This is a genomic window from Glaciecola petra (assembly GCF_031846345.1).
Classification (GTDB): Bacteria; Pseudomonadota; Gammaproteobacteria; order Enterobacterales; family Alteromonadaceae; genus Glaciecola; species Glaciecola petra.
Window position 1 is genome coordinate 1 of record NZ_JAVRHX010000002.1, and the last position, 230,686, is coordinate 230,686.

Annotated in this window: 182 protein-coding genes and 2 pseudogenes (1 of these 184 cut by a window edge); 108 read left to right on the forward strand and 76 right to left on the reverse strand. The window is 40.0% G+C overall.

Annotated elements, in window-relative coordinates; genetic code table 11:
* Positions 1-380 precede the first annotated feature (380 nt).
* Positions 381-995 (forward strand): LysE family translocator, encoded by a 615-nt coding sequence (locus RM552_RS08005; protein WP_311368303.1) that lies wholly within the window; start codon positions 381-383, stop codon positions 993-995.
* Between the two features lie 37 nt (positions 996-1,032).
* A complete protein-coding gene (locus tag RM552_RS08010) occupies positions 1,033-1,566 on the forward strand; it encodes a gamma carbonic anhydrase family protein (protein ID WP_311368304.1) in 534 nt (177 codons plus the stop codon).
* Positions 1,567-1,679: 113 nt separating this feature from the next.
* On the opposite strand, the gene aroE is transcribed toward RM552_RS08010, so the two are convergent.
* The 8 genes from aroE to RM552_RS08050 all read right to left on the reverse strand — a co-directional run bounded on the left by aroE (position 1,680) and on the right by RM552_RS08050 (position 8,596).
* Positions 1,680-2,519 (reverse strand): shikimate dehydrogenase, encoded by an 840-nt coding sequence (aroE, locus tag RM552_RS08015; RefSeq protein ID WP_311368305.1) that lies wholly within the window; start codon positions 2,517-2,519, stop codon positions 1,680-1,682.
* A 262-nt stretch (positions 2,520-2,781) separates the two neighbouring features.
* Positions 2,782-3,465 carry an OmpW family outer membrane protein gene (locus RM552_RS08020; RefSeq protein ID WP_311368306.1) on the reverse strand — a complete coding sequence of 228 codons (684 nt, stop codon included), beginning with the start codon at positions 3,463-3,465 and terminating at the stop codon, positions 2,782-2,784.
* A gap of 182 nt (positions 3,466-3,647) precedes the next feature.
* A complete protein-coding gene (gene hemF / locus RM552_RS08025) occupies positions 3,648-4,562 on the reverse strand; it encodes an oxygen-dependent coproporphyrinogen oxidase (RefSeq protein ID WP_311368307.1) in 915 nt (304 codons plus the stop codon).
* Between the two features lie 75 nt (positions 4,563-4,637).
* Positions 4,638-5,192: an L-threonylcarbamoyladenylate synthase type 1 TsaC gene (tsaC, locus tag RM552_RS08030; protein WP_311368308.1), complete on the reverse strand. Its 555-nt coding sequence runs from the start codon at positions 5,190-5,192 to the stop codon at positions 4,638-4,640.
* 41 nt (positions 5,193-5,233) lie between these two features.
* Positions 5,234-5,797, reverse strand: coding sequence for a DNA topoisomerase family protein (locus tag RM552_RS08035; protein ID WP_311368309.1), 564 nt, complete (start codon positions 5,795-5,797; stop codon positions 5,234-5,236).
* 30 nt (positions 5,798-5,827) lie between these two features.
* Positions 5,828-6,304: a DUF494 family protein gene (locus tag RM552_RS08040; protein ID WP_311368310.1), complete on the reverse strand. Its 477-nt coding sequence runs from the start codon at positions 6,302-6,304 to the stop codon at positions 5,828-5,830.
* Positions 6,305-6,307: 3 nt separating this feature from the next.
* Positions 6,308-7,447, reverse strand: coding sequence for a DNA-processing protein DprA (gene dprA / locus RM552_RS08045; RefSeq protein WP_311368311.1), 1,140 nt, complete (start codon positions 7,445-7,447; stop codon positions 6,308-6,310).
* A gap of 75 nt (positions 7,448-7,522) precedes the next feature.
* A complete protein-coding gene (locus RM552_RS08050; RefSeq protein ID WP_311368312.1) occupies positions 7,523-8,596 on the reverse strand; it encodes a LysM peptidoglycan-binding domain-containing protein in 1,074 nt (357 codons plus the stop codon).
* 369 nt (positions 8,597-8,965) lie between these two features.
* Here RM552_RS08050 and def point away from each other — a divergent pair, with 369 nt between their 5' ends.
* From def to RM552_RS08075, 5 genes are all read left to right on the forward strand, one after another.
* The gene (gene def, locus RM552_RS08055; protein WP_311368313.1) at positions 8,966-9,475 is read left to right on the forward strand and encodes a peptide deformylase; all 510 of its coding nucleotides are present in this window, start codon (positions 8,966-8,968) and stop codon (positions 9,473-9,475) included.
* Positions 9,476-9,486: 11 nt separating this feature from the next.
* On the forward strand, positions 9,487-10,428 hold the full coding sequence (gene fmt / locus RM552_RS08060; protein ID WP_311368314.1) for a methionyl-tRNA formyltransferase: 942 nt from the start codon (positions 9,487-9,489) through the stop codon (positions 10,426-10,428).
* A gap of 64 nt (positions 10,429-10,492) precedes the next feature.
* On the forward strand, positions 10,493-11,821 hold the full coding sequence (gene rsmB / locus RM552_RS08065) for a 16S rRNA (cytosine(967)-C(5))-methyltransferase RsmB (RefSeq protein ID WP_311368315.1): 1,329 nt from the start codon (positions 10,493-10,495) through the stop codon (positions 11,819-11,821).
* Positions 11,822-11,864: 43 nt separating this feature from the next.
* Entirely contained in the window at positions 11,865-13,241 is a 1,377-nt protein-coding gene (gene trkA, locus RM552_RS08070) for a Trk system potassium transporter TrkA (protein ID WP_311368316.1), read from the forward strand.
* 23 nt (positions 13,242-13,264) lie between these two features.
* A complete protein-coding gene (locus tag RM552_RS08075) occupies positions 13,265-13,450 on the forward strand; it encodes a hypothetical protein (protein ID WP_311368317.1) in 186 nt (61 codons plus the stop codon).
* A gap of 14 nt (positions 13,451-13,464) precedes the next feature.
* Here RM552_RS08075 and RM552_RS08080 read toward each other — a convergent pair.
* Positions 13,465-13,758, reverse strand: a pseudogene (locus RM552_RS08080) (DUF6265 family protein); the annotation flags it as partial.
* Positions 13,759-14,391: 633 nt separating this feature from the next.
* A complete protein-coding gene (locus RM552_RS08085) occupies positions 14,392-15,165 on the reverse strand; it encodes a hypothetical protein (RefSeq protein WP_311368318.1) in 774 nt (257 codons plus the stop codon).
* 174 nt (positions 15,166-15,339) lie between these two features.
* Here RM552_RS08085 and RM552_RS08090 point away from each other — a divergent pair, with 174 nt between their 5' ends.
* Both RM552_RS08090 and RM552_RS08095 read left to right on the forward strand, forming a co-directional pair.
* The gene (locus tag RM552_RS08090) at positions 15,340-15,807 is read left to right on the forward strand and encodes a nuclear transport factor 2 family protein (protein WP_311368319.1); all 468 of its coding nucleotides are present in this window, start codon (positions 15,340-15,342) and stop codon (positions 15,805-15,807) included.
* A gap of 200 nt (positions 15,808-16,007) precedes the next feature.
* Positions 16,008-16,259 carry a hypothetical protein gene (locus RM552_RS08095; RefSeq protein ID WP_311368320.1) on the forward strand — a complete coding sequence of 84 codons (252 nt, stop codon included), beginning with the start codon at positions 16,008-16,010 and terminating at the stop codon, positions 16,257-16,259.
* 903 nt (positions 16,260-17,162) lie between these two features.
* Here the strand turns inward: RM552_RS08095 and RM552_RS08100 are convergent.
* A complete protein-coding gene (locus tag RM552_RS08100) occupies positions 17,163-18,614 on the reverse strand; it encodes a TrkH family potassium uptake protein (RefSeq protein WP_311368321.1) in 1,452 nt (483 codons plus the stop codon).
* Between the two features lie 446 nt (positions 18,615-19,060).
* On the opposite strand from RM552_RS08100, the gene polA reads away from it, so the two are divergent.
* Positions 19,061-21,841, forward strand: coding sequence for a DNA polymerase I (polA, locus tag RM552_RS08105; RefSeq protein WP_311368322.1), 2,781 nt, complete (start codon positions 19,061-19,063; stop codon positions 21,839-21,841).
* A gap of 281 nt (positions 21,842-22,122) precedes the next feature.
* Here polA and RM552_RS08110 read toward each other — a convergent pair whose 3' ends face one another.
* Both RM552_RS08110 and yihA read right to left on the reverse strand, forming a co-directional pair.
* Positions 22,123-22,857 carry a choice-of-anchor E domain-containing protein gene (locus RM552_RS08110; protein WP_311368323.1) on the reverse strand — a complete coding sequence of 245 codons (735 nt, stop codon included), beginning with the start codon at positions 22,855-22,857 and terminating at the stop codon, positions 22,123-22,125.
* Between the two features lie 141 nt (positions 22,858-22,998).
* A complete protein-coding gene (gene yihA, locus RM552_RS08115) occupies positions 22,999-23,604 on the reverse strand; it encodes a ribosome biogenesis GTP-binding protein YihA/YsxC (RefSeq protein ID WP_311368324.1) in 606 nt (201 codons plus the stop codon).
* Positions 23,605-23,776: 172 nt separating this feature from the next.
* Between yihA and RM552_RS08120 the strand changes: the two genes are divergently transcribed.
* The 9 genes from RM552_RS08120 to RM552_RS08160 all read left to right on the forward strand — a co-directional run bounded on the left by RM552_RS08120 (position 23,777) and on the right by RM552_RS08160 (position 35,317).
* A complete protein-coding gene (locus RM552_RS08120; protein ID WP_311368325.1) occupies positions 23,777-24,400 on the forward strand; it encodes a c-type cytochrome in 624 nt (207 codons plus the stop codon).
* 431 nt (positions 24,401-24,831) lie between these two features.
* Complete coding sequence (gene yihI, locus RM552_RS08125; RefSeq protein WP_311368326.1) at positions 24,832-25,368, forward strand: Der GTPase-activating protein YihI; 537 nt, start codon at positions 24,832-24,834, stop codon at positions 25,366-25,368.
* A 9-nt stretch (positions 25,369-25,377) separates the two neighbouring features.
* Positions 25,378-25,863, forward strand: coding sequence for a DUF2489 domain-containing protein (locus tag RM552_RS08130; RefSeq protein ID WP_311368327.1), 486 nt, complete (start codon positions 25,378-25,380; stop codon positions 25,861-25,863).
* Positions 25,864-26,003: 140 nt separating this feature from the next.
* Positions 26,004-26,927 carry a glycine--tRNA ligase subunit alpha gene (gene glyQ / locus RM552_RS08135; protein ID WP_311368328.1) on the forward strand — a complete coding sequence of 308 codons (924 nt, stop codon included), beginning with the start codon at positions 26,004-26,006 and terminating at the stop codon, positions 26,925-26,927.
* Positions 26,927-29,029, forward strand: a complete 2,103-nt coding sequence (glyS, locus tag RM552_RS08140; RefSeq protein WP_311368329.1) for a glycine--tRNA ligase subunit beta — start codon at positions 26,927-26,929, stop codon at positions 29,027-29,029. The genes glyQ and glyS overlap by 1 nt, the downstream gene beginning before the upstream one ends.
* A 19-nt stretch (positions 29,030-29,048) precedes the next feature.
* On the forward strand, positions 29,049-29,501 hold the full coding sequence (locus tag RM552_RS08145) for an early set domain-containing protein (RefSeq protein ID WP_311368330.1): 453 nt from the start codon (positions 29,049-29,051) through the stop codon (positions 29,499-29,501).
* 28 nt (positions 29,502-29,529) lie between these two features.
* Entirely contained in the window at positions 29,530-30,528 is a 999-nt protein-coding gene (gene dgcA / locus RM552_RS08150) for an N-acetyl-D-Glu racemase DgcA (RefSeq protein ID WP_311368331.1), read from the forward strand.
* A 39-nt stretch (positions 30,529-30,567) separates the two neighbouring features.
* Entirely contained in the window at positions 30,568-31,716 is a 1,149-nt protein-coding gene (locus RM552_RS08155) for a hypothetical protein (protein WP_311368332.1), read from the forward strand.
* Positions 31,717-32,077: 361 nt separating this feature from the next.
* Complete coding sequence (locus RM552_RS08160) at positions 32,078-35,317, forward strand: S41 family peptidase (protein ID WP_311368333.1); 3,240 nt, start codon at positions 32,078-32,080, stop codon at positions 35,315-35,317.
* 103 nt (positions 35,318-35,420) lie between these two features.
* Here RM552_RS08160 and RM552_RS08165 read toward each other — a convergent pair whose 3' ends face one another.
* A complete protein-coding gene (locus RM552_RS08165; RefSeq protein WP_311368334.1) occupies positions 35,421-37,640 on the reverse strand; it encodes a malate synthase G in 2,220 nt (739 codons plus the stop codon).
* 230 nt (positions 37,641-37,870) lie between these two features.
* Between RM552_RS08165 and RM552_RS08170 the strand changes: the two genes are divergently transcribed.
* A complete protein-coding gene (locus tag RM552_RS08170) occupies positions 37,871-39,412 on the forward strand; it encodes a DUF3612 domain-containing protein (protein WP_311368335.1) in 1,542 nt (513 codons plus the stop codon).
* 18 nt (positions 39,413-39,430) lie between these two features.
* Positions 39,431-40,372: a M14 family metallopeptidase gene (locus RM552_RS08175; protein ID WP_311368336.1), complete on the forward strand. Its 942-nt coding sequence runs from the start codon at positions 39,431-39,433 to the stop codon at positions 40,370-40,372.
* 50 nt (positions 40,373-40,422) lie between these two features.
* Here RM552_RS08175 and RM552_RS08180 read toward each other — a convergent pair whose 3' ends face one another.
* From RM552_RS08180 to RM552_RS08190, 3 genes are all read right to left on the reverse strand, one after another.
* Positions 40,423-42,438, reverse strand: coding sequence for a peroxidase family protein (locus RM552_RS08180; protein WP_311368337.1), 2,016 nt, complete (start codon positions 42,436-42,438; stop codon positions 40,423-40,425).
* Positions 42,439-42,754: 316 nt separating this feature from the next.
* Positions 42,755-45,955 carry a chondroitinase-B domain-containing protein gene (locus RM552_RS08185; protein ID WP_311368338.1) on the reverse strand — a complete coding sequence of 1,067 codons (3,201 nt, stop codon included), beginning with the start codon at positions 45,953-45,955 and terminating at the stop codon, positions 42,755-42,757.
* Between the two features lie 192 nt (positions 45,956-46,147).
* Positions 46,148-47,239 (reverse strand): c-type cytochrome, encoded by a 1,092-nt coding sequence (locus tag RM552_RS08190; protein ID WP_311368339.1) that lies wholly within the window; start codon positions 47,237-47,239, stop codon positions 46,148-46,150.
* A gap of 251 nt (positions 47,240-47,490) precedes the next feature.
* Between RM552_RS08190 and RM552_RS08195 the strand changes: the two genes are divergently transcribed.
* Positions 47,491-48,324: a glycoside hydrolase family 16 protein gene (locus RM552_RS08195; RefSeq protein WP_311368340.1), complete on the forward strand. Its 834-nt coding sequence runs from the start codon at positions 47,491-47,493 to the stop codon at positions 48,322-48,324.
* Positions 48,325-48,327: 3 nt separating this feature from the next.
* Positions 48,328-48,723 (forward strand): transmembrane 220 family protein, encoded by a 396-nt coding sequence (locus RM552_RS08200; RefSeq protein ID WP_311368341.1) that lies wholly within the window; start codon positions 48,328-48,330, stop codon positions 48,721-48,723.
* On the opposite strand, the gene RM552_RS08205 is transcribed toward RM552_RS08200, so the two are convergent.
* From RM552_RS08205 to RM552_RS08235, 7 genes are all read right to left on the reverse strand, one after another.
* Positions 48,697-49,437 (reverse strand): DUF3667 domain-containing protein, encoded by a 741-nt coding sequence (locus RM552_RS08205; RefSeq protein ID WP_311368342.1) that lies wholly within the window; start codon positions 49,435-49,437, stop codon positions 48,697-48,699. The two genes, RM552_RS08200 and RM552_RS08205, sit on opposite strands and share 27 nt — an antisense overlap.
* A gap of 113 nt (positions 49,438-49,550) precedes the next feature.
* Complete coding sequence (locus RM552_RS08210) at positions 49,551-50,819, reverse strand: serine hydrolase domain-containing protein (protein WP_311368343.1); 1,269 nt, start codon at positions 50,817-50,819, stop codon at positions 49,551-49,553.
* 219 nt (positions 50,820-51,038) lie between these two features.
* Positions 51,039-51,665 (reverse strand): hypothetical protein, encoded by a 627-nt coding sequence (locus tag RM552_RS08215; protein ID WP_311368344.1) that lies wholly within the window; start codon positions 51,663-51,665, stop codon positions 51,039-51,041.
* Positions 51,666-51,821: 156 nt separating this feature from the next.
* Complete coding sequence (locus tag RM552_RS08220; RefSeq protein ID WP_311368345.1) at positions 51,822-52,493, reverse strand: nitroreductase; 672 nt, start codon at positions 52,491-52,493, stop codon at positions 51,822-51,824.
* 20 nt (positions 52,494-52,513) lie between these two features.
* Positions 52,514-52,864, reverse strand: coding sequence for a hypothetical protein (locus RM552_RS08225; protein ID WP_311368346.1), 351 nt, complete (start codon positions 52,862-52,864; stop codon positions 52,514-52,516).
* A gap of 68 nt (positions 52,865-52,932) precedes the next feature.
* Positions 52,933-53,562, reverse strand: coding sequence for a uracil-DNA glycosylase family protein (locus tag RM552_RS08230; RefSeq protein WP_311368347.1), 630 nt, complete (start codon positions 53,560-53,562; stop codon positions 52,933-52,935).
* A 136-nt stretch (positions 53,563-53,698) separates the two neighbouring features.
* The gene (locus tag RM552_RS08235) at positions 53,699-54,157 is read right to left on the reverse strand and encodes a DUF2141 domain-containing protein (protein WP_311368348.1); all 459 of its coding nucleotides are present in this window, start codon (positions 54,155-54,157) and stop codon (positions 53,699-53,701) included.
* A gap of 181 nt (positions 54,158-54,338) precedes the next feature.
* Here RM552_RS08235 and RM552_RS08240 point away from each other — a divergent pair, with 181 nt between their 5' ends.
* Positions 54,339-55,877 (forward strand): methyl-accepting chemotaxis protein, encoded by a 1,539-nt coding sequence (locus tag RM552_RS08240; RefSeq protein ID WP_311368349.1) that lies wholly within the window; start codon positions 54,339-54,341, stop codon positions 55,875-55,877.
* Between the two features lie 50 nt (positions 55,878-55,927).
* On the opposite strand, the gene gyrB is transcribed toward RM552_RS08240, so the two are convergent.
* From gyrB to dnaA, 4 genes are all read right to left on the reverse strand, one after another.
* A complete protein-coding gene (gene gyrB / locus RM552_RS08245; RefSeq protein WP_311368350.1) occupies positions 55,928-58,342 on the reverse strand; it encodes a DNA topoisomerase (ATP-hydrolyzing) subunit B in 2,415 nt (804 codons plus the stop codon).
* 2 nt (positions 58,343-58,344) lie between these two features.
* Entirely contained in the window at positions 58,345-59,439 is a 1,095-nt protein-coding gene (gene recF, locus RM552_RS08250; RefSeq protein ID WP_311368351.1) for a DNA replication/repair protein RecF, read from the reverse strand.
* A gap of 47 nt (positions 59,440-59,486) precedes the next feature.
* On the reverse strand, positions 59,487-60,614 hold the full coding sequence (gene dnaN / locus RM552_RS08255; protein WP_311368352.1) for a DNA polymerase III subunit beta: 1,128 nt from the start codon (positions 60,612-60,614) through the stop codon (positions 59,487-59,489).
* A gap of 65 nt (positions 60,615-60,679) precedes the next feature.
* A complete protein-coding gene (gene dnaA / locus RM552_RS08260; RefSeq protein ID WP_311368353.1) occupies positions 60,680-62,158 on the reverse strand; it encodes a chromosomal replication initiator protein DnaA in 1,479 nt (492 codons plus the stop codon).
* Between the two features lie 578 nt (positions 62,159-62,736).
* Here dnaA and rpmH point away from each other — a divergent pair.
* The 11 genes and pseudogenes from rpmH (at position 62,737) to RM552_RS08315 (ending at position 70,868) form a co-directional block, all read left to right on the forward strand.
* Positions 62,737-62,871, forward strand: a complete 135-nt coding sequence (rpmH, locus tag RM552_RS08265; protein WP_136250695.1) for a 50S ribosomal protein L34 — start codon at positions 62,737-62,739, stop codon at positions 62,869-62,871.
* Between the two features lie 56 nt (positions 62,872-62,927).
* Entirely contained in the window at positions 62,928-63,287 is a 360-nt protein-coding gene (gene rnpA / locus RM552_RS08270; protein ID WP_311368354.1) for a ribonuclease P protein component, read from the forward strand.
* Complete coding sequence (gene yidD / locus RM552_RS08275; RefSeq protein ID WP_311368355.1) at positions 63,278-63,577, forward strand: membrane protein insertion efficiency factor YidD; 300 nt, start codon at positions 63,278-63,280, stop codon at positions 63,575-63,577. Before rnpA ends, yidD begins: the two co-directional genes overlap by 10 nt.
* 7 nt (positions 63,578-63,584) lie before the next feature.
* A complete protein-coding gene (gene yidC, locus RM552_RS08280) occupies positions 63,585-65,300 on the forward strand; it encodes a membrane protein insertase YidC (protein WP_311368356.1) in 1,716 nt (571 codons plus the stop codon).
* 82 nt (positions 65,301-65,382) lie between these two features.
* Positions 65,383-65,865: a YajQ family cyclic di-GMP-binding protein gene (locus tag RM552_RS08285; RefSeq protein ID WP_311368357.1), complete on the forward strand. Its 483-nt coding sequence runs from the start codon at positions 65,383-65,385 to the stop codon at positions 65,863-65,865.
* A gap of 5 nt (positions 65,866-65,870) precedes the next feature.
* Positions 65,871-67,253 carry a tRNA uridine-5-carboxymethylaminomethyl(34) synthesis GTPase MnmE gene (gene mnmE, locus RM552_RS08290; protein WP_311368358.1) on the forward strand — a complete coding sequence of 461 codons (1,383 nt, stop codon included), beginning with the start codon at positions 65,871-65,873 and terminating at the stop codon, positions 67,251-67,253.
* A gap of 10 nt (positions 67,254-67,263) precedes the next feature.
* Positions 67,264-67,707, forward strand: coding sequence for a flavodoxin domain-containing protein (locus RM552_RS08295; protein WP_311368359.1), 444 nt, complete (start codon positions 67,264-67,266; stop codon positions 67,705-67,707).
* Between the two features lie 50 nt (positions 67,708-67,757).
* Positions 67,758-68,417, forward strand: a complete 660-nt coding sequence (locus tag RM552_RS08300) for a DnaT-like ssDNA-binding domain-containing protein (protein ID WP_311368360.1) — start codon at positions 67,758-67,760, stop codon at positions 68,415-68,417.
* 108 nt (positions 68,418-68,525) lie between these two features.
* Complete coding sequence (locus tag RM552_RS08305; RefSeq protein ID WP_311368361.1) at positions 68,526-69,377, forward strand: DnaA ATPase domain-containing protein; 852 nt, start codon at positions 68,526-68,528, stop codon at positions 69,375-69,377.
* Positions 69,377-69,623, forward strand: a pseudogene (locus RM552_RS08310) (hypothetical protein). The gene RM552_RS08305 and the pseudogene RM552_RS08310 overlap by 1 nt, the downstream one beginning before the upstream one ends.
* 378 nt (positions 69,624-70,001) lie before the next feature.
* On the forward strand, positions 70,002-70,868 hold the full coding sequence (locus RM552_RS08315; RefSeq protein WP_311368362.1) for a thioredoxin family protein: 867 nt from the start codon (positions 70,002-70,004) through the stop codon (positions 70,866-70,868).
* 72 nt (positions 70,869-70,940) lie between these two features.
* Here RM552_RS08315 and RM552_RS08320 read toward each other — a convergent pair whose 3' ends face one another.
* Both RM552_RS08320 and RM552_RS08325 read right to left on the reverse strand, forming a co-directional pair.
* Positions 70,941-71,756, reverse strand: a complete 816-nt coding sequence (locus RM552_RS08320; RefSeq protein ID WP_311368363.1) for a spondin domain-containing protein — start codon at positions 71,754-71,756, stop codon at positions 70,941-70,943.
* Between the two features lie 236 nt (positions 71,757-71,992).
* Positions 71,993-72,889 carry a phosphotransferase family protein gene (locus RM552_RS08325; protein WP_311368364.1) on the reverse strand — a complete coding sequence of 299 codons (897 nt, stop codon included), beginning with the start codon at positions 72,887-72,889 and terminating at the stop codon, positions 71,993-71,995.
* Positions 72,890-73,375: 486 nt separating this feature from the next.
* On the opposite strand from RM552_RS08325, the gene RM552_RS08330 reads away from it, so the two are divergent.
* The 23 genes from RM552_RS08330 (at position 73,376) to RM552_RS08440 (ending at position 100,077) form a co-directional block, all read left to right on the forward strand.
* Positions 73,376-75,820, forward strand: coding sequence for a TonB-dependent receptor (locus RM552_RS08330; RefSeq protein ID WP_311368365.1), 2,445 nt, complete (start codon positions 73,376-73,378; stop codon positions 75,818-75,820).
* Between the two features lie 159 nt (positions 75,821-75,979).
* A complete protein-coding gene (locus tag RM552_RS08335) occupies positions 75,980-76,510 on the forward strand; it encodes a GNAT family N-acetyltransferase (protein ID WP_311368366.1) in 531 nt (176 codons plus the stop codon).
* Between the two features lie 148 nt (positions 76,511-76,658).
* Positions 76,659-78,560: a tRNA uridine-5-carboxymethylaminomethyl(34) synthesis enzyme MnmG gene (mnmG, locus tag RM552_RS08340; RefSeq protein WP_311368367.1), complete on the forward strand. Its 1,902-nt coding sequence runs from the start codon at positions 76,659-76,661 to the stop codon at positions 78,558-78,560.
* Between the two features lie 70 nt (positions 78,561-78,630).
* Complete coding sequence (rsmG, locus tag RM552_RS08345; protein ID WP_311368833.1) at positions 78,631-79,215, forward strand: 16S rRNA (guanine(527)-N(7))-methyltransferase RsmG; 585 nt, start codon at positions 78,631-78,633, stop codon at positions 79,213-79,215.
* A gap of 100 nt (positions 79,216-79,315) precedes the next feature.
* Positions 79,316-80,089 carry a ParA family protein gene (locus RM552_RS08350; protein WP_311368368.1) on the forward strand — a complete coding sequence of 258 codons (774 nt, stop codon included), beginning with the start codon at positions 79,316-79,318 and terminating at the stop codon, positions 80,087-80,089.
* 58 nt (positions 80,090-80,147) lie between these two features.
* Positions 80,148-81,068: a ParB/RepB/Spo0J family partition protein gene (locus RM552_RS08355; RefSeq protein WP_311368834.1), complete on the forward strand. Its 921-nt coding sequence runs from the start codon at positions 80,148-80,150 to the stop codon at positions 81,066-81,068.
* A gap of 291 nt (positions 81,069-81,359) precedes the next feature.
* The gene (locus RM552_RS08360) at positions 81,360-81,695 is read left to right on the forward strand and encodes a PadR family transcriptional regulator (protein ID WP_311368369.1); all 336 of its coding nucleotides are present in this window, start codon (positions 81,360-81,362) and stop codon (positions 81,693-81,695) included.
* A 4-nt stretch (positions 81,696-81,699) separates the two neighbouring features.
* Positions 81,700-82,632 (forward strand): hypothetical protein, encoded by a 933-nt coding sequence (locus RM552_RS08365; RefSeq protein ID WP_311368370.1) that lies wholly within the window; start codon positions 81,700-81,702, stop codon positions 82,630-82,632.
* Positions 82,633-82,887: 255 nt separating this feature from the next.
* Positions 82,888-83,277: an ATP synthase subunit I gene (locus tag RM552_RS08370; protein ID WP_311368371.1), complete on the forward strand. Its 390-nt coding sequence runs from the start codon at positions 82,888-82,890 to the stop codon at positions 83,275-83,277.
* Between the two features lie 96 nt (positions 83,278-83,373).
* Positions 83,374-84,207 (forward strand): F0F1 ATP synthase subunit A, encoded by an 834-nt coding sequence (gene atpB / locus RM552_RS08375; RefSeq protein WP_311368372.1) that lies wholly within the window; start codon positions 83,374-83,376, stop codon positions 84,205-84,207.
* A 52-nt stretch (positions 84,208-84,259) separates the two neighbouring features.
* Positions 84,260-84,484: a F0F1 ATP synthase subunit C gene (gene atpE, locus RM552_RS08380; RefSeq protein WP_297348786.1), complete on the forward strand. Its 225-nt coding sequence runs from the start codon at positions 84,260-84,262 to the stop codon at positions 84,482-84,484.
* 44 nt (positions 84,485-84,528) lie between these two features.
* On the forward strand, positions 84,529-84,999 hold the full coding sequence (gene atpF / locus RM552_RS08385; RefSeq protein WP_311368373.1) for a F0F1 ATP synthase subunit B: 471 nt from the start codon (positions 84,529-84,531) through the stop codon (positions 84,997-84,999).
* Between the two features lie 12 nt (positions 85,000-85,011).
* Positions 85,012-85,545, forward strand: coding sequence for a F0F1 ATP synthase subunit delta (gene atpH, locus RM552_RS08390; RefSeq protein WP_311368374.1), 534 nt, complete (start codon positions 85,012-85,014; stop codon positions 85,543-85,545).
* Between the two features lie 12 nt (positions 85,546-85,557).
* Positions 85,558-87,099: a F0F1 ATP synthase subunit alpha gene (atpA, locus tag RM552_RS08395; RefSeq protein WP_311368375.1), complete on the forward strand. Its 1,542-nt coding sequence runs from the start codon at positions 85,558-85,560 to the stop codon at positions 87,097-87,099.
* Between the two features lie 63 nt (positions 87,100-87,162).
* On the forward strand, positions 87,163-88,023 hold the full coding sequence (atpG, locus tag RM552_RS08400) for a F0F1 ATP synthase subunit gamma (protein ID WP_311368376.1): 861 nt from the start codon (positions 87,163-87,165) through the stop codon (positions 88,021-88,023).
* Positions 88,024-88,056: 33 nt separating this feature from the next.
* Positions 88,057-89,436: a F0F1 ATP synthase subunit beta gene (atpD, locus tag RM552_RS08405; protein WP_311368377.1), complete on the forward strand. Its 1,380-nt coding sequence runs from the start codon at positions 88,057-88,059 to the stop codon at positions 89,434-89,436.
* A 17-nt stretch (positions 89,437-89,453) separates the two neighbouring features.
* A complete protein-coding gene (locus RM552_RS08410; RefSeq protein WP_311368378.1) occupies positions 89,454-89,867 on the forward strand; it encodes a F0F1 ATP synthase subunit epsilon in 414 nt (137 codons plus the stop codon).
* A gap of 161 nt (positions 89,868-90,028) precedes the next feature.
* Positions 90,029-90,508, forward strand: coding sequence for an acyl-CoA thioesterase (locus RM552_RS08415; RefSeq protein WP_311368379.1), 480 nt, complete (start codon positions 90,029-90,031; stop codon positions 90,506-90,508).
* A 77-nt stretch (positions 90,509-90,585) separates the two neighbouring features.
* Complete coding sequence (locus RM552_RS08420; protein WP_311368380.1) at positions 90,586-90,822, forward strand: TIGR02647 family protein; 237 nt, start codon at positions 90,586-90,588, stop codon at positions 90,820-90,822.
* Positions 90,823-91,013: 191 nt separating this feature from the next.
* Complete coding sequence (locus RM552_RS08425) at positions 91,014-92,465, forward strand: hypothetical protein (RefSeq protein WP_311368381.1); 1,452 nt, start codon at positions 91,014-91,016, stop codon at positions 92,463-92,465.
* Between the two features lie 41 nt (positions 92,466-92,506).
* The gene (locus tag RM552_RS08430) at positions 92,507-93,145 is read left to right on the forward strand and encodes a histidine phosphatase family protein (RefSeq protein ID WP_311368382.1); all 639 of its coding nucleotides are present in this window, start codon (positions 92,507-92,509) and stop codon (positions 93,143-93,145) included.
* 117 nt (positions 93,146-93,262) lie between these two features.
* On the forward strand, positions 93,263-94,549 hold the full coding sequence (locus RM552_RS08435) for a M48 family metalloprotease (RefSeq protein ID WP_311368383.1): 1,287 nt from the start codon (positions 93,263-93,265) through the stop codon (positions 94,547-94,549).
* Complete coding sequence (locus RM552_RS08440) at positions 94,549-100,077, forward strand: AAA domain-containing protein (protein WP_311368384.1); 5,529 nt, start codon at positions 94,549-94,551, stop codon at positions 100,075-100,077. The genes RM552_RS08435 and RM552_RS08440 overlap by 1 nt, the downstream gene beginning before the upstream one ends.
* A 15-nt stretch (positions 100,078-100,092) precedes the next feature.
* Here the strand turns inward: RM552_RS08440 and RM552_RS08445 are convergent, their stop codons facing one another.
* Positions 100,093-100,728, reverse strand: coding sequence for a Slp family lipoprotein (locus RM552_RS08445; protein ID WP_311368385.1), 636 nt, complete (start codon positions 100,726-100,728; stop codon positions 100,093-100,095).
* 121 nt (positions 100,729-100,849) lie between these two features.
* A complete protein-coding gene (locus RM552_RS08450) occupies positions 100,850-101,875 on the reverse strand; it encodes a GGDEF domain-containing protein (protein WP_311368386.1) in 1,026 nt (341 codons plus the stop codon).
* Between the two features lie 352 nt (positions 101,876-102,227).
* Here RM552_RS08450 and RM552_RS08455 point away from each other — a divergent pair, with 352 nt between their 5' ends.
* The 3 genes from RM552_RS08455 to RM552_RS08465 all read left to right on the forward strand — a co-directional run bounded on the left by RM552_RS08455 (position 102,228) and on the right by RM552_RS08465 (position 106,999).
* Positions 102,228-102,740, forward strand: coding sequence for a hypothetical protein (locus tag RM552_RS08455; RefSeq protein ID WP_311368387.1), 513 nt, complete (start codon positions 102,228-102,230; stop codon positions 102,738-102,740).
* Between the two features lie 87 nt (positions 102,741-102,827).
* On the forward strand, positions 102,828-103,889 hold the full coding sequence (locus tag RM552_RS08460) for an efflux RND transporter periplasmic adaptor subunit (RefSeq protein WP_311368388.1): 1,062 nt from the start codon (positions 102,828-102,830) through the stop codon (positions 103,887-103,889).
* Positions 103,889-106,999 (forward strand): efflux RND transporter permease subunit, encoded by a 3,111-nt coding sequence (locus tag RM552_RS08465; RefSeq protein ID WP_311368389.1) that lies wholly within the window; start codon positions 103,889-103,891, stop codon positions 106,997-106,999. Before RM552_RS08460 ends, RM552_RS08465 begins: the two co-directional genes overlap by 1 nt.
* Before the next feature lie 33 nt (positions 107,000-107,032).
* On the opposite strand, the gene RM552_RS08470 is transcribed toward RM552_RS08465, so the two are convergent.
* From RM552_RS08470 to RM552_RS08485, 4 genes are all read right to left on the reverse strand, one after another.
* Positions 107,033-107,698, reverse strand: coding sequence for an SDR family oxidoreductase (locus RM552_RS08470; RefSeq protein ID WP_311368390.1), 666 nt, complete (start codon positions 107,696-107,698; stop codon positions 107,033-107,035).
* 36 nt (positions 107,699-107,734) lie between these two features.
* Positions 107,735-108,301 (reverse strand): elongation factor P-like protein EfpL, encoded by a 567-nt coding sequence (gene efpL / locus RM552_RS08475; protein ID WP_311368391.1) that lies wholly within the window; start codon positions 108,299-108,301, stop codon positions 107,735-107,737.
* 175 nt (positions 108,302-108,476) lie between these two features.
* Positions 108,477-110,123: an amidohydrolase family protein gene (locus RM552_RS08480; protein ID WP_311368392.1), complete on the reverse strand. Its 1,647-nt coding sequence runs from the start codon at positions 110,121-110,123 to the stop codon at positions 108,477-108,479.
* Between the two features lie 91 nt (positions 110,124-110,214).
* Positions 110,215-112,176 (reverse strand): alpha/beta hydrolase family protein, encoded by a 1,962-nt coding sequence (locus RM552_RS08485; protein WP_311368393.1) that lies wholly within the window; start codon positions 112,174-112,176, stop codon positions 110,215-110,217.
* A gap of 403 nt (positions 112,177-112,579) precedes the next feature.
* Here RM552_RS08485 and RM552_RS08490 point away from each other — a divergent pair, with 403 nt between their 5' ends.
* Together RM552_RS08490 and RM552_RS08495 are read left to right on the forward strand one after the other, a co-directional pair.
* Positions 112,580-112,759, forward strand: coding sequence for a hypothetical protein (locus tag RM552_RS08490; protein WP_311368394.1), 180 nt, complete (start codon positions 112,580-112,582; stop codon positions 112,757-112,759).
* A 252-nt stretch (positions 112,760-113,011) separates the two neighbouring features.
* Positions 113,012-113,257 (forward strand): type II toxin-antitoxin system CcdA family antitoxin, encoded by a 246-nt coding sequence (locus RM552_RS08495; protein ID WP_311368395.1) that lies wholly within the window; start codon positions 113,012-113,014, stop codon positions 113,255-113,257.
* Between the two features lie 68 nt (positions 113,258-113,325).
* Here RM552_RS08495 and RM552_RS08500 read toward each other — a convergent pair whose 3' ends face one another.
* From RM552_RS08500 to RM552_RS08510, 3 genes are read right to left on the reverse strand one after another with little or no spacing between them, the layout of a single operon-like run.
* Entirely contained in the window at positions 113,326-116,394 is a 3,069-nt protein-coding gene (locus RM552_RS08500) for an efflux RND transporter permease subunit (protein ID WP_311368396.1), read from the reverse strand.
* On the reverse strand, positions 116,391-119,765 hold the full coding sequence (locus RM552_RS08505; protein WP_311368397.1) for an efflux RND transporter permease subunit: 3,375 nt from the start codon (positions 119,763-119,765) through the stop codon (positions 116,391-116,393). Before RM552_RS08505 ends, RM552_RS08500 begins: the two co-directional genes overlap by 4 nt.
* A complete protein-coding gene (locus RM552_RS08510; protein WP_311368398.1) occupies positions 119,762-120,820 on the reverse strand; it encodes an efflux RND transporter periplasmic adaptor subunit in 1,059 nt (352 codons plus the stop codon). Before RM552_RS08510 ends, RM552_RS08505 begins: the two co-directional genes overlap by 4 nt.
* A gap of 420 nt (positions 120,821-121,240) precedes the next feature.
* Here RM552_RS08510 and zapE point away from each other — a divergent pair, with 420 nt between their 5' ends.
* Entirely contained in the window at positions 121,241-122,656 is a 1,416-nt protein-coding gene (gene zapE / locus RM552_RS08515) for a cell division protein ZapE (RefSeq protein WP_311368399.1), read from the forward strand.
* A gap of 52 nt (positions 122,657-122,708) precedes the next feature.
* On the forward strand, positions 122,709-122,879 hold the full coding sequence (locus RM552_RS08520) for a helix-turn-helix transcriptional regulator (protein WP_311368400.1): 171 nt from the start codon (positions 122,709-122,711) through the stop codon (positions 122,877-122,879).
* Positions 122,880-123,016: 137 nt separating this feature from the next.
* On the opposite strand, the gene RM552_RS08525 is transcribed toward RM552_RS08520, so the two are convergent.
* The 5 genes from RM552_RS08525 to RM552_RS08545 all read right to left on the reverse strand — a co-directional run bounded on the left by RM552_RS08525 (position 123,017) and on the right by RM552_RS08545 (position 131,058).
* A complete protein-coding gene (locus RM552_RS08525; protein WP_311368401.1) occupies positions 123,017-124,048 on the reverse strand; it encodes a phospholipase A in 1,032 nt (343 codons plus the stop codon).
* A 416-nt stretch (positions 124,049-124,464) separates the two neighbouring features.
* Entirely contained in the window at positions 124,465-125,172 is a 708-nt protein-coding gene (locus RM552_RS08530; RefSeq protein WP_311368402.1) for a hypothetical protein, read from the reverse strand.
* A 160-nt stretch (positions 125,173-125,332) separates the two neighbouring features.
* Positions 125,333-128,452 (reverse strand): efflux RND transporter permease subunit, encoded by a 3,120-nt coding sequence (locus RM552_RS08535; RefSeq protein ID WP_311368403.1) that lies wholly within the window; start codon positions 128,450-128,452, stop codon positions 125,333-125,335.
* 17 nt (positions 128,453-128,469) lie between these two features.
* Entirely contained in the window at positions 128,470-129,618 is a 1,149-nt protein-coding gene (locus RM552_RS08540) for an efflux RND transporter periplasmic adaptor subunit (protein ID WP_311368404.1), read from the reverse strand.
* A gap of 12 nt (positions 129,619-129,630) precedes the next feature.
* Positions 129,631-131,058: an efflux transporter outer membrane subunit gene (locus RM552_RS08545; protein WP_311368405.1), complete on the reverse strand. Its 1,428-nt coding sequence runs from the start codon at positions 131,056-131,058 to the stop codon at positions 129,631-129,633.
* A gap of 156 nt (positions 131,059-131,214) precedes the next feature.
* Between RM552_RS08545 and RM552_RS08550 the strand changes: the two genes are divergently transcribed.
* Positions 131,215-131,847: a TetR/AcrR family transcriptional regulator gene (locus RM552_RS08550; protein WP_311368406.1), complete on the forward strand. Its 633-nt coding sequence runs from the start codon at positions 131,215-131,217 to the stop codon at positions 131,845-131,847.
* A 435-nt stretch (positions 131,848-132,282) separates the two neighbouring features.
* Here the strand turns inward: RM552_RS08550 and RM552_RS08555 are convergent, their stop codons facing one another.
* Together RM552_RS08555 and RM552_RS08560 are read right to left on the reverse strand one after the other, a co-directional pair.
* Positions 132,283-133,800, reverse strand: coding sequence for an alpha/beta fold hydrolase (locus RM552_RS08555; protein ID WP_311368407.1), 1,518 nt, complete (start codon positions 133,798-133,800; stop codon positions 132,283-132,285).
* Complete coding sequence (locus RM552_RS08560; protein ID WP_311368408.1) at positions 133,772-134,140, reverse strand: hypothetical protein; 369 nt, start codon at positions 134,138-134,140, stop codon at positions 133,772-133,774. Before RM552_RS08560 ends, RM552_RS08555 begins: the two co-directional genes overlap by 29 nt.
* A 190-nt stretch (positions 134,141-134,330) precedes the next feature.
* Between RM552_RS08560 and RM552_RS08565 the strand changes: the two genes are divergently transcribed.
* Both RM552_RS08565 and RM552_RS08570 read left to right on the forward strand, forming a co-directional pair.
* Positions 134,331-134,738, forward strand: coding sequence for a DUF2975 domain-containing protein (locus RM552_RS08565; RefSeq protein WP_311368409.1), 408 nt, complete (start codon positions 134,331-134,333; stop codon positions 134,736-134,738).
* Between the two features lie 12 nt (positions 134,739-134,750).
* Positions 134,751-134,954 (forward strand): helix-turn-helix domain-containing protein, encoded by a 204-nt coding sequence (locus RM552_RS08570; RefSeq protein ID WP_311368410.1) that lies wholly within the window; start codon positions 134,751-134,753, stop codon positions 134,952-134,954.
* 14 nt (positions 134,955-134,968) lie between these two features.
* Here RM552_RS08570 and RM552_RS08575 read toward each other — a convergent pair whose 3' ends face one another.
* Entirely contained in the window at positions 134,969-135,424 is a 456-nt protein-coding gene (locus RM552_RS08575; RefSeq protein WP_311368411.1) for a DUF4174 domain-containing protein, read from the reverse strand.
* A 182-nt stretch (positions 135,425-135,606) separates the two neighbouring features.
* Here RM552_RS08575 and RM552_RS08580 point away from each other — a divergent pair, with 182 nt between their 5' ends.
* The 4 genes from RM552_RS08580 to RM552_RS08595 all read left to right on the forward strand — a co-directional run bounded on the left by RM552_RS08580 (position 135,607) and on the right by RM552_RS08595 (position 140,157).
* On the forward strand, positions 135,607-137,967 hold the full coding sequence (locus RM552_RS08580; RefSeq protein WP_311368412.1) for a protein-disulfide reductase DsbD family protein: 2,361 nt from the start codon (positions 135,607-135,609) through the stop codon (positions 137,965-137,967).
* Positions 137,945-138,610, forward strand: a complete 666-nt coding sequence (locus RM552_RS08585) for a redoxin domain-containing protein (protein ID WP_311368413.1) — start codon at positions 137,945-137,947, stop codon at positions 138,608-138,610. The genes RM552_RS08580 and RM552_RS08585 overlap by 23 nt, the downstream gene beginning before the upstream one ends.
* 78 nt (positions 138,611-138,688) lie before the next feature.
* The gene (locus tag RM552_RS08590; RefSeq protein ID WP_311368414.1) at positions 138,689-139,084 is read left to right on the forward strand and encodes an ACT domain-containing protein; all 396 of its coding nucleotides are present in this window, start codon (positions 138,689-138,691) and stop codon (positions 139,082-139,084) included.
* 137 nt (positions 139,085-139,221) lie between these two features.
* Positions 139,222-140,157, forward strand: a complete 936-nt coding sequence (locus tag RM552_RS08595) for an SRPBCC family protein (RefSeq protein ID WP_311368415.1) — start codon at positions 139,222-139,224, stop codon at positions 140,155-140,157.
* A gap of 63 nt (positions 140,158-140,220) precedes the next feature.
* Here the strand turns inward: RM552_RS08595 and RM552_RS08600 are convergent, their stop codons facing one another.
* Positions 140,221-141,249 carry a 1-aminocyclopropane-1-carboxylate deaminase gene (locus RM552_RS08600; protein WP_311368416.1) on the reverse strand — a complete coding sequence of 343 codons (1,029 nt, stop codon included), beginning with the start codon at positions 141,247-141,249 and terminating at the stop codon, positions 140,221-140,223.
* 163 nt (positions 141,250-141,412) lie between these two features.
* Between RM552_RS08600 and RM552_RS08605 the strand changes: the two genes are divergently transcribed.
* The 5 genes from RM552_RS08605 to RM552_RS08625 all read left to right on the forward strand — a co-directional run bounded on the left by RM552_RS08605 (position 141,413) and on the right by RM552_RS08625 (position 150,710).
* Entirely contained in the window at positions 141,413-141,874 is a 462-nt protein-coding gene (locus tag RM552_RS08605) for an Lrp/AsnC family transcriptional regulator (RefSeq protein ID WP_311368417.1), read from the forward strand.
* A 93-nt stretch (positions 141,875-141,967) separates the two neighbouring features.
* Complete coding sequence (locus RM552_RS08610; protein WP_311368418.1) at positions 141,968-144,376, forward strand: bifunctional diguanylate cyclase/phosphodiesterase; 2,409 nt, start codon at positions 141,968-141,970, stop codon at positions 144,374-144,376.
* A 203-nt stretch (positions 144,377-144,579) separates the two neighbouring features.
* Positions 144,580-147,849, forward strand: a complete 3,270-nt coding sequence (locus RM552_RS08615) for a glycosyl hydrolase (protein WP_311368419.1) — start codon at positions 144,580-144,582, stop codon at positions 147,847-147,849.
* 60 nt (positions 147,850-147,909) lie between these two features.
* Complete coding sequence (locus RM552_RS08620) at positions 147,910-149,811, forward strand: TonB-dependent receptor plug domain-containing protein (protein WP_311368420.1); 1,902 nt, start codon at positions 147,910-147,912, stop codon at positions 149,809-149,811.
* A gap of 83 nt (positions 149,812-149,894) precedes the next feature.
* On the forward strand, positions 149,895-150,710 hold the full coding sequence (locus RM552_RS08625; RefSeq protein WP_311368421.1) for a polysaccharide lyase: 816 nt from the start codon (positions 149,895-149,897) through the stop codon (positions 150,708-150,710).
* A 33-nt stretch (positions 150,711-150,743) separates the two neighbouring features.
* Here RM552_RS08625 and RM552_RS08630 read toward each other — a convergent pair whose 3' ends face one another.
* The 5 genes from RM552_RS08630 to RM552_RS08650 all read right to left on the reverse strand — a co-directional run bounded on the left by RM552_RS08630 (position 150,744) and on the right by RM552_RS08650 (position 158,323).
* A complete protein-coding gene (locus RM552_RS08630; protein WP_311368422.1) occupies positions 150,744-152,255 on the reverse strand; it encodes a S41 family peptidase in 1,512 nt (503 codons plus the stop codon).
* Between the two features lie 210 nt (positions 152,256-152,465).
* Positions 152,466-155,420, reverse strand: coding sequence for a ligand-binding sensor domain-containing protein (locus tag RM552_RS08635; protein WP_311368423.1), 2,955 nt, complete (start codon positions 155,418-155,420; stop codon positions 152,466-152,468).
* Positions 155,421-155,735: 315 nt separating this feature from the next.
* Complete coding sequence (locus RM552_RS08640; RefSeq protein WP_311368424.1) at positions 155,736-156,881, reverse strand: serine hydrolase domain-containing protein; 1,146 nt, start codon at positions 156,879-156,881, stop codon at positions 155,736-155,738.
* Between the two features lie 22 nt (positions 156,882-156,903).
* Entirely contained in the window at positions 156,904-157,182 is a 279-nt protein-coding gene (locus RM552_RS08645; RefSeq protein ID WP_311368425.1) for a hypothetical protein, read from the reverse strand.
* The gene (locus RM552_RS08650) at positions 157,175-158,323 is read right to left on the reverse strand and encodes a helix-turn-helix domain-containing protein (RefSeq protein WP_311368426.1); all 1,149 of its coding nucleotides are present in this window, start codon (positions 158,321-158,323) and stop codon (positions 157,175-157,177) included. The genes RM552_RS08645 and RM552_RS08650 overlap by 8 nt, the downstream gene beginning before the upstream one ends.
* A gap of 156 nt (positions 158,324-158,479) precedes the next feature.
* Here RM552_RS08650 and RM552_RS08655 point away from each other — a divergent pair, with 156 nt between their 5' ends.
* The 6 genes from RM552_RS08655 (at position 158,480) to RM552_RS08680 (ending at position 162,120) form a co-directional block, all read left to right on the forward strand.
* Entirely contained in the window at positions 158,480-159,094 is a 615-nt protein-coding gene (locus tag RM552_RS08655) for an ABC transporter ATP-binding protein (protein WP_311368427.1), read from the forward strand.
* Positions 159,072-160,196, forward strand: a complete 1,125-nt coding sequence (locus tag RM552_RS08660; RefSeq protein WP_311368428.1) for a DUF6136 family protein — start codon at positions 159,072-159,074, stop codon at positions 160,194-160,196. Before RM552_RS08655 ends, RM552_RS08660 begins: the two co-directional genes overlap by 23 nt.
* 144 nt (positions 160,197-160,340) lie before the next feature.
* Entirely contained in the window at positions 160,341-160,610 is a 270-nt protein-coding gene (locus tag RM552_RS08665) for a hypothetical protein (protein WP_311368429.1), read from the forward strand.
* A 9-nt stretch (positions 160,611-160,619) separates the two neighbouring features.
* Positions 160,620-161,063, forward strand: a complete 444-nt coding sequence (locus tag RM552_RS08670; protein WP_311368430.1) for a hypothetical protein — start codon at positions 160,620-160,622, stop codon at positions 161,061-161,063.
* Between the two features lie 179 nt (positions 161,064-161,242).
* Positions 161,243-161,890 (forward strand): hypothetical protein, encoded by a 648-nt coding sequence (locus RM552_RS08675; protein ID WP_311368431.1) that lies wholly within the window; start codon positions 161,243-161,245, stop codon positions 161,888-161,890.
* A 104-nt stretch (positions 161,891-161,994) separates the two neighbouring features.
* A complete protein-coding gene (locus RM552_RS08680; RefSeq protein WP_311368432.1) occupies positions 161,995-162,120 on the forward strand; it encodes a hypothetical protein in 126 nt (41 codons plus the stop codon).
* 63 nt (positions 162,121-162,183) lie between these two features.
* On the opposite strand, the gene RM552_RS08685 is transcribed toward RM552_RS08680, so the two are convergent.
* Positions 162,184-166,227, reverse strand: coding sequence for a hybrid sensor histidine kinase/response regulator transcription factor (locus RM552_RS08685; RefSeq protein ID WP_311368433.1), 4,044 nt, complete (start codon positions 166,225-166,227; stop codon positions 162,184-162,186).
* 315 nt (positions 166,228-166,542) lie between these two features.
* Here RM552_RS08685 and RM552_RS08690 point away from each other — a divergent pair, with 315 nt between their 5' ends.
* Positions 166,543-171,588: a hypothetical protein gene (locus RM552_RS08690; RefSeq protein ID WP_311368434.1), complete on the forward strand. Its 5,046-nt coding sequence runs from the start codon at positions 166,543-166,545 to the stop codon at positions 171,586-171,588.
* Between the two features lie 27 nt (positions 171,589-171,615).
* The gene (locus tag RM552_RS08695) at positions 171,616-172,206 is read left to right on the forward strand and encodes a hypothetical protein (protein ID WP_311368435.1); all 591 of its coding nucleotides are present in this window, start codon (positions 171,616-171,618) and stop codon (positions 172,204-172,206) included.
* Positions 172,207-172,324: 118 nt separating this feature from the next.
* Here RM552_RS08695 and RM552_RS08700 read toward each other — a convergent pair whose 3' ends face one another.
* From RM552_RS08700 to RM552_RS08720, 5 genes are all read right to left on the reverse strand, one after another.
* Positions 172,325-172,894 carry a PqiC family protein gene (locus tag RM552_RS08700; protein WP_311368436.1) on the reverse strand — a complete coding sequence of 190 codons (570 nt, stop codon included), beginning with the start codon at positions 172,892-172,894 and terminating at the stop codon, positions 172,325-172,327.
* A complete protein-coding gene (gene pqiB, locus RM552_RS08705; protein WP_311368437.1) occupies positions 172,891-174,519 on the reverse strand; it encodes an intermembrane transport protein PqiB in 1,629 nt (542 codons plus the stop codon). Before pqiB ends, RM552_RS08700 begins: the two co-directional genes overlap by 4 nt.
* Complete coding sequence (locus tag RM552_RS08710; RefSeq protein WP_311368438.1) at positions 174,512-175,174, reverse strand: paraquat-inducible protein A; 663 nt, start codon at positions 175,172-175,174, stop codon at positions 174,512-174,514. The genes pqiB and RM552_RS08710 overlap by 8 nt, the downstream gene beginning before the upstream one ends.
* Positions 175,164-175,787 carry a paraquat-inducible protein A gene (locus tag RM552_RS08715; protein ID WP_311368439.1) on the reverse strand — a complete coding sequence of 208 codons (624 nt, stop codon included), beginning with the start codon at positions 175,785-175,787 and terminating at the stop codon, positions 175,164-175,166. Before RM552_RS08715 ends, RM552_RS08710 begins: the two co-directional genes overlap by 11 nt.
* A 103-nt stretch (positions 175,788-175,890) precedes the next feature.
* Positions 175,891-176,409, reverse strand: coding sequence for a type II secretion system protein (locus RM552_RS08720; protein ID WP_311368440.1), 519 nt, complete (start codon positions 176,407-176,409; stop codon positions 175,891-175,893).
* 218 nt (positions 176,410-176,627) lie between these two features.
* Between RM552_RS08720 and RM552_RS08725 the strand changes: the two genes are divergently transcribed.
* The 5 genes from RM552_RS08725 (at position 176,628) to RM552_RS08745 (ending at position 181,482) form a co-directional block, all read left to right on the forward strand.
* A complete protein-coding gene (locus RM552_RS08725) occupies positions 176,628-178,010 on the forward strand; it encodes a DsbA family protein (RefSeq protein WP_311368441.1) in 1,383 nt (460 codons plus the stop codon).
* A gap of 123 nt (positions 178,011-178,133) precedes the next feature.
* Complete coding sequence (locus tag RM552_RS08730; RefSeq protein ID WP_311368442.1) at positions 178,134-178,967, forward strand: phytanoyl-CoA dioxygenase family protein; 834 nt, start codon at positions 178,134-178,136, stop codon at positions 178,965-178,967.
* A 306-nt stretch (positions 178,968-179,273) separates the two neighbouring features.
* Positions 179,274-179,645, forward strand: coding sequence for a GntR family transcriptional regulator (locus tag RM552_RS08735; protein ID WP_311368443.1), 372 nt, complete (start codon positions 179,274-179,276; stop codon positions 179,643-179,645).
* Complete coding sequence (locus tag RM552_RS08740; RefSeq protein WP_311368444.1) at positions 179,642-180,559, forward strand: ABC transporter ATP-binding protein; 918 nt, start codon at positions 179,642-179,644, stop codon at positions 180,557-180,559. The genes RM552_RS08735 and RM552_RS08740 overlap by 4 nt, the downstream gene beginning before the upstream one ends.
* The gene (locus RM552_RS08745; RefSeq protein ID WP_311368445.1) at positions 180,556-181,482 is read left to right on the forward strand and encodes a hypothetical protein; all 927 of its coding nucleotides are present in this window, start codon (positions 180,556-180,558) and stop codon (positions 181,480-181,482) included. Before RM552_RS08740 ends, RM552_RS08745 begins: the two co-directional genes overlap by 4 nt.
* A 38-nt stretch (positions 181,483-181,520) precedes the next feature.
* On the opposite strand, the gene RM552_RS08750 is transcribed toward RM552_RS08745, so the two are convergent.
* A complete protein-coding gene (locus tag RM552_RS08750) occupies positions 181,521-182,402 on the reverse strand; it encodes a DMT family transporter (RefSeq protein ID WP_311368446.1) in 882 nt (293 codons plus the stop codon).
* Between RM552_RS08750 and RM552_RS08755 the strand changes: the two genes are divergently transcribed.
* Together RM552_RS08755 and RM552_RS08760 are read left to right on the forward strand one after the other, a co-directional pair.
* Entirely contained in the window at positions 182,401-182,541 is a 141-nt protein-coding gene (locus tag RM552_RS08755) for a hypothetical protein (RefSeq protein ID WP_311368447.1), read from the forward strand. The genes RM552_RS08750 and RM552_RS08755 overlap by 2 nt on opposite strands.
* Positions 182,542-182,585: 44 nt before the next feature.
* Positions 182,586-184,709, forward strand: coding sequence for a penicillin acylase family protein (locus tag RM552_RS08760; protein WP_311368448.1), 2,124 nt, complete (start codon positions 182,586-182,588; stop codon positions 184,707-184,709).
* Here the strand turns inward: RM552_RS08760 and RM552_RS08765 are convergent, their stop codons facing one another.
* The 3 genes from RM552_RS08765 to RM552_RS08775 all read right to left on the reverse strand — a co-directional run bounded on the left by RM552_RS08765 (position 184,710) and on the right by RM552_RS08775 (position 189,872).
* The gene (locus tag RM552_RS08765; RefSeq protein WP_311368449.1) at positions 184,710-185,654 is read right to left on the reverse strand and encodes an AEC family transporter; all 945 of its coding nucleotides are present in this window, start codon (positions 185,652-185,654) and stop codon (positions 184,710-184,712) included.
* A 108-nt stretch (positions 185,655-185,762) separates the two neighbouring features.
* Complete coding sequence (locus tag RM552_RS08770; RefSeq protein ID WP_311368450.1) at positions 185,763-187,958, reverse strand: molybdopterin oxidoreductase family protein; 2,196 nt, start codon at positions 187,956-187,958, stop codon at positions 185,763-185,765.
* A gap of 186 nt (positions 187,959-188,144) precedes the next feature.
* On the reverse strand, positions 188,145-189,872 hold the full coding sequence (locus tag RM552_RS08775) for an arylsulfatase (RefSeq protein WP_311368451.1): 1,728 nt from the start codon (positions 189,870-189,872) through the stop codon (positions 188,145-188,147).
* A gap of 197 nt (positions 189,873-190,069) precedes the next feature.
* Here RM552_RS08775 and RM552_RS08780 point away from each other — a divergent pair, with 197 nt between their 5' ends.
* Positions 190,070-191,500 carry an MFS transporter gene (locus RM552_RS08780; protein ID WP_311368452.1) on the forward strand — a complete coding sequence of 477 codons (1,431 nt, stop codon included), beginning with the start codon at positions 190,070-190,072 and terminating at the stop codon, positions 191,498-191,500.
* Positions 191,501-191,519: 19 nt separating this feature from the next.
* Here the strand turns inward: RM552_RS08780 and upp are convergent, their stop codons facing one another.
* Together upp and RM552_RS08790 are read right to left on the reverse strand one after the other, a co-directional pair.
* A complete protein-coding gene (gene upp, locus RM552_RS08785) occupies positions 191,520-192,149 on the reverse strand; it encodes a uracil phosphoribosyltransferase (RefSeq protein WP_311368453.1) in 630 nt (209 codons plus the stop codon).
* Positions 192,150-192,175: 26 nt separating this feature from the next.
* The gene (locus RM552_RS08790) at positions 192,176-193,075 is read right to left on the reverse strand and encodes a DapH/DapD/GlmU-related protein (protein ID WP_311368454.1); all 900 of its coding nucleotides are present in this window, start codon (positions 193,073-193,075) and stop codon (positions 192,176-192,178) included.
* Positions 193,076-193,347: 272 nt separating this feature from the next.
* On the opposite strand from RM552_RS08790, the gene RM552_RS08795 reads away from it, so the two are divergent.
* Positions 193,348-194,640 carry a M14 family metallopeptidase gene (locus RM552_RS08795; RefSeq protein WP_311368455.1) on the forward strand — a complete coding sequence of 431 codons (1,293 nt, stop codon included), beginning with the start codon at positions 193,348-193,350 and terminating at the stop codon, positions 194,638-194,640.
* Between the two features lie 3 nt (positions 194,641-194,643).
* Here RM552_RS08795 and RM552_RS08800 read toward each other — a convergent pair whose 3' ends face one another.
* Together RM552_RS08800 and RM552_RS08805 are read right to left on the reverse strand one after the other, a co-directional pair.
* A complete protein-coding gene (locus RM552_RS08800; RefSeq protein WP_311368456.1) occupies positions 194,644-194,841 on the reverse strand; it encodes a hypothetical protein in 198 nt (65 codons plus the stop codon).
* A 73-nt stretch (positions 194,842-194,914) separates the two neighbouring features.
* On the reverse strand, positions 194,915-196,840 hold the full coding sequence (locus RM552_RS08805) for a M1 family metallopeptidase (protein WP_311368457.1): 1,926 nt from the start codon (positions 196,838-196,840) through the stop codon (positions 194,915-194,917).
* A 354-nt stretch (positions 196,841-197,194) separates the two neighbouring features.
* Between RM552_RS08805 and RM552_RS08810 the strand changes: the two genes are divergently transcribed.
* Both RM552_RS08810 and RM552_RS08815 read left to right on the forward strand, forming a co-directional pair.
* Positions 197,195-199,147 carry a glycoside hydrolase family 13 protein gene (locus RM552_RS08810; RefSeq protein WP_311368458.1) on the forward strand — a complete coding sequence of 651 codons (1,953 nt, stop codon included), beginning with the start codon at positions 197,195-197,197 and terminating at the stop codon, positions 199,145-199,147.
* Positions 199,148-199,487: 340 nt separating this feature from the next.
* Positions 199,488-201,890 carry a serine/threonine-protein kinase gene (locus RM552_RS08815; protein ID WP_311368459.1) on the forward strand — a complete coding sequence of 801 codons (2,403 nt, stop codon included), beginning with the start codon at positions 199,488-199,490 and terminating at the stop codon, positions 201,888-201,890.
* A 37-nt stretch (positions 201,891-201,927) separates the two neighbouring features.
* Here RM552_RS08815 and RM552_RS08820 read toward each other — a convergent pair whose 3' ends face one another.
* Positions 201,928-202,491, reverse strand: a complete 564-nt coding sequence (locus RM552_RS08820) for an ECF-type sigma factor (protein ID WP_311368460.1) — start codon at positions 202,489-202,491, stop codon at positions 201,928-201,930.
* A 169-nt stretch (positions 202,492-202,660) separates the two neighbouring features.
* On the opposite strand from RM552_RS08820, the gene RM552_RS08825 reads away from it, so the two are divergent.
* Genes RM552_RS08825 through RM552_RS08835 form a run of 3 tightly spaced genes read left to right on the forward strand, consistent with a single transcriptional unit; the run spans position 202,661 to position 213,930 of the window.
* Positions 202,661-204,835: an FG-GAP repeat domain-containing protein gene (locus tag RM552_RS08825; protein WP_311368461.1), complete on the forward strand. Its 2,175-nt coding sequence runs from the start codon at positions 202,661-202,663 to the stop codon at positions 204,833-204,835.
* Positions 204,836-204,837: 2 nt separating this feature from the next.
* The gene (locus RM552_RS08830) at positions 204,838-213,330 is read left to right on the forward strand and encodes an RHS repeat-associated core domain-containing protein (RefSeq protein WP_311368462.1); all 8,493 of its coding nucleotides are present in this window, start codon (positions 204,838-204,840) and stop codon (positions 213,328-213,330) included.
* 39 nt (positions 213,331-213,369) lie between these two features.
* Positions 213,370-213,930 carry a hypothetical protein gene (locus RM552_RS08835; RefSeq protein WP_311368463.1) on the forward strand — a complete coding sequence of 187 codons (561 nt, stop codon included), beginning with the start codon at positions 213,370-213,372 and terminating at the stop codon, positions 213,928-213,930.
* A 102-nt stretch (positions 213,931-214,032) separates the two neighbouring features.
* Here RM552_RS08835 and cydB read toward each other — a convergent pair whose 3' ends face one another.
* The 3 genes from cydB to RM552_RS08850 form a co-directional block, all read right to left on the reverse strand.
* Positions 214,033-215,040 carry a cytochrome d ubiquinol oxidase subunit II gene (gene cydB / locus RM552_RS08840; protein ID WP_311368464.1) on the reverse strand — a complete coding sequence of 336 codons (1,008 nt, stop codon included), beginning with the start codon at positions 215,038-215,040 and terminating at the stop codon, positions 214,033-214,035.
* Complete coding sequence (locus RM552_RS08845; RefSeq protein WP_311368465.1) at positions 215,037-216,422, reverse strand: cytochrome ubiquinol oxidase subunit I; 1,386 nt, start codon at positions 216,420-216,422, stop codon at positions 215,037-215,039. Before RM552_RS08845 ends, cydB begins: the two co-directional genes overlap by 4 nt.
* A gap of 81 nt (positions 216,423-216,503) precedes the next feature.
* Positions 216,504-217,052 (reverse strand): GbsR/MarR family transcriptional regulator, encoded by a 549-nt coding sequence (locus RM552_RS08850; protein WP_311368835.1) that lies wholly within the window; start codon positions 217,050-217,052, stop codon positions 216,504-216,506.
* A gap of 137 nt (positions 217,053-217,189) precedes the next feature.
* Between RM552_RS08850 and RM552_RS08855 the strand changes: the two genes are divergently transcribed.
* The 3 genes from RM552_RS08855 to RM552_RS08865 all read left to right on the forward strand — a co-directional run bounded on the left by RM552_RS08855 (position 217,190) and on the right by RM552_RS08865 (position 219,457).
* Positions 217,190-217,396, forward strand: a complete 207-nt coding sequence (locus RM552_RS08855; protein ID WP_311368466.1) for a hypothetical protein — start codon at positions 217,190-217,192, stop codon at positions 217,394-217,396.
* 51 nt (positions 217,397-217,447) lie between these two features.
* Positions 217,448-217,891, forward strand: coding sequence for an ATP-dependent zinc protease family protein (locus tag RM552_RS08860; protein ID WP_311368467.1), 444 nt, complete (start codon positions 217,448-217,450; stop codon positions 217,889-217,891).
* Positions 217,892-218,029: 138 nt separating this feature from the next.
* Positions 218,030-219,457, forward strand: coding sequence for a M28 family peptidase (locus RM552_RS08865; RefSeq protein WP_311368468.1), 1,428 nt, complete (start codon positions 218,030-218,032; stop codon positions 219,455-219,457).
* 22 nt (positions 219,458-219,479) lie between these two features.
* Here the strand turns inward: RM552_RS08865 and RM552_RS08870 are convergent, their stop codons facing one another.
* Positions 219,480-221,708, reverse strand: coding sequence for a sensor domain-containing protein (locus RM552_RS08870; protein WP_311368469.1), 2,229 nt, complete (start codon positions 221,706-221,708; stop codon positions 219,480-219,482).
* A 134-nt stretch (positions 221,709-221,842) separates the two neighbouring features.
* Here RM552_RS08870 and RM552_RS08875 point away from each other — a divergent pair, with 134 nt between their 5' ends.
* On the forward strand, positions 221,843-222,232 hold the full coding sequence (locus RM552_RS08875) for an MmcQ/YjbR family DNA-binding protein (protein ID WP_311368470.1): 390 nt from the start codon (positions 221,843-221,845) through the stop codon (positions 222,230-222,232).
* Here the strand turns inward: RM552_RS08875 and RM552_RS08880 are convergent.
* From RM552_RS08880 to RM552_RS08890, 3 genes are read right to left on the reverse strand one after another with little or no spacing between them, the layout of a single operon-like run.
* Positions 222,229-223,653 (reverse strand): hypothetical protein, encoded by a 1,425-nt coding sequence (locus tag RM552_RS08880; RefSeq protein WP_311368471.1) that lies wholly within the window; start codon positions 223,651-223,653, stop codon positions 222,229-222,231. The two genes, RM552_RS08875 and RM552_RS08880, sit on opposite strands and share 4 nt — an antisense overlap.
* Complete coding sequence (locus tag RM552_RS08885; RefSeq protein ID WP_311368472.1) at positions 223,640-224,860, reverse strand: hypothetical protein; 1,221 nt, start codon at positions 224,858-224,860, stop codon at positions 223,640-223,642. The genes RM552_RS08880 and RM552_RS08885 overlap by 14 nt, the downstream gene beginning before the upstream one ends.
* Positions 224,861-224,872: 12 nt before the next feature.
* A complete protein-coding gene (locus RM552_RS08890) occupies positions 224,873-225,436 on the reverse strand; it encodes a hypothetical protein (protein ID WP_311368473.1) in 564 nt (187 codons plus the stop codon).
* Between the two features lie 322 nt (positions 225,437-225,758).
* Here RM552_RS08890 and RM552_RS08895 point away from each other — a divergent pair, with 322 nt between their 5' ends.
* The 4 genes from RM552_RS08895 (at position 225,759) to RM552_RS08910 (ending at position 229,122) form a co-directional block, all read left to right on the forward strand.
* Positions 225,759-227,807, forward strand: a complete 2,049-nt coding sequence (locus RM552_RS08895; RefSeq protein ID WP_311368474.1) for a tetratricopeptide repeat protein — start codon at positions 225,759-225,761, stop codon at positions 227,805-227,807.
* A gap of 20 nt (positions 227,808-227,827) precedes the next feature.
* A complete protein-coding gene (locus tag RM552_RS08900) occupies positions 227,828-228,352 on the forward strand; it encodes a gamma carbonic anhydrase family protein (protein ID WP_311368475.1) in 525 nt (174 codons plus the stop codon).
* Positions 228,353-228,520: 168 nt separating this feature from the next.
* Positions 228,521-228,937 (forward strand): hypothetical protein, encoded by a 417-nt coding sequence (locus RM552_RS08905; RefSeq protein ID WP_311368476.1) that lies wholly within the window; start codon positions 228,521-228,523, stop codon positions 228,935-228,937.
* Positions 228,934-229,122, forward strand: coding sequence for a helix-turn-helix transcriptional regulator (locus RM552_RS08910; RefSeq protein WP_311368477.1), 189 nt, complete (start codon positions 228,934-228,936; stop codon positions 229,120-229,122). Before RM552_RS08905 ends, RM552_RS08910 begins: the two co-directional genes overlap by 4 nt.
* A 119-nt stretch (positions 229,123-229,241) precedes the next feature.
* Here the strand turns inward: RM552_RS08910 and RM552_RS08915 are convergent, their stop codons facing one another.
* Positions 229,242-229,958, reverse strand: coding sequence for a hypothetical protein (locus RM552_RS08915; protein ID WP_311368478.1), 717 nt, complete (start codon positions 229,956-229,958; stop codon positions 229,242-229,244).
* 303 nt (positions 229,959-230,261) lie between these two features.
* On the opposite strand from RM552_RS08915, the gene RM552_RS08920 reads away from it, so the two are divergent.
* A protein-coding gene (locus RM552_RS08920) for an SMP-30/gluconolactonase/LRE family protein (RefSeq protein ID WP_311368479.1) crosses the window boundary here: on the forward strand, positions 230,262-230,686 show its beginning. Its footprint extends 841 nt past the window's final position; the window shows 425 of its 1,266 coding nt (coding positions 1-425); it begins with the start codon at positions 230,262-230,264; its stop codon lies beyond the right edge, outside the window.

Genomic DNA, 230,686 nt, shown 5'->3' on the forward strand with positions numbered 1-230,686 from the left:
GATATTTTGTTAAATAAGTGATTTTTTTTAACTACTTAATAAAACATCGCTTTTTCAAGCTTTAAACTCGGCCAATACTCAATGTAGAGTAAAATTAAATAACTAATAATCCACGCTATATGAAAATATGGCTGAGCTTCCTCGAGCGACCGCGGATTCTACACATTTAGTTTGTAAGGTCAACACTAAACATCACTAAAAGTTAGATTTATAGACAATTAGATGAGTTTACTAATCAAACGGCTAATTTTTATACTTATAAAGGGATTAAGAAACCTGTAAACCTATTTCATTAGTTTACAAAAATGAGTATTGTCTATTCAAATTATGCTACTCTAATAGGCCATAAATCATAGTTAACACCTCGCTAATAACGTTTTATGCCTGATATCTCTGTTTTAATCATTTTTATACCCACATTTTTCATTATTTCTATCTCACCGGGTTTGTGTATGAGTTTAGCCATGAGCTTAGGAATGACAATAGGGGTTAAAAGAACAATTTGGATGATGTTGGGAGAAGTAGTTGGTGTTTCTGTAGTCGCGGTATGTGCGATATATGGTGTAGCAACCTTAGTTCTTAATTATCCATTAGCGTTCAATATATTTAAGTGGCTTGCAGGTTTATATCTATTTTATTTGGGAGTTAAACTGTGGTTTACACCTATATCGTTACAAACAAATAACCAACAGCATACCTACACTAATATACAACTTGTTATTAAGGGCTTTGCTACTGCCGTTAGCAACCCTAAGGGTTGGGCGTTTATGACTTCTATTTTGCCACCTTTCCTAGATACCCAAAAACCAATATTTATGCAACTCACAGTTCTATTGACTATTATCATATGTAGTGAGTTTATATGTATGTTGATTTATGCAACAGGTGGAAAGGGTTTATCAAACCTCTTAAATAATAACAATCAAGCACAATGGATAAATCGAATCGGCGGAGGTTTACTAGCGTTAGTCGGTATTTGGTTAGCGATTGGCTAGGTTTTATAAGTAGCTTTACACTTCTTTAGGAAAGTATATGACAGTTAAAAAATTCGATGGCATTTTACCAATTTATGATAAAACTGTTTTTGTAGATGACAGTGCCGTTTTAGCGGGGGATATCAAAATTGGTAAAGATAGTAGTATTTGGCCAATTGTCGCAGCTAGGGGTGATGTCAACAAAATCAGAATCGGAGAACGGAGTAATATTCAAGATGGTTCCGTATTACATGTAAGTCGACCTAGCCAATTAAATCCTGAAGGTTATCCGCTAATAATAGGCGACGATGTGACCGTTGGTCATAAATGTATGCTTCATGGCTGTAAAATTGCCAATAATGTATTGGTAGGGATGGGCGCAATTGTATTAGATGGTGCAATTATTGAATCTGAAGTGTTAATTGCTGCAGGTTCTTTAGTACCACCAAGAAAACGCCTAGAAAGTGGTTATTTATACGTAGGTAACCCAGTAGAGAAAAAGCGCCCTTTAAAAGACAAAGAACTCGCATTTTTTAAAGACACCGCTGCCAATTATGTCATGTTAAAAAATAAGTACATGGAAAATAATTAGTACTACTGAGCGTTTGTTATCCGACTCTAAAGTTTTTTCTGTTGCTTAATTTTTAAACATAGAAATACTCGATTATAGCCGTGATGAGAAGCGTTTCTTAAACAAGTTTGAGGTTATTTATTAGCTAGCAAATACTGATGCACTTTTCCTACTTCAGGGTAATGACCAAACCAAAGGTAAAAACTTTGTGCCGCCTGGTTGACTAGCATTCCCAGACCATCAATGTTATTTGTGCAGCCAAAGCTATTCGCCTTTTGCATAAAAACAGTAGGAGAAGGTTGATAGACCATGTCATAGACAACTGGCTTATTAGAAAATACAAGATCTGAAATTTGCGGTAATTTCCCATATAGGCTCAACGATGTTGCATTTATTATTAGGTCAAAGCCTTCCTTTGCTTCGTCGTATGCTGCATCGTCGTAAACAGTCGCTATATTATCTTTATAGTGATTTGTTTCGTTAACTAACGCTATGGCTTTATCGGCGCTTCTATTATAAACCGACAATTGATTTGTGCCTGCGTCGATAAGAGCAGGTAAAACGCCTTTCGCTGCACCGCCAGCACCTACTACTAGAATGTTTAGGCCCTGTAAATCAACTCCATGATCTTTTAGATCATTCACCAAGCCTACACCATCAGTATTGTCTCCTTCAAAAATACTTCCCTTTCGAATAATAGTATTCACCGCTCCCGCTCTTTTTGCTTGTGAAGACAAAGACGAAACCCATTTGAGCGCATCATGCTTAAAAGGCATCGTAACATTTGCCCCGATAGTATTGGGCAGGCTAAAAAACTCATCGGCGGAAAAAGCAAATGCGTCTGCTTCAGCAAAACGTTTTACATATTGAAGATCAATATCGAATTGTTCAGCAAACAAAGCATGTATTATTGGTGATTTGCTCTGCTCTATTGGGTTGCCAAAAACGCAGGCCATAGTTTGTGAAGCACTCAAAAAAAAGTCCTAAAGAAAAAACGTCAGATATTGTATTAGAATAACGATAAACGAAACAATGTCATAGTAAATATCACTATGACAAAGCATATTTATTCGACTCATAGCTTATTTGTTTTCTAATATTTATTTCTCAATCAACTTAACTGCGCCTTGAATTTTATCAACGAATCGCAAACCTCCGCTACCAGTATAAAAAAGAAAGGTTGCACGTTGCCTGGTTGCAGGAACAAATTTACTATTTTGTAACGCATTTGAATAGTTAGAACTTGTATCCAACAGATACCGTATAAACCCATGGGTCAATATCGACTGTTACTTCGCCCGGTGCATTATTTGCGCTTAAGTCCGCATTATTCAACGTAAAAGTAGCGTCAGTGCTGATATCGATATAACGAACAGAGCCATTGATAAACCAATTGTCATCAACCATATAGTCAAAACCAACTTGTGCAGATAAACCAAAAGAGGCGTCTAGATCAAGGTCACTAAAACCTAAGGCTTCGTTACTGTCAGTAAAGTCTTCATCAAAAAAGATGGTGTAATTCAAACCAATACCAGCATAAGGTTGAAACGCTGAAGCCTTGTCAGCAAAAAAGTAGTTAGACGTTACTGTTGGTGGTAAATGTGTAACTTCTGCAAGCTTCTCAAGACCAAGCGGGTTAGCATTTACCTTAACATCGTGCTTAAACGGGGTTGCGGCTAAAACTTCTATATTCCAATTGTCTGTAAGGAAATAAGCAAAGTTAAGACCTAGCTGAGTATTATTGTCTACATTTAAGCCAAAGCCTAAATCGCCACCACCAACAAACACGTTAGAACTAGACTCGTCTGGCGCGACAGTCGTTAAACCAACACGTACTAGCATATCGCCAGTTTCGTGAGCTATTACATTAACACTAGTGAGTGATGCCAAAATGGCTAATCCGATTATTGATTTTTTCATTGAGTTTTTCTCCTGAGTAATTTTGAAGCGATGTTACACAGGGGAATAATTAAAATATTGATCTAGGTTAATGTTTTTAAAACAATGGTTTACAACTCTTTCTTTGTTTTGATCTTGATCAATAATTCGCGCTATTTTGTTTGGGGACAATAGAATGAGCCAAATAGAATCTCAATCATTCTTTATAACCACTCAATAGGTTTTAGATACTCCTGAATATTGCTTTCAGGGGAGCCTTTAGGGGCTAAATAGTTATACTCCCAGCGGGTTAAAGGGGGTAACGACATCAAAATTGATTCAGTACGTCCGCCTGTCTGCAAGCCAAACAAAGTACCGCGATCGTATACAAGATTGAATTCCACGTAACGACCTCTTCTATACAGCTGAAACTGCCGTTCTTTGTCGGTGTAAGGCGTGTTCTTTCGCTTTTCAACAATTGGAACATACGCTTTTAAATAGCCTTGGCCGACTGCTTTCATAAAATCAAAACTACGGTCAAATCCTTCCTGATTGAGATCGTCAAAAAATAGCCCACCAATACCTCTGGTTTCGTTACGATGCTTTAGAAAGAAATATTCATCACACCATTTTTTATACTTTGCGTAAACACCTGAACCAAAGGGCTCGCAAAGATCATAGGCAACTTGGTGCCAGTGTTTTGCATCATCCTCGAAAACATAACTCGGTGTTAGATCAAATCCACCGCCAAACCACCAAATAGGTGCCTCCCCCTCTTTAAGTGCTACAAAAAACCTAACATTAGCGTGGGAAGTTGGCACAAAAGGGTTGTGTGGATGTATCACTAAAGAAACACCCATTGCTTGAAAGCTTCTGCCTGCTAATTCAGGTCTGGCTGCCGTTGCCGAAGCAGGCATTTTGTTTCCGAATACATGCGAGAAATTAACCCCTCCTTGCTCTATGACTTGGCCATTTTTTAAGACTCTAGAACGACCACCACCGCCTTCTTCCCGATCCCATGAATCTTCAACAAATTGTCCGCCAGCATCAACCAAAGTAAGTGATTGGCAAATTTCATCCTGTAAATTTAGTAGAAAGTCTTTTACTTGTTTTATTTGCGCAGCATCTACTTGACTCATTTTATACTCATCGTTATTTAAAGGTGACTAACAAGCTTAGAGCAATAATCTCTGAGCCTTATTTAAATTGTGGGCTTAAGCCCTTATGGTTTCAAGCGTTAAACTATGAAATATTTTGCTTGGCGTTTGTTGTTGCCCCAAATCACCCTCAATTATATGAACGCCATCAGGAAAATAACTTAATACCTGCCTAGCCGTTTTAGCAGGCTCTAATCCAGCGGGATTGGCACTGGTTGACACTATAGCTTTACCAAGCAAATCACACATAGTATTTACAATCGGATGGTCGCTTATACGCACAGCGACCATGTCCGAGTCACCGCTGACCCAATCAGGCGTGCTCGCAGACTTAGGCAACAACCAAGTAATTGGGCCAGGCCAACTTTCTTTGATTCTCATTTGAGTTGATATAGATAAACTATCCATCGACACATAAGCTTGTATTTGCGTCCATTGACTCGCAATAAGTATCACCCCTTTTTCAACCGGGCGTTTTTTTAACTCAAGTATACGATAAAGCGCTTCTTGATTTTGGGGATCACAACCAAGACCAAACACTGCTTCGGTCGGATAAGCAAACACACCTCCATTATCAAACCAAGACTGCAAATATTGTAAACTATCTTTCATTATTGGTGCCTTTAAAAATATATCATCTTGATCAATAGGTGCTAATCATTACAAGAATAATGACAATCTTGTTCAGCACAAACTAACGATGCGTCAGTTTTGGATTTTTTATAAAGAATATTAGCACCACAATTTGGACAAGTTTTTGCAACAGGCTCATGGTTAGCGATGAATTTGCACTTTGGGTATCCACTGCATGCATAGAATGTTTTACCAAAACGATTTTGTTTTGCCTGCAAAATGCCTTCATCACACTTTGGGCATGCAACGCCTTCACCTTCGCGTCTCTGATCTGGATTTTTCTTCGTTGAGATAAAGTCACACTCAGGAAAATTAGTACAACCGATAAACATACCGAAACGACCCTTTTTTACCGCCAATTCCTTACTACATTTTGGGCACTCACTACTTTCAATGTATTTAATTACAGTGACGGTATTTTGATTCAGGGCTTGTGAATAATCGCACTCTGGATAGCCGGTGCAACCTAAAAAACTAGATTTGCCTACAAATTTTATATGCAAGGGAGAGGCGCAATCTGGGCAATCACCATAGGCAAGTTGATTGGCATTTTTAGACGATAAAGGTTCTACCTTGTTTTTCATCTTATCAACAAACTTTTAAATAGTAGGATCTTAATGTAATTGCCCTTCCGGCAATTCAAAAATCAGCTCTTCCATTTGTTCGTAAGCTAATTCTTTGCCTGGCACATTAAATAGCACCATCAGCACGACCCATTTCAAGTCAACCAAACAAAATTCTGAAGAATCGATTTCCATCACTCGATCAATAACCATTTCACGAGTATTAGAGCAAAGCACATTTATTTGCTCTAGAAATATCAAAAATCCTCTACACTCTATATCAAGTTTAATTAATTCATCTTCACAATAAACACGAGTATTAGAGATCTCAGCAGAATGGGTTAAATATGGTGTAGTGTCGGTTGATTGAAGGTCGCACAGTTTTTCTAACCAAGCTAAAGCTTTATATATTTCGTCATGATGAAAACCGGCTCGAATCAGCTCATCGGTTAATTCATCTTGATCAACCATTAACTCTGTCTGATTGTTTACTAAGTTCTCAAATAAATACATGAGAATATCGAACATGTTTTAAGCCCCCAATTTAATATAACCTTCGGCGGTTGACGCTACTAAGCCACGCAACTCATATTCTAATAATTGTGTCAGCACATCACTCAAGGACATACCGCTGCGTTGTGCAATTGTGTCAACTGATGTAGCGCTGTAATCAACACTATCTAACAATAGCTCAGAAGCCAAGCAAGAATTGGTTTTTTTTTCATTTTTTTTATCAGCTATAGTTACATCATTAAAACCACTCATATGCATCAGCTCAGTAACAATATCATCAGCACATTCTACTAACATCGCTCCTTGTTTAATTAACCAATGGCAACCTTCGGCATTTGGGTTATTTATATTGTTAGGTAAAGCGAATACTTCCCTATTCTGCTCCAATGCATATTTCGCGGTCACTAAGGATCCGCTTTTTAGTTTTGCTTCTACCACTACCACACCCATGCTTAGGCCACTAATAATCCTATTCCTCCGAGGAAAAAACTGCGCCATGGGCTTAGTGCCTAGGGGGAATTCAGATAATATAAGCCCTGTATCCCTGATTTGCTGATAAAGATCTGCATGTCTTTTGGGATAAATAATATCTACCCCACAACCCAACACAGCGATAGTAGGCAAGTTATTGGCCAAACTCGCTTTATGACATGCCGCGTCAATACCTAGAGCCAATCCGCTAATAGTGCCAATATTATCGAAACATGCTAGCTGTTGAATTAATGTATGGCACGACTGCACGCCATAAATAGACGGACTTCGACTGCCCACAAAGGCGATTTGAGGCCAACAGAGCAAATTTACATCTCCCACTGCAAACAGAAAAAGAGGAGGCCTAGAAATTTGCCGAAGTCGATTAGGATAATAAGGACTATCAAAAGAAATAAAATGATGAAGTACAGATTGTGCTAGCCAATGCAAGCTTGAGCGCACTTGCTTATCTATAGAATAATTTGGTGTCTTCAAGGCCTTAATTTGGGTTTGGTTCCAACCAACTTTCAATAGGTTTTGCTTGCTTTGTTCACATAATTGACTTAAATCGCAGTTTAATTGTTCTGCACTTTTAAGTAAGGAAACAATGCCTAACTTCGGTACACTGGCTAAATATAAAAACCGAGCACACTGGGACTCGACAGAAATGGATGTTGAATGTTGCAATGCGTTTTTCCTTCCTTGGAATCACAAGTTTATCTATACAATTATCCCCGCTAGGGTTGTTAATAATTGTATTGTTTAAGGTCTAGCAATAATTTCTCCACCACTTAGGTGTGTGTTAGTTTTAGTCACCCATGCATAACTGGCATTCTCAAAGCTACGAATGACAACTAATTCACCGACCTTAAATGCCGGTTGCTCTACTTCTTCGGTCTGTTTGAATAAGTCAACAATGCTCGATTTAGTCAACGCATAACTAGATTCTTTGTCGTAGCTAATGTCTTCGCCTTTTTCGTAAATACCAAACACTGTACCTGGTTTTACTTTGCGCGCACCAATATTAACGATTACTACGTCATGAGCACCAATTAATACATTTCCATTCACATTTTGAACCAATTCACCTACTTGTCTGTTTGCTGGCTTTAAGCGTAGGTCTCTTTTTTTAACCTTTTCGCTAAGGACTAATTTATCACCTTTTTTAGCTTCGATTTTACTTTCGTGAATTTTAACAATTTGACGTTGCTGAGAGAGTGTTTCGGTAACGCTTGCGTCGCTCAAATAGCTTACTTGAACCCCTAAACTTTTACCCAAGCTATCAAATACCTCACGTTCTTTGCGCACAACTTTATATTCCGTCTTGGTATCATCAACATTATGCGCAAGCACAAAATCAGTGTTAGTGAAACGAGGCGAACCTTCTTGATCTCCTAAAACAATCGGCAATGATTGATATTTAACCGCGTCCATCATGCTTCCATTACCAAAATGATGTTCGATATCACTCCAAGGTAATACAGAAATAGGCGATGGTTTTGTTGTTACTTTGCTATTAGGCGTGAGGGTAATTGTTGACTTGTCTCGCACTAATTCAAGTACCGGTTGACCGTTTTCATATCGAAGTCTAAGCACATCACCAGGATAAATAAGATGCGGATTTTCAATTTGCGTATTGGTACGCCATAACTCTGGCCACAACCAAGGTTTGTCTAAAAATAGGCTGGAAATATCCCAAAGAGTATCTCCTTTGACAACAACATAAGTTTCTGGCGCATCTGATCTAACGCTTATATCGTCTGCTCTAATGGCTGACACCCATAATAATGTTAGTGTCAAAATACCTATTTTGATAAGACTTGAGCTCTTTGCCATTGCACTTAACCTTTGTAAAATTCTTCTAATGTTCGGCGTTTAACGAACATAAATAAGAGTTGCCGCTTCACATTCACTTATTAAACTCTTGGTGAGTGATTTATCTCAGCAACAACTGATGTATAATAAGTTATCGGTTTAATTGAAATAAAATTAAGCGATTGAGTAACTTATTAGCCTTTTAGGCGCAATATAAGTGACATGCAACACTAAAATTGCTAGAGCTTAAAACTAAAACCTATTCAATCGAAACAACAATAAGATTGAATAAAACCCTAAGCAATACCATATTAACCCTAAGAAGCATTGGTTAAATACGAATTTTGCATCAATGTTATAGATATTGATACTGACCTAAAGAGTGAATTTATGCCTGTACTAAAAGTATTAACGTTTCCCGATGAACGGCTGCGAACAGTAGCTAAACCTGTAGAATCGGTAAACAAAGACATTAAAAAATTAGTCGCTGATATGTTTGAAACCATGAAAGATGAAAAAGGTATTGGTCTTGCTGCTACCCAAGTGAATGTTCATAAACGTGTTGTGGTAATGGATGTATCGGAAGAACAAAATGAACCTTATGTGTTTATCAACCCAGAAATAATGGAAAAATCAGGCTCAACGATTAGCGAAGAAGGCTGTTTGTCAGTGCCAAATAACTATGCAAAAGTAGACCGAGCTGAAAAGGTAACGGTAAAAGCTCTCGACAAAAATGGTGAATCATTTGAGCTCGAAGCAGAAGGCTTACTAGCGGTTTGTATACAGCATGAACTTGATCACTTAAAAGGAAAATTGTTTGTTGATTATTTATCCCCTCTAAAGCGCGACCGAATTAAAAAGAAACTAGAAAAAGAAGCTCGTTTAGCGGCTAAAGCATAAGGTAGGAAAGATTGCGTATTTTATTTGCCGGCACGCCTGATTTTGCTGCTGCTCATTTACAAGCATTGATTGATGCTGAGTTTGAAATAATAGGTGTTTACACCCAGCCAGACAGACCCGCAGGCAGAGGTAAGAAACTCAACCAATCGGCGGTTAAAAAACTCGCCATCGCGAATAACTTACCGATATTTCAGCCTCCCTCTCTTAAAGATCAACAAGTGCAAGCCGAACTTGCCGATTTAGCACCCGATATTATGGTGGTAGTTGCTTATGGCTTAATTTTACCCAAAGCAATTCTCGACATTCCTTCTAAAGCTTGCATAAACGTGCACGGGTCTATTTTGCCAAAATGGCGTGGAGCAGCACCTATCCAACGGTCTATATGGGCAGGCGATGAAAAAACTGGCGTCAGTATCATGCATATGGATGAAGGCCTAGACACCGGTGATGTGATTCATATAGCGTCAATTCCAATAGAAAACGACGATACCAGTGCCAGCCTCTATCAAAAACTAGCGCATTTAGGGCCAAAAACACTTGTACATTGCTTACAAAATTGGCATAGCTTTGGGCGCCAAAAGCAAGAAGATTCGAAGGCAACCTACGCGAAGAAGTTAAGTAAACAAGAAGCGTATTTAAACTGGCAAATGCCCGCCCAACAGTTGCAGCGCAACGTTCGCGCGTTCGACCCATGGCCAGTCGCATGGTTTGAGTACAAAGGAAAAGCGTTTAAAGTTTGGCAAGCTCGTGATGAAACGATCGAAGCCGGGCAACAAAGCAGAATGACACCGGGTGAAATTATAAAGTTTGATAAAACAGGCCTATTTATCGCAACAATCGAAAACGTGTTAGTCATAGATAAACTGCAAATCCCAGGCAAAAAACCGCAAAGAATAATCGACTTAGTCAATGGCCAAGCCGAGTTATTTGAAGTGGGTGATATAATAGAATGAAATTAAAAACGGTCTTTCAAATATACATTTACAAAGTAATCTTTGAATTTGTGGGCACCCGCAAATGAGAGAGTTAACATTAAGGCACGCGAACGATTTGCGCTGTGATGCCGCGTGGGTATTATTTCAAATATTAGAAAATGGTCATTCTGCCAGAGAATTGATGCCAATAGTGTGGCAACGTCATCCAGACCCCAAAAATCGGGCGTGGTTACAAGAAATGATTTACGGGAGTTTACGCACGTTGCCAAAATTACAATTTTGGTTGCGGCAAATACTCGACAAACCACTAAAGAAAAAACAAAAGATAATCGAGCATTTAATCATGCTTGGCTTGTATCAATTAACACATACCCGCACTGCAGAACATGCTGCGGTTTCAGAAACCGTTAATGCTTGTAAAAAGCTGAAGGAAGAGCGTTTAGCCGGTTTAGTTAATGCCGTATTAAGGCGATTTCAAAGAGAAGGCCTTGCCAAGCAGCCAATCGGCCAAGCCCATATCGATTTAGGTGTGCCGAAATGGCTTTACAAGTTGATTGCGACAAGACATCCAGACGATGCTGAAAATATTATCAAAAATATGCAGAAACGAGCTGATATTTGGTTAAGAGTTAATACGCTACAAATTGATCTTAAAGATTATTTGGCATTGCTGTCAGCTTCAGCTTATGATTTTGAACAAGGGCTAGGTCATGCTATTAAGCTAAGCAAACCTGGCGACATTACTCTATTACCTGGCTACAATGAAGGACTATTTGCAATTCAAGACCAAGCTGCACAACAAGCCGCTCGTTTACTGCAACCAAAAGTGGGCGACACAGTGCTTGATTGCTGCGCAGCTCCTGGCGGCAAAACCGCTGCCATAATTGAGTGGCAACCTAAGTTGAAAGCTCTTTATGCACTAGACTTGCATAATGATAGAGTTGAAAAAATACATGAAAACTTACTGCGTTTGCGTCACTTGCCCGCCAACGAAAATATGGTGAAAATTATTACCGGAGATGCACTTGAGCTATCTGAAAACCCTTATTTACCAGAATTTGATAAGATTTTACTTGATGCCCCTTGCTCCGCCACAGGCGTAATACGCCGCCACCCCGACATTATGTGGCTACGTAAACCACAAGATATTGAAGTCCTCGTCGACATACAGGCAAAAATACTACAACAAGCTTGGCAGAAACTAAAAGTAGGCGGCGAACTCTTATACGCAACTTGCTCAATCTTGCCACAAGAAAACCAACAACAAATAGAAAACTTTTTAAACAAAAATGCAGACGCAAGCTTAACTTCAGTTGAAACCAACAATGGCGAAATAGTCGATTATTGGCAGATTTTACCCGGCCAAGAAAACATGGATGGTTTCTTTTATGCAAGACTGCTAAAGTGTTAGATAAAAGATATGACAATAATCTCCTTTACGAAAAAGAACTAGCATGAAAATAATCATTATAGGCGCTGGTCAAGTAGGTGGAACCCTCGCTGAAAATTTAGCGGGAGAAAAAAATGAAATTACCATTATCGATTCTGAATCGAGTATTTTGTCGAGCTTACAAGACCGCTTAGACCTCCAAATTGTATGTGGTATTGGTTCACATCCTGATGTGCTCAAAAAAGCCGGTGCTGAAGATGCAGACATGATAATCGCTGTTACTAACAGTGATGAAAGCAATATGATGGCTTGTCAAGTTGCTCATAGTTTATTTAAAACGCCCACCAAAATTGCACGAGTTCGGTCTGAACAATATATCATTTATCAAGATCAACTGTATCAGAATAAAGATATTCCGGTGGATCATCTTATTGCGCCAGAGCAACTGGTCACTACCGCTATTAAAAGACTTATCGATTATCCCGGCGCACTGCAAGTAGTAGAGTTTGCTGATGGCCGAGCCAGTCTGGTTGCTGTTAAAGCCTATTATGGTGGTTTGTTGGTTGGGCACGCATTATCAGCACTGAAAGAGCATATGCCAAATGTTGATACTCGAGTAGCGGCGATTTATAGACGTGGTAGACCTATCCGCCCACTGGGATCGACGGTTATTGAAGCCGACGATGAGGTCTTCTTTATTGCCGATACCAAACATATTCGAGCAGTAATGAGCGAGTTACAAAAACTGGAAGCCAGTTATAAGAGAATCATGATAGCCGGTGGCGGATTAATTGGTGCTGGTTTAGCGAAACGTTTAGAACGTAAGCATAATGTTAAGCTCATCGAATACAGTTTAGACCGAGCAAATTATTTAGCTTCAACCCTAGATCATGCGACTGTGTTTCAAGGAGATGCGTCTGATGCCAGCCTATTATTAGAAGAGAATGTTGAGCAGGTTGATGCCTTTATTGCGGTAACTAACGACGATGAAGCAAATATTATGTCAGCGATGTTAGCCAAGCGTATGGGAGCGGCTAAGGCCATGGTTTTGATACAACGCAGCGCCTATGTGGACTTGGTACAAGGTGGCGATATTGATATCGCATTTTCGCCACAGCAAGCTACAATATCTGCGCTATTAACCCACATAAGACGGGGCGACATTGTAAACGTGCACTCACTCAGAAGAGGTGCCGCCGAAGCAATTGAAGCAATTGCTCATGGTGACCAACAAACGTCTAAAGTAGTGGGTAAACAAATTCGTGATATTAAACTACCACCAGGCACAACTATTGGTGCAGTAGTAAGAGAAGACGAAGTAGTTATTGCACATTCTGATACCGTTATTAAAGCAAATGATCATGTTATTTTATTTTTAGTCGATAAAAAATTCATTGGCGATGTAGAAAGATTATTCCAACCAAGTGCTTTGTTTTTTTAAGGCTCCATTCACAAGGATAAGTTATGTTTTCAGGTATATTTTTTATTGCGCTTGGTTGCCTACTATTATTCTTTGGGATTACCCAAGACGAATGGTTCGATATTGTTTTGGGTATTCTAATGATGTTGTTTGCGTGCGAACGTTTTTATTTGTTAGCCACCGGCAAAACATCCATTTTTGGTAAAAAAGAAGATAAAAAAACGAACTGATTTTACGCATAAGTTTACTGTTTTTTTATCATTTTAAATGAAAAACCTGTTCCGTCTTTCCCTAACACACTAACCCGTAAACCAGTGTTTGAGAGCACTTTGTACTGAATCTTAGACGGAAAATCATGCTGTAGGTTTTCAAAAGAAAATGTTTCTTTTTCAGCTGTATTTAAAACGAAAGGAATACCTCTTCCATCATTTTGGTTTAACACCGTCGCCGTATAAACTACCTTATTGTCGGCAAATTTTATTTCCATCTCTTCAGTAACTTTCTTATTTCCTTGAATAATTTTGTACGACTCTCCAACTAAGGTACCCGCAACTTTTGTCTATGATTCATATGTTTGCGTGCCTTCAACTTGCCATGTTCCTAGTAAGAATTCGACTCTCGCTATCTGATTTTGCGGAACACAAGACTACAAAATTATAAAGGCTATTTGCATTCTGAGGTTGGAAATTGCTTTTTCTGACTTATCTGGGTGAACCTAGCACGGGTTGGAAAATAGGTTAGAAAACGGCTCCTTAGAGGCAGTTTCAGGTCGGTGACGCTTGTAAGTTTCACTCTGTTGTTTTGCTAGCACATAGTTTTATCCATGAATATTGTGAATTATATTGTGACTAATAAGAGCTTAACTTACGACTGACCGAACGGCTGCTTTTGCGCTTTTCTTCGCATTAGCCGACAAGGTTTCTAATAGAAATTATTCAACTGAGTTCAGTATGTAATTCGTCTATCTCTGGCTATTTGCTCTACTTAGATTTGGTTCTAAGACTTGAATACTTAAGCCTCCAATTGCCTTAAAATCTTGTTAGTTTCTTCAAGTAATTGTTCAATTTCATCAAATGTTGTTTTGTTTACTGTAAAAACGGTAACGCTTGGCACGTTCATAAACATTCACTGCTTCATCAGTCTTAAGGACATCCTTGTCCTTGAAGCTTTTTCACTCTTTATTTAATTCAAGCGTGAGTTTGTCAATGACTACATCCAAAACTTCAAGGAGTTCTTCATTGGTTACCTGAGGGTTGTTATTAATGTCACGTATTCTGTGGATGTAGTTGCCCGGGTAGCGTTTTACTAACTCGTTTCTTATGGCTTGCATGGCGGGTCTTCGATGTCTGTAGACACCATCTACTTCAATCGCTGCGTAATACAACGAACAGTAAAAGCTAAACTTCCCCGTTTGTATGTCATCATCACAAATTCGATCTCCCGCCAAATTTCTGGTGTCTTGTGACGACATAATGACTTTTGCTTTTTTAACTATTGAAATATCGGTTTCGGAGACTGAAAAATAAACACCCATCCATTCATTATCATTTTCATTTGCTACCCGGATGACTATGGGCATTACCAAGTTTTTTTCGAGACAATTGCCGATAAAGTGAGTTTCACCTTGTTTTGATAGTGTGCACTCCCGGTCTGGATGTCCATCCCAACCTAACTTAATGATTCCTTTGTTCCTATCATAGTTATGTACAGGTAAATCAGTCGCCTTTCTCCCAAAAGGGGCCAGTCTCACCTTTAAATCAGAACCGTTATCAATAAAGTAATATCTGCCCATTTTTAGTTTCCCGCCTGCTTGTGTGTAATAGCCATAGCGCAGACTAGGGTTTGCTCCGTCGACAACATCATACTTGTCCCAGGACAAATCGTAAGCGGGGGATTCAAAAGTGAATGTAAGTAAGATAAACAGTAGTGGTAATTTAAAATTCATATTTCCTCACATTTTGAGGTGAGCAGTAGTCCGAAACCGTCACACAGTATAAACCGCTGGGCGAATTTTGGGTAGTGGCATGTAAACCATGACAACACTCACACTATTTGACAGTCGACGGGATTGAATCAATACTTGCGGTACACAATCAAAATGTATAAGTACATAAATCCAATGAAAATCAGCATATTGCTTCTGCTTTTAGCTTTCGTCCATTCCTTTGCTGTGGCTTCAGTGCCTTGCGAAGAATCACCAGAGTCGGCAAAAATCACTGCACAGAGAATGGCGTTCAATCAGGCCATTGTAGATACAGATATAAAGACGATGGATAAAATACTGACGTCTGATGTTATCTTGATTACTGGCACTGAAAGCGTTGTTTTTTCTGGGAAACAAGCTCAATTGTCACTCTGGGAAGATGATGCAAAAGAGAACGGTGACGCCAAAACCATTTGCGACAGGGTGGCGCAGTGTATTCAGGTGACTTCTGATGAGAAAATGGCAATGGAATCCGGCCAGTGGTTGTGCAGCAATAGCGGCGAACTTACTTATAAAGGCATTTATTCAGCCAAATGGCGACAAATTGATGGTCTCTGGCAAATCGAAGCAGAAACATTCATGACAACCGAGCAATTGAAGTAATCATTCGTCAGAATTATTACTACATTAACGCCTCATTCAGAGGCAATAAAATAGCTGGTTAAAATTAGCGAGGCACGAGCAAAAACCAGCCAAATAGCAACCTTCGTGCGCAAGTCACTGCATCACAGCGAGGGAAAAATAGCCCTAAACTAAACAATCAAGAAAATAGCCAAACTGATGAGCCATACCATGCTAGAGGGATGACATGGGCTCAAAGGCTAAAACGAGTATTCAACATAGACATTACCGAATGCGAAAAGTGCGAGAATCACAATGTAAGCATCATCGCTTGCATTATAGATGCCCACGTTATTCAAAAAATACTGAAGCATTTAGATAAAAAGTACCCAGTGTCTGCGCAACCAACACAGTTGCCACCTTTGCGGGCACCACCTAAAGAACAATACGCAGAGGATTTTACTATTCAACGTGAATTCAACTTTGGGGCATAAACTACCTTCAATGCAAGAGTGAAAAAAACACACTATTACACGGTGGGAGCAATGGCATGCTAATCACCCAATTCCTGTACCGATAGCTTATCTTCGCATGACATTTCAAACTAACACAGCATACAAAACTTACACAATTCAACATTTCAATATTTTCCACTAACTTATTAGCGTATCAGCAGATATTGGAGGGTTTAGTAATAGAGCGCATATTTAGTACAACCTACTCAATTTGCATATAAAACAGAAACTTGCAAAATTTTTTCAATTGAGGATTGGTAAGATTGTTAAAAAAGCTGACAGGAGAATTAGTTATGAAAGTATTTTTGAGGGAATCATTTAACGTAAAAATGTCGAATGATAATAAGTTTGATATTATTTGGGGTCTTGAACGGCACTTGAGGCGCAGTTTCCGGACGGATTGTGCACTATTTATTAGATACATCCCTCTCGTCATTCCCGCGAAAGCGGGAACCTCTCACAATCAAGGCGTGATTTAAGAAAAAACAATGGATTTAAGCTTTTTTGAAAGTGGCTTTTCTTATATTTATTAAGCTGTTTTAGAGGTTCCCACTTTCGTGGGAATGACCTAGGATGTTTATAAATTTGAGGTATAGCTATGTCTGCTTTTGGATGTTTTTTGTCAGTCATTTAAAAAGAAAATACTCAAAAGCTTGGCTTAATCTACCATCTTTTGCACAAAACGGACGTTGGTCCGTTTCCATTTAAATCGTTACTTCCAACCTCAGAATGCAAATAGCCATTATAAATAGCGTCAAAATAAAATAAGTCTGGATTGATTTCATATCATTATATTCAGAATATTCAGATTTTAGTTAGGGTCTGTCGCCCCTAATCTGAGCACCCTTTTCTATCTCAAGCTCGGGATGATTATTGAACAAACTAACTGCGCCAGAAAGTGGGTGAAAACAAAACCAACAAAGAGAAGATTTCAAGCCGGCCAAATAACATTGCGACCATTAGAAACCATTTACCAGCGTCGGTTACTTGAGCATAAGTGCCAGCAACTTCACCTAAGCCAGGACCTAAGTTGTTTAAAGCCGCAGCGGTAGCGGAAAAAGCAGTAACGTTGTCCAAGCCTGTTGCAATGAGGCCAATCATAATAATCACAAAAACCAAAGCATAGGCAGCTAAAAAGCCCCAAACCGCCTCAACCACACGACTGGGCATAGCCCTGTCTCCCAACTTAACTGAATACACCGCTTTAGGATGAATTAGTCGGTCAACTTCGCGCTTGCCTTGGATAAATAATAAAAGCACACGTATCACTTTTAAACCACCACCCGTCGAGCCAGCACAGCCACCAATAAAGCTAGAAAATATTAGTAAAATAGGTAAAAACGCGGGCCATGAAGAGAAGTCTGTAGTCGCAAAACCAGCTGTAGTGCTGATAGATACTGCTTGAATAAGTGCTTGGTCAAAAGCAACCTCAGCACTGTCATAAGCAGAGTAATAAACCAATACCAAAAAACACACTGTAACCAGAGCAAACTGAATGCTGAAAAAGGCTTTGCACTCTGGATCTCTGAAATAATTTCGAATGTTGCGACCACTAACTGCCGCGTAGTGTAATGAAAAATTAAGCGCTGCTATCCATAAAAAGACAACACACACCATATTTACTGCCGCACTATTAAAATAACCTAAACTCGCATCGTAAGTAGAAAAACCTCCTATTGCGACGGTTGAGAAAGCGTGGCAAACAGCATCAAATAGATTCATGCCGGCGACCCAATAGGCAGCGCTACATGCAATTGTTAACGACAAATAAATGTACCACAAATGTTTGGCAGTATCGGCAATTCGCGGGGTCATCTTAGAGTCTTTCACCGGGCCTGGTGTTTCTGCACGATAGAGCTGCATACCTCCAACGCCAAGTATTGGCAAAATAGCAACCGCCAACACTATAATCCCCATCCCTCCTAACCATTGCAATTGTTGACGATAAAACTGCACGGCTTTAGGTAAGAACTCGATACCTTCAATTACTGTTGCGCCGGTTGTGGTTAATCCAGAAAATGACTCAAATATAGAATCGGTAAGACTCATCTCAGGTTGATTTAACAAAGAAAAAGGAAGCGCGCCGAACAAAGCAAGGACTGTCCAGAAGAGTACAACAATCAAAAAACCTTCTTTTGCTCTTAAATCTGCTCGATTTCGACGATTAGGATACCAAAATGCTAAACCTGTTACTAAACTCAAGAAGAAAGCGACAACAAAGGCCAAGCCACCGCCATCTTCGTAAATGACAGAAATCAAAGCAGGCGGCAACATCGTTACGCTAAACAGCGCAACCAGTAAGCCTAGAATTCTTATTATTGCCCGATACTGCACTTTTTGAGTGCCCCCAAATTACTCTTTAGCTTATAAGTTCTAGAGTAACCAAATTTAATGCCAAAACTGTATAGGTAGTTATAACTCATTGAACGAAAAAGATAAAAAAATAAATTCATTTTTTTACTTGGCAACGTCAAAATTTGTGATAACTTTATCACATCAAAGTAGCCGCAAAGGTTATTCTTTGATACCAAGCTGATAATAATAATAGGTTAACAAACCAGTTTAAAATACGTAAAAGAAAATGGAACTGCTGAACTTCGGTATCTTTTTATTCCAAATCTTGAACAACTAAATACTTTTTTCTTTTTGATTAAGGTAGTTTTTTTGTGCCTAAAAAAAGTTGCTAACATAGTTATCCACAGCAAAAATTAAACGTAAGTTTAAAAAATTGTCTAATAATCAATCATTTAATGTTTCAACAATCAAAAGTGACCAAAAATATGCACAATGAAATTTCTCCACCTTTAGTATTAGTTGACGGTTCGTCTTATTTGTTTCGAGCCTTTCATGGATTACCTCCGTTAACTAACTCCAAAGGCATGGATACTGGCGCAATATATGGCGTAGTTAATATGCTTAGGTCACTAGTCAAAGATTATGGACCAACCCATATGGCAGTGGTATTCGACGCTAAGGGAAAAACATTCAGAGATGATATATATAAAGAATACAAAGCAAACAGGCCACCAATGCCTGATGAATTACGTTCTCAAATTGCCCCTTTACATAAAATAGTCGAAGCAATGGGCTTTTCACTAATAGTTGAACCCAATGTAGAAGCCGACGACGTAATCGGCACCCTCGCCAAACAAGCCTCAAAAGAAGGTGTACATTGCATTATTAGCACCGGTGACAAAGACATGGCTCAGTTAGTAGACAAACATGTTACGCTCATCAATACAATGACCCGTACCGACATGGATAGAAAAGGCGTTGTAGACAAGTTTGGCGTACCTGCAGAACTTATAATTGATTATTTAGCATTAAAAGGTGACAAGGTCGACAATATTCCTGGTGTCCCCGGTGTTGGCGACAAAAGTGCTGTGGCTATGCTAAATGGTATTGGTGGTGTAAAGGAGATTTACGACAATCTCGATAAAATAGCTGAACTTAACTTTCGTGGCGCTAAAACCATGGCCAACAAAATGGCAGAGTATAAAGAACAAGCCTTATTATCTTATGAACTTGCTACCATTGTCTGTGACTTAGACTTAAACACAGAATTAACATCACTCAGCATAGATGAAATGAACAAGCCTGTGTTACGAGAGTTATTTGCGGAGCTCGAATTTAAACGATGGTTAAGTGAGGTTAGCGATGCTGAAACTCTTGCTCAAGTGAGTAAAAACCAAGATTCAGCAGCACAAAGCACAAGTGATAGTAGCGATAGCGTTGCTGTGATAAATACCGATGCATATATTACCGTGTTTAGTGAAAACCAATTTGCAGAATTAAAAGAGAAAATTTCTACAGCTGAATATTATGCAATAGATACTGAAACCACTAGCCTTGACTATATGCAAGCCGAGTTAGTGGGATTTTCATTTGCCTTTGTTGACGGCAGTGCATATTACGTCCCGGTCGCTCACGACTATCCTGGCGCGCCAGAACAACTGGACCGAGAATGGGTAATCGCTCAACTTAAACCTTTATTAGAAGACACGTCAGCCAAAAAAATTGGCCAACACATTAAGTACGATAAAAACGTTTTAGCTAATTACGACATTCAACTAGCGGGCATAAAATGCGATACCATGTTGGCGTCTTACGTGCTCAATAGCACTGCAACCCGCCACGATATGGATAGTTTGTCGCTAAAATATTTAAGCCATAAAACAATCAGCTTTGAAGAAATAGCAGGTAAAGGTGCTAAGCAAATTACCTTTAATCAAATTGATTTAGACACTGCAGCCAAATATGCCGCCGAAGATGCTGACATTACGCTTAAATTATATGCAGCTCTGGTAGATTTGTTAGAAAAAGAAGAAGGCTTGAGCGAATTATTAAATGACATTGAAGTTCCCTTATCGTCAGTTTTGGCAAGCATGGAACAAACAGGTGTATTAATAGATTCACAGAAATTGGCTCAACAAAGCCAAGACTTGGCGGCTCGAATACTTGAACTAGAAGGACAGGTTCACGAACTCGCAGGTGAAGCATTTAATCTGGGGTCTACTAAACAACTACAACATATATTATTTGAAAAATTAGAACTCCCCGTTAAAAAGAAGACGCCCAAGGGTGCGCCCTCTACGGCAGAGGAAGTATTACAAGAATTAGCACTTGAATATGAACTACCGGCCTTGATCATGCAATTTAGAGGCTTAACAAAATTAAAAAATACATACACCGACAAACTACCCCGTATGATCAATCATCGCACAAACCGTGTGCATACTTCGTATCATCAGGCAGTTACTGCAACCGGTAGGCTTTCATCGACCGATCCAAATTTACAGAATATTCCAATCAGAACAACTGAAGGTCGTCTAGTTAGGCAAGCTTTTATTGCCCGACCAGGATATAAGATTGTAGCGGCTGATTATTCGCAGATTGAACTAAGAATAATGGCTCATCTGAGCAAAGACCCAGGATTATTAAATGCCTTTGCTAAAGGCTTAGATGTTCATAAAGCTACTGCCGCTGAGGTGTTTGGTGAATCCCTAGAGAGTGTAACCGACAACCAAAGACGAAGTGCAAAAGCAATTAACTTTGGGCTGATTTATGGCATGTCGGCTTTTGGTCTTGGTAAACAATTGAATATTCCACGTTACGATGCACAAGCATACATGGATAAATATTTTGAACGCTACCCAGGTGTTTTGACTTACATGGAATCTACACGTGAAGGTGCTAAACAACTAGGCTATGTCACCACGGTATTTGGTCGACGCTTATACTTACCAGAAATTAACGCTAGTAATGGATTGCGCAGAGCAGGTGCAGAACGTGCAGCTATTAATGCGCCAATGCAAGGCACAGCAGCCGATATAATCAAAAAGGCGATGATTGTGGTAAATGACTGGATGTTATCGTTAGTCGAAAAAGACACGATTATCATGGTCATGCAAGTACATGATGAATTGGTTTTTGAAATCAAAGAAGAAAAAGTCAATGAATACACACTCAAAATTAATGCGCTAATGGAAGAATGCGTTAGCCTCGATGTACCCCTAGTTGTAGAGGCTGGTATCGGTGACAATTGGGATGAAGCACATTAATTTAGAAATTCTTTAATTTTTTTGAACTTTTGCTCAATGCAAGGCTCTATATACCTGAATGTGTTGTTCTCCCTGAGAATTAGGCTCCAATATAGCAGTTTGGAGCCTTTCTTTTTTTGGTTAACCTTACTTTTACCTACAAACGCCCAACCTTAAGGCCGAGTCTTAGCTTCTAGTATTATCAGCTAAATATATTTGCAACACGATTTAGAACATTATCGCTTATTGGGGCGACCAAATTAATCCTTAATAAATTAGCTACAGTCTTAGCACTTGAGCAATCAAACCATTTCTGAATTCCTTTTACGACGAAGAAATAACATTGCAACTAGTACAATACCGCTCAAAAAAAATACCGGTGGCGAAGAAGCTTGAACGACCAATGGAGTATAGTCGTAAGCAACTTCTACAAAGCCTGAAATAGAAGGTACACTAGAAAGTGACAAATAAGGTTGATAACCAGTGAATGTAAGGGGTGAATCTAAGCTTGCACTAAAGTCAAAATCAAACAGATCATCACCAATAAATTGATTTGTGCTGAAGCCAAAAAAGCCCCGACTCGTGATACCTCTTGAGTCGTATGTAGTAGTGTATTGTATGTCAAATTGAACCGATTCAAATCTTGTAAAACTTTGACCCGAAGGTAGTACGATTGCACCAGCAATCTCTATGTCACCCTCAATATTTTCACTAGCTAGCGATATGTTTTGTAGGGGTGTTCTCCCAAATATATCGGGGCCTAAACCATTCAAAGTTAGTCTATTGTTATTGACTGTCGTGGTAATCGCTGAAACATTGGAGTTTCGAAATAGACTACTTACACCGACATTGACATCATATAAAATCCTAACAAAATTAAGTGTGCCAAGTTTACTATCAAATTTTTGTATGGATGCTGTGTTTCCAAGAATGTCACTGCTTACTCTGATAACACTTGAATGTGCTGTGAATGTGGCTGTCAAGAGCGAACCAATAAGGCCGAGTACAAACGCTGCACGTGTGATGGATAAAGTCATGATATTTCCTTATGTATTAATAAAAGTTGAACTAAAAACTAGCTCACACCTATTAATGCGTGAAATAACAGCAAAACCCCTCATTAAAAATTACTTTACTACCTTCAGAACGCAAATAACCTTGATTATTTGCCCAACTTTTTATCTAGTTTGAGGAATATCCAACCATTCTGATAATATTCTTTCTGTTTCTGGCAGGCCCAATCCATTGAGCGAAGAAAACGTTTGCACCCTAACATCGCCATTAAATGCGATACATGCTTCGCGCACCATTAGCAACTGACTATTTCGCTTGCCTGATTTTAATTTGTCGGCTTTTGTTAATAATACTAATACTGGCAGTTGTGCACTAACAGCCCAAAAAATAAGGTCTTGGTCTAAATCCTTTAGTGGGTGTCGAATATCCATTAATACGACCAAACCTTTTAAACATTCGCGTTTTTGTAAATACTCACCTAAAGATTTTTGCCATTTTTCCTTCATCTTTAATGGCACTTTCGCATATCCATACCCTGGTAAATCCACTAAACGACGCGTTTCATCGAGCTCAAATAAGTTGATAAGCTGGGTACGACCGGGTGTTTTACTCGTTCTTGCGAGGTTTTTTTGGCGAGTGAGTTTATTTAATGCGCTTGATTTACCCGCATTTGAACGCCCTGCAAAGGCTATTTCGCTGCCCTTAAATGTTGATAGATGCGAAATATCTGGCGCGCTAGTTAAAAATTTAGCTTGTGTAAAATAAGACATATAAATTTAGGCTTGCTTAAAATTAATGCAAGTTTACACTTAAAAAGTTAATTTGTTTGCAGTAAATACATAGTATTATCAAGGAAATGTTTTATTAAGCCGTTAATAGTGTAAAATATTCGACCAATTACAAATTGTGCTGAATTAATCCTCACATTTAGAGAGTATAAGTATGAAAAAATATTGTTTGCTTTTAGCTTTGTTCCTAGCTCACATGGGCTCAGTCTTTGCCGAGGGTGATCCTGAAGCAGGTAAAAATAAAGCGATAGCTTGTGCTGCATGCCACGGAACTGACGGTAACAGCGCCCTCGACATGAATCCAAAAATTGCCGGGCAACATGCTGGATATTTAGTAAAGCAACTTCAAGAGTTTAAATTGGCCAGTCAAACTGGTGGTAAAGAAGGCAGAAACAACTTGGTGATGAATGGCTTTGCAGCGGGATTGTCAGACCAAGATATGAAAGACATTGCGGCATATTTTTCGGAGCAAACATTGAAAATAGGTGAAACGCCTGAAGATGTGATAGAGCGCGGAGAAGCACTTTACCGCGGTGGCGACGCTGAAAAAGGAATCACCGCATGCATAGCGTGTCATGGACCAGATGGTAAAGGTATGAACTTGGCTGGCTTTCCAGCGATTGGCGGACAACATGCAACATATACCGAAAGTCAATTAAAAATGTTCCGGTCTGGCGATCGTAATAACGACTTAAATGGCATGATGCGGGATATTTCAGCTAAATTATCTGACGAAGATATTACGATACTTTCTAAGTACTTAGCTGGTTTACATTAATTTTTTTGTAAATTTCTTGTTAAAAATGTTGTAAAAATATTTTTTTAACGTATTATTCACACATCTCCGGAACAAGACCAATAAAAACAAAGTTTCTGGGAATTAAAAAAGTATAACAAAGCGTAATGGAGTACCAAAAAACAAGTTCGTTTGTTTTGAGAAAAATAATAAAAAGTAAAACACTAAAACGAACAAAAGCACATGATGTGCTTGAACGGGAGAGGTGTCACTAGACACTCATTAAATTAAGGTGATAGTTAACGCTATCGCCTTTTTTCTTTTTTGACGCTAAAAAAATTATACGAAGTTCTTATCAAGCCAACAACGAAATTGTCCTGTTACTTCCCTTTTAGGTATACTAGCCCAAATCACCACCTTGTTTAGGTAAAAAGCCCAGATCATAGGCTTTACAACAGCAATTAGAGTACATAATGCCACGTTCAAAAAAAACACGTAAAGTAGGGAAAATTGGAGTTTCAAAGGCTGATAAGCCTCAAAGCTCTAAAAGAAGTTCTAAAAGCACTGGTTTTACTAGCAAAAGTCGCAAAAGCAATGGAAATAAGTCGGGAACACGGCAGCAAGTAGCTGAAACTGAAAATGCTCGACCTAATAAATCAAAAGTCGACCCCAAAATTGGCAGTAAGACACCCATTGATATTAATAAATACAGAGCCGGCAACAAAAAGCCAAGTAAGCTTGTAGCAACTGCTGATACACCTCGCTATAACACCCCACAGGACGAACTAGAAGCGATAGAAAACAATAAGGAACTTGAGCACTTATTGGAAAAGCAACAACACAAAGCATTGACAAAGACAGAACTCATCTACGTAGATAATTTGACTAGCCGATACCAAGAGTTATGTGAAATGTTAGGCATAGACATCAGCGAAGAAGATGAAATTGAAACTGAAGATGATCCCTTTGCCCAGCTCGACGCAATAAAGCTCGAAGACTTTAAAGATTAAAAGGGATATATGGAAGCTCAATCAACAAGTTTCGACCTGCTATTTGTTGTTCTTTTATTTGTGGGTGGCTTAATTATAGTTGGACTTGGTGTTTATGCTGGGCGCTTAATATATATGGTGAAAAACCAAAACACTCAGCAGCGACATGTGCGTAATAGACGAATAGAGTCAATGCAGTCCTCTATTCAAACTATTGCGTTTGCTATGCAACAACAGCAATGTGACTTATCAGAAGGTGTCATTAGAATTTGTCGCTTACTTGAATCATTGCCACTCGATCCTTTGCCCGATTATCGTGAACACTTTCCTTCTACACATGCTCTGTTCGATAAGGTAAAAAATTATCCTACCCACGAGGCTCGTAATGCTTTATCCAAAAAAGAAAGGCGTTCACAAGACAAAGAGCGTGAACAATTTGAAAGCGAATACGAGAGCGCAATCCTTAAAGAAACTGAGCAATTAAGAATTTTCGAAGCCCTTGAAACAAAGCAATAAAAAAGAGCTGTGATTAAAAACCGAATAAAATTTATATAACTAAAGCATCTTGCCCTTAGCATGTCTCGTCGTTTAAAGGTATAATAATCGGTTCGATAAGCATTTATTCGTCAACCTTTTTATATAAATATTGAAGTGGCATGCAAAAATACGACTTACAAACATTCCAAGGGCTAATACTGGCTCTGCAAGACTACTGGGCGCAACAGGGCTGCGTGATTATTCAACCCCTCGACATGGAAGTAGGAGCAGGCACATTTCACCCCATGACTTTTCTTCGTTCACTTGGGCCTGAACCTATGAATAGTGCTTATGTGCAACCCTGCCGTCGGCCGACTGATGGCCGTTATGGTGAAAACCCGAATAGATTGCAACATTATTATCAGTTCCAAGTCATGATGAAGCCGTCTCCCAAAAATATCCAAGAGTTGTATTTGGGTTCCCTTAAAATGTTAGGCTTTGATCCATTAGTGCATGATGTTCGCTTTGTAGAAGACAATTGGGAATCACCGACACTAGGAGCTTGGGGCTTAGGTTGGGAGGTTTGGCTAAATGGTATGGAAGTCACTCAGTTTACTTATTTTCAGCAAGTAGGCGGTATCGAGTGTAAGCCAGTAACTGGCGAAATCACATACGGTTTAGAACGTTTGGCCATGTACATGCAAAATGTTGACAGTATTTACGATTTGACCTGGACACATGGTCCTTTTGGTGAAGTCACCTATGGTGATGTTTTTTTACAAAACGAAAAAGAACAATCTGCATATAATTTTGAACATGCCAATGTTGACTTCTTGTTTGCTAGTTTTGATGAGCACGAAAAAGCATGTGAACACCTAATAGAAGCAAAACTGCCATTGCCGGCATATGAGCAAGTAATGAAAGCATCGCATATTTTTAACTTGCTAGATGCGCGACATGCTATTTCTGTGACCGAAAGACAAGGTTATATTTTACGGGTAAGAGCGTTATCTAAAGCCTGTGCGCAAATGTATTATGATTCTCGTGAAGCACTTGGCTTCCCCTTAGCTAATTCATTAAAAAATGAATCGGGAGCCGCATAATGACTATCTTGAATTCACAAGACCAAACTTTACTCGTCGAATTGGGCACTGAAGAATTGCCACCAAAGTCACTTAAAAAATTAACTGACAGCTTTGTTAATGCTTTTACTCAAGAAATTAAAAAGCTCGGATTTAGCTTTGACAGTGTTATTCCTTTTGGTGCACCGAGGCGATTAGGTGTCAGTTTAACCCACTGTCAACGTACACAAGCAGACACTATTGTCGAGAAACGTGGGCCTGCTGTTAGTGTCGCTTTTGACGAAGCTGGCGAACCAACAAAAGCGGCTTTAGGTTGGGCCCGTGGAAACGGCATCGATATAAGCCAAGCTGAACGCTTAATCACTGACAAAGGCGAATGGTTATTACACAAAGCTACCCAAAAAGGACAAAGCCTTGATAGCCAGTTAGAAGGTGCTATTGAGCGTGCGCTTAAGCAATTACCAATACCAAAGCCAATGCGCTGGGGTAGTAGCGATGTCGAATTCATACGACCAGCTCATACACTTTGTGCAATGTATGGTAGTGAAATAATTGATATTGAGATATTAGGTATTCAATCGTCTAATATTATATCCGGCCATCGTTTTCATGGCGAAAGCGAAATACGATTAACGCACGCCGACAATTACGCAGAAACTTTAAAGCATCAATATGTATTGGCCGACTATCAAACTAGGATGCAGGCAATTGAGCAACAGTTGCTTTCGCAATCAGAGGAGTTGGGGCTCAAACCTGATTACGATAACGATTTATTGGAGGAAATATCATCCTTAGTAGAATGGCCAGTGGTGTTACAGGCTAAATTTGAGAATGATTTTTTAGACGTCCCTAAAGAAGCCTTAATTTACACCATGAAGGACGACCAAAAGTACGTACCTTTGCTTGATGAGAACAATGAATTGTCGTCCACATTTTTATTTGTATCGAATATTGAAAGTAAAGAACCACAACAAGTAATAGAGGGTAATCAAAAAGTAATACGCCCTCGTTTATCTGATGCAAAATTCTTCTTTGAAACCGATAAAAAAACCAGCTTAGCATCAAAGGCAGAAGCACTAAGTACTATTTTGTTTCAAAAAGAGCTAGGTAGCATTGCAGAAAAATCTACCCGAGTGGCTCAGATTACCGCTATCTTAGGTGAACTGACAGGCACTGAAAGCGAACATGTCATGCATGCAAAACGTGCTGCGGTATTAGCAAAAGCCGATTTAGTAAGCAATATGGTGATGGAATTTCCTAGTGTGCAAGGGATCATGGGTGCTCATTATGCTTTGCATGATGGAGAACATCCAAGCGTGTCGTTGGCCATAAAGGAACAGTACTTACCAAGATTCGCAGGTGACGACTTACCTACTAGCCAGGCTGGTATGTTGTTATCGTTGGCGGAAAAACTAGATACCTTGGTCGGCATCTTTGGTATCAATAAAATACCTAAAGGTGACAAAGACCCATTTGCTTTGCGACGCAGTGCCATTGGTATCTTGCGAATTATGCTAGCGTTTAATGTCAACGTGAATCTAAGCCGAATTATTTCAGCAGTTGCCGAACTGTACGAAAATAAACTGTCAAATCCATTGGTAGAGCAGCAAATTGTTGAGTTTTTGATTGATCGTTTAAAACCTTTTTATGCCGACAAAGGCATTAGTGCAGATATTGTGGCCTCGGTTGTTGAGTGTGAAGCACAACAATCGTTAAGTGATATTAACCAACGCATAGTGGCAGTTTCTAATTTCGCTAATTCAAGCAATGCTGAAAGCTTAGTGAAAGCAAATAAACGGGTAGCCAATATTTTAGCAAAAAATAAGATCAACTTAGACGAGTTGACCGAAATAAACTCAGGTCTATTTACAGAATCAGCCGAGAAAGCCCTTTATGGTGAATTTGAAAAGTTAGTACAAACGGTGCCTAACTTAGCTAAGAACAACAATTATCAAGAAATATTAGATCAATTATCATTGTTAAAAACTAGCTTAGATGCATTTTTTGATGAGGTTATGATTATGGCTGATGACGAGAGAGTAAAACAAAATCGTATCAGTCTTGTTGCGCAAGTTAGGAAATTGTTTTTGTCTGTCGCAGATATTTCTGTGCTTAATTTTTAATGTAGTGTTGGCAACAAATATGCAAAAGACGTTTTTAAAAGTTGGTGTTTTATTCTTGAGCCTACAAATATTAGCAGGCTGTGCAAGTTCTGTTACGCAGGATTTTTTCGCATCAACGCCTGTAAAAGACTATTCAAATATGTACTTACGAGGTGTATTTAACTGGTGGGAAGCGAGCGATAATTTCAAACTCATTCAACTTAATAGCAATCAATATGCAATCACAATTGAGCTAATTGCAGACAATCAACCTTACGATTTTAAAGTGGCTGATGCGACTTGGACAATGGAGTTAGATTGCGGTAACACTTTCAATGCAGATCCAATGATCTTAGAGGAAACTGTTGAATTGGTGTGCGCTAGTGATTCGTTAAACTTACAGTTTACGCCGACAGAAACAGGGTTTTATCAGTTCATACTCGATGTATCTGATAATGACGAACCTGAATTAACTATAATCAAGCAAGAGTAAAAATTACCACTTATCCCTGGGAGCTTCTATGGCGCTAAACTTCACTTGGTATACTGAATCTTTCCGTTTAGCAAAGGAGTTCAAAATATCAAGAGGCGCAAAAACCCATGCTCACGTACTTGTATTAGAAGTCAGCTCCGTTGGTAACGTGAAACTCACTGGTTGGGCAGAAGCTGTTCCTTATGCTAGGTACAACGAGAGTATCGAATCGGTTGTTGTCCAATTGGAAGAAGCAAGCCAGCACATCAGTCAACTCGCCGACCAAGCAAACCTTACTAAATTATTGCCTCCTGGCTCAGCTCGCAATTTGCTTGATTGCGCTCTGTGGGACTTTAGAGCCAAGTTAGAAAATAAAAGTGTTATCTCATTACTTGGCATGAAACAACCAAGTGCGGTGCTTAGTGCACAAACCCTTAGCGTAGATAGTATCGAAACAATGCAGTCTGAAGCCAAACTGCTTAGTCACCTCCCTTTGCTGAAAGTAAAGTTAGACGCGAACGATATTGTCGAAAAAATGAAAGCAATCCATGCTGCATGCCCAAACAGTGATTTTATTATTGATGCAAATGAATCATGGAATATCAAAATACTAAATAAGGTGCTTCCAAAATTAACTCAGTTAAATGTTAAACTTATTGAGCAACCTCTCCCTGCCGACAATGACGCTGGCTTATTAGATATTAATTCACCTATTGCATTATGTGCCGACGAGTCTTGTCATACAGCAGAACGACTGCCCGAACTAATAGGTAAATATCAGGCTATTAATATTAAGCTAGACAAAACTGGTGGCTTAAGTGAAGCTTTGGCACTGGCAAAAGCAGCTAAAGATGCTAAGTTACAAATAATGCTAGGATGCATGGTGGCAAGCTCACTGGCAATGGCACCTATTTATTTGTTATCAGAGCTTGCTGATTATGTCGATTTGGATGGTCCCGTATTAGTTGCAAATGACCGAGAAAATGGCTTTATCTTTGAGGAATGCCGCATGTCTGCGCCCCCCAATTTACTTTGGGGCACTGGATAAGCAATCGATTGAATAAGTGAGAAACTAGGGCAAAACGAAATGAAAAAATGGTGGCTTGTTGTTTTTATATCTGCAGCTGTACTCCTGGTTTATATAGTAATGACAGTTTATTCAAACGAAAGCAGCGATTTAACTGTCAATTCGAGTAATATCGACCCCCTAGCTGGTCAGAGCGAAATTGAAAAAACCTCACAGGACTTCATCCCTACAACTGATAAGCCTGATTTAGATGTCGAACTCAATAAAAGCAATAACTTACTAGCGCAAGATAACATTGATAATACAGCAAAATGCAAAGACGCATTTGAGCAATTACAAGGGCAAATATTCGATAAAATTAATAGCACAAGCTTGTTAGAGGAAAGACTTCCACTATTTTTATTGACTGGTTTAAACGAGCTAGTCAGCAACTCATTGGTCACTAGCCCTGACGATCGCCCCTGGAACAGCCCAGCTAAAAAACTTCAACTCGAATTGCTAAAGGAAGCCAGTGAAGATGGGGAATCTCCTTTATATACGCAACTTTATATTGAAGCATGTGCCACTAGTGACGTGCCAGAATTTTGCAAAGACGAAGACCTAACAGCGGCCGCTGAAAACTCTTCAGACAACATAAGCGTTTGGCTCTCTTTGATTAATTTTTATAGGAACCAAGGTGATTTTGAAAAAATCGAGGAAATTATCGAAAAAGCATCAAGCTCGGTGCGCTTAGACAATTTGCAATCTGAATATTACCAAGAGGTTTTTGATACCGCTTTAACGCTAACTGGCTCACCTAAATATTCTGCTTATCTAATGCTCAATTATACTGGCAATAGACTTTATGGACTGAATGTTTTAAAAAAATATTGCAATGAAAAAGGTGGCGAGAGTTGTTTCAAAATTGGGCAAGTATTGCAAAAATACAGTAGCAGAAACGAAGCCAAAAAAGCCGGCATAGAGCTGCAAATTGACTACTTTAGAGAAACATTGAACGTAACGGATTTTTCAAGTGAGAAAGAAGCCCTCAAACAAATTGAAGAAAAAGTGGCCTCTAATTTCAATGACTTAAACATTCCCTTTAACGATGAAATGGCATACTTTTTAGCAGATAACTTAAGCATACTAGATGAATCTGAGTATTTTCAAACCATAAAGCAAAAGGCTGAAAGCATTATTACAGATAACCCATCGCTTTGTACCTGGTGAAGATAATATCGGCCCAAATAACGTCGTCATTCCCGAGCGGGATTTCCGCATCATTATTCAAGCCCGCCGAGCGCACTTCGAGCGCCTTTTATTCAAAAAAAACCACCTCAGCTGTTGGCCTGCGTAGTTTGTTCTGGCTACATACAAATAATATTTTTTTCAGCTTAAATCTCTCTTTTTTGCCTATGACTTAAGGTGTTCAAGTGCATTCAATCAGATATTAGTCACTTCAACAATCATAGCGGTCTTAATATAGAGTAAAAGACAGCAATTGACCTTGTCGAGTAATGTGGCTAGTCTACATCAGCAGCAAGTTTGCATAACGCGTCAGCCTCTAATAATAACAAGGAAGATTTACAACATGCCTTTAAGACTCACTCTTTTGTTAAGTATCGCATTGCTTTGTTCAAGCTTTCAACCATTGGCTAAGCAACTGTTGCGAGAACCATCATTGCAAGGAAACACCTTGGTATTTTCTTATGCTAATGATATTTGGATGACTTCCTTAAACGGCGGTGAAGCAAAGCGGCTGACAAATTTCCAAGGGCGAGAATATCAGCCTAAGCTATCACCCAATGGTAATTTGATTGCTTTTTCAGGAGAATATGCGGGAAATACCGATGTATACATTGTTAATGTCAATGGCGGTCCGGTTACTCGTTTGACTTATCATCCTTCCAAAGATGAGGCTGTTGGCTGGTCTCCCGATGGGCAATCTGTTTTATTTCGCACTACGCGAAATAATGCCCCACGTTCTTGGGATCGCTTATATACGGTCCCTGTGAATGGCGGAAATCCAAGCGCTTTGCCAATGAATAGAGCATATAACGGAGCCTTTAACGCCAGTGGTGATAAAGTTGTATTTAGACGCCCAGGATACTGGGACAAAGGATGGAGAAATTACAGGGGTGGACAAAACCAGGCACTAAGAATAATTGATCTTAATGACCTATCCGAACAAGATTTACCCTTTGAAAATGAAGCTAATTTTGAACCAGTTTGGCATGGCGATGACATTTATTATTTGTCTAATAAATCCCAAGTCACTAATGTGTTTAAGTACTCAACACGCTCCAAAGCTTTAAGCCAAGTCACACAGTTAAATGATTGGGATATAATGAGTTTCGCTATTGATGGTGAAAACCTCATATATGAATATTTAGGTGATTTCTACTTAAAAAGACCTAATGCCAAGGCAGTTAAAATTCCCATCACCATTAATGCTAACTTCTATTGGTTGCGAGAACAATATGTAGACGCATCTCAAGCCATCACTCACTTTGATTTTTCACCTAATGGTAAACGGGCCGTTTTCTCAGCTAGAGGCGATATTTTTACCGTCCCTGTCGAAAACGGCTCAGTCCGTAATTTAAGTGACTCTTCAGCATATCGAGAAACCAATCCAGCTTGGTCTAATGGTGGCAGTAAAATCGCTTGGTTTAGCGATGAGTCAGGGGAGTATCGATTAGTAATTGCCGATCAATTTGGCAAGGTCGAGAAAGAAATTCAACTAGCTGAAAACGGTTTTTACGCAAATTTATCTTGGTCTCCTGACGACAGTCGATTAGTGTTTAGTGACCAAAACCAACAACTTTGGATTGCTAATGCAAGTAACAGCAGTACTAAAATCATTGCACAAAATGTAACAACTCACCCTGAACCTAGCATTATGGCAAGTTGGTCACCCGACAGTAATTTTGTTGCTTATACCATACAAAATGAAAACATGTTTCGAGAGCTTTTTATATACGATGTTATTGCTCGTGAGAGTAAAAAAATTAGTCATGGCTTAGCGGAGATAACCTATCCTGTGTGGGATGAAAATGGCGAAAGACTTTACTTTTTGGCGAGTACTAACCATGGTCCTAATGCCGCATGGCTCGATATGTCAACGATATCCTTTGACCCAACTTTTAACTTGTACTATGCACTTGTAAATAACAAAGTAGATTCGCCTTTTTTACCTATTTCCGACGACGAAACAAGCGAAACTGAAAATGCTGATGATGCTAATGCAGACAATAAACCAGATATTCGCGTTACATTGGCAAGTGAAGCTTTATTGTCACGTGTAATGCCATTGCCTGGCAATGAAGGCCACTACAGCCATCTTAAAGCCGGCGAGTCGGGGTATTTATTTTATTTATCACGCTTTACAGATGCTTCAGGCAAGCAGGCAACTGATTTAATGCGTTACTCCATCGAAGATAAAAAGGCCACAGTAGTTGCATCTAGTGTACAAGACTACCGAGTATCCCAAAAATCAGTTTTGCTTCGTTCACAACAAGGTTGGCATGCCTTTGACGCAAGTGCTAAATCTGGTCCTGACGATAAAAACCTTAATGTGGACCTACAAAAACGTGTTAATTTTGCCCAAGAATGGCAACAAATTTTCAGAGAAGCATGGCGCTTTCAGCGTGACTATTTTTATGTTGATAACTTCCATGGCGCAGATTGGGATAAGGTTTACGAGACCTATCAACCCTTAGTTACTTCAATAAGCCATCCGGCTGATCTGACTTATTTGCTCGACACCCTTGGAGGTGAAATATCTGTCGGTCATTCATATACAAACTTTGGCCCCTTACCAGAAATTGACCGTAACAGCATAGGCTTACTAGGGGCTGACTACGAAATCACGAAAGGCGGCGTAAAAATAAGTAAACTGTATACTGGGGAAACTTACTTCCCTAGTCAAAATATGTCTGCTCCTTTTGCTGATATTGCTCATAAAGTAGAACCCGGAAGTTACTTGCTAGCAGTTAATGGTAAGCAAATTGACCCTAGCAAAAACCTGTATACCTATTTTGAAGGAACACTTGGCAAACAAACCGAAATACTGATTGGTACTTCTGCGGACAACGCTTCTTTGGACAACAAAAACACTTCTACCTACACATTGATTCCAATTGCTAACGAGACCGCTTTACGACGTAACGACTGGGCCGAATCGAACCGTCGTTATGTTGAACAAAAATCAGAAGGCAAACTTGCCTATGTATGGATTCCGGATACTGCAGAAGGTGGCTACACCTGGTTTAACCGCTACTTTTTTGCACAAAGTGACAAACAAGGCGTAATACTTGACGAACGCTTTAATCACGGTGGATTTATTGCCAATTATATTATTGATGTGCTTCGCCGCGAGTTAAATGGTTTTTTCAATAACCCTTTCGATCAAGCCAAACCTATGACGAGCCCAGGTTCGGGAATTTGGGGTTCGCAAGTCATGCTGATCAACGAAGTGTCGGGTTCTGGTGGCGACATGCTACCTTATATGTTCAGATACTATGGTTTAGGTCCACTAGTCGGTAAACGCACATGGGGTGGCTTAGTTGGTATTTGGGGCGTACCCGCACTTATTGACGGTGGTTACATGACTGCTCCACGATCAGGTTTTTATGATTTACAGGGCGAATGGAAAGTCGAAAATGAAGGCGTTGCACCTGATATTGATGTTGAACAATGGACTAAACATACTAGTCAAGGACAAGATCCGCAGCTCAACAAGGCAATTGAAGAAGCTCTAAATCGCCTAAAAGGTAAGCCGACATTAATAAAACCACAACCTAAGCCGCCAGTACGCGTTCCACAAAGCTAAACTGTTTTATAAGAAGCACTGAAAAAATGGCCACAAAAGTGGCCATTCAAACGAGGGTTGTGTGAATTCCCTCTCTCCCAGTATTACTTGCTCTAAGCTTTTATCAACTTGATATAGACTCCTTTGCCAATCTGCGATAATAGTGAAGCAACGGTTCGGTATAACCACTAGGTTGTTGATGCCCTTCAAGAATGAGTTCTTGCGCTGCTTGATAAGCGAAGCTTTGTGCAAAATTTTCAGACATGGCTTGATAACCGGCCGTGCCAGCGTTTTGCTCATCAACCACTTTTGCCATAGCCTGTAAAGTTTTCTCGATTTGTTGTTTGCTGCATATTCCATGCATCAACCAATTGGCGATGTGCTGACTCGAAATCCGTAAGGTCGCTCTGTCTTCCATCAATCCTATATTGTTAATATCAGGCACTTTCGAGCAACCTATACCTAACTGCACCCACCGAGATACATAGCCTAAAATACCTTGAATGTTGTTTGCCAGTTCACATTCAACTTCGGCCTGACTCAACTGGCGATCGTTTAAAAGTGGTGGAGTTAAAAGACGCCGTAGTTGGGAAACCTGATAGTCATGCTGTTCGCTTGGATTGTTTTGGTACTGACTCAAACGTTCTGTCATTTTTTGCTGTTGTGCGCTCACACTAATTTGGTGGTAATGCATGGCGTGTAAAGTTGCGGCCGTAGGCGATGGGACCCAAGCTGTGCTCGCTCCAGCAATTAAATGAGCTGTTTTTTGTTGCATCATTGCATACATTTCGTCAGGCATTGCCCACATTCCTTTTCCTATTTGCGCCTTCCCTACCAAACCGCAATCTATTCCTGACTCCGCATTATTTGTCTCATATGCCTCAATCCATGGCGCTTGTTTAATGTCATTTTTTGGCATAACTGGTCCAGCTTGCATGCTGGTATGAATTTCATCACCTGTACGGTCTAAAAACCCGGTATTAATGAAGACTAAGCGCTCCCTTGCTTCAAACATACACGCTTTTAAGTTTACGCTGGTGCGACGTTCTTCGTCCATAATGCCGAGTTTAAGTGTATTTTTTGCTAGTCCTAACATCTGTTCAATGCGTGCAAACAAGTCACATGTAAATCTAACCTCTTCTGGTCCATGCATTTTTGGTTTAACTATATATGCACTGCCTGTTCTTGAATTTTTAAGGCCATTTGATTTTTGTAGATCTAACACTGCGATTAAACTAGTCATAATGCCATCAATCACACCTTCTGGTGCAAATTGGCCATCTTCATCTTGACTCAAATCGCTCTCCATTAAATGGCCAACATTACGCACTAACATTAACGACCGACCGGGCAATAGATAATCTTCGCCGTCTACATCCGTAAAACATAAATCAGGCTGAAGCTCGCGGGTTTCTTGTTTACCATTTTTATTGAAGCTAGCGCTTAAATCACCCTTCATTAATCCTAACCAATTACGATATGCATTTACTTTATCTTCGCCATCAACCGCAGCTACAGAATCTTCAAAATCCATAATGGTGCTAATGGCAGATTCCAAGCGAATATCTTGAATACCCGTAATATCTTGGCCACCAATCGAAGCGCTTCTGTCGATAACAATCTCTATATGTAAGCCATTATTCTTAAGTACAATTGAGTCGGGCGCGCATTTATGACCACTCAATGCAACAAATTGACTCGGTTCTTTTAAACCTGACTGAGTGCCATCTTCAAAAAAGGCCAACAAGTGATGATAATAAACCACGTAATTTTTAACGTTTTTATGTGACCCCTCCGACAATGCAAAGTGTTCATCTAAAAACGCTTTTCCGTAAGCAATTACGCTTTCGCCACGTTTTGCGTCGTAGTCATCTGTTTTGCTGGTGTTTTTTTCGCCATTATCTATTACGTCTGTTCCGTACAAGGCATCATACAAACTACCCCATCGAGCATTAGCGGCGTTTAAAGCAAAGCGAGCATTATCGATAGGCACCACAAGTTGTGGGCCCGCAATCTTGGCTATTTCATCATCTACCCTGTCCGTTGTAATCTCAAAATCTTCAGGTAAATTAGCGATATACCCAATGTTTACTAAAAAATCTTGGTAGGTTTGGGTACTGACGGGTGTACCTTTATTTTGTTGATGCCAAGCGTCTATTTGTTGTTGTAAATGTCGACGTTTCTGCAAAAGCGCCTGATTACGAGGGGTAAAATCGGTCAAGATTTGTTCAAAATGATGCCAAAAATTGTTCACATCAATATTCACTAGCGGTAACACTTCCGTATTAACGAAATTATACAAAGCTTGATGTATTTGACGATGTTTTAACGCTGGCATACTCATTTCATTTCCTCTCTGGTTTTTTAATTGAGCTATTTATTACATTACAAATGGTAACTTTTTTTGCTAGGCTTGAAAGCATAGTGTAAATTGCCTGATAATTTCACAATTAAAATTACACAATGTAAATTTTACAAAAGTGGAAAAAGTCTAATTGCTCTAAAAGGCTTTTAAACAGAAGCTTACACAACAAAGATGTAAAAAATTAAGATAGCTCAAAAGGTAAAAAAGCAATGAGACAGAGTAAAAGTTTAAGTCGCAAATCGCATTTGCTTGGTACAAAAATCCGAAATCTGCGCAAACGTAACAATTTGACGATGGAAGATTTATCGGCTCGCTGTATGCGAGTTGATGTTGAATTGGCACCCTCAGTATCTTATTTGTCGATGATCGAGCGCGGAAAACGAGTTCCGAGTAAAGACATGCTTGAAGTCATCGCTGCGGTTTTTCAAAAAGAAATTGCTTGGTTTTTAGACGATATCCCCGAAGAAAAATCCATTACACCAGTTAAAGGCAGCAGGGGCGGTATTAGTGGGATGGCGCTAGAGCCGAGTTTTTTGTTCACAAATGAAATCCTACAAATTGCGATTCCTGAAATGCTATCGCAAACCGGTGTAAGTGGTCGTCAATTTGCACATTTATTAATACGTGCACATCAAGAACATCATCAAAATCATTTCCCCGATCTTGAAAGAGCTGCCGAAGAAGTAGGTCAAAAGCGCCTGCCTTTGAGCGTAGAGGAGCTACTCCAGATTGTGAAAAATTTGGGTTTAAACATTACCTGGTTTTCCAAATTATCCGCCAAAACACACGATGCAATTGGAGTGAATAAAAACAGTATAGTCACGTCATACTTTGACCCGCCGGGCAATATCTACCTCAATAAGCTATTAGAAAAGCGTACTAAACGATTGAAGTATGATTTAGCCGTACATATTGGCCACGCTGTATTACACAATACCGACGGTCTAAAAAGCGTACTTGCAGTGGCTAACCCACCTAAAAATAACAACAACATTTTTGACGCTACTCCAGAAGCATTTAAATTAAGTGGCGATTCGTCGACAGTAAAAGCACAAGATATACTCCATGCTTGGCGTGATTTTGAATCAAGCTTCTTTGCTGGTGCGCTACTTTGCCCTAAAGTACCCTTTAGGCAGTTACTAGATCGTCAAGGTTACGAAATTGATATACATGAACACGTTGGTGTTTCGGCATCAGTCGCCATGCGACGAATGACAGCAGTATCCTCATACCGCCATTGGCATTACTTCGATGCATATGCACCGGGCAAATTAAAGGCGGTATATCGAGGTAATGGAATTCCTCTACCTTGGGGAAATATGCGTCAAGTAGAAGATCCTTGCCAACACTGGGCGGTATTTCGAATGATTAATACCCCCGCGATTGGTAGCTCAGCGCAAATTTCTTTGTTAAACGTAGAAGATGAACCACGAATTTACTGTTGCGAATCGACCAATGTGCAGGATCTAGCTGGCAATCCTCATGTGCTGTGTACAGGCATCGACTTAAACCCAGCAATAAGCGCGCAAGGCATCGACGCATTGCAAATTGCTGAAGATTTGAAAAAAGCCTGTGTAAAAAATGGTGGCTCGTCTACAATCCCTAAAGCAATCAAACAAGAGCTTTCAAGTGTATCCCGCATATTGAATATTAATTGGGTTGAAAGAGGTATAGCGTCTGACGCTCGTTTAATATGCTCACGCGGAGCGGTTTGCCCGCGCGAACCTAGCTGCTATTCCGCTAATCATTAATCAAAGGGAGAATATAACTTGAATAACGACAACACCTATCCTATTGGCACACCAGGAAAACCATGGGGAAAAGAGGAAAAACTCGCTTGGTTAAATGTACAGTCAATTAAGCGTAGCTACCAAGATGAAGTTTTGAGTAAGTTAGATAGTAGTATCAAAGGCTTCGCAAAAGTAAAATATGGCTCGCTTCCAAGCAATCCTGAGCGCTATCCACTCTACGCATACATGTCAGAAAAATGGGACACTTCAAGAACAAGCGTTCTTATTACGGGTGGTGTACATGGATACGAAACAAGCGGTGTCCAAGGTGCCATTGCTTTTCTGCATAATCAAGCAACAAAATATGCTAAGCATTTTAATATTGTAATAGCGCCATGCCTCAGTCCTTGGGGCTACGAAACTATTAATCGCTGGAACATAAGTGCCATTGATCCTAACCGCTCATTTTATACCGATAGTCCTGCCCCTGAGTGTAGTCAATTAATGTCATATGTAGATAGTTTACCAAGCCCGATCAATATACATATCGATTTACACGAAACTACCGATACTGACGATACAGAATTTAGGCCCGCTTTAGCCGCACGTGACGGTTTAAGCTTCAGCGACTGGGGCATTCCTGATGGCTTTTATACTGTGGCAAACACGAGTAATCCACAATTAGACTTTCAAAAAGCGGTTATAGCGAGTGTGGAAAAAGTCACTCACATTGCGCCTCCCGACGCTAACAATCAACTCATTGGTTCAGACCTTGTTGAGCATGGCATCATCTGTTACGACAAAGCCGCTTTATTTTTATGCGGCGGATTTACTGGCGCCAACTATGCCACTACAACCGAGGTATACCCAGACAGCCCAAAAACCACACCTCAAGAATGCATTGTAGCGCAAGTTGCTGCTATTACTGGGGGCTTAGATTTTGCACTTAGCTTACCAACAAAAAACCCTCGTGAATGTTAACTCACGAGGGCTATACTTTTCATTATTCTAGTGTCTCTTTTAAAGCGTTTTTAGTTCCCACTTAAAAAGAAAACATTGTCTTGAATTTCATTCGTAATATTAGTGTTATCACGAATGACTTCGGCTAATGTCGTATCCTCTACAAACGCTAACTCTTCATCACTCAAGTAACGTCTATACCAAAAACGGTCAGCGTCTCTAAATGCTTCAAATTGCTCAATGTTCATTGCTCTGAACAATTCTCCCATTTGTGAGCCAAGCTCAACAAGCGGGTCTTCTGCTAAACCACCAGTAAACAAATCAACATCATCAACACTGTCGAAGGTATTTTCTAACGCTAACTGTAGTTCAACATCTGATGTAAGCTCGCCAAAATTAGCCCTGCGCTCGAGACCAAATATTTCTCGCATATCGTTATATGAAGGTACACCATGATCCCGTCCTCTTTGAATGTTTAAAGAAACCAAATCTAAACCACCGGCCCCAGGCGCACCAAATAAGAAATTACGTAATTCGAAACTAACTTTAACATCTAGTTTTTGACTTGCTTGACTGGCTAGCCCCCTTAAAATCGGGTCGATACTATTTTCGTCAGTCAATACACTTGGCGCAGTAAAAAACGCGTCTCGTAAATCGACATTGCCATCTTGTATAGTATCTCCGTTTTCATCAAGTCTTAACAACACATTGTTAACTAATGAATGACCATAACGATACGCAGCAACAGAAAACTCATTAAACATACCTGGATTAACATCATCGTCGTAGCCTCTGTAATTAGATATGGCATCATCACCTAATAAAGCCGGCAAATACTCTTCAAAAGTAATGATTTGTATTTTTGCTATGACCAAACGCCTTGCTGTTTGGAAAATGGCCTCACCAGAAGCTGCTGGCGACTGTTGTTCCAATATTGCCGCTATGCGATTGTGTTCTCTTACCCACAAGGTATGCATAGTAGTCAATCCCAGTTGCTCATTCGCTCTAATATCGCCAGCTAAAAACAGCTGTTCTGCTGGTACACCAAAGGCATTAGCGTTAGTTTGACCGCTGGTATTGAATGGCAGTAAGTTTCCATCGCTTGTTGCTAAATAGGGACTATCCGCAGACACTCTCAAGGCTAATGCTCTGACATCGTCTGAACCATAAACCATGCTGCCGTCAATCCAGGCGGTTAGCTCATTTTCTTGCTCGCGAGGATTGTCGACATCCGTTCCCGTGCTATGGTCAAACAAAGCCCTAGTAAAAAAGATTCTAGCTTCGCCAGTACTATTCGGGTCGAAATACTCATCGCCTTCTGGAACCGTAATGTCAGCCGCTTCTTCAGCACCGTCTGTCACACCAATATCATGGTCGAGGAATTGACCCCACTGCCATAAAAAGTCGGTAGTGCCAAATTCATTCACAATAGTAACGCCTAAATCTTGATGGTGAACGTTATTTGAAACTACTCTAGCACTTGGGCGTGATGCACCGGCTAAACTCGAAATACCATCTTCGTAGTCAACTTCACCCCATCTTTCTAAGTGGATAAAGGAAGCTCCCCACAGAGGGTTATCGGTATTGTTGTTTGAGCCGTCAAAGGTTCTAACTTCTCTGTCATCAATCACGATAGTGTTGTTGTTACGATTATTATTTGCATTGTCTCGACGTTCATCCGAATTGTCATCAATCCCTTGTGAAGAAGATCTCCTATCATTTACAACAATTGTCACGTCGTCTGCTACGCTTTGACCTGCACTGTCAGTTACAGTTAAACGAAATACAATAGTTTCGTCTTCTCGGGTCGAAGGCGCTCTAAATTGTGGTGTTAATGTGTCGGCGTCATTTAAATCAACGGTTTCACCAGACACCTGCTCCCAAGAAAACGTCACGTTTCCTTCATTATCACTAGCAGAACCCGCTAGATTAACCGTCGATCGCTCCGTTACGTTTTGATCGAGACCAGCTTCCACTGAGGGTAAAAAGTCCACAGTTAGAACAGTATCTGCTGATTCTTCGTTATTACTACCACAGCCCGCCAAGGCCAACATTATTAAGCCAAAAGAATAATTAAATTTTTTCATAGCTTTATTCCTACATTGATTAAATAATTGCAAAACAATTTCACCTATTAGTTGGTTTCAAACTGCTTAGCGTAACTAACGCGTGTTTCGATTGATCTCCTTAAGGTGATTAATCTAGGTGCTATGTTTTCAGATGCTGGGAGGGATAGATAATTCATTTTTCAGATGCTCTTAATTTGAAACATCGATTAAAGTTGTTTTAATATTCGGTTTTTCTTGAAGACAATTCGATTCTTTAGATTTTGAGCAACACCTAAGCATCGCACCTTGGCATTACACCTAGGCATAGTCGCTAATAGGAAAGCTTATCATGGCATTAAGGTAGTTCGGGATGAGAAACCAGTCTAAATTCATCAAAGAATGCACTAGTATCTGTCGTTGGTGCGCCGCTTGAAGTTACGCTAAATTGGTCGATTCGTATGTCATCTCCAGCCGTTGACTGATATTGAGCAAAAATCGTGACTGTCGTGTTATTTCCTGAGTTAAAGACTAAGGTATCAGGCCTAAAGCTATCTTCCGCGTCTTCGTCTTCTGCTAAGTTGGCATATACCGATATTTTTTCTGCCAATACTGTGCTATCAGCAAAGATGCCGTCTACAACCGCTGAGCCTGAATGAGCTCCAAACCTAACAGTGGCATCTTGCGCATCGCTACTTTTTAACAAATTGTACATAGTAATGGTGTAGTCTGTGTTAGCCGTAACGGCAATCGTTTGCGCAATATATGGATCGTAAGGTGTTCCGCTATCTGCATCGTTATATGTAAACTTGATAGAGCCATTAACATTAGACGAAGAATTATCTGAATCTTGTACTTGGCCAATGCCTGTGCCTTCGTTAACCACCCAGCCATCTTGGTCATTATCGAAATTGGGATTATTGAGGGCAATACTGGTAGTTACATTTTGATTGACCTGTGCACTCAATGTCACGCTAGTTGCTGCCCCTGAATTAAAACTAAGAGAAGTAAAACGGTAAGAAGATGAATCATTGCTTGCACTATAGCTTTGACCGTCAACCATAGCTGAAAGCTGGCCATCGCCTTTTACAAAAGCTGAAAAGGTATAATTGGTATTGGCCTGTATAGCGACGCTTTGAGAAATGATGCCATCTGCACCCTGCACTTGTGCACTATTACCCTTTGCAAAAGCGTCGTCACTCATGCTGGTAATACTTGCGTTAGTATTTGTCCAAGCCGATAAGTCTCCGCTATCAAAACCTGTGTTATTCAGCGCTATTACTTGTACTTTTGCTGGAGTACTTTGCGGCACATAACTTATGGGGCCGACTAAGTCAGGGCTTAACACGCCACGTAAATCTGTAATACTGGGAGTACTATCTAATACTTCATCAGCACCCGCTATCGTGTTGTCACTTCTCACTTGACCATCAAAGTCTACAATAGGTAAATCATATTCTCCTAAATCGGTGTCTGCATCAGCACTTAAGTCAGGACTGCCGTTGCTTGGTCTAAATATTCCTTGTGTGTCAGCTTCGAGTTGAGCATCTAACCATTCAAAACCATCAATTGTTGAGATATTATCTTCGTCAGACAAGCTAGCACCAAATACGTAGTTGCTCGAAAATACACTGTTAGTTGGCAAAGTGTCAGCGTTACGAATGGCTGCGCCTACCGCATCACCGACAATATTGTTAACCATGAATACTGTTTGCGGGCGGCTACTTTGATTACCCGCATATAAGTTAATACTGTTCACACTATTTACCACAGTATTATTTGCCACCAAAATATTTTCGACATCTTGATATCCATTGGTGGTAGAACCATTAGAATTACTGATTAATATGCCGCCATTAAAGTTAGTATTTAAGTATCGTGCACCTTCTATATAGTTATTGATAATACTATGATTAGCGTCTACGACTCTTATGCCCCCCGAAAATGGATTACCATCCCCCAAAATAAAGTTATTACTGATGATAGAGCCTTCGCCGTGTCTGCTCACTATTGATCCACGGCTATTACGCACTGTATTATGTTCAACAGTAACCTTTCCTGCCTTGATTGAGATTACTTCCGCTTCGCCATCAATTCCTTCAAAAAAATTATGCTCAATTACCGCAAAAGAATCACTGGTATGCGTGCTACTGCTTCCCACACGAATACCTTCATATTCATTGTCGCTGCCATCTGCATAGGCAAGTCCCTCTTTAGGTGGGCGATCACCAAAGTAGTTGTGATCAATTTGAGTACGGTCTTCAGTCCCTGGTGCATCACCCCGCTCAATAACAAATAACGCCCCACGCGTCACTTTGCCTGCTACCCAATTATGATCAAAGCGATTGTTTGAGCCATAAATTTGAAACCACTTGGTACTGTTATCATTGTTTGCATCCATGTTCACAAAGGTGTTTTCGGTAATGCGGCAATTATTGCAAGGGGTATTACTATTCGCCCTAGTTTGTAAAAGGCTACTACCTATGTTGCCATCGGCAAATATAAAACCCTGGAGGACCACATACTCACCGGTCATACCAACGAACACCTCGCCACCAATGATAACTTCACCAGGCGTTTGTGCAGCGACCGTAATTGGATTGTCGCTAGTGCCGCTACCACCAAAAGTAAGATCTAAACCAGTATAGTTGCCATTTGCCAAACAAAGCGTTTCACCCGCTGTCATATTGAAGCTAACCGCATCTTCTAACGCACTGCTCGAATTAAATACGGTCGTACAATTAACAGTGGGCACTTCATCATTGTCACCTATAGCACCTTTGGTTAATACTGAATCACCAATGGAATCAATTCCATTTATAGTAATCACTATGTTTGTATCGCTACCATCGACAGAAGTCACAACGATAGTGTCAGTGAGGCTATCGTTTGCATCGACCAAGCCAGACACACCAGCATTGTTTGTATTTAAAAGGTAGCTCCACACACCCGTAGTATTAATAGAAAATATCCCAAAGCTTGTTGCAAAATCAGATTGAGCGATAAAAGATGACTCGCCTGTATCAGGATCAGTGATTGATAAGGTACCAGTAGTGGGGGTGCTCATTTGATTGTCAATAGAACTTGCATTTACACCTGCACCCATGCCAAAAGTAGGTAAATCATTTACGCCGATAAAGGTAATAGTAATGTTGGTAGTGGTGCCATCTGTCGACGATATCGTCACACTATCTGATAAGTTTTGGTCTTGAGGTAATGCAATCAGTGTGGAATTTTGTGAATCTAAAGTATATGTCCACGCACCATTACTGGTAATAGTGAAAGTGCCATAATTTACGCTAACTTGGTTTTGTGCAACCGCGCTAGCTTCGTTGGTATCGGGGTCAGTAACCGAAATCACTCCACTTACATCGGTACTATCAGCACTTACACTTAGCGCTAAATCACCACTAAACTGAGCAGGTGTATTTGGTGTCGGATCCGGAGTCGGTAAAGATGGAGTGCTTGAATCGCTTGAGCCACCACCGCAGCCACTTAATCCAAAAAGTAAACCTAGGATAGCCCCATTTAGCATTGATTTTTTAATAGTTTTAATCACAAACACCTCAATTGTAGACCAAATTAAAATATTGGTTAACAATATAGTAACCAATTTAACACTTAAGTAAACTTTTTTATCAAGTGTCTATTTTAATTGGTCTACCAATTTTGATTAACGGAGTTTATGTGTCGCTATTTTCAGCTTAGTTTGTTTTTAAAAATAAAACCAAGCTGTATTGTCACCTGCAATTTATTCAAGTTCGCCTTGTGCACTTGTGACCGGATAACCAAGGTTCATCCAGCCAAATATCCCTTCGTATAGAACTGCTGTTTTGTCATAGCCCAACTCTCTGAGTTGTTTCACTATGTATTCCGTGGCCGCCCTTGGACAGGAGCAATAACCGACAATTTGCACATCCTTTGGCAAGTCTTTCACCTTGTCGGCTAAATCAGTGTAATAAGGAAACGGAACCGCTCCCTTAATATGAGCGCGCTGCCAAACAGATGGCACTCTAGTGTCTAACAATATCATTCTTTTGTTAGCTTTTATCGCTTCGTACAAATCAACTGAGGAAACATACATGTTGTCTGCCAACTCAAATTCGGGATCGTCGTTTTCAGGATTAATCACGTATTGATCGGGAGTGGGCAAGCTGGTTAATACTGTGCTCTCTACATTACTGTCTTTGGCTTTACTGCGAAGATATGCCGTTACATTGTCAATGTCGTCGGCAGACAAAGTACCTGCATAACCCAGCATTGGTGTGCCTTCGCGTCCTTTTTCTATGGTATAGCGAATAAATTCATCTTTATTATGCGCAAGTGCAGACTGATTAGCCAAGGCTGGAGCATTCACTCCTTCACCATTGACACCATGACATGCCGTACAATTTTCTTGATACACTATAGCGCCACGTGCGATGTCCCCGAGCACAGGGTTTTCCGAGAGTTTGATTCGCTCTGCACCAGATTGCCAAAATAACCAATAGGTCAAGTCCCATACTTCGTCTAAACTCATAGGGCCTCCCACTTCATCTAAGTAACCTGCCATAGCGGTACCTTGTCTACCATATGAAATTGGACGCAAAATCGAGTGAGGAACGCCAGATTCAAATAAAGTTTTAGAACGTAAAGAAGGTGCATGATCATTTTTATAGCCTTCACGGTTTTCACCATGGCAAAGGGAGCAATATTTTTGATAATTCTTTGCGGCTACTTGAGCTTGTTCTGTCGTTAATTCACGCGGTGGTTCTTGTTTTTCATATACTTTTTGAGCCAAACCATTACTCATTAATATGCCGTACAAAAGACCTGCAAATACTAACTTCTCAACATTATTCAATTTAAAAATCCTTCTAATTCGCATATTGCCCTTATATGCTCTCGATGTTCGTATAAGATTGATGGCATGACTTTATTGATTAGAGTACACAGCTTAGAAAAACGATGCAAACCTTGCCTGATTAAAAGAGAATATAGTGTAAATGCGATAAGCTGTGCTTTATTCAAGATACTTTGCATTGTATATATTCCATCACTCCGTCATGATTATATTAAATATTGTAACCGTTAATAAATCCTTGGGAGAAACTCATGAGAAAGCTACTTACTATTTTTTGCATAAGCATATCTTTGCTCAACTGTAGCCAAGCACCTAATCAAGAAACAGGTTGGCAGCTCAACTTTTTAGATGAATTTGACACCTTCAACGAAGACAACTGGCAAGACCAAATGCTATGGGTAAACAATGAAGACCAATGCTATTTACCTAACGGTGAACATGGCACGCGTGAAGTCAGCAATGGCACCTTAAAAGTTCGCGTTATTGACTTAAGAGATAAACAACCCTGTGACAACATGAGTAAAACGGGTGAAAAAAAACCTGACACCCAATATGTAGCTGGTCGTATTGCTTCAAAAAATAAAAAGGAATTTATAAAAGGTAAATGGACTGCTAGGTTGAGAGTTAAAAATAGCGGTCAAGCAGGTATGTTTCCGGCTTGGTGGTTACTCGGCGCTTTGAACAATGAACCTCCGGTACAAGAAGCTAATGAAACCGTTTGCTGGCCAATGGAAGGGTCTGGCGAATTGGATATTTTTGAACATCACAGTGATGGTGGTCCTGACCATTTTGCAGCTCGTGTAATTAAAAGTTTAGGCCATTGTGATGGAGGTGATTGGCAAGCGGAAATGGCGGTAGAAAAAGCTGACCTTGACCAGTTTAATGACTTTTCGGTTGAATGGTTAAATAACGATATTATTTTTCGTTTAAATGAAAAAGAGATCTATCGGTTGGAAGATCAGGGGGATGAGTATCCTGAGCCATTTTTCGCTATATTGAACTTTGCCAAAATAAACGATTCACCAATGACAATGAATTGGGAAATGGAAGTAGATTGGGTCAAACATGAAGTTTGGGCAGACTAAAAAATGAGCCCAAAATCAATTACTCTGAATTTGGGAGGCTTAGTCTTTTTGCTTTTTGCCTATTGGCAATTTAACGACCAAAGCCAATACGGAAATACCGATGCATGGGCTTGGATTGTTATTTACACGCTTTCTGCCATATTATCTTTTAGCTGTGCAACAAGCTATGTTAGGCCTGCCGTTTTGTATATTTGGTTTGGTTTCACTATTGGTGCATTGACCTTTCGCCTGCAAGATGATCAAGGTAATTTCGATTTAAGTAGGCTTGACCCAAGTAAAATATGGAATCAAGATCAAACATTAATGATACAAAATAGCAATGAATCGAGCGGCTTGCTGATTCTAGTATGTTGGGCTTTGTTGATGCTGTATTTAAATAATAATCATAGAGAAAAATAAAGAAGACGCTCCCAGAAAAACCAAAATAAGGCCATATACCAAGAATATTAGAAAAGTCTTAGGTACAACGAGCCAATAACTTTGCTGATAAGTCTTTTTTTGCGCCTTGGCTAGATATACCGGGATCAGCACAGTTAAAAAAGCCCACCAAGGACTTATTAATACCATGCCATAAGTAAGCATAATCCAGCACATTAGCCAGGTTTGGAAATGCAATACAAACAGTAAATGATCAAAATACAAAACCCGTTTAAACAAATATAAACCCTTTAGAACAAAAGCAAACAATGGTAAAAACAACAATAGAGCATTAGGTAATGTTTTTTCCAACACGTTAAACATTTTGTTAATGACAATTTGCGAATTACTCTGTTGGAGCTCTTCTTTTCGATCCGCTATGAGCTCACTGAACCATTTAATGTTGCCCTCGTCGGTTATTTTAAAATTTCCCAAATTAGGATCGGGTGCCTCTCTTCCAATCAAGATGTTCCCTATATACACATTCTTGTCACTTACATCGGGCGCTTCAATTTGAAATATCAAAAAAAATACAATGCTAACGACTAAATACATGCGTACCGGAGGTAAAATAGATACTCGCCGACCACTAACAAATTCTGTGGTCAAATAACCTGGTTTTAAAAATAAGGCACTAATACTGGTATAAAACTTAGAATCTATCGTAAATATGTCTTCTGTTAACTCACCTAACATTCGCCATATTGGACCTCTGCGGCTATGTACAGATTGACCACAGTGACTACAAAAATTCCCAGTTGTCGGGCTTTCGCAGTTTGTGCATTTAATTTCACTATCCATAAGCGTGATTATTTCAGTAATCCGGAAACAGACAATTTCCGAGCCAAAGGAAGTAATTCATGTTGCTGAAATTCGGTATCAGCAGTGCCAAACCAGACCATTACCAATTCATTACCTGAAGATACATAGAGCCCTTGCCCAGAATAACCCGATTTAAACATATCCCCATCTTTCCATATTAAATCCCATTGCCACCGGCTATGCAGTGGTGCATCGCCATCAAAAAGCGTATCTAATTGTTCAATGCGTTCATCAGAGAAAAGAGGCCGATGTTTATTTTTTAGAAAATCACGATGGTTTTTTCCTATTGTTCCCCAACCTCTATTATTATCAAAGAACATGAGACCAAATCTTGCAATATCAGACAAACGTGCACTTAGTCCACCAGACGCATAAGCCTCACCATGTTTGTTGATCAACATAAGGCCATCTGCTTCAGCGCCCATTGGTCGCCAAAGTAAATCGGAAAAAGCACGTGCCAGTGGCTTTTGAGTTATTGCTTCAACAACTAAACCAGTAATAATAGTATTTGAAGAGGTATATTCAGTTTCCTCACCGGCTTTGCGATGAGCGCTCATACTTTTTAGAAACTCGCTTGCAGTACCAATGGTTTTTCTGATTTGAGGCACTACGCCTAGCGCCTCTTCTGCTCGATAGACACAGACCTCTGGGTTTTGATAACCATCGCTATCTCGGCAGTCTATCCCTGAGCTCATATCAACCACATCTTGCAAGGCTATATTGCCCCAAGCGCTGTTAGCAAAATCTGGCAAATACGTTTTCACTGGGGCTTTCATATCAACTTTACCCTGCTCTTCCAATACAGCTAGAGCAGTTGCAGTTACCACCTTAGTAACCGACCATGTCATGTGCCGCTCAAGTGGGCCAATTGTTTTATACCGCTGATAAACAATCTTGCCTTTGTGCAAAATCATCATACTATCTATGCGCTCATCGGCTGAAACATAATCGTCAAAACTTAAGGCTTTATCATCTATTTTTACTTGCCATTGATTTACCTTACTATTCAAATCGACGGCTAAGGGACGTGTTTTGTTATGATGAATGGTGGTATGCGGGAAAAGCCCTGGCATTTCACGCCAAGCAAAACGGCTAGGCTCACCGCCCAAATCAAACTCCACATGTTTATAATCTTTATACATTTTGCTGTGATAGTTTACATCTGTGCGGGAGCTGTCTTCTTGAGCAGAGACAAGAAAAACGCCCAAACTCAAAAAGCCGATTAACAATATACTGCTGCTATTTTTGATATTCATATCTTTTCAACTCAACACAAATGAATGAATCAAAAAGAATAAAGCTTATTTTATTGAAATCAAGGTAAAAGCGAATAGATATTAATATACTGGTTCTTATTGAACCAAGAAAGTTGATAAATATACCGACTTTGTCACTTAAGTGATTTATGAAAATACTAGAAATATAAAAAGGCATTAGCAATCAAATTACTAATGCCTTTAATTAATTGGAAAGTTCTATTTTAGTGCGCGCTTACGCAAGCCAAGCGCAGCTAAACAAATGGCAAATAGCGCCAATGTTGCAGGTGCTGACACTACAGAAATGCTGCTTAATCTAAAACTATCATTACTTTGAACGGCACCAACACCAAAGGTTGTGCCGTAGTAGCCGCTAAATGACACATCTTGGGATACATCTTCGTTTGACAAGATTCGGTTAAACATATTACCTTCAATAAGGCCAAACTCAAAGTCATCGCTATTACCAAAATCGGTAAATCCGATGCCGGTAAACATAACAGCGCGTGAGAATGTAAAAATTAGTAAGTCGTTACCAGAATTTCCATCAACACGACCGCCTTGATCAGTGTTTATGCCGACAACACCCAAACCGTCGTCGTCAAGCAAGCCCAAACGTCTATTATTACTGTTACCTGTGTCAACATCTGTGATTACTGATGAGTTGTTTGAAAATACCGCAGCTTCGATATTTAAATCTACGCCTGGCATTACATCTACGATATTTCTAAAAGTGAATTGTGTAAAACTTGTTTTGTAATCATCAAACTCTATAACAACAGCGTTAGCTACCGATGAACATAGCACTAACGAACCTAATAATAGGCTCCGTATTTTATTGGTCATATTTTCTCCTCTTTTATAGTTAACCAGCCATACATGATGTAACATGCAAAAAACAAGCCTTTTGAAATAACTATAATAATCATGCACTTACATAAATACGTTAGCGCTTATGTAAAATTTCCTGACAGTATAAAATAGTGGGATTGTTTAAGATTGTCAGAACCCATGATAAGTCACAAACTCACTATTGTCGGCGCGTGTTGAACGTACGTCGTTAGCAGCAAAGTTTTCATCAGGATAGCCCATTGCAATACAAATCATAATGGCTTCGGTATCTGGAATATTAGCATGCTCGTGCACCACATCTGACTGCATAATACCTTGCCCATTGATCACGCAACCTAGCCCTAAATCCCACGCAGCAAGCACAATTCCGTAGGCCAAAGACCCTAAACCAAACTGAGTAATGCCTGCAGGTTCGAGTGTTTTGTCATATGTAAGTACTAGCGATACTGGCGCATCAAACTGACGAAATCCGCGCATCATCCAATCCATGCGTTTTTCTTTGTCTTCTCGAGTGATGCCCATTACTTCAAATAGCTGAATAGCAACGTCGATTTGGCGTTTACGATGAATCCCCTCATAATCTTCTTTATAAGGAAAGTCGCGTACGTGCGGTTTTCCAGCTAGGGTATTTTTAGTATTTCCTTCTCGGATTTTATTGAGGACGTCACCCCCAACCGCATGAATTTTCCAAGTTTGTGTATTATAAGACGAAGGCGCCCACTTAGCAGCATCAATTACTTTATCAACGGTTTCCCTACTAACTGGCGTTTCTTTAAATCCACGTACACTTTTACGTGATTGTGCGAATTCGGCAAAATTCATAGTTTTCCTTATTATTTTATTTATTCGGCTAAATGCCTAAGCTTAAATTCAATATTACAGTGAGTGGCTGCTTCTTCTATCGTTATAATTGTTTGTTTGTCCCAATCAGAAGATGTCATAGTTTCCTCTATTACAAGATAATATTGATAAGCATATTCATAGTTTTTAAATTCGTTTGTTACATCGCTTATATTTTTGTAATAATCAGCCATCATGTAATGATGTACAAGCAAATTACCTAAACGAGAAGAGTCTTCTGGCCTCTCTTTATGCCGCTTTTCATACCAAGCAAGCACCACCAAAAGCCCCTGTTCTGCTTTATCATATCGCCCTAACTTTTCAAGTGATGTGGCTCTTTCCGCAATAAGCAATACCTATTATCGATAAACATATACATACAGAATGCAATTGATAGTAAATAATTGCAATACCGCTGGGTTTAACATTTTTGCAGAGCGTATCTCACTTTTTTCCTCAAGGAAGGCAAAATATCCTGCTCAAACCAAGGGTTCTTCTTTAACCAAATATTGTTACGTGGGCTTGGGTGGGGCAATGGTATATACTCTATGTGTTCACCATCGCAGCCATTTTCTTTGCGATTAAAAATCTGCCAATCTTTAACTGTTTCTGTCAATGTATTTTGTTTACGCAAGTAAGCGTGTTCATTTACATGCCACTCTATCGCGTATTTTCCAATGAGTAAGCACAACTCTATATTAGGCATATGCGCCAACAGTTTTTTCCGCCAGGTTGCTGCGCAAATTTTGGGTGGAGGGAAGTCACCATCTTTTGCTTTACCTGGATAACAAAATGCCATTGGCAAAATTGCTATGTGTTGTTGCTTATAAAATTGCGCCTCACTTATGCCCATCCAATCACGTAAACGCGCCCCACTTTTGTCCATAAATGGCGCATATTTTTCATGAGTCACAATACCAGGAGCTTGACCTGCAATGAGTATTTTGGCGTTAGCATTTACGCTAAAGATGGGTCTTGGTGGCAATGGAATTTTGGCGCTACACAAATCACATTGACGCACTTGTTGCGTTAATATTTGTAAATTTGCCATGATTTTTGGATGCTCTCTTATTTATCATCGATAAATTTAAAATATAAAGCGAAGAGCGATAGACTAGCATAGCTGGCAATGATGACAAAAAGGCTACTGAATATTAGTAGCCTTTTTATGATTTAGCAGGGTTTTGTTAAAAGCTTACTGGTGGTCTTACAACCATCTTGATAGTCGCAGTATCAATCACATCGAATTTGGCTGCATTAAAAGGCGGCAAACCATATTTGCCTACATTATTACTGAAACCATATCCATCTTGAGGTAATCCCATGGCGTTAATGTCCATCTGCCCATTGTTATTCAAGTCATGAATGAGTTTGATTGCATATGTACCGTCAGGTAAGCCGTTAAAATTCAAAGTAATCGACTCTTCATAAACGTCAATTGATGCTGTTTGAATCGGCTCTCCGTTTCCGTTGTATGCATCTTCAGAATCATATATGGCAAGTAATATCTGGCCAGACTGTTTTTCTATATCGGTTAAATTAACTTCAAGCTCACTTGCAAATGTAGCACTGCTGCTAATTGCCATAGAAAGGGTAAAAATACAGCTTGGAATAAGTGTTAAAAATGTTTTAGTGATGGTCTTCATTGGTCGTTTCCTGTGTTGAGTTGACAGGATTAGAATAACAATCACAACACATGAAAGAATGTACTAGAGGTCATGATTTCATATTATGACTTTTGGCATACTTTCATATCTTTAACTCACCTAAATTTCTGTTCAAGATAGCCGATACTTAGATATCGTGAAATAATCCTTAACGTGAATTATGACCATTAAACAGAAACTATGGCTTGCCATGGGTAGCCTATCATTTATTATTTTGGCTATAGGTATTTTAGCTAACGCTAGTTTCAATAAGTTAGATAAACAAAATAATATCTACTCTAGTATCTCTAGTGCAGACAACTATATGTTTCGGGCCCGCTTATCACAGGCCGATTATTTACTACTAAATGAAGTAGAATTCGAGGAACAAGTAGACCGCTTTCTTAACGAAGCTAAAAACAATTTAAAAACCACTCAAAAACAAATGGATGTTAAATCAAGCATAGAAAGGGTAAACCAAATTTTAGCTTCTATCGACCGTTATAAGGCTGAATTCACTATTATTGCGACGAGTACGGAACAATTATCCTCCTCTGCTATGTCGTCATTGTTTGAAGCGGCCGGTGATGCTGCATTTGCCACTGAGGCTTTACTAAAAGAAGAAAGGGAAATTGTAAACCAGACGCGCAAAAATGCGACAAGAAACGTATTGATTGCCGTTGCCATAGCCTTGCTTGTAAGTGTTTTTCTAGCTTCTTGGTTAATTAAAAGCATTATGCGACCTCTCACAGCGTCAATGCAGATTGCTGAAAATATTGCTAGTGGAGATTTAAGCCACGCGCAAGAAACAAGTAATAATGACGAATTTTCCTTATTAATAAAAGCGCTCAACAAATCTACGTCAAAATTAAGAGAAGTTATTAGTAAAATAAAGCAAGTAACCGTTAAATTGGATGATGCGGGTGTCATGGTAGAACATGCAGTTGCCCATTCAAACGACTCTATGCAGAAACAAAAAGATGAAACAACTGTTCTTGCGTCATCGGTGGTGCAAGTTGCTGATGCGAGTAAAAACATAGCGCAAAACGCAAACGATGCGAGCACGAAAAGTTCTGAAGCAGAACAAGAGGCAATACGAGGAAATCAAAAAATTAGTGACGCTAGGCAAGCGATGCACGATTTATCTAGTGAATTAAGTAAGGCGTCTGATTCTGTAAACAAGTTAAATGACGATTCTGATAATGTTGCGGATATACTTAATGTAATCCGATCGATAGCTGAACAAACAAATTTATTAGCGCTTAACGCAGCTATTGAAGCAGCGAGAGCAGGTGAACAAGGTCGAGGTTTTGCAGTTGTTGCAGATGAAGTCCGAACTTTAGCTGGACGGACGCAAAATTCGATAGAAGAAATCACTCATATTATTGAGGTTATACAAACAGGCGCTTCAAATGTTGTAGACGTTATTTCTGAATCGAACAATCAAAGCGCTAAGGTTATGGAGCTTAGTGATGAAGCCTCTAACGCTTATTCTGTGATTAGGAATGAGGTAGGACAAATTGCAGATTTGAATAAACAAGTTTCGAAAGAAGTCTCTGAGCAATTATCAGCTACTGAGCTGACGAAAACAAATATTGTCTCCATTTCTGATTTAGCCAATGTGAACGCTGATTCATTGAGTTCAATCACCGCACAAATAGAAACTCAAACCAATGAACGTAAAGCTTTGCAAGATTTAATCGGGTTTTTTAAAGTATAAAAAAAGTGCTCTTCTCAGAGCACTTTTCATTTCTGTTATTGTAATTTTAGTTAAACGTCTAGATTTTCTACGTTTAATGCATTCGACTCGATGAACTCTCTGCGCGGTTCTACTTGGTCACCCATCAATGTCGTAAATAACTGGTCAGCACTAATTGCGTCTTCGATAGTTACCTGTAACATTCTACGCGACTCAGGATCCATGGTCGTTTCCCACAGTTGTTCTGGGTTCATTTCGCCTAGACCTTTATAACGCTGGATATACTGACCTCGTTTTGCTTCAGCCATTAACCATTCAAGCGCTTGTTCAAACTCAGTAACTGGTAACGTTTTCTCGCCACGTTTAACAAAGGCACCTTCTTCCATTAAATTGTTTATGGTTTCGTTGAGTGTTCGTATTTTTTCATACTCAGGAGATGTTATAAAGTCATGATTTATATGGTATTTATAGTCTATTCCATGCTGTTTCATGGTAATAACCAAGTCGTTTTGTCCCTCTTCCGTTAACTCTATATCAAACAAAAAGCTACGGGAATCGTCTTCACTAATGGCTAATTGATCAACTAATTGCTCACCAATCGCTTTCAGGGCCGCCTTATCGTTCAACACCTCTATTGTTATCGGGTCAGAGTATAACAGTTGTGTCAGTAATGAATTAGGCATTCTACGGTGCATCCTACTAATCATTGTGATTGTACTCTGATACAACTTAACCATATTCTCTAAAGCAATACCCTTTATCGCTGGTGCATCGGGACTTACGTGTAACGAAGCATTGTCTACCGCTAGGTTAGTCAGTAGTCCATTTAGGGCATCATCGTCCTTAAGGTATTGTTCTTGCTTACCTTTTTTGATTTTATACAAGGGCGGTTGAGCAATAAAAATGTGTCCACGTTCAATCATTTCGGGCATTTGACGATAGAAGAAGGTAAGTAGTAAAGTCCGAATATGAGAACCATCCACATCAGCATCTGTCATAATAATAATACTATGATAACGCAATTTGTCTGGATCATATTCATCACGACCAATGCCACAACCTAAAGCGGTAATTAATGTAGCAACTTCTTGTGACGACAACATTTTATCGAATCTTGCTTTTTCAACATTCAGAATTTTACCTTTTAAAGGCAATATCGCTTGGTTTTTACGATTACGACCTTGCTTAGCTGATCCACCCGCTGAATCACCCTCCACTATATATAACTCAGATTTTGCTGGATCTTTTTCTTGGCAATCCGCTAATTTTCCTGGTAACCCAGCTAAATCTAGCGCCCCTTTGCGTCGAGTCATTTCTCTTGCTTTGCGAGCCGCTTCTCTAGCTCGCGATGCATCTATGATTTTATTAATAATGATTTTCGAGTCACCTGGATTTTCCATCAAAAACTCAGATAACTTTTCGCCCATGGCGCTCTCGACGGCAGACTTAACTTCTGACGATACTAACTTATCTTTTGTTTGAGAAGAGAACTTAGGATCTGGCACTTTTACGCTAACAATGGCGGTTAAGCCTTCGCGCGCATCATCACCACTAGCGCTTGTTTTATTCTTTTTATTATACCCTTCTGCTTCCATATAGTTATTAAGTGTGCGAGTTAATGCACCTCTAAAACCTGCTAAATGAGTACCACCATCCCTTTGTGGAATGTTATTGGTAAAGCAAAAAATGTTTTCTTGAAAGCCGTCGTTCCATTGCATCGCTACTTCAACTGCTACACCATCTTCCCGTTCAGTTGTGAAATAGAAAGCCTTCGAACCCACAACATTCTTATTTGTATTCAAATATTCAACGAATGCTCTAATCCCGCCTTCATAATGGAAATTGTCTTTTCTTCCATCTCTTTCATCTTCAATGGTGATTGATACGCCGGAATTCAAAAATGATAATTCGCGTATACGTTTTGCTAACTGGTCAAAATGGAAAATCACATTAGTAAATGTTTCTTCACTGGGCCAGAATCGAATTGTTGTACCTGTTTTATCAGTTTTTGAAACTGCCTTTAGTGGAGCCACAGGCACACCCATGTCATATTCTTGTTCGAAACGTTCACCATTGCGTTTTATAACTAAGGTTAATTTTTTAGATAGCGCATTTACAACTGAAACACCTACGCCATGCAGACCACCCGAAACTTTGTAGGAGTTGTCATCAAATTTCCCACCTGCATGCAATACAGTCATAATAACTTCTGCGGCAGAAACCCCCTCTTCTTCATGAATGTCGGTTGGGATTCCTCGACCATCATCACTTACGGAAACTGAATTGTCTGAATGAATTTTGATTATTATTTCAGAACAGTGGCCCGCCAACGCTTCGTCAATTGAATTATCGACGACCTCAAAAACCATATGATGCAATCCGGTACCGTCATCTGTATCACCGATATACATACCTGGGCGTTTTCTAACGGCGTCAAGCCCTTTTAACACTTTGATATTGGACGAATCATAGTTGCTTTCTGACATCTTTACTCCTCTGTCACATGGTTATGTTCCACGTGAAACACTTTTTTGTTGTTGTAATGCTGCATAAATGACAGTTGTTCTTTTTGTATCGCTGTCACAAATACTTGTGTGTTTTGCTCCATCACAGATGCAATAAATTTTTCTCGAGTATCTTCATCTAACTCTGCAGCGATATCATCAATTAAAAAAACACTTGGCTTTGCTGTTAGTTCTTTTAAAAGTTTAACCTCAGCTAATAGTAATACAGACACTAATAATCTGAGTTGACCCCTGGACATGAAATCCGCTGCATTTTTACCATCGACGATAAATTGCATGTCAGCTTTATGTGGACCAGAAGACGTAGAACCTTTAAACAGATCCCGATCTATTTTATTTTGTAAACTTTCCAACAGGGTACAATTTTTATCCCAACCTCTAGTATACCTTAATACTACATTTAACTCAGGATAAAATTGCCCGTATAAAGCACTTATTTCGTCATTTAAGCGTGAAATATAGTCTTGTCTTAATGTTGTGATTGAATTTCCAAGATCGGCCAGCTGTTCTAACCATACGTCTTGTTCACTAAACTTAGCTGATTCTTTAAAATCGAATTGCTTCAATAAAGCATTTCGTTGTGATAAACAGCTTTGATAACGAGATGATAAATAATGGAATGAATGTTCCACGTGAAACAATAACCAATCTATGTATCTTCGTCGACCTAAAGGCGCCCCTAAAATTAAGTCACTACTTTGCGGTGTAAATATCTGAACGGGTAACATTCTAGCCATATCTGAAATACGTTTGGTTTTATCGCCATTTACACTAAAGGTGTAGCCGTCTTGTTTAGACCTTGAGAAACCTAATCTTGTTTCATCCCCTTGCCAGTCAAATAAACAAAATCCAGCTGCCTGAGTTTGGTCGTTTTGAATAAACAAGTCAGGCTTGTTCGTTCGGAAGGACCTTCCAAAACCTAATACATGGATCGCTTCCAACAAGCTAGATTTACCTGCTCCATTGTCACCGTAAACAAAGTTTAAATTAGCATGAGGCAAAATGTTTACAGCTGTTAAGTTTCTGAAACTAGACAGCCGTAATTGGGTAATATGCATGCAGAAACTATAAGAGAAAGGAAATTATGATGAGACTAAAATTGCCACTAGAGTCTCATCGGCATAATGACATATTGTGAAGAATCATCATCTACCGGAAGCCCGTCCACAATTTTCACACCATGTACTAAAGCACTGGCATTAGAATCAGAAAGCTTAAAAATGACAGAATCAGTTTCAATCGCGTTAAGGGCATCAATTAAATAAGCTACGTTGAATCCAATTTCAAGACTCTCGCCTTGGTAATCAACGTCGATAATTTCTTCAGCTTGTTCTTGTTCTGGATTGGTAGCCGTTATTTTGAGTTCTCCAGGTTCAAGATTTAGTCTTACCCCTTTGAATTTCTCGTTCGTTAATATCATTGCGCGAGAGAAGGCTCCCTTAATAATATCTCTAAATACGACTAGGCCTTTATCAGTATTTTTAGGTACCACTCTATTATAATCGGGGAATCGACCGTCAACTAATTTACTAGTGAAGATAAAAGAGTTACTGAACAAACGAATGTGGTTTGCACCTAATTGTACTTTTACTTTAACGTCTGAGTCTTCAATTAAACGCGAGATTTCCATAACGCCTTTACGTGGAATAATTACTTGTTTAGCAGGTAATGGTTCTACATCATAATCTACTAAGGACATTGCTAAGCGGTGACCGTCGGTTGCTACAGACCGTATTTGCTTGTCGGATGTTTCTAAACTCATGCCATTTAAATAGTATCTAACATCCTGCTGAGCCATAGAAAACTGAACAGATTCAATGAGTTGCTTTAACGCTTGTTGGCTAATTTCAAATTCACTATCACCTTCCCAATCTTCCAAATTAGGATAATCATCAGCACTTAAGGTAGCTAGAGAATATTTTGAACGGCCCGATTTTACCAATGCCTTATTTTCTTCGACAGTAAATTGAATAGTGCTATCGTCTGGTAAACCACGCACAATATCTAAAAGTTTTTTCGCAGGAACTGTAATTTGACCGTTGCCACTGTCCTCGCCTAAAGACACATTCGCTATAAGTTCGACTTCAAGGTCAGTGCCGGTCATCCATAAAGCGCCGTTGTCTACTTTGATAAGCACATTGCCTAAAATTGGCAATGTATGACGACGTTCAACTGCACCTGCTACTAATTGCAGGGGTTGTAAAAAGCTTTCTCTACTAATGGTAAAATTCATGGTTAGTACTCTTTATAAGTATTTTTTTATGATAGCCGAAAAACGCTAATCATAGAATACTATTTTTAAGAAGATAATGTGCGAATTAAATTTTTATAATCTTCAGTAATATCATGATCATCCGCGCGTAACTCTGCAACTTTCCTAACCGCATGAATGACCGTTGTATGATCTCTGCCTCCAAAATTGTTACCAATTTCAGGATAGCTATTACTTGTCAGTTCTTTTGCCAGAGCCATTGCCATTTGTCTAGGCCTTGCGACACTTCGTGTTCTTCTTTTTGACAAAATCTCAGACACTTTAATTTTATAATAGTCTGCAACTGTTTTAATTATATTATCAATAGTAACTAACTTATCTTGCAAGGCAAGTAAATCTCGCAACGCTTCTTTAGCGAAATCTATCGTGATGGCTTTACCAGTGAAATTCGCATTAGCAATCACACGATTTAAAGCACCTTCTAACTCCCGTACATTTGACCTAATTTTCTTTGCCATAAAAAAGGCAACTTCACTGGGAAGATCTATCCGATTTTGTTTAGCTTTACTTAACAAAATCGCTACTCGTGTTTCTAATTCAGGCGGTTCAATAATAACAGTCAATCCCCATCCAAAGCGTGATTTTAATCTATCCTCGACCCCATCAATCTCTTTAGGATAACGGTCAGACGTTAATATTATTTGTTGGTTTCCTTCCAATAAAGCATTGAATGTATGAAAAAACTCTTCTTGACTGCGCTCTTTATTGGCAAAAAATTGGATATCATCAATAAGTAAAGCGTCCACTGAACGGTAGAAAGACTTAAATTCTTCTATCGCATTATTCTGTAATGCCCTCACCATATCTTGTACAAAACGTTCAGAATGCATATATACAATTTTAGCGTTAGGATTTTTCTTTATTATTTCATTACCTACTGCGTGAATGAGATGTGTTTTACCTAGCCCAGTTCCACCGTATAAAAACAACGGGTTATACCTTTTGGACTGCGCACTTGCTACTTGAGTTGCTGCTGCCCTTGCAAGCTGGTTTGATTTTCCTTCAACAAATGAATCGAAGGTATAGCTAGGGTTAACATTACTGTTGTGATTTTCTAATTTGGGAATAACTGGCACTTTAGGCGCTGACTGGTGGTAAGCCGTATTTGCGTTGTGGTTATTCGCCTGGCTATTTTCACGACTACTCAGTTTATTCTGAATCTCTGGTGGCACATGATTGATACTTAGTTTCGGGGGCAAGGAAGAACTCACTTTAGCATCGACACTTGTGTCAAATCGCTTAGTATCTGCTTCCATCTCCGAAGGAGGTGAACCGGTAGACAGAGCTAACTTAGGTGCATCTGCTCCATACAACTGCTTAAGCGTTGCAATAATTAGATGAAAATATTCATCTCGTACCCAACTTACGATAAAATTATTTGCCGCGTATAATTGTAGAGTTTCGCCATCAAAATGAGACTTAAGCGACTTTAACCACATATTAAAGGGTTCGGCCTCAACTTCGTGGCGGATTGCTTCTAAACAGTTGTCCCAATTAACAGCCAATATTTTTCCTAATTATTACGTTTGATCTTTGCGGGTGAAAGACTATAAGCCAAAATTAAGCGTTTATCCACAGAGAATATGGTAAAAATGGCAAATAATGCCTGCTTTATACACAGACTGCGTCTATCATATTGTTTTTATTACTTATTAAGTTATATATTACTTTCGAGCGCCCTTATATTAGAACATTATCTATAACTTTTAAGTCTATATTTTACATATATTTAACGTTTTTGTGGATTAATCTGTGGATAACTTGTTAGTAATTTTTATTAGTTGATTCTTCGCCCTTTCATTTGATTTGCGGTAGATTATTTTTTATCTATTTACAATTTATCCAATACAATTTAACGCTTAGTTTGAGTAACATTAAATTTGCATTTTTTAAATGCAATTATATTGATCTATGCCTTGACTTTACTGGCTTTGATCTCTATTATTCCGCGTCCATTAATTGAGGTGTCGACTAGCCAAATGTTTTCAACAAAAAGGCTATATGGATAACCAGTTACAATCGCTTTTACCCTTAACAGATAAAAAATGTATGGTTTAAAGCTAAACAAGATGAGAGTTAGGTCATGAAAAGAACTTTTCAACCAAGTAATATTAAGCGTAAACGTTCACACGGTTTTCGTGCACGTATGGCAACAAAAAACGGCCGTAAAGTATTAGCAAATCGCAGAGCTAAGGGCAGAAAGCGTTTATCTGCATAATTATTTATCTGCCACAGATAACTGTAAATGCATAAATGCGAATGTGGTTTTGAAATATGAATACAAAACTACAGTGCTTCCCAAGGGAGTCAAGATTATTGACTCCAAAGCATTTTTCATTTGTATTTGAAAATGCAATTCCTGCTACCTCCCCCACTATCACTGTTTTAGCAAGACATAACAAACTTGAGCAACCACGCTTAGGCATTACTGTACCGAAAAAGAAAGTAAAACTAGCAGTAAGTAGAAACCGCATAAAAAGAATAGTTCGTGAAAGTTTTCGCTTAAACGCACATTCTTTGCCAAATGTTGATATTATCGTAATAGCAAAACATGGTATAAATGACCTTGATAATACACAAGTTCATACCCAATTAAATACCTTGTGGCAAAGGATAAGCAAACGATGCAAATAACTAAATTGATTTCAACGATATTAGCGGCGCCTTTGCTGCTGATTATTCGTTTATATCAACTCTTTATTTCTCCAATGCTAGGACAAAACTGTCGGTTTCATCCAACTTGCTCTTGTTATGCGCACCAAGCATTAAAAACACATGGACCCCTTAAGGGTAGCGTGCTTGCTATAAAACGAATTGTAAAATGCCAACCGCTTCACCCCGGTGGCATAGACCCGGTTCCCAAAGCACACAATGCAAAAGTTGCGTTGAATAAAACACATAAAAAATCAAAACTAATCACATGAGACTGTTATGGAATCCCAAAGAAGTATTTTAATTATTGGTTTGTTGTTAGTAAGTTTCTTACTATGGATAGAGTACCAAGACGCTTACGGACCAAAAGCGATAGAACCAGTCGCTCAACAACAAAATGTTAGTCCACAAAACCAAGGTATTCCTTCTGCTGTCGATACTGCGGATGCTTCAAATAATGCGATCCCAACATTAGTAGACAACACTATTAATAATCAGACAAGCGATGTGCCACAGGGAAACAATACTATTGTTCCAGCTGCTCCCGCGCTTGTTGCTGATCCTAGTAACGTTATCACCGTTAAAACCGACACTCTTGATATTCAAATAAATCTGGTTGGCGGAGACGTTGTTAAAGCTGACTTAGTTAAGTACCCTGTCACACAAGGCGCCACCGATTCTTATCAAATGTTAAAACCCATTGATGGTGTTCTACATATCGCACAAAGCGGCCTGATTGGAAAAGACGGTACTGACAAAGCCAGTGGGCGAGCAAAGTACCAGACGACTAACAATAACTATGAACTAACAGGTGACTCATTAACCGTTCCCTTAACTTGGCAATCTCAAGACGGTATTGTAGTAACTAAAACGTTTACATTTACTCGTGACAGTCATCTAATCCAAGTTGATTATTTAGTTCAAAATAACAAAAGTGAAACGGCGCAAGTTACTCAGTTTGCTCAATTAAAACAAACTTTGAATGAAATAGAAGGCGGCAGTATGTTTATGCCGATTTACCGTGGTACTACATATTCAACGCAAGAAGACAAATATAAGAAACTATCTTTTGGTGATATCCAAGACGAAAAACTACGAGTAGCAACTATTGGTGGTTGGACTGCCATGATCGAACACTACTTTGTAGCGGCATGGGTACCACCACAAGAACAAACAAATACTATTACTGCACGCCTTTTACAAAATCAATATGCAGTCATTGGATACACGGGAGAACAGGTACTTATCCCTGCTGGACAGTCAGCTACTTTATCCAGCCAATTATATGTGGGACCTAAAGACCAAGCCAAACTAGCTGCGATTGCCAATGGCCTCGACTTTACAGTAGATTACGGTTTCTTATGGATGATTTCCCAACCTTTGTTTACTTTACTTCAATTTTTACACAGCTTAGTTGGAAACTGGGGCGTAGCAATCATACTCATTACGCTAATCGTTAAAGGCAGTATGTATTGGCTAACTAAAAAGCAATATGAGTCTATGGCTAAAATGCGTAATTTAACGCCTAAAATGAATCAGTTGAAAGAACGATTTGGTGACGACCGTCAAAAAATGTCACAAGCCATGATGGAACTGTATAAGAAAGAAAAAGTAAATCCCATGGGCGGTTGCTTCCCATTATTACTGCAAATGCCCATCTTCTTGGCTTTGTATTGGGTGCTACTAGAAAGTGTTGAATTACGTCACGCGGAGTTCGCACTTTGGATAACAGATTTGTCGGTAAAAGATCCTTGGTATGTCTTGCCAGTGCTAACGGGCGCAAGTATGTATTTATTACAAAAACTTCAGCCAATGACAATTCAAGATCCTCTACAGCAAAAACTGATGCAGTTTATGCCGGTGATGATGTGCGTGTTCTTCTTGTGGTTCCCGTCGGGCTTAGTTTTATACTGGTTAATTTCTAACGTGGTTACACTAGTACAAGCAAAAATTATTTATGCCTCAATGGAAAAACGTGGGATCAAAAGTAAATAATTAAGATTAATTGACCTACAAAGCCCGCATTAGCGGGCTTTTTAACTTATACTTTTTACACTTTAATTTAAAGGAAACAATTATGCCTTCTTTTGATGTAGTCTCTGAGCTAGACAGTGTTGAAACTAAACATGCTGTCGATAACGCCAACCGTCAACTTACCACGCGCTACGATTTTAAAAATGTAGAAGCAAGTTTTGAATTTGTGCAAGACACAGTGGTAATGAACGCCGAAGCTGAGTTTCAAATACAGCAAATGGATAGTATGTTGCGTGATGCTTGTTCTAAACGCGGCGTTGATACCTCTGCCCTAAGTGCTAAAAAACTAGAACGAACTGGTAAAAACTTCAAACAAACAATTGAATTTAAGCAAGGTATTGACCAAGCACTGGCTAAAAAAATGGTTAGGCTTATTAAAGATAAAAAAATGAAAGTACAAGCCAGTATTCAAGGTGACCAATTGCGTGTTACCGGCAAAAAACGTGACGACCTACAAAGTGTAATGGCGCTATTGCGTGGTGAAGACTTTGGCCAACCATTACAATTTACAAATTTTCGCGATTAAATCAAATGTCTGACAACCCACTGGCACATTCTAACGATACCATTGTCGCCCAGGCTACTGCGCCAGGCCGTGGAAGCGTAGGAATTGTTAGGGTATCGGGTAAACATGCAAAAACAATTGCCAAGAAAATACTCGGAACATGCCCTACTCCCCGCCAAGCGATATATCAGGGTTTTTACGATCGCAATAACAATATTATTGACCAAGGCATTGCTTTGTTTTTCCAAAACCCACATTCTTTTACTGGCGAAGACGTGCTTGAATTGCAAGGTCACGGTGGCCAAGTGGTTATGCAATTACTTATTGAAGAATGCCTTCACACTGGTTTAGTCCGACTAGCCAAGCCTGGGGAATTTAGTGAGCAGGCGTTTTTAAACGACAAAATGGATTTGACCCAAGCTGAAGCCATTGCTGACTTAATCAATGCATCGTCAACACAAGCAGCACGGGGCGCCATGCGTTCAATGCAAGGTCAATTTTCAAAAAGCATTAATACTTTGGTTGAAAAAGTCATTTATTTACGCATGTATGTTGAAGCTGCGATTGATTTCCCTGAAGAAGAAATCGATTTTTTAGCAGATGGACTTGTGCAAAAAAACCTTGTCGATATTGTTTCTCTTCTCAATGAAATAAAACAACAAGCTAAACAGGGCTCTTTATTGCGCGACGGTATGCAAGTAGTGATTGTAGGTCGCCCTAACGCCGGGAAATCAAGTTTATTAAATGCATTATCGGGTAAAGATAGTGCAATTGTTACTGATATCGCTGGTACTACACGTGACGTGTTAAAAGAGCATATTCATATTGATGGTATGCCGCTACATGTTATTGACACCGCCGGATTACGTGATGGTGCCGACACTGTTGAACAAATCGGCATTGAACGAGCCTGGCAAGAAATAGAGCACGCAGACCACGTGTTGTTTATGGTTGATGCAAGCGAAGAAAAAGAAGAGCAACCTGATGCTATTTGGCCAGAATTTTACGCAAGACTACCAAAAAATATGGCTATGACGGTTATAAGAAACAAATGCGACTTGAGCCAAGAAGCATTTGGTATTGATATCAGTGATACTTATCCAGTAATTAGATTGTCGGCAAAGTCGTCAATGGGACTAGAACATTTAACCCAACATCTAAAAGACTGCATGGGCTTTGAACAAGTCGGAGAAGACCAAGTCATAGCTCGCCAACGACACATAAGCGCACTAGGATATGCCGAGGAGCACATATTACTTGGCAAAGACCAATTAGAACAACAAATGGCGGGTGAACTACTCGCAGAAGAACTGCGAATAGCACAACAACATTTAAATGAAATAACCGGTGAATTTACCTCCGACGATTTACTCGGTAAGATATTCTCTTCTTTTTGTATTGGTAAATAAGGATGTGTCTATGAAATTTGAAATAGTGGTCGGTTCTGTTTTGGGTGCAAGTGAATACGTCGCGGAAGCACTCGAAACAATGCTCAAAGAAAAAGGACATACAACAAACTGTCATTTTCAACCAGCAATAGATAATGTTGATTTAACAAATATTTTATTAGTAGTGACATCCACACATGGTGCAGGTGATTTGCCCGACAACATACAAGAATTTGCTGACGATTTAGCACGTGAGAATTTGAGTAATGTCAACGCTATTATTATTGGTTTAGGCGATTCAAGCTATGACACTTTTTGCGAGGGATCTGCAGAAATAGAAAGTATTATAGAAGAGGAAGGTGGTACCCTTTTACTACCGGTATATCAGATAGATGTGCTACATCATCCTATTCCCGAAGACGTTGCGGTAGAATGGTTGTCAAACAATTTAGATAAAGCCTTAAATAGCTTATAGAGCATTCACTAAGTTTAGTGAATAGCGCTATTTTTTAGTAGACAAACACTTTGAATGAATTTGAATTAGAAGCCTTAAAATCACCACTAAGTAATGTATCCCGAGTACTTTACTGTGTGTATTTGCGACCACAAATTAGTGAAGGTAAACAACAAGCGACTATTAACAATAAACGTATTCTTGATTTAATTAATAGCAAAAAAACTGTTATTAGCCTTGGCCGCCAAATAAGTTCGCTATTAAAAGAATTAAAAGGTGTAGGACTAATAAAACTAGAAGATAACACTGACTTTTCTAAATCATTACACAATAAAAAAGTCATCTTACCCCTAACTGAATTGCCTCTGTCACTTGAAGATCCGTCCATGCATAATCAATATAAAAGTATGAAGCTTGATTGGCGCCCAATAGATAAAGTATTTGACGATTTATGCAGCTTGGTTGGTTTAATTGAAAAAACTTTTAGTGCTGAAGAATTAGGTGAATTTATTGCATATTGGCTAGGCCGCGTTGATACCCAATGCACCGAATATCAATGGACGCAAAAACTGGTTATTCATTTGAAACAAAGGCGTCAACGCTTTCCTTTATCTGAACAACGTGCACAACATAAAACAGCTGCTGGACATCAATATGTGGAACCTAGCGCGGGTATAGTGTTTGACGACAATGTGAAATTGCTGATAGAACAATACAAAAACGATATTTAACTCAGTAAAATATAAACTGCAAGATAGAAAAACCACTTTCAGTTGTTAAACGCTGCCCAAGCTATTAATATCATCATTCAACATTAAGTTTAAGACCCAAATATAACAATGAAAACTCTGCAAGAAAGACTAAACGAACTAAAAAGTAACATTGGTTTAAAACGCCATAGTGGTGATAGCGGCAATGAAGTTATCCCAGAGTTTGATTATAAAAAGAACCGGGCCTTGTACGACAAGCTTGCTAACGAAGATTTAAAAAAATTGCAGCGTGAAAGCCAACAAAAGCGCATTGAAAGACTTCATGGCCGCTCTGAGCTTGATCCAAAATGGGTATTCGACAACTTAATAGAAGATGCACAAGATGTGCAAGAAGCCGTGAGTATTGCTCGTTCATTTATTGCCGCACATAAAGACCCTAAGTGGCGCAACAGCCGCTCGCACATGATGCTTTTTTATGGTGATTATGGGCGTGGTAAATCACATATAGCTGGGGCGATAGCACATGAATTGATCAATAAATTCGAAACCAGTGTTTTGTATCGCCAGTTACAAACCTTGCTCGACATGCGCCTATTTTCTTATGACTATCAAGCAGAAGACAACGCGTCTATGCGTTACCGCGAAGTGAATCAACAACTACTCGATGTTGACTTGCTCATTCTTGACGAAGTTTGTGTTAACGAAACAGTATTAAAAAAGAATGCGCAAAGTTGGTTGGGCAATTTACTTAGACAACGCCGTTCGGCCAACAAAAACTGTATTTTAATCACTAACCATAATTTGAACGACCTTGAAACCGCTATTGGCCGCTATTGCTTTGAGTCGATTCGCGAATATGAAACCTACCAAGTACAATTTCAGGGTCCTAGCCGCCGCAAACCCCTCACCCAACAAATTGTAGACAATAAGCAAGCACCAACCAGTGGCTATCAGCCAAACACTATTAGCTATAAAAAGTAATACCTGTTGTTGGCGCCATTAGCGCAGATTGGAACGCTAACACCTTTTGGTATGAGCCCTGAGGTAGTTCTGGTGTACATAAAGGTATTGATATTTTTGGAAGTAAAGATACACAGGTAATAGCTTCAACCGATATGTTGATTTTCTATTGTTAGCATTGTCCCTATTCCATGGCTAATAGATGGCAGTACCCAAGGTTATAAAAAAGCGTTTTACCTCAATCCAATCGAATTTTTTGGATATTAAAGCAGTAATTTAAATACTTAAACACAAATTATCCACAATATCTGAACAGATTTTATTAGCATGTGTGTAAAGTTGGGGAAAACATGTTTGATTTCTTTGTATGAAAAAAGGATAAGTTTTGCAAAATTTAGGCTTGTGGATAAAAGCCCTACTTATACCCACTTTATACCTGAATTCAAGTACAGTTATACATAAGTTAGTTTTGACTTAAGATTCTGTTTTCAATACATAAAAAAGGCTTACTAACAGAAAATTGCTTGCATAATAATAATAGTAATAAAGATCTATATATTAAAAGATTAAAACTATAAAGCAGGACGAATTTACGTTTAACGGTAAAATAAAACAAACAATAAAGATCTTGGAATTTATAAAAAAATGCAAAAAATAGTAAAAGCAAATAGACTACTAGCATCAGACATAAAAAAGAAAAACAACATGATCAGAAACATCCCACATTATTTATTTAAGATCGATTTTATTATTGTTTTACTGCTTTGTTTTATTAGCTTTTGGGTAACAGCTAATGTTGACGACAAAGATAAAGTGTTACCAGAATATCTATATACTCCAGCGGCCAATCCTATGATAGAGGTATCAAAAACGCTGGAACAAGCCAAGCAAAATAATAAATTAGCCCTAATTGTATTAGGTGCTCAGTGGTGTCACGACAGCAGAGGCTTGGCAACCAATTTTTCAAAACCAGCTTTGCATCAAGTATTAAACGAACGTTTTGTTAGTTTATTTATCGATGTTGGAAATTACGAAGATAGGCGCGACATCACGCAGCGTTTTGGATATCCAATCTATTTTGCTACCCCTACTGTTTTGGTGGTAGATCCTGAAACAGAATTATTAATGAATGAAGATACCTTAACAATTTGGCAAAGTGCCTATAGTGTGGATTTTGAAAAGTACATGTCTTATTTTGCTGATGTAGGAAAAAATGAAGTATCTACCAACAGAATAGCGCGACTAAATAACAACAAAGGCCTTAAAATCTTTACTGAGCAACAAACAGAAAGACTACTAGTAGCTTATGCACGCTTAGCTCCTTTAATGGCCTTAGAAGACACCGGAGAGCTTGAAGATAAGTCTGAGTTTTATGCTTTGTGGAATGAAGTTCGTGATTTTCGAAGCCAATTACAAAAAGATCTACATCGTCTTAGAAACCAAGTAATTGAAACACCAGGCGTCTCACTAGATTTGCCAAGCTATGATAATTTTAGTTGGGAAAATAAATAATTACCCTTAAAAACGGCACCTCTGCTTACCATCAAAGATGCCGTTGACCACTACAAACTTAAAAACTGAATACTAAGCTTTGCGTCTTACAAAAAATCCAGCTAACGCTATTGAAAGTAAAGCGAATATGCTAGGAGTTGATACTTGCTCTACACGTATGGTCGCTATGCTGAGGTTAGTATTGCTTAGAAAATCAATCAAATTCCCATCTAAAATACTGCCGTTAGCTAACAATGAACCGCCAAATGCGGCCAATGATTCTGCTGCTCTAATATTTGGATTAGTGTCAACAGGGCTATCGGTAGCTGTGCTGCCATCAACAAACGGAGCTGCTGTCACATCTAAGCCTTCAGTTCCCGCATCATACAAATTAGCGCCGGTAATTTCGAATACTTGGTCTCCTAAATAATTACCTGCAGCATCAAACAATTGAATTGCGTCATCAGTGCCAAAAAAAGTATCGTTAGAAGGTAAAATCATTGATATAAATGAGAAGAACATATTGCTCATCGGGTCGCTAATATCAAACATTCTTGAACCTGATTCTTGTGGGAACAAAGGTCGCATGCCGCCGTCGGGGAAAATAACACCACCAACAGAATTTGGGTCTACAGCAACTCTTTCGTCTCGTAGTAGTCCTGGCGCACCTAATTCAGCAACCGCTTCAACACCGGCAGATGCTTCGCTACCTGCATCAAATATATCAAAAGCTGCGCTATGAAAAGCAGCATATACAGGAGTAAAACTCAGTCCGTTTTCTGGCGAATTGTTTTCTACGGTAATGCGGAGTACTGTTGCATTACTGAACGCACTTACACTCAACATTGCCGCTACTAATACACTACCTAGTAGTGAACGCGACTTAACACGTGTGTTTAAAAGATTCATTTCCTTATCCTTTTTGCTATCAAAATTCTTAAAATTATTTATGTCGCTTTACATGGAGTTGAGCGACATTCGCAATACTAGATCAAATAGAAAAGAATAAAATTTTGCTCATGCGTGCTAATACCCAATATGACAAATAATCACAAGTTAAATGTATTAAATTCATAAGGTTAAGTAAGACTTAAAGAAAGTATAACGTTTTTATAACGAGCCTTTTTGGGCCAAATTTAGCGGTTTTATTTTTTAGACTGAGTTGACAAATATTCGACAACGCCATTTAAATGGTCTTGCGCAATGTCAGATGAAGCGCCGATACGAGTGGCTTCAAGTATATTGAGCATAAAATACATTCCCTGATAAATCGCAATGCATATTGGATCGGCTTGTTTTAACAAATTATGGCCATAACCATGCCAAAACTCATCAGGTATATCACTTAAAACAAAAACCCATTCACTTAATGGATCGCCCCAATATGCTCTCTCCCAATCAATTAGTGCCTTTATATTTATGTTGTCGCCCTCACCATCAACAATGATATTTCTTGACCATAAATCACCATGGCACAACTTTGGTATGCGATGTTTGTCTAAATTCTTAGAAAAGTGAATTACTAAGTCTTTAAAATATCCCATTGACCTTATATCTAATCGATTATTAATAGCGTCTTGAATGAGTCCAAGTATCATATCCTCAATAAACAAAGACCATTTTTTAAAGGTTTTATTTGGGGCTGGATATCCAAATTCTAGCCCAGAAACTTTGTGTAAATCTTTTGAAGCTTTGCCCAATTGATACCAAATACGTTGGTTTTGATTATCTGAAAGGTTTTTAAAATGTTCAAACCAGAGCTTGCCTGATACATATTCTTGTAAAAATGCATGACGCCCACCTACTTTAAAAAAGGTGCAATAACGAGGAATTAAATTACTAGCATTTTGTAAAATAGTAATTAAGCCTTGTTCTCTTAACATTAAATTTCTTTCTGGAAAAAAAACCTCTGATTGCTTATGGGGTGCAATTTTTAAAACATATATGTTAGTGGTTGTTCTCACTTTGTAGGTATTGTTGAATAAGCCTGTATCTAATTCATCTATGCTTAATATCACATGATTCGTTAATGCGTTTTTCACACTAAGCGCTAAGGTTTGTTTATCTACTGCTTTTTGAAAGTCAGATGGCTTACGTTCTATTTGTGTAATCTGAATGATGATAGCCTTTAATAGTTTTTTCTAATTTTTGATACAGTAACAAATAAATCAATTTCTACTGAAACGCAAGTCAGTATCAATTAACATTCACCCAGTCAGTCATAGCGTGCTTTTACCCTAAAAATATCCTTAACAATTTGAGGGAAGTAGGTAAAATGTAGGCTGAAAGCAGATATCGTAAAATTGATAGATTAATAAAAAGTTTTACAAAAGCATTACAAACTGTTTACTTTTAATACTAAAAGTTGATAAACTCCGACCAGTTGCGTCAGTTAGCAGTCATGTTTTTATAAAAAAGCATAGAATACGCGTCAAAACACTATCAAATATGGTGTTAGTGTTTTTGCATACTGTTAGCTCTTAACCATATTATTATTTACACAACAACCACAGAATTAAGAGTATTTTATGATTTCAAATAAGTCGACATTGTTTAAACGTAAACCTATTGCCGCCTTGGTAGCGCTATCAATTGGTTTGAGTAGCCCAAGTCTTTTTGCCCAAGAAAACGAAACTGAAGAAGCCGAAGAAACGGGTTTTGAAGTTATAATGGTTACAGCATCAAAAAGAACGACTGGATTGCAAGAAACGCCTATCGCTGTTTCTGTAACTGGAGCTGAAGATATTGAGCAAACTAAAGTACTCGATATTCAAGATTTACAAACCTTAGTGCCAACATTACGTGTTACACCGTTGCAGCGCTCTACAAATACTAACTTTGCTATTCGTGGTTTTGGTAACGGTACAAACAACACAGGTATCGAGCCATCGGTTGGTGTATTCATTGATGGTGTATATCGTTCAAGAGCAGCAGCGCAAATAGGCGACTTACCGCGTTTAGACCAAATTGAAGTACTAAGTGGTCCACAGTCTACCTTATTTGGTAAAAATGCTTCAGCAGGTGTTATTAGCGTTCGGACTCAAGCACCTTCATATGATTTTGAATCGCGTATAGAAGCTGGTTTTGGTAATTATAATCAACGTTTGTTGAAAGCTTATGTGACTAACGGTATTACAGACAATGTAGCATATAGCTTGTCTGGTAATATTAACAAGCGTGATGGTTACACAGAAAGTGTTGTTGGTCTTGAAGATATTAACAACCGTGATCGTATGAGTTTACGTGGCCAATTACTTATTGAGCCTTCTGCTGATTCTAGCATTAGATTCATCGCTGATTATAGCGATATCGATGAAAATTGCTGTACAGTAGCTGATGTTATCAACGGTCCAACTACTGCTGCGGTTAGAGCACTTGGCGGACAAGTTTTAGATGAGTCTGACCCGTTCTCTTATGAATCAGCTGTTAACTTCACACCAAACAACAAAGTTGAAGACAGCGGTGTTTCAATGCAAATCGACGTCGACTACGACACTTTTGCATTAACGTCTATAACAGCATTTAGAAAGAACGAATCTAGCTATATTCAAGACGTAGATTTTACTTCACTCGATATATTGTCTGAAACAAACTCTACTAAAATAGACACTTTTACCCAAGAATTACGCTTAACTAGTACAACAGATGGCGATTTCAGTTGGATGGTTGGTGCATTTATCTTCCAAGAAGAAGTAGATACTGGCGATACCTTATTTTATGGCACAGGCACAAGACCATACTTTAATGCATTGGGCTTAGGTGATTTACTTGCCGGTGTCGAGCCACTTTACGGTTTAGCACCGGGTACTTTCTTTGGCGCTGACCAAAGTATCAATTCACAGTTTATTCAAGACAACGATGCTTATTCATTTTTTGTTAGTCTCGACTACAACTTGAGTGAAAACTTAACGGCAACCCTTGGTGCGTCATATACCAACGATACAAAAGACGTTAGTATTGAATCAATAAATACTGAAGTACTATCAAGTATCGATTTGGTTAATCAACCAACAGGCTTAGGTGTACCATTGTCGCTTATTCCTTCGTTGGCTCCATTTATTCCAACCCTGCAGGGCATTCAGTTCTTACCACCACAACTTGAATTCCCGAATTCAGTAGAAGATGGTAATACTGATGATAGTAAATCAACTTGGAGTATTCGTTTAGCTTATGAACTAAACAGAAACGTAAACTTCTTTGCAACAGCGGCTACTGGATTTAAAGCGTCATCGTGGAACTTGTCACGAGATACTCGTCCATTCCCAAGTGACCAAACTGCTCTTGAAAGTGCTGGTTTGACTCTTGCAAACCAAAGTTTCGGTACTCGTTTTGCAGGCCCAGAAGAGTCAACTGTGTACGAACTTGGTATGAAAACGCGTTTTGAAAATGGTGCGTTTAACATTGTTTTATTCGACCAAACTATTGAAGGTTTCCAATCAAGTACGTTCGTAGGCACTGGTTTTGTATTAGCTAATGCGGGTCAACAATCTACCACGGGGATAGAGTTCGATACGCTTTACCGTCCAACTGAAAGCATTGATCTAACATTTGCGGGTACACTTTTAGACCCAGTATATGATTCATTTGTAGGTGCTTCAGGTATAAACGGTGTGATTGATTTGTCTGGCGAAAAACCAGCGGGTATTCATGAGCGTAGTTTCACAGCTGGAATTACCTATAACTTTGATTTAAGCAACGGTTATTATGGTTATGTACGCACCGATTACTTGTATGAAAGTGAAGTGCGTTTAGTATCCAATGTGCCTGAATCGTTAACTCGTGCAACGAGTATGTGGAATGCTAGTGCTGGTCTAAACCTTGATAATGGAGTATCACTTCAAGTGTGGGTGCGTAACTTAAATAATGACGAGTTCTTCCAGTCGTCTTTCCCACCACCAATTCAAGACGGTAGTTTTAGTGCATATCCAAATCAACCAAGAACCTTTGGTTTATCGGTTGCATACGACTTCTAAGCTGAAGAGTGTCAGTAATTGAATTAAGTTTTAATTACTGGCTTTTTAGTTGATAAAAGTTCATGTTAAAAACCACCTTTATGTAAGGTGGTTTTTTTATGAGCAAACATTACTATGCATTCCTATTAATTTTAAATAACTACATAAACAGCGAGTAACATGCTTACGCTTATTAAGCCAGTCGTCGAATTTGAAGGTATAAATTTAAAAAGTACATATGACGCATATATTAATGAATTAGAAAACGAAGAGCGTTACCCTTACCCGATGGACTTAGACCATGAGGATTTTGTTTCTTTTGTCGCTTTACTAAATGACTATTCAAAAGGACAAAATTTACCTGATTTTTTAGTACCTAATACAACTTTTTGGCTTATACAAGATAATGAAATTGTTGCTTGTTCACATTTACGCCATACACTCAATAAGCAATTGACAGAAGCCGGTGGTCACATAGGTTTTGGTGTCAGGCCATCATACCGAGGCAAAGGGCTTGGCAAAGTGTTATTAGAGCAGACTCTTCAACAAGCCAAATTGAATGATATAAATGCAGTTCATATACATTGTTATGCCAGTAATCTTGCTTCTGTGGGTTTGATTAAATCAGTTGGTGCAAATTTAATAGCGTCACGGGCGCTCTCTCAAGAAAAACAAACCCTATTGAAGTTTATTTACCATCAAGCATTATGATGTGACAGTACATATGAATTGGTCAAAATTTACCCATTTAAAAGCGGTGTGACTTCATATATACTACGCGACCGTTTATCAACGGGTGTTAAAGCGGGTTTTAGCGAGTTTTTCAGTAGGGTTAATTAAAAGGTCATTTGGCGTTCATATGTTTTATCAAAAAGATTTTGATGTCATAGTTGTTGGTGGTGGTCATGCAGGTACCGAAGCTGCAATGGCAGCTGCGCGCATGGGTGCTAACACACTTTTACTTACACATAGTATTGAAACCCTTGGGCAAATGTCATGTAATCCAGCTATTGGTGGAATAGGTAAAGGCCACCTAGTGAAAGAAATTGATGCTTTGGGCGGCGCAATGGCAAAGGCCATTGACAAAGCGGGTATACAATTTAGAACCCTAAATTCTTCAAAAGGCCCAGCAGTAAGAGCAACGAGAGCCCAAGCGGATCGCACGCTTTATAGAATTGCTGTGCGTAATATGCTCGAGAGCCAAGAAAATTTAACTTTGTTTCAACAATCGTGTGACGATTTAATTGTTGAAAACGACCAAGTAGTGGGCGTTGTTACTCAAATGGGGCTAAAATTTAAAGCACCATCAGTTGTGATAACAGTGGGTACTTTTTTAGGCGGAACTATCCATATTGGCCTAGAAAATTACAAAGGCGGCCGTGCCGGCGATCCACCATCTATTGCTTTAGCAGAGCGCTTACGAGCATTGCCCTTTAGAGTAGATAGATTAAAAACTGGCACACCCGCTAGACTCGATTCTCGTACTTTAGATTTTTCCGTGATGCAAGAGCAAGCCGGTGATACACCACTACCCGTTTTCTCATTTATGGGAGATGTAGCTGATCATCCTCAGCAAATTCCTTGTTACATTACTCATACGAATGAACAGACTCACGATATTATTCGCACAGGCTTAGATCGTTCCCCCATGTACACAGGCGTGATCGAAGGTGTAGGACCACGGTATTGCCCTTCTATTGAAGACAAAATTGTGCGCTTTGCGGATAAAAATTCACACCAAATTTTTGTGGAGCCAGAAGGCTTAGATAGTATTGAAGTTTATCCCAATGGTATTTCTACTAGCTTACCATTTGATATCCAAATGCAGTTAGTACACAGCATTAAAGGTTTTGAAAACGCGCATATTATTCGTCCTGGTTATGCCATTGAATATGACTTCTTTGACCCGCGCGATCTTAAACAAACACTCGAAACCAAGTTTATTAAAGGCCTATTCTTTGCTGGCCAAATAAACGGTACAACAGGTTATGAAGAAGCGGGTGCACAAGGCCTTATTGCTGGCACAAATGCCGCATTACAAGTACAAGAGAAAGATCCTTTTGTGCTGGGTAGAGATCAGGCTTATATGGGTGTGCTAATAGATGACTTAGCTACTATGGGCACTAAAGAACCCTATAGAATGTTCACTAGCCGCGCCGAGTATAGGTTACTTTTACGTGAAGATAACGCCGATATGCGATTAACGCAAAAAGGCCGTGAATTGGGACTTGTATGTGATGAACGTTGGGCCGCTTTTAGTGAAAAAGTGGAACAAATAGCTTTAGAAAAACAGCGTTTAAGCCAACAGTGGATCCACCCTAAGCATGATGCAACAGCTGCTTTAAATGAGATCTTAAAAACACCAGTGAGCAAAGAACATTCATTGGAAGAACTTATTCGTCGTCCAGAAATTACCTATCAGCAACTAATGTCAATTGATAGTTTAGGCCCTGGTTTGAGTAATCAAAAAGCAGCGGAGCAGGTAGAGATACAAATTAAATATGCGGGTTATATTGCTCGTCAACAAGACGAAATCAGTAAATCAAAACGTAATGAGAATGCTGTCTTACCAACAGATTTTGATTATTCAAAAATTTCTGGCTTGTCGAATGAAGTGGTTGCTAAATTGACTGATGCACGCCCTGAAACCATCGGTAAAGCATCCAGAATTTCTGGTATTACTCCAGCCGCTATTTCTTTATTATTGGTATATTTGAAAAAACACAATATGCTATTTAAACAAGAGCGCGAAAGTGCCTAGTAGTCGCCCTTCTGAGCAAAATCCACTTGCAACAGAATTACACAAACAATTCACTAATTTAGCTGCCTCTTTGCCATTTTTAGTGAGTCACGAACAACAACATAAGCTCATTGATTTTGTGCTCCTGCTGCACAAATGGAATAAAGCATATAACTTAAGTGCTGTCCGTGAGCCTGAACAAATGCTTGTTAAACATATCTTTGACTCTATTGTAGTAAGCCCCTATTTAAAAGGTGAGCTTTTTGCTGACGTTGGTACTGGACCTGGTTTACCCGGTATTCCTTTGGCGATAATGAATCCGGATAAAACCTTTCATCTGATTGATTCTTTGGGTAAACGCATACGATTTATAAAACAAGCGGCTCATGAACTCAATATTGAAAACATCTTGCCTATACAAAACAGAGTAGAAAAAGTACTTGTAAATCAGCCATATGACGGCGTACTTAGTAGAGCTTTCGCTTCGCTAAATGATATGCTGCAGTGGTGTTCGCACCTAATTGACGGCAAAGGTCAATTTTTGGCATTAAAGGGCCAACTGCATGAAGAAGAGCTCAATCAAATTCCTGAACAATTTAAACTAGTACAAAGCATCCCACTTTTGATACCATCACTGAATGGTGAAAGGCATTTAGTCGTGGTCGCCAAAAATTAATGCATGTATAGCAAGCACTAGCTATTAGCACGGTATTTGTGACGACATTAAATTTTAAATGATTCATGACATTATTCACAACATATAGGATGGCAATACTTTGGCGAGAGTCATATCAATAGCGAATCAAAAAGGGGGGGTTGGTAAAACAACAACCGCAGTCAATGTTGCTGCATCAATGGCCGCAACTAAACGCAAAGTGTTGTTGATTGACCTTGACCCTCAAGGTAATGCTACTATGGGTAGCGGTGTCGACAAGTATAATGTTGAAAACACATGTTATGAGCTGTTAATAGAAGAAAAGCCTCCTGAAGAAGTCATCATTACTGAAACTTCTGGTAAGTACCATTTAATCGCTGGCAACTCAGATGTAACTGCGGCAGAAATAAAACTCATGGAAGTATTTGCTCGTGAAGTCAGGCTCAGAAACGCTTTAGAGAAAATACGCGCTAATTACGACTATATTTTTATAGACTGTCCGCCTTCGTTGAACCAATTGACGGTAAATGCCTTAGCTGCTTCAGATTCTGTCTTGGTGCCTATGCAGTGTGAATATTATGCTTTAGAGGGCGTTACAGCATTAATGGACACCATTGAGAAGTTAGCGTCGGTTGTCAATCCAGCGTTAAAAATTGAAGGTGTGCTTCGCACCATGTACGATCCTAGAAACCGCCTCGCTAACGATGTGTCAGAACAATTAAAGCGTTATTTTGGCGATCAGGTTTACAGGACAGTGATTCCTAGAAATGTGCGGTTGGCAGAAGCTCCATCACATGGCGAACCAGCTATGTATTATGACAAAACGTCAAACGGTGCAAAGGCTTATTTAGCTTTAGCGGGTGAAATTTTGCGTCGACAGAAAAAAGAAAAATGACGTTTGGTAATTAGAAAAAATAAAAACGCGATAAAAATTAAAACATCGGGGTTAAATGATGGCACCAAAAACGAAAGGACTTGGTAGGGGTTTAGACGCACTTTTAGCAACAAGTAAAAGTGTTGCAGACAAACAAACAAAAGACGCAAATGCGAGCTTGGGGCAAGAAGTTGGTAGCGCTGGCGAAAACGAACTAAAAAAGATCGCTATTGAGTATTTGCAACCAGGTAAATATCAACCGCGTAAAGATATGGCAAATGAAGCTCTTGAAGAGCTAGCGGCTTCAATTAAATCACAAGGTATTATACAGCCTATAGTCGTGCGCGCGATTGGCGAAAATAAATATGAGATCATTGCTGGAGAACGCCGCTGGAGAGCAGCTCAAATTGCCGAGTTAGACACAGTTCCTTGTTTAGTCAAAGACATTCCTGACGATGCAGCGGTTGCGATTGCTTTAATAGAAAATATTCAGCGTGAAGATCTTAATGCGATGGAAGAAGCGCAAGCCTTAGACCGCTTAATGGTTGAATTTAATTTAACTCATCAACAGGTTGCCGATGCGGTTGGCAAATCACGCGCGACAGTATCTAATTTATTACGATTAAATGGTTTACAAACTTCGGTAAAAACCTTGTTAGAGCATGGTGACATTGAAATGGGCCATGCTAGAGCATTATTAGCGATAGATGGCGATGAGCAATCTGAACTTGCCAAGCAAGTCGCTGAGCAAGGGCTCACCGTACGACAAACAGAGGCTTTGGTGAAAAAGTCGATTGAGGTCGACAAGCAATCACCTTCAGCGTCTAAAAAACCTGATCCAGACGTGGTTAGATTACAAACTCGTTTATCTGAAACATTTGGTACTCAAGTTAGGATAGATCATAATGCCAAAGGCAAAGGAAAGGTGGTTATCAACTTTTCTGATTTGGCACACTTAGATGGTATTTTGGCTCACATAAACCTGCCTGAGCAAGACTAAGCGATTACTCTCGCTGAGTAGCATTGTCTGTTCATTGAGAAAATTCCCATATCAACAATATGTTGCCTATAACAAACGGTAGTATACCTTGTTGGTATTTTGCTAAAACGTAATTCTCATTTAAGACTAAAAATAAACCTTGCTTTATTACTGTATGTTGCATAGTATAAATACTGTGTATTGTACAGTGTGCGACACATAGTAAGATGCATAATACAATACACAGTACAGATGTTTGCATTTAAGTTGACTACTTAAATGCACTAATGGACGCTCAAGATAGGATGAAAAATGTCAGAGGAACGCAAACACAAATTACGTTTAGAGTTGCGCAGAGGTGTGCTTATTCTGGCGGTATTAGGTGCCAGTAAAACACCTCAATACGGATATTCACTCCGCAAACATCTTAACGAAGCGGGCATAGATATCGATGAAGGCACTCTGTATCCCCTAATTAGAAGGTTAGCCGACCAACAGTTATTAGACAGTGAATGGAAACACGCAGAGGGACGAGAGCGCCGGTATTACAAACTTTCCGAAATGGGCAGTGAAGTCTTAGAACAACTTACCGCTGATTGGCAAAGTTTGAATCAGAGTTTATTGAATATTTTAGTGACAGGAGAATAAGCTAATGGAATTAGTAGACCGTTATATGCAAGCCGTTGAGTATTATTTACCAAAAGGCAAAAAAGGTGATATTTCGCGTGAATTACGTGCCAATATTATGGACGAAATAGAAGCAAAGCAAAATGATAAAGCTAAAGATCTTGATATTACAGAGGTATCTGCTTTGCTCAAACGCCAAGGGCATCCTCAAAAAGTGGCGCAGGCTTATTCACCGCTCTCTCCACTAGTAGCTAGTGAGGATATGCCCTTATATAAGTCAGCAATGATCAAAGCGCTTATTTTCCTATTTTGCTACGCCATATTAACAGCGGGGAATTATTTATTTGAAGAACAAAGTGTCAACGCTTTTGCTTATTTGTTCGTAGCGCTCGGAAGTTTTCTTGACAATATAGGTTTGGTATTAATTGTTGTTACTACTAGCTTTTACTTCGCTGGTAAAAACGGTTATTTAAATAAATGGCGTTATCCTAAATGGTCACCTGAATCTTTGCCAAAAGCTAATGCTCAAATAATAAGCAAGTCAGACTCTGTATCTGAAATTGCCACTAGTGTTTTTGCGTTGATGATGTTTTCTACACCCATTTGGATGGACCCAATAAGCTATGAAAAACTAATTTTAGGTTTTGCTCCTGACATGCAAGCGTGGCGTATCATTTTATCCGTTCTTGTATCTTATTCTTTAATCTCTGCAGTTTACAGAATTAACAAACGTTATTGGACGAGAACTTCTTTGGCAGTATATGTGGCAGAATATTTGGTCTATATAGCAACAATGCTGTATTTATGGACGCAACCCGCACTTGTAGTTGTGCATAATCCACAAGCTTCCGATTTAAACCGAATTATTGAAGGATTATTTACATATGGTTGGTTGTTTGGGGTATTTATTTTCACTTTGATTACTGTTTCATTGATTCGTAAGTGGTTTAAGTTGTGATTTATATCTATCGCGTGCGCTACTCTTTTTGTTGTTCTATTTGTTTGAAAAATCCGAGCTTTAGCTGAAGCGTTATCTGATAACTAAGATGTTTTTTAATAAAACAACAAAAATGCGCAGTGTAAGGTCACCAAATAATAGGAAAACAGACTTCAATTATCCCTTAATAATCGGCGCATATGGTTGAATTTTTCGCATATAACAGTATACTGCACACGCTTTTGGGTTGGGTATGCTCAAAATAGGTGCAAAGACTTGAAAAAAAGCGCAAAGAAGCCCATAGGAAGCTCTGGAAAAAAATTGGCATTAAAAGGCATTTTATTTCAGTTGTTGGTGGCCGTAATACTGCTTTCTTTCGTAGCACTTGTGCAAGTTGAATATGTCATTGCCAGTTTGCTTGGCTGTTTAAGTTTCATAGTACCGCATAGTATTTTTGCTTACTGGGTTTTCCGGTTTGCAGGCGCTTCTAAAAATGAGTTAGTGGCGCAAAGTTTTAGTCAAGGCATGAAAATAAAACTGCTATTGACCAGTATGTTTTTTGTTATTGCGTTTTTTCAACTTAACGTGCATCCGCTTCCCTTATTAGGTGCATACGCAATAATCATGGTTAGCCAGTGGTTAGCTATGTTCTGGTTGAAAGAATAATGGATAAGTGTTCGTTTTCTTTCTAAGAATAAAGTCTTAATGACAATTCGCCAGTAAAATGAAAAGATTTATAAATTACACAATTTGGGTTTAACAATGGCATCTGAATATACCACTACAGAATATATCCAACACCATTTAACTAACGCTACCATGTGCTCGGTTGACGGCGAAATTGCTTTCAATAAGGCCTGTGGTGATGCTGGTTTTTGGGCGGTACATGTCGACACATTAGCTGTGTCTATTGTTTTGGGTTTAATATTTCTTTTTCTTTTTCGTCGCACTGCAAAAAAAGCAACAACAGGTGTTCCTTCAAAGTTTCAAGCCTTTGTAGAAATCGTTATAGAGTTTGTACAAGACAATGTGACAAGCACTTACCATGGTAAAAGCGCACTAATAGCGCCGTTAGCGTTAACTATTTTTGTTTGGGTTTTATTAATGAACCTTATGGATTTAGTACCCGTTGATGTATTACCCGCTATTGCTGGGTTAGTGGGCGAAACAGCCTATGGTATGGATTCACATGATGTGTACGCTAAGTTTGTACCTACCACTGATTTAAATCTGACCTTTGCGCTAGCTTTGGGCGTTTTCGTACTCATTATTTACTATTCAATAAAAATGAAGGGCATCGGCGGCTTTGCCAAAGAACTTAGCATGAGCCCTTTCAATCACTGGGCATTTATTCCAGTTAACTTAGTGCTAGAATTGGTGACTTTGTTTGCTAGGCCTTTGTCACTTGCACTACGTTTATTCGGAAACCTATATGCGAGTGAATTGATATTTATTCTTATTGCTACCCTTGGTTATGTGCAAGTATTCCTGCATTTCCCTTGGGCAGTATTCCATTTGTTGGTACTCCCTCTTCAAGCGTTTATATTCATGATGTTAACCATTGTGTATTTAAGCTTGGCAAGTGAAGACCATTAAACCTAGTTTTACATTTATAAACTTTAAACTTAACTAAAATCGGAGATACACAATGATCGCAATCGCAGTTGCACTACTAATCGGTATGGGTGCCCTAGGTACCGCTATTGGTTTCGGTATTCTTGGGGGTAAGTTCCTAGAATCAGCTGCTCGTCAGCCTGAGCTAGCACCACAACTTCAAGTAAAAATGTTTATCGTAGCGGGTCTAATCGATGCAATCGCCATGATCGGTGTTGGTATCGCTCTATATCTATTGTTTGCGGTAGGTCTTGGTTAATAACCAAACTTTGGTTTAGTAAACATTAAATAAGGAGAGTCGCCATGAACATGAACGCTACTCTAATTGGTCAGTTATTTGCATTTGCTGTTTTTGTAGCATTTTGCATGAAGTACGTTTGGCCGCCATTAATGGCAGCCATACAAGAACGTCAAAAAACCATTGCTGATGGTTTAGCGGCATCTGAACGTGCTGAAAAAGACCTTGAACTTGCTCAAGAAGCAGCAACCAAGCAGCTTAAAGAAGCTAAGCAGCAAGCAGCTGAGATTGTTGAGCAAGCTAAAAAGCGTGCAAATCAACTTGTTGATGAAGAAACGCAACGTGGTCACACCGAACGCGAAAAAATTATCGCGCAAGGTTACGCCGAAATTGAAGCTGAACGCAATCGCGCTAAAGAAGATTTACGCAAACAAGTATCTGCTCTAGCAGTTGCTGGTGCAGAAAAAATTCTTGAGCGAGAAATAGATGCTGCGGCACAGAACGACATTGTTGAAAAACTTGTCGCTGAATTATAAGGGAGATGAGCAATGTCTGAATTGACAACCGTCGCTCGCCCTTATGCCAAAGCCGCTTTTGATTTTGCGGTTGAGAAGGCTGATATTGCTAAATGGCAAGAGATGCTAGTGTTTGCAGCAGAGGTCGCTATTAACGACGAAATGCGAAACATACTAGCCAGTGTGTTAGCGCCTGAAAAACTTGCTGAATTGTTTAACAGTATTTGTGCTGAACAACTCAACACTCATGGTCAGAATTTTATACAAGTTTTGGCTGAAAATAATCGTTTATCTGCATTGCCTGATATTTCGAGCCAGTTCAATATTCTCAAAGCAGAATATGATAAAGAGATTGATGTAGACGTTACGTCTGCTAAAAAACTCACTAAAGTACAGGTAACGAAAATGAGTGCGGCGCTAGAGAAACGATTAGCACGTAAAGTGAAGCTTATTTGTAACGTGGATCCTACATTGGTCGCTGGTGTAATAATTAAAGCCGGTGATACAGTAATAGATGGTTCCGTACACTCAAAATTGAACCGTCTAACAGACGCGTTGCAAGCATAGGGGATAAAGAGCATGCAACTTAATTCCACTGAAATTGCAGAACTGATCAAGAAACGAATTGAGAAGTTTGATGTAGCTAGTGAAGCTCGTAATGAAGGTACTATCGTCGGTGTAACTGACGGTATTATTCGCATACACGGCCTAGCCGACGTTATGCAAGGTGAAATGATTGAACTTCCGGGTAGCCGTTACGCTATCGCACTTAACTTAGAACGAGATTCTGTAGGTGCGGTTGTAATGGGTCCATATGCGGATCTTCAAGAAGGTACAAAAGTACAATCAACCGGTCGTATTTTAGAAGTACCTGTTGGTCCAGGTCTACTTGGTCGTGTTGTAAACACACTTGGTGAACCTATCGATGGTAAAGGCGCAATTGAAGCAGCAGCTTTTGAAGCCGTTGAAAAAATTGCACCTGGCGTAATTGAGCGTCAATCGGTCGACCAACCTGTACAAACAGGCTATAAGTCTGTGGATTCGATGATACCAATCGGTCGTGGTCAGCGTGAGTTAATCATTGGTGACCGCCAAACAGGAAAAACTGCTCTAGCCGTTGATGCCATTATCAACCAAAGAGGAACAGGTGTTAAATGTGTATACGTAGCGATAGGCCAAAAGGCATCTACTATCGCTAACGTGGTTCGAAAGCTTGAAGAGCACGGTGCGATGGATCATACCATTATCGTTGCGGCTTCTGCTTCAGAGTCTGCTGCACTTCAATACTTGGCGCCATATTCTGGCTGTACAATGGGTGAATATTTCCGCGACCGCGGCGAAGACGCACTCATCGTATATGATGATTTATCAAAACAAGCGGTAGCTTATCGTCAGGTATCTTTGTTGCTTAAACGTCCTCCAGGTCGTGAAGCATATCCTGGTGACGTTTTCTATCTTCACTCACGTTTATTAGAGCGTGCTGCTCGTGTAAACGATGTGTATGTTGAAAAATACACAAACGGTGAAGTTAAAGGGAAAACTGGTTCGTTAACGGCATTGCCGATTATCGAAACCCAAGCCGGTGACGTATCTGCCTTCGTACCTACTAACGTAATTTCGATTACAGATGGTCAGATATTCCTAGAGTCTGACTTATTTAATGCAGGTATTCGTCCGCCAGTTAACGCAGGTATTTCGGTATCTCGAGTTGGTGGTGCAGCGCAAACTAAAATTGTTAAGAAATTAGGCGGTGGTATTCGTCTAGCACTTGCACAGTATCGTGAATTAGCAGCATTCTCGCAATTTGCATCAGATCTTGATGCGGAAACGCGTGCGCAGTTAGAGCATGGTGAACGTGTAACTGAGCTTATGAAACAGAATCAGTATGCACCTTTGTCGGTTGCAGAAACGTCGGTTTCTTTGTTCGCGGCTGAAAAAGGCTATTTGAAAGATATTGAACTTAACAAAGTTCTTGATTTTGAAGCGGCCCTACATTCGTATATGAACAACGAAAATGCTGAGCTAATGAAAACCATTAACGACACTGGTAACTACAACGACGACATTGAATCACAGTTGAAAACAGCGTTTGATACGTTTAAATCAACACAAACGTGGTAATTCAGTGGGCATCAACTTTTGTTGGCGCCACGTTGAGTAATATCAGGCAAGTGGAGAATATTCATGGCTAGCGGAAAAGAGATAAAAGGTAAGATTGGGAGTATCAAAAATACTCAAAAAATTACCAGTGCAATGGAGATGGTTGCAGCTTCAAAAATGAAGCGAGCTCAAGATAGAATGAGCTCTGGCCGTCCTTATGCGCAAAATATGCTAAAAGTGATTGGTCACATAGCCAATGGTAGTTTGGAATATCGCCATCCTTATTTGGAAGAGCGTGAAGTCAAAAATGTAGGATTCATTGTTGTTTCTACTGACCGTGGTTTATGTGGTGGCTTAAATACCAACGAATTTAAGTTGGTAACACAACAAGTTAAAGCTTATCAAGAACAAGAAGTAGGCTTGCATTTTGCCGCTCTTGGATCGAAAGCAGTTGCCTTTTTTAGTCGTTTTGGCGGCAATGTAATGGCTGCTGAATCGGGTCTAGGTGATAAGCCAAGCGTAAGTGATGTTGTGGGTGTTGTTCGTGTCATGCTAGATGCATATGACAAAGGCGAATTAGACAAGGTATTTCTTGTATATAACGACTTTGTGAACACAATGACACAAGAACCGAAAATCAATCAATTATTGCCTTTGCCTAAATCAGAAGATGAAGAATTAAAGCATCGCTGGGATTATATATACGAACCTGATCCAAAAGACATTTTGGAACAGTTAATGGTGCGTTATATAGAATCTCAAGTTTATCAGGGTGTTGTAGAAAACATCGCGTCAGAGCAAGCGGCGCGAATGGTAGCAATGAAAGCCGCTACCGACAATGCTGGTAACCTTATTGATGATTTGCAATTGGTATACAACAAGGCTCGCCAAGCCGCGATTACACAAGAAATAAGTGAAATCGTTTCTGGCGCAGCTGCTGTTTAGGTAAAGAACATTTAAAGTTTAAGAGGACAAATTATGAGTCAAGGTAAGGTCGTCCAAATAATTGGCGCTGTTGTGGATATCGAGTTTCCACAATCATCAGTTCCAAGAGTGTATGACGCACTACAAGTGACCGAAGGTGACTTAACGGGCTTAACCCTGGAAGTACAACAACAATTGGGTGGCGGTGTCGTTCGTTCAATTGCAATGGGTACAACCGATGGTTTACGTCGTAATTTAAGCGTTAAAAACACAGGGGCTGCTATTCAAGTGCCTGTGGGTACAGCCACACTTGGCCGTATCATGGACGTGTTAGGTAACCCTATCGACGAAGCCGGCCCTATTGGTGAAGAAGAACGTATGTCTATTCACCGTGAAGCACCAAGTTATGAAGATCAATCTAGCTCAATTGAACTACTAGAAACGGGTATCAAGGTTATCGACCTGGTATGTCCTTTCGCTAAAGGTGGTAAAGTTGGCTTGTTTGGTGGTGCCGGTGTTGGTAAAACTGTAAACATGATGGAATTGATTCGTAACATCGCAATCGAGCACAGCGGATACTCAGTATTTGCCGGTGTTGGTGAGCGTACTCGTGAGGGTAACGATTTTTATCACGAAATGAACGAATCAAACGTACTAGATAAAGTATCATTGGTTTACGGTCAAATGAACGAGCCACCTGGAAACCGTTTACGTGTTGCACTAACGGGCTTAACAATGGCTGAAAAATTCCGTGATGAAGGACGTGATGTACTTTTCTTCGTAGATAACATCTATCGTTATACCCTAGCTGGTACAGAAGTATCTGCACTACTTGGTCGTATGCCGTCAGCGGTTGGTTATCAGCCAACCTTAGCGGAAGAAATGGGTGTACTACAAGAACGTATTACTTCAACTAAGACAGGTTCGATTACCTCAATCCAAGCGGTATACGTACCAGCGGATGATTTGACCGATCCATCACCAGCTACGACTTTTGCTCACTTGGATGCAACGGTTGTATTGTCTCGTGATATCGCTTCATTAGGTATTTATCCTGCGGTTGACCCACTTGATTCTACATCTCGTCAGCTAGACCCACTAGTTATTGGTCAAGAGCATTATGACGTAGCACGTGGTGTTCAGTCTGTATTACAGCGATATAAAGAGCTTAAAGATATCATTGCGATATTAGGTATGGACGAGTTATCTGAAGAAGACAAGCAAGTAGTATCACGTGCTCGTAAAATTCAGCGTTTCTTGTCACAACCTTTCTTCGTAGCAGAAGTCTTTACCGGTTCTCCGGGTAAATATGTTTCACTTAAAGACACCATCAGTGGCTTCAAGGGCATATTAGACGGTGAATACGATAGTCTTCCAGAACAAGCTTTTTATATGGTTGGTTCAATAGACGAAGCCTTAGAGAAATCTAAGTAGTAAAAAGGGGACCAATCATGGCTATGACGACACACTTGGACGTAGTAAGTGCTGAAACTGAGATCTTCTCAGGTCGCGTTGAAACTATCCAAGTAACCGGTAGTGAAGGTGAATTAGGAATACATCCTGGTCATGCGCCTTTGATTACTACTTTGCAGCCTGGCATGGTTAGAGTAGTTAAACAGCATGGTGAAGAAGAACTCATTTATGTTGCTGGCGGTATTTTAGAAGTACAGCCTCATTCTGTTTCTGTTCTAGCTGACACGGCTGTTCGTGCTGAAGATCTTGATGAGTCGGCAGCTGAAGAAGCCAGAAAGCATGCAGAAGAAAGAATCGCTCAAGGTGGTGCTGACTTCAATTATGCTGAAGCGGCAATTGAACTAGCTGAGGCAATTGCACAGCTGCGTTTAATACAAAAAATAAAGAAATAAGTATCAAAAAAGGGGGCAGTGTAAATTACTCTATTAGAGTCTTTTACACTGCCCCCTTTTTTTATTCACGTCAGACAATAATTCAACGCTGTATATTTCACCTCAAATATTTTAATCTACAGACGATTAAGCATTAAAACATTCTCTTAAGGAGAAATCATATGTCTGCCAATAACGAAATAGAATTCCGCTTTTTAGCCGAGCCAACAGATGTTAATTTTGGCGGCAAAGTGCATGGCGGTATGGTCATGAAATGGATTGACCAGGCCTCCTATGCTTGCGCTGCTCAATGGAGTAAACGTTATTGTGTAACGGTATCCGCAAACGCAATTCGGTTTATCAGGCCAATATTGGTAGGGCAAATGGTAAGTGTAGATGCGCGTATTGTGCATACTGGCAACACCAGCATGCACATATATGTAGTTGTGCGAGCCGGTGACCCTAAACAAGATAATATTACGGTTACTAACCGTTGTTTTATAAGTTTCATGGCAATGGATGAAGCAGGTTATCCTGTAGAAGTTCCTCATTATGAACCTGTGAGTGATGAAGATAAAAAATTAGAAAAAGTAGCTATTCATGCCAAGGACTTTGCCAAAAAATTAGACAAAGACTTTGAGCAAACTTTAGGCTGGAAATAGCCCTGTTAAGGCTTTCTCTTATGCAAAGTTCAGGTTAAGCTACATAAGGTGATAATTAATAACAAAAAGAGAGTTATATGCAGTTTACTAAAGATCTCGCAGAAGAACTTAACCTCATTCTTAAGTTTCCTGACAAAAGCCTGATGCAAGGGATTAAGATACATGGCGATGCAGAGCCTGAAATAATAGCTGCAGCTCAACGACTTTTTGACAAAGGCGTCATTTCACAAGCAGACGGTGGGTATCTTACCGATCTCGGTCATGACTTAGCAGGGCATGCACAAGTTATTTTTTCAGCACTAACACATACTTAGCCCATTTAAAGTCAGACTGAGCGTACGATTTACTAGTCTAAAGTTTATGTATATAAGAACGATATATATATATTCTTAAATCTAAAACAGGTTAAGGCAGACAGACGTTTTATTACATTATAAGAACGTTTGTCCTATAATTTAACTGTTAACACTCTGCAGAGTATTTACTTGTTGACCCAAGGTGGTATATGCACGGTTCTGTCGGCCATTCTATTTATACTAAATCAGTTGTTGATTTAGTTAATATTATCCATAGCAAATCACCTCAGAAGGATTCCCTTTTTGAACAAGCGGAGCAATTTTTTCTACACTATCAAGAAGATAAAGCGCAATTAAGAAATTTAAAAACAGAATTTGAAAAGGCGGAATCAAGCTTCAATACGGCGACTAAAAAAACAACTGAACTACTTCGTAAGAAATTTAACCGTGCCAAACAAGCTTATAGAGAAGAAAAGACCCGACAACAAGATTTAAGACTAAAACGCCTCGGGCAGGTACTTGAAGTTTGCGCAAAATTAATCAGACTCTCAGAAGGCAGTGATTGGGATAAGACCCAAGTCAATAGTGCTAAAATGTTGGGCACTCTGCAAATGGTATGCCCTACAGAGGGCGTGAGAGTAAGAGAAGAAAAACAGAGATTTAAACCTGCTTATAAAGCAGTAATTTCAATGCGTTTACTTGATAAACTCTTGGCTGACAAACAGGTCAATTTACAATACTTACAAGCGCGTTATGTCGAGGCAGAACGTTATAGTGCTGAAGGTGAAGGGCTCACTAGTTTTCATGAAGAAATAGCTATTCCGATCATTATTGCAGCAATTTTCCAAGATGTCGGCCTTCTTCATCCTGAAGCACAGAGGATATTAAAGGGAGAAGATGGTCAACGAGATGAATTTGCGTTACTAGAAAAAGTAGCAAGAGTAACACTTCTAAAAGTGAACCATAAACATACCCTAGAATATATAGTACATGGCTTAGGTGTAGAACTTTATGTCGGCGATTCCAAAGAAGCGAGAACCGAATTTAATTTAAAACAAGAACAAAGAATGAAGTTACTTCAAGCCCTTTTAATGGGTGCATTGCAACCTAAATTAGGTTTAGGCAATTTGATCAAAGTCCCGCAAATTTACACTTCTTTTATATTTTCTTCAAAACCTAAACAGAGTTTAGCTGATTTACCAAAAGCAGGCTTAGTCATTGCGAACGCCGCTAAACAATCAGCCATTAGCAAAGTTGCTGCAGATAGTTTGTTGGCCATTGTTGGACATTTCCCACAAGGTTTCGGAATTACATATGTACCATTAGAAGTAGATGGATCGTTCTCCGATAGTTATGAATTTGCTATTGTGACCGGACTCAACCCCTCTGATCCTTTCGAACCTATCTGTAGAGTAGCAACACGTAATCTGACTTTTATCGGGAATGGGCAAGTTAAAATAATCGATGTAGACAGTAATTTGTATTTCCCTGAGCCTAAAAAAATGCTCGAGAAAATCGATCCTGAGCGCTTAAAGCTTATTTTGAAGAAATTGGTTTCAAATTTTGAAGAACGTAAAGATTTAGACTTAATACCCAGTCACTGGGATCCTTATGGGTTTTTCGAATACAAAGATTTACAAAATTTGTGGAAAAAAACCTAGATCCTATACAATAACCCTTTGTTGTTTGGAACACGCAGCTAATGTGGATTTATTTAACCCGTCACGCAGAAACACATGGCAATATTAATCGTATTGTACAAACACCCGATACCCCTTTAACAGCACATGGGATACAGCAAGCTGACGCATTAGCATTAGCTTATAGTCAATTACCTATCGAGCAAATTGTCTGCAGTGACTATGCGCGCACTTTATCAACAGCAACACCTTTGCACAAACTTACACAATGCAAGTTAATGCTGGAGCCTTTGCTACGTGAAAGAAACTTCGGCGATTTACGAGGACAGCACTACGATCAAATAAAAGCCGATTTTTTTGCACAAGACTATCATCCTCCGAATGGAGAGTCTTATCCTCAATTTGTTGAACGGGTCAAATTAGCATGGCAAACCATTATTGATTTAACCGATCATACGTCAAATGCAGAAGCAAACAGCGGTATAATGGTTATGACTCATGGCTTAGTAATACGCTGTATATTAACTGAGATAATCAAAATAAGTCCTGACATCTTATTAAGTACTGATATTCAAAACACCAGTGTCTGTAGGATAAATAGTCAAGAATATACTGATATGCCGTTACTTTGTGATGTTTCACATCTGAGTGCTATTCAAGTTCAACCGTTTACAAAATATGCAAAGCCGGGTGCTGTTTAATAAATCTGAAGGGCTCGACCACCATCTTGTGTTGATATTGGATTTAGGACGGAAATTAGGTGACAATTAACTGGCTCAATAAATATTATCTAGTCAGTAAAAGGATTGAACAAGAAAGTGACGGATTCTACACAAGAAAAACCAAAACCGATTTTGCAAGCCTTGCAATATCATCAGCATATTTGTGAATGGCTTGAAGTTAATGAACCCAAAGTTTGGCACTGGTTTTCTGATTTAGATACTTTAGAGAAAAGCATTGAAAATACGCGTAATTCACTTTTAAAAGAAACCTATCGATTAACACCAGAGTCCCATTCAAACGTGTATGAGCTTTGCCAATTAGCGATGCAAAGGTTGGGTATTGACGCTCCTGTGACAATATATCAAGCTAATGATGGTGCTATGAACGCCGCGCTTTATTATATCCCTGGTGAGATTCATATTGTATTGTTTGGGGCACTCATAGATAAGCTTGAAAAATTAGAGCTTTTAGCCTTGTTGGGTCACGAATTAGCTCATTTTTTGCTTTGGTCTATGGATGAAGGTCGGTACTTAATTGCACATCAAGTGCTAGAGGATTCTGTTGCTCAAGCGCCACACAACAATGCCCTGTATGAAACCGCTCGATTATTTAGCCTCCATACCGAAATTTTTGCTGATAGAGGCGCAGTAGTCGCTACCCAAGATTATCGATATTCTATCGCCGTGCTAGTGAAAGTAATGACAGGCCTGTCTAGCGTAGCCCCTGACGCGTTTTTATCTCAAGCTAAAGAGCTAGATGAAAAAGGCAATATTTCCGATGCTAAAAGCCATCCCGAGTCTTACTTACGTGCCTTGTTTGTTGATAAATGGCAGTCTATTCAAACTATCGAGATGCCGACAGATTCAGCTGTAAAGCTAACAAATGAGGGCCAGGCGATAGCTACAAACGCAGAACAATTAGACGCCTGGATACTCTCAAAGTTAAAAGGTAAATTGAGTATTCATAGCTTAGATTTGCTTGATCAACAGCAGTTAAGTAGAGACACTTCAGGGTTTTTTAGGTACTTCTTGAATGAGACAGAGTTTGAAACCGAAGAAGTTAAGAATCAACTTTCGATGTATTTTTCAGATTGGGATGTGCATCAAGATGTACTCAATATAGATACGCTAAAAGAGCGTGATTTTGACGACAGTATCTTAGACTATTTTATTGCACTAATTTTTGATCTAGCCTTTGCTGATCGTGAGCAAAGCGACGAAATACTGACCAAGGGCGCTGATGTTGCAGCAAAATTAGATGTTTTAGACATGTACAAGAATAAATTAAAAAGTGTATTAAAAATTCCAAAGAGAAAGGCCGACAAACTTTGCTCACTAGCAATAAATCTGCAAATAGACGCTAAACATAAGGCGGCACAATAATGTCGGAGCATAAACCAAGCCTTGAAGAAGCCTTAGATAAATTTGATGGGGCTTTGCCCGACAACGATTTAGTGCATATGTTTGCCCCTTTGATGCGTGAAATCGCTCATCTGCATAATCAGCACTTAGTCGCTAAAGTGCATCCGCGTAATATTTTTGAACATCAAGATGGCAGTTTATATTTAATCAATCCTGACGGGTTTTCAATGCAAACTAACCCGCGCGCGTTGACTAAAGTGCAGGCTAAAAACGATTCTGCATTAAAAGTACTTGGTAATTTGAGTGTGACATCAGGCCATGAATTTGGCGCAGAAATCGAAGACTTAGATGTAAAACGCGATACAGACATAGACAAAATTGAAAAACCTATTTATCTCACCGGTTATTTGTCTTGGGAAAATAAACTCGCTCACCATGATGAATTAACCGATATATTCAACCTAGGTTTGATCATGGCTGCTGCAGCATGCAATCTCGATTTAAACGATAACAATGATTTATCAACTTTTTCCCAAAATCGTTCTAATTTGTATCGTTTAAACCCTCGATTACACCCTGCAATAGCCAATATGATAGAGGGAATGACAGCACTCAATCGTCATGATCGCGAATCGGATATCACAGCTTTAGCATTACGCTTAGAAAATTACCGCGACCAACAAGGGCGTTTTAATTCAGAGCAACTAATCGAAAATATCAAAGAAATCCCTTCGCGTCGTGAAGCAATACTCGCAAATTTACGCGACCGCTTATTTGATTTATCAAAACGTAATCGGCTTATACACTTTAAAGCGAGTCAAGCCAGTGTCAATTTAACAGTTGCTAGCGTACCTTTGGTGATGCGTTTAGAGTCTATACGAAAGGAGCAATTATGCACCTGGCAGAAGAAGTTCTCGCAAAGTATATTAAGTGGAAAGCCACAATCGTTAGGCACGTGGTTGCGTTTTGAAGATCAACCATATTTACCTACTGCTATTAACCGACTCATACAGCAATCGAGAAAAGATAAAGCTGAGTATGGTTTTAGCAGCTTGCGATTAGTGGTTGGTTTTTTACATTGGTACAATTTAAAAGAAGCGCCAAAAGACAAAATATCGTCTCCATTATTATGGTTAAGTGTCGACGTTAAAAAGAAAAAAGGTGTACGAGATCATTATATGATCGACTGTCAAGATACCATTGCCGAATTCAATCCCGCACTTCGTCATTATTTAAAACAGTTATACGATATAAATTTGCCAGAATCAGTCGATTTGGCAGAAACTTCACTTACACAAATACACACTGAAATTGCCGCTCAAATTGCCCAAACAGAACCTGATGTAAACTTAGATTTGGTAGAACAACCCTCGATTCGACTCATACACCAGAAAGCCGTAAAACGACTGCGTGCATTTGAAAAACGCAGAGGTAAACGCTCCCCAAGTGTTTCTTCTTTAGCTAATTTTAGTTACGACGCCGAAAATTATCTGCCGTTAGGCCGTGCTATTTTTGAAAAACATATTGTGGTGCAAGCATTACCTCAGCGTTCTGCTCTGGGTGAAGCTACACAATCAAGACCTGATTTTATGACGGGTTCTGAAGTAGGCGCAGACACCTATGTTTTAGACAAAAATGATACAAGCCAATATGCTTGGGAAATTGATTTGGCAGAAGTTACATTAGCAAACTTTAACTACAAAAAAATGTCATTGGTGAGAGACTATTCCGCTTTAATCGACAATTCAGATTCGCTAACATCCCTCGATAGACTTTTTTCAATTGAAGCAAAAGAACAAGAGCCATCTCTGCCTCCAGCGCTGCCCATTTCTAATCAGTGGAATGTTGTGCCATCAGATATGACACAAGACCAAGCGGTAGCCCTGGCTCGACAAGGCGAGAGTTTTATCATTCAAGGGCCACCTGGTACCGGAAAGTCACAAACTATTACCAACTTAATTGCTGATTTTGCAGCGCAAAATAAACGGGTATTGTTTGTGTGTGAAAAACGCGCTGCATTAGATGTTGTATTTAATCGCTTAAAACAAGCTGGGCTTGAAAAACTAGCCTGTATTATTCATGACATTCAAGAAGATAAAAAACCCTTTATTCATGATTTAAAAGCAGTATACGAAACTTGGTTTGAGCAACACTCAAACCTTGAATTAAATCAAGCTAAGCGTGAAAGAAGCATACAAGCATTCACTGAGAATTTTGCTCAAATAGAAGCATTAGACAGGCTTCTTAATCAGAGTAATAACAACGAAGCTGTATCCATTAGTAGTCTAATTCGGCAGCATATGAGCCTACCCAGTTTAGATAGCGAATATTCTGCGGTAATACGTGAGTTACTGCCAAGTATGTCACATTGGCAAACACATAAGCCTTTGGCTCAACGCATCGCGCAAAGTGTTAAACAACAATTTGGCTATAAGGCTTTAGCCGGCTCGATTTATAGCAAATTAAACGAAACTTTAGTTACCCAAGATAATGCTTTTAGAGCAATCAGCGAACGCATTCAAAAGGCTGAAAAACTCAGTGATGAGCTGGGCGATTACATGTTCGATTCCATTGATGCCATTAGCGAAAGCTCAAAGAGTGACGACGAACCTGAAGTAAATATTAGCCTTGATAAAATCTGCGCATTAACATCGCTTTGCGAAAAGGCGGTAGAGTTTAATCTACATAATTTACTTTCTTTGTTTAATAGTCATTCCTCAGAAGCAAGTAAATTGGCCATGGGCATGAAAGAACTGGCGCAGCTTCAAGAAGTGGTTGATCTGAAACAACAAGCTGCCGCTCATTGGAAAGTAGCTTTTTCAGCTGAAGATACTAATAATGCGCTGGTTTTAGCAAATGAAAAAGAGAGCTCAATATTCCGTTTGTTTAGTAGTGATTGGCGCGCGCTTAAAAAAACGGTGTTGTCACAGTATGATTTTTCCGCCCATGCTGTAAAACCAAGTATTAGTAGTGTATTGGTTAAGCTAGACGAATTGTATCGCGCTAAAAAAGAGTATGAAAAGGCCGAAAAATCTCTGCAACAAAGTCTGCAAACAAAATCGCTTGAGGCGCTCTCAGAGCTGAAGGAATACTGTGAAATTGAACGTTTGCGGGATCCAATGTTAGATGCCTTGTTAAATCATAACGAAGGTAGCCTGTTAATACAATCAATTGCAAAAGCTACGTCACTTACAAATGACTTCAGTAGTATTTTGTATGAGTTATTGAGCGAAGACAGTTTTATAAAGGTTGGTCAAACAATAAAAGAATCTGACTTTTTTGAGCTGCAAGAATTGATTAGAGATATGCGTGAATCACTTGACGATTTACCCGGATTGTTACCGCTTTTATTATCTACTTTTGATATTGAAAACAGAACGGGTTTTGTGCTGCGTCATATCAATGCGAGTGTTGAGCAAATGCAGGCGCTTATAGTTGACGAGACCCTTCAAAAAGCGTTTTTTGCTCGCCCCGAGTTGAGCAATTTCGATTTACCTACTTTAGCTAATTATGTAATGAGATCTGCGAAGGCAAGAGAAATCGCTTTAGAACAAAATGCAGAAAATATTGTGAGTCAACGGCACGATTTGTTTAATCAGCATGTACGACATTCAACCTTATCGGTGTCGCAGCTTAATGAAAAAGAACGTAACTTCAAGAAGCTCTATAATACCGGCCGCCGTGAAGTTGAACATGAGTTTGGTAAATCGATGCGTTATCGCTCAATTCGTGACATGGCAAGTGATGAAACTGGTGCTGTGGTTAGTGACCTGAAACCAATTTGGTTAATGAGCCCTTTGTCAGTATCAGATACCCTACCCTTAGAGCCAGATTTATTTGATGTGGTGATATTTGATGAAGCTAGTCAAATTCCAGTAGAAGATGGTATTCCTGCACTTTGTCGTGCGCCTCAACTTATTGTAGTGGGTGACGAAATGCAATTGCCGCCGACGAGTTTCTTTTCGTCGGGCGTAGATGACGACGACATGGAAATTGAAGTACAAGAAGACGGTGAAGTGCTGAGTGTGCTTCTCGACGCTGACAGTCTTTTATCTCAAGCGGCCCGACATCTACCTGCAACGCTGCTGGCCTGGCATTATCGAAGCCGCTCAGAAGCACTGATCAGTTTTTCTAATGCGGCGTTTTACGATGGACGGTTAGTTACTATTCCAGATCAAGTCAGCCTAGCTGCTACTAATGCAGAAGCAACCCAAACAAACGAGCAAGAGCGGGTTTCACGTTTACTATGCAAGCCCATTAGTTATCACTATATTAAAGAAGGACTGTATCTTAAGCGCTCTAATCAAGCAGAAGCGGATGTAATTGCTAACATGGTGCGGGACTTATTAATTGGTGAAGAAAACCAGAGCATTGGGATTGTTGCATTTTCTGAAGCACAACAAAGTTGTATTGAAGATGCACTCGATAAATTAGCAGATGACGATCCTCAATTTGCGGGATTGTTGGAAGAAGAATATCAGCGTGAAGACGAAGAACAGTTTAATGGTTTATTTGTCAAAAACTTAGAAAATGTTCAAGGAGATGAGCGCGATATTATTATCTTAAGTATTTGCTATGCACCTGGACCAAACGGCAAAATGTTAATGAATTTTGGGCCCATAAATCAACGTGGTGGTGAAAAGCGTTTGAACGTTATTTTCAGTCGTGCACGCAAGCACATGGCCGTTGTTTCTAGCATAAAATCGTCTGCAATCACTAATACGCATAATGACGGCGCATTTGCTTTACGCACCTTCCTAGCCTTCGCAGAGGCGCTAGAGCAAAAAGATTTAGCAGCAAGTCGTGTGGCATTATCGAGTGTCAATCCCAATGTATTAAATGTGTTTTCAGCAAAACCTCCTCAAGACGCACTTAGAGCGAGTATTGTTGATGCACTCAGTGCTCGTGGCCATAAGCTTGAAACCTATGTAGGTAGCGCGAGTTTTCGATGCGATATAGCCATTGTTGATGAAAAAACCGGAGAATATAAATTAGGTATTTTGCTAGATTCAAGGTCTGCAGAAAGTAAACAAAATGATGGAAACGTTCTTGCTAATGCGAGTATTTGTTTTGAGCGTTACGTGTTTAAACCGAGTATTTTGCGCGCTTTTGGTTGGCGAGTGGTAGATATAATGTCGAGCGCATGGCATCAGTCGCCTGAACAAGTGATAGCTTATATTGAGCATACAATGCTGCGACAAACTCAAGAGATTAATTCTGAGATAAGTGAGGAGGCCTTATTTGAAACTATTGCTATGCCAGAGTTTGTTACCCCGCTGGTAAACAAAGAAGCGGATACCAAATTAGATCAAAACCAAAACAAGCAAACTGACGACATTATTGTATATGAATGTTTCGTATTTAAAGAAGGTAAATCCGATAAATTTTGGCATATTGCACAGCAGGGTCGCGATTTACTCTTACATTATGGTCGCACCGGTACAAAAGGCCAAAAAGTAACGAAGTCTTACGATTCTGACAAAAAGGCAGAGCAACAACGCAAGCGTCTAATTCGTGAAAAAGTGCGTAAAGGCTATGAGCAACAATAGCGCATGAAAATTGTTTTAGTTCGGGATAATAATGCTATGACTATCGCCATTGTTTCGAGTAATAGTTGCACGTGCAGCTGTTCCAGAATTTTGACCTTCTTCCACGGTCTGGCTACTCCATGGGCCTGAAGAATATTCATTTTGCTCATTTAAAACGCCAGTATTCATCATATTTAGGGGGTCAGTGTTTATACGTTTAATATCTTTCCACAAATATACGCCTTTGGCATTAAGGGTCTGATATGTATACTCATGCTCGCCAATTTGTCCTTTGGTAGGGTTCGCTACCTCACCCAAAACTGTGATTAATCGACCCCTTGCGTATAAGTTTGGGTCAACATACAAGGGTACGATCGCTTTAAACCTGCCAATACTGATATCACTTGTTTGCGGCTTGCCTGTTTCGCGGCTTGGAAAAAGTACGATTTCTATTTCAGATATGTCACCGTTATTACGCACAGTCGCAATTTTACCGGCCCATCTTGCTTGGGTGCCTAGCGTTTCGTTGTCTTTATCAAGTGTTGCTTCGGCGAAGGTGGTTAAATTAGTAAAGGGGTCGACTTTGATTGCATTGGGAGCACCCGTGCACCCGGTTAATACAACCGCGATAGTAATCAAAAGTGACTTAAAAACCTTAGATATAATTTCCATGGGACTACCTTCACTAAGTTGTCTATTTCCATTTTTCCTTCTCAAATACTATAAACCCTCACCATGATTTAATCAAAGTAAGGGCTTAAACTGAGCATTAAAATTGTATATTGTTAGTGAGCTAACTCGCCAATTGTACTTGGTTGCGGCCACCATCTTTGGCTGCATATAAAGCCTTGTCGGCTCTTTCGATAATTTCGCTCAGTTCTTCTTTTTGCTTTTTCATTGCAACACCAAACGAGGCAGTAACAGGCGGTATTTTTGCTCCGCTCTTTTTATTATTGAATGGCACGGCCGCTAATTTCTCTCTTATATTCTCGGCAACTTCTTGGCCTTTTTCTAGACTACATTTTGGACATAACATAGCAAATTCTTCACCACCAAAGCGCACTGGCGTAATTGATTCTGGGCATTCCGATTTTAAAAGCTTACCAACAAACTTTAAAATTTGGTCACCTAATAAGTGACCATGTGTATCGTTGAACAACTTGAACTTATCTATATCCATCATGATTAAGGTCAGATCATCCTCTGATTCCTCTTCCATAAACTGTTTGTATATTGCTTCAAATACTCTGCGATTATACAACCCAGTTAAAGGATCCGTATTAGCATCACGTCGACTTGCTTCAAGTTCTTCACGCAACGCATTAATTTCGGATTGTGCGGCCGATAACTGCCCTTGAAATTGGTCATTTGCATCACAAATTGCGCTAGCATTTGCATTCAAATTATTGAGTACAGGTGCAACATCGGCGCCTAAGTCATGAGACTCTAGTGCGTCAATGTTTTCTTTCAACGCCGCAGAAAAGCCGTTGGTTTGTTTGGCTGTTTGATCAATAGAATCTGACAAGTTATTAACCATAGTCGAAAACGCTTTTTGAAAAGCTTCTAATTGCTCTTCGTCTTCGTTATCTAGTTGGCTAATATGCTGGATAAATAAATTTTCACCCACTTTAGCAGGGCAGGTGCCATATCTTTCTATGGCTTGATCGAGTTCTTTATTTAGTTCAGGAAACGCATCCGAGAAATAGCTGTACCAAAGCGTATAGTTTAACGGGTTGGGCACTATACTATGTTTCACCATTGTCGGAATGGCTTGCCGAAGATAGTTTGCAGCTTGATCAGAGTCTTCAGAAAACTTCATGTAATCTCACTTTTTGTAATTAAAAGCTAATACTTTTTGTATAAAAATTAGGCTGTTGCAAGTGTCAACATCTTGATTGCAGCGAGCAACTTTAATACCCATTGTTAAAATATCGGCCGATTTTCCAGATCTTTGATCTTAAATTACTTTTTTGTTTGCAATAAAACACACGGTGTCAGTTCGTATTGGCTGATACTTTCAATACATGAGACATATTAAACCGTGTTCTTATTGCCTAAAGGTATTGTTATATATACGTAGTTAGTAAAAAAGGTAAGGTTTTTTTATTGACTTTTTGCTTTGGCCAATCTGGCCTATAATTGACGAACGCTTCGCAACTTGGTGTGACAAAATGCAAAAAATAAATATTTATTTGGTGGCGATGTTCATTTCTTTTTTTGTGCAAACGATAATAGCGCAAGAGTCTAATTCTGAGGACGTTGATAGAATCGTAAAAGACAAGACTGTAAAACCCGCAACTCTGCACCAACAAGTCAAAAATAAAATGGGTAAAGTAGGGCCTAATCAATTTGTTGAACTATATCACATTGAAAAAGGGATGATAGACAGCAAAACAATTATGGATTTGCCAATAAGTAGTTTTAAGCGCTTATTTTTGTTCCATAAGCAAGGTTTAGTTATGCTTAGTCGGCAAAACACCCAATGTCTTTGGAGATTGGTCGAAAATACAATGCTGAAGCAAGATGTCGACGAGGTTGCGCTTGCTACTTATATGATTGCAACAGGAACAAATGACCTTAGCCAAATGGTTTTTAACGAAAGTGTTGTAACGAAAGAAAAGAAAAATGAAGTAAATTTGTTAGTTAATAAGTATTTAAATAGACGATCAGACTGTATTGACTAGTGATAGTTTCCTCAATAAAAATTGATCAAATACTCGCCTTTAGTAGTATTACACTGCTCTTATCCACACAAATTATAGGGTGATGTGTTGTTTAAAGTAGTCTTTTCAATGAGCATGATATTGGTATGCACGTTGCTCCCTTTCAGCGATGCTGTAGCGCAGTCTCGCGGCGTACAGGAACGACAGGCCACTATTGTGATTACTGAGCCCGTACGTTTTGACGGCTTACAAACCAATATTGACGCTGTTGGCACCGCAGAAGCGATTAAATCAATTGAGTTATTTCCAGCCGTTTCTGACAAGGTAAGTGCCGTTCTTTTTGTGCCTGGCCAATTTGTAGAAGAAGGTCAAATAATATTAGAACTCGATTCAAGACGACAAGACGCCGCTTTAAGAAGAGCTAAAATTGAACTGGCCGATGCGGAGAGAAACTTAACCCGCCTCGAAAAAAGCAAAAACAATGGCGCGGTTACGCTAAGCGAGCTAGACGACGCACAAACGGTTAAAGAGCTAGCCGAGGTCAATTTGCTAAGTGCCCAAGTTGAGCTTGAAGACCGCATAGTTCGCGCTCCTTTTGCAGGTATTTTAGGCTTAACTGACATCGAGGTAGGCGACAGAATATCGACTAATACTTTGATTACTAGCTTGGATGATCGTAGTGAGCTTTTTGTTAACTTCACCGTGCCAGAATCTTCACTGCGCTCTGTGCGCGGCGACGGCACATTAGACGGCGAAAATGAATTAGTATTGCACCCATGGACTGACCGTGAGGCGAGCGTTAAGGCCCGGCTTGCGCAAATAGACAGCCGAATTGATGCGCTAGACAGAACCATAAGAGTGCGGGCAATTTTTACTAACACTGACGATACCTACTTACCCGGCATGAGTTTTAGAGTCAACTTGTCTATTCAAGGCCAAGAATATGCAGCTGTGCCTGAGTCTGGACTCGCTTGGGGAGCATCTGGCGCTTTTGTATGGGTGGCAGACAAGGGCAAAGCCAAGCGCGTCGCGGTACAAATAAAACAAAGGTTACGCGGTAAGGTATTAGTAGAAGGCGATTTAAACCGTGGTGAACTACTAATTACAGAGGGCATATCGCGTTTAAGAGAAGGTCAAGCGGTAAGGTCTCAAACATCAGGTGTTAGCTAATGAGTTTCCAATCATATTCCCAAGGTAAATCTAACCAAAGCAATATTATCGACAACGATTTGCCTTCATTATCAGTGCGGCGACCAGTGCTTATTGTTGTGGTCAATCTATTGATTATGATCGCTGGTTTCGCTGCCTTAAGTGGCCTTGAAGTGAGAGAGTTACCCGACGTTGATCGCCCTCGTCTGACCGTTTCTGCAAGTTTCCCTGGTGGTAGTCCTGAAACTGTAGACACCGAAGTAACTAGCCGCTTAGAAGGCGCGATTGCTCGTGTTAATGGGGTTAAAACCATTCGCGCGCAAAGTGAAGAAAACTCATCACGAACGGTAGTTGAATTTAGACCAGGTATTAACTTAGAGGATGCCGCTAATGAAACTCGCGAGGCTGTTGCGCGCGTACAACGTGAACTGCCTCCAGAAGTAGAACGACTCGCTATAATCAAAGCCGACAATGATGCTCAGGCGGTTGTTAATATCGCAATTGCGAGCGACCAAATGAGTTTAGAGGCCCTTACCGAAGTCGTTGAAATTGATGTTGCCCCGCTGTTTTTGAGTATTCCTGGTGTCGCTGATGTGCGTTTAGACGGTAATCGAGAACGCGTAATGCGGGTAACAATAGACCCTTTGCGTTTAACGAGTTTCAACTTATCCGTCACGCAAGTGGCGAATGCGCTAAGGCTCGCTCCATTTGATGTGCCTGCGGGTAGCTTGAGATCGACCGATCAAACATTAATTGTGCGTGCCGATGCCAACTCGGTTACGGCAGAACAAGTCAAAGACATTATAATCAGTGGTGACACAAAAATAAGAGATGTTGCCAACGTATACTTTGGTCCAGCAGATGCTCGCAGTTTAGTGCGCTTAGACGGTACACCTGTGGTTGGCCTAGGGGTGTTAAGACAAGCCAGCTCAAATACCATAGAAATTTCAGACGAAGTGCTTGTCATGGTCGAAGACCTAAAGCAACGCTTCCCAGACCTTGATATAACCGTCACATCAGACGACGCTCAATTTATCCGAGGCTCAGTTGAAGAGGTACTCACGTCTTTAACTTTCACGATTATTTTAGTAGTGGCCACTTTATGGTTGTTTATTGGTTCAGGTAGGGCAACGATCGTACCAGCAGCCGCTATTCCGGTTTCATTAGTCGGTGCCTTAGCGGCATTGTGGGCCTTTGGTTTTTCTATCAATATTTTGACCTTACTGGCATTAGTACTTGCTACAGGCTTAATTGTAGATGATGCCATTGTGGTTTCAGAGAATATCCAACGTAAACGAGCTGCCGGCATGGGTTCGCGAGCTGCAGCTGTTATTGGCAGCCGAGAAGTATTCTTTGCGGTTGTTGCGACTACCGCTGTTCTTGCGGCAGTGTTTATTCCTATTGCTTTTTTGCCCTCAACGGCCGGAAAGTTATTTAGAGAATTTGGTGGCGTATTAGCCATCGCCGTCATTATTTCGTCTTTTGTAGCGCTGTCATTGGTACCTGCGTTAACGGCAAAGTTGCCTTTAAAAACTTCTAAAACGCATTTCCTTGATGGTTTTGCAACGCTTTGTGCTAATTTTTATTCTCGTACCTTGGCATGGTCATTACGCATGGGTTGGTTAGTTTTAGTTTTATGCATTCTAGCCGCCGGCGGCGCAACTATGCTTTACAATCAAATTGACGAAGAATTATTGCCCAGTGAAGACCGTGGGCAAATCAATGTATTTGCGCGCGGCCCCGATGGTGTGGGTATTAACTTCATGGAAAGGCAAGCCAATAAGATGGAAGACGTTTTATTACCCCTTGTTGAGTCGGGTGATATCGAGTCTATTTACACTATAGTGGGTCGTTGGGATCCAAATATTGTTTATATGCGCGTACCTCTTGCGCCTTGGGATGAACGCACTCAATCACAGCAAGATATTCTAAGTAAAATTCGTCCTGGTGTGGCACAAATTCCAGGTGCACCGGGGCGTGCTTTTGGTTCTAATAGTTTGAATCTTAGAGGCCAGGGCGGGGGCATGGAGTTTGCTTTGACGGGCGAAGATTATGCTGAAATATATCAAGCCGCCGTTGATTTTGGTAAAAAAATAGAAGAGTTGCACCCTGAGTTAGGCGCTGTGGATATTTCATATAAACCGACTCAACCACAATTGCGCATTAATATTGATCGCCGCAGAGCAGAAGAGCTAGGGGTCAGTTTTGCCGATATCTCAAGCACCCTAAGAGTCGCGATTAACGGTGATGATGTTGCCGATTTGAATGTAGGCGACCAATCTGTTCCTATTATTTTACAAGCTTCCAATAGTCACTTGTCTAATCCTTCTGATTTAACCAATTTGTTTGTATCTTCAAGCACCGGCAATTTAGTACCTTTATCTAGTTTGGCCTATATTACCGAAGAGGGAGTTGCTGCAGAATTAGAGCGACATGCTCAGCGCCGTGCCATAGAAATTGAACTCGAAATGGACAGCGACATTCCTATGCAACAAGCAGTAGATTCTATAAGAGCCTTGGCGAACGAAAACTTGGAGCCCGGTATAGGCTTAGTCTTCTTGGGCGAGGCGCGTACTTTCCAAGAAACGTCTAATCAAGTGACCTTGACCTACGTACTCGCCTTTGTGGTTGTGCTATTAGTGTTAGCGGCCCAGTTCGAATCTGTCAACTCGGCGGTAGTGGTGATGATCACCGTGCCTTTCGGCATTGCTGCGGCTATATTTGCCTTATTTATCACGGGTACTAGCATTAATATTTACTCGCAGATAGGGCTTGTTATGCTGATTGGTTTAATCGCAAAAAACAGCATCTTGTTGGTCGAATTTGCTGATCAAAAGCGTGATGCAGGGATGTCAGTACACGACGCCATTGTAGAAGCAGGTAAGGTTAGATTGCGTCCTATTATGATGACGCTTATATCAACCGTGTTGGGAGGCCTACCGCTGATATTGTCCACAGGTGCAGGTGCAGAAGCCCGCAACGCCATTGGCTGGGTAGTGTTTGGTGGTTTGGCCATTGCAGTAGTGTTTACCTTGTATTTAACACCGGTGATTTACAAAGGTTTAGCTCGCTTTAGCAAGCCAAGAGCCGATGCCGCTAAACAACTCCAAGAAGAACTTGAAAGGGCTTAATACTAATTGTTAACAATGCTGTGGCGAATTAGCTTACCAAGTTAAGCGTTCGCCACTGGTATGCACAAAACAACCGGTGGTTGCCATACTTAGCTCTTCCATACGTTCAATTAAACCAGCGGCGGACTCTTCGGGTGTGATTAACCCATTAAAATTAGTCATGCCAGTTTTTACATAACCGGGATGCAACAGCGCCAATGCAATACCCTTTGGTGCTAGGTCTATACTGAGGCACTTACCCACCATATTCACAGCAGTTTTCGACACACGATAGGCATAATTGTTTGAACTGGTATTGTCGTCTATTGACCCTACTCTTGAGCTCACTATCCCAACTTTACTACCTTCACCTAATTTAGCTTCTAATTGTTTGACTGTTCTAAGTGGCCCCATGGTATTGACTTCAAAATGAGAGCGCATTTTTTCAAAGTCGATGTTCGGAAATTGGTCAGACTCCAGAATACCCGAGTTGTGAATAAGAACATCTAACTTTTCAACATTAATTGCATCACTTAGCGTTGTAATCGATGCGTCATTAGTTACATCAACCTCTTCAATTATTTGGCAATTTAAAGCGTTAAGCTCTGGTGAGCTAACTCTACAAGAGGCAATTACATTATGCCCTGCGCGTATGTATTGGCGTGATAATTCAAGGCCAATACCCTTATTGGCACCGATGATCAGTATATTCTTTGACATGCTTCATCTCTTTTCATAAAAATGAAAGTATAAACCCTATGCTCGGCTAGTAAATTTAGCCTCTGCGGTGTTGATTTTTATTTTTTCGCCCGTTGAAATATATTCAGGTACTTGCACGGTTAATCCAGTCGACAAAACGGCTGGTTTTGTGCGAGCACTAGCCGATGCGCCCTTAATAGAGGGGTCGGTTTCGGTGATGACTAAATCAACAGATGCTGGTAATTCAATGCCAACGGGTTTGTCATCAACCATTAATACCTGCAAACCAGTGGTTTCTTCGTTCACAAACATTAGCTCTTCGCTAATCACATCTTTGTCGAGGGAATAAGGGGTGTAGTCTTCGTTATCCATAAATACATATTCGTCGCCGTCGGAATATGAAAACATCACTTTTTTCTTGCTAAATTCAGCCGTATTGATAATTTCGTCGGCCTTAAAACTTTCGTCTGCTTTAGCCCCTGTTGCCACTTCATATAAACGCATTCTATAAAGACTAGCACCCGCTCTCCCGCTTGGTGTTAGCTTGGCGATGTCTTTTACAAAGTAGACTTTGCCATTATGTTCGATGGCGGCATTTTTCTTTATTTCACTTGCTTTTGGCATGTAATTCTCGATTTTGCAATTCTGCTCTAAACGCAGATGAGTTTGATTGGATAAATCATAGCGTATTTGAGGGCGACTTTGGTGAATATGTTCAGAGCAATGTTTGTTGACAATAGTTTCTGCATGAAAGTTAGTATTGAGAATTCTCTAGTTATTCTACAAAATTTATAAACAGTCAGCATAGAGCTAACGTATTCGACATGCTTAAAGCATTGTGTCTAAATATTTTGTCTCGCTCTGTAGAAGATAAGAAGCCACTCTGCACAAGTTTGTCAAAGGTATTATAAAGGTTATTTAAATAATCAAGCGAGCTTTTTTCTTGCAGTAGCATAAACCAGTCTGAGCCAAACATCACTTTATCAAAAGCACTATAGGAGCCGCTTCTAGAAGCTGTTCGCATTTCATTAATCAACACTTTTGCCATTAGGTCATTTTCTAAATAAGGTTGGTAACCTAAATCGCCATATGCGTTTTTATATTTTGTCATTAACGCGAGATAACCTTGTCGATTGGCGACGTTCTTGCCTCCTAAATGCCCAAAATTAAGGTGTAAATTAGGAAAAGCTGCTAACACTGAGGCCCAATAATTAGGGTTAGAATACATCCGTGCTTTTCTTGATACTCCTTTAGACTCTTGAGCATGAGACATTACGAAATATTTACCTTGGCACATTTTATAAAGTTTCCACAAACCACCTTTAATATCAGCTGAATTGTATTTTTTTGGATTGTATGCAATTTCAGATTCTCGACCGTCTGCTGCATATCCTATTGTGGGGTAAAGCTTAACGCCTTTAAAGCCTTTGTTTTGTAGAGCGTCTTTCACTAAATTTTCATAGTCATTATCTGCCGCCAGCTTATATGGATTTACGCCTAAAACTGGCACCACATACCCTTTAGTTAATTCAGCTAACTTGCTATAAAGCTTAATTTGTGATGATTGAGAAGAAGTATACGCTTTTGGCCCTAAAAAATAATCAAAGTCGCAAGTGACGGCCATAACATTGTGAACGGACGGGCCTAATTTTTTGCTGTATCGCCTCAAAAATAGATGAATATTAGTAGAGCGAGGGGAGAGTATCGCGCGAAACATCTCTAAATAACCCTTCCAAGCTGCACGCATTTTTTTTATGTCATTCTGAGTTTTTTTGTCTATATCGGGGCTAAAGCTCAAACCATTCAGAGGCTCGTCTGATATATCCGAAAATGACTCATATTCAAAAGGAATAATATAGTCTTGAGAGTTAAGACTTTTATTCTTATCAGTACTGTATATAACTAACTCTTGGTCTTGCCAGGCTTCATAAGCCTGCGCAAGGTCCCTTAATGCTTTCTCCTTATCATTTAACACTCGTCTATTGTCATCGCTTTTATATTTGAATAAATTATCAGCGACGGTTTTTATTTCAAGTTTCAGTAGATTCTCTTTTTCTTTAACTGAGTCTATGTCTGAAAGGAGAGACATACTAGGAGATGGTTGTTTCAGCCAGAATAATTCTGTTTTTGCACTGCATGCAATCGAATTACCAGCTAATTGGACAAAAGTTGCAGTCGCTTTTAATAAGGTTTGATACTCTAAAGTGTCACCCTTATTTATGGCATCATTTAACACTGGTCCAGTTAAATAGCGTGCAAAATTAAGGTCACTCGCATTAAAAAAATGAGCATGTGCATCGGTAATAATAGGACCGCTATTGCAATCTAGGTTGAAATGCGTTGCATCAAATTGACTAACAAATAAAATACCGCAAGCACTTAGTGAGACTGTAGCAGAGGCTCCTGCTATTCCTTTAAGTAGATTTCGTCGAGAAAAATTAGGCATTTCAATTCCTTATGAAAGTTTACTCTAGACTATACTGGTAAAATCACATTATATAATCTAATCAATATACACCGCATCTATTCAAAACCATTTATATATTCGTTTCTAAAAAGTCTAGCAATGCTTGATAAAGCGTCTTTCGACCTTCTTCATCATAAACGCCATGACCTGACTTGCTAAAATTAAGGTATTGGGGTTTATTGCCGGCGTCGGTGAGTTTTTTCACCATTGCTTCAGCATTAATGACAGGTACTCGCGCATCTTTTTCGCCATGTATGATCATCACTTTGGCTTTAATTTTATCAGCATGATTGACAGGTGAATTAGCGTCTAATACTGCTTTGTCTGTGCCGACTACACGCTCGAGATAAGCCTTACCGCCAAAGGCTTCAGCGGTATCGCTTTCTGAAAACATATAATTGAGATCATATACACCAACATACCCAATGACGCATCTAAACATTTCGGGTGCGCGTATGCTAGCCATCATTGCCGCATAGCCACCATAGCTTGCACCGTAAACACAGCCTTTGGTCGAGTCTAACGAAAACTTCTCTATTGCCACCTTTGTGCCTTCAAGAATATCATTGACCATAGCGCCACCCCATTCAAGGTAACCCGCTTGCATAAATTCTTGTCCATAGCCGCCACTACCTCTAAAGTTGACTTGGACCACAGCGTAACCTCGGTTTGCAAGTAATTGCACTTCACTGTCGAAGTCTGCATAATCTCGAAAGCCATGAGGACCACCGTGGATCATCGTAACAAATGGTGCTTGGCTACCTTCCTCCAAATTAGTTGGCATAGTGACATAAGCATGTATCTTCAAATCATCGGCGGTATTAAACGTAAAATGTTCGGTAGAAGCTAGATTTCTGGGGTCGAGCCACGAACGGTTTGCCCATAAAAACGAAGCTCCTTTGGTTTTATTATTAAACAAATAGTATTCACCGGGGTTTACTTCACTGCTTACATGGAGCAAGAAAAAATTCCCATCACGGCTTTCACTTTGTATGTAAACTTCTTGACCCTTAAAACTAGCAGCAAAAGATTTTTGTAAGCTGGCCGTTTTACTTGTCCCTTCTGCGTAGTGATACTGATGTTTGTTGGGATAGGAGATACCCACAACCGGGCGCTGTTGTTTATCATCCCACACAAATCGCTCTATATTTGTTTCAAGACCGGTAAACAATGGTTTAAGCGTTTTGGTAGCGAGTTCAAATTCGAACATTGTTGTAAGTTTACTTTCACCTTCTTTGCCCGTTAAATATATGCGACTGCCGTCATTGCTTATTGCTTGAGGAAGCATGTCGCTACCTAAAAGTTCAGATAAGTCTTGCCACTCTTCTTTTTCGTTCTCTCTATATGCCGCCTTTGTGACATAATTTTCATCGGTATAGCTGACAAAATTGACGTCTCCTTTGTCAGTGGCAAACAAGCTCGCATTTTTAAATGGAACAGATCCAGCTTTCCTTTTTTTGCCGTTGTATACGTTTAATTTAACTATCCTTGGTGGTCTTTCTTTATCATTATAAAAGTAATTACCCTCGATATTAAAAGGGTATTCAGCAATTAAAATCCATCTGTCATCATCAGGTAAATAGCTAATCACCTCGGCTGCTGCGTTTGTTTCGTCACGTGCATTGATGCGTGTGCCCGTGCTTGTTCCGATTGCACGGTAGCCAAATAGCATGGCATTGCGTTTGCCGTTATAATCCACCGCAAACAATTCACCGGTCGCAATGGGCGTATCATATCGAGTTGTTTTTTCAGCAAATTGATAAACCAATCGTTCAGAATTTATCCATTCAACTGTATGGATAATATCGCCTTCGTTTGGACGCACCCCACCGACTGTTTTGAGGGTTTCTGTGTTTAGAACAACAAAACTTACACGGCCTTTTGCCCTAATACGAGCCGCAATATGCTTGCCATCGGGAGATAGCTTCATATCCAGATAGTCACCATGTTTAGTGAAATATTCTAAGGGGAGTTCAGTGGATTGAATTGTTGTTGAAATGACTAATAAGCAAAAAAAGAACATCCTTTTCATTGTTTTATCTCCTTTATAAATCAACAACGAAAATAAACTAAAAACGTTTTTTTTGCAATTGCTCTTGTATCTAATTTCTCTATTTTATTTATATCTAAAGCACTGATAAAGCTTTCTTAATCCTTTGGCGAAGTCTTGATTGTATTTACCTTTTATTAAAAGCAGGTAGCCAGGTAATTTTCTGTATATGCATTACCCAAGAAAGCCAAGATACATTAGTAAACAGCCAGCCGAAATTGCGAAGACACCTATTGGACGAAACCAGACTCCAATTTTGGAAGTTAATATTGCAAACCGCTTATGCTGGCTAGCGCCGATTACAACTAAAAAAATACTAGCAAGGCAAAGAATGATACCCAGCATCAAAAATACCAGCGGATAATTAGAATACTTGGACTGCCAAATGAATAATAAGCCCACAATAAGACGACTAGCTATTTCAAAGCTGTGGAACCAAGATTTACTACTGAATGATAATATGCCATTTACGAAAAAGATTGGTTTGAAAGTCATGATGCAACCTAGTGTAAACATACCGAAACCAAAAAGGATTAATAACATTCAAATTTTCCGTGGTGTTTAATAATTTCCAAAACCGGTTTGTGTCGCTTTTGCGTTAATCCGGTTCATGGTTTTGCTATATTTCCTATAGAGTTGTTTGAACATATGACACTCCATCAGTTCTAAATAAAGTCGACTTTACACTACAAGTATAATAATCCTGATTGCCTAAATGAAACTTAAAAGGTGAATTAAATGCTTTGTTATTTGCCAACCATCCCAAACAATGCGCATAGTAATACGCATTTAATTAAAATGTTTTTGGAGATTCGCAATGCCCCAGCTATATAACGTTACTGCCCCCAGAAAAGCGACAAATTTAAGCCTTAATAGTGACTTACTAGCAAAGGCTAGAGACTTAAAAGTTAACTTGTCTGCAACACTTGAGCAAGCACTTAATGACAAATTAAAAAGTATCGAGGCAGAAAAGTGGAAAACGGATAATAAGGCTGCTATTCAGGTATATAATGAGTTTGTTCAGAACAATGGATGTTTAGGTGATGAATATAGGGAGTTTTAGTGCCTCACTCCAATCGTTGAAATCGGTGGAGAGAATTATCTTTTTATGACGCAACTATTTAAAAACCACTATATTGGGATAATCTTATTAGCAAATGCTTTTGCTTTGGCAAAACGGCGGCTATTGCGCTCACCTAATTTGACTAGCATCAAGTAACAAAAGGGCACTAAAAATAGACTTGTAAAGGTCGAAAATAGAAGCCCGCCAATAATCGCCACTGCCATTGGGTAGGTTTGACTATCGCTGGAGGCAAAGGTAAGCGGTACCATGCCAATCACTGTTGTTGCTACCGTCATAAAAATAGGTCTTATTCGGCTAACGCAAGCATCCACAATAGGTTGAATTAAGTCGACGGAATTGGCTTTTAGCTTGTTTATTTGATCGATTAATACAATCCCGTTATTCACTACTATGCCCATTAATATCAGCATACCCACACGGCCAGTTTCGCCCAACCCCAACCCTAAAATGGCAAAGGTCCAAAACACGCCAATAAAAGCTAAACCAATTGACGACAAAATTGCAATTGGCATGAGTAAGGATTCAAACAAAGCTGCCATGACAATAAAAATTAACGCCAATGCTAAAGCCATATTTATAAGCATATCCATTGCGGCTTCTTGGTCTTCTGCAAACCGGCGTCCGAGCTGCCAATCGTAGCCTGTTGGTAAAGCAATATTGTCCATGACTTGTTTAATTTTTTGCGCGGCTTGTTGGCGATTGATATCGTCAAGGTTGATAGAAATATCTAAGCTTGTGCGACGTTGTGCACGTCTAATTTGTTGCATAATGGGCTGCTTTTCAAAGCTTACTAGTTGCTGCAAGGTAAGAATACGCCCGTTATCTTCATATATCGGCAACTCTTTTATACGTTCCATTGGTATTGCTTGTTCAGGGTGAAATACAACACGAATATCAATTTCACCAAGGGTAGCATCTCTGTATGAGCGCAAGTTACTGCCGCGAAGTGCGTTTGCAATGCGCATGGCGATGTCTTGCGTATTTAGTCCCAAACGCGAGACTATTTCACGGTCAATACGCAATACTAATTCCATGTCCTGATTGCGTTCATCCAAACCAACTTGCGAAAATCCTTCTACATTACTTAGCTGTAAAATCACCGCTTCACTTAATTCATTGAGTCGCTTTGTAGAGTTCCCAGTGAGTGACATTTGCACCATTTTTTGTTTTTGAGCTGACCACTCAAATGAAGGGCGAGCAATAGCAGTTTCAGGAAAGCCTTCTTTTATTTTTGCTTTAAGGTCGTTGTAAGGTGTTTCAAATCCGTCCTTGAGTTTAATTCTCGACATAGCAAAACCAGGAAAAATACGACTATTAATCTGTGTAAATTCGAAAGCTTCTTGGTTGCTATATAAATAAGCTTCCATTTGATCAACCAACACACTAACGTCGGTCAATTTTTGTTGTCCTTGCAAATGGTAAACTATTCTAATTTCGGTCTCTCCATCGCCTTGTTCGCCATTACTCTCTACTAGTTTATTAGTGACAAAGCCACTTATAACCAATAAAAATATTGCCGCTCCTGTCCTTTTAGGGTGATTCAAGATTTTAATTAAGTTAGGCCGATACCATTTGTCTAATCTTCCTTGGGTGGCCACGCCAGAAATAGCCTTAGGGTTAACCCGGCTAAGCATTAACGGAATCGCTGTTTTAGAAATTAACAATGAGGCAAATAAGGGTAAACATATCGCGACAGCAATTTGTTCCACTAAAATGGTGATAAAGTTTTTTTCACCTATTAGCAAAGGCATAAACACTATAGTTGTGGTCAAGGTGCCGCTTATTATCGCAATACTGACGTTGTCGACCCCTTTTAATACCTTTTCGACAGCGTTAAGCGAAGCGTCTTTCTGTTGCAAAATGCTCTCACAAATAACAACCGAGTTATCAATAAGTAAGCCCACCGCGATGAATAAACCTGCTAGCGAAAGCATGTTTAAACTAAAGCCCATAAAATACATACCGGCCAGCGCAAAACTCAAAGAAATAGGCACAGAAGCAACAACAACTAACGTAATATGTACGTTGCGCAAGAATAGGAATAAAACGATAAACGACATGACAATGCCTAACGATCCGGCCTTCAGTAAGTCACCTAAAGAGTCTTGAATTTCTTGGCCAGTATTGTCTTCTATGGCAATACGAATATCTGCAAAATCTTCGTTTACTCGCAATTGCTCAACCAAACTAACAATATTGTCGGTGACTTCAATCACGTTAGCGTCAGACTCTTTGAATATTTCTACGCCAACCGATTTTTTGCGGTCAGTGCGAATTTCGCTATTTCTGGGTGGAGTAACTAGATTAACTAAGGCTACATCCTGCAGTTTGACGCCGGCTTTTACTTGAAAGTCTCGAATATCATTTAAGCTTTGATATTCGCCGCTTGGGGTGACCCTAAATTTACGACCACCACTTAAAATAGAACCCGATTTCACCAAAAAGTTACTCGCCCGTAAATCGCGCAGTAATTGAGCTTGATCAATTCTATTCATTGATAATTTTACGCTGTCTAATTGAATTTCAATGTAAGGTTGAATCACACCGCGCATTTCGACTTGGCCGACTCCTTCAATGCGCTCAACAGGCTGTTTTAAGCGCCTATTTAGAAAATCGTACGATTGTGCAAGATTTTTATCGCCCGATAGCACTAAACTTATTACCGGCAAATCCTCCGTTGAAAACTTTTGAACATAAACGCGTTGCACGTCGTCAGGTAATAGGTAGCGCACCATATCAACTTTTTCACGCACATCCATAATGCGACTGTCTAAATCGGCATCCAATTCCATAAAAATCCGAATCGAGGCCCCATTTGAGCGGCTGCTTGAGCGCAAATTAGTTATACCGCCCAAGGTAGCAACTGCTTCTTCTATTGGTCTTGTAATGAGGCGCTCTACTTCTTCCGGTGATGCGCCATTGTATGGGACATTAATAAATGCAATAGGCACATTTAAAGCGGGCCAGCTTTCTTGTGGCAACAATTTACTGGCTACCAAGCCGGTGACGAACAATGATATTATAAGCATACCAGTTGTTACTGGCCTCTTTATTGCCAGTGCCGTTAGCCATACGGTGATCGGTAAATCGCGGATGCTGGTTTTTATCGCTTTCATGGCGATGCCTCGTTGGGTGTTGAGGGTTCTTGACGCGAATCTTTAATCACGTTCGCGTCGAAGGTTTCGGTTTTGGCACCTTCAGCAGCATAGTGTTTTCTGTCAAATACACTATACAAAACCGGAATAACCAATAGCGTAAGTAAGGTGGCAATTAACAATCCACTCATTACTGTAATTGCCAAAGGTGAGCGCAGTTCGGCACCTTCACCACCGCCAAAAGCCAATGGGGTTAAGCCCAAAATAGTGGTAAGAGAGGTCATAATAATGGGCCTAAATCGTGACCGACTGGCATCAATAATAGCTTCTATTTTAGTCATGCCTATATGGCGCAGTTGATTAATTCGGTCAACTAATACAATCGCGTTATTGACCACAATGCCAGTGAGCATGATGACGCCAATTAGCACGATAACACTGATATTAGTACCTGTAACATATAAGCCTAATACCGACCCTAACACTGCCAACGGAATAGAAAATAAGATAATAAAGGGGTTAAGCAAGGATTCAAACTGCGAAGCCATGACAAGATAAACCAAAAATACTGCTAGAGATAAAGCCATAATAAGCGATGAAAACGAACTGTTCATTTCTTCGTTTTGCCCTTCCACACTTGCTTTAATACTAAATGGCAAATATAACTCGTTAATAAGGGATTGTGCTTTTTCGGCAGCTTCTGCTAAATCACCATATGCCAAAGATGCCGAAACAATCGCTACTCGACTTTGATCAATACGATTGATCTCGTTTGGTCCAACGCTTTCGTTAATCTCTGCCACCGAAGACAAAGGTAAGGACTTTGCCTGAGCAGAATTGACGGTTAATTGCCGTATCGCCTGTGCGGAATCCCGCGCACTTTCATCTGCACGTACCAAAATATCTACTTGGCGGTCTTGTAAGTTATATTTGCTGGCGACAGAGCCCGCCACTTTAGTGACTAATTGATTGGCGATATCTGAACCGCGCAGTTCTAAACTGGCTAATCGTTCGTTATCAAATACAATTTTGAGCTCAGGTTGCCCAGCGCGCAAACTGTTATTTAAATCCAAAAATTGGTCATCGGCCGACATTTTTTGCAATAAGCGGTCACTGTAGTCTTTTAGTTCTTGTAAGTTAAATCCGGACAATACAATTTGCAAAGGGCGTTCGGTGGTGAACATATCGGTTTGTACAATTTCAGCATTGACGTCTGCCATACTTGCTACTTTGTTTCTCACCACATTTTTAATTGCTTCTACATCTTGGCTATTGTGCACAACAACTAATAGTTGCCCCCAATTTTCGCCACCTTTACTGGCTGTGCTCATCATTAAACTGCCGCTTCCGGCTAGCGAATATGAGTGTTTTACGCGCTCATCGTTTGAGACAGTTGCGGCTAGGTCTCTCAATCGAGAATCGGTCACCGCAATCGGAGTACCCTGGGCAAGGGTGAGTTCGATAGTAAATTCAGCTTTTTCGACTTCAGGTACTAACTCGACTGGAATTTTAGGTAGTAAACTCGTGACCAAAAAGGCAAAAACTAGGCTGACGCCAATGACCACAAATCGAAACTGCAAACTCTTTTGTAATATGCTTGCATAGAGGTTCGCAAATTTTTGAAACAACGCACTAAAACCTTTGTGAGCAGGTTTAAATATCCACGAAACTAGCTTAGCAAAGGCATTTACAAGCAGCATCAAACCTTTAACCACAAACATAGGTATGTAGTTGAAGACGAGTGCAAATGGGAACAATAAAATTTTGCTTATTAAAGTTGCCGCCTTTTTAAACCGGCCAACGGGCTTTTTGTCACTTTCAACGCTTACACTTTGAGCGTCGACGTTTGCCTTGGTATTTCTTTCTGGGTCTGCATCGGTGGTTACATTGGCATTAGCGATGGCATTGCTTGGGGTCTGATGAAATTGTCGTGAAGCCAGCATAGGAATGAGAGTCAGAGCCACCACTAAAGAAGCTAACAAGGCGAACGTTACCGTAATTGCTTGATCACTGAATAATTGCCCCGCAAACCCTGTCACAAAGGCAAGTGGAAAAAACACCGCCAAGGTTGTTAAGGTGGACGCGGTCACAGCACCTGATACTTCTTCGGTGCCACGCACTGCGGCTTCAATTATACCGCTGCCTTTTTCGCGATAGCGGGCAATGTTTTCTAGTACTACAATTGCGTTATCTACCAACAAGCCAACCGCTAAGGCAATGCCGCCCAAAGACATAATATTCAGGCTTATATCGTTGGCAAACATCAAGTTAAAGGTGGCAATAATCGAAACCGGAATCGCTAAAGAAATAATTACAGTATTAAAAAAATTGCCAAGAAACAGATACAGAATCAGCATCGCTAGCAATCCACCAACAATGGCTGCGCTTTTAACTTCGTCCACGGCATTGACGATAAACTCTGATTGATCATAAATAACGGTAAACGATAATTCGTCGGGTAAGTTTTTTTCTAAATCAGCTAGCTTTGCGTTAACCGCTTTTGCCACTGTGACCGTGTTGGCGTCACCTTCTTTATAAATGGCTAATTCGATGGCTTCATTGTTGTTAACTCGGGTGATATCAGTGCGCTCTTTTTCGCCATCAATGACCTTAGCAATGTCTTTAAGGTATATCGTTTTGCCGTTCTCTTGTTTAACAATCATATTGCCGAGTTGTTCGAGCGAAACAAATTGATTCAGGGTTCTCACTAAATATTCTTGCTGCCCGTCGTAAACTCTACCCGCCGACATATTGATATTTTCGGTTTGAATTCTAGACACAATACTTTGTGCGGTAATACCTCGTTGCGCAGCTTTTTCTTGGTCAAATACCACTTGAATTTCTTGCTGTAAGCCGCCACCAAGCTGCGCGGCTGCCACGCCAGATATGGTTTCAATTTGCCGCTTTATCTCTTGCTCGGCAAAGGTTCTAATTTGCTTGAGTGCTCTTGGGTTGGTATTAGTGGTTGACAAGCCCAAACGAATAATGGGATCCAAAGAAGGGTTAAAGCGCAAAATGACGGGTTTTTGCACATCTAATGGCAAGGCGATAATATCTAATTTTTCGCGCACATCTTGGGTCGCAAAGTTCATTGCAGTGCCCCATTCAAACTCGATGATCACATCAGATTGACCTGCTTTTGAAATGGAGTGGACTTTGCGAATTCCCTTAACCACCCCGACTGATTCTTCAATAGGTTTACTAATAAGCTGTTCTATTTCAGCCGGTGCGGCACCCAAGTTTTCAGTTCGAACAGTTAATGTGGGATAAGACAAATCGGGCAATAACGACACCGACAGGCGAGAAAAACCAACCAAGCCGAATAGCATGACCGCAAGTGTGAACATAGCGACCGTGACGGGTCGCTTGACCACCGTCCCAACAAGACTCATAAGTCTTGACCAATTATTTTGACATCTGCACCAACTTCTAAGCTTTGCTGGCCAACCACAATGATAGGTGTTTGCGCATCTAAAGGCGTTAAAACTTCCACTAAACCGTTTTGTTCATAACCGGTTTCGACTACCATTTTTTTGGCTTTGTTGTCTTCTACCACATAGAGGCTGGTTTCTGTGTCGGTCACTAATAAGGCTCTTTGTGGTACTAGTTGCGTATTTTGTCGTTCATCTAAAGTAAGAGAGACTTTCGCGAACATGCCGGGTTTTAAGCGGTAGTCGTCATTGTTTACATTAAGGGTAACTTTAAAAGTACCAGAGTCTGTATCTATAACAGGTGATATTAAGGTGATAGTGGCTGGAATCGCTGCCGCAGTAGATGGAAATTCTAAGTTAGCTTGTTGTCCTACGTGGACATTGTTGATTTCTGATTCGGGCAAGTATACAACACCTTGCAGGGTATCGAGTGCAACGATACTAAACATTACACCCCCAGGGTTGGCCGTCATGTTGCCTTCTTTTACCATACGTTCAGCAACAACGCCGGCAATGGGTGCGCGTACCTTTGTATCTCTAACTTGAATTTGCGCCACTTTTTGCTGGTTGCGTCGAGTCTTAACTAAAAACTCGAGTTTCTCTAAATCTTTAACAGCAACCAATTGCCTGCCATCAACCGGTTTACTCCGGTTAAATTCGGCAATCGCAGATTCAAGATCTATATTTGTTCGTTCTAACTCCAATAGGTAATTTTCGGAATCGATTTCTGCAAGCACGTCGCCTTTTTCAACCACCATGCCCTCTTCTACCAATATGTCGACTATCATGCCGCTGACTTTATTGGTCACCTTACTTTCGGCCCTAGCTTCAAGAATTGCGGTTGTTTTGTAGGTATTAGTGATTTTTCCAATTTCTAGCAGTGTTGCTTCAACCGGAACTTTATATATCGGCTCATCAGCCTTTTTTTCTTTTTTGCTTTCACTTCCCGAGCAAGCAACAAGTATTATAGTGACTGCAGCAAAAAGCACTACGTTTTTGATTTTGTTATTAAGCATGATAGTCCGCTGGTAATGTAAAAGAGTTTTTCATGACTAGTCTACCCTTATTAAAAGTATAGATACATATATGAATAGGGTCTATTTGTAACGATATATTAACTATAGCCAGACATACATATCTTGACTACCAAGGATTGCCGTAATATCTATCCAGTCCTGATTAATACGATAGTAGATTACATCAGCGCGATGAGGAAATCGTCTATAGTCTTGCCTAAAATGGTCGACCAATGTATTGCGTCGATCAATTGAACTCCGAAACTTAAGCCTCTAAGACAAATCCATTTGATACCCATGCAGGAATCTAGTGTACCATGCGATAATATTGATAAACTTATCAGCTCCTTGATAAAAACGATGATGATGAAGATTATAGCAAAACATCGCGTCGCTCGGCGGTGCTCTTCGACAGGCCCTGTGGCAGCCGCTTATGAACTTAAGGTGGACGCGGGGGAGGTGCGACGAGATGACGCGCAAGTCGCTCTGGCGGCAAAATTCGATGCTCTGCACGAGTCTCTTGCCTCGCTCCCACCAGTACCCGTGCGCACCGACGATCCGACCCAGAGCAGTTGTACAAACAGCAGTCCACTATTACTGTTGCTGGCGCGACCCCTAGCATCCGCCCAGTCATTTCTTAGAAAGAAGTTCCGTTTGTGGTTTTTTGGTCCACCACCGAGAGGCATTTACATTCATGGACCGGTCGGGGTCGGCAAAAGCTTTCTAATGGATCTCTTTTACGCGTCGGTTAGTGTTCCTGATGATGATTCTTGCTATAAAAATGACAGCCACAAACATGCAAAGGTTACCAAACGCCGCGTCCATTTTCATGAATTCATGCTAGACGTTCATCATCGAATCTTTGTTTACAAACAGAAGCACCCACGAGGTGATGCGATTCCTATCATTGCGCAACAATTGGCCCAAGAAGCGCAACTCCTTTGTTTCGATGAATTTCAAGTGACAGAAATTGCCGATGCCATGATTTTGAAGCGACTGTTTTCACTATTATTATTGGATTGGAATGTCGTGATGGTGGCCACCTCGAATCGATCCCCCGATGCCTTGTATGAGGGAGGTATTAACCGATCCCTCTTTTTGCCATTCATCGACATGTTGAAACACACGTCCGACATTATTTCCATGGAGGATTCGCGGAAGGATTATCGGCTCGAAAATCGAGCGTGTGGTCAAGCCTATTTTTGGTCAAACAAGGATGTTCATGGCGATAGTAATATTAATAACAACATGCAGGCGCAGTTGGAAGAAATATTTGGTGGCACTGCATCAGGAACTGAGGCAGAGAGCATTCCCGTCCTCTTTGGTCGCACCGTCCAGGTCGCCCGATTGAATGACCGTTGCGCCTGGTTTAACTTTTCAGAATTGTGCTACCAACCGCTCGGAGCGGCCGATTATATTTCCCTTTGTCGCCGATTTCCGGTCCTCATCATGGACCGCGTCCCCCAACTGGACGCCAATTACCTCAACGAAGCGCGACGATTCGTGACCCTCATTGACGCGTGTTATGAATCTCGCACCCGCTTGGTGCTGGCGGCACAAGTTCCGCTCGACGAATTGTTTGTCGATTTTGAAGCGCAAGTTCAAAGCAGTGATGGAGATGAAGAATTATTTGTCAGTGAGAAGGGGGGAAACTCGAGTTCCTTTGCGACGACCATGATTCGCACCAAAGAGGGAGAATATATAGAGTGGTCGGCGACGGGTCTAATTGGCGTGTCTCTGGCACAATTTTCGGCCGCCAATGATCTCGCCTTTTCCTTTCGACGAGCCGCGTCTCGGTTGGTAGAAATGGGAGGAAAGGAATGGGGACGGCAATGACGAAAACTTTCCTGTCGAGCTCGTTGAACGTTTGATTGAAGGTAAAAGCCTTTTGTGTATATATCGTGAATTCAGGGGGTTTATTCAAGTTCAAGTTGCGCAAAAAATTGGCCTGATTCAAGCAACTATTGCAGAGCTCGAAAAAGGCAAACAGAAAGGCTCTATTGAAACATGGCAGGCCTTAGCATCTGTCTTAAATGTAGACATTGATGATCTAGTTTAAAGACATCTGTCATTCCAATACCGGCCGTTCAACGATTTTATAATTAAGCTTATTCTGGGCTCTCATATTATTTTTCTGTATGGTGTTTATTCTAAGTGTTGCGGCGCACGGCGCTCTGCAATTAAAGATAGGGTCGTTTAAAAAACGTTATTTAACGCTACCCCTAATCCAAAACGTGTTTGACTGTAATTGTAATCAATCAAGCTTTCGCCATATCCGTCAAAAGCAGTGGCGTAACCACGCATTTTTCCCCATAACGGAAATGTCATTGAGAATTCAGCCGAGCCTCTATGAGTCGAAAAGTTCTGGCGTCCACTAAAACTAAACTCTAAGTGTTGCCATTTGTAAACTAAGCCCAATTCAAAAGAGCCTAAGAAATCTTCAATATCTGGGTTGTCATCACCAACTGAGTCAAACTCAAACTCCTTTTCGTCTTCTGATAGTCGGTGCCAATATCGATAGGAGAGTGCGAAGTTATTTTTTTCATACAAAAAATTCGCATAAACTCTATTCCAACTTCTCGATAATATCTGAGATTGACCATTTGATTGGTGCTCTATGCCCACCTTAAAAGCGGTATTGCCGCCGAATACTTCCGAGTCCATTGGCGCAATATAATAGACTTCTGGTTGATAATTGGTCTCGCGAAAGGGTTTAGATATATTTTGCGAGTAAATTTGCCACCAGGCTTGAAGCGTAAAACCAAAATATAGCCCGTCTCCCTCGATTAACATTGAAGTGTAATTCAAGGGTACTTTTATACTGACTTGAAACTTCGCTTCGACATTCTCGAAATTTTCTTCAGCGCCACCAAAAAAGAAATACACGTCTCTATTTAAGTTGTTGGTAGTTATTGCGGGGAGGATATAGTTCACGTGATGAGGAGTGATCACATAAGGATCAAACTGCGTTTGTTTTTCTTGCATCACACGTCGTGACCCAATGCCTGTGCGCTCAAATGTGTTGGGCGTCTCAATTGATTGTCTTTCGATATCTTTGGCAGCTATCTTCCGTTCACAAATTTCTTTTATTTGCGCAATAGTGGTTTCGTCATTTGCACTTTTAAATTGCTCTACAACGCATTTATCGAGCTTTTCATTGGCTAACACGTCAAAAGTTACAGCGCATGCCACCACAGTTGGAATTATGCGTAGATAATTTTTGTGCATTGTCACTTTCTCCTAAATATAGACATATTCAACCGGTACCAAAATAAGGTAATAAATGTCGCAAAAAGCAGTCCAAATAAAATCCATATAGCCCCTGATTCAAACATAGGTCCATCGCTTATCCAAAGCGGGCCCATACCGCCCGCTGTAAATGATGCCCGACAATATTAAAGTATGATAATTCTTTAATTAAACTGAACTACTGTAGCGCTCTATTGGGCAATGAAATTAATGGTTTACGTTTGATTAATTGTTCTACTGTATTTTTCGCCTAACTCTTGCTAATTGACTATTAAAATGCGCTTCTTCAATACGGAAACAAATCCAATTCAGAATTTCTAAAATACTCTAAGCGATTAGGTACTGTGTCTTCTATTGTTTCCTTTTGCTCTGGTGTAAGGCGATCACCTAATCGCTCAACTGCCAGAAAAACTATGAAGGTTTCGGCTACATCCTCTCCCAGAGTTATCCCTTGCGTAAGTTGAGATAAAGTGATTATCAGTCATTTGAGCATTTAACCAGCCTGATGACCGAGCGTGGTCAGCGTCTAATGACGTATGCGAGCCTTCATGCACTAGCACTTCTTCTAGATAACCATTGGCTACATAGCGCTCACCTTGTTTGGTATGGATAAGTATGTTGTAGTTACCACCGCCAAACAACTCATCACCTGCATGGATCCAAACTGTTTCCAAATCTTTAAACAACACGCTCGGTATTCGTCCTATAGATTCTGCATAAAACTGCGCTTGTCGCTGAGCTTCAGATTCACTACCAAACTCAGGATTAACTTGCACTTCAATGACGTAACCACCATCATAAATTGCTTGAAATAGATAAACATTTTGGACGTTATTAAAGCTATTGGTGCGGCGGTCAAACATCTCGCGATTTCCTAGGCCCATCGACATTATTGATTGAAATATTGAAGGGTCTTGTGAGGTAATTATGTCGGGGTTCAAAAAAACAGTTCCACCATAGGGTGGCTCCAAGCCGCTAGGCATGTTTGGCTGAGCAATAGGAGTACCTGACGAGCTCGTCTGTGGCGTTGAAGAGGAATCAGAACCACCACATGCAAATAATACCAGTAGAGAGAAAAATAAAAAAACAGCTTTTTGTGACATATACCATACTCCTCTGTGCGACCAATACGTTTATCTAATATTTGCTGAATCACCCAGATTGCTGAGATAAGAGCTCAAATCATCCAAAGCCGACCGTTTAACGAATCTAGAATTAAACTTATTTTCAAGAAATCCATATAAAATAACATAGGTATAATTCTTAGTTTTTAGTTACTAACGACTTTATATCATCACCGATCATTACCAATGCCGGGGTCAATGCGAGTACTGCAAATCCTGTAAATAAAATCCCAAACCCTAGGCTAATAGCCATAGGTATGAGAAACATAGCTTGAGGACTTGTTTCTAATAACATCGGGATCAAACCGAAAAAAGTAGTAATAGTTGTTAAAAACAATGGACGAAACCTTCTTGATACAGCAGTCACGATTGAATCGCTTGTGGTTAATGTACCCTCATTATTTAACTGATTGAAATAATCAATCATCACAATGCCTCCATTAATTGTGACGCCAGATAGAGCTACAATACCGAACATAGAAATAAAACTCAGATCATAACCCATCAATACATGTCCTAAGAATGCAAATCCAGCGGAAACTGGAATGGACGCCATAATAATAAGGGGTTGAAAATAGGATTTAAAGACAGCCGCTAACATAAAATAAATAACAAACATTGCGATACTCATGGCTTGTAGAAGAGAAGAAATATCCTCTGCTTGATCGCGAGACATGCCTTCAAATTCATAAATTAGTCCTAAATCATTTTCAACCATTGGATCAAGAACAAGTTGCTTTAATAACCCATTGACTTCATTTGGAGTCGTTATGGATTCATCGACGTCAGCGGTAATTGAAACAATTCGGCGACCGTTAACTCGATCGATAGTCAGTGGGCTGAACGACTGTTCAATAGTCGCTACGTCCTCAAGAAATACGCTTTCTCCATTCGGTAGTTGAATCATAAATCGTTCTATGGAAGCTAAAGACTGCCTGTCAGAGCTTGGTAAGCGAACATAAGCAACAACCTCATCTCTTCCTCTTTGAATGCGTTGAACCTCATACCCATAATATGCATTGCGTATTTGGCGAGCAATGTCCTCTGTCGTTAATGACGAAGCAATACCAAGCGGCGTTAGTTTAAACTCCAATTCTGGAGTTCCTGAAGCGTTTGACGCGGAAATCTCATAGACCCCAGGTGTTTGGCTAAGCCACAATACAATGGATTCAACAGCCGCATCTAGAATCACAGTATTTTCGTGGGATAAATTTATCGATATATCATCTCCTCCACTGAGCAGCGTTGCATTAAATGTAAGTTCTTTTACGCCAGGTAAATTACCAACTTTATCGCGCCATTGGTTTGCAATTTCAACAGCTGTATCTTTACGCTGAGTCGACGAAACAAGGGCAAGTACGGCCTCTGCCGAAGCACTATCAATATTAGTTTGACTAACTGTACTACTTGAGAAACTATCATTGATTGAGCCCCCGATAGTTGTAGACATACTTTTTAAAAGACTAGAATCAGAACCTCCGACGGTCTCATAGCCCTTATTAACAATATAATTCATAGTTCTTTCTGTTTCTTCATAAGCTGTACCTGCAGCCATTTCAAGATTGACTGTAATATTGTCGCCATCAACCACCGGGAAAAATATAAAACGAAGCTGTCCGCTTGAAAGCATGCCAAACATGACTATCAAAAATCCAATGAACAAAGCCAATGTGACATACCTGAATCTCGTCGATATTCTCACTGTGGGCATTATTAAGCGATCGCGAAATGTAAATAGAAATTTTTCCCCTCTCTTCCTGATATTTTCCATTGGACCTTTTGACCATTGTCCTTGATGAGCAAGATGAGAAGGAAGAATGCAAAATGACTCAAGAAATGATACCGCTAATACAGCGATAACAACGATAGGCACAGCTTGTAATATCTGTCCTAATGTCCCCCCGGTAAACAATAAAGGAGAAAAAGCCGTGACTGTTGTTAGTACCCCAATAGTGACGGGTGAAATAACCCCTTGAGCACCAATAGCTGCTGCTTCAACAGGCGCATAGAGCCTATTAATTTGTTTGTCTTGAATATTTTCTGCAACTACGACTGCATCATCGACTACAATTCCTAGCACAACAATTAATGCGAACAAGGACACCATATTTATGGTCGTGAATTGACCGATTACAATGAACCCTCCTAAAAATGCAATAAAAATTCCCGTAGTTGTCCAGAATGCTATCTTCATATCTAGTGTTAATGCCAAAAACATAAAAACAAGTGCAAGACCTAAGACACAGTTTCGTAATAGCAAGTCAATTCTTTCGGATATCTCAGTTGTATCATCTGTGAATACTGATACCTCTACTCCGAAGCCCGGTTGAAAAGCATTTATAGCTCGCTCAACACCAGCTTTGATATCAAAAGCATCTTGATCGTCTCCTTTACCTACATCAACAAATATAGCTTGTTTGTTATCTACAGTATTAATTAGTTGGTCATTTGAAAAGCCGTCATAAACGGTAGCTATTTGCTCTAGTAGCACTTTACCGCCGTTGGCATCGCTAACAATAACGATATCATTAAATGCTTCCCCGCTATATCTCTCCTCATTGGTTTTTAATAGAATGCTGCCACCGGATGTTTTTAATGTCCCGCCCGAAAGAGTTAATGACGAATTTTCTATACTCTTCGCTACATCAGAGAGTTTCAAGTCATATCTCTTTAGAGCTGATTGCGACACTTCAATAGATATTTCTAAGTTGAGTACACCAGACAGAGAAGCACTAGAAACCGAAGGATCCAATAAAAGTGCGTCTCGAAAGCGGCTAGCTTCATTGTACAATTCGAGTGGTTCCAAATCACCAGCAACCGCTAGTCTCATTACTCTACTTGATGGTGTTGAAATAGTAATACTTTCTTCTTCTGCGTCAGACGGTGGAAAATCGGCTAGACTGCTGACAGACTGCTCAATATCGTCCTTTACACTTTGTGAATTGGCAAAATTTGTCAATTCTGCTGTGATAGTTCCATTTCCTTCTTTTGCCGCAGATTTAACACGCTTAATACCCTCAATAGATACTAACAATTCCTCAACTCTGCGATTTATTGCATTTTCTATCTCAGTTGGTGATGCTCCGGGATAATTGACACTTACTAGAATTGTTCTTGGATCAACTTCAGGAAATGTTTCTGATTTAATATTGGCAAGCGTGAATATACCTCCGCCAATCAAGGTTATCATCAAAAGATTTGCCACAACCGAATTACTTGTAAACCACCCTATTAACCCTAAATTTTTTGCTCTAGGCATAGCCATTCCCTATTTTTTCAGTTGTCTAGTGGGTTATTTGAAAGTGCTATAACATCGACTAATAGGCCATCTTTTGCATTTGAGGGGGCTAATCTAACGACCCCATCCCCAAAATCAAACGGAGCTATATAGGCAGAGTCGTCGTTGCGCTGAATAATGTTGACCTTTTTTCTCACCAGCAAATTATTGCGAACAGTCCATAAATGTTGATCTTGACTAATTATTTGACTAGGTAATTCAAAAACAGAATCAACTGTCCTCAAATTAATGTTCACATTAACAAATGAACCAGGTAGAAAGCGTGTTTGTTCAACAAATTCAAGCCTTATACCTGCAAGTCGAGTCGTACTGTCCAAGTTGCTATCACCTCGAACAACTATTGCTTCTCCTTTAGGCCCATTCTTTGCCGCTACGCTAACTTTTGCGGGCCGCCCTTGCAGGTAAGGAATGTTTTCTAGTCCGCCCATTAAACTGACCAAGCGTTTTGGCGAAACTTCTACAATTACTTCCATATTGTCTGCGGAATACGCCTCGCCATAGTCTTGCCCTGCAGTCACATTTTGCCCTATTTCTAGTGTTGCATCGGTAACAATTCCTGAAAAAGGGAGAGAAAAACGAGTCCGACGTAGATCGAGTTTAGCGCTTTCTAACGTGGCCTGAGCTGAAGCAACCTTTGCTTCAGCAGATGCGATTTGCGGCTCACGGGCGACAAGACTTGGAATACTCTCTTCTCCGTAAATAACTTTCCATTCATTTGAAGCCGTCTCTGCTTCCGCTAATTCAAGTTTAAGTTCGCTTTGGCTAGCACTCAGATCAGCTTCCGCCTGCGCAACCGCTAGTTGATAATCATCTTTGTCAATTTCAAACAGCGCATCGTTTGCTTCAAATTGCCCGCCTGTTACAAAACTAGGCGATACGTGAACTATTCGGCCATTAACTTCTGGTGAAATAAACACTGTAGATCTAGCGAAAACAACCCCTGTTTCATTCAAAAATATCTGCTTTGACTCAACATTTGGAATAATCACCTCAACAACAGGCGAAACAACGTTTCGTTTAACAACCTCTTCAATATTGGGCGATGATTTAAAATTGTATAACAAGGCCGAAACAACGATAATAACAACTAGAAGCACTTGAATTACACCCACGGAAACATTTTTCATAAATTAGCCTCTTTAATTATTCATTCTTCTCTGGACAGGTATTTCATCAATTGGAGTGTTTGTCCATACTCCCCCTAGCGCCAGAAAAAGTGCTACTCTCGCTTCAATTCTAGAACGCTGAATATTCAGATAACTTAATTTTGCATTATTTAAAGCACGACTGGTTTCTAGTATTGTGAGTAAAGACTGTTGACCGCTTGTGTAACGCTTTCTTCCGAGTAAATCGGAAACATGTGCGGCATCTAATGATGCCTTGGAAAGAGTAAGTTGTTCGATAAGTGCTTGTTCATCAACAATTGCCTTTTCAACATCCAGTACCGCGTTTAATATCGTTGTGGCGTAAGTAGCTGATAATTCCCTCGCCTTTTCTTCAGCAATTGTTTTTGCAGCTCGTAGTTTTTCGCCTGCATAAATCGGTGCTAGTATATTGCCGACAAAAGAAGCCACCCAAGCGTCTAAATCAATAACTGAGGATAAATCTTTACTCGAATCATCAATAGATGCCGAAAATGAAAAAGTAGGAAATAAATCCGCATTTGCAGCACGGACATCTGCTCGAGCTGCTTCATAAGCTAAGCGAGATTCATAAACATCTGGCCTGAGTATCAAAATTTGACTTGGCACAGTGGTTGGCATATCCGTTAGATTTTTTGCACTAATTAAAGCATCAAAACGATAGATTTTCCGAGACGGGCTATTTCCAACTAATACGTTAATAGAGTACGATATTGTCTTTAACTGAGCTTTTAAACTTGGAATTCCTGCAAGTGCATCGGCTAAATTTTGTTTCGCTAATGCTACATCGGTAGCATCAGTTCCTTCTACCCCATTGCGAAATCTTTCTTCTGTTAATGCCAGTGTATTTTCGAAAGAATTCGCTAAGGACTGCGTAATGTGTAATTCTTCTTTGACTGCCCAACCCTGTATATATAGGTTGGTCAAGTTCACGATCAAAGATTGCCTTAAAGATTTTTCTGCCGCTATCTGACTTAGAAAAGACAGCCGTTGTGCTTCGGAGGCTGACCTCAATCCACCAAATACATCGACATTCCAACTAAAATCAAATCCCAAATTAAAGTTATCACTAGAATTACTTGTTGCGCCATCGTCTAATTCAACTTCAGTAGCGCTTAATCTTGCATTTAAGGTAGGTAGCAAATCACCATAGACTTGCTGGTGCCTTGCAGATGCTTGCCGAATTCTAGAAGCGGCTGATACGAGTTCAAAACTCTGATTTAATAATTGCTCTATCAGATCTGACAATTCTTCATCTCGTGAAATCTTTTTCCACCACTCACTATTTTCATCAATAGATACGTCATTTTGTTCGTATTGTATTGATAGGTTAGCCTCAATATCTGCTGAAGCAGGTGGTTGACCATGTTGCAAAGTGCAACCGGAAAGGCTTATCAGCAATAAAATGTATAGTGTAAATTTCATTTTTCCCACTTATCGAACGATATCGTATGATAATAGGGCGGATCTAGAAAAAAATCAAATTGGTGCTATAATTTTGTGGCATGTATCGTAAAAGCTACGAACAAAAATTCCTATTTTTTTCATTTTAGTGTGATGCGCTAAAAAAACAGTATGCAAATGAATCAATCAATCGGAAGACCAACAGACAGCAACAAAACAATTGCCATTTTAGATACAGCGTTAAAACTGTTTTCTTCCAGAGGCTTAGAAGCAACTTCAATAGAGTCTATCGCTGCAGAATCACGAGTCGCAAAATCAACGATTTATGCCCGCTTTGGAAATAAAATTAATATTCTAGAAGCTGTAATAAAAAATTTTACTATGCCAATACAGCAGGTATGGCAAGAGGTAAGTAGTGAAAATAGTATTGAGGAAAGAATAAATTCAATTGGTATAGCTTTAGCTGTGCGAGTAGAAAGCAGAGAAATATCAAGGCTTGAGCCGGTCGTTATGATGGCTATGATTAAATATCCAAAAGTAGCCGATGCGTTCTATTACAATGGGCCTGGAAAAGTTATTGAAGAACTTACAAAATTTATTGATTTAGCTATTCGGGATGGAGAACTAACAACCATTGATGAGACGCCTTCTGCTGCTGTAATGGCTGAAGATCTACTTGGCTTATGGCGTGGAGCTAACTCTCATGTATTCAAAGCACGGTCAGAAGGTAAAGATACTGTTGAGAAAAAAGAACTGGAAGTTCAGATACATAGAGGTACTAAACTTTTTTTAAAGCTTTATGGCCAATGACAAAATTAGTTAGCCCCTAATTTAAATTAGCCTGGGTTATGAAGAGTAGTGACTTGTACTTCCCTTCCTTGTGTTCCAATCAACTTAGGCTAAATGTGGTTTGGGATAAATGTTTTGCTCGCGAAACTATATACTAAACGGTAATGATAGTTTTTCGCTGAATATCAAATATAGCTGCTTTTCCATTGTTTCATAGCAACACCTCTATTTATTTATAATATAGCGTTGCGTTGACCAATTGAAATCACAGCCTCTCAAGGGCCAGTCAAGGAGTAATTTTTTTCATAACATGGATTATCGGATTTTAGAAAGTTTATGAAGGCGCTGGTTCAACAACAGCCGGTTAAAAAACATCTTTTCTAATCGACGTTAGGCTTCTCGATATAAGCCAAAACAGGCACTTTTCAACCATAGAATGCAGATAGCCGATAAAACTCATTCGACTGCAAATGTAATTGGCTTTACGTCATGCAAACATTCAGTGTTTAGTTGTTCATTTCTATTCTCCATAAAACTCTCGACAATTTTCCAAGAACAATTTTCTTCGTTTGCTAATTTCGTATAGTTTGGTGTGCCATGTCCGGCATCAGGAAACAAAATGGCGTGCTGGTTCGCCCTTGTTAGTTGCTGTTCAATTTCCTCAAACCATTGTAGTGGTGCTTGCATATCTAAACCACCATGCATTACCAATATAGGGAGTTTAGTCTTTAACGTGTTAGGTAAACTGATTGGCGGCGCCTGAGTTGGCCAAGCATGTTGCAAATTAATATAGGTTTCGACGATAGACATAAGCAAGGGATTTTGTGGTAACAGAGCTTGCTTCCGTTTTGAAGTGTGTTTACTTAATAGCTCCGTGAATATCTGATGATGCAACATCAATGGGTTAAATTGAAAGAGTTGTTTGTTTTGCCGTTGTTGATTTTTTTGTATTAGAGTAAGCGTTTTTTGCAATTTTACAATGTCTTGTTTGTCACAATTATTTAGCCTTTTGATAGTTAGAGGCAAGTCTTTTCGGAGAGCGGAATTACTAGCAAGACTACCAATTATGAAAGAGACTGATTGCGGATTAGTTTTTGTGAATTCGCACATTTGCCAAGCGTCATTAACAATTAAATCGGTAGCTGTTTGGTATGCCGAGGTTTCAAAAAGAGCTGCGCATTTTGGCATTTCATCGCATTTCAATAACATCCGCTTGAGCGTTTTTTCTTGTTCATTGGCGGTGATTTCAAACTTAGGCTCCAGCGAAATTCCACTCATTAAAACTGCCGCATCGATAGTACCTTCAAATAATTGAATAAATCGCTGTGTTAAAAAAGTACCGTATGAAGTTCCCATTACAACCACCGGCACCTTGTTTGGGTTATTTGCCCTGATTAAATAGTCGAGATCGTGAGCTGCTCCAACAGCACCGAACCAATCTAAATTATCGGAATAAGCGTTGATTAATTCTGGCGCACAAATTTGTACAAACATTTCATCGAGAGGCTGATAGTTAATATTACAATTTAGGTGATTCGAGAAGCCAACACCTCGATGAGTTGGAATGAATAGATCCCAGCCCATCCCATGGACTAAATCTACAAACTTGGGATCAGAAAAAGTCGCACCGCTCGCGCCAGGGCCGCCATCAAGTAACCATAGTTGGCCATTTGATTCATTTTTATCGGTTTTAGGCAACGGAAAAGCACGCAAAAACACATTTATTTTATCTGCTTTCGGACTGAGCCAATTCAACGGTACAGAGTAAAGCCCACATAAATCGCCTCCTATATTTGGCAATACATCTGGGCATTTATATTGCAATTGCAGAGTGTTCGCTTTATTAAATGCAATAGGAGCTAATGCGCGCTCTTCGTCACAACCAGTCAATATTAGAAAAGACAGAAAGATAAAAAGTAGGGGCTTATTTATTGTTAAATCCGCTTTATTTATTTTTGCTAGCGTCGCAACCACCCACAGCGCTTAAATAGTCAATAACCGGTAAAATCGCATTTTTGTCATGCCACTTTGCTTTTAGTGAACTGACATAAGCAATTATTTTGGGTGCGTTGAATATTTCTTTTTCGTGCTTGCAATATATAGGTGCTTGTTTTTCCTTCTTAGCTTTATCATTTAAAACTGCAATTGCATCGAGTGCACCACCCAGGTAGGTATTGCAAAATTGTTGGTGACCTGCTTGTGAAGAATTGCATACTTCAACAAACTGTTTAACGCCAAGAGCAAATGCGTTGCTAGAAAAACAAAATAGCAGCCCAAATAACAAAAAGGCTATATTAATTTTCTTGTAATTCATGTAAAATCCATAATAATTATCGTAAAACATTAATAAAATAATTTATTACATGATTTTGTCAAGGTTTTTATTTATGACTATTCAGCATCTTAGTATTTTTCTTTATTGGCTTTTATTACTCCCAATATTCGCTGTTCCAGCAATGTGGCTGTTTTTTATTATAAGCATTAATAGCTTTAGGGAGCTTGCTATGAGGAGCGTTGAATTTGCTATTCAATGGCGAACGGTTGAGCTTTGGCAACTATATTTGTTGTGTGTGCTTGCTGCAGTTCCATCAATGTTGATCGTGTGGGGTTTGTTGCGTTTGCGTCAAACCTTTTTTGCTTTTAAGCAACAAAGCATCTTTAAAATTTCAAATGCTGTTAACGTCAAACATTTTGCTTTAATGCTTATTTTAGCGCCTATCATTCAATTTTTTATCAGGCCTTTGTCGAGTATTTTATTATCTGTTAACCATCCTGCCGGCCAAAAAGTGCTTTCAATTTCTTTCAATAGTTACGACATATTTACATTTCTGATTGGTTTGGTTTTTTGGCTTATTGCTAAAATATTGATTGAAGCCAATGCCCTGTCTGAAGAAAACAAAGCATTTGTGTAAAGGTAAAAACTCATGAATATAATTGTTAATCTTGACGTGGTGATGGCTCAACGAAAAATTAAATCTAAAGACCTTGCCGCGCAAATAGGTATATCAGAACAAAACCTTTCTTTGTTAAAGTCAGGGAAGGTAAAAGGGGTAAGGTTCAATACACTTGCCAAAATTTGCCAAGTATTAGAGTGCCAACCAGGCGACTTACTTGCTTTTGAAGATTAGCTGTTTATGGTAATTCAGTTCGACGAAGCACGTCGAAGTTGGGCCCTGCGCATTGGCATACCGTCGATGTCGGCGAATATCATTTGTAAGTCAAAACGTTCGTAAAAGCTTTTTGTGCCCCCGTCTAAACCAATCAAAATTAATGCTTTATCTTGCATTCTGGGTTTAACATCAGCAAGCGTCAAGCCACTATCTTGTTTGTCTTCTCCAATATCCAAGACCTTACCGTTAGTGAGATAAAGAAGCTTTATTTTGCGTTCTATAATTCCGGCCTTGTTTGCAATATACCTTTGATTCACCCATTCTAACGCCAATTGCTCACTACCTTGAATCACAACAACTCGATATTCATATAGGTAATCGTTTAAAGACTTGCTGGGGATTTTAGCTGTGGTATTCATATTAAATGTATAGGCATTAAATGCTGTGAAAAGTAAAATATATAAGCCAATAAACCTATTGGTGCGCATTATAATTTTTACACCGTAAATTAAGTTCTTGAAACAAGCCTTTACCACACAATCTTGGCTTTTTGATAAAGTGCACTTTTTTATCATATTATTCGTAAATAAATGTTCAATAAAGTCTATACGTGTTACTTGCTGATCAGGGTGAAAATTACTATCAGTTGTTTTAGCCGGAGAACTTAAAAGTGAAAACAAAAAAAGCGCGAATTACAGATGCGCTTTGCCAAATAAGTAAACATTTTTTATTGCTTGCATTCCTCTTTTTAACATTAGGGGTATTGCCTTCTTTTGCACAAGTACAAAGCCCGCAAACAGATAATGGGCAATTAACTAGTGAATTAACGCTTGAAACTTTTTCGCTTGAAAATATAAGTTCTTTACCTGTTGTTGATGCCACCACAGGCCCTCATATTGAAGTCTTTTTAATAAGTGAAGACCTTGTACTCGCGCCAGGTGAAACCACTTATATTGGCGTATTGTTAAAACCCGAAGTACTATGGCACACCTATTGGCGAAACCCGGGCGACTCGGGTGAAGCGCCCGTAATAAACATGAGTAGTAGCCATAATCTGAGTTTTGGTGAAATTGAATGGCCATTACCAAGTGCAATACCGGTTGCTCATTTGGTTAATTACGGTTACGAAGCTGAGAACCTACTTATGTTTCCGGTGCAAGTGCCTGTTGATTTGCAAAGCGCTAATTCAGACACAATTGTTGATATAACAGCAGACCTTTCTTGGTTAGTCTGTAAAGAAGATTGTATTCCAGGATTTGCTACGCTATCCATATCGATGCCTGTTTTTACGTCCAACAGCGTTGCCTCCCAAATCGAAAAAAGCAGCGACAATATCAGCGAAAAAACCAGCGCAACAGAGATTAGCTTCAAAGACGGCAGCTCGACAAAAAATAGCCTACCTAGTGCTGATGAACAAAATAACTCGCCGTTTGCCGCGCTTTTTCAACAAACTCGAGAGTTGCTTCCTAGTACCGAATGGCAAGGCGGAAAACATGAGATAAACGACAAACATATTGTTGTTGAAATTGATATGAAAGACAAAAGTCTTGGCAGCACTAGTAAACTCATGTTGTTTCCGTTTCGGTCTGACATCGCTCAACATGCCGCAGAACAAATCATCATCTTGGAAGACAACAAGCTTAGAATCATCGTTGAAAAATCAATATATTTCGACGGGCAAGCAGAATCATTAAAATGGTTGCTTTCTGACGGTACAAATGGCTTTTATGTTGAATCAACCCCGAATATCGCTAGCTTGCTTCCACTTTCTAGTAAGCAGGGCTCCGAGGCTTTATACATTTACATCATCATGGCTTTTATTGGCGGATTAATTTTAAATGTGATGCCTTGTGTATTGCCTATTTTATCAATGAAGGCAATGGCGATGCAGCATAGTCAGCATTCTCCATTGAAAATAGGTCGTTTGCATAAAAGCGCTTATTTACTTGGCGTATTGGCATGTTTCAATGCCTTTGCTCTTTTGGTGATATTGCTGAAATCTGGTGGACAACAAGTAGGTTGGGGTTTTCATATGCAAGAGCCGGTGGTCATTGTACTACTAGCTTTTCTTTTCGCTTATATTACGCTGGTATTGCTTGATGTGACTCAAATGGGTACACGTTTGGCTGGTGTTGGGCAGTCTTTGGTGTCGGGTGATACAGCGGGTTCACACTTTGCTACAGGCGTTTTAGCCGTGATTGTTGCCTCACCCTGCACAGCACCATTTATGGCCGCAGCACTAGGCATTGCTATGGTGAGCGATGCCTATGTGACCTTTGCTATTTTCAACGCATTAGCCCTCGGCTTTGCATTACCGCTCACCTTATTATTTTTGTCTGCCAAAGCCAAATCTTTATTGCCAAAGCCCGGGCAGTGGATGCTCACTTTTAAACATTGGCTCGCCTTTCCAATGCTAGCAACTGTCATTTGGCTTGCATGGGTCTATGCTGGGCAAATGGGTCATCAAATGCAGTTTTTATTGTTATTGATGATATTGAGTTTTGCTATGTTCATTTGGTCTTCTGCCAAGGTAAAAAGTAATAGCATGCAGATAGTCATGAACTTGTTAGCACTTGCGAGTTTAGTTGCGGTTATTTATGTAACGGTTATTGTGCCGCCAAAACAAACGAGTAATAACAGTCAAAATACCTCTGTCGGCGCTTCTATTGCATTTGATAAAAAACGTTTGCAGAGCTTAAAAGATGATGGCCAAGTTGTGGTCGTAAACATGACCGCAGACTGGTGCATTACCTGCAAAGTCAACGAGCATGTGGCTTTTGCAGACTCAACAGTACAAGATGCATTAGCGCAAGAAAATGTGCACTACATGGTAGGAGACTGGACAAATAAAAATCAACCCATTCTCGACTATTTAACTGAATATAAAAGGGCTGGCGTGCCCTTGTATGTGGTTTACGCAGGCAACAAAAGTGAACAAGTCCTGCCACAAATATTAACCCCCAATATAGTAATTGAATCAATCCAACAAGCTAAAAAGGAGATCTCGAATGATCAAATTAATACAAACTAAACAAAATAAGTTTTCTGCGAAATGGCTTAGTAAGCTAGCGATGGGCGCAGCAATGTGCCTTGGCCTGAGTTTTGGTTTAAGCTCTGCTGCAAATGCGGGTATAAAAATTGGTGAACCTGCACCGGAGTTTACTCTCACTAACAGCATGGGCGAGACCGTATCGCTTAACGATTACAAAGGTAAGCACGTTGTTCTGGAGTGGACTAATCATCAATGCCCTTATGTTGTTAAGCACTACGACAGTGACAACATGCAGTCCTTACAGCGTAAATATACCGACAAAGATGTAGTTTGGTTGTCGATAATATCGTCTGCACCAGGCAAACAAGGTTATGTTAAAGCTGATGAAGCTAACCAACTGACTGAATCACGTAAAGCGGATCCAAATCATGTATTATTCGATCCTGAAGGTGATGTAGGTAAGGCATATACTGCTAAAACCACGCCTCACATGTACATTATTAACCCAGAGGGTATATTAGAATATGCCGGTGGTATTGATAGTATAAAATCGGCAAACCCGAAAGATATTCCTAAAGCGGTCAATTATGTTGATGTAGGTTTAAGCGCTTTGCTAGCCGGTCAATCGATAGAAAAAACATTGACGCCGCCATATGGCTGTTCTATTAAATATAAAAGCTAAAGAGAATGGGGGTCATCGTCAATTAGTAAGGTAAGTGAAGTATATTAACAATGACCCCTTTCCCAGAGACAAAATAAGATGGTTGGTATTACAGAATTAGATAAATTGCTTAGTGCAATGTCACCAGAACTGCAAAGACAAGAGTTTGTATTTTGCACGGTCGCAGGCGACATTGGAGATTATTCTTCTCTTAATCCAATCGCTATTTTTGTTGAGTCTGAAGGGCTTACGCTAATTCTTGAAAAGTCTACAGCAGAAAAAGCCGGCTTGAAATTCGAAGGTAGCTTTCGGCAAATTACCTTAACTGTCCACTCAAGCTTAGAAGCTGTAGGCTTAACAGCTGCAGTTTCAACTAAATTGGCATCTAAGGGCATCAGCGCAAATGTGATCGCGGCTTATTACCACGACCATATTTTTGTTCAATCGAGCAAAGCGGACGCAGCATTGTTAGCACTACAGGAGTTCGGCGCTTAATTAGCGATTGTTTTGCTGCTAGCCAATGCATCAGGCGGAGACTCAGGCACTGTATGTATCACTTATGCTTTTGCATTTTGTGCCAATAACGTTTTATAGTAGGTGTAAAGAAAATAATACGCCGAAGGTAAGTGAGCATGCCAAAGTTTAACGTTGAAAAAACCATTTGTATCGATTCTCCTATCGACACTGTTTATCCTATGATCAATGATTTTAATAACTGGATCCCTTGGTCTCCATGGTTGCTGATGGAGCCTGAAGCAAAAGTAGAAGTTGCGAACGATAGTAAATTTTATAGTTGGGATGGCGATAGGGTCGGCTCGGGTAATATGTCAGTATTGTCTGAAGACCAAGTAGGTGAAAATAAAGTTGTTAAATATGACCTTAACTTTTTAAAACCGTGGAAATCCCAAGCGGATGTGTCATTTGTATTAACACCTTTGTCAGACAAGCAAACCCAAGTGTCTTGGACGATGGATTCTAGCTTGCCATTTTTTTTGTTTTGGATGAAAAAAATGATGATCACCTTCATTGGTATGGATTACCAAAGGGGGTTGAACATGCTCAAGGAACTTGTTGAAACAGGCAGCATCAATTCTAAAATAGAGATGCAAGGAGAATCCCATTTTCCTGGCACTTTATACATAGGCATTGAAAGTCAGTGTGCGTTTGACGATATTGGTCCAGCAATGAGTCGAGACTTTACAGCGTTAGAAAGTTTTATGGAAAACCATACTGCGCTCATCAATGGGAAAAGCTTCTCGATTTATCATAAATGGAACATGTCAAAACAAATTGCAAGCTATACTGCGGCAATCCCTGTTTCGGAAATACCCGATAATTTGCCTGACAACATGATTCATGCAAAAAGACCAGACACAAAAGTATTCACGCTGCGGCATACCGGTGCTTACATGCATTTAGGCAATGCTTGGTCAACACTCTATACTATGGAGCGGAACAAAGAAATTGCTTGTAAAAAAGGGCAGCACCCCCTCGAAGTTTACGAAAACAACGAAGCAGATGTTGCCGCCAACGAATTGATTACAGATTTGAAGTTTCCAATAAAATAAGCGTTGATGATATGTATTGATGTTTCGGGTTAGGCAGGGCTAAAAACAAGCGTCTTGTTTGACCTAACCGTTTCTGTAGGTGTAACTATAACCATTAATTGCGGGCGCACCACCTAAATGTGCATATAAAACTTTCGAGCCACTAGGGAAAAATCCTTTTTTTACCAAATCAATCATACCTTGCATTGATTTACCTTCATATACAGGGTCAGTGATCATGGCTTCAGTCCTTGCTGCTAGACGAATAGCCTCATTTGTTTCATTACTTGGTATACCGTAAGCAGGATATGCGTAATCAGGATTAATGTGTATGTCTTCTGTAGTAATTGTTTGACCTAGTTTAATCAATTTTGCCGCATTTTTTGCTATCTCTGTGACCTGCGCCCTTGTTTTGTCAATAGTGCCTGAAGCATCAATACCAATGACTTTATCCGCTCTTCCATCTGCTTTAAACCCCACAATCATGCCTGCTTGAGTGGAGCCGGTAACAACACATACCACGATAAAATCAAACGAAAAACCAAGTTCTTCTTCTTGTTCTCTAACTTCTTCAGCAAAGGCGATGTAGCCTAATGCGCCATACTTATGAACAGAACCACCAGCAGGTATTCCATATGGTATCCCACCTTCGTCTTTAACAGATTGTATTGCTTCCTCGTAGCTGCTTCTTATTCCAATATCAAAACCATCGTCAACAATGCGGCTATCTGCGCCCATTAATCTTGTCATTAAAATATTCCCAACACGATCGTAAACAGCATCTTCATGAGGAACCCAGCTTTCTTGCACCAATCGACACTTCATACCTAGTTTTGCCGCAGTTGCCGCGACCATTCTAGTATGATTAGATTGCACGCCACCAATAGACACGAGAGTATCTGCACCTGCAGCAATAGCGTCTGGCACAATAAACTCTAATTTTCTCAGCTTATTCCCACCCATTGCTAAACCAGAATTACAGTCTTCACGTTTGGCATAAATATCAACTTTACCGCCGAGCGCCTCTGTTAGCCTTGGCAAATACTCAATAGGTGTTTTACCAAAAGTAAGAGGATATCTTTCAAAATTTTTCAGTAGATTAAGTTTTTTCAATTGTTTCTCAAGTGCTTAAATGATTCATTAATAACATAAATGTTAACAAAATAAGGATGGAAGGTGTTTTCGATTCATGCGCAAAATAATTATATTTTGATCTATAAAAATACAAATTATGATATAGAATCTTAAAAATTGATAAAAACTGAGAGAATATTTCATGTTTGGCTTAGATAGAATAGACCTAAAGATATTAAGGGTATTACAAAATGATGGACGGCTGTCTAATGCTGAGCTAGCAGAATCAGTAAACGTCAGTGCAGCAACTTGCCACAGGCGCACGCAAAGGTTGATTGAGCAGAAATTTATTAAGTCGGTTCAAGCTCATATTCAACCCAATGCTGTGAATCTAGGTTCTATGGTCATGGTAGGTGTAGTAATTGATCGATCAACTCCAGAAAGTTTTGAAAATTTCGAGCTTGCTATTAAAAAACTGTCGATTGTTTTATCTTGTTATCTAGTAGCAGGAGAGTACGATTATTTATTAAAAATTAGAGTGAAAGACATTGCTGACTTTAATAAGTTGCATAGTGATAAATTATTAGCACTGCCTGAAGTACGTCAACTAAGAACTTATTTTGTAATGAAAGAAGTTGTCGATAACGCACCGCTACCTTTTTGAATGGTATTTTTGAGCATACTAGATGTGTAGAACGCATACACTTTTAATACGCCAATCAACAGATACTTTATATTGTATATATAGGTGTTCGTTTTGACCAAACAGTTAATTAAACAAGATAACGACAAAAAATATCTGTCTGTTGTCAGTCATTTTGCAATTGAAATGCTGTCTCTGACTTCTGAATCGGATATTGTTTGGTTTCTTGCTCAAGATGTTGTAGCTCAAATGGGATTTGAAGATGCAGTTATCTATCTTTATGACGAAAATCGACAAGTGTTGAACCAAGTCGCTGCATACGGCAATAAAAGTCAGGATGAAAAAACAGTGCTCTGCCCTATAGAGATACCTCTGGGACGTGGTGTTGTAGGCAAGGTGGCACTAGAAAGGAAAGCTATACGAATTGGCAATACAAGAAGTTTTGAAGATTACATCGTTGATGATGACGAGAGATTATCTGAGTTGGCTGTACCCATGCAAGTTGAAGGACAACTTATAGGCGTGATTGACTCTGAGCATCCACAGACAGACTTTTTTACAGAACAACATACAAAAATACTCACCGCTATTGCATCAATGGCAGCAATAAAAATTGAAAAAACCCGAACAACTGATCAATTGCAAGACACCGTCAATGCCCTAGAGCACAATGTGAAAATCCAAGACTCTTTATATGCAATTGCTGAACTCGTACATAAATCTAGTTCTTTAGAGGAGTTTTGTCAGTCTATTCATCAACTTGTGGGTAGAATTCTTAATGCAAGAAATTTTATTATTGCGTTAGAAGAGTTAGAAGAAAAAACTATTCGATTTCCGTATTGTGCTGATGAATGTGATGTATTTATTGATAATAAAATCCCTCTTGACTATACATTACCGAGTATTACCGGCTATATCTTAAAGCATCAGCGTGCTCTGTTAGCGCAAAAAAAGGACTTAGAAAAGCTTGTTGACGCCAAAGAAATGTGTGTAGAAGGGACGGTCCCTGAGGCTATGTTAGGCGTGCACTTTGGGCAAGATGAAATACGTGGAGTGGTAATAGTACAAAGTTACGATCAAGAAGATAAATACGATAGTAGCGATTTACAATTGCTGCAGTATGTAGCCAACCATGTCTACATTGCGCTAAAGAGAATAAAGGCTAAAGCTGAACTTGAGTTTTTAGCACTTCACGACCCACTTACCTCATTACCAAATAGAGTGTTGCTTTCTGAGCGAGTGAACGAAGCTATTCAGTTATATAATCAAAATAAAATACGCCAACTCGCCATATTATTTTTGGACCTTGATAAATTTAAAGACATTAATGACATGCATGGTCACCACGCAGGCGATGAGTTATTAGTTTTTATATCTTCTCAGCTTAAAAGCATAATGGGTAAAAATGATACGCTTGCAAGAATTGGCGGGGATGAGTTTGCAGTAGTGTTGCAAGATATAGAGAGTAAAAGCGCTATTGAAGAAGTAGCAAATAAAATTATAAAAGCTGTTTATCATCCATTTAAATTTGAAAAATACGTATTACAAACTACTGTCAGTATTGGTGTAGCTATTTATAACAATGAGACTATTTCCCAAGAAAAACTTTTTGTTGAAGCTGATGAAGCAATGTATCTTGCTAAGCTGAAAGGGCGCAACCAAGTATTCTTCTATGACCAAAAATACACAAACAAAAACGTACATTCGCATAAACTAGAATTAGAATTTAGCGATGCTATGTTTAACCAAGATTTGTATCTTGTTTTTCAGCCAATAGTCAATTTATCTTCCAACACCATTATTTCAGCGGAATGCTTAATTCGCTGGAATCATCCTACGTTGGGCGAAATTTTACCAAGCAGTTTTATCAATGAACTGCAAAGAATCGGTAAAATTATTGAGTTAGATGTCTATGTGTTCAAAAGTGCCCTAAAACACTTAAAAACAATCCATCAATTAACAGGCAAAAAGTTTCGCTTATCTATGAATGTGTCGGCTGTTGGTTTCGCATCAGCTTATTTTTCGAGCGTGGTTGAAGAGTATAAAAAAGAGTATGCCAAAGAACTTGAATATCTAATTTTTGAAATAACGGAACAAACCTTATTAGAAAACTTAAATGACGTAAAAGCAGCGATGGAGGGATATCGAGCACTAGGTATTCAAATAGCCTTAGATGATTTTGGCACCGGATATTCATCACTTAGTTACTTACATGAGCTTCATTTTGATATTTTGAAAATAGATAGAAGCTTTATGCTAAAAAAACAATCGAGTTCAAAATCGCTGATTATTCTAGAGGCGGTTATTAGTTTAGCCAGAGCTTTAAACATGACTACTACAGCTGAAGGAGTTGAAACTAAAGCTCAACTTAGCAAAATAAATGAACTAGGTTGTAATAATGGGCAAGGGTATTATTTTTCTCGCCCATTTAGCTTTGAAAGTTTAATAGAGATGTTAAATTATGAAGCGAAAGAGCCGCTGGATAGCACTAGCTCAGATAGTGTTAAAAAAGTGAGTGAATAAAATCAATAGCATTATTCCAGTAGCACTCCCAATACTGGGCTAAACTAAAGAAGTTATGTAAAACCACCAAGAAAGTGTTAGGTTTATAAAAACAAAGTAGTTTATTCAACACTGTGCCAATGCAATGCATACATTATGAGGCGAGTGAAAATAATAATTAATCGTATACACTACAGTGATCGTTTATCCAAGGAAACAACACCATGTTAATAAGCAACTACCTTGCAAGTGGCGTTTTAGCACTTGTTCTTTCAGTTTCATCAGGGTTTACACTAGCCCAAGATAAAAAAACCAACCCACTCGCAAATATCAAGTTACGTAATATTGGCCCAGCAATGATTTCTGGTAGGATTTCTGATTTTGCCGTTAATCCTTCCAAGCCTAATGAATTTTATGTGGCAACTGCTTCAGGTAACCTTTGGAAAACCACCAACAATATGACGACTTGGACGCCGATGTTTGAAGATCAAGGGTCTTATGCCATAGGTGTAATTGAAATGGCGCCGACAAACAGTAATGTGCTTTGGCTTGGCTCTGGAGAAAACAATTCACAACGCTCAGTCGCATATGGTGATGGTGTTTATAAAACATTAGATGGTGGCAAGACGTGGACAAACATGGGGCTTAAAAACGCCGGTCATATTTCGCAAATTTGGATTGACCCTAGCGATATTGATCATGTACTTGTTGCTTCTCAAGGTCCATTGTGGAGTAACGGTGGTGATCGAGGTTTATACAAGACCACCGACGGAGGCGAAAATTGGAAGCGCATTTTAGATATCGATATTTACACGGGTATCAACGAATTTGTTGTTGACCCAAACAATCCAGAAATCATTGTTGCCACAAGTTATCAGCGCAGGCGTCATGTATGGACACTTATTAATGGGGGCCCGGGCAGTGGCATTCATAAAACAACTGACGGCGGTAAAACATGGGAGCAAATTTCTGCGGGACTACCTTCAGAAAACATGGGGCGCATTGGTATTGCCATGGCACCATCAGCTACAAATATGCTCTATGCTATTGTTGAGTCAAACGATAAAGACAAGGGTGTATATCGTTCAGAAGATTTTGGTCAAACATGGGCAAAACGTTCAGGACATATGACAAGTAGCCCTCAATATTACAATGAATTGGTGGTCGATCCACTAAATCCAGAGCGTGTTTATTCACTAGATACTTTTACAAAAGTGTCTGAAGATGGTGGTAAGTCTTTTAAGTCATTGTCAAACCAATTTAGGCATGTTGATGACCACGCTTTATGGATAGATCCAAAAAATACTGATCATCTGATCATGGGGGGTGACGGTGGCGTATATGAAAGCTGGGACCGTGGACAAAAGTGGCGTCACGCACAAAATTTACCACTTGGGCAGTTTTACCGTGCTCAACCAGATAATGCATCCCCGTTCTACAATGTGTGCGGTGGTACTCAAGACAATAACTCTTTATGCGCACCATCGCGTACCGATGTTATTCACGGCATTACCAATGCTGATTGGAATATTGTGATTGGTGGTGATGGCTATAAACCTCAAATTGACCCCAATGATCCAAACATTATTTATGCACAATATCAGTATGGTGGATTGGCCCGCTACGACAAACGCACTAGGGAACGTGTATCTATTACGCCTCATCCAAAAATGAGTGAAAAGGCCTATAAATGGAACTGGAATTCTCCATTATTGCTCAGCCCGCATAATTCGACACGCTTGTTTTATGCAGCTGAAAAAGTGTTTCAGTCTGACGACCGTGGCGAAACATGGCGTGTTATTAGTCCCGATTTAACGCGCAAAATTGACCGTAATAAATTAAAGGTTATGGACCGAGTATGGAGTGTAGACACTATAGCTAAAAACGCTTCAACGTCTATGTATGGGTCAATAATTGCGCTAAACGAGAGTCCGTTGAAGGAAGGCTTAATGTATGTGGGTTCTGATGATGGTTTAATCAGTGTTTCTGAAGATGGCGGTGAAAATTGGCGCACAGAAGACAGTTTTAGAGGTGTACCCGACATGTCGCTGGTAGAGGATGTTATTGCATCGCTGCACAATGAAAATGTCGCATATGCCGTTTTTGATAATCATAAGCGCGGTGACTACAAACCATATGTGCTAAAAACAACAAATAAGGGTAAGAGCTGGAAGCTAATTAGCAATGATCTTCCCGAGTGGGGCTCAGCTCACACTATTGCTGAAGATCATGTTGATCCTAATTTGCTGTTTGTTGGCACAGAGTTTGGCTTATTTGTGAGCCAAAATGGTGGGGAAAACTGGTCCCAAATGAAAGGCAATTTTCCAACTATTTCTGTTCGTGACCTTGAGATACAACGACGTGAGAGTGATCTAATAGTAGGCACTTTTGGCCGAGGTATCTATATTCTGGATGATTATTCCCCCCTTCGAACGTCGGCTGAGAGTTTGAGCAAACAAAATGCTACCTTGTTTCCAGTAAAAGACAGTTGGCTTTATTTGCAAGGTTATCAATACGGAGGTGAACGCAAAGGTTCAAATGGTGATGCATTTTATAGTGCCGACAACCCAGCTTATGGCGCTGTATTCTCATTTTATTTAAAGGACGGATTTAAATCGTTACAGAAAATACGTCGTGAAGTAGAAAAGAAAATAGAAAAAGAAGGCGGAGATACCCCATATCCAAGCTGGGACACTTTACGTAAAGAAGACCAAGAAGAAGCACCGACGGTATTTCTTGAAGTTAAAGATGCCCAAGGGCAGCTAGTCCGCATTATTGATGCGCCTGCAGGTAAAGGTTTTCATCGTGTTGCATGGGATATGCACTATCCCTCTTCAGCCCCTGTGTCGCTCAGTAAGCCTTCAGGTTATGTCCCGCCTTGGGCTATCCCACCTAAAGGACCAATCGCTTTACCAGGGGAATACACCGTTAGCTTAAAAGCGAGGCAATTTGGAAAAGTATCTGTATTGTCTGAACCACAAGCGTTTAATTTGAAGTTGCTGAATAATAGCCCAGAAATAAGCACCGATCGTGAAGGCCTATTAGCAATACAAAAACGAGCCGCAAATCTTTTTAGATCAGTAAGAGGTGCATCAAAAGCACAAAGTGAATTGCGTAGCCGAATTAAATATTTAATTGCGGCGGTAGATGTAACGCCGTCTGCGAACGAAGCACATGCACAAGCTGCCCGTGAATTAGCCGCTCGCTTAACGCCTTTGAGTGTATTGTTAGATGGTGATGCAACGGTTAGAGCCCGTCAAGAGCCTGTACCTTGGTCAGTTTCAGGTAGAACAACCAGTTTGTATTACGCAATCAGTGGTAGTCAAAACAAGGTGTCGGGTAATCATTTGTCGTCGCTTGAAATCGCTGAAGCTGAATACACCAGAGTAGCGGATAAGCTGAAGCGTTTACAAAACGATTTAACGACTTTGGAAGCTGAATTAGAATCCATTGGTGCGCCTTGGACACCGGGACGTATCCCAACACTAGAGTAAGGTACTTGAGGGCGCTCAATTTGGGCGCCCTTATACTTTGGCAGGCATCATTTTTACACTATGAATCATAAGCGTTTCCCAACTGGTTTATTATTTACCTTCATTGTTTTTTTGCCCATTATATTTGCCCATGTGGCATATGCTTCAGATCAATTCGTAGATCGCATTAGCGTTGTTGGGAAAGCCCCAACATATCTTAATGACCTCAATGGCATTGCTCCCATTACCTCAATCGACATTCAAAGCGAAAGTAACTTGCTCTCTGTTGCTGATGTTTTTAATTCAACCCCGCAAGTAAATTACAATGGTCAAGGAGGCTTGCTGCAAACCTTGAGTATTAGAGGTTTATCTCGTTGGCGGATACTGACTATGGTAGAAGGTGTGCCTATTTATACTGAGCGCCGTGCCGGCAATGCTGCTGAGTTTATCGCGCCAAGCTTTATTGGCAATGCTTATGTTTTATCTGGTGCAGCCTCTACCCAATTAGGATCGGGTGCACTAGGTGGAGGCATTGATTTGCGTTTAGCAACAACTTTAGATCCTACCATCACTGCTACTTATGCGCATCAACAAGACTACCGAAGCTTACAAATATTGGCAGGCCAGGAGCTTAGCAAGAGTACTTTATACTGGGGAGCTAATGTAAGAAAAGCAAACCGTGGAGCAGACGGCTTCGATCATGCAATATTTAATGCTTTTGAACAGTCTTCGGCTTGGATAAGAAGTGTCACTGAAGAAGGTTTTGTTAAAGACGCATTATTGTTAGTTTCTTCTTCGAATAATATTGATAAGGCAAGTGCAGACCTGCCACAGGATCGTCAAACACTTTACCCAAATAACAATCATTGGTTGGCAAAACTGACATTTAATTGGATGAATGCAGAAGTGTATGCTCACAGTGCTAGTCTTGATACCCAAATCTTAAGGCCAGGGCAGCGAATTAATTTATTACAAAATAAAGCGTTAGGCTGGGGAGCAAGAATCGGCGATGTTTTTTCAGCAAATGAGTGGCTTATCAATTGGGAGTTTGCGCTAAATGCTCGCAATGGGGTGGAGGCAAATGAGCAAGAGCTTTCTTTAATGGAGAATCTCGTTTTTGATCGAACAAACCTCGAGGGTCGTCAAAACGCTTGGCATTTTTCCCTGACTTCTCGAAGAGATTGGCATAATTGGGTTTTATCTGGCGGTTTTAGGTGGGAAAAAATGTTCCAATATGGTGGCTTGAACGCAGAACAAAGGGTTCAAGACACTAATTTCAGCGGGTTTATTGGCGCTAGGAAAATCTGGAAAAAACACTGGTCTACAGGCGTATACTTAAGTAGTGGATTTAGGGTACCCACCCTCACTGAACGCTTCTTTTTTGGGAGCACTCCGCGTGGAATAACGCAGGGTGAGCAAGCGCTTTTAACCGAAGACACAACAAACATGCAAAGTGATATTGAATATCAAAGCGACAATATCGCGGTAAATGTAAGCCTGTTCCATCAGAGCATTGATAATTACATTGAAAGAGTCAGTTTAAATGATAACTTAGCGCAATATAAAAACCTCAAGGACGCAGTCATACAAGGGGTAAATTACATTGCAAGTTGGACCTTATCACCTTCTGTTTATGTAAAAATTCAAGGGCAATGGTTGTGGGGAGAAGATAATTCTGGCGATGCTGTAAATGACATAAGCCCTAACCAACATGAGTTTAGGTTGGGCTGGCAATCTGATTTAACATCCTTGTGGCTCAATATGACCTATCGACAAAAGCATAACAAACCGGGTACCGCCGAGTTACAGACCGGTGATGTGGTATATTTTAAAGTAGGCTATGAGCAGATATTATCTTCGGCTTTAACGGCAAGTCTTAATATTAGCAATTTAACCGATAAGGGCTATCCAGTCAGCACGGATGAGCTTGCGCCAAATGCACTAGGTCGTAACATTGAATTAAATATGGTTTATACATTTTAATTTTAATCAGGTAGCACTAAAGTTGTGCTCTGTATAATCGAAACGTATTTTTTTAGTTCACCTAAACCGCAGAGCCTATAAATATGAAATCAATTGTTAGTTACTATTTTTTCACCGCAATTATTGCCTCGCCAGGATTTGCCACTGCCTCAAGCCCTGAACAATCAGCGGTTTGTGAATCCGAGAATGCAATGCTGTTCGAAAGCTTCGATAACAAAGATTCGCTAGCCGCTAAATTAATTGATCGCGAAAAAAATTACAGCGTCTCTAATGGTGTTATGACAATACATTATGTGGGTAGCGAAAGAGGCAGCGAACGAAACCGCGCTCATATCCCTCTTTCGCGCAGTGTTCAACAAGCAACATTGAATTTTGATGTTTATTTCCCTGAAGATTTTGATTTTGTCTTAGGGGGAAAACTATTCGGTTTCGCGCCAGAAAACCCAGTATGGGGAGGCCAAGAAACTAAGCTTGATGGATGGTCTAGTCGCATAATGTGGCGTGAAGGCGGACGACCGGTTACTTATAATTATCATCAAAATCGTCCGGGTAAATACGGTGAAGACAGTTCTCCAGTAGGAGAGCTTAGCAAGATTCCTCGAGGAGAATGGCTGTCTCTGTCTATCTATTTAGATGCTGGAACAGGCAATAAGGATGGTCGTTCAGAGGTGTGGCTAAATGGTAAAAAAGTCAGTGAGCTTACTGGACTGTCGTTTTACGACAAAAGCAAAAAGGCACTAATAACAACACTAGCGCTGCAAACCTTTTTTGGTGGGAGTAGCCCTAAATGGGCGCCTAAAAATGAAGATGGCACTTACCGCAATCTTTCTGCCACGGTTGATAATATGGGCGTGACCGAAGGGCCTTGTATTAGGCCACAGCCCATAAGAGATATTTAGATTAAAAAATTGCACTGCAAGTATGGACAAACATCATTTAGAAATTTCGATTAGTTGTTTTGCCGTCTCCAGTGCGGGGTCACCTGACCTTAAAAACGCTTCAACCGTCATTGGTGCATAAATGTCTGGTGTTACGCCCATTCCAAGTTCAAAACTTTTTACGTTATTGGTATAACGGAAAAATGGGACTCGTGTCGTTATTTTTGATTCAGGTAGGGTGAGCGTAAATAATAGACCAGCAGTAACACCTTCTTTGCTTCCCCCGGTTTTTTCACCGACCATGGTTACTCTTCCAGCCGATTGTAATGCAGACAACAAATTCGTGCTGCCCGACGAGTTACTATTGCTTGTTAGTGCAATTAGCTTTCCAGAGAAGGCATACTTAGTTGGTTTGATAGTGTCAAGATCATCAGTAAACCATGAACGAAGCGAATAGCCACCGTCGTCGTTTTTGCTAAAGCCAATTCTATTTGGATCGAGCGCGCGTTTGTCCCATGTCCATAAGTGAGGGCGAATATCTTCGAACTCCAAAGTATTCACCCGCATGTCGGTTTTTACCTGCATTTTTTCTGCTATTAAGTTAGCGAATAAACCCATACTGGCATCAGACGAGCCACCGCCGTTGTTGCGTAGATCTAAAATCAGCACATCACGTTTTTCTTGTTTAATAGCTTTAAAAATGGGCTTATAAATGTCTTCAGGGTCAACAGTTTCGCGATAGTTTACAAAAGTATCGATGCGCAAATAAGCGGCTTTATCGCCAATACGTTCAAATATAACCGCATCTTTAAAGTTTCTGGCGTCGCTACCTAAATTGGGTAAGGCACGATATTCTTTGTAGTTAATACGTGGCATATTAATTTCTTCGATGTCACCATAGCTGGTTTTAATGCTAACGGTAACACGTGCTTTGTTTTTCCATTTTAAAGTGCCAAAATGATCTACTGCGCCGCCCATAAATTCCATGGAATCACTGATGCCAGGGTTGCGCGACCATTCGGTATAGCCATCAACAGGTATGTAATGTTCGACTTCTTGAACAAGCTCCTTAATATCGCGACCGTCGATGGCGACCACTTCATCCAATAAAGAGAGTTTGTTTTCTGCATCAACGCCAATCACAAAGGCTCTTTGCTCTATCCAGCGCCATTTGAAAGGTAGGTAGATGGGATTTTCGTTGCGTTCTTTGGCCATGGCTTTAGGCAAATTTGCTTTGGTATGGTCACAACGAATTAAGGTCAAACTGGATTGAATGCGTAAGTAAAAATCGGTGATGGACATGCCATTGTCTTGCTCAGCTGTAGTTGTAATTTCATCCCAGCTTCGCTCAAGCGTGGCTAAGTCGTTATAGCGCGTGTAACCGGGATGAAGACGTTTGTAGGTCTTTTTTAGTAGCTCTATATCAGTCTTGATTTGTTCAGTGGTGAGTATTTTTTCACCATAGCTACTGGCGCTTGTCTGTGCCCCTTGGGCAGGCAAAAAGCTTGAGAGTATTAGTAATAAAATAACAAATATTTTGCTGATAAAAGCGCGTTGCATAAACATATAAATTCTCCAGATGACGATATTTTGATATACCACACGGTATCCATTTATTAAACAAGTTCAGCGGTATTGCTTAACTTGAATTCATTATCGTCAATGGAAAATAAAATGAGCCCCATTACATGAAATGAGCCGATGTTTTAATGATTTGAGACGTTTAGATCAAGGCAGTGGAGTCAGAGTCCTTGCTCCATGACATTGAACGTTCTATTAAAACACGGCACCGGCACAGACTACTTTGTTTCTGCCGGCTTTTTTGCCTTCATAAAGCAGTTTATCGGCTGCAACAATTGCACGTTCTAATTTATTGCCTCTGGTTAATTGCGTCACCCCGATAGTAACAGTAACGTTTACTTCGCCGCTTTCAATAGGCATTGGCGTTTTCTCTATTGCCTGCCTAATTATTAATGCCTCTTTGGAAATGTCCATCATATTGTCGGCTTGTAAGACCATAATCAATTCATCCCCTCCCCATCGTCCTAAAATACTGCCGGTAGGCAAGTTTTCTCGCAAGAAAGTAGCGATATTGGTGAGGGTTTTATCACCAGCATTATGGCCATGGTTGTCGTTTACTTGCTTGAAATTATCCACGTCCAAAAGTAACACGCCATAGCAAACATTTTTGTCAAAGCTATTTTTGAACATCTTGTCAATTTCTTGATTAAACCCTCTCCTATTGAAGATAGACGTTAAAGGATCGACAGTAGATAATTGTTGTAATTTAGTATTTGCCAATTGCAACTCTTCGGTTTTTTGAACCACTTTTTTAGATAAAACCTGAGATTGCCTTTTTAGAGAATATGTACGCCAAGTAAACAAAACGTATAAGAGAACGACTATCAATATTAAAAAAATGAATTTTGCTAGCGTTGTCTGATACCAAGGTGCGGCAACATTTATTGCAAGTTCGGTGTATTCTGGGTTCCAATCGCCATATCGATTAGTTGATTGAATTTGCAGCGTGTAAGAACCTGGATCTAAATTACTGAATGTAGCTTTTCGAACGCCATTTTCTGACTTCTGCCATCTATTCTGAAAGCCGACTAGGCGATACTGATATTGAATACTTTCTGGATTTCCAAATTCAATAGCGGCAAACGATACTGTGAACATTAAATCATTTGGCGTAAGCTCCAATGGCTTTGTATTGTCAGCAGAAATGGCACTACCGATTGCGTAGGATGACGTAAGGTCGTTGATGTTTTTTTGAACAACCTTCAGGTCAGTAAATTGAAGTTTGGGCATTTCTGTAGAGGTCTCAAATACGGCGGGGTCAATAATAGATATTCCTTCTGGACCCGAGAAATAAATTATCCCATTGTTGTCTTTAGCATATCCACCTATAAAGTAACCCGACGCATTTGCACCGTCTCTACTATCAAAAAATTGTATGTTAGTGAAATTCGGCGAAATACGGGCAATGTTTTTAGTTGTCGTTAACCAGTAATATCCAGCCTCATCTTCAACCACCGCACCAATTGATAAGCTACCTAAAATGGTATCGGTAAATAGGGGGGTAAATTTCGCTTTGTTTTCTGTTGGCTCAAATTGTAAAAGAGAAAGGCCCTTACTTTGCGTGCCAACTAAATAATTACCTTTTGAATCCTTAGAAACAGAGGTAATGTCGTTGCTATGTATAGATGTAAGTTTGTTTGCGTCATGCATAAAAATAGTTTGTTCGTCAGTTTCGGGGTCAACTAGAAACAAACCATTAAACGTAGATATCCAGAGTTTATTTTTTGATTCAAAAAATAGGTTAGAAACGCTATCTATATCGTAATGTTTCAATACTTGCTTCGACATTGGGTCGTAATGATATACGCCATTGTTTCTTGTCCCTATCCACAACTTGCCGTCATCAGCATTTTTTACAGGAAAGGTTCTAATACCGTCAAAGTCTACATGAACAAGGAGCTGCTTTTCTTTGTCAAACTTAGCCAGCCCGGTTCCTGTGCCAACCCAAATTGTGTCATTTGCTGCATCGTATTCAGTAACGAGGATATTATTCTGGGTGTGATATGGCGCATTATGTTCATACCCAAAAGGTCCGCTGGTATTTCGGTCAGTATCAAATTTCCATAAACCTCGATCAGAAGTGGCCCAATATTCATTTGACCTACCGGTTTCTATCATGAATGTACGGGCTACCGAAGGGATCTTATATTGCTCAATTAGATTGGCTCGCTGGTCAAATATCCCAAATCCACTTGCAAACGTCCCATAAAAAATAAGGCCTTTGTTGGTTTTATAAAGGGTAGTTATTGAATGGGACACATCGGAGTCATTAAAGGGTAAAGCACGGTTACTGATCTCCCCTGTTTTTTTGTTGATGATGGATATGCCACCACTAGTACCGATCCAAAGCTCATCGTTTGACATGGGTGTTAAGTCGGTAACAATATCGTTTATTAGCCCTTGCGCGAGCGTTAAACTCGATTTGATATAAGGTGAAGATGACAGTGTATCTATAATAAGAATACCGTCACCATTTGTGCCTAACCAAGCCTCATTTTCGTTTATAAATTCGATGGCATTAATACTGTATTGGTCTAAGCCTGCAAATCGCCAGTCTTTTGATTTCACATTGTATGTATAAAGTCCATTGGTTGTCGCAAACCACAAGATTCCGTTTTGTAAGACGATATCTTTTACGTAAAAATTAGTATCAGCTTGCGAGATCAGTTTATATGCTTGTTGAATATCTTCACGTAAAAAGATGCCTTTGTTGGTCGCCAAAATATGATGTTTATCTTGGTCAATGTGATAATAATTTAGATTAAGTTGGGTATCGACTAGAGGCAAATCAATCGCTTCTATTTTAGCGGTGGATTGATTATATTTTTGCAATAAAGAACGACTAACCATGTATATGTCACCGGTGCTTGGGTCTTCTTCAAGATCCAATACAAATTGCCGTCCGGTACCATTGGAATTAAATTTTTCACTATTAACAAAACTGTATCCATCAAAGCGGTCAACCCCAGCTTGTGTTGCAATCCATACAAAGCCTTGTTTGTCTTGGATAATGTCGGACACTGAAGTTTGTGATAAACCATCTTGCGCACTATAAGTTTTAATTGGCGATAAATTGCTCGCAAAAGCCTGCACGACTATAACGTTTGCATAGAAAAAAATTAGCAATGTTCGGCAGAATTTAAGAAGCATCTTAGCCCTTTAAGCCTAGAGTGAATAATGTACAAATAATGATCTTGTTACTGCTTGCGAATAGCATCCATTGGTTCCGTTTTTTGATGATTCTTTGGCATTTACCTGACAACTAATAGCTCAAATGTTGCGTTTTGTTTTGTATCGGACACAAACTGGTTAAGTTTAGTTAAATACTCAGGTTCTTCAGTTACTTAAAAAATGATTGGTAGTCTCGTCTACTTTATATTGTTGTTATGAGTTTCACTTAATAGTAAGGACGCTAAATGAGAATATTCAATGCAAATATAAGTAGCAAACCTATTATGGGTTTAATCATCTATTCGCAAAATACCACTGACTGATCGCTTGGCTAATCGTCCTGTCTGCAGACACATTGCTACACATCACGATGCTCGAAAATTGATGCTCAGGGTAGCGTTCATACATAATACTTGCGCCTAACCATCCACCAGAATGTGATATTTTTTGTCCGTATTCACCAGTCTCTATAAATTGGCCGTTAGCATATAATATTTTGTTGTCATCACTGTCATTTGTAGGTAATTCAGAGTTTGCACGCATAAATGATTTCATAAATGCTTGTGGGTGTTTACCCAACTTGGGCATATAGAAATGTTTATCCCATTTATGCATGTCGGCTATTGTGGTGTGCAATCCGCCATCGCCTACCCAGAATAAGTTGGTCATGTTGTTTTCGTATATACCATCTTTGTTTTTTGCGTAGCCATATGCACGATTTTTGATAAGCTCAGTAGGGTTATCAGCAAAAAAGGTATCGTGCATACCCAGTGGAGAAAAAATCTCTTCTTGACTGTATTCTCGTAGAGTTTTACCGCTAACTTCCTCGACCAATATAGCTAATAAAACATAAGCCATATTGCTGTATTGCCACTTAGTTCGAGGTGTTGAGATTAAGGGCAAACGTTTCACTACATCATGAAACTCAGCAACAGTTAAGTAGTCTTCGTTACCGATCCTAAAAGGGCGTCCTGATGTGGCCTTTAAATTTAATGCACCCTCATGGATATCGCTTTCATCCATACCTTCGCTTGAGACAAGATCATAATCACCCATACCAGCAACATGACCAATCATCGAGTTTATGCTTACGTGATGTCCGTAATCGGGCAAGCCATTGATATAGTTGCTAATATCTTTGGATAAGTCTATTTTACCTTCATCAGCTAACAAATGAACCGCCATCGCAACAAATTGTTTAGACACCGAAGCCATTCGATGCACATTGTTGTTCGACATGGGCATATTTAATTCCGCGTTTGCTAGACCAAAACCTTGACCTAACAACACATTGCCTTTTTCAAAAACACCAATGGAGCAACCTGGTTCATCTGCAGGGAGTTTTTGGGAAAGGGAATCTATTAATTTGGAGATATCCGCTTGTTTTGCTTGGCCTATAAAGCTAAGTAGTAAAAATACACATAAAAATAATGGTTTCATATTATTCCTTGTTAAAAAACGTTTAGGTCCTTTTTAGTCTAACCACTTTCATATATTCAAAAGACATTCCGGCTACTTCTTCACTACTTGGATAATAGGTAAGATTTACTAACGCTCCTTTTAGCGACTTGTAGGGGTTCTTGCGCTTGTATTTAAAGGCAACTTCGTAGCCCTCTAGCATTAATGTGTGCAAGTACCAGTCATCTTGCTGCCGTTGTACATGAGAAACTACTTTCATGCTTTCACTGTGTATCAAGTTTTGGTGTTTTGTTAAGAGCTTATCGACGGGTGATTTAGGCATTAACGGCTTTCTCTTGGTGTTTATATTGGCTTGGCGTAAGTCCAGATTGGTCTTTAAATACACGATTAAACGTCGCTTTTGAATTAAAACCGCTATCTAAGGCAATGCTTAGTAGGGGTAAATTAGTATTCCTAATAAGGTTTTGAGCAAACTCCACACGCTTCTGATTGATGTAATCATTAAAGCTAAGGTTCATTCCTTTATTAATTGCTTTTGACGTATAAACTTCGTTCGTCCCCATTTTGCTGGCTAATTCTCGTAACGAAAAGCGCGGTTCCAGAAACCATTTATGAGTGAGCACTTCTGCGTTTATTTTTTTAGCTAAAGCTTGCCAATTTGCGTCTTCTAGCTCTTCGTTATTGCGCTCTTGCTTAGGGTTATTTTCTTCATCTATTGATATTGGTAGTTTTGGATAAGGTTGATTAATCCGTCCAACAGCCTCTATGCTCAGCCAAGCAATACCAAGCATGATCAATACTTGCACAGGAAAAGCGGCAAAGTAGGTTAAACCAACAAAAAGCTCAATAATCTCGATACTTGCAAACAATACACCGGTAACGAGTAAAATAAAGATTATGCGTTTAAGCCAAATTGGCTCAAATTCTATTGCAATCGATTCTGTTGCATAAATGTAGTCTTTATATTCGTGGTATATGCGCCAAATTTTGAATAAAGCTAAGCCTAAAAATAAAATGGCCAGCAAGCTTTCGACAGGTACAATATACGGGCTATGAAAATCACTTGAATACGCCCATTTACTTTTGTAATCGCCCAGGCTTAAAAACGCCCACGTGTAATAAGCGGTCTGAAGAATACCCGGTAAAATTAATAGTTTTCGCCACCCTAGCGGCTCTTGACGCAATAATAGATGGGCATGCAAATACACCAAGGGGCCTAACCATAAATCATTATATAAAGGGAAAAAAGTTAAGCCAGGGTACACATCATAAAAGCCAGCAAAACCAATAATTTGTGGGGTAATAGCAACAACGGCGGTAAATAATGTTGCGGCTAAGGCAAAAGACGCCTTGCGTTCAACCTTTTTAAGGCATAGTAAAGCAATACATATAATAATAGGCAAGCAAACCATTGCCATCATTACACTGCGCCAAGCTACTACAAGGTTTGAGGTGTCACCCATTCAATATCCAATTTCTCATTTACCAATCTTATTTATCGCAACAATCATAGAACAAGTAGGCTGATTAAACAAAACACATTTGGTAAAGTCTTTTTGCTAGTCAAGCGCTATATTTGGCGTAATATTAAGCAGATATTGTAATTAAAAGGCAGGCCTATGCTGAGCATAAAAAATCTTTATTATACTTACCAACAGTCGTCTAATGCTAAGGTCAGTTCAGAATATGCATCACGCCAGATTTTTACTGATTACAGTGTCGAATTTACAAATAGTCGAAGTTGTCTGATTGGGCCCAATGGTACCGGTAAGTCTACCTTGTTGTGTATTATTGCTGGCTTAATTGCACCACAAGCAGGTGAGCTTGTTTGGCAAAACGAGCGAGTTAGTAATACTAAACAACAGGTAGCTATTGCTACAGATTCTATTGTGTATCCAAACTTTTTAAGCCCGCAAAAGCTGATAGATTTGCAGCAAGAAATTTATGCTGTAAACCCACCATACAATCTCATAGATGCCTTTTCGTTTGAGCCGCACCTAAATAAATCAATTGACGCGTTGTCGGCGGGAAATTTAAAAAAGACTCAGTTGATATGCGCACTTATGCGACAAACACCAGTGTTATTGTTGGACGAGCCGAATATTGCCCTAGATCCCAAAAGCGCTGCAGCATTGTGGCAAATACTCGAGGATTTTGAAGGTAGTTTGATAGTTGCGAGTAACGAGCCAAGCTTATACCAAGAAAAGGGGTTTGACACTGTTCACTTATTTTAGGTTGCGCTTACAGATCTTCGCTTTTGAAGTTAAGCATTGGTCAAAACAACTAGAGCAAGCTCTTTTAATGGTTTCGCTTTTTATGGGCGTTGCTATACCTGTTCTTTTCTATTTGTTGTTGTTAGCTTTTGGTGCATTTTTGAGTGAAGGTACGTCAAACGCCCAATCGTCCCTCATCGCCTATTCGATTCTTTTGAGTCAAAGCATTTTCTTGCAAATTTTCAGAGTAGGTATTCTAGGAAGTCGCTATACACTTTTTCTGCGCAGTGTTGCATCTTCCCGAGGCCTGACAAGAATCACTGACATTTTCTTAAGCATTATAGCTAATCCGCTTATTTTGATATTGGCTGTTGTTTTAATATTTATTGATTTGGGAGATTGGCATCGCGTCCCTCAAGGTTTCTTATTACTATCTTTACAGGCCTTAAGTACCTTTCTGATTTTATCTAAACCGCAACGTTTTAATTATTTTATGGCTGCTACCATACCTGTATTGCTTGCCTTAGTTATATTTAGCTCAAATGTTCCAAATTGGGCTATTTTAATTGTTATGCATGTTGCCGCCATAGCAGTATATAATGCACCCAGCATGAGACTTAGGTCCTTTTTTAAATTGCCAAATTCATATGCGCTTTGGTTTGGAATATTTATCAACAAATCGGCTTCGGGCGAGAGTAATGTGCCCTTTATTCTGTTGAGTGCTTGCGTTTTAATACTGATGATGAGTGTTTATTCAGTAGAGCACTTGTCCCAATATGCCAGTGCTATCGCGTTTATTGTTATTCAAGTCTTAGTCTTATTTTGCACAGCGCTTCAGCTATCAATTAACCGTTTGATTTCAGACCACAATTTGTTTTTTTCACAATACTTACAACACGGTTTGGGTCAAACTTTTGTCAATAAACAGTACTTGCCTTGTATTACCGCATTGGCAATTGTTTTTAGCGTTCATTTTTTGATTTTTACTGATCTACTTACGCTTCTAGTTCAACTTCCTTTTGCATTAGTTTGTTTGGCTGTTGCCAAAAGGTATTCGTCTAGCCTTATTATCGCCTGGGTATGTTGTATAGCGGGTGCTGGATTTATTAGATTTTCTTTTTAAAAATATTGGATTTTCAACAAACTAGCGCAGATTACTGTGTGTGCTTGAACTATTTCTGTGCATAAGTGTCGAAATTTTCCACTTATCCACAAGATAATTATCTACAAGAACCTTATCCATAAGAACACGAAGCATGGAGGAAATATGATTAATGCGCGTAAAAAGGCGAGTTTCAGGAAAGAAGTCGCTTATTTCTTTTTCTTTCTTTTAGTGATTAATATTGCCTTAAAATTGCTAGGTATTTCATCACTTGAAATTAGTGACGGTACATTAGCGGCTCAAGAGCTAGCAATAAAAGCTAAGTACTTCGCTCTGCCACTTGTTTTTTTGTTTTGTGGCATGTTGTTTCAATACTTGAGTCACGCAAAGTCAAAAGAAGCTGAATCTTATGAGCTAGGTGGTACAAATTGGTAAGCTAGCAAAATGAAGCTCTCGCTCAAACTACTCACTATTTGTTTTTGCATAGGAATCATTTTATTTTCGATTGAGCGATTTTTTCTTCCCTTTGAGCGCATGCAATTATATGGGGTATGGTTAACCACTTCGGCTGAGTTAGAGAGCAAACGTGATAGTCCCTTCAACAATCCACAGTTAGAGGAGTTAGCAACGATGCTAAAAACGTCTGAGACCAACTCTTTTGCACAGTCGGTTGCACTCGATTTAAGTAAATTAGTATCGCAAAGTCCGCTGATTAAAGAACAACTCTTAGTTTTATCTGAAAACCACCCTGACAAATTTGTTCGTTGCCAAATCAAAAATCAATTAGCTAGCGGCATGAGCATAACCTTAATAACAGGTGAAGGTGAAAACCGAGTGTCTTCAACTTTTGTCGATCTTCCTAATCAAGAGTGTTTCCCAAACCCCTGATTATACAAGTTCAATCGCATTGATGTACAAAGTGTTCCGGTTTACTCTTCAAAGTATAACAGTATTGAGCATTATTTAGTGTTTCTGAGTTTATAAGTTATACTTTGCATTCAATAAGCTTATACATTAATGATTATGTGCCGATATTACTCATTAAGTATTTGTGAAAAGGGGTGAATTTGCCACAAACATTGTTTTTTATTTTAGTGGTTTTTACTGTATCTAGCTATGCAGAAACACTCATATTCGATAAACCTTCTTCTCATCCTTATCATCAATCAATTCAGCGTAAAATGGAAAACGCATATTCGCAGCTAGGCCACAAAATAGAATATAGAAATATCCCCTTGAAACGCAGCTACGCTGAGGCAGAGGCCGAAAAAGTAGATGGCTTAATGGCAAGGGTAAAACCCAAAAAGGGTAGCTTGCAAAATTTAATTATGTTGCCGGTGCCCATCAGAAAGTTTGAAGTGGTGTTGCTGATTAATACGGATACATGCCCTACATGCAATGCAGATAACATCGAGTATGTTGCATCTGTTTCTGGTTTTGCCGCTTTAGAAAAAATTATTGATAACAACAGTTTATCATTCGATGTTATTTTTGTTCCTGAGCGTGATATTTTATTTCGAATGATTGCCAATAATCGAGTTCAAGGGATCATTGTAAGTGATGTATTGATTGATGCTGAATTAAGAGCTAAGCACCCAAATTGGAAAACCGTTGTTTTGGGCCACGAAAATTTGTACCACTTTCTTAATAAAAAGCATAGCCCAATTGCCGATGCGCTAACGCCAATTTTGCAGCAAATGCTTGTAGATGAATAACAGTAATATTTTAAATTATGTCGAATTAATACAAATATACCAGCTTAAGGCAAAATCATTAGGCAATACTGAAGCTGAAGATGACCTTTTGGAGTTAGTTGAGTATGGCAGTATTTATCGTTGCCCAAGCAAAAAGCTTAGGCCATCGTTTATCCAAATTTGCCTTAATAAACTATAGTAAATTTTTATTGATGTCGGCACTCAAAGCATCAAGAAGTGCTAGTATTTGAGTGAGCGTTAAGCCCTCTTTTTGGTTTGTGCCTTTAGACCTTTAAGATTATATAGATGTTTAATCAAGTATCGGCATATTCGCTTGGCGTTTTACCAGTATGTTGTTTGAAGCTGCGTGAAAAATAACTGAGACTTTCAAAACCTAAGCCATATGCTACCTCCGAAATATTTTTATTTTCACCATTCAAAAGTATACAAGCTCGCTCTATTCTGACATTTTTTATCAGTTCTATCGGTGACATACCCATCTCTTTTTTACATTTTCGTATTAAGGTATAACGGCTCATAAACATCAAAGTTGCAAGCTTCTCTACATTGAAATCTGGTGAACTTAGTTGCATGTTGATATGGTGGGTTACTGAGTCTTCAAAACTGTCAGACTTTGAATGGATACCCTTTTTCTCTTGTTGGTCTAGGTAAAATTTGTGTCGGATTACTTTGCGCGACCTGATTAAAGCGTCTACTCGCATTACTAATTCAGATGTATCAAATGGTTTAACCAAATAATCATCTGCACCTGTCATGAACCCTTCCACTGTTTCTCGTTTTGTTGCTTTTGCTGTTAATAAAATGATGGGGATACCCGATGTCGCAGAGTTTTGTTTTAACTTTTCAGTCATTTCCAATCCGTCCAAAACTGGCATCATGACATCACTTATAATTAAGTCGGGTAATTCTTTGCTAGCAACTAATGCTCCTTCCTCTCCGTTTTTTGCCTGTAAAATGCGATAATTCGAAGCAAGGCGAAGACTAATAAAATGCCTTAACTCAGCGTTATCATCTACCACTAATAGTGTAGTTTTATCTTGCCCTTGTTCTTCTGCTAACGATGCTTCTTCTTTGTTCAATAGAGCTGGTAGTACTTCGGGTTCTTTTGCTTGTGTGCCTTTTAAATCAAATTGTTCAACTATGTCCGCAGGCTTAAACAGCACATTTTCTTTTTGAAGCCACAGTGTAAAATTGCAGTACTTACCCAATTCGATTTCTAAATCTATTGAACCGTGATGCAAGTGAACGAGTTCTTTTACTAAGGCTAAACCTATGCCAGTACCTGGTTGAGTGATTTTTTCGGATGCTTTATCTTGATAATACCGATCAAATACTTTCGACTTTGCTTGTTGACTTAAACCCAAGCCATTGTCGCTGACTTTCAAGCCTAGTAAATCTTGTTTATGCAGGATACTGAGGTGGATGTGGCTATTTGGCCCACTATATTTGACAGCATTTGACACTAAGTTGGACACACACTTATCAATTTGGTCTTGATCAAACCAAGCCAAGGCAATTTCCTCACAGTCAAGGCATTCAATTGTCTGATTATTTTGTTGAGCCCAACTAGCAAAACGCTCAGAAACTCTGCGCATCAAATCAGCAGCATCGTATTGGCTCACTCTAATAGGAAATTTACCGGCTTCTAAACGATTGATATCAAGAAACTGACCCACCAGAGCAAGCATTTTATTTGCATTATTTAGTGCGCTTTCAGCAAATTGCTTTACGTCTGTTGAGAGCTTATTTTGATTCTCTTGTAATAAGGCTTGCAGTGGACCAATAGTTAAGGTCAAGGGCGTTCTAAATTCATGTGATACATTAGCAAAAAATCGGTCTTTAAGGATTTGCAATTCACGCAACTCTTCTACTTTGGCGCTAACCTCTTCGGTTCGTATCTTAACCGTTTCTTCTAAATACTTATTTTGAGCTTCAAGTTGTCTATTTTTTATTTTCCTACCCATTTGAGCACTCAGGTATAGCGCTAATAGGAAAAATAAAAAATAGGTGAAGTAGGCCCAATAGCTCAAGTACCAGGGGGGAATAACTACAAAGGGCATGCTAAGTGAAACCTGTTGTCCCCAAATATCTTTCGCTTGAATTTCTAAAGTATAATCGCTCCCTGATAGCTGCGAGAAAACAACTTCTGTATCGCGTGACCAAACTCCCCAGCTATCATCGCCACTGCCTATTAATCGTGTTCTATATTCGGTATCAAACCACGAAGCATTGTCAGCCAATGCGAAAGTGAATCTGAGTGAATTATTCGATTGATCAAACGTGAGTTGCTGACCAGTAAAGCTTTCTTGTGATATATATTCAGTAGTGCGTGTATCGATTATACCGCGGATATTTAACTTTCCTGGTTTAGGAGGGCTTGAAACATAGTCAATATTTAGACGAAAAATTCTACCTGATAAAATAGAAACCCAAAGCGTGTCTTCGTCGGTGGTTTGAAAGTCCCTATAGGATTCATAAGGGTAATTTATTAGGGCGGTTGGGAAGTTTTGCCAGTCTTGACCATAGTCCTTTTTAACAAAGCCCACATCATTACCAATTTGATACCATATACGCCGGCCATCAGTGTAATGCCAGTCTTCAATAAATCTAAAAATATCATTTTCGGGTGTGTGAAAATATTCTGGAAATTCCTCTATAAAAACCAGTGGCGGATTACTCGCTCTGTCATATCGCATCAAGCCATTAGTCGTTCCAATCACGACTTGATCTTTGGTATAAAACGGCAGAACGTTAACCCGCCCTAAGCCACTATCTGCAGTAAATTTTTGTATATTGATTTGCTTACTTTCATGCTGTGCGTTTTCAATACGGTACAATTCTTGAGTTCGGCTACCCATCCAAACTACGCCGTTATCGTCAATTGCCATGAAATCATTCAAGTCTTGAGTACCGTCAATCCACCTTACTTGCCAATTTTCCGTTTCTTGACCTGTTTTTTTTAAGTCGACAATTCCTAGACCTTCTGCGCTGCTCAAAAAAAGAGTATTGCTCGATTTGTCGATATAGAGCGAAATAGGACGCTCAATATCCATAACTTTTTCAAATACTATAGATTCATCTAAACCTGCAGCATAAATAGAATTTGGGGCGGTTAACAAGTAGTGTCCTTTATAAATTATAGCGCTATAAATGAACTTGTTATCGCTTAGTAAATTCGTAAAACTCGCTTGACCAGATGCTTTATTAGACGCTTGCAAACGAAAAAAACCATTTCCTGTGACGTAAAGGCCCCCATCTAAAACCTCGATCGCTTCGGTTACATCTGATTGGCCACCTAGTTTAAATACGCTTGCTAAATGGGGCGCTTGCATTGTAACAATATTGGGTGAACCTCCTAACCATATAATGTCTTGGTAGTCTTGAAACAGCGTATAAACTGCATTCATTCCAATATTATCGTTTTCTTGATAATGTCTTGCTGCTTGGTAACTTTGATCATAAATAAATAGTCCATCGCTGTTGGTACCAAGATATAAGTTGCCTTGCCTGTCCAATAGTGCACTGCTAATGGTAGCGTTGCTTTGAAGTGGAACAATAACTTGCGAAGTCTCGGACGATTGAGTATTTGTTTCGTAAACGCCATGACGCGCTGTGACAATGGTCTGGGTAAATTTGTTTTTTTCGATAACGTCGACTAAACGAGCGTTTTCGGGTAAACCTTTAATTACCGGTTCGAGGAGAGTGGTTTCAGTAGTCAACTCAATTTTAGAAATATGTGTATCTTGTTTAAATTTTGCCCAGATTTGATCTTTCACCATGAAAATCTTATCAATGGACTTATTTGCAATGTCAATTAAGGATAGGTTTGTTCCGTCGTAAAAATACAAGCCAGAAGCACTTGCGAACAATACGTCATCTTTATAACAAATGGTGGTTTGTACTTCTCCTATTTGCCTTGACTCAAAGTCCCACTCCTCAAGCAGAGAGATAAACGATATGGCTCCTGAGGCATCGCTCTCAAAAAAACCTAATTCATTAGTTCCGCCCAAGTAAATTCTGTTTTTTTGACAAGCTGCAAGAGACTGCACGACGCCTCTAGTTGGTGTATCGTATCGGCTCCATTGTTCGCCATCCCAAATGACTAGTCCCGAGTTTGTTGCGCCATAAATCCAGCCTTTGTCATCTTGTATAATATCCCAAATTTGATGATCACCACCGTGTTCAGTCATACTATAAATTTGAGTAACAGGTTTTCCAACCTCAGAAAAATCAGTCTTCGCGTGACTTAAAGTGCATATAGTGTAGACAACAATAGTGAAACACCACCTTATGAGCGTGATGCTATTTTCTAAAGATGGTATGCACTTAGAATTCATTTCTAATTGATTTTTACAACATATATTTGGTGTAATTCAAATATATACTGAGTGCAAATTATATCAACCATAAACCATTGATAATCACAAAAATCAAAATTTACAGAGACACTCTTACCTACAAAGCATCTATCCGAATAATTAGTCAGCTTCAAAAGCACCTTTTCCTAGGGCTCTAAATAATTGAATTTATTGAATTATATTTAATTGCAACAATTGTGCTATACATTGCAACATTTTTACAAACACCTATCCCTTCTTTTCAATACCCTCAGTAATGATGCTAAATACCAATAAGTAAAAAAGGTTAAGGACATGTTGAAACCAAATAGTAAAATCAAAAGTAAGCTCAAAAAGGCACTACTGGCAGTCTCTATTGCATGCGGTTCGGCAACCATTTTTGCTGAACCTATCAACGACCAAAATGATACGATCCAAGACGTAGAGCAAAAGTTCGCAGCGATATCTACTTACGGGGAATGGATGGGTTATTGGCCAGGCGTTGATTCAGTTATTACAGCTGAACCAATCATTCCTAAACCTGTACCAGGCTATACTTCAGATCAACACGTGCAAGGTATTGCAAGAAGCAACGGACCAGGTACACCATTTATATACGTCGCGCGTTCTGGCGCCAGCGATTTCGCTGCAGATAATTTAGGTACAGTTGACGTGATTGAATTGCGGTCTCGTAATGGTTCTGGCGAACGTATGCGGTCAAATAGGCTTGCCCGTGACAAAGAAACCAAAAATACAACGCCTCCTAATTCAGATAAAGTAGTCAAAACAATTGCCTTTCCAGATTATTGGCATCCAGGTGGAATGACCGTTATTGGCGATGTACTTGCGGTTGCCTTAGAGGGCTCATGTCAAACCGAAAGCGAAAATTATTGTCCTGATAACATAAGCGATATACCTGATTCGGTGGTACGTTTTTATGATATTAGCGAACCGAGTAATCCTATTTTTATGTATGATTTTGTGCGCCCTATCGGCGGCACCGACCCCGGTAGTGGTGTTGAAGAAAACCCGCCCATAGTGACCGAGGATAATATCGAAGATACCGTTAATCAGAGATTTAGCCGAGTATTGGAAAACGATAAACTTGGTTTTGTTGGTGCTGTGAAATATCAAGATCGTCATTTTATTTTAGTCCCAGCGGCGTCTGATACATATTGGCAGTTTTATGCTACTGCAAGAGGGAAATCTCTGGCCGAAGCCAGTGAACCTGGTGATTGGGAGTTTTATGCTGAACTGAACGCTAAAGAAGCAGGGTTTCCACAACCAAGCAACGCTTTTCAAAACATACACTTTTTACATCAAGAGGCTAGCGCTAGTTCACCTGAAAAAATGTTTCTAATAGCGTCGCAAAATACAGGTTTTGGGCCACCGTTTATTAACGGAAGTGATAGATTGCATTTACTCGAAATGAATCTACCCGATTTTAACAACGGCGTTATTAACGTTTCTACCGTGCGTATTGATAATAAAAAACTATCTAGCGCTGGCAATTTCGTTGCTTTTTTACCCGATGGCATAAATGTGGCAGATGGAGCAGCAGGCGGCGCATCAGGTTTTGCTGCGGGCGCCGCTATAGGCTCAGCTGTACCGATTCTTGGCACAGGTATTGGTGCTATTATCGGCGGAATTTGGGGTGGAAGTGCAGGTTCTGGTATTGCGGGTTTTTTACCTGGTGAGCCTGATAATTTTGCCAAACAAGAAGCAAATTTCAACGCATCCGGTGCGCCTCATATTACTCCGTCTGGTGAATTGTTGTATTACTCGGCGGCATTTTATAATCGTGGTCCAAGTGGCACTGCAAGATTTGCGGAGCTTGCTCACAACCGCATTAACAACGAAGGCCGTTGTATAGCAAGAGATGGCGACCTGAGAGTAGAAATTAGCGATTTTGTCTTAAATGAAGGGCAAGGTTTACTTGGCCGCGCAAGCAGTCAACAAGGCCATCCTTGGGTCGAGCTATACCAGGACCGTAATTTTGAGGGCCGCAAGGTTACCTATGATTGGCTAGACAGAAACTTTGAAAATTGGGACGACTTCAAGCGCCTGAACGGTAATCAAGCAGGCGATCCGGGTTTCAGTGATAAAGCGTCTAGTATTCGTTATTGTTTGCCATCAGACAATTGGAATTTAACCTTGTTCGATGATGACTCATATAATGATCCCAAGTATAACAACGACCGACTTTCGGCCAATGGATTTGTAACTTCACAACAGGTATTGCCTGATGGTACAGAAGATAAAGTCACGTCAATGCTAGTGAGTTGTAACGCTGGTAATCCAGAAGGCAGATATACTTGGGAAGTATTAAACCCTTCAAGCAGTATAGATTTAGACGTAACCGAAATTGGCACCGGCGAAGTAGCGGCCGTTGAAGTATTAAATGGAGATATAAGTGAACAGTCTATCCAAGTAAGAGTGTCTTATGCTCCACCATGCGGAGGTGACACGATAAGCGAGATATATCCAGTAAGAATAATCAACGAACCACCTACAATTCAGCGGCCTCGCGTCTTTGACATCAATAGCCGAGAATTAGGCAAGGATGTTAATGGCGTTGCACCCGGGTTAGTTTCGGTGCAATCAATTTTTGACGATCCAGCTGGCATGCTAGATGGTCCATATACGCTACTGATTAATTGGGGCGATGGGAGTAAGCAAGAAATCGAATTAGATCCCTCTGATTACCCAGCGAGCACTGGTATTTTCAGTCACAGTTACGAAGCAAGTGACGAAAATTATGAACTCGTTATGACGATCACTGGCAGTGATAATGTGAGCACAAGTAGTGCAATTAATATCAATGTTGATGAGAGCTATGCTTTCTTGCAAAACGATTTTGATAGTTATTCATTTGATCAATTTAATACCGCTACCTCTAATATTAATTATTACTTCTTATTCAATATTAGTAATAACGGACAAACGTCAATCGGTAATAGCGGGCAATACGAAATTTCTGCTGGTGCATTGCAGTACGCCAATAACGACCCCTCAAGAGCAAATGCAGCCATCAATCCGGCAGCAACCCTAAGAATTGGACAAACGTTTTCTGTTCAAGGAAATATAGGCAATGCTTCAATTGGGAATGGATGGTCGGTTTTAGCAATAGATGATCCAAATTTACGTATAGCTAATGGTTACTACTTCGAAGTGACGTCTGCTCAAATCCCGTTTCGTAACCTGTTTTCACATCAGTTGAATGTATTTGAAGTAATAAATGGCACCATAGTTGACAACTCTATAGCGGCAGATGTGAGTGCCAGCACACTGAAGACAAATCGCTTGTTTAGATTGGAGCGACTCAAGGACGACTCACTACGAGTAACAACAGGTGAACTGAATGTCATTATTGATAATGCCGATTTAATCAAAGGGAAGGCACAATTATATACCGGAGTTGCCAATAGACAGCGTGCTTCATGGGATAATTGGCAAGTTAAGAGTGATTCAGAACCGTTTGGTGCAACAGCCATAACTGCTCTTGGCGAATGGCAGCGAACAACTAAAGAATTTTGTGACTTTCCTGATCCACTCGCGGCGACACCTGCTGCTGATGGCACCATGCCTAGTGGTAATTATGTAATAAGTAGCACAAATAATTTATCTTGTTCTTTAGACAGCAATGAAAGAAACACTATATTTTTAGGAAAAGAGCTCAATATTCCTTATTTGTTTGAAGATGGTGCTGGCCCGACGATCTCTTGGTGGCAATACATTGATAAGCCTAGTACCTGGGATTTCAAACTTGAGATATCGAGAGCCGACAATCAAAATAATGGTGATTTTATAGATTATCTTGTTCCTCAAGATTATCCCAATGGTTGGCATAAAGTCACCTGGCCTTTACAGTTTGTTAATGGTGCAAGCGATGCCTCAGGTATAGGTGTTGACCTCAATTTTACTGTACTACCGCCTTTAGACCGTGGTGATTTATCACAAGAATACTTAGGTTGGTTAATTGATGATGTCAAAATCGATTATGGCGAAAATGCCAACCTCGTATGTGACAACAATGTTCTCGGAGATGCTAGTTTTGAAGCAGGCAATGCCTCGGCATTTTGGAATGCGACAATGAACGAACTCGAGTATGCACAAGGCGGGGATGCCCTGACAGGCTTTTACGGAGCTAAAATTGGTACTCAAAACAATTTGCCAGAACGCCTGCGTTTATCTCAAATTGTCACAATGCCAGATACAGAAGCGGCTCGCTTAAAGTTTTATTACAAAATCGAACGTGGATGTCTCGAAAACTGCGATAAAAGTAAAATAGAAATATTAATGAATGGGGAGACAGTTTGGGAGCTTGTTCCTCGCGAGTTAACCAACGATTTTGCTGAAGTTTTTATTGATATGTCAGCGTTTGCAGATGGCGGTATACATGAATTTGCTGTGCAAGTTGATGCATCTGAAGTGGGCAGCATTGTTTTAGAAGATTTTTGTTTAGGACAATTGGATTCTTGTGTGCTCGAGAGTGTGGAATTAAGCCCTAGCCTTGATGGGATGATTTTTGTTGATGAGACTGGTCAACGCCCCTTAACTTTAAGCAGTGTAGTTAATCTATCAGGGATGTCCTTGACTGGTGAAGCTTGCCGAATTACGCCTGTAGAAGTTTCTTATGCTTTAGACGGCATTGATATAGGTAGTTCGCGAAGTATTGGGGCCGGTTTTAGTTATGCGAGTGATTTACCACAAACACCACTAAACACCAATGGCTTTGACGAAGTCAATGCCATGCTTACAGCAACAGCAACAATGTTGGATACTGGTGAAACCGTAAGCACGAATAAACAATTAACCTTTGTGCATCCTGCAGACGTACCACAGCTCGCTTACTCGGTATCCCCAAGCAAAACTATCGATGACGCGAGACTAGGTGATAAACCAGAATTTGTGATTACAGTGGCTAATATCAATGAAGCCAACCCAGCTGAAAGTCTGCAATTGACTAAATTCCAAAGTTTAAAAGCACCTTGGGAAATTGTATCTGACAATTGTACTGGAACTCCTCTTGCGTCGATGGATATGTGTCAATTTGTGGTGGCTTTTGAAGCACAGGAAGTAGGCGAAAGCAATACGATATTAGGTTTATCCAGTACAGATATCTCCCAAGGTTTAACTGAAATAATGCTGACTGTGAATGTAAGTGAAGATGTATTAATCGGAGACTGGGATAAGGATGGCGACGTCGACTTAAACGATGTTTATGGACTATTACGAGCCTTACAGCAACGTCAAATTGTTGATATCGAATTTGATATTAACCAAGACAATGTTGTGAATATGTTTGATGTAAGGGCATTGATGCCTTTATGCACACGTGCACGATGTGCCGTTCAATAAATAATTTATATTAAGGAAATTAAAAAAATGAAAACTCTATTTAATACACTATTTTGTATTGTAAGCCTGCTATATTCAGCACATTCAATTGCGGCACTTGTCGAAATCAATGTGGATAATGACGAAGTACTAACGGGGCAAGAAATAAATGTCACGATTACAGGTTCAAACTTTGGCGCTTTCGAAAACTTCGACCTGTTTAGTTTTGATGTCATTTTAGATGCTAACATTTTTCAATTGAATGAAAGCAGTATTTCATCTGACTTTAATCTATTTGACCCTTTCTTTAGTGTCGGTCTTTCAGTGGTTCAAAATAGCAATGTAATCAACTTTACCTTTATAGACTTTTTCCCATTTGACCCATCATTTGGAGAATTTAATATTGCAAGTTTTAGTCTGACAGCGTTGATGCTAGGGGAAAGTGATAATTTTGGGTATAGCGCTACTAATATTGATCAGGGGTTCTTCCCACCATTGAGTATATTTCCAATTAACGTGACGAGTAATGCTAATACTGATCTATTGCGAGTGGTCCCGCCAAGTCAGGTTTCATCTCCAACGGTTATAATCTTACTTCTGAGTGGACTTATCGCACTATGGTTTCAACGAAGGTGCTAAATATTCACAAGTGATCAATTAGGGCTTACTCATTTTATTTGAGTAAGCCTTTTTATGTTTTTCAGTGGCCCAAATAAAAGACTTAGCCCCCCGTTTATCAACGCTTTGCCTTATTAAATCAAAGCAAATTGTTGTTGATGTCGGTACTCAAAACATCGAGGAGTTCACGCATTTTAGACACTGATTCTTCAAAGCCTCCTTCAGAGAGACTCGTTGAATAACTAAAGCTATTTATATTCTGTTTAGCGTTGGTGCCAATAATAACGTAGGTTCCGGCTAACAATACATCACCGCCTTCAGTTGGGTAATAATGGTCAATACTAATATCTACATTAATGCAGTTTCGGCATTGTTGCGTGAAATTTATGGTGTCGTTTAATTGGTTAAGTTCGTTAATAACAACCCGTTGTACACTTTGTCGTAAATCATCAGCCCAATAATGGTAGTTAGTAATCTTGATTTGGTGATCGCTAAGTTTGATCACCAAATTAGGTTGATTCATATAATCAGGCAAACTCACCGGCAATATTTTGATTTCAGTTTCGGTGTTTTTTACTGCAAAGCTTTTGGGCGTCGGGTCTAACACATAATAAAATGTATCTGGGGGTGGAGCAGAGGTTGCGCATGCCTGCAATAAAGCGAACATTAATAATATAGTCGATTGTTTGATTCGTTTATTTGTATTCACTGCGATTTCCCTTTTGGTTCGGTGTCGGCCGGTGGCGGATCGCTAAAGATGAGTGAATTAGGTTTTCTTCTTATTTCTTGCAAGAATGGTTGCATCATATTCAAGGTTCTTTCTAATTCACTTAAGTTGTCTTCTAGTTTTCTATACACAGACGAATCAGGCTGTAAGCCCCCCATCGTCTGTTTAGCTTCAAGCAAAGTGCTTTCAACTGCATCAAGCACTGATTGAGTGGCTAAAATTTTAGAGTTGGCCGATAATATTGTGGTATTTGCAGAGTCGATAGCGCGAGTGGTGCTTCTTGCTATGTCTTCTAAAGGTAGCTGTTCTAATTTAATTAATAATTGTTCAGTTTTGTTCATGATACTGGCAAAGCCACTTTGCGATGTGGGAATCACTTTATATTTGCCGAAATATTCAAGTTCGTAGTCTTGTTCTTGCACTAAATCAAGATCAATATCTAAGCTAACTTTGAGTGAGCCCGTAAGGTAATTGGCGGTTTCAAGTCTTGCGCCCATGCCCGTTTTTATCCATTCGGTCATTTGCTTGTCGAACCATTCGAGTCCATAACCCGCGTTTTGCGTAAGTCGCTGAGGCTCAATATGCACTATTACCGCAATACGCGTTTCGTCGGGGTCAATAAGATTTTTCTGATGGAAATTCAAATAAGGGCGATGCACGCGGCCCAACAAAATACCGCGATATTCCACTGGAGCGCCAATATCTAAACCCCCTACCGAATCTTCAACCAATATCGCGTATTCTAGATATTCATAGACACGGTCTTCGGTAATGCCTGTTTTAGATGAATATAACTTAAATTCTCGAGGTGCATCAACGCGCTTGCCTAACTCTAAATCTTCAGGCACATCAAACTGCACACCCCCTGATAGAATTGTTTCCATTGATGCAAAATCGACGGTTAGGCCCTGGGTATCTGCTGAAACCGAAAAACCGCCAGCATTCCAAAAATGGGTATTGGTAGTAATTAAATTATCAAAAGGAGCTCTAATAAAAACGCCATAAGTCACCTGGCGGGATGCGACATCGAAATCGACCGTTTCTACCGCACCCACTTCAAAACCACGATAAATAATGGGGTTGCCCTCTTGCAAAGATTTGCCACCTTCAGACACTAAAGTCAGTTTTAAACCTGCACTAGTGGGTGATGAAATAGGCGGTACTTCCAAGCCTATAAATCGTTCCGAGTAATAAGCAGATTTACCCGGCTCTATCGCAATATAGGCGCCAGATAAAAGTGTGCCAAATCCACTAATACCTGAGCTTCCTATGCGAGGCCGCACTACCCAAAATTGACTATCGCTATGCAAGAATTGTTGGGTTTTTCGGTCGATTTCGACCAAGGCTTCAATCGACGTACCATCCTCATTGAAATTGATTGTTTTTACCGTGCCAATATCAACGTTGCGATATTTAACTTTTGTTTTGTTGGCTTCAAGCCCTTGTGCATCTTCAAACACAATAGTGATTTCGATACCTTGATTTTGAATATGATGATAGACCATGCCCATGCCAATGAGCGCAGCAATGAAAGGCAATATCCATATAACTGAAAAGTTAGATTTTTGCTTTATGACCGCTTTAGTATTTTCGTCGTTATTACTCATTTTTTTGTTGCCTGTCCCATATTAGTCTCACATCAAACTGATGCGCAGCAATCATCGTTAAAATCACCACAATTGCGAATGCCCTAGCGGCCATGCCAGGCTCTATTACCATAATGCCAGCAAATTGCACAAGTGCCACCAAAATTGCGACTACAAAAATATCTATCATTGACCATTTGCCAATAAATTCGGTCACGCGGTATAAAAAAGTAAGCTCATTCTTTGATAGCTTTGTTGATCTTGAAGTGTTGTAGCAAAGCCATAATATGATTATCATTTTTGCCAGAGGAATCAACACGCTCGCGCTAAAAATAACGAACGCAACAAAGTATGAACCATGCTCGATAAATAGTAAAACACCGCTGATAATGGTACTGGGTGTTGCATCGCCTAATAAGGTAGTTGTCATAATTGGATATATATTAGCCGGTATATAAAAAAGTATTGCTGTCAAAACTATCGCAAGTGTTCGTTGTACGCTATTTGGATATCGTAAATACAGGCGATCACTACAGCGTGGGCAATATTGCGAGTCTAGGTCAGTTACAAAGTGGCATGTACGACAGCTTACTTTGCCTAAACTTGCGGCGGTACCTTCAGGGTAACTAATTGAATCATTGGTAGAATCTATATTCGTGACATTTTCATTTGCCATGATTTATCCATGTCCATAGTTGGTGTTTGCTGGCAATAGCCGAAGATGCCAAAAAGCAAACCACAAAACCAATATATGCCCAAAATGCCACACCAAAAACAATGTCAGCAAGCTCAATAATTTTGATTAACGCCACCAATACTCCCACCATAAATACCTCTGTCATTACCCACGGTAGTAAATAACTCAAGGTTCTACCCAAGGTGATCGCAAAGGGTGGCTTAAGCCCAATTTTTGTGGGTATTGTAATAGCGAGTAAACAACTTAAATAAATTGCCGGAAATAGCAGCACACAAACATAAACTAAAAATGCTAATAAGTAGAAGCCTTGTATATAAAGTTCATTAGAGGCCTGGATAATCGTTATAGTGCGCGTTTGTCCTTGTGCGTCAAAAGACAAAAAGGGAAAGGCATTGGCAATCACCAACAAAATAAGTGCTGTTAAACTATAGGCAACAGTTTTATCAACAGGGTGCTTATATTGTGTCCATTGCACCTTCTTGCACCTAGGGCATAGCAAAGACTGATTATCATTGAGCTGCTCGGGTAACTCGATGAGTAAATCACAGTCATGACATGCTTGCTGTTTTGGATGAAGATGCGTAGCTTCCATATTTTATTGCCAGAAATACTGAAAGGTCATCCTAAAGACTATTAGATAGCAATGTTGACCGCAAGTTATTTACAAGAGTATTTGCAAGAGTATATGTTAGGTATTAGCAGTCTGCAGTGACAACTTCTATGGTGCACTGCGGCTCAGCAAAGGAATCATAAATTATGTAACAACCTTGATTAGTTGGGGTTCCGCTGGTGGGTACGTCGTAGCCAAAAAGTGTATATTGATTGTCTACTCTAGTGGTAATTTGGTCGTTAAAAGATGTGGACATAAAATCGAGAAAGTCTAAACGATTTCCCAACTCACCTTGGCTTTCAGGACATAAACTTCTAAAATCAACTTCAACACTCCCAAAACTAAAATTGACGATAAATTCACTTTGCCCATTGCCTGGATTAGAACTTGTAGTTTGCAAGCCCTGAATAATGGCTTTGTACTGAACCATTTGAGTGGTACTTTTGGCTTGTTTGGCCAATTCTTCAAGCGAAGCGATTTTTGCATCGCTAGATAAATCTATAAACCGTGGCAAGGCCACAATAGACAATACGCCGAGCACCACAATGACTATGATAAGCTCAATTAGCGTAAACCCATTTTGATACCTTGTTGATACTGACACTTAGGACTCTTGACTGACTACAGTTTTATAGTGTGGTTATCGGCAATAGTGGCACTTCCCTTAATTTAATGGCTTGGTCTACGCCCTAAAAAATGTTTGTTTCCTATCCAAAAGGCCTGCACTAGCGAGGATGAAAAAGCCGGCTGTTGTTGACAATTACTTCCTTTCTAGCGTAGTTTTTAAATGCAAGCTAATTAAGAAATAGCGGAGAGGTAATAATGAAAGGTCAATCGCAAGCCCCTAAATTTACTCGCCGCAGCGGTGCGAGTGAATCTAATCCGAGTATATTTCGGCGCTGGTTATTGTCAAAAGCGATGACCTATTTATTCAGTAAAACGAAAACAGTAAAAAGACATCGTAAAGCGGAGTTAAAGCGACAAAAAACTGGTGAAGCGCATCGTATTGAGTATTTCCATCAAGTGGATGATGCCTATAGTCACCTTGTGGCGCAGATATTAACATCATTTGTTCAACGTTATGATGCAAAACTAGTTTGTCATTTAGTTGAAAGCGCAAAAGGAGACAACTCCCCCGAGCCTGAACTACTTTTAAAACTTTCACGCTACGATGCCTTTTATATAGCACCGGAATATGGTCTTTCATTCCCCGAGCACGAAAAACCGATTGCCCCCAATTTATTACAATTGGCATCTAAAATATTAGCTAAGCAAGATTCAAAAGGATTTATTGCTTGTGTAGCGAAGGTAGGTGAAGCAATGTGGGCAGGTGATAAAGCTGCACTTGATAAACTGTCTGTTGAATATGGTATGACAAGCGAAACAACACTAGAAAATAAGCTAAATGAAGGTAAATTGCGCAGAGAATCACTTAAGCATTACTCAGGAGCCATGCTTTACTACGGTAACGAATGGTATTGGGGTGTAGACCGTTTGTATCATCTAGAAAAGCGACTCGCCAAACTTGGGCTTGATACAGCCCCAAAACAACCCCTATTAGTCGATAGGCCATCATTGAATGCTGGTACACTTAAAGATTCTGGCAAACTAACGCTAGAGATATATGCATCCTTACGTAGCCCTTATACCGCTATTTGTTTTGACCGAACAGTTGAATTAGCATCGCAGACAGGCGTAAATTTGACTGTGAAACCTATTTTACCAATGGTGATGCGGGGTGTACCAGCAACCCTTGAGAAGGGTCTATACATTTTTATGGATACCGCCAGAGAAGCTGATGCTGCAAATGTGTCATATGGTAATTTTTATGATCCTATTGGAGAACCAGTACGCAATGCATATTCCCTTTATCCGTGGGTAAAAGCGCAGGGTAGAGAAGTTGATTATTTCTCTAGCTTCCTCAATTGCGTCTTTGCTCAAGGCATCAATACTAACAAAACTTCGGGTATAAAAACCGTAGTTGAACAAGCAGGGCTTGATTGGCAAGAAGCTAAGACAATACTTGGCAAACCGGGTTGGGAAAGCATGCTAGAAGAAAATAGGTTAACGATGTACAAATTGGGCATTTGGGGCGTTCCCAGCTTTCGATTGTTGAATGAAAACGGGGAGCAAGTATTTGCAACTTGGGGGCAAGATAGACTCTGGCTTGTAGCAAGAGAAATACAACGGCAATTAAGCGATTAATAGATGCGCTCATTTTGCACGTACAATTGGCGTAGCAAAATAATCGTCTTCAATACTGGCTTTGTTCCAATCCCAATGTAGTCTATTATGAGGCATCATCTATAGCCTTGGTAGAGCTCTTTAATGTTAAATCAATCTCAAATTTCGCACTTCAAGTCTTTTGGCTATGTCACCTTAGAAAAATTCTTTAGCCTTGAGCAAATGAATTCACTAAAAGACGCGGCAAACAAAATAGTGGACGATTTTGACCCAAACTCAACGCGTTCTGTGTTTTCGACAAAAACTGCCGACACCAATCGCGATGACTACTTTTTAAATTCAGGTGATAAAGTGCGTTGCTTTTTCGAAGAAGATGCGTTTGACGAAGAAGGAAATCTACAGCAAGAAAAACATCTGAGTATCAACAAAATAGGGCATGCCTTACACACAAAAAACGATGTGTTTTCTGCCTTTAGCCAAGCAGCAGAAATAGCAAAAATTGCACAAGCTGTAGGGGTTAATCAGCCAGAAATTCGGCAGTCGATGTACATTTTTAAACAAGCCAAAATTGGTGGTGAAATTCGCTGGCATCAAGATGCTAGTTACTTCTTTACCAAACCTATGTCGGTTGTTACGTTTTGGTTTGCAATTGAAGATGCTACCTTATTGAATGGTTGCTTGCAGGTACATAAAGATGGTGCAAACTTTCCTTTAAAAGAACAGTTTAAGCGTTATAGTGATGACACCACTGAGTTGGTTCAATTGCAAGACCTTGACTGGCCAGCGAATGAGCAAGCTAATGCCCTGGAGGTAAAAGCAGGTTCTCTGGTAGTGTTTAACGGAGTCTTGCCGCACTATAGCGAAGCGAATCGTTCAGGTAAATCTCGTCATGCGTTCACCTTGCATATTACCTCTGCACAAGCTGAGTACGCCAATGAAAATTGGTTACAAGCCGAACCCACACGAATATATAGCTAAGCGTTTTTAGCGAAGCTACTGATCGCCGCACTTTTAACATAGTTGATTGCTTTTTCTTGTAACTGTTCAAATGGCGCCTCAAGACGCAACATTTTGTTGGCTTGGATATTAATTGTAGTGTCACCCCGTCATCTTCGCGAAAGCGAAGATCTCCCAATAAATTGAGAAGAGGTTTTCGATAAATTAAATAAAAACTTGCAATATGTGTGTTGGTGATGTATAACACTACAATAAGTGTGTTGGTGAGGTATAACACTATGTTATTGCTGTAGCCAATTTAAGTTTCTATTCAACGAGGTGCGGCCAATGGCTCAACAATGGGATGGCGATGTTCCGATTTACTTGCAGCTTTATCAGCAAGTGATTCGTCGAATACTCGACGGTTATATAAAAGAGGGAGAAGCATTGCCTTCTGTCAGAAATGTAGCTGCAGAGTATCAATTAAACCCTATTACTATTTCTAAGGCATATCAAATGCTGCAAGAGGAAAACATTGTGGAAAAACAACGAGGCAAAGGTTTATTCATAAAAAGTGGTGTAAAGTCATTGATCTTGGAGAGAGAACGTAGCAGTTTTTTGGAAAAAGAGTGGCCTATTGTATTGGAGCAAATTGCGCGTTTAAAGCTATCGACAGAAGACCTACTCTCTGCTCAGCCTAAGCAAGGAGAGCAGTCATGAATCCCTTAATCAATATCACAGATCTTTCTAAGTCTTATGGTAATAAGCATGTGTTAGATAAGATCGAATTGTCAGTTTATCCGGGCCAAATTTTAGGTTTAGTTGGCCCTAACGGCGCCGGTAAGAGTACTTGTTTACACGCGCTTTTAGGTTTAACTAGTTATACCGGCGACATTCAAGTGAACGGGTACTCGCCGAATAAACAGCGCATTAAAATGCTCAACGATGTTGCTTATATCTCTGATGTTGCGGTATTGCCTAAGTGGCTTAAAGTCAAAGAGGCACTTGAATATATGCAAGGCGTTCATCCTAATTTTAATTTTGAAAAAGCAAAAGCGTTTCTAGCTAAAACCAATATTTCCCAGTCTGCTAAAGTTAAAACCCTGTCTAAGGGTATGGTGACGCAATTACACCTTGCATTAATACTAGCGGTAGACGCAAAAGTCTTAATTCTAGATGAACCAACTTTAGGCTTGGATATCCTTACCAGAAGACAGTTTTACAAGCATCTACTTGAAGACTTTTACACTGAAGAAAAGTGCATAGTAGTGACAACACATCAAATTGAAGAAATCGAAAACATTTTAACTGACGTTGCCTTTATACAAGAGGGACGAATTGCCGTTAATGCAAACTGTGAAGAACTCTTAAATCGCTATCAATTACTAGCGGTAGATAACGAATTTTTAGTTCAAGCGTCGGCACTAAAGCCTCTTTATATTAACAGTATGATGGGCTTGCATAGCATGCTAATTGATACCCAAATTTTACCTGAAAATTTCCCACCATTGTCTGAAATGGGCAAAGTGCAAACGCCTTCCTTGGCTGATATTTTTGTGGGCTTGATGAGTCCTAATGAAATACAAAACCAGAGTGTCGTATCAGAGCCTAAAACAGAAGGAGAAAGCATATGAATTACCTTCAAATCCTAAGCAGTTTCAAGCGCGAAATCTGGGAATACAAAAAAAGTTTAGTGTGGACTCCCCTTGTCCTTGCCATATTATTGTTTATATTGCTGGCATCACATTTGTTGGCACTAAACGAGTATCAAGCAGCTAAGGTTGGTGAATTTATTGCGTTGGCCAGCGAGTTAAATGACAACAGTGCAAGGTCTTTAGGCAGGAATTTTGCTTTTGTACTGGTTATCTTTATACCTTTTTTATTGATTGCAGTCATTTTGCAAATTAAGTATTTTTTAGCTTGTTTATTTGATGAGCGTCGTGATTTGTCTGTCTATTTTTGGCGTTCACTGCCGGTTTCAGATGCGCAAACCATAGCCGTAAAGTTTGTGACGGGTGCTTTTGTTATTCCTCTGGTTTTTATTGTTGCAGGGGCTTTATTTATTATTGCCGCACTGTTATTGGCCTCTCTTGTGTCAGTATTTGGCGGCTTAGGCCCCGATACCAGCATTTGGACGTTTTTTAGCTCCATAGGAATATTGGGGCCTATTTCGACGATATTAATTGGGGTGGTAGCAATCACGATATGGCTTTTTCCGGTAATTACATGGTTGATGTTGGCATCGATGATTGCTCAACGCGCACCTTTTTTATGGGCGGTATTGCCAGTATTAGCGATTCTTATTGCTGAATTTATTTTTGTTGAAATTTTTGGCAATGGTTCGTTTTTCTTCATTCAAATATTGGAAGAATATTTTAGACTTAATCCCGGTGATTCAGTGAATATAATGCTTAACAGTGACAATATGATTGTTCAAGCTCCACTCTTTGTTAATAGCATTATTTTTGCCAAAGCGGGTATTGTTCCAATTGGGATTGGGTGTTTGTTTCTGGCAGCAACATACTGGTTGCGAGTAAATCGTAGTCACGAGGCTTAACACTAACTACAGGCTACAAAATAGTCTTCAGAGCAACCTTACGCGAGAGTGTCGGGTTGCTCTTTTGCTTCAACAGACTTTTTCTCAGGCTTTATCATTAATCCGATTGAAGCCATGATAAGTGCCAAGCCCAAACCATGATAGCCAGTAAATGCTTCATCCAGCAAAAATACCGCCAATACCGAAGTAATAGCAGGCCCGCTAGTACCGACAATGCTTGTGCGCTCAGGTCCAATGCGGTGTATGCCCTCTGCTACTAGTAATGAAGGAATAACGGTACAGAATATAGCAACCGACGCAACTACTGCAAACTGTTCTATGTTTACAAATAGCGATTGAATAGGCTGTGTAGCAACAAAGTAAACTAGTATTACAACACTGGCCGCCAGCATTGCAATACTGGTAAACATTTGACTACCAACCTGGGTAATAATTGCTTTGCTAAACACCACATAAATCGCAAAAGCGACAGCACTAATGAAAACCAAAAATGTGCCTAACAAGACTTCATCTCCTAAAGTCTTCAAATCGTGACCAAAAATAATCAAAATACCAGCATATGACATCGCCAACAAAAGCCAGATGTTTTTAGGTAGTTTAGTTTTGAATATAAAGTAACTGAGCACTACAACAATAGTCGGAAAGCAAAACAATACAACCCGTTCTAATTGCGCGCTAATATACTGCAAGCCCAATAAATCTAAATAACTAGCAATAAAATAACCGAGCACACCAAGGCCGCTAATTTTCCATATCCATGCTTTATATGTGACCCTTTTATCTTGTTTTTTCACCCAAAAATAAATAGCCAAAGATAAATAAAAAGGCATAGCGATTATCATTCTTAGTGCTATAACTTGTTCACTATTGAGTCCCAGTTCGTAGGCATATTTAATCAATATAGGTTTAAGAGAAAACATGAAAGTGCCGGCCAACGCAAAACACAAGCCAATAATGAAAAAACGAGAAGACGGCGTTGAAGCGTGCAAAAAAGTTCCTGTTGAACATATGATAATGAATGGCTGGCTAGCAGCACAGAATGTGTCATTATATCATTAGTAAATTAATTAAGCCCAACTTGGGACAATTAGGTAAAGTTAAATATGAAGTTGTTCTCGTTAAAAAAAATAATTGTAGTAATACTAACGCTAGGCTTGATCGTGTTGCTTATTGCACAACTAAGTTTGCCAAGTAAACCAAGTGGTAAAGAGTATATTGCACTAGCAAAAAAATATGATGTAGAAGTTTTACGTGATCCCCTAGGTATTCCACATGTTTATGGAAAAACAGATGGCGATACCGCGTTTGGCTTAGCTTATGTGCAAAGTGAAGACGATTTTGAAACACTACAATCTATCATTATCGCAACTCGTGGAATGCGCAGCGCTGAGGTAGGCTTTGACGCGATTGAAAGTGATTTTGTTGTTCAGTTTATGGGGGTTTGGGATACTGTAAACGCCCACTACGATGCAAAAGTACCTGAAAAAATAAAGCTAATTGCCCAAGCGTATGCTGATGGGGTTAATTTGTATGCGGCAGAAAACCTTGACGCAGTGAGTCGCTATTTGCTGCCTGTAACGGCCAAGGATGTTATTGCCGGCTTTACGTTTAAAACTCCCATGTTCTATGGTTTTGACAAAATACTTAGCGATGTAGTCAATGGTAATTTACTTATTGCAGAAGCATCTGAGAATTCGGTACCAATTGGGAGCCAAGGTATTGCAATTGCACCGCATCGTTCGGCTGAGGGACAAACTCACTTGCTAATTAATAGTCATCAACCGCTTACTGGTCCTGTCGCGTGGTATGAAGCGCGTTTAAATAGTGAAGAAGGTTGGAATATGGCGGGCTCAACCTTTCCAGGAGCGCCAGTTATTATTCATGGCCATAATGAGAGTCTTGGTTGGGCCAATACTGTAAATAAGCCTGACTTAGTCGACGTGTATCAATTAAACATCAATCCAGACAATGATAATCAGTATTTATTGGACGGGAAATGGACAGACTTTTCGGTAAAAACAGCCAAGTTAACAGTGAAATTACTAGGACCCATAAGGTGGACCTTCAATAAAGATATTAAAATTAGCCAACATGGGCCCGTTATGGAAACCGAGCATGGTTTGTTTGCTATGCGTTGGGCCGGCATGAACGAGGTAAGAACCCTTGAATTTATGCTGGATGCCAATAAAGCGAAAAACATAAACGAATTTGAAGCCGCGATTAAATTAAAAGCCATGCCAAGCATCAATTTTGTCTACGCGGATAAAGACGGCAACATAGCCCATTATTACAACGCTCAATTTCCAAAACGCAGCGTTGAAGCAGATTGGCTAGATGTTTTGCCAGGTGACCGTTCAAATCTTATATGGAATGAATATCATGATTTTACCCTCATGCCTAAGACCCATAATCCTGTATCGGGGTTAGTATACAACGCAAATAATCCTCCGTGGCAGGCCACCGATGGTGCTGACGACGCCAAGGTATCTGATTATCCCGCTTCAATGGGGATAGAAAGCTTTGTTACTAATCGCGCTTTACAAATAGAAGCTCTCTTTGCTACACAAGAAAAGATATCTATGCAAGCACTTAAAGAGGCCAAGTATGATTTGTCTTATCATCCTCAATCAAATCAAATTCGGCATTTTAGCGCATGGCTTGCTGAGCAAAAAGACAGTGCTTATAGCACACTTGAGGCAGAAGCTTTAAGTGCCCTGCGCAAGTGGAACCTTTCTACTCATAAGGACAATGAGCAAGCAGCTCTTGCAGTTATGACCTTGGAGCCAGTGCAAACAGGCCGAGGCAAAAAAGTGAGTTTTGACGATACCACATTGGCCTTTAAAACAGCCGTGTCTAAATTAGTAAAATATCATGGCAGTTTTGAGGTGCCTTATGGCGAGGTTTTTCGTTTAAAGCGTGGCAATAAAAACCTAGCGATGAGTGGTGGCCCAGATATTTTAAGGGCAGTTTATGGTCAAGAGATGGACGAAAATGGACAGATTGAGAATATAGCCGGTGATGGTTTTATGATGTTTGTTTCGTGGGATAAAAATGGCCTGGTAAGCTCTGAGGCGATCCATCAATATGGCGCTGCGACCGACTTACAAGACTCCCCTCATTATAATGACCAAATGGAAATGTTTGTTGATCATAAAGAGCGAAGAGTATTGTTTGAGCGTGAAGAAGTCGAGAAACAGGCTAAGCGGCGATATCGACCTGGCCAATGATTATAAAAATGCACTGATCAAAATAAACCCAAGCAAGGTAAAGGGCACGGAAATCACTGTACTAATAGCAATAATTTGCGCGGCTAATTCGTGATTTCCGCCAATCTTTCTCACCATAACATAACTAGCTGCCGCGGTAGGGCTGATGGCCATTAAAAAAATCACCATCAAAGGCATTCCTTTAATACCAAACAGTATCGCTAACACAACAACAATCAATGGATAGAATATACATTTGATGCTGATACTCAGTATACCTGGAACTCCGTTTTGACGAATAGTAGAAAAGCGCAAAGCTGCCCCTGTACACAATAGCGCCAAAGGTAACGTGAGTTGTGCAAAATAACCGGCACTGTTGTCAATGATTGCCGGCAAAGGAATTGCAAAAACGGAGACAAGTAAACCGGCCACAATCGACAATATAATAGGGTTAGTCAAAATATCTTTAACTATCTTGGCATAACTGGTTTGTTTATTCTGATATATGTTAAGTGCTGCTACAGACAATACATTGTAAATGATGGTCAAACTGCCAAGATAAACTGAACCATAAGCTAAACCTTCACTGCCATAAGCATTTGTGCAGTAGGCTAAACCAATAATACCCATATTCGATCGAAAGGCGCCTTGGATCACTACTCCCCGATCATCTTTTTGCTTAATTAACCATGGTGCTAGTACCAACATGACAACAAATACCAATAAAGTACCGCTGACACCAATAGATATCACCTTTAGATCGGTTAATTGTGTGACAGAACTTTTGCTGATTGTGGTAAATAAAAGAGCGGGGAGTGCGAAGTTAAACACGAGACCAGACGCTTTTTGCACAAAGGCATCATCAAGTGTACCGTAGCGATATAAGCCGTAACCAAAGCCAATCATCAAAATAACCGGGCCAATTACGCCAACAGCAAAGGTAGCAAAATCTATATCTAGGGGCACGTTAGTAAAATCTGTCTTATTGGATTAAAGAGTAACTATATACGTTAAAAAGCGCACGATTGCACGCTTGTCATTGCCTTCATTTATTGCGAGCCTGCAAATACATCATCATGCAGGTCTAATATTTACCGGTACGCCATTGAGTACTGCATTGCCAGATAGCTCGTCGAGCACCATTTCATCGGTTAGGTCGTTGCAGCTAACTCCTGCAATACTTTGTGCGTGCTCAAGCTGAATGCCCTTTTTGTCGTGCCCCCAACCATGAGGCACACACACTACACCAGGCATGACTTTGTCGGTGACTTCTGCCGCTATGTTTATTTCACCTACTCGAGAGGCGATAGTGATATCTTGACCGTTTTCAATGTCGTGATTTTGCGCATCCAATGGGTGAATTTGCGCGGTGCAACGAGCGCTGTCCTTAACCATGCGTTTACTATTATGCAGCCAAGAATTATTTGATTTTAAGTGTCTACGACCTATCAAAAGAAGTGACTCATCGCTTGCTTGCGCACCAAAAAAGAAGGCCTCTACACGCTTAATATCAGGCATAAAATAGTCAATACTCAATTCGATAGTTTTACTTTGGGTAAACAGAGCGTCGGGCAGATTTGGCTGAAGTTCACCCAAGTCAATACCGTGTGGATTATCAATCAAAGTTTGCAGGCTCAAATTATGTTCACCATTTGCATAGCGCCCAGACTTTAGTAAGTCGTCAACAACACCGCTGGGCTTTTTGTCCCATAATGGCTGATATTTTTGTTTAATTGCTGCTTCAGTTTCGTCCATTTGCCCACTTGCAGATGAACTATCTTTTGCACGTTGTATTTCTAGTTTTTCAGCCAAGCTCAAATATATTTGCCAATCGCTGCGTTTGTCATCGCTCATAGGGAATACAGCCGGTGAAAACTTCGCTGAGTTCCGCACGGCAAACTTATGAAAAACAATGTCGTAATGATCGCGTTCGAGTGCAGTGACAGGGGGCAAAATAACATCAGCATGGCGACTACTTTCGCCAATATAAAAGTCAACTGCTACTAAAAACTCAAGCTGCTCAAAGGCTTTGTCCAATTGAGGACCGTTGGGAGTCGTGAGCACTGGATTGCCCGCACCTAATATCATGCCCTTAATTTGCCCATCTCCCGGCGTGAGAATTTCTTCTGCTAGAGCCGATACGGGGTATTCACCACCAAATGAAGGCAAACCACGCACTCTTGTTTTGCCTTTGGCAATGCTGCCACGGCCAGAGTGAGGTAAGTAATCAGCCGCGGGTTGGGTAAACATCATACCGCCTTTTTTGTCTAGATTACCCGTTAACATATTAAACAACATAATGAGGTACTGAGTTAAGGTACCAAAACGTTGCACGCTAGCACCCATTCGACCGTAGCACGATGCTGATTCAGCTTGCGCAAATTCTTTTACCATTCGATGAATATCGTCAGCTGCAATACCAACTAATTTTGCAACTCTTTCAGGAGGGTAAGCGTCGACGTACTTTTCTACATCAAGCAGCCCGTCGGCTAATGGTAATATGTTGTCGGCTTTGCACAAGTTTTGGCTAAACAAACTATTAAGCATCGCTAACATTAGCAAGGCATCGGTGCCTGGCACTATAAAATGATGCTCACTGCTAACATCGGCAGTTTCGGTTTTTTTAGGATCGATAACAACTACTTTACCGCCCTTCTGCTGAATTGCTTTTAATCGTTTTTTAACATACGGCACGGTCATTATGCTGCCGTTAGAGGCAAGAGGGTTGCCGCCAATAATCATAAAATAGTCGGTATTATCTATGTCGGTAATGGGTATTTGGTTTTGATGGCCAAATAACTTAAGGCTAACGATATGATGGGGTAATTGATCAACCGAGGTTGCTGAAAATCGATTAAACGACTGCAAAGTGCGAAAGAAATAAGGCCCAAATAAAATCGCACCATAATTGTGTGCATTGGGATTGCCTAAATAGGTCCCGAAGGCGTTTAAGCCATGTTTTTTCTGAATTTTATGAATATTTTCAGCCACTAAATCTAATGCTTCATCCCATTCGATTTGTTGCCATTTGTCGCCTACTTTTTTAAGCGGATGGCGCACACGATCCTTGTCATCATATAAGTCCTTAAGGGCCTTTGCTTTTGGACAAACATGACCTTGACTGAAAGGGTTATTTTTATCGCCGGCAATAGCAGTGATAAGATTTTCATTGTCGAGCACCTCAGTGGTGACTTCTATGCCGCACATGGCTTCGCAAAGTGTGCAGGTAGAATAATGTTTTGCGCTGGTCTGTTGAGTGCTTGTTGTCATTAATTTCAACCCTTTTGCATTTTGTTGTGAAAAAAGCACACTTGTTAGAGTGAGCTAGCATTAGAATAGTACCAAGGCTTGGGCGAGTAAAATCATCAAACTAAATAATCACTAATACACCTCAGTGTGTCACCGCCTTAAAACCAAGCTAAAACTGCCTCAAAACCAACTCAAAATCAGAAAAGCTTATTTAGATACACCGGAAGGTGTTGGAAACTGTACTTGGCTTTCAAGTTTATAGGTTTGCCAATGTGCTAGCATATCTTGATAAACAAGAGGATATTCACCCTTAAGGTTATTTTGCTCACCCGCATCTTCAGCAAGATTGTATAGTGCAAAATTTTGCGGGTCGAAAGGCTTTGTTTCATTGACTAGCTTCCAATCACCTTTTCGCACCACAATGTTATGTCGATGTTCCATGGCAAACACATAGTTGGCATCATGCAAAAAATCAGCTTTTTGCTCTAAAAGAGAGGCCATAGAAGCGCCTTTTAAAGGATAGACTTCCTTTCCTAAAAATGATTCTGGGTAATCAATTTGCGCATATTCATAAAAAGTTGGAGCGATATCGAGTAGTGATGTGAATGTTTTAGTGACGGTTCCTTTATGCTTAACCATGGCCCCAGATATAAGCATTGGGCTGGTAATGCCGCCTTGTGTTGTATAGCCTTTAAAGTACCTGAAAGGTGCTGAGCCGGCTTCAGCCCATTGAGGACCGTACGAAATAAAGGAATCTTTTTTACCCATTTCAGCATAAGCGTCGGTGTAGTTTGCGTTCAAAAATTCTGCAAAATAAGGATGGTAGTAAAAATCATTGGCGGCAGCGCCATTATCAGACATAAAAACAATAAGGGTATTTTCGAACTGATTTGTTTGTTTAAGGTAGTCTACTATGCGACCAATATTAACGTCTAAATTGTCAACCATACCCGCATAAAGTTCCATTTTACGTTCTTCAATTAGTTTTTCATCAGCGCTTAAAGTACTCCATGGCTTTACACTTTCATGGGTATCTGGTAGTTCTGCAGATTCAGCTATAAGCCCCAGCTTTTTGAGGCTAGTAAAGCGATTTTGTCTTAACACCTCGTAACCATCGCGGTACTTACCTTCATATTTCTTCCAATACGCTTCGTCTACTTGCAAAGGCCAATGGGGTGAGGTGTATGCCGCAAATGCAAAAAATGGCTTGTCGCTATCTTTGTTATTGTCAATATATTCGATAATTTTAGAGGTATAAACGTCGGTTGAGTAATCGCCTTCTTTCCATTTAACAGGCTCATTATTTTCTAGATAAGTGCTCACCGGATCGCGAGCTAACCAACCTTTGTCACTATAGTGATTTGCCACACCTTCAGGAATAATAAATGATTGCGCAAAGCCTTTATTGGCTGGAAGGTGGTCTGGCGCTGTACCTAAATGCCATTTACCTACCATGCTGGTATGATAGCCGGCTTTCTGCAACAAAGCGGGTAAGGGCACAATGCGGTCGGTTAAATGACCTTCATAGCCAAAGGCTTGCGAATTTAAGTCTTGGCTTCCCATACCAGCAATATGATTATCGTTGCCCGACAGCAACATTGCTCTGGTAACAGCACACATAGGCGCGGTATGGAAATTACTAAAGCTAAGGCCGCTAGACGCCAGCATATCTATATTCGGAGTGTCTATTTCTCCGCCAAAAGCACCAATATCGGTATAGCCCATATCGTCTGCAACAATTAACAAAATATTAGGGCGCTTAACTTCTAAGCCGTTTACCTCGCGGTTGATTTCTTGCTTGGAGCAGCCGCTAAAAATAGTTAAAATAACAATTGCAAAAATCACAATCAGAGAATCTTTCATTTTTGAAGGGTTCATTATCACTGCATCAATGCCATAGCAAAATTGGTTTTTTATACTAGCATTAAATTTCATTTAAAAAAGCTTAACGCTACACATAGCGAAATTATCTACATAGGCAAGTCACCGCAGAATAATCCCGCGTGGTCTCAAAATACATACTTTAATGTGCAAAGGTGTTACCAATACGTGTTAACATAAAATTTACACTACTGACATGAAGTATGCTAACCATGCATCAATGATATAAAAACTAAGGCGGCTTAACCAGAATGTCTCACATCGAAACTCCTGCAAAAGATATTGTATCATTGCCACTTAAAGGCGCTTATGGCACCGGTACCCTTGTTCTTAATTTATTGCCTGCGTCAGTCAGCATTTTCGCTTTTTTCTTGGTCACTGCGTATGGAATGGACCCTGTATTGGCGGGTCTTTTAACAGGCTTGCCAAGAATTTTTGATGCCATTACTGACCCTATCATGGGATTTATAACCGATAACACCAAATCACGTTGGGGCAGACGCCGGCCCTATATTGTTATTGGCTCTATTTTGAGTGGTGTGCTTTTTGCGCTTATGTGGCAGATGGATCCTGAGGCTTCCCAACAATACAATTTTTGGTATTTTTTGTTGTTTTCATTAGCATTTACTATCGGTAATACGATGTTCGCAACCCCTTTTGTCGGCTTGGGTTACGAAATCACCACTGACTATAATGAGCGCACCCGTTTAATGGCAATAGCGCAGTTTATGGGACAAATCGCTTGGATGATAGTGCCTTGGTTTTGGGTACTGATTGCTAACCCTGATTTATTTGAGACTCAAGCGGAAGGCGTGCAAAAAATGGCCTTAATTGTGGGCGGGATTTGTATGATTTTAGGGATTGTACCGGGCCTATTTTGTAAAGGAATCGACAGCGACCATATTGATAATACCAAAGAAATTTCATTGCGCACCATGGGCACAAATCTAGTCGCTATTGTGAAAGGTATAATACAAACTTTCCAAAATCCATCATTTGTGAAGCTCTGTGCGGCAACTTTTCTAATCTTTAATGGCTTCCAGCTAGTTTCTTCTTTCGCTTACTATATTATTGTGTTTCATATGTATAACGGTGACTACGGCGCCGCCGGTAATTGGCCAGCATGGTACGCCACAGCAAGTGCTTTAATGACTGCATTTTTTGTTATTCCAATTGTTTCGTGGATGGCAAACAAATGGGGTAAACGTATGGCATTTATAATTTCTACTTCAATTTCAATTGTTGGCTACGGATTAAAATGGTATGGCTTTACCGCGGGTAATACATGGATGATATTTTTACCTATTCCCATGTTTTGTTTCGGTATAGGCGGCTTGTTTACTCTTATGTTGAGCATGACCGCTGATGTGTGTGATTTAGATGAATTAAAAAATGGCATGCCACGAAGAGAAGGTACTTTTGCCGCTATTTATTGGCTAATGGTAAAAATTGGGCAAGCCATTGCTATGATCTTAGGCGGCGTAGTGTTAAGTTTTGTTGGCTTTGACCAAAGCCTAGCGGTACAAACAGCCGAGACAATGACCAAACTAAGAATTGCAGATATTGTAATACCGGCAAGCACCGCAGCCCTAGCAATATGGGTCATGTGGTCTTACGATTTGGACGAAGATCGCGCACGGGGAATTCAAAAAGAGTTAATAGAACGCCGCGGCGAGTTATAAACGGTTGATAAATAGCCGACTAGCGGGTGCCAAAAATTTTGTCGCCCGCATCGCCTAAACCTGGCAAGATATACCCATGTTCATTTAGTTTTTCGTCGATTGCCGCGACATAAATATCAATGTCAGGATGCTTTTGCAGTACCGCTTCAATTCCTTCTGGTGCAGCGACTAAAAACAACCCTAATATTCGCTCACAGCCTTTAGCTTTAAGCAGCTCAATTGTTGCCATTAAGGTGCCGCCGGTGGCTAACATTGGGTCTACTATAAGCGCTGTTCTTAATTCAACGTCTTTAACTACCTTGTCAAAATAAGCCACAGGCTGCAAAGTTTCTTCGTTTCGATATAAACCAACTACGCTTATTTTTACATTGGGCATAAGGGCCAAAACACCATCTAGCATGCCTAAACCCGCACGTAATATCGGTACTACAGTTATTTTTTTCCCTTTCAGTTTTTGCACAGGGATGGGTTCGCCTGCCCACCCAGTGATATCAACATTTTCTACCTCAAGGTCTCGTGTAGCCTCGTATGTCAGTAAATTTCCCACCTCACTGGCTAACTCTCTAAAGTCTTTGCTACTGACTTTGGCTTTGCGCATGAGTCCTATTTTATGCTGAATAAGGGGGTGTTTTATTTCGTAAACTGGCATACCGAACCTTCTTTTATTTTTAAACCTTAGTCATTACTGTGCAAACTGTCGTTTAGTCCACCCCACAGTGAAGCGTCTGTAACGAGAGCTTCTACAACACCTGTTTGACTATTACGTCGATACAGCAAGCCTGATTTACCAGACAATGCTTTAGCCGAAACAACAGTGCCATCTGGCGTTTTCACTTTTGTACCGGCGGTAACATATAAACCGGCTTCTACAATGCATTCATCACCTAAGGAAATACCAATACCGGCATTTGCGCCGAGCAGACTGCGCTCACCAATAAAATTGATTTGTTTTCCGCCACCAGAAAGGGTACCCATAATAGATGCGCCAGCACCTACATCGGAATTTTTGCCGACAATAACTCCGGGAGTCACTCGTCCTTCAACCATTGATTCGCCAAGAGTACCTGCATTAAAGTTTACAAAACCTTCATGCATTACCGTAGTGCCAGAGGATAAATGAGCACCAAGTCTAATTCTGTCAGCGTCGCCTATTCTTACACCCGGCGGAATAACATAGTCAGTCATGCGCGGAAACTTATCGATAGATGTAATGGTTAAGTGATGATACTCACCACTAATTGCGCTGCGTAACTCGTCTACTTTGTTTGGCAATACTGGACCAGCCGAAGTCCATGCGACATTATTTAATAAACCAAATATTCCATCTAAGTTTTGCCCATTAGGTTTCACTGCGCATTCAGACAATAAATGTAAGCGTAAATAGGCTTCTTCCGCACTAGCAGCCGGCTCGTCTAAAGAGTCAATATCTACAGTAATGAAGTCACTTTTGATAATACCCACTTTTTCAGCTAAGCAACTTCTAGCTAACTTTTTGTTGTCTCGAGGGAACCATACATCAAGAGTTTTACCTGATTGTACATCGCTGTATCTGTGTCCTATGCGGCTAATTTTCATTTTTTACCTTTTAAAAAGTGTGTTTGAATCTCAAGTATATAAGGGTTTTAGTGTTTTTCGCTCTGTTACCCTCTGACTGAATATTATCCCATTGCCTGTTTGATAAAAAAAGCTTTACCGTAGAAATTTTATCAATCATTGAAGATGCAATATCAAGTAATGACTATTTAGAAGTGTTAGGGCATTTTTTGTGTACTGCTAATAAATCTTACTTACATACAAATTGCCTATTTGTTGCTAATATTTACCAAACTTTGTTAAGAGAGCTTAGCATGCAACTGCCACTACTGATTCAAATCAAAGCAAAAGGTTTTGCTGTTCTTTTTGTATGTTTACTTTTTAGTGCTTTTAGTACAAATATTCTTGCTAACGCCAATCTCTTTGCCAAGGCCAACAGTACACAAGTCATCAATCCTCTAGAAACTAAAGAACAAAGTTGTAAATTTACAAATGTTGTATTTAAAGTCGATTTTGAAGGCGCAAGGCTTAATAGCTGCGAACAGCTTTCACAACATGAATTTATGTTGAGTACAGACGCTGAAAATCGACCCATAAACCCAAGCCCTTGGTATGCGTTTAAAGTTGAATCGTCGCTTACGCAAGACATTGATATAGTTTTGCGAGCGATTGAATCGAGACCTCGTTATTTACCTAAAATAAGTACAGACGGCAAAACATGGCAGTCATTGCCTTTTTCAGTTAGTGAACAAAACATGCATTTTACTATTCCACAATCTAAAACGCCGATATGGATTGCGGGACAAGAAATTCTAGATAATCAAAGTTATTTAGATTGGAAAAACGAATTACTTTTGAAGAGTGAAAACTTACGACATGTGGTTATTGGCGAATCCACGCAGGGTCGAGATATTCACGCTTATATATCTCAGCAGCAAGATAACCATGAGTGGGTAGTGATTATTGGTCGTCAGCATCCTCCGGAAATAACTGGCGCATTAGCTCTCAAAGCGTTTGTTGAAACCATGTATATCGATGCAATTAATCCTGCTTTTTTTGAGCGTTTTAATGTACTCATTGTGCCAAATATGAATCCCGATGGCGTCGCTGCTGGGAATTGGCGTCATTCCTCAACTGGGGTGGATTTAAATAGAGATTGGCATAAATTTGAACAAATAGAGACTCGGCTGGTAAGAGACAAAATACTGAGTCTTTTAGGTGAGTACTCTAAATTGGTATTTGCCTTAGATTTTCATTCTACCCAGCAAGATATTTTTTATACCATGCCCACCGATTATCATGTGGCCCCCGCTAATTTGGTCAACGAGTGGTTAAAAGAATTAAAACCACGCCTTGCCTCGTCTTTTGTTATTCGTGAGCGGCCAGGCTCTAGTCCTGGCAGAGGCGTTTTTAAGCAATATATTGCCGATAAATTTAATGTACATGCCGTGACCTATGAAATGGGCGACAATACTAACCGTAAGATGATAGAGCATGTGGCAAAAGAGGCTGCGATATCGTTAATGGATAAGCTGTTGACTACTGATAGCGATGATTTTGTTTATCTTGACGATAAAACAGGCGGGACAAAAACCAACTCCCCCTAACCCCTAATATTGTCTAGGTTCTTCCTTCAATGCTAAATAAGCGACAAATATCAAACCAATTGGGGGCAAAAGTGACAAGAAAAACCCTATTGCTCCAGCACTAACGGGATTCATTGCTTTTGCCTCGGCTAATTGATAACTCATCCATGTGATGGTCGTCACAAAGACAAAACACGATACTACAAATAAAAACATCACCATAACGATACCCTCACTTGCTTATTTTTTTAGTATAAAAATGCCAACCTGTTTGCTGGAAGCCTGCAACAATTGATTAATCCATAACATGTTGATTTGCCGAAATTGTTAAAGGGTGATAACCCGGTTTCGCTTCTAAAAACGCTTTTTGGGCAAAGGCTTTGCCTTCAGGCGTTAAAACAAGCTCTCTATATAGTGGTGCCACCAATTTGTTGCGGCCAATACTCACTAAATAAGTATATAAACGAGGAAACGCCGATTGATAATTATTTCTAATCGCCATGAGTAACCAGCTATGTGCAATTTCGTTGTTTGCGGACTGTGTTAACGCAAATGCGGCATCTAAGTCGCCTAACTGCTTTTCGCTGAGTTGCTTAGGCATATTATTCAAAAAATATAGCCATTGATGCACGGTCCATGAGTTTGTTTGAATATCGCTTGCTTGCATACTGCCACTCAACCAATTACTCCGTGCTGAATCTACAATTAAAAAAGCGTCTGATTCGGGCACTGGGGCACCATTAGGAATGCCGGGCTCAAAAATCCACTCTTCAATCCGACTTTTAATTAGTTGGTCGCTATATTGCTCCAACAAGGTTTTATCCAAATAGTCGATAAATTCATCGGTTGTAATGCTTTTAAAGGCATAATCTTCAAAATACTGTAGTAAAAATTTATCAAAATTATCACGACCAATCTTTTGTTCAATTTCGCGTAAAAACAAAGCGCCTTTTTCGTAAGGAATGTTTGAAAAAACGTCATCTGCATCACGGCCTCTAAGGTCAATGGCCAATATTTGATCGCTTGGCGTTAAGCTGGCGATATCCTTTTGCAGATCTTGGTAACCAAGCACAGCTTCCATATTATAACGATCAGTACCGTATATCATTTCCATGATGCGGTAAGTTAAATAAGTAGTGAAGCCCTCGTTTAACCACAAATCTCGCCATGTGGCGTTACTAATTGTGTTACCCGACCAACTGTGTGCTAATTCGTGGGCAATTAATGCGACCAAACTCTTATCGCCAGCAATAACAGTTGGTGTAATAAATGACAATCTCGGGTTTTCCATTCCGCCGAAAGGAAACGACGGCGGCAATATGAGTAAGTCGTATCTGTCCCAACTATATGCTCCGTATTTACTTTCGGTAACTTCAAGCATGCTTTCTGTATCTTCAAACTCAGCTGCCGATGCTTCGAGCAGGGCGGGTTCTGAATATACACCGGTGCGTTCTCCCATTGGTTTAAAGGCTAAGTCACCTATAGCTAACGCGATTAAATAAGAGGGAATGGCTTGAGGCATTTCAAATTCATACACGCCATCTCGGGGTGTATTTGGGTCGTTGGCTGCACTCATGACTGCTAGTAAGGACTCTGGCGTTCGGATGGTTGCGTTATAGGTAACCCTTACTTGGGGTGAATCCTGCAAAGGGATAAAGCTTCTAGCATGTATGGCTTGCGCTTGTGTAAACAAAAAGGGATGTTTTTTACCTGCGGTTTGCTCCGGGCTTAACCATTGCACACCTGACGCATTTGGCGAAGTGCTGTAACTCACCTTTACCTTTTTGGCAACATCACCTACTTGAATATGCAAGGCAGCACCAAGGTTTTCGTCAGCGGGCTTCAATTCGAATTCGGCGGCTTCGCCAGCAACAGTCACGCTTTCAATGCTTAGGTTACGTGTATCTAATATCAATGTAGTAGCGTTGGCATCGTGACGTTGCATTGTTAGTTCTGCAAAACCGATTAGGCTTCTTTTTGTGAAGTCTGCAGTTAGGTCTAAAGCAATATGGCTCACACTAATCTGGTCTGGATTAGCAAAGGAATGATAGTCTTTTCCGGTTTCAAAAGTGTCATTGATGGACTCTGCTTGCAAACTTGCCGTGCTTGCTTCAATCGGCTTCGTTTCGTCTTCTATCGCGGGCGTGCGAGTATGTTCTGAGCAAGCAATCAAAGCGATAAAGGAAATAAGAAGCAGCAATTGTTTTAGGTTAATTTTCATTATTATCGTCATTAAAGAATCTGTTTTATCCAGTAAAACTTTATCTAAGAGGGAAGTTATAATTGCTAACGCTAAATGAAAACATCAAGATTATCAATCATTAACTGAATTTTACCTTAAGAACTGTACCTGGGTTTGTGTCTATTTGGACTAAACGAATGTATTTCCGCAATGCTTGGGGTAAGAATTTTTGTAAACAGTTGGTCGTATTCTGAATTAAGAGCTTGAATGATGGGTATGCATTCTATAATTTATAGGTGTAGTTAGTTTGAATTTTAGATTAGAAATAACGCATAGAATAGGCTTAGCGTTAATCAAAAAATAAGGCAAAATTGGTAAGTGGACACGAATAATATGCAAAAAATCCTTTTACTTACCGCACTCATCGCCAGTGTCTTTATCTCAGGTGGGTGCACAAATGACAACGCTAAGAACGAAGAAACGCTTCCTACAAAGCCGCCGGAGTGGACTAAAGAAGCAATTTGGTATCAAATTTTTGTTGAACGCTTTCATAATGGCGATGTTACCAACGACCCTACGTCAGAAAGCATACAGGGTTCGTATCCAGGGTATATTCCTGATGATTGGAAATTGACTCCGTGGACACAAGATTGGTATCAAGCTGACGAGTATTTCTCATCACTCGATGGTAAAACTGATTTCACCGGTAACGAAATTTCAAGTTTTGATGCAAAAACCGCGTTACGCCGCTATGGTGGGGATTTACAGGGCGTGATAGATAAACTCGACTATTTGCAAACCTTAGGAATTAATGCGATATATTTTAACCCAATTAACGACGCCCCATCGATGCATAAATATGATGCTCGTCATTGGCGTCATGTTGATGTGAACTTTGGTCCTGAACCTGCAAAAGATCGGGAAATTATTGCAGATGAAGATCCTAGCGACCCCGATACATGGGAGTTCACCCATGCCGACAAGCTGTTCCTAGCACTTATAAAACAAGCAAAAGCGCGCGGTATCAGAGTTATTTTAGATTATTCATGGAACCATACGGGTCACACTTTTTGGGCATGGCAAGATCTTCTAAAAAATCAACAATCCTCTGATTATGCAGACTGGTATTGGGTAAAGCAATTTGATGATCCGGACACACCTGATAACGAATTTGAATATCGAGGTTGGTTTGGCGTATTTGATTTACCCGAAATCAAAGAGACCGTTTATGCAGACCATGCGGAAAAGGTCTCGTTAGTTGAGGGGAATATTTATAGCCAAGCGGCAAAAGAGCATATATTCGCCATTACTCGTCGTTGGCTTGATCCAAATGGCGATGGCGACCCAGAGGATGGCATTGACGGTTTTAGACTTGATGTGGCAGCAGAAGTACCCATTGGATTTTGGCGCGAATATCGTGAGGTGGTTAAAAGGCTAAATCCAGAAGCTTACTTGGTGGGTGAAATTTGGTGGGAAAAATTTCCTGACGACCTATTTGACCCTCAACCCTTTTTACAAGGTGATATATTTGACGCAGTAATGAACTATCGTTGGTATAGAGAAGCTAGACGTTTTTTTGCTGAAGCGCCAAACCCAATAAGTGCAAATGAATTTTCTAATAGATTGGCTTCATTTACAAACAACTTAGCACCTGAATATCCATACGCGATGATGAATATGTCGGCTAGTCATGATAGTCCGCGTTTATCCACATCGTTTTACAATAACAATAAATATAAATTCAACGCAAAAGAAACCCAAGATGCAAACTATAAAATTAACAAACCAGATTTAGATACGACTTTGCGGGTAAAACTAATGCTCGCTCATCAATATACTTACGTTGGTGCACCACAAATTTGGCAAGGTGATGAAATGGGTATGTGGGGAAGCGACGACCCTCACAATCGTAAGCCCTTAATTTGGCCAGAATTGACCTTTGATGACGAGAAAGTACATCCATTGGGCAAGCCTAAAAAAGCAGATAAAGTCGCATTTGATCAAAGTATGTTTGACTACTATCAATCTTTAATAAAACTACGTCAAAGTTCAGCCGTTTTAAGGCTTGGTGAAATACAATTTGATAGTTATGATGATGGTGAGCGCTTACTATCTTATCGTCGTTTCTGGCCTGATTCAAACGATATGGCAACACAAAAATCATCTCAAGCGTGGGTAGCTTTTAATCTTCAAGAACGTCCTGTCGACATAGAAATACCAGAACAAATACTAAACACAAATAGTTGGACATTGTGGCAATCTAGCGATATCAAAATTAAACAAGCTGTACCAGCCGAAACACTCACTTTAAATGGACTCAGTGCTCTTATTATCATAAGCGAGTAATAACTTTCACCCACTAAAATCGATATTTTAATACTGAGGATTTTTGGTAAAACTGAATATAATCAATGCTGTTCGTAAATAATTGAATTTTACAATTTTGCAGTGACAGCAAGCATTCTATTCAATTATTGACCGGCAAAAAGCCATCTTAAGTGCGGTGGTTCGAAGCCAAATTCCCATCCAGCATTTAAGACTCATTGCGTACACATTCAGTATGAAAGTTTATTGTAATATGTGATACTTTTTTTACTGAGTCGGCTTATTGTCATTTACTAATTGAAATAAGTCTTATATCAACGCTGGGTACATGCGGGATAAAACTTATTTAAGGAGTTGCTTAATGCTGGATTGGGCTAAAATTTCTAATGATGTAGAGCATGCATTAACCCTAGACGATAGTGCGTTAAAGACTTATCTGAAAACTATCGAAGGCACTCAAGAAGCAGCGCATATTAAGCGCCTTCTTCAGCAATCTAATAACAGAATGGACTTTCTAGCGACTTCTATTTCAAATGAAGGCAAAGATAAGTTAAATCCAGAAAATGACAACGTGCTTGAAGCAGGTTCGTTTGTTGGTCCATGGCAGATTGAACATGCAATTGGACAAGGCGGCATGGGCGACGTTTATCAAGCCAAGCGCGCAGACGGCCTATACGAACAAACCGTTGCTATTAAAGTTATGCAAGGCCTATCACCATCGCGGGCTGCACTTTTTGAGGTAGAACGACAACGGCTTGCATTAATGAACCATCCGGGGATTGCGCGTATTATTGACGGCGGCACCAGTGCTGATGGTCGTCTTTTTATGGCAATGGAATTTATAGATGGTCAAGCTATTACAGAATATATTGCTAACAATAATTTAAGCCTTAAATCTCAGTTAGTCATGTTTTTACACTTGTGTAATGCAGTAGAACATGCACATTCGCAACTCGTTTTACACCGCGACATCAAAGCTCAAAATGTGCTAGTTAACCAGCAAGGCAAACCTTGCCTTATTGATTTTGGCATCGCTTCTGATCTTGAAGATGAAACAGGTCATGTAGCGGCTTTTAGTCTCGCAACAGCCGCTCCAGAGCAATTAAAAGGAGAGACGGTTTCAGTTCAAACAGATGTGTTTGCACTGGGCTTATTGTTACACGAAATTGTGTCTGGAAAAGCCGCGATCCGCCAAGACGATGGTGGCATGCAAGTAAGTAATGATGCAATAGCCGACCGAGATATACTTGCGATTATCGAAAAGTCTTTGGCACTGCAAGTAGAGAACAGATACAGTTCGATATCTTCGCTTACGGATGACATTTCGGACTATTTAGACTGCAAACCAGTATCGGCAAGAATAGACACTTGGCGTTATAGAGCAAGCAAGTTTATACAGCGCTATCCTTTTGCTAATCTCTTTGGTCTACTCGCAGTCATTTCACTCACGGTTGGCTTAGTCGCAAGCTTAAATTTTGCCAAGCAGGCAGACACCGAAGCGCAGCGAGCAAAACTTGCCCTTACAGAATCTGAACAAAGTTTAGCCCAAGCTAATTTTTATTTAGATCGTGCAGATTTGTTCCATGCAACTCAATCGGCCTACGCCGACACCTTACAATCCATGTTTGGCGCAGAGGCAGACGTTGACAAACAAACGAGTATTCTTAAAGGTAGGTGGCAGCAGGCTTATGAATTGCGCGAAAGTGATCCCAATAATGCCGCGTTTTTGAGTTATGCAATTGGTCGCCACTTTTTGTTTCGTAACGATTACTTAACCGCGATAGATGTTTTTCAACCTTGGGTGGACGAAGAGTATGGTCCACCAGCTCTTTTGGGATTTGGACGTCAGATGCTCGCCATTGCCTACTTTTCTGTTGGTCGAGAGCAAGATGCTTTGCCATTGTTACGCAAAACAGAAGCATGGATGGCTGCTAGTTTTGATGCAAATACACCCGACCACATTGCTGCTGCGACGCAAATTGCCATTCTAACTGAAGAACCTGATGACATAACAAAGGCAGAAGGCCTTTTGCTCAAAGGTTTGAGCGTAGAAATTGTTGATCCACTTGCCATGTATTTTTGGAATCAAACATCAAAATTGCGACAGTTACGAGGAGATTTTCCTGCGGCTTATGAGGCGATAAAGGAAGTAGCGAATATTATTGATGCCAAACCTTTAATCGAGATTTCAGGCACCGATACAGGCTTACTTAATTTGGCTGAATTTGAACTGTGGCATACACAAGATTTGGATCGAGCTGAAACAATAGCGAGGCGCGTTATAGATACCGTTGTGGCAAAAAAAGGCGAAAGCAGAGAGCTCGGCATCGCGTATTCGGTTTTGGCAAATAGGGCAATGTTACAAAATGATGTTGATGCAGCCTTGTCATATATTGATCAAGCGATTCCGATTATCGAAAAATATAGTGGAGCAAGCTCTAATAGCTCTATTTACGTTGTGCTTGATAAGGCTGAATACCTCGCTTTAAATAATGACGCTAGTGCCAAACTGATATTGCGACAAGTCGCCGACAGGTTAAGTGAAAAAAAGCCTTCTTCGCATTTAGATACTCGTTTAGGATTGGCGGAGTTGTTTGTAAGCTTTCAATTAGAGGGCTTGGATGCGGCAAATAAACTTGCACAAGAAAAATTGCTAGATACCGAAGTTATACAAAAAAATATTGAGTTAAGTTTTATGAGAGAGCGCCTGGTTTCTCTAGGTGTAAGCTCTTTAGTTGCAGATTCACTTGAAAAGGCTCAATAGAAGAAGCTCGCTAGATTATGACTGATTTGGTGAAAATCTAAGCCGATGAATCCATTTTTTCTGCTAACCACGCCTTGGCAAGCTGCCAATCGCGTCTTATTGTGCGCTCAGAGACACCTAATGCAATGGCGGTTTCTGACTCTGTCAGACCTGCAAAATAGCGAGCATCAACCACTTTAGATAAACGTGGCTTTTTACATTCTAGTTTTTCGAGTAAATCGTTAATTGAGAGTATTTGCTCTGGTGTTTCACTGTATTCTGGCAGTAAGGTTTCATCTTCACTCAATGCTAGATTATTGTTTCCACTACCATGTTTTACGGTAAGCTTTTTACGTGCATGATCAACAATAACCTGCCTAATCGCTAAGCTAGCCGTGCGGATAAACTGATCTTGCGATTGCCAAACGGTTTTACCACTTAGTTTTAAAAAGCAATCATGTAGGATGTCTTCTGTCATCAAGGTAGCACTTTGTGCAACCCTGCGTCTTCGGTTTCGGGCCAGCCTCAGTAATGGTTCATAAGCTTGCTCTAGTAAGTGGCTTGCGATATGACGCTCTTGGTCACTATAACCTTCAGTCTTGTTAGTTTGCGTTGCACTCATTTACGTCTTAATACCTTCTAACTGCTTCTCTTTTTAGATTGCCTAAAAAACAAACACGATACAAGAAAATATTTTTGTCCGGTTTTTATTCGTTTTCTCGTTAAGTGTTTTGATGTAGCCGAATTTTCGGTTCGTTGCATGGACATTCAGATAGAAAGGAGATTATCAAATGGGTGAGCGCAAGCTAGGTTGGCTAGGGTTGGTTGTTGTTTTGTATGGAACATTGCTAGGACCCAACGAAGTAGCAGCAGGTGTTGAAGATATTGCTGTTGTTCAAGTCATTGAAGAAGACGTATTGGTGAGAGGCAGAACCGCTTACTACACCTATCGCTTACAAATTAACAACCCTGATGTCCCCTTAACTGACGTCACTGGTGTAGTTTCCAGCACTGATCGCAGTATTCGTGTGACAAAGCGCAATCTAAATTTTGGTGATGCCGCGACTAACATTCTAGTGTCGAGTACCGACACTTTCACCATTCGAGTAAGCTCAAGAATTAGCCCTAATTTGTCTCTCTTAAATTATGTGTTTAGTGGTGAAGAGCTTATTGTTAATGATGACACAACGCCCCCTACAATAAGCGCTCAACTTAGCACGCAAGCAAATCAAAATGGCTGGCACAATGCGCCAGTTAAGGTTTCGTTTATTTGTGCTGATGATGTCTCGATTGCGTCTTGTAGTGATGATGTGTTGATAGATAGCGATGGCGCAAACCAAGTTATCATAGGCACTGCTGTTGATACGTCAGGCAATAGCAGCCAAGCACAAGTGACGATTAATTTAGATACTCAAGCACCCAATATCGTTGCTAATCTTGCTCCCAGTACCGATACCCCTCCCAGTGATAATTCGAGCTTGCTACAAAAAGTGAGGCTAAACACCTTGAGTGAGCCTAGTGCCGAAATTGCGGTTTCAGAAGTAGAACAAGGTCAAGTAACTTTTTTAACTGACTACGCCTCAGATGCAAACGGTCAAGGACAAGTCGCCAATATTAATCTTGAGCTGGGTGATAATGAATTTGAAATTACAGCCACAGACATTGCAGACAATCAAGACGAACTAGCCTTAACGCTTGAACGCTTGCAGTGTCAGGCAAATATAAGCAGCAAGCCTTTTTATATTGAATCTTTCCCTCTCACCAACAGCGATTTATCTGAACTCGACCCAACAAACGCAGCGTTTTCTGGCGCGTATCATCAATTTAGGGCGGATGCAGGAGATGCAATTTTAGTGGTGCCAGGCTTTATTAACGACGATGTCTTACTCGATTGGGTGTTCGTTGATGGCGGTGAAGCTAGTGTGCAGGTATTGATAAACGACGGCAGCAGTGTATTTAGCGCAGCAAGTTTATTTACTAGTGGTTTCATGACCCCGACTACAGCGATACTTGCTAATTTAGTCGATTCTGAAGCACTTGATTTGGCGATTGGACATAGTGACGGCAGTGTTGCTATTTATGCAGGCTTGGGTGATGGTAGTTTTGCTTCACAAGCAACAGAAGTCTTTTTTCAAGCAAGTGCTATTGTTGAAATCACCTTAGGTGATTTTAATCAAGACGGCTTCAGTGATTTACTCGTCCTAGACGATTCAAACTTAAATCTCTATACCCGAAACGACAACTCATCTATTCAATCGGTTATTACCAACGGAGAATTTAGCAATGGCTTGTCAGGCTGGATGGCCAATGCAACTGGACACAATGCGTCTGGACAAAAGAGCCAAGAAGCCGGTCGTGTAACACGCTCTGCCAACGGAGCTCAGTTGTTTGAGAACGAATCGTTTTTGGTTAGCTTGTATCAAAAATTTACCCCTTCAGCAGACTACTCACAACTGCAATTTACCCTTTCGTCTATTCTTTTAGAGCAAAGTGAGGGGGCTATTCCTGACGTACTCGAAGTCTCTTTGCTCGATGCTAACAATCAATCTTTGGTGGACACCGTCAACGCAAGCGCCAGTTCATTTTTGAATATTGCTGCTGACGGAAGTGTAAATGTCGCAAATGGCGTGAACTATAACAATGGACAAGTCAGCGTAGACATTTCAGGCGTACAAGGTGAGGCCATTCTATATTTTGATTTGATTGGTCAGCCCCCAGGAGGAGGCGCAACTTATGTTGTGTCAGCAGTAGATGCAGGTGACACCATGATAGTCGACAATAGCTATTTGTCTTCCGTTATCAACAATGGATTGTCTAATGCCGGAGGAACTGTATTTTGTGATGCGATTAGTAGCGCCCCACCAATCTTGGTAGCCAATTCAAACAATACCGAGGTCCTTATTTTTCAGGCCGATAATAACGGAAGCTTTATCCTAACAGAGACGCTTGCACAGGGAGGGCAATAATCATGACGTTTATCAGAAACTTACACAATGCATTAAAATCAACTATTGCAGTTTCTTTTTTATTGTTTTCAACACTAGCCTTTGCGAGCCCAATCAATGTTGGCGATGTGATTAACGACACTATAGATGCTGCTGGTGAAGTGGATCAATACGAATTTACGGCAAGCCAAGGTGATACCCTATTCTTTGACGTACAGTCGGGTAGTTCAGTTAATTTTACCTGGCAAGTCCTTAGCCCTACAAATCAAGCTCTGTTTAGTTCTAGTTTTTACGCTGACAAGGGACCAATAGTCTTAACTGAAAGCGGCGAATACGTGCTAAGCATCGCTAGTAACAACAATCGAACTGGCAGCTATCAAGTACAAGTTGTGAATGTACCTGCTACCTCATCAACGGCTATTGATTTAAATGTAAGCATTGAAGGCGAAATAAGTGTTCAAGGTGAACAAGATGCTTTTACTTTTAGCCTGAGCGAAGACCATGTGATTTACTTTGATCGTGTTTCTGGCAATTCAGCAGGGCGTTGGGCGCTGTTTGATGCAAACGACAATGAAATTTTTAATGGTCAATTTGTGGACGTTCAGTCTTTAAGCTTAGTGGCGAGCGACTATCGTTTAGTATTAAGAGGCAATGGTGACGATACCTTTGCGTATAGCTTTATTGTTGCTGTAGTACCGCCTGTATCGCTTACTAATATCAACGTCAATGATATCGTCAGCGGAGAAATAAGCGTGCAAGGAGAGGTAGATGAATTTGCCTTTTCCTTAAATGAGCCGGCAGATTTATTTTTTGATCGTATATCGGGAGCCTCGACGAGCATAAGTTGGACCTTATTTGATGCTAATCGACAAAGTATCTTCGCCAATACTTTTTGGACTGACCAAGAAATCGAAATGTTACCGACCGGGAGCTACATCTTACAAATAGATGGGCGTGTTGAAAATACGACACCCTACGAGTTCCAAATAGCGGCCATTCCTGAGGTTTCGTCCACACCAATTACTTTAGACGAGCAAGTGTCTGGCGAAATAACTGTGCAAGGCGAAAAAGACGCTTTTACGTTTTCAGTTTCAGATAACCAAGAAGTCTTTTTTGATCGCCAACAAGGTGCATCATTTTCTATTTCTTGGTCCTTAACAAATGACCAAGGTGAAGTCATCTTTGATATTGCAAGTTGGGTTGACATAGAACCCACTATTTTGCCAAGTGGAAATTATACTTTGCTTATTGATGGTAAGGGAGATGATCAACCCACATATCAATTCCAAATCCATAAAGTACCCGAAACCCAAACGATTGCTTCTGAGTTATATTTGGGTGCAGCGGGCGAAATTAAAACGCCAGGAGAAAGACAGCGCTTTGAATTTGATATTGAGGAGCCAACATTATTAGGCGTCGAGAGGCTAAGCGGAACCTTAGGTAGCAATTACAGCCTTAAATTACTCGACGCCGAGGATGTACTTATTGATACCCGTGGTAGTTTTGCCTCATCAACTACCGCGACACTTTTTAATATTCAAAATATAGGTCGTTATAGCATCGAATTCGATGGAAATGGTGACACTGTGGGTGCCTTTAATATCCGTTTATGGCCGGTGGATCAGCCAGAGCCAAAAGCACTGACTTTGGATTCCATCGAGACTTTACGACTACCTAGCCAAGGCTACAGCCGAGAGTATCAATTTACCGCTACGGCAGGCAATCCGCTATTTTTAAATGTCGATTACAGAGATGCGCCCCGTATTTCATTTTCGTTAATTGCACCAAATGGACGATTCTTGTTTCTTGGTAGAACCGATGATGCGAATGTGACATCGTTGCCCGAAACTGGCACCTATCGCTTAATTGCCTCAAGTTCGACCAGCATTAACGCGGTTCCTACGGGTAATACCAGTTTTATCGTTTCAGAGTCTAATGACACATTTGTATCGCAAAGTGCAGCAGAACTGCAAATTACATCAGCTTCGGCGTCGTTTGTATCTACCGATAGCCCCGCAAACATCTCGCTTACTTATACTGTGACCAACAACGGCAGCGTTGCGACTAATGTGGGTGCTTGGAAAGACCAGATTCAGTTTTATTCAGATAACGAATTTAGGCTAGCAGTAGCTAATGTAAACAATGCCTTTGACTTTACTATTCCTGTAGAACTAGACAATGCTCAAGTACTTGCGCCTGGAGAGAGTTATACCAAAGATTTAGTTATCGCCCATCCTTTGCGTGGACAAACGGTTGAGTCTTTTGAAATAATCATTACTGCCGACATCGAAAATGCAGTTTACGAAGCCAGTAGTGACCTTAATCAATTTACATTGGATTCAAATTTCATTTTCTTTGAAGAGAGGCCAACTACCGGTACAGGTGCTATTGCCTTGGATATTGAAGATGGTAGTTTGCTACCGGCAAACACGCCTATTGTATTGTCAGGCACGGCAAACTTAAGTGGTGGCGCGGTTAACGTTTATTTTGTTATGGATAACTCTGCTAGCACCTCAAACCCTTCAGGCTTTGATGCTAATGGCGATGGCAGTGTGGACGAACTTGATGACTTTAACGGTGATGGCCGAAATGGCGATGTACTAGACGTCGAAATTAGCTCCGCAATTAATATTGCCAAGCAAGTTGAGCAAAGCGCTAGCGATACCTTAGTGTCGGTTGTGCCTTTCAATGATAATGCTTCGGCCCTTGATTTGGGGCCTGAGCGATTTAAACAAAGCTTTATAAGGCCAGATGAGCAAAGTGTTATTGGAGATGATACTAATCTTGATTTTGCATTAAAAAACAATGTTGGCCGGCTTTTTGGTACTAATTTTGGTGCGGCAATTAGTGAGCTCTTAACGCAAGTCCGCATTGCTCCACCGGCCGACCAAACTATTGTTTTCTTCTTGACCGATGGCCAAGCTCTAAACAATGCTAATGCCGAGGAGCTTCAGGCGTTAGCAGAGTTTGGTATCACTTTGTTTGCCTTCCAAATCAATAACAATACTATAACTAATTCGCTGCAAAATATTGTTGATGGCATTAACGCGCATTCTAATTCAATTGCCAGTGCTCAATCGGTAGTAAACCCTGGTGATTTACCTAGTTTAGTATTGCAATCGCTCGCCCTTGCTAATGTAGAAATCAATGGCGCAGAAGTTGAGGCGCTTGATGCTGCTGGTAACTTTTTTAGCACGGTTACTCTGAACGAAGGTGCAAACGAGTTCACCATTGCGGCGCTCGATTCTGACGATAATCGTATTGAAAAGCGTATCACTTTATTTGGTGCTTCAGCCAATGGAGACGGGTCTACTAGCCTTGAAGCGTCTCAAAGCCAAGTTGTCTATGACAATGTGTATTTCAATCGGGCCAGTAACCGCCTATTTGTAGATGCAAAATTACAAAATAACGGTGCCTTACCCATAAATGATACTGTCACTGTGACGCTACAAACGGATCCTGTCGCCGTTCGTGTAAGCAATGCAGATGGCGAAACTACTAATGGTCTAGCGCGCGTATTCTTTGATGATGAATTAGGCGCTGGCGTAGCAAGTGGAGAAAAAAGTAGCCCGTTTAAAATGATATTGGCTAATCCGCGTCGAGACCGCTTCTCAATTAATGGACAGGCACTCAGTGCGGCTAATTCAGCACCTTATTTTGCCAATAGTCCAATCGTCAGTATCGAAGAAGGCGAAGAGTATAATTATTTGGCGAATGCTATTGATGACGATGGAGATGTCTTGACTTATGCACTAGAACTTGCACCGATTGGCATGCAGATAAACGAACAAACAGGACAAATTAGTTGGCAGCCCAGTCAAGCCCAAAGCGGTACTCATTTAGTGAGCTTAAACGTGACCGACGGTAAGGGCGGGCTTGCAAAACAAAGTTACCAATTAAGTGTCACAACAAATGTTGCCAATTTACCCCCGTTTATTACTTCAACACCTAAAAGCTTATTGCTGGTTGATGAAGCATACGCTTATCAAGTTGCCGCTATAGATCCCGAGGGCTCAACCTTGCTTTACGAGCTTGATTCTGCGCCTCTTGGTATCAGTATCAATGAATCAACAGGTTTAATTCAAGCCGCAGCTAGCAGCTTAAGTGTACAAGCTATTAGTCTTGAACTAACCGTCACTGATAATCAAGGTGGTCAGGCTCAACAAAATTGGATCTTGTCGGTAAGAGCCGAAAATCAAGTGCCGGTGATTGTTTCGGATCCCATCACGAGTGTGTCAGCGGAAGCCTCTTATTTCTATGCTGTGCAAGTGGATGACGATGATAGCGATTTGGTCTTTGAACTAAATACTGCACCACTAGGTTTGCGAATCAATAGTACGACAGGTGCACTCAGCATGTCGCCAACGCAAGCGCAAATTGGCGAATATGACGTAGAAATTTTAGTCACAGACCCCTTTGGAGCCTTTGCTGTGCAAAGCTTTATACTTCAAATAGTAGAAGACAACGAAGCACCACAAGTGTCAATTGTGCTTAATCCTACTGAAGTAGCTCTAGGGCAAAGCACAGTTGCGACAGTCATTGCTAGCGACAATGCTGGTTTAGATAGTGTTTCATTGACATATTTGGGTGTCGAGCAAAGCTTAGACGGCAACAATAGTGTGTCAATTACGCCAAGTGAAGCAGGTGAATTTGTGTTGAGCGCTACTGCTGTCGATATTAGTGGGTTATCAAGTGATGATACCGCTAGCTTGCGCGTTTTTGATATTGCAGATAACGACGCGCCTATTGTATCGATTGAGTCCCCAGAGCAGCGCAGTACAGCGAGCTTTTTGACCGATATTATTGGTACAATCGAAGCCGATGATTTGCGGGAATATGTGCTGCAATATGCCCTCGCTAGCGAGTATGATGCTTTAACCATTGCTGACGAAGGGCCTCAATGGACAACCTTTGCTGAAGGCACTCAAGCTGCTCAATCAGCGCTTCTCGGTACCTTTGACCCGACTATATTGCGAAATGATGACTATGTAGTGCGGTTATTGGCAGAGGACATCAATGGCAATAAGGCAGCCGCCGCGATATTTATTGGTTTAACAGGTGAAAGTAAAATTGGTGTATTCCAATTGACCTATACCGACTTGTCTATTCCAATTTCAAATATTCCAATAGAAATTAATCGTGTGTATAGAAGTACCGATGCTGCTGTAGCGGGAGAGCTTGGTTATGGTTGGCACTTCCAGTTCTCTAACCCTGATATAAGAGAAACCATTCCGGTAGCGGAAATGGAAGAAACGCTAGGATTGTTTGTGACTAATCCATACAGTGCCGAAACACGTGTGTATTTGAACGCGCCTGACGGCAAACGAATTGGCTTTACTTTTGATCCCGAACCCGTCCCCAGCCTCTTTGGTAACAGTTTTGTACCAAAGTTCATTCCGGACCCAGGTGTGTTTTATGAGCTAGAGGTTGACCCTGTCACCATTAGTCAGACTTCAGACGGTAATTTTGTATTGTTCTTGTTGTCATTTAATTATAACCCGCAGAACTTTACATTGATTGAGCCAAACGGAACTAAATGGCAATACAACCAATTTAGAGGCCTGAATAGTGTGAGCGACCGCAATGGAAACGAGCTTGTTTACACCGACGAAGGTATTTTTCATTCATCAGGTATTGCTGTGCGCTTTGACAGAGATACCGAAGGCAGAATCGTTGCAATCAATGACCCAGAGGGTGATAGCTTGCAATATGAATACAATTCTCTGGGTGAGTTAGTTTCATTTACTGATCGTATGGGCCAAACCGAAACCTATACCTATCTGGATTCGCCACAACACTTTATGGAGCAACTCACTGATGTAAATGGCAACATTACTCGCATAGAATTTGATGACGACGGCAGACTCGCTGGCACAGTAGATGGTTTAGGAAATCGTATCGCTCAAGCATGGGAACCAGAGTCATTCATGGGCACAATTACCGACGCTAAAGGGCAAGTCACTCTACTTGAATATGATTTACGCGGAAACATTATTCGCGAGGAAGACCCGCTTGGAAACGCAAAAACGTATGTGATAGATGCCAACAATAACGAAACCAGAGTGACCGATGAAAACGGTAACACAACTGAGTTTGCTTATGACGAGATGGGCAATGTTATTGCTGAAACCAACGCTTTAGGATTTACCAGTACCTTTGGTTTTGATGAGTTTGCCAATCAGACATCTGTTGTTAATCCATTGGGTCACGCTGCACAAAGCGTATTTGATGAAAATGGTAATTTGATTTCACTAACGATGCCAGATGGCAGTGTATTTACCTATGTTTATGATATTGAGGGGCGTTTGATCAGCATGACTGACGCGGTAGGTAATCAAACCACCTATGAATATACAGGTAGTTTTATCACGCCAACAAGAGTGACCTTACCCGATGGCAATACGCAGTTGCGTACCTTAGATCAAAGAGGTTTTGTGACGAGCATTACAGACGAAATTGGCAATACAGTCACCATAACTCGTGATGCCAACGGTCGGGCTATTCAACAAGTTGATGCAGACGGTCATCTATATGAGTTCGTGTATGAAGGTAACTTGTTAGTGACTATTCGTTACCCAGCCGGTCAGTCCAAATTTTTCGATTACAATGCGAGCAATCAACTCATTCGTACTCGATTTGATGATGGCACCGAAATCAATTTTGCTTATGACCCAAATGGTAATGTGACTAGCGTAGTTGATATCGATGGCAACATAACAAGCTATGATTATGATGCATTAGACAGAAAGGTCACTAGAACCGATGCGACCGGTGCTAGTGAACGCTACGAGTATGATGCAATTGGCAATTTGATTGCTAAAACAGATCGTCGTGGATACAAAATCAACTATCAATATGATGCGTTAAATCGCTTGCTCGCTGAAACTTGGCTTGATAGCAATGACGATATCGTTTGGCAATTGCTCAGCACTTACGATGCTTTGGGTAATGTACTGAGCATGAATGATGGCAGTAGCAATATTACTAACACTTACGATGCGAACAACCGAGTGCTTACCCACGAGGTATCGATTGTTTCGGGGCCAACTAGCACCTTGAGCATGTTGTATGATGGCAATGATAAGCTGATTGAGGTTTCGGATTCTGCTTCATCCCAACGCCTGAGTTACAACAACCGTCAATTGCTGAGTTCGATTGCTTTGGCTGCTGATAGCAAAGAGTTAGCTGCTGATATAAACTACGATCCGAGAGGTTTGCGAGCCAGTTTGACGCGAAAATTGGATACCGCTACGTTGGGGACCTCAAGCTATGCATTTAATGCACGTCATCTTGCGCAGATGATATCTCACGACGTTAATGGCACCATTTATGGCTTTGACTATGTATGGGATGGAAATCGTCGCGTTTCAATGCAGACCCAAGATACAGAAACGATTGATTATAGCTACGATAATCGTGACCAATTATTAACAGCAAACCGAAGTGAAAACGCTAACGAGCAGTACTCCTTTGATGCCAATGGTAACCCTAGCGATGACGCAAGCATTGGAGAAGGCAATAGATTGTTATCTCAAGGCGATATTGACTATACCTATGATGACGCAGGTAACATGTTAACTCGAACTGACAACACAACGGGGCAGGTAGCAAGCTTTACTTACGATCATCGTAGTCGATTGACAGCAGTTAAATTAGTCGACAATGCGGGTGTAACAATAAGCGATATTCAATACAGCTATGATGCACTAGATCGCAGAGTAAAACGCAGCGTGAACAATGATGTTGCGTACACTAATTACGTAATGTCTGATGCTTGGACAGACATGGAAGTCAATGGCGATGTGAGTGTACGTTATTTAAATGGCGCCAATACTGATGAAAAACTGGCTCGACTGGTAAATGGCGATGCTGCTTGGTACTTGACCGACAAACAACAAAGCGTACATGGATTAGTTGATAGCAATGGTAATATGCTAAACGAAATTGACTACGATAGCTTTGGTAAGATTATCTCGCAAACTAATCCCTTAGAAGGTGATCGCTTTACGTTTACGGGTCGTGAATACGAAGCAGATATCAATGTGTATGATTATCGCGCTCGTGCTTATGACCCTGCTGCAAGACGCTTTATAAGCGAGGATCCGATTGGTTTTGAAGCAAATGATGCAAACTTGTATCGCTACGTTTTCAATAATCCTCTCAATGCTACCGACCCTTCAGGAAAGTCAGCAGCCCAAGAATACGGCGTCATTCTTTGTAAGATTGTCGTGCCTCAAGCTGGGCAATATAAAGTAGTTGGGCAGTGTCTGTCGGACTTATATGAAGGTATTGGAAAAGGCATTGCGTCATCTACAGCAAACGATGGATTAGTGCTCGAATTTGGTGGTTGTATAGCAAAAGGGATAATTAACAATACCGCAGGTGAAGCAGGAGGTGCAGTCAATAGTTTTGGTGGGGCAGTAGGCAGCGCTATTAATAACATGAATGGCCCAGGAGGGTTTGGCGGTGGAAGCCCTGGCGATGCAGCAATTGCCTTGGCTTGTGGCGCTTTTTAAACTAAATTGAGAAAAACAATGAAACAAAGGAGAAGTAGTATGACAATTTTTAAAACGGCACTTGTTGCCATCGTTTTGGCCTGCTCTATGTCGACCAAAGCCGACATTATTACACTTGAGTTTGAGGCTGTTGTGTTTGACGGCACTTTTGCAGGAGAAAGCGGAACGGGGACTATTAGCTTTGACGATACAGACTTGCTGCTTATTGATGAAGAGTTTTTAGGCTTTTCAGGCAGTAGTTTTGTCGATTTTGAAGCATTGACGGATTTTTCCTTTACTTTTTTGGGTCAACGCTTTGATCAAACCAATGATCTTAGTTTTCCAGACACACCTGTTTTCAGTTTATTTGATGGTTTTGCTGATTCACTCGACTTTTTTGTAGAAGATGGCAACGCCAATCTAATTGAAAATGCGCTTATTGTGGATTTTCAAATTTTTGGTGATTTCCTTGGTGGAGGTCTGCGTGACAGTGCCAATGGCTTTGATTTTGAGGTTGATTTGTTTATTACCGAAAGGGTTGTTAACAATGCTAATGCACCTTATGGGCTATCTATTTTAGCGCTTTTATTTGCTTTTTATTTAAGAAAAGTTAAAGGCTAGAAGCTGTCTTCAAAGAGTCTGACATGATATCCGACATGATATTATGTCGGATATTAAACTTTATTATCGTCGGACAAACACACTCAAGCTAACATGGGCACATTAGTAATACCTTAAGCCCTCAGCTTTGCCTCTAAAGGCATAGTAAGTAAACGCGGTGTAGATAAAAATAATAGGGACAACAATTACTGCGCCTATTAACATGACCTTTAAACTTTCTGGCGAGCTTGCGGCTTCGTATAAGGTCATTTCACCGGGCACAACATATGGATAAAAACTCAGAGCTAAGCCACTAAAACAGCTTACAAACACTATTGTTGTGATAACAAAGGGCAACCAGTTTCCCTTATCGTTAACCATAGGTAGTCGCTTTAGTACTTGATAACCGAGTCCAAACATAGCAAAACACAGCAACGGAACAATAGCGTAAAAAATGGCATAAGGTGAATTCAACCAGATTTCCTTTACGGCAGGATTAACAATGGGGTTGACCAAACATACTGTTAAAATGCCTGCAAAAGTTATGGTGCCATAACGCTTTGCTTGCTTAATTGCGCGCAATTGTAATTCGCCGCTGGTTTTCATGATCAAAAAGCAATTGCCTATTAAGGCATATCCTGCTGAAACACAAAATCCACTGAAAATAGCAAAGGTAGTAGAGAGCAACGTATACTCAAGGCCCATAATGTAGAGTCCAAGCATAAAGCCTTGGGTAAAGGTGGCTATTATACTGCCAATTTTAAATGCCCAATCCCAATAGGCTTGATAGTCTTGTTTAACTTTGGCTCGAAAATCAAAGGCAACGCCACGCAGAATTAGCCCAACTAACATTAAGGTAGCAGGAATATAAAGGCTATATAAAATAGCACTATGTGCTGCCGGGAAAGCTACCAATAACAAACCAATAGATAACACTAGCCACGTTTCGTTTGCATCCCAAAAAGGACCAATAGCGGCTATCGATGTATCACGCCATTCTAGGTTGTTCATGGGTAAGCATATCCCGATACCCAAATCGTAGCCGTCCAAAACCGCATATAGAAGTAATGAAAAACAGGTCAAGCCGGCGAAAATAATAGCGAGGTTTTCTGCGTTCAAAATGCTATTCATAGTGAACTCCCTATAGCCGAATGTTTGGAATTAACTTGCCCTTTTATGTCGGGTCTGCCTGGCACAGTTAGGTCATACTCTTCGACGCTAATTGATTTTCTTGCCAGTAAAAACAGTGTTTTTATATAGGCCAATAACAAAACGATATAAAGACTTAAATAAAGTATAAAGGTGAATAGAACATTTTCGCTGGCAATAGTGGTAACAGCATCTGCGGTTTTGAGAACACCACTTACCAAGTATGGCTGCCTACCAATTTCAGTCACGTACCATCCTGCTAAGGTGGCAATCCACCCAGAGAAAGTCATGCTTATTAATACTCCAAGTTGCAAGCGACTAAGCTTTTTGTGGCGTTTTAAGCTAAAACTACACCACCAAGCAATTATGATCATCAGCATGCCGAGCCCAACCATTAACCTAAAGCCATAAAACAGTGGCTTAACAGGAGGGTGAGCACCTTCAAATTCATTTAATCCCTTGATTTCTCCATTGATATCGTGAGTCAAAATAAACGAGGCAGCATAAGGGATACCAATTTCAAATTGATTGCTACGGGTTTCTTCGTCGGGTATAGCAAATAAAAGCAAAGGAACTTGGGTAGATGTTTCCCATACTCCCTCCATCGCCGCCACTTTTTGAGGTTGATGTTCTAGGGTATTTAAGCCATGCAAATCACCAATAAATGCTTGTGTAGGAGCTAACAAGGCAGCGCTAAATAAGGCTGTTTTTAAGGTCAAGCGAGGCGCTTTTTTGCTGTCGCCTCGATAAATACGATAAGCAGACAAACCCGCAACTAAGAAGCATACGGTTAACGCTGAGGCCATCAACATATGTGTGAATCGATAGGGGAATGAAGGGTTAAATATGATCGCAAACCAGTCAGTAGCATGCACTACGCCTTCTCGCAATTCAAAGCCAGCTGGCGTTTGCATCCAGCTATTGAGCACTAAAATCCAAAATGCCGACATCGTGGTGCCAAAAGCGACTAAGAATGTTGCAAGGGTATGCATCCAATTAGGCACACGTGAAATACCAAATAACATAATGCCGAGCATGGTGGCTTCTAAAAAGAAGGCGGTGAGAACTTCGTAGGCCAGCAATGGACCGGCAATATTTCCAACTGTTTCCATAAAACCAGGCCAGTTGGTGCCAAATTGAAACGACATAGTAATACCACTGACCACTCCGAGCGCAAATGTTAATGCGAATACTTTCACCCAAAAACGATAAGCACGCATCCACACCGGATGTTTTGATAGATCAAAGCGCACTTTGAAATAAAACAATAGCCAGCCTAGCGCAATAGTTATTGTCGGAAATAGAATATGAAAACTGATATTAGCTGCGAATTGCAGTCTAGATAACAAGAGTACGTCTAACATGTATCACCTCGAACACACTAACCTCAACAAGAGGCCTCCAAAATGGAGAAAAAAAATAATTCGGGTATTGCTCGCTTGTTATTATTGGTTTTTTTGTATGAGTTTTTGTTTTAGGTCGAGCACTTTGCTTACACCAGAGCCTAGTTTCATCAAACCATTTAGCTGTTCGGGGCTCAAGGCCTGTAAGCTTTGTGTCCACTTGGTAATATTCTCAAGCAGATCATGTATTTCTTGAATGCGCGCTTGTGCATATTCTTCGCTTTGATTCCCCGGCGTGTCCATTAAGTTATCCCGCAACAAACTTAGAGTAGGGTCAATTTCTCGCTTTCGACGTTCTTCAAACACCTTATTTGCCATCTCCCAAATACTACCTTTAGTCACATAGTAGTCTTTGCGGTCGCCTTGTTTGTGCACCGTACCAACCAGTTGCCAAGCATTTAACTCTTTTAAGCCCATTGAGACATTGCCGCGTGAAATAGCAAGAGTATCAGCGATATCATTAGCTGAAATAGGGTCTTGAGTCATGACTAACAGCGCATATATTTGACCAACGGTGCGATTGAAACCCCAACGGCTGCCCATTTCGCCAAAATGAAAGACAAATGATTCGATCATAGGAGTCATTTTTATATTTTGAGTTTCTTTTGACATCTGAGCCTTACTTTAATTTCTGAAGTTTCAATAATTTCTGAAAGTATAATATATAGCTTGATTTTAATCAATTATATTCTGGTGTTTTTCAAGACAATCGCATATCTGAAGTTTGAGTGAATAGTCTAATTTACGCCGCTGGTGTGATGCCACCAAGGCACTTTAGCCCTGAAATAGCGCTTAAACTATTCATGTATGTTAGTTATGATATACTAAAGTATAATAACAGTTGGTACTTATTTGATAAGCCTGATTCTGTAGCTGAGCATGTTGAATGGGTGCAAGATGATCTGGCATTAAACGATGTACCTATTGTAGATTAACAAGTAGTAAATGCGATGTTTCTTAGCATCGTTTTGAAATGAGTAATGCAAATGGAATACAGACAACGCAATGACAAATTAGTGTTGGGTGCTTTAGAAAAGTGCGATTTACCTGAGCTAGGAATATTTAACCTAGTTATGCGAGTTGACACTGGAGCCGCAACATCATCTCTGCATGTTGAGAACGTTGAAGAATACGAAAAAAATGATGAGTCATGGATTAATTTCGATATTCATCCGGATGTTTATGATGTTGAAATACTCACTCGACATTCTTGTAAAGTTGAAGCAAAACGTAGAGTGAAAAGTTCTACCGCTACCAGAGAAAGGCGTTTTGTCATTGAGACATTGCTTGTTATTGGTGATCAATCATGGCCAATCAAAATGACCTTAACAGATCGATCTGAAATGACTTATATGATGTTGCTTGGCAGAGAAGCGATGTCTGAACGGGTATTGGTCGACCCGAGTAAAGAGTTCCTTGTGACGGCCTAAATGTTAGTAATCGAGAGAAGAATAGTCAAAGCCCTTACATGTCTTTAAAATATATATGATTATTTTTCGCTAGTTTCTGACTATACTTATTAGGTCGTCTTATATCTATCAGCCACTATGTAATAAACGGAGCAATCTATGCCAATTTCAAGGCGCCTTTTTTTTGGTGCGATTTTAAGCCTTTTTTCATTTCTATCTGTTGCCCAAACGAATGACTCGATCAACATTATATCTGAAGAGCAACGAAAAACGGCTACTGATTTAATGCAAACAGCACTAAACAGCGATCTCGGTTTCGAAATTGTTGAGTCACTGACTACTGAAATTGGTCCTCGATTAGCCGGCTCTGAAGCCGAACTTCGTTCATTGCAGTGGGGTGTAAAGTTAGGTAAAGAACTTGGTTTTGATAGAGTGAGCATTGAAGAGTTTACGATGCCTTTTTGGGATAGAGGTCACTTACATATTTCAATGACCGCTCCTTATCAGCAAGATTTATATGGCACAGCCTTAGGTGGAGCCGCGCCATCCACAAAAGAAATACAGGCACCAGTTGTTTATTTTAGAGACATCCACGCACTAGCAAATGTAAAAGCGGGCGATTTAAAGGGCAAAATTGCCTTTGTAGACGGCGATAAAATGGTAAAAAGCCAAACCGGTGCTGGGTATGGTCAAGCCAATATTCGCAGACAAAGTGGATATCATCATGCAGAACGAGCAAACGCCGAAGCGCTCATGGTACGTTCTGTGGGGTCAAGTTCTCATCGATTTCCGCATACTGGCATGATGCGTAAAAATAAAGATGAATGGGCGACTATTCCCGTGGTGGCTATTTCAAATCCTGATGCTGATCATTTTCGTCGATTACATCGCTTAGGAAAAGACCTAGCCGTTTCTTTGCATTCTGAGTCTAAATGGAAAGGAGAAGTGAGTAGTGGTAACGTAATTCTTGATTTGATAGGCAGTGAAAAACCTGAAGAAATTGTACTCATTGGTGGACATATAGATAGTTGGGATTTAGGCACCGGGGCAGTAGATGATGGCGCTGGCATTGGGATAACAACAGCGGCGGCTGCGCTTATTTCAAAGTTACCTAAACGGCCTAAAAGGACTATTCGTGTGGTCATGTTTGGCGCTGAAGAAGTGGGTTTATTGGGTGCGTTTGCCTATGCTGAAAAGCACAAAGACAATCTTCATAATCATGTATTAGCCACAGAGTCTGATTTTGGCGCGCAAACAATTTGGCAGTTAGTCTCTAATGTAAATCCGCAAGCGACTTTAGTGATAGACGAAATAGCTAAAATACTGTCGCCACTAGGGATTGTGAGAGGCGGTTCTAATGTGCCAGGCGGAGGCCCTGATATTATACCCATGGCTCGTCAAGGTGTACCCACAATACGTTTAAATCAAAATGGTAGAGACTATTTTGATTTGCATCATACACCTGATGACACTTTGGATAAGATCAATCCAAAAGAACTGGCGCAAAATGTAGCGGCTTATGCGACGAGTATTTATCTTATTGCAGATTCTGAGGTGGATTTTAAGCCAGAAAACAAAGAGCAGTAATGGGCACGAATGACCTTAGCGTTTAATTAGAATTACTCAGTAATGCTTCAAAGGCGTCACTTTCAATGGGTTTAGACATTAAGTAGCCCTGGTATTTATCAATATTCATAGCAGTTAATATTTGTAACTGCTCATTGGTTTCAACACCTTCGGCAGTGACGCTCAAACCTAACCCTGAGGCCATAGTGGTAATGGCGGAACATAATTTTCGAGAAGCGGAGTTAGAATCGATGTCCTTGATAAAATCGCGGTCAATTTTTAACGAACTAAATTTCGTTTTCTTTAAATAACTCAAACTGCTATAGCCTACGCCAAAGTCGTCTATTGCCGTTTGTACGCCCATTTCCGTAAATTTTGTAATATTGCGTTGGACCAACTTCAAATCGTCGGCAAATACGCGTTCAGTCAATTCCAAAATTAGCGAGGCACCACTTAACTGGTACTTAGTTAAAATACGTTGTACTTCTTTGACCATATCATCGCTGTTTATCTGCCGATAAGAAACATTAACAGACATAACTAAGTGAGTGTATCCAAGATCATGCCAGTGTCGAATTACTCGACAAGATTCATCTAACACCCATAGGCCAATTGGAACAATTAAACCGTTTTCTTCACTAACAGGAATAAACTCATTCGGAGACACAATGCCTAGTTCGTCATGGTTCCATCTTACAAGGGCTTCAGCACCACAAATTTTGCCGTCGATATGGTAAATAGGCTGATATAGTAAATTGAGTTGGTCACGTTCAATTGCAAAGTTGAGTTCACTGCTCAACTTGATTTGACGTTTAATATTTTCATCATGTTCAATACTATAAAATTGATATTGTCCGCGGCCATTAGATTTAGCTTTATACATTGCCATATCGGCTTTTTGAATCAAGTCATTGGCCGTTTGAGCGTCTTGTGGGTAAAAAGCAACGCCAGCGCTAGAGCCAACATAATAGTCACTTCCTGCGTTGCTAATAGGCTTAGAAATACTATCTTGAATTTTTTTAACTTGGTCGGTTACGTATTTTTCTGATTGTATATTCGTTATCACTAGAACAAATTCGTCACCACCGAAGCGAGCTACAAAGTCGTTTGCTTTATTCAAACTTTGTATACGCTGCGCGACTTTAATTAATACAGTGTCGCCCGCCTGATGGCCTTGTATATCATTAACATTCTTAAATTTGTCTAAATCGAAAAAAACCACTGCAAATTCTTGTGAATCGGTTTTTGCGAAAGCAATCGCCTCATTTAGTTTCTCTTGCAGCGACAAGCGATTAGGAAGGCGAGTTAAATGGTCAAACCGGGCGAGGTACGACAATTCTGCTTCATGATTCTTGCGAATACTTATATCTTCCATTGTAATTAATGTATGCGTGTTTTTGTCTTCGTCGATAACACTCATGGTTGTATATTCAAGCCAAATTGTCTGGCCATTGTGGGTCGTTACTTTGGCTTCAGTAGATTGTCTATGCTTAATAGCGGTGCATAAATTCTCAATGCCTGAACTACATATCTGAGAGATGGGGAGTGCTAAAAGTTGGCCCTGTTCAAATCCAAACATTTCATGGGACTTTGCATTGGCTCTTTCAATTTGACCATTTTGATTGGTCATGATGACACTTTGTGCTTTTGAGTTAAAAACGCCTAAAAATAAGTCACTTTCAAAGGAAGCTAAATCGAGGGCTTTTTGCAAATGTTGCATTTTTTCGTTCAAAGTAAAGTAGTACACCAACATGATTAAGGTAAAAATGCTTAAGCACATTATACGGGTAAATAAGGTATATCCGAGGTTGTCATTGTCAGACAATAAATTAATACTTTCAGGGACCACATAAAAATAAATCGTGCCCAGCAAACAACATATATAGAAGAATATTTGTCCGCGCCAACCAAGAGTCCCGCCAGCGAGGATAGGGAATATAAACAACCATGCAAAATGTGGGTTATTGATGCCGCCTACAATGGTAATGTTGACAAGGTGTATCGTTAACATACAAAACAAAAGTATGCCGGCAGAACGCGGGATATTTTCAGTTTTGTAAGCTAGAAAAATATTGCCAATCACTATGCTTAGACCAATCACATGTGTAGCGACAATATATATTGGCATCTGCCCATATACAGCGGCAAAAGTCGATATCAATACAATTGAATAGATGATGCTGGTAATATTTAAGATCGAAAATAACTTTGAGGTTCTTAGCTCAATAAAAAAATTTTCGATTTTGTTGCGATCACTATTAATGTTTTGCATATATTACAAGCCGCAATCAACCATTAGGGATACCCCATATTCAGCATAACGCCAATATAATAATTAGCAATAAGATTTTGGTATCATTAGACATATGATATCGTCTAATCGCCATTATTCTATATGGGCAATCAATGAACTTAAAACGCTACAATCAATATTGCAGAAGCAAACACGCAAGCACTTATGTTAATCAATGGGGCGGCTCTGATGTGTGGAAGATTGGCGGCAAAGTATTTGCCTTAGCGAGGGTAGATAAGAATGATATTTTAGGCATCAGTTTTAAAACCTCTGAGGCAAACTTTTATTTTTTGCGAGAAAAAGATAATTATCGGCCAGCGCCTTATTTAGCATCGCGTGGCATGTTATGGATACAATATTATGACAGCACCCTCAAACATTCATTAGCAACAGACTCAGATCCTATAATAGACGAGGAGCTAGCTTATTATCTCGACGAATCGTATCGACTTGTAAGCTTAAATTTAACTAAAAAGCTACAGCGCGAACTCGGCTTGATTTAAATTTTACAAGCTAATTGATTGAGTTGTTGATCAGTCGCAGCGCGATTATTTTCATTTTGCAATTCTGATTCGTCATATTCTGCTTGTAATTGAGCGAGTGTTTTTTCTGCTTGAATGCGCTGATTGGTGTATTTACTTGCTGTATCAACCTTATTGTTGAATACCGACTTACAATAATTTTTAAAGTAAGTGTTAGCGGCAATGGCTCGTTTTGGCGCGTTTTCAATATTTAAAGCAAAACTTTGTCGTTTTGTATTTAAGTGCTTAATGAAGTCATGAGTACAATAAGTGATTTCGCTGGACTCGTTATAAACAACCTCTCTGAGTTGCGCGCCCGTGTAGTTTTTATTTGGGATGCCAAGCAAACTGTCAAAAATAGTCAGCTTTCCAGCCTCAAAAGTGTAGGGTGATGTGAAGATCTTTATTCCGGAAGGTTTGAAAACATTTGCTTGTTGCTTATATTGATCAGCAAATTCTGCAAGCTTTTCAAACCGCTCATAGATAGGTTTGATACTCATGTATTGCGCAGATGCAAAGAAGCCAGCTTGTTGCAGTTGATTTTTAAAGCGATAAATTGCCGGAAGAATCAAAGCTGTTGAAAAATCAGCCATTCGTTTTCGATAAAATTCCTTTGCCGAGTCTGTTTTTGCTTTGCTGTATAAAGGTATAAATTGATCAATTAAGTCAAATGATGCCGCGGTACATATTGCATTTGCGGTGGGTAAAATTTGTTCTTCGCTCAATATATCGAGAGTCTTTTTGGCAAATTGTGGTTCAATTACAATATCATCGCATTGTTCAATACGACTTATTGAACTCAAACCTTTGTTGTTTTCTTTTTTTAAGACACTATTGAATTCGTTTAGTCTGCTGAAAGGGGCTTTAAGTGCTTGTTGTTCAGCATTTACTGCTTTTGCCAAATTAGCTTTTGCACGTGCTAAAATACGACTGTAATATTCACTCTTGGTCTGTGAATACACATTTTTTTGCCAAAAAGGGAAAGCAAAACGCGATGATTCACTGCCTGCTACACTTGCTCTTACAGGTATAGGCTGATTGTTCATCGACAAGTACAAACATACATTCGATGACGCAGGTATAGACCTTAATTTGGGTGGAAGCGTAAATACCTTTGTGTTTATTTCGCTAAAGTTGCGAGCAGGTTGAGACAGTACCTGTTTTACATTTCTAGTGCGACCATTTGGGTCTTGCTCTACGTATTCCGCGACTAATTGTATACGAGCTGTTTTGTAAGTTTGAGCAAAGGGATGTTGTTCACTCCATGAAAAGACCAGATTATTGCCTTTTCCCTCAAGTGTTGTATCGAGATTGTTATCAAGCGATGTTGATACGCAAGACATTAATAAAAACGCGATTATAAATACTAATGATTTTCGAGCATTTGCATTATTCTTCAACATTAGTGAACCCATAATTAAAAAGTGTTTCTTGACTGAGCTCTGAAACCCCTTGAATTCTACTTTCAAACATTGTGATGATCATTCGAAGCGCAAAGTTACTTCGTGGTCCAAGGGAATTCTGACTATCAGATTGTTGATCAAAGCGACTTATGTTGCACAAGCTAAACAAACTATCGGCTACCGTATAAGGTTTTAGGGAATTAGATATAAAACTAAACTCTGACTTGGCTTCATTTATTTCGCAGATTCCAGCAATCATATTAAAGGCTGTATCACGCTCTATTCGCATTGCAATTTGATGTGCTGCTGAACGTCCGCCTAATTCAATTTGTTTTATGTCCTGAGCCAATTGGTTTTTTACATAAAATTCATAGGATTGAGCTCGTTTTTGTTGCAGGCGTTTAGTTAAATTAGCGGCAGCTTGCAACATTCCGTCATAACTAAAGCGTTGACTAGGAGGCTGGATCATACTCCGCAAATAATTAAAACGGCGAGCAACTTTTATTGAACTTGGGCTTCGATAATAATTTTCATCATAAACCATACCATTCTTTATGGATGAACCACCCCTTAAGCCATGCTGATATTTAACCACGCCGAGTAAAAAATCTCTGGGGCTTTTCAGTAATTCATCCTTCCAGATGTATCCACCTTTCCGCAAACGGTTAAAATCGTAGTTATTAAAATGGTTGAAACCATCTCGAAACCCCGAATAAATATGGACTTGAAATCCTGCGCCGTCATCAATAGTACGCAAATTACCGCCCATGAAAGCAACAGTGCAGGCACTAGCACAACTACTTCGGTTTGCGATTCTTATAAGTAAGTTACTTGCTCTAAATTCCAATCCGATTTTCATGCCTTCTGCTGAGTCACCGCCCCCAGAATTAAGTCTGACTTCGACTGCCGAACCTGCTTGCTTAATTGCACGCCGAATTCTCACTGCATCATCGGGAGCAACAGTTCCTTCTATGGTTAAATAGGAACCAAAGGTACGTATTTGCATACAGTCTTTTTTTGTTACTGCCGCTCTGTCTTTTTGGGCTTGGACTTTTTTACGGACAGCGTCGCTGCATCGCCCTTGTAATTCGCGCCCTTGATTGGCGCTAGTCTGCATTTCTGCGTTAGCTAAAGTTGCTGTTGCGCTTGCCGCAGAAAATAAGAAGCTACAAAAGGCGATAAATATACAAATCTTTGGGTATTTCATAGGTTTTCTATATTACACCGCAACGACTTCAAACTCGCCATTAGGCAAGTTTCTGCACTGAGTGACCAAAATAGATTCAGAGGTTTGGTCAATACTTAGGGTATCTTTTGCCACTACGCAGTATCTGTTTCCATCGTTTTCTGTATAACGGTCAATGATATCAACTGAACCTCGATAATCTGGATTTTGTGGGTCAAAATAAGTCGTCGATTCTGATGTGACAGCGGCTTGTAAAACCTGCTCTTTTCGCTTGGCTAAACCGTCTTCAGACAATTTTTTATAGATAGTTTCACCAGCGTAATTAGCAACGCCACAAAAAGTGAGAAATAAACCTACTTGAAAACCTTTGGTTAAAATTTCACGTTCTTGACCAGTGTAAGAAGTATTTGTTTTTTCAAAATATTTGTCAGCTAGCTCTTTGCCTATGTAGGCACCCGCAAAACCACCAGCGGCGCATAGTGCTGTCTTCATAATTGGCCCTAAACCTGAATCACTATTATTATCGGTAGAGCCGCAGGCCGATAAAGCAAATACTACGCTGATGGTAAAGGGTAAGGCTAGTTTCTTAAATTTCATGATTAAATCCGTTTTATTTATTTTTGATTTATGGGGTGTAATGAACCGGACGTTCTATTTTGTCAAAAACAAGACATAACATAGCTATACACCACGCAATATTCGATGAAAAGCGAATTCAATTTTTTTTCGTTTGTACTACGCTTAAATGACGTTAAGTGACGACATAGTTCACGCCTTAAGAACCTGAACAAAGCGCTATATATTGTTAAAACATAAGGAAATGGAAAGCAAAACTTATCAAAAAGTGGTGTAATACAAACGCGGTTTAGTTACACTTTTATCCTGCTTTTTAGCTTGTGTTGCCAACTAAAAGAAGACTATGGAAACCAGAAAAAGAAAACGTGGAATTCGTGCGTCACGAGAAAAACTCGAATTGGCAATGATTAATGTCGGTTTAAAAACGCAAAACGCACTAGCACAGCAAATCGCCCAAAATGAGAACATAGAAAAACCTCCTAAAGACCTAGTTAGTAAAGTATTTAATGAAAAACCAGTATCGGTTGCTAATTTGGCAAGAGTGGCAAAAGCGCTCAATGTTGAATCACATGCTATTTATCTAGCAAAAGACGATCATCAAGTCAGTAGTATTTTGCAATCTCAACAGAGTGAAACATTTGTTCAATCTAATAAATCTATAGAAACACTTGCTACGGACATACATGAGACTAAGAAACCACCCAATTTCAAGCTGAAAAATAACCTTGTTATTCCGATGATTGGTTTGTTGTTATTAACGGTGATAGGCATTTGGTGGTGGAACGCTTTTAATGGTACACATGTTTTTAATAATGCATCGGTCGCACCCTTAGATACAAAAATAAGTAGCCCACTAGGCAAGGTGTTAATTGTCGTTCAATCCCCGCCAGAAACGAGTCAACTAGCGCGGCTCTTGCTTCAAGATTTAACAAGTCAAACTAACATTAGCGTGATATTGCCCGAGCGACCTGACTCATATCAATTGAGTAATGCTGATTCCTTGAGCCAGTGGCAAGCTCATGGTGTACTTCGTATGAGCGTTAATACTGGTGAATTTTATGACTTTGTTAATGTCGAATTTGCTTCAAAGGTATATACCAAAACCCTCGGCCAGTTTTTTTTTAGTGCTGATGAGTTCGCAAGCCATAACGCCGAAATTGCAACTATTATTAGTGAACAAGTAACTCGGTTTATAAACGGCCAAATATTGAATCCAATTTATAGTGACTCCAAAGAGGCTTTGTTCGAATATTTTGCAGGAGTGAACCAGCTATTTGTCAGTCATTCTGCATCTGAATATGCCATTGCAGAGACCCATTTTCGGAATGCAACAGCGCTAGATCCAAAGTTCTCACAGGCGTATGCGCAAAAATGTAAAACTAAGGTTCGCGAAAGTTGGATAAAAGACGAAGTTACTTTACTTGAAGCCGCTGCTATTTATTGTAAAACTGCTGAAAATTTAGCACCCGAAGATGTACATACCTTATTGGCTAAATCTGAGTTGCTTTCTAGAACGGGTGAACCACGCGCAGCTATTACACTAGCTAGAAATATACTGGATCACAGGATAGTTTCGGCTGATGCTAAAGCGATTCTGGCAGAGTTGTTGATGGTACAGTCTAAAACAAGTGACGAAGATCAAATCAATTCTGATATTGTAAAGTTTGCTAAGCAAGCCATTGCGCTCGAAAAACGCCATTGGCGCGCATACAACACCCTAGGCAATTTTTATTTTAATAAAGGTCAAATTGACATTGCTAAAAACCAATTTGAACAGGCGTCAAAAATAGTAGTACATGAAGTTATAATGGGCAACCTGGGCACTATGCAAATGTGTTTTGACGAGCTGGAATCAGCAGAGTCAACCTATCGGAAACTAATTGCTTCTTTTGAAAATAATGCGCTAGGGCATGAAAATTTAGGGACGGTATTTTTGTTTCAACAACAATATCAAAAAGCTCTTGAGCAAAAACTTATTGCGATAAAAAAGCAACCTGAAATTTCAATTCATCAAGTGTGGTCTGGATTGGCCGAAGCATACTTGAGAATCAGCGAGTTAGACAAAGCGTATGAAAATTACGTAAATGCCCTCACCATTATTGAACGAGACGAATTACTTAACAATGCAAGCTTTGCAGACGGTCTCTTCAAACTCTATTATAAAGTAAAGTTGCAGAGCATCGCGCCCGAAAAGCAACTGGTGAGTGATTATATCGGGCAAACCAAGACTTTTTATGAAGAACGAGGACAAATGGGGCTTAAAGCAAGAAGTCACTTGGCCTGGCTTGCAGGCACTTTGGGCCAGAGTGCAGAGAAAGCAAACTTACTGAAAGAAATCACTTCAGTTTGTCCGGTTTATTTGCGTTCACCAGAATTACTCGATCAACCATAAACATGGAGAATTCCCTTAAGATGATATACCAACTAGGCAATAATAAAGTACAAATGGGCAATGAAGTATATGTTGCCCCTGGTGCACATGTAATGGGTAAAGTCATTCTCAAAGACAATGCGAGTGTATGGTTCAACGCGGTTATTCGGGGCGACTGTGACCCCATCACTATTGGTGAAGGAAGCAATGTGCAAGACGGTTCTATATTGCACACCGACTATGGATTTCCTCTAAATGTGGGTAAAGGTGTAACAATAGGCCATAAAGTGATGCTGCACGGCTGTAGTATTGGGGACTACTCGTTAATTGGTATCAATGCTGTTGTCCTTAATGGTGCTAAAATAGGTCATCATTGCATAGTTGGTGCTAATGCTTTGGTCACTGAAGGGATGGAAATACCTGATTATTCATTAGTAATAGGTTCTCCAGCAAAAGTAATCAAACAACTAAACGAAGAGCAAGCGCTGATGCTTGAAAAATCAGCTGAGCATTATCAACAAAATGCTGGGTATTTTGCTGAAAACTTAATACCGTTTGCTGAATAATTCAGAATATACACTTAACCCACACTTGCTCAAAATGAAAAGCAAGCTTAACTAAATGTTAAGTAAGCTTGACATTGTCGGGAACGTCATCTATCCTCTTTTAAGTCAAGTAAACTTTACTTAATGTAATGCTCACTTTAATTATTCAGTAAATGGAGAGTAAAAAATATGAAACAAGCCGAACAAACACTTAATCAACGTATTAATCAATCGAATAAACATTTAGCAATATGGACAGGCACTTGGTTAGTAAGCACAGCGTTATTAGCTTTTGGTCCCAAGTTAATATGGGACTTCGCGACAGCGCTAACTATCCTTGCTATTTTATTAAACCTTGCAGCTGGCGCAGGAATGACAATGGCTAATATAAGACATTTGCAAAGCTTAGATGAGCTAGGGCGAAAAGTTTTTTTAGATGCTGCAGCAATTACTTTAGGTGTGATGGTGGTATTTGGCGTGTGTTATGAGCTTGTCTCATTCGCTGGCGCTCAATTTGCTTTTGAAGCAAGAATATCTCATATCTATTTTGTCTTGGGCCCCACTTTCTTTATTTCTATGCTTATAGGTACTCGGAGATATAAATGAGAAATCGACTTAAAGTGTTGCGAGCAGAGCGCGATTGGACCCAAGCCGATTTAGCCGCAAAACTCGATGTTTCTCGTCAAACAGTTAACGCAATTGAAAAAGCCAAATTTGACCCGAGCCTGCCATTGGCCTTCAAAATTGCACGCTTATTTAATACAAGTATCGAAAGTATTTTTGAGGAGTGATGCAAACTAAAAGGCAGCAATTATGCAGCTGCCTTTAGAAAAACTTATTTATTAATTACTACCGGCGCATCTACTTTGACATGTGAGTATTGTTTTAGCGGTAACCGCTTCCTTGGCAATTAACTAATATTTGTTGAGCAACGTCGACAATTTAGTAAAACCAAGCTCAAGAAAAGAATACCAATAGTAGATGGTGCGTTGACAACAGAAATCGACAAATTGTCGTACATGCTTTGTACGTTTCCAGCAATGCGAATTCTATCCCAAGAACCTCCTAAAGAGCTGGTATCGGCGGTGAAGGTATCTATTGGGGTAGTTAATTGACCTCCAGAGTTAACAAAAAGGTTTACGATAGTATCAACGCTACCAAAAATCACCTCGCCAACTAAACTATCAAATCTTGTTGTGACTGCTGGTCCAGTCTCGCCATTATAATAGCCGGTCCAATTTATACCATATACATCTGTTGCAAAAGATAGTCCAAAAAACAACTCTTCATTGCCACCATTATAAAAAGATATACCAGAAAAATCGTTATTTGGTGCAGAATCAGCTGCCATATCAAACTCAATATAAACACGTGTTCCCACTTTATGCGATATACTGGTTTGTAGGTTTCTAAACGAAACACTAGAGCCTTTTACAACCCCATTCTCAAGGTTATGACTCCCACCCCAAGAACCATTCCATCCAAAACCTCCATTCTGACCATTAATAGTACCATCCGAATAATCAAAGCTGTCACTTGCAATAATATTAGCCATTGTTGAAGCCGATATTAGAAGAGATGCCACAATTATGAAGCTAGAAAATATATTTTTAGTTGTTATTCTCATTTTACCACCTTTTTCTTTTTTTTGATTGTAACTATCTAGGGTATGCAGGTCTTATGCCGATAGGAAAAAAGTATTCTTTTCAATATGATATATAGGATCATGAGAAATCGGGCTTGGTTGGTGTAAATAATGTTGACACTTTAAGTATGCTAATGGATGAGAAGTGCTACAAGCCAATTTGAGCTTTTGGTGCTCCAATCATATATTCTTTGTAGGTGATGCTAGGATAATTTATAGATTGGTCAAGATATAATATATTTGTTAATCTCTGAGGCAAAAGCGATTAGGACGTCGAGACTAAACATGACACAAATGAACCCTAAATTCATTGTTGCAGTAGCCGAACAGCTATCGTTTGTAAGCGCATTTTTAGGTGGTGTTTCAGCAACAATTTTAGTGACCATTGTGGTTTTTACAGCGTCTAAAAAATCGGTAAGCTGGATAGTGGCATCGTCTGCCCTTGCCGCCTGCAGTCTTTTAGTCGCGGTGATTGCATCTTGGCGACTGATTATTCTATTGCATCCTGAAATGCCAAGATTGACAGATACAGGTTTGGTAGAGACGTTATGGAAAGGAATGTTGTTAGGCTATGGAATTGGTTTTTTTAGTTTGCTGGTAAGCATTGGTTTAACAGGATGGTTGAGGTCAAAACGAGCCGGAATGATTACCTCGACCATTGCTGTAATTGCTGTACTCTTTTTTATGTTAGCGACGCCATTTGGGCTCAG

Coding starts and splice junctions, on each gene's coding strand:
- RM552_RS08005 (WP_311368303.1), top strand. CDS start 381: ATGCCTGATATCTCTGTTTTAATCATTTTTATACCCACATTTTTCATT.
- RM552_RS08010 (WP_311368304.1), top strand. CDS start 1,033: ATGACAGTTAAAAAATTCGATGGCATTTTACCAATTTATGATAAAACT.
- RM552_RS08020 (WP_311368306.1), bottom strand. CDS start 3,465: ATGAAAAAATCAATAATCGGATTAGCCATTTTGGCATCACTCACTAGT.
- hemF (WP_311368307.1), bottom strand. CDS start 4,562: ATGAGTCAAGTAGATGCTGCGCAAATAAAACAAGTAAAAGACTTTCTA.
- tsaC (WP_311368308.1), bottom strand. CDS start 5,192: ATGAAAGATAGTTTACAATATTTGCAGTCTTGGTTTGATAATGGAGGT.
- RM552_RS08035 (WP_311368309.1), bottom strand. CDS start 5,797: ATGAAAAACAAGGTAGAACCTTTATCGTCTAAAAATGCCAATCAACTT.
- RM552_RS08040 (WP_311368310.1), bottom strand. CDS start 6,304: ATGTTCGATATTCTCATGTATTTATTTGAGAACTTAGTAAACAATCAG.
- RM552_RS08050 (WP_311368312.1), bottom strand. CDS start 8,596: ATGGCAAAGAGCTCAAGTCTTATCAAAATAGGTATTTTGACACTAACA.
- def (WP_311368313.1), top strand. CDS start 8,966: ATGCCTGTACTAAAAGTATTAACGTTTCCCGATGAACGGCTGCGAACA.
- rsmB (WP_311368315.1), top strand. CDS start 10,493: ATGAGAGAGTTAACATTAAGGCACGCGAACGATTTGCGCTGTGATGCC.
- trkA (WP_311368316.1), top strand. CDS start 11,865: ATGAAAATAATCATTATAGGCGCTGGTCAAGTAGGTGGAACCCTCGCT.
- RM552_RS08075 (WP_311368317.1), top strand. CDS start 13,265: ATGTTTTCAGGTATATTTTTTATTGCGCTTGGTTGCCTACTATTATTC.
- RM552_RS08085 (WP_311368318.1), bottom strand. CDS start 15,165: ATGAATTTTAAATTACCACTACTGTTTATCTTACTTACATTCACTTTT.
- RM552_RS08090 (WP_311368319.1), top strand. CDS start 15,340: ATGAAAATCAGCATATTGCTTCTGCTTTTAGCTTTCGTCCATTCCTTT.
- RM552_RS08095 (WP_311368320.1), top strand. CDS start 16,008: ATGACATGGGCTCAAAGGCTAAAACGAGTATTCAACATAGACATTACC.
- polA (WP_311368322.1), top strand. CDS start 19,061: ATGCACAATGAAATTTCTCCACCTTTAGTATTAGTTGACGGTTCGTCT.
- RM552_RS08110 (WP_311368323.1), bottom strand. CDS start 22,857: ATGACTTTATCCATCACACGTGCAGCGTTTGTACTCGGCCTTATTGGT.
- yihA (WP_311368324.1), bottom strand. CDS start 23,604: ATGTCTTATTTTACACAAGCTAAATTTTTAACTAGCGCGCCAGATATT.
- RM552_RS08120 (WP_311368325.1), top strand. CDS start 23,777: ATGAAAAAATATTGTTTGCTTTTAGCTTTGTTCCTAGCTCACATGGGC.
- yihI (WP_311368326.1), top strand. CDS start 24,832: ATGCCACGTTCAAAAAAAACACGTAAAGTAGGGAAAATTGGAGTTTCA.
- RM552_RS08130 (WP_311368327.1), top strand. CDS start 25,378: ATGGAAGCTCAATCAACAAGTTTCGACCTGCTATTTGTTGTTCTTTTA.
- glyQ (WP_311368328.1), top strand. CDS start 26,004: ATGCAAAAATACGACTTACAAACATTCCAAGGGCTAATACTGGCTCTG.
- glyS (WP_311368329.1), top strand. CDS start 26,927: ATGACTATCTTGAATTCACAAGACCAAACTTTACTCGTCGAATTGGGC.
- RM552_RS08145 (WP_311368330.1), top strand. CDS start 29,049: ATGCAAAAGACGTTTTTAAAAGTTGGTGTTTTATTCTTGAGCCTACAA.
- dgcA (WP_311368331.1), top strand. CDS start 29,530: ATGGCGCTAAACTTCACTTGGTATACTGAATCTTTCCGTTTAGCAAAG.
- RM552_RS08155 (WP_311368332.1), top strand. CDS start 30,568: ATGAAAAAATGGTGGCTTGTTGTTTTTATATCTGCAGCTGTACTCCTG.
- RM552_RS08160 (WP_311368333.1), top strand. CDS start 32,078: ATGCCTTTAAGACTCACTCTTTTGTTAAGTATCGCATTGCTTTGTTCA.
- RM552_RS08165 (WP_311368334.1), bottom strand. CDS start 37,640: ATGAGTATGCCAGCGTTAAAACATCGTCAAATACATCAAGCTTTGTAT.
- RM552_RS08170 (WP_311368335.1), top strand. CDS start 37,871: ATGAGACAGAGTAAAAGTTTAAGTCGCAAATCGCATTTGCTTGGTACA.
- RM552_RS08180 (WP_311368337.1), bottom strand. CDS start 42,438: ATGAAAAAATTTAATTATTCTTTTGGCTTAATAATGTTGGCCTTGGCG.
- RM552_RS08195 (WP_311368340.1), top strand. CDS start 47,491: ATGAGAAAGCTACTTACTATTTTTTGCATAAGCATATCTTTGCTCAAC.
- RM552_RS08200 (WP_311368341.1), top strand. CDS start 48,328: ATGAGCCCAAAATCAATTACTCTGAATTTGGGAGGCTTAGTCTTTTTG.
- RM552_RS08205 (WP_311368342.1), bottom strand. CDS start 49,437: ATGTTAGGTGAGTTAACAGAAGACATATTTACGATAGATTCTAAGTTT.
- RM552_RS08210 (WP_311368343.1), bottom strand. CDS start 50,819: ATGAATATCAAAAATAGCAGCAGTATATTGTTAATCGGCTTTTTGAGT.
- RM552_RS08215 (WP_311368344.1), bottom strand. CDS start 51,665: ATGACCAATAAAATACGGAGCCTATTATTAGGTTCGTTAGTGCTATGT.
- RM552_RS08220 (WP_311368345.1), bottom strand. CDS start 52,493: ATGAATTTTGCCGAATTCGCACAATCACGTAAAAGTGTACGTGGATTT.
- RM552_RS08230 (WP_311368347.1), bottom strand. CDS start 53,562: ATGGCAAATTTACAAATATTAACGCAACAAGTGCGTCAATGTGATTTG.
- RM552_RS08235 (WP_311368348.1), bottom strand. CDS start 54,157: ATGAAGACCATCACTAAAACATTTTTAACACTTATTCCAAGCTGTATT.
- RM552_RS08240 (WP_311368349.1), top strand. CDS start 54,339: ATGACCATTAAACAGAAACTATGGCTTGCCATGGGTAGCCTATCATTT.
- gyrB (WP_311368350.1), bottom strand. CDS start 58,342: ATGTCAGAAAGCAACTATGATTCGTCCAATATCAAAGTGTTAAAAGGG.
- recF (WP_311368351.1), bottom strand. CDS start 59,439: ATGCATATTACCCAATTACGGCTGTCTAGTTTCAGAAACTTAACAGCT.
- dnaN (WP_311368352.1), bottom strand. CDS start 60,614: ATGAATTTTACCATTAGTAGAGAAAGCTTTTTACAACCCCTGCAATTA.
- rpmH (WP_136250695.1), top strand. CDS start 62,737: ATGAAAAGAACTTTTCAACCAAGTAATATTAAGCGTAAACGTTCACAC.
- rnpA (WP_311368354.1), top strand. CDS start 62,928: ATGAATACAAAACTACAGTGCTTCCCAAGGGAGTCAAGATTATTGACT.
- yidD (WP_311368355.1), top strand. CDS start 63,278: ATGCAAATAACTAAATTGATTTCAACGATATTAGCGGCGCCTTTGCTG.
- yidC (WP_311368356.1), top strand. CDS start 63,585: ATGGAATCCCAAAGAAGTATTTTAATTATTGGTTTGTTGTTAGTAAGT.
- RM552_RS08285 (WP_311368357.1), top strand. CDS start 65,383: ATGCCTTCTTTTGATGTAGTCTCTGAGCTAGACAGTGTTGAAACTAAA.
- mnmE (WP_311368358.1), top strand. CDS start 65,871: ATGTCTGACAACCCACTGGCACATTCTAACGATACCATTGTCGCCCAG.
- RM552_RS08295 (WP_311368359.1), top strand. CDS start 67,264: ATGAAATTTGAAATAGTGGTCGGTTCTGTTTTGGGTGCAAGTGAATAC.
- RM552_RS08305 (WP_311368361.1), top strand. CDS start 68,526: ATGAAAACTCTGCAAGAAAGACTAAACGAACTAAAAAGTAACATTGGT.
- RM552_RS08315 (WP_311368362.1), top strand. CDS start 70,002: ATGCAAAAAATAGTAAAAGCAAATAGACTACTAGCATCAGACATAAAA.
- RM552_RS08320 (WP_311368363.1), bottom strand. CDS start 71,756: ATGAATCTTTTAAACACACGTGTTAAGTCGCGTTCACTACTAGGTAGT.
- RM552_RS08330 (WP_311368365.1), top strand. CDS start 73,376: ATGATTTCAAATAAGTCGACATTGTTTAAACGTAAACCTATTGCCGCC.
- RM552_RS08335 (WP_311368366.1), top strand. CDS start 75,980: ATGCTTACGCTTATTAAGCCAGTCGTCGAATTTGAAGGTATAAATTTA.
- mnmG (WP_311368367.1), top strand. CDS start 76,659: ATGTTTTATCAAAAAGATTTTGATGTCATAGTTGTTGGTGGTGGTCAT.
- RM552_RS08355 (WP_311368834.1), top strand. CDS start 80,148: ATGGCACCAAAAACGAAAGGACTTGGTAGGGGTTTAGACGCACTTTTA.
- RM552_RS08360 (WP_311368369.1), top strand. CDS start 81,360: ATGTCAGAGGAACGCAAACACAAATTACGTTTAGAGTTGCGCAGAGGT.
- RM552_RS08365 (WP_311368370.1), top strand. CDS start 81,700: ATGGAATTAGTAGACCGTTATATGCAAGCCGTTGAGTATTATTTACCA.
- atpB (WP_311368372.1), top strand. CDS start 83,374: ATGGCATCTGAATATACCACTACAGAATATATCCAACACCATTTAACT.
- atpE (WP_297348786.1), top strand. CDS start 84,260: ATGATCGCAATCGCAGTTGCACTACTAATCGGTATGGGTGCCCTAGGT.
- atpF (WP_311368373.1), top strand. CDS start 84,529: ATGAACATGAACGCTACTCTAATTGGTCAGTTATTTGCATTTGCTGTT.
- atpH (WP_311368374.1), top strand. CDS start 85,012: ATGTCTGAATTGACAACCGTCGCTCGCCCTTATGCCAAAGCCGCTTTT.
- atpA (WP_311368375.1), top strand. CDS start 85,558: ATGCAACTTAATTCCACTGAAATTGCAGAACTGATCAAGAAACGAATT.
- atpG (WP_311368376.1), top strand. CDS start 87,163: ATGGCTAGCGGAAAAGAGATAAAAGGTAAGATTGGGAGTATCAAAAAT.
- atpD (WP_311368377.1), top strand. CDS start 88,057: ATGAGTCAAGGTAAGGTCGTCCAAATAATTGGCGCTGTTGTGGATATC.
- RM552_RS08410 (WP_311368378.1), top strand. CDS start 89,454: ATGGCTATGACGACACACTTGGACGTAGTAAGTGCTGAAACTGAGATC.
- RM552_RS08415 (WP_311368379.1), top strand. CDS start 90,029: ATGTCTGCCAATAACGAAATAGAATTCCGCTTTTTAGCCGAGCCAACA.
- RM552_RS08420 (WP_311368380.1), top strand. CDS start 90,586: ATGCAGTTTACTAAAGATCTCGCAGAAGAACTTAACCTCATTCTTAAG.
- RM552_RS08425 (WP_311368381.1), top strand. CDS start 91,014: ATGCACGGTTCTGTCGGCCATTCTATTTATACTAAATCAGTTGTTGAT.
- RM552_RS08430 (WP_311368382.1), top strand. CDS start 92,507: ATGTGGATTTATTTAACCCGTCACGCAGAAACACATGGCAATATTAAT.
- RM552_RS08440 (WP_311368384.1), top strand. CDS start 94,549: ATGTCGGAGCATAAACCAAGCCTTGAAGAAGCCTTAGATAAATTTGAT.
- RM552_RS08445 (WP_311368385.1), bottom strand. CDS start 100,728: ATGGAAATTATATCTAAGGTTTTTAAGTCACTTTTGATTACTATCGCG.
- RM552_RS08450 (WP_311368386.1), bottom strand. CDS start 101,875: ATGAAGTTTTCTGAAGACTCTGATCAAGCTGCAAACTATCTTCGGCAA.
- RM552_RS08455 (WP_311368387.1), top strand. CDS start 102,228: ATGCAAAAAATAAATATTTATTTGGTGGCGATGTTCATTTCTTTTTTT.
- RM552_RS08465 (WP_311368389.1), top strand. CDS start 103,889: ATGAGTTTCCAATCATATTCCCAAGGTAAATCTAACCAAAGCAATATT.
- RM552_RS08470 (WP_311368390.1), bottom strand. CDS start 107,698: ATGTCAAAGAATATACTGATCATCGGTGCCAATAAGGGTATTGGCCTT.
- efpL (WP_311368391.1), bottom strand. CDS start 108,301: ATGCCAAAAGCAAGTGAAATAAAGAAAAATGCCGCCATCGAACATAAT.
- RM552_RS08480 (WP_311368392.1), bottom strand. CDS start 110,123: ATGCCTAATTTTTCTCGACGAAATCTACTTAAAGGAATAGCAGGAGCC.
- RM552_RS08485 (WP_311368393.1), bottom strand. CDS start 112,176: ATGAAAAGGATGTTCTTTTTTTGCTTATTAGTCATTTCAACAACAATT.
- RM552_RS08490 (WP_311368394.1), top strand. CDS start 112,580: ATGAATAATAAGCCCACAATAAGACGACTAGCTATTTCAAAGCTGTGG.
- RM552_RS08495 (WP_311368395.1), top strand. CDS start 113,012: ATGCCCCAGCTATATAACGTTACTGCCCCCAGAAAAGCGACAAATTTA.
- RM552_RS08500 (WP_311368396.1), bottom strand. CDS start 116,394: ATGAAAGCGATAAAAACCAGCATCCGCGATTTACCGATCACCGTATGG.
- RM552_RS08505 (WP_311368397.1), bottom strand. CDS start 119,765: ATGAGTCTTGTTGGGACGGTGGTCAAGCGACCCGTCACGGTCGCTATG.
- RM552_RS08510 (WP_311368398.1), bottom strand. CDS start 120,820: ATGCTTAATAACAAAATCAAAAACGTAGTGCTTTTTGCTGCAGTCACT.
- RM552_RS08525 (WP_311368401.1), bottom strand. CDS start 124,048: ATGCACAAAAATTATCTACGCATAATTCCAACTGTGGTGGCATGCGCT.
- RM552_RS08530 (WP_311368402.1), bottom strand. CDS start 125,172: ATGTCACAAAAAGCTGTTTTTTTATTTTTCTCTCTACTGGTATTATTT.
- RM552_RS08535 (WP_311368403.1), bottom strand. CDS start 128,452: ATGCCTAGAGCAAAAAATTTAGGGTTAATAGGGTGGTTTACAAGTAAT.
- RM552_RS08540 (WP_311368404.1), bottom strand. CDS start 129,618: ATGAAAAATGTTTCCGTGGGTGTAATTCAAGTGCTTCTAGTTGTTATT.
- RM552_RS08545 (WP_311368405.1), bottom strand. CDS start 131,058: ATGAAATTTACACTATACATTTTATTGCTGATAAGCCTTTCCGGTTGC.
- RM552_RS08550 (WP_311368406.1), top strand. CDS start 131,215: ATGAATCAATCAATCGGAAGACCAACAGACAGCAACAAAACAATTGCC.
- RM552_RS08560 (WP_311368408.1), bottom strand. CDS start 134,140: ATGAATTACAAGAAAATTAATATAGCCTTTTTGTTATTTGGGCTGCTA.
- RM552_RS08565 (WP_311368409.1), top strand. CDS start 134,331: ATGAGGAGCGTTGAATTTGCTATTCAATGGCGAACGGTTGAGCTTTGG.
- RM552_RS08570 (WP_311368410.1), top strand. CDS start 134,751: ATGAATATAATTGTTAATCTTGACGTGGTGATGGCTCAACGAAAAATT.
- RM552_RS08575 (WP_311368411.1), bottom strand. CDS start 135,424: ATGCGCACCAATAGGTTTATTGGCTTATATATTTTACTTTTCACAGCA.
- RM552_RS08585 (WP_311368413.1), top strand. CDS start 137,945: ATGATCAAATTAATACAAACTAAACAAAATAAGTTTTCTGCGAAATGG.
- RM552_RS08590 (WP_311368414.1), top strand. CDS start 138,689: ATGGTTGGTATTACAGAATTAGATAAATTGCTTAGTGCAATGTCACCA.
- RM552_RS08595 (WP_311368415.1), top strand. CDS start 139,222: ATGCCAAAGTTTAACGTTGAAAAAACCATTTGTATCGATTCTCCTATC.
- RM552_RS08605 (WP_311368417.1), top strand. CDS start 141,413: ATGTTTGGCTTAGATAGAATAGACCTAAAGATATTAAGGGTATTACAA.
- RM552_RS08615 (WP_311368419.1), top strand. CDS start 144,580: ATGTTAATAAGCAACTACCTTGCAAGTGGCGTTTTAGCACTTGTTCTT.
- RM552_RS08620 (WP_311368420.1), top strand. CDS start 147,910: ATGAATCATAAGCGTTTCCCAACTGGTTTATTATTTACCTTCATTGTT.
- RM552_RS08625 (WP_311368421.1), top strand. CDS start 149,895: ATGAAATCAATTGTTAGTTACTATTTTTTCACCGCAATTATTGCCTCG.
- RM552_RS08630 (WP_311368422.1), bottom strand. CDS start 152,255: ATGTTTATGCAACGCGCTTTTATCAGCAAAATATTTGTTATTTTATTA.
- RM552_RS08635 (WP_311368423.1), bottom strand. CDS start 155,420: ATGCTTCTTAAATTCTGCCGAACATTGCTAATTTTTTTCTATGCAAAC.
- RM552_RS08640 (WP_311368424.1), bottom strand. CDS start 156,881: ATGAAACCATTATTTTTATGTGTATTTTTACTACTTAGCTTTATAGGC.
- RM552_RS08645 (WP_311368425.1), bottom strand. CDS start 157,182: ATGCCTAAATCACCCGTCGATAAGCTCTTAACAAAACACCAAAACTTG.
- RM552_RS08650 (WP_311368426.1), bottom strand. CDS start 158,323: ATGGGTGACACCTCAAACCTTGTAGTAGCTTGGCGCAGTGTAATGATG.
- RM552_RS08655 (WP_311368427.1), top strand. CDS start 158,480: ATGCTGAGCATAAAAAATCTTTATTATACTTACCAACAGTCGTCTAAT.
- RM552_RS08665 (WP_311368429.1), top strand. CDS start 160,341: ATGATTAATGCGCGTAAAAAGGCGAGTTTCAGGAAAGAAGTCGCTTAT.
- RM552_RS08670 (WP_311368430.1), top strand. CDS start 160,620: ATGAAGCTCTCGCTCAAACTACTCACTATTTGTTTTTGCATAGGAATC.
- RM552_RS08680 (WP_311368432.1), top strand. CDS start 161,995: ATGGCAGTATTTATCGTTGCCCAAGCAAAAAGCTTAGGCCATCGTTTA.
- RM552_RS08685 (WP_311368433.1), bottom strand. CDS start 166,227: ATGAATTCTAAGTGCATACCATCTTTAGAAAATAGCATCACGCTCATA.
- RM552_RS08690 (WP_311368434.1), top strand. CDS start 166,543: ATGTTGAAACCAAATAGTAAAATCAAAAGTAAGCTCAAAAAGGCACTA.
- RM552_RS08695 (WP_311368435.1), top strand. CDS start 171,616: ATGAAAACTCTATTTAATACACTATTTTGTATTGTAAGCCTGCTATAT.
- pqiB (WP_311368437.1), bottom strand. CDS start 174,519: ATGAGTAATAACGACGAAAATACTAAAGCGGTCATAAAGCAAAAATCT.
- RM552_RS08710 (WP_311368438.1), bottom strand. CDS start 175,174: ATGGCAAATGAAAATGTCACGAATATAGATTCTACCAATGATTCAATT.
- RM552_RS08715 (WP_311368439.1), bottom strand. CDS start 175,787: ATGGAAGCTACGCATCTTCATCCAAAACAGCAAGCATGTCATGACTGT.
- RM552_RS08725 (WP_311368441.1), top strand. CDS start 176,628: ATGAAAGGTCAATCGCAAGCCCCTAAATTTACTCGCCGCAGCGGTGCG.
- RM552_RS08730 (WP_311368442.1), top strand. CDS start 178,134: ATGTTAAATCAATCTCAAATTTCGCACTTCAAGTCTTTTGGCTATGTC.
- RM552_RS08735 (WP_311368443.1), top strand. CDS start 179,274: ATGGCTCAACAATGGGATGGCGATGTTCCGATTTACTTGCAGCTTTAT.
- RM552_RS08740 (WP_311368444.1), top strand. CDS start 179,642: ATGAATCCCTTAATCAATATCACAGATCTTTCTAAGTCTTATGGTAAT.
- RM552_RS08745 (WP_311368445.1), top strand. CDS start 180,556: ATGAATTACCTTCAAATCCTAAGCAGTTTCAAGCGCGAAATCTGGGAA.
- RM552_RS08755 (WP_311368447.1), top strand. CDS start 182,401: ATGAAAGTGCCGGCCAACGCAAAACACAAGCCAATAATGAAAAAACGA.
- RM552_RS08750 (WP_311368446.1), bottom strand. CDS start 182,402: ATGTTTTCTCTTAAACCTATATTGATTAAATATGCCTACGAACTGGGA.
- RM552_RS08760 (WP_311368448.1), top strand. CDS start 182,586: ATGAAGTTGTTCTCGTTAAAAAAAATAATTGTAGTAATACTAACGCTA.
- RM552_RS08770 (WP_311368450.1), bottom strand. CDS start 187,958: ATGACAACAAGCACTCAACAGACCAGCGCAAAACATTATTCTACCTGC.
- RM552_RS08775 (WP_311368451.1), bottom strand. CDS start 189,872: ATGAAATTTAATGCTAGTATAAAAAACCAATTTTGCTATGGCATTGAT.
- RM552_RS08780 (WP_311368452.1), top strand. CDS start 190,070: ATGTCTCACATCGAAACTCCTGCAAAAGATATTGTATCATTGCCACTT.
- upp (WP_311368453.1), bottom strand. CDS start 192,149: ATGCCAGTTTACGAAATAAAACACCCCCTTATTCAGCATAAAATAGGA.
- RM552_RS08790 (WP_311368454.1), bottom strand. CDS start 193,075: ATGAAAATTAGCCGCATAGGACACAGATACAGCGATGTACAATCAGGT.
- RM552_RS08795 (WP_311368455.1), top strand. CDS start 193,348: ATGCAACTGCCACTACTGATTCAAATCAAAGCAAAAGGTTTTGCTGTT.
- RM552_RS08800 (WP_311368456.1), bottom strand. CDS start 194,841: ATGGTGATGTTTTTATTTGTAGTATCGTGTTTTGTCTTTGTGACGACC.
- RM552_RS08805 (WP_311368457.1), bottom strand. CDS start 196,840: ATGAAAATTAACCTAAAACAATTGCTGCTTCTTATTTCCTTTATCGCT.
- RM552_RS08810 (WP_311368458.1), top strand. CDS start 197,195: ATGCAAAAAATCCTTTTACTTACCGCACTCATCGCCAGTGTCTTTATC.
- RM552_RS08815 (WP_311368459.1), top strand. CDS start 199,488: ATGCTGGATTGGGCTAAAATTTCTAATGATGTAGAGCATGCATTAACC.
- RM552_RS08820 (WP_311368460.1), bottom strand. CDS start 202,491: ATGAGTGCAACGCAAACTAACAAGACTGAAGGTTATAGTGACCAAGAG.
- RM552_RS08825 (WP_311368461.1), top strand. CDS start 202,661: ATGGGTGAGCGCAAGCTAGGTTGGCTAGGGTTGGTTGTTGTTTTGTAT.
- RM552_RS08830 (WP_311368462.1), top strand. CDS start 204,838: ATGACGTTTATCAGAAACTTACACAATGCATTAAAATCAACTATTGCA.
- RM552_RS08835 (WP_311368463.1), top strand. CDS start 213,370: ATGACAATTTTTAAAACGGCACTTGTTGCCATCGTTTTGGCCTGCTCT.
- cydB (WP_311368464.1), bottom strand. CDS start 215,040: ATGAATAGCATTTTGAACGCAGAAAACCTCGCTATTATTTTCGCCGGC.
- RM552_RS08845 (WP_311368465.1), bottom strand. CDS start 216,422: ATGTTAGACGTACTCTTGTTATCTAGACTGCAATTCGCAGCTAATATC.
- RM552_RS08860 (WP_311368467.1), top strand. CDS start 217,448: ATGGAATACAGACAACGCAATGACAAATTAGTGTTGGGTGCTTTAGAA.
- RM552_RS08865 (WP_311368468.1), top strand. CDS start 218,030: ATGCCAATTTCAAGGCGCCTTTTTTTTGGTGCGATTTTAAGCCTTTTT.
- RM552_RS08870 (WP_311368469.1), bottom strand. CDS start 221,708: ATGCAAAACATTAATAGTGATCGCAACAAAATCGAAAATTTTTTTATT.
- RM552_RS08875 (WP_311368470.1), top strand. CDS start 221,843: ATGAACTTAAAACGCTACAATCAATATTGCAGAAGCAAACACGCAAGC.
- RM552_RS08880 (WP_311368471.1), bottom strand. CDS start 223,653: ATGTTGAAGAATAATGCAAATGCTCGAAAATCATTAGTATTTATAATC.
- RM552_RS08885 (WP_311368472.1), bottom strand. CDS start 224,860: ATGAAATACCCAAAGATTTGTATATTTATCGCCTTTTGTAGCTTCTTA.
- RM552_RS08890 (WP_311368473.1), bottom strand. CDS start 225,436: ATGAAATTTAAGAAACTAGCCTTACCCTTTACCATCAGCGTAGTATTT.
- RM552_RS08895 (WP_311368474.1), top strand. CDS start 225,759: ATGGAAACCAGAAAAAGAAAACGTGGAATTCGTGCGTCACGAGAAAAA.
- RM552_RS08900 (WP_311368475.1), top strand. CDS start 227,828: ATGATATACCAACTAGGCAATAATAAAGTACAAATGGGCAATGAAGTA.
- RM552_RS08905 (WP_311368476.1), top strand. CDS start 228,521: ATGAAACAAGCCGAACAAACACTTAATCAACGTATTAATCAATCGAAT.
- RM552_RS08910 (WP_311368477.1), top strand. CDS start 228,934: ATGAGAAATCGACTTAAAGTGTTGCGAGCAGAGCGCGATTGGACCCAA.
- RM552_RS08915 (WP_311368478.1), bottom strand. CDS start 229,958: ATGAGAATAACAACTAAAAATATATTTTCTAGCTTCATAATTGTGGCA.